The sequence below is a fragment of the Micromonospora terminaliae genome, assembly GCF_009671205.1.
Lineage (GTDB): Bacteria > Actinomycetota > Actinomycetes > Mycobacteriales > Micromonosporaceae > Micromonospora > Micromonospora terminaliae.
In genome coordinates, this window is the sequence record NZ_CP045309.1 from 5,965,564 (window position 1) to 6,186,357 (window position 220,794).

A 220,794-nucleotide genomic window follows, 5' to 3' on the forward strand; every position below is an offset into this window, starting at 1 on the left:
AGCCATGGCCGGGCGGAACCCAGAACCAGCTCTTCACAATCGGCATCGAGCTAGACCGGATCGTTGATGAGATCACCGCCCGGCCCCCCTCGGCGGACGAGGCCGATGCCCTGAAGCTGCCTCCAGGAGTGTCGGTGCTGATCCTTCGCAAGATTTCCATCGACACCAAGGACTGCGTCGTAGAGGTCTCCAACGTCGTACTCCCCGGTGACCGGACGGAGTTCGTCTACACAACGAAGCTTGAGCGGTGGTCCAAGTGAAGGTCTCCGTCATCACTCCGGTTCACCCACCGAGCATCCCCTACCTGGCCGGCGCCTACGAATCGTTGTGTTCGCAGGAGTTGCCAGACGGGTGGGCCTGGGAGTGGCTTGTCCAGGAGGACGGGCGCACCGGCAAGGTTGCGGCTGCTTTGCCCACTGACCCCCGCATCATGGTTGCAACCGGTAGGCCGGGCGGTCCTGGCGTCGCCCGCAACATGGCCATGGCCCGTAGCGGTGGTGCACTGCTGAGAGTTCTCGATGCGGACGATCAGCTCACTCCTGGTGCCCTCTCACGCGAGATCGAGGCATTGACTAGCCAGACGGATGTTGGCTGGACGACATCGAGTGTCCTTGACCTGATGCCTGACGGATCAACGGTTGGTTGGCAGCACGCGGACCCGCCCGGAGGGAAGCTGCGACGGACCGATGTGCTCGGCTACTTCCAGCAGAACAACTACCGGCTGCCAGTGCATCCGGCAACGCTGTGCATCCGACGAGAGCTGGCGCTCGCGCTGGGCGGATGGATGGCGCTTCCGGGTGGAGAAGACACCGGCCTGTTACTCGCGGCGTCAGTTGTTGCGGACGGCTTCTTCATCGCCGAACCCGGTTTGCTGTACCGGAAGCACCCGGACCAGATCACCGGCCAGGCCGAATGGACCGAGTCCAGCGAGTGGACGCCTCGCATGCAACTGATCGAGGCACGTGCTCTCGCGCTCCAGGACCTGTGGAAGCAGCTCTAGCCGGAGGCTCACTCGAAAGACCGACGAGAGTGCGCGTTAGGCCTTATGGCCAGCGCGCAGGTCCGCGACGGTCGAGAGCATCAGCGGTGGCGGGTCGGACTCACCCGCAGCTGACAGCGGTTCGAGCAAGAACCCTGTGTGGTTGCCCCATGCAACCCGGTCGAGGATTCTGCCGACGAACCGGCGCGGGCACTGGTCGATGATCGGAACGCCGGATTCGCCAGGCTGCCAGGAGCAACGGTCGAACTTGTCCACCTCGTCACCGGTCTGGGTACCAAACAGCTCAGCGAGGCCGCGTTGATCGGCAGCCAGACTATGCACGGCCAGGAGGTCAGCGCGCATAGCGACTCGGTACGTGTGGTTGTTCTGCGAGAGCCACACCACAAACCGGTCGGGTTCGATGCTGCACTGCGAGGCGAAGCCGACCAGGCAGCCCGAACGCTCGCCTGATTGCGGGTCGACGGTGGTGACGACGAACATCGGGCTGTCCAGCCCATCGAGGAACGGATCGAGGTCACCGCGCTCGCCCATGAATGCCTCCTTTCGGACGGTGCGGCCATCGTAAGTAGGAACCGCGGCAGCCGCCAGAACGCGGCTAGTCACGGCTCCGACGGCTGGACTCGTGCCGCAGAGCCTCGGTGAGATCCCGCCAGGTGCCGGCTGAGGTCTTCATCATCCGGTCGACTATCTGGCGGGCTGAAGCTTCGTCGGTGAGGTCGTAGGACACCTCCTGCCCGCCGTCACCGCCGAGGCGGCCACGGACCCGCCAAAGCCGACCGTCCGAGAGCAGCCAGATGTCGCGCCGGGCCATGCGGCCCCAGCTCCCGTTCCACCACCGACCACGCATTTCCACCCTGCGCAGCCTAGTCGAACACACGTTCGACCGGCCGGTTGCCGGCATGTTGTTCAAAGTTTCTGTACGTCTTCAAGGCGGCCCTTGACGGGCCGCACGCGCCGCCGCCTGGGCGCGCGCCGGCTGCTGCCGCTGTCGCTCTGCGGCCGTCACGCCTGACGCCCGGCGGCTGGCGCGGAGAGCGGGAAAGCCCGGTGGGCCGCCGCAGAACGGCAGACCGTTGACGGGTGGTGGTGTGCCGGCAGCCGGCCAGGGCCGCGCGGCCACGAGCCCGCGCGGCGTGGGGGAGCGCGCCGGCCGCGTCGGCGAGCTGGCGGCGGTCGCGGGGTTGCGGCTACTGCGCCTCCGGCGGGGGCGCTCCGGCTCCAGGATGGCCGGGGCTCCGTCGCCGGATCACGGTCCGTGGGTGGTTACGGTAGGCCATCCCGCCTGCCCTCGACCCGGGGCAGGCCGAGCAGACCACCGCCCGACCCGCCAGCGTCCGAACTTGCGTCAAGGTCCGCTTGACGTGGCGGGCCGGGCGGCGGCCCGCTCCCCAGGAGGGCGGGTCGACGGCAGACGGGATGGCAACCCAGTGGGTTACTCCGCTGACTTGAGACGTCAGGCATGTTTGATGCCCTCAGCGAGCCGGGGCAACCTGCTCCCCCGAAACGCGACGGGAAAGTAGAGCGCTATAAGCGATATCGTTTAGACGTGTAGAGTGGTCTACAGAACCTGTAGGCCTGTCTACAGGGACTAAGGGGTGGAGAGCGCCGCTGGCAGCGACGCCCTCCGAACGAGGTGTTACAGCTTGCGCGAGTTGCAGCTCGTAGCAAGCCACAGAACCAGCAGGAGGAGCCCGGCCGTGAGGCTGGGCTCTTCACTGCTGACCAGCGCCTGGAGGCCGGTCAGAGTCTCGCAGATCAGAGCCGCCTCTACGAGAAAGGCAGTCTTGCGCTGGTCCTGTTCCTCGGGTGGTTGTTCCATAGCGACCCTTTCAGTCGGGGTACCTCTCCACGGGTGCCCGTAGAGGGCGCGCCACCGTACGGGCCGCCGAGGTACCGCCGAATGATCGGGCGATGGAACTACACCGCTGCACAGACTACTCGATCAGCGGTGCATTTCTGAACGTGCCGGCCGAGATCGCAGCCTCAGGACTCCAAGATGGAGCTCGGCGGGGCGACGACCCGGGGAACGACGAACCGGCGCAAGGCGGTGTGCGGGGCATACCGGGGCCAAGACACGGTGAAACGTCGTCAAGCAGTGGGCGGCGATGGCGGCACGAGACGCCATGTGAGCAGGCATGCACCATCCTGCTGGTAGCCGGGCAGCGACTCCTAGTTCCGCTTCAACTACCCGACGCTGGGCTCTGCCGGCAGGAGGCAGCCGGCAGAGCTGACATCCACAGGAAGATCGGGATGGAAAACTCGTCCCGTTCCTACTGTCTTGCCTTCCTGGTTGCCTTGGCCCGTGGCGTCTTAGCCGATTGCAGCGGTGCCGCCAATTCTGAGTACCGCTGGAAGAGCACTGCAAGGCGCTCGCTATCGGTAGGTCGACGGAGGCCAAAGAGTCGATCGACAAGCCGGTCTAGCGTGTCGTGGACCTGCACCAAGTCTGGCGGCATCAGCGTTGGCGAGTACAGGGTTCCGAGCGGAATGCTCCTGTAATGGGAGCGGGCATCAAGCACTTCTTGCGCGGCTGCGGCCACCTTACTTTCCGCTGCCGGCGTCTTCGGGGGGAAGGGAAACGAGTTGTATGAGAGATCGGGTGAGAGGCGAATATCTGACTTGAGGCGACCAGACACCGTCCAGGCCCAGGTCATGAACATCGCGGATTGCAGTATTCCAAAAAGGTAGAGGTCTGCTCCATCAATCGTGAGGGTTGAGTCGTGGGCGATCTCGGTCGGTTCATAGAAGGCCATGGGAATGTATCGGCGATTTTCCGATGAATGCCGAGGAACGCATAGCCACATCGACGAGGGCTGTCGGATGGCCAAGAAGAGGGAGGGTGTTGCAGCCCGCGCCTGGGCCGAGGGAGTCGGACTATCGAGGCGTGCCTGTCTGACTACCTGCATTCGTTCCCGGAGCGTCGGCGAAGAGGCAATGTCCCGGGGGTCTGCTCCGGCAAGCCAAAAGCACCACCGCTCCTCGCCCTGGAGCATTCCCTTCGATCCGATCAGCCGCCGAAGGTACTTCGCTGCCGTAGGATCTTTTTCGAGGATGACCTCTCGCTGCTCGGGCAGCACAATCAGGCCGCCGCCGTCCTGCGGGCGATTTCCTTCCGTGAGCTTAGGAACGTTAGCGAGTGGAGTGGTGTGCTTCGAAATCGCTACAACATCCGAGTCCGCAAGATAGATGTTGATGTTCTTTGCGGCTGAGACCTTCGGCTCCGCAGCGGAGTTGGGGTACTCGAAGATAAACTTCTGCCTCCCGCTGCTGTCCTGTGAAAAGCCGACGACAACCACATGAACTGCCGCCCTGCCTCGCGCCTCGCTTGTCCACTTGAAAGTCCTGTGGGCAAAGTCGATGGTATAGCCAGATGCGGTGAGCAGCGGGCCTAGCGCTCTCGCTTGTTCCCCCTGAGTAATGGAGTTCGTGGAGACGAAGGCAGCCCGGATTGGCGTACCCCGCATATATTCGATGGCCTTCGCGTACCAGCAGGCGACATAGTCGAGCCTTCCGGTTCGGGCTGCGCCAGGAAGGCCGGAGAAGGCGAGGCGGTTGTCCTCCTGCTGTTCACGGCTGAGCCTCGCCATACCGACGAAGGGCGGGTTGCCGAGGATGTAGCTGCACTTTTCGGCCGGCAAGACGTCCTTCCAGTCCATCCGAATCGCATTACCGATATGTATATGTGCCTCGGCTTGAAGTGGGATGCGTGCGAAGTACTGGCCGAATCGCTTTGACAGTTCCATGTTCGCCAGATGGTCGACCAGGTATATCGCCGTCTCGGCGATGCGTGCGGGAAATTCCTCAATCTCGATAGCGTAGAACTGATCGACGTTGACGCGAGACAGGCCGCTGATGTTCTGGATGTCCAGGTGTTGTTGGCCAGACCCGGTCAGCGCTTCGATGCTGGTAAGAATATCCAGCTCTAGGCGTCGCAGTTCCCGGTAAGCGATGATGAGGAAGTTGCCGGAGCCGGCGGCCGGGTCGAAAATGGTCAGTTGAGCAAGTCGGTCGTGTAGTGCCCGCAGGCGCCTAAGGCTGGTTTTGGACCGCTCGAATTCGGCGCGTAGATCGTCGAGGAATAGGGCGGATACGATCTTGAGGATGTTTTGCTCAGTAGTGTAGTGGGCGCCGAGGGCGCGTCTGGCATCCAAGTCCATTACCGACTGGAAGAGTGAGCCGAAGATGGCGGGGCTTACCACCGACCAGTCGAACGCCATGCATTGCAGGACCTTCTCTCGGAGTTCTTTGTCGAAGTCCGGAATTTCGATCCGCTCTCTAAAGAGGCCGCCATTTACGTAGGGAAAACGAGTCAGCATTGCGTCGAGGTTCCGGGAACGCTGACCCTCGGGTGTGTCCAAGACTCGGAACAATCGTTCCAGCAGGGGTCCCGTATCGGATCCATCCTCTGCCGTCCGCGTTTCGACAAAGTCCGTTAGCAGGCCCTTTTCCCACACGCCCGTATCGTCCGCGAAGAAGAGAAACATCATGCGGACTAGGAACACCTTTAGGTCGTGGCCTGAATATCCAGAGTCGGCGAGGGCGTCGTAGACGCCGCCCATCATCTCGGCCGCCTTTATGTTGACGGCATCCTCAGGCTTAAATGTTCGCGTCTCATATCCTGCGAGGTAGGCGAACTGGCCGATGTGTGCGGGCAGCTCATCCAAGGCGAACTCGGTGGTGACGTCCTTCTCCAGGTCCAACACCCGAAAGTTCGCGAAGTCGCTAGTTATGACAAGCCGCGGTTGCTCGGCGTTCGATAGCGAATCGAGATAGTCAAGGGCCTGCTCCTCCGCCTCTGCTAGAGACCGGCCCGCTGACTTGTGCTCGACGGCGATTTGACCTTCCCAGAATGCATCGATCCTGCCACGGCCGCGCGTTGACTGCCGCGTCGCCTTTCGCTCGAACTGCACCACCCGCCGCCGGTCGAGGCCAAAGATGGCGAACCACTCGTTCCAGAAGGTCTGAGCCTCAGCATTCTCCCGGGTCTCGCCGCGCCAGCGCGCGGCGAACTGGACGGCCCTGTCGCGGATCTCGTTGTACGACAGCGGCTTCGCGGTGGACATCTTCGGCCCCTCCTAGCTCTGAGGAGGATCACCGTATCGGTCGCGACTCAGCTTGTGCAGTCACGGGAGGGCTGAGTTCAAGCGCTGATGAGTCAGATCTCAGGAGCCGGCCCCTGGGCGTCTTGGAGACAGGTAGGCGCTGAACGTCCCGTGCTCGGGGCACATGCCGACCCCCTTCCAGTCCTGCCTCGTTGGCTGCTCACTATGTGCCGAGCGGACGCCGGAGTCGAGCATGATGTCCTCAACGGGAGCTGGCACTCGACACGTCGGACAGTGGATATCTTGATACTGGTCGGCGAGCGTCACGTCGTGCAGTCCTTCCGTGAACCATGCGCTGATCATCTACCGTACTGCCGGGTCGCTGAGGTGCGATGGCACCACGCACAACTGCGTGTCGCCAGGATGTTTGGCGTAGGCCAACACCTCTACACGCTGATTGAGGAAGTTGAGGTCACCGCTCTCGCCGAGGTGTCAGGTTGCGAGGCAGCAAGAAGGCAGCGCGAGCCCTGATTCGGGCCGGGCCGGAACATCAACGGACGAGGCTCGGCACCTGCTCGTCGACGCGGGTCGTCACCAGCTGGCAACAGCCAGCAACTTGAGACCGCATCCCCCCGACGGGGGTCGTCCCTTTCCGGGGGTGACGAGGGCGGCCAGGCGGCTGTCGAGGTCGTCGATCTCGGCCTGAAGGGCGAGCCAGCGCCGGGCGAGGCTGCGCAGCGCGACCTTGGTGGCTCTCGCGGATCAGACCGTTGAGTCGGCGGTCAGCGAGGCCAGGATGCGCAGCTTCTCCGCGCTCTCGGTGCCCTGGTCAGGGTAGTAGAGCACCAGGATCACCTCGCCGGCCGGCAGCTTGTCCCGGTTCAGCCGCAGTGTGCCGACCACCGGATGGTTCACGGTGATCGAGCCGCCCTCCAGTTCGCTGACGTCGTGGCGGGCCCAGAGCCGCCGGAAGCGCTCGCTGGCCAGGGAGAGCTCGCCGACCAGTTCGACGATGCGGGCGTCGTCGGTCTCGTCGCCGATGGACTTGCGGAAGGCGGCGACGAACCCGGCGGTGGACGCCTCCCAGTCCTGGTGGAACGCCCGCTCCTCGGGGTCGAGCAGCAGCGAGCGCAGTCGGTTCTCGCCCGGTCGCAGGCGCGGGGACAGCGCGACGGCCAGCGGGTTCGAGGCCAGCACGTCGAACGAACGACCCTCGATGAAGGCCGGCACGTCTATTGCGGCCAGCAGGTGGTGCAGCCTGGCCGGGACGCGTTCCGGTGGGCGGCGGCGCGGGCGGGCGCGTGGCCGGGCGGTGCTGAGGCCAAGCAGGTATTCGCGTTCGACGTCGTCCAGCTCGAGCACCCGGGCCAGCGCCTCGAGGACCTGCGACGACGGGTTCTTGTCGCGGCCCCGCTCCAGCCGCAGGTAGTAGTCGGGGCTGATGCCGGCCAGCAGCGCCACCTCCTCGCGGCGCAGGCCCTTGACCCGGCGGTTGGCGCCGGCCGGGATGCCCGCCCGTTCTGGCGTGATCAGCTCGCGCCGGGCCCGCAGGTACGCCCCGAGCCGATTGGTCGCGTCGTCACTGCTCACGAAAATCACGATAGCCCGAGGCCAGGGGCCGGAGGGGGCCCTGGCGCACCCCCGGATCAGCGGAGCCTGCCCAGCCGTGGCGACCCGGCTGGAGCATGGGTCGCATGGACATCACGAATCGCAAGGTCTTCATCGTCGGCGGCACCTCCGGCATCGGGCTGGGCCTGGCCCGCCGTTTCGCCGCCGCCGGCAGCACGGTCATCGTCGGCGGGCGCCGGAAGGACCCGGTCGACGGCCTCGCTACCGTCGAGGTCGATGTCACCGACCCCGAGTCGGTGCTGCGGGCCCGCGACCGGGTGCTGGCCGACCACCCGGACCTGGACGTCGTCGTCACGATGTCCGGCGTCATGCTCACCGAGGATCTCCGCGACCCGACGCACTTCGCCAGCGCCGAGACCACGATTGCGACGAATGTACTCGGTACCATCCGGGTGATCGACGCGTTCACCCCACACCTCATCGAGCGTGGCGTCGGCACGATCATCACGGTCAGCTCGGGCATCGCCTTCCTGCCGTTCCCGATCGCGCCGACGTACGGCGCGTCCAAGGCGGCCGTGCACGCCTACTCGGAGGCCCTCCGTGCTCAGCTCGTCGGCACTGGCGTCGAGGTGGCCGAACTGGTGCCGCCGGCCGTGGCCAGCCATCCCGACATCGCGAGCAGGAACCCGCACGCCCTGAACCTCAACGACTACCTCGACGAGGTGATGGGCCTGCTGTCCGAGCAGCCCACCCCGCACGAGATCCTGGTAAAGGGCGTGCTGATGCATCGCTGGGCCGAGCGCGACGGCACCTACGCCGAGTTGGTCGCCCAGCGCTCGAAGGCCTTGGCGGGCCTCCCCGGCCGCTGATAGGGCGGCTCAGGATCCGGCGGCCAGCGCGAAGCCGACGAAGATGACGGCGGCGACGGGCACCGCCACAGCGAACCCGAGTGCCCGCTGCCGATTCGATCGACCGACCAGCAGGACGGCCAGCACACCGAGCGCCACGTCGATCGCCACGTTCCAGGCCGCGCCCTCCCGACCGACGAACCGTGCCGCCTCCTCGAAGAAGACGGCGGCGGGCAACGCGGTCCCGACGGTCTGTCGCGGGCCCGCCCGGCGCGCCCAGGTGCCGCCGATGCCGAAGACCACCCCGGCGAGCACGCCGAAGGCCATCCAGAGCAGCGACGTCGGCGCCCACACCACGGCCAGGTCGTCGCCCTGGAGCAGGGTCGCCGTGAGGTAGTAGCTCGGCACCGCGACGACGAGCAGGGCGGCGGCGCCGAGCGCCGCGCGCACCGGGCCCGACCGGACCCACCAGCCGAAGGCGAAGGCGGCGACGGCCCAGGTGGCCGTGGAGTTGCCGAGTTCGGCGAAGGGGTACGGCACCCACTTGATCCACACGAAGTCGAGGGAGCCGAGCAGGAGGCCACCCGTCACGGCGGCGAGCGCCACCGTTCGATGATCGATCCGCACGGCGGGCAGCATACTCAGTATGCTCAGCGGCCGATTTCGCCGGGCCGCGAACACCTCGGCCGCCAGCGGCGAAGTAGGGGTGAGCCCTCGGCGTGCAGGAGGGGACCCGGGACCAGAAGGAGAATTCATGGGTGTGGTGACACGAGACGTGTGCACCGACGCCGAGGAGACCGACGCCGAGATCATCAGCCGGATGCACGGGGATCCGGCGGTGTTCGACGCGATCTTCGACCGCTACTACCCGGCGATCCACGGCTACGCCAGCCGACGACTGGGCCGCGACCTGGCCGACGACGTGGCGGCGGAGACGTTCCTGGTGGCGTTCGACCACTGGCGCCGGTACGACACCACGCAACACAGCGCCCGGCCGTGGCTGTTCGGCATCGCGTCGAACCTCATCGCCGGGCACCGGCGTGCCGAGGCGCGGCAGTACCGGGCGCTCGCCCGGGCGGAGCACGTCGACCGGGACGGCAACGACGGGCCGGCCGACCGGATCGCCGTACGCCTGGACGCGCAGGCCGTGCGCGCACGGCTCGCGGCGGCGCTGGCGGAGATCTCACCATCCGACCGGGAGGTGGTGCTGCTGGTCGCCTGGGCGGACCTGACGTGCGAAGAGGTCTCCCGGGCGCTGGAGATTCCCGCCGGCACCGCCCGGTCCCGGTTGCACCGGGCGCGCAAGAGGTTACGGGCGGCGCTGGGTGGCGCCGATCCGACGGCAACGGGAGAGGAATCCGAGTGATTGACGACATCACCGCCCTGCGTGACAGCTGGAGCGAGGCCGAGCCGCCCGCACCCGAGGCTCGCGACCGGGCGCGGGCGGCGCTGCTGGCCCGGATCGCCGAAGGCGAGGCCACCGTGCCGAGCCCGCCCCGCCGGCGCCTGCCGGGGTGGGCCCGGCGTACCGGATTCGCCGCTGTCGGGGCCGCCGCACTGGTCGCCGGGGTGGTCGCCGTCGGTGGCCTCGGCCCGGCGGTCCCACCGGCACGGCCGGCGCCGTACGTGGCGAGCGGGCCGGTCGCGCAGACCTTCGAACTGGCCGCCGTGCACGCCGAGACCGAACCGTTCACCCCACCGCGCCCCGACCAGTGGACCTACGTCGAGCTGAGGATGGTCCGCGGCAAGATCGCCGAGGACAAGGGCCAGGCCACCCGCGAGACCACGCGGTCCTGGCAGCGGGCCGACGGGCGGCAGGCTGCCGAGATGATCGACGGCAAGCTCGAAGTCATGCCGGAGAGCGCGGATCTGCCGCAGGTCATGCCGCCGCAGGACTACCCGACGCTGGCCGGGCTGCCCACCGATCCGCGGGCACTGCTCGACTGGCTGCGGACCCGGAGTCAGTCCGGGAAGGACGGCGACGCCGTCTCGTACCTGCTGATCGAGTCGATGCTGCGGGACAACGTGCTGCCGCCCGGCGTGAAGGCGACCCTGCTGCGGGCCCTAGCCCTGATTCCCGGCGTCACCCGGTCCGACGGGCCGGTCGACTTCGACGGCCGCCCGGCGATCGCCATGGGGATGGTGCAGGACGGTTGGCGGCAGGAGGACATCCTGCTCGACCCGGCGACCCACGAGTTCCTCGGCAGCCGGACCGTCGTGGTCGAGGACCACACGACACCCGAGGGGGTCGCCCTGAAGAAGGGCGACGTCGAGGTCGAGCTGATCCGGGTCGCCGGCAGGGTCGTGGACGCGCCGGGCCGGACCGGCTGACCGTACGCCCGGTGGTCCCCGGCTCGGGCGGACGGCCGGATCATGGTGGGTCCGGCCGTCCGGTCGCCATAGCAGATCCCTTCCAGCGGCGGGGGTTGTCCACAACCGTCCTCGCCGTCCACAGGGGAGGCGGTGGCGGGCGGTTGCCCGCCGGGTCCGGCGGCAGGCTGCTCCGCGGCACGTCCGAGTCCGACCGCTGGAGGCCGCCATGCCGCCCCGTACCCCGCTGCCGCCCTTCCGCCGGCTACCCCTGCTCGTCACCGCCGACGGCGACCTCCTCGATGAGCTGCTGCGGCTCGCCGCGGCGGGCGGCACCGAGGTCGAGCTGGCCGCCGACCCCGCCGCGGCCCGGGCCCGCTGGACGCCGGCGCCGCTGGTGCTGGTCGGCGCCGACCAGGCACAGGCCTGCCTGCGGGCCCGTCTGCCGCGCCGGCCCCGCACGGTGCTGGTGGGTCGCTCCGGCGAGCTCGATCCGGGTACGCAGGTCGCCGAGCTGATCGGCGCCGAGCACGTGGCCACCCTGCCCGCCGCCGAGCCGTGGCTGGTCGACCGGTTCGCCGAGTGCGTGGGCGAGCCGTCCGGAACCGGGCCGGCCCGCGTCGTGGCGGTGCTCGGCGGGCGGGGCGGCGCCGGTGCCAGCGTGCTGGCCGGGGGCCTCGCCGTCACCGCGGCCCGGGCCCGGCTGCGCACCCTCCTGGTCGACGCCGACCCGCTCGGCGGCGGCCTCGACCTCGTGCTCGGCTGGGAGCAGCTCGAAGGATTGCGCTGGCCCGGCCTCGCCGGCACCGACGGCCGCGTGGACCCACCCTCGCTGGTCCGGGCCCTGCCCAGCCGTGGCGACCTGGTCGTGCTCTCCTGGGACCGGGGCGCCCTGCGTCACCTGCCAGCCGAGGCGATGGCCGCCACCGTCGACGCCGCCCGCCGGGGTCGCGACGTGGTCGTGCTCGACCTGCCCCGGCACCTCGACGACGCGGCCGTGGTGGCCCTCCAGGCGGCCGACCGGGCGCTGGTCGTCGTGCCGGCGGAGCTGCGGGCCACCGCCGCCGCGGCCCGGGTCGTCGCCGTGGCCGCCCCGCACTGTGCCGACCTCGGGGTGATCGTGCGGGGCCCCGCCCCGGGCCGGCTCAAGGCCGGCGAGGTGGCCCGCGCGCTCGGGTTGCCGCTCGCCGGCACGCTCCGGCCCGAGCCGGGGCTCGGCCGGGGGCTGGAACGGGGCGAGGCACCGGCCGCGACCGGGAAGGGCCCGCTCGCCGTGCTCTGCCAGCGGCTCCTCGACGAGCTGACCGACGTGCCCGCCGCGGGTGCGGCGTGAGCGGCCCGGCCGACTCCGGTGACCTGGCGGCCCGCGTCCGGCACCGGTTCGCCGCCGACGCCACGCCGGTCACGCCCGCGGCCATCGTCTCCGCCGTACGCGCCGAGCCCGACGCCGCCGTGCTCGGGGACACCGCCCTGCTGCGGATCGCCGACCGGGTCCACCATGATCTCGTCGGCGCCGGCCCGCTCGCGCCGCTGCTGGCCGACCCGCAGGTCACCGACGTGCTCGTGAACGGCACCCGGGTCTGGGTCGACCGGGGGCGAGGGCTGCACCAGGTGGCCGTGCCGCTCGGCACCGTCGACGACGTACGCCGGCTGGCCCAGCGCCTCATCGCCGCCGCCGGGCGCCGGCTGGACGACGCCTCCCCGTACGCCGACGCCCGCCTGCCCGACGGCACCCGGCTGCACGCCGTGCTGCCACCGGTCGCGACCGACGGTCCCTACCTGTCGCTCCGCACCTTCCGCCAACGGCCGTTCACCCTCGAGGAACTGGTGCGGCAGGGCACCGTGCCCCGGCCGGTCGCACCGCTGCTCGCCGCCGTGGTGGCCGCCCGCCTGGCCTACCTGGTGACGGGCGGCACCGGCTCCGGCAAGACCACTCTGCTCAACACGCTGCTCGGGCTCGTGCCGGCGACCGAGCGGATCGTGCTGGTGGAGGACGCGGCCGAGCTGCGGCCCGTGCACCCGCACGTGATCGGCCTCCAGGCGCGTACGTCCAACGTGGAGGGTGCCGGGGCGGTCGGCCTGAGCGATCTGGTCCGCCAGGCGCTGCGGATGCGGCCGGACCGGCTGGTGGTGGGCGAGTGCCGGGGCGCCGAGGTGGTCGACCTGCTCGCCGCGTTGAACACCGGCCACGACGGTGGAGCCGGCACGCTGCACGCCAACGCGCCGACGGACGTGCCGGCCCGGCTGGAGGCGCTCGGGATGCTCGGCGGCCTGCCCCGGGCCGCCCTGCACGCCCAGGTCGTCGCCGCGCTCCAGGTCCTCCTCCAGGTCCGGCGGACCACCGAGGGCCGGGTGCTGGAGTCGGTCGGCCTGCTCCTCCCCGAGGGGCCCGAGCGGGTCGTCACCGTGGTCCCCGCCTGGGTACGCGGGCGCGGCCTCGGCCTCGCCGCCCGGGCGCTCGGCGCCCTGCTCCGCGAGCGGGGCGTGAGCTTGCCGCCGATCCTCAGTGCTCCCTGGCCCGGCGCGGCGGACCCGTCGTGACCGGCCAGGTGTGGCTGGCCGCCGTGCTCCTGGCCGGCGCGGCGGCGGCGGTCGCCTGGCCGGTACGCGCCGCCCGGGCCCGGCGGCACGCCGTCCTCGACCTGGGGAGACTCCCCGGTCCGGGCGCCGCGCCGCGGCACGCGCCCCACGGTTCGGGGCCCGGACCGGGGGCGCGGAGGACCCACCCGCGCTTCCTGCGCCGGTCCGCGCCGCTGCTGGGACCTCCCGCCGACCGTCCCCCTCCGGGCCGCCCGCCGGGGCGGCGGGACCCGACCCGACCGGCATCCGGGCTGATCCTCACTGGCGAGCTCCCGTCCAGGCGGGCCGCGCCCCTGCTGCCCACCGATCGCGCGTCCCGGGCCGGGTTGGCCGTCCCGCCCGTCGCCGTCGATCGCACACCGAGGGCCCGGTTGGCCGTCGCTCCCGCGTCCACCGATCGCACGGCCGGGGCAGCGTCGGCCACCGCTCAGGTACGCGCCGACCGCGCCCTCCGGGACCGCTTGGCCGCCGGGCTCCGGTCCTGGCGATCGGGTGCCGCCTCGGCGGGGTCCGACGCCTCCCTCAGCACGCTCATTCGTGCACAGCTCTCCGGGCGACCCGCCTTGGCGGCGGCGGCCGTGGTCGGCGCCGGGGCCGGAGCCGTGCTCGGTGGCGCGGTGGCCGCGCTGGTGCTGGGGGCGTACGGCACGCTCGCGGCCCGGGCGGTGCTGCGCCGGCGGGCCCACCGGGCCGCCGACCTGGCCCACCGGCGCGACCTGGACCAGCTCGGCGCGCTCGCCGCCGATCTCCGGGCCGGGCTCCCGGCGGGCAGCGCGCTCGCCGCCGACCTGCGCGCCGGACCCCCGGCCGGTGGCGCTCTCGGCTCTGAGGCGCGGGCGGCGCTGTCGGCGGGAAGCGCCCTCGCCGCCGATGTCCCGGTCGGAGGCGGGATCGGCGACGACCCTCGGCGTGTCGCCCGGTTGGCGCGGGCCGCCGTGCGGCTGGCCGACCGCACCGGGGCACCCCTGGCCGACCTGCTCGAACGGGTCGAGGCCGACGCCCGGGCGGCGGACCGGGGTCTGGCCTCGGCAGCCGCGCAGGCGGCCGGCGCCGGGGCGACGGCCTGGCTGCTCGCCGCGCTACCGCTCGGCGGGATCGGGCTGGGCTACGCCATCGGCGTCGATCCCGTGGCGGTGCTCCTGCACACCCCGGTCGGCGGCGGCAGCGCCGTCGCGGCCGTCGCGTTGCAGATCGGCGGGCTGCTCTGGGCGGAGCGGCTCGGTGCCACCCCCGGTCGGGCCGCCTGATGGCGCGGCAGGTGGTGGCCGCGGCCTGCCTGGGGGCGGCGGCGTTGCTTCTGGTCGCCTCCGGCTCCGCAGTCCGTCCGGCGCGGCGGCTGCGCCTCCTGGCGCTCACCCGCCGGGCGGAGCGGCCCGGCCGGCCCGGCGCTGGCGGCGAGTCCGACACGTCGGGCAACCGGAGCCGCCCGTCCTGGTGGCCGGACCGGATCCGGCTCGGCGCCGGCCTGGCCGGCGTCGCGGCACTGGTCGTGGTGGGCGGCTGGCCGGGGCTGCTCGCCGGGGCGCTGGCCGGGACGGTCGCCGACCGCCTGCTGCGCCGGATCGAGCCGCGGGCCGTCCGCGACCGCCGGCTCCGCGAGACCGCCGACCTGCCTCTCGCCGCCGACCTGCTGGCCGCCGCGCTCCGGGCCGGCGCACCGGTGGACCGTTCGGTCCTGGCGGTGGCCGAGGCGCTCGGCGGACCGCTCGCCGACCGGCTCGGCCGGGTGGGGCGGACGTTGGAACTCGGCGGCACGGCGGCGGAGGCGTGGGACCACCTGCGACCCGTGGCCGGGGCGGAGCGACTGGTGGCCGGCGCGGTCCGTTCGTCGCGCAGCGGGGCCGCGCTGGCCGGCGCGCTCACCCGGCTCGCCGACGACCTGCGCTCCGACCGCTCGACCGCGGCCGAGGCCGCCGCCCGCCGGGCCGGCGTGCTCATCGTGCTGCCGCTCGGGCTCTGTTTCCTGCCCGCCTTCATTCTCGCCGGTCTGGTGCCGGTGATCGTCGCCGTCCTCGGCGACGTGCTGTGAACCCCGAGGAAAGGGAGTACGACATGCGCAAACTCCTCACCCGCCTGCGCGGCGACGCCGGGATGAACACGGCCGAGTACGCCGTCGGCACCCTCGCCGCGGTCGCCTTCGCCGGGATCCTGCTGAAGGTGCTCACCTCCGGCAACGTGCAGTCCGCGCTCACCGCCGTCATCGACCGGGCCTTGAAGTGACCCGTCGCCGGTGGGCCGGCCGCCGGTCCGGTTCCGCTCCGAGCAATGCCGGCCGTGGGTCCGGTCCGCACCCGGGTTCCCCTTCGAGCGGGCCTGGCCGTCGATCCGGTCCCGACCCGGGTTGCCCGTCCGCCGCTGGTCCCGGGCATCCGCGGCGGACCGGCGGAGCGCGGCCCTGGAGTGCCCGGGAGCGGGGATCGTTCACGGCCGAACTGGCGGCCGGCCTGCCGGCGCTGATGCTTCTCCTCTTCGCCGGTCTCACGGCGGTCGACGCCGTCACCACGCGGGCCGGCTGCCTCGACGCGGCCCGGGAGGCGGCGCTCGCCACGGCCCGCGGCGAACCCGGGTCGGTGGCCGGCTCCCGGTACGCCCCGGCCGGCGCGGACATCGCGGTGACCGTGGTGGGCGACCGCGTCACCGTGACCGTGCGGGCGCCGGTCCGGAGCTTCGGCGCCCGCCTGCCCCGGCTCACCGTGTCGGGCACCGCGGTGGCCGCCGTCGAACCCGGCGCCCCGGGACCACACCCGTGACCGCGCTCGACGGGCTCCACCCGGCCCGTCGCCCCGCCGACCGGTGCGCCGAGCTGCACGTGCTGCCGAAGGTTGGCTGGCGCTGGGCTACGAGAAGGGCCGGCGGGTGGCGACACCAGGGTGCGGACCGGGGCGGGGCGACTGTGTGCCTGCTCGCGGTGGGGCTGGTGCTCGTGCTGGTCGGGCTCCTCGGCGCCGGCCTCGGCGCAGCCCGGTGCGCGCGTCACCAGGCCCGGAACGCTGCCGACTTCGCGGCTCTCGCCGGTGCCGCCCGGGCACTCGAGGGCGCCGAGGCCGCGTGTGGACGGGCCGCGGACCTGGCGACGGCCAACGGCGGCCGGCTGACGGCCTGCCGGCTCGACGGTCTCGACATCGTCGTGACCACGGAGGTGGCGGTCACCCCGCTGCCCGGGCTTGCCCGCGCGGCGGCCGCGACCTCGCGGGCCGGCCCGACCCGAGGCTGACGAACGCGGGCGGCGCGGGGAGATGCGTGCCGCTCGGACGACTCGCGGCCGGTATCGGGAAGACCCCCGACACCGGCCGCGTGGACATCTGCCGCCGAACGCCCGCGTCAGCGTGCCTGGAGGGCGTCCAGGCCGACCGCCATGGCGATCACCAGTCGGCGGTCGATCTGCGGGTGGTGGATGTCGACGACGTACCGGTCGCGGAGGCCCCACTTCTTGTCGACCGAGAACACCGGCTGGCCGTTCGCCACGAAGTCGAAGTGGTACGGCAGCCACGAGAGCGAGTCCACGAAGCGGCGCAGCAGGGCCACCGGCAGGCTGCGCTCCTGCCCGGTGATCTGCGGCAGGCCGGCCTGCTCGACGTGCCAGGTGGAGCGCAGCAGCGACTGGGCGAAGTCCTTGCGGAACAGGCCGATGGGGGTGCCGGCGTGGTCGGTCACGTCGTACGTGGCGCCGAGGTCGAGGCGCTGCCGGGCCTTGAAGCCGAGCAGGGGGTACTGCTTCGAGTCGTCGGTGTAGATGGTCACCTGCTCCTTGAACGCGAGCCGCTTCTGCTGCGCGAACGCGAGCAGCCCACCCTCCGAGCCGTCCGGCGCCGCCGAGTGGACCTCGTACTGGTTGACCATCATCCGGATCCGCTGCCGGACGATGAACCGCTGCTGGGCCTGCAAGCTGTCGAGCTGCATCTCGTCTCCTTGAAGAGGTGAACGCCGGAGTCTCGCACAACCCCACCGTCACCGTCCGCCCGCGCCCTGGCCCGATCCGGACGCTGATCCGGGCGCCGCCGGCCGGTCAGCCCATCAACGTCCGTCGACGGTCGCCTTCATGGCCCAGGCGTTGAGCACCTGGTGGATGCCCCGCAGGCGCTCGTTGATCTGTTCCAGGCGCTCCGCCTGGGCGAGGCTGGCCAGCGCCGTACCCAGCGCGATCTGCTGGTCGGGGGTGAGGTTCTCCTGGTCGATCGTGTAGAGCAGGTCGACGGTCTCGGCGATCGTGTCGGCCACGGCGGTACCTCCGGCGCGAGGGATCTCAAGGACATGGAAGCGCTCCCATGCGTCAATGCCCCGAGGTCGCCCCATTCATGCGCCCGTCCCACCTACCAGGAGGTCACTCCGCGGCGCGACCCTCCTGCCGGGGCAGCACCGCCCCGCGCCCGCCCTCGGCCGCCGCCAGGTTGGCGAGGACCACGTCGAGGACCTTGACCGCGTCCGGCTTGGACAGCGGGTTGTTGCCGTTGCCGCACTTCGGGGACTGCACGCAGGACGGGCACCCCGACTCGCACCCGCACTCGGCGATCGCGTCCCGCGTGGCACGCAGCCAGGCGGCGGCCGTCCCGTACGCGCGCTCGGCGAAACCCGCCCCGCCCGGGTGGCCGTCGTAGACGAAGACGGTGGGCGCCTCGGTGTCCGGGTGCAGGGCGGTGGAGAGCCCGCCGATGTCCCACCGGTCGCAGGTCGCCATCAGCGGCAGCAGGCCGATGGCGGCGTGCTCGGCGGCGTGCAGCGCACCCGGGATGTCCGCCGCCTCGACGCCGGCGACGGCCAGCGACTCCGGCGAGAGCGTGAACCAGACGGCGACGGTGCGCAGCTCGCGCGCCGGCAGGTCGAGCGGCCGCGTGTCGATGACCTCGCCGGTGGCGATGCGCCGCCGCTGGTACGACACCACCTGGCTGGTCACGTCCACCTCGCCGAGGAAGAGGCCGACCGGCCCGGCGTCCACGTACGACCGGACGGACACCACGGACAGCGAGGTGACGTCCCGGGCGTGGGTGGACCAGTCCGGCTCCTCGGCGTGCACCAGCGCGCACCCGTCGGCCAGGTCGAGCGAGTCGACCACGTACGAGACGCCCTGGTGCAGGTAGACCGCGCCGGTGTGCAGCAGGAAGTGTGACGAGCCGCCGTCGACGGTGCCGAGCAGCCGGCCGGTGGACTCCTCCACCACGCAGACCGGCGCACCGCCCTCGCCGCGCAGGTCGACCTCGGGGCGTTCCCGGTGCCGCCAGTACCAGCCGGTCGGCCGCTGCCGCAGCGCCCCCGCCTCGACCAGCGAGTCGACCGCCTCCTTGGCACCCTCGCCGAAGAGTTCCAGGTCGGCCGGGGTGAGCGGCGCCTCGTGCGCGGCGCAGGCGAGCTGCGGCGCGAGCACGTAGGGGTTGGCCGGGTCGAGCACGGTCGCCTCGACGGGCCGTCCGAACAGCGCCTCGGGGTGGTGCACCAGGTAGGTGTCCAGCGGGTCGTCCCGGGCCACGAGCACCGCGAGCGCCTCGTCGCCGGAGCGGCCGGCCCGGCCGGCCTGCTGCCAGAGCGAGGCCCGGGTGCCCGGCCAGCCGCAGATCAGCACGGCGTCCAGCCCGACCAGGTCGACGCCGAGTTCCAGCGCGTTGGTCGAGGCGAGCCCGAGCAGGTCGCCGGTGAGCAGCGCGCGTTCCAGCTCCCGGCGCTCCTCACGCAGGTAGCCGGCCCGGTAGGCGGCCACCCGGTCACCCAGCCCGGGCACCGCCTCGTCGAGGGCACGCCGGGCGTTCGCGGCGACCACCTCGGCGCCGCGCCGGGACCGGACGAAGGCGAGCGTGCGTACCCCCTCGATGACGCTGTCGGCGAGCAGGTCGGCGGTCTCCCGCAGCGCCGAGCGGCGCACCTGGAGAAGGTCGGCCTCGGGCGACGGAACGTCGGAGGAGGGCAGCAGCGGCGGCTCCCACAGCGCGAAGGTCACCCCGCCGCGCGGCGAGGCGTCCTCGGTGACGGCGGCGACGGGCAGGCCGGTGAGCCGCCCGGCCGCCGTCGCCGGGTCGCCCGACGTGGCGGAGGCCAGCACGAACACGGGGGTACGCCCGTAGCGCGCGCACTGCCGGCGCAGCCGCCGCAGCACGTGCGCCACGTGCGAGCCGAACACGCCCCGGTAGGTGTGGCACTCGTCGACCACCACGTACGCGAGCCGGCGCAGGAAGCCCGACCAGTGCGCGTGCCCGGGCAGGATGCCGTGGTGCAGCATGTCGGGGTTGGTCAGCACGAACCGGGAGTGCCGGCGGATCCACTCGCGCTCGGTGCGCGGGGTGTCCCCGTCGTAGGTGGCGGGGCGTACCCCCTCCAGCTCGAGACCGGCGACGGCGCGGAGCTGGTCGGCGGCGAGCGCCTTGGTCGGGGCCAGGTAGAGCACCGTGGCGCGCGGGTCGGCGAGCAGGGTGCCCAGCGCCGGCAGCTGGTACGCCAGCGACTTGCCGGACGCCGTGCCGGTGGCCACCACGACGTGCTTCCCCGCGTACGCCAGCTCGGCGGCCTCGGCCTGGTGCCGCCACGGGGCGGCCACCCCGCGCCGCGCGAACGCCGCCCGCAGCTCGCCGGGCGCCCAGTCCGGCCACGGCGCCGGCTCCCCGGCCCGGGCCGGCACCCGCTCGACGTGGGTGACCGGGTCGGTGGCGTGCCGCAGGCGCAGCCGGCGCAGCAACTCTCCCGGCGCGCGGCCGGGACCGCTGCCGGCTGACGACAGCTCCGGGGCGTCGCGCGGCGCCAACCGCGCCGAGCTGGAGCCGTCGGTAGTCACGTCCTGCACTCTCGCACTGGTGTTCGGAATTGGAAACCGCGGGGCGGGGGTATGGGGAAGCCTTCGCCGGTGACCCCGAGAGGGTCGCGCGGGGGGATGGTTAGATGCCCAGGAGAGCTTACCGAGGAGGGACCGATGGAGCTGTCGCTGGCGACCCGCACCGTGGGGGAGCACACGGTGCTCGAGGTCGGCGGTGAGGTGGACGTCTACACCGCGCCGCGCCTGCGGGAACGGCTCCTGGAGCTGATCGACGGGGGTGCCCGCCGGGTCGTGGTGGACCTGGGCCGGGTGGACTTCCTCGACTCGACCGGTCTCGGTGTGTTGGTGGGTGCGCTCAAGCGGCTCCGCTCGGCCGGCGGTTCCTTCGCGCTGGTCTGCGACAAGGAGCCGTTGCTCAAGATCTTCCGGATCACCGCGCTGGACCAGGTGTTCCCGTTGCACCCCACGGTCGACGCGGCGATCGACGCCGACGCGACCGGCGCCGGCGCGTGATGGCGACCGTCAAGCTGTCGTTCTCCCCGGCGCCGGTGCACGTCCGCACCGCCCGCCTGGTCGGCGTCGCGGTGGCCCGCCGGGCCGGGGTACGCGAGGACCTGCTCGACGAGGTGCGCCTGGCCATCGGCGAGGCGTGCACCCGGGCGGTCGCGCTGCACCGGCAGTACGGGCTGCACGACCCGGTCTACGTGGAGATGTCCGACAGCGGGGCGTACACGGTGCGGGTGGTGGACCGTGCCCCCATCGAGGCGAGCATCGGGCTGGCCGCGCTGCCTCCGGACGAGCTGGCCAAGGAGTCGCTCAGCGAGGACGCGCTGACCACCGGGGTGGGCTTCGCCCTGCTCGCGGGCTTCGTCGAGGACCTCCAGGTCCGCCCGGTCGACGAGGGCGTCGGCACCGAGGTCCGGATGGGGTGGCCGGTCGGCCGCGCCTGACCCTGTTCCACCGCAGGCCGCGTTCCCCCCGGGGAGCGCGGCCTCGTCGTGTTGACCGCTCCATATATCAGATTTCCTCGCATAACACAGCGACGAAGATCATCGGGACAGGGTGCCCCCTCGGTGTGACCTCCAACACGTCGGAGGGCTACAGTACGCGGGTTGTCAGCAAGTGATCTGTCCCGCAGCCAGCGGGAACGGTCCGCCGGAGTGGGTTGGCGCGCTGGCGAGTCCGCATCCAGGCGTCGGTCCGTGCGTCTCCACGGGCCAGCGCGAGTTGTTCGGTACAGGAGGACATAGATGTCCGGGACCTTGGCCGCCGACGGCGGCGCACTGTCCCTTACCGGAGCCAACGTGACGTACGTCGTCATCGCCGCGGTCATCGCGCTGGTGGCGCTCGTCTTCGCGGCCGCCTTGACCAAGGCGGTGCTGGCAGCCGGTACGGGAACCACCAACATGCAGGAGATTTCCGGGGCGGTGCAGGAGGGCGCGTCCGCGTACCTGCTGCGGCAGTTCCGCACCCTGGCGATCTTCGTGGTGATCGCCGTCGTGCTGCTGTTCCTGCTGCCGGTGCACGACACCGACGGCAGCGAGATCCTCGTGAAGATCGGCCGGTCGGCGTTCTTCGTGGTGGGCGCGCTGTTCAGCGCGTTCATCGGCGGCGCCGGCATGTGGCTGGCCACCCGCGCCAACCTGCGGGTCGCCGCGGCCGCCCGGGAGCGCGAAGGCGGGCGCGAGGGCGCCATGAAGATCGCCTTCCGCACCGGTGGCGTGGTCGGCTTCCTCACCGTGGGCCTCGGCCTGTTCGGTGCGGCGCTGGTCGTGCTGATCTTCCGGGGCGACGCCCCGACCGTGCTGGAGGGCTTCGGCTTCGGCGCCGCGCTGCTCGCCATGTTCATGCGGGTCGGCGGCGGCATCTTCACCAAGGCCGCCGACGTCGGCGCAGACCTGGTGGGCAAGGTCGAGCAGGGCATCCCGGAGGACGACCCGCGCAACGCCGCCACCATCGCCGACAACGTGGGCGACAACGTCGGCGACTGCGCCGGCATGGCCGCGGACCTCTTCGAGTCGTACGCGGTCACCCTGGTCGCCGCGCTGATCCTCGGCCGCGCCGCGTTCGGCGAGACCGGCCTGGTCTTCCCGCTGATCATCTCCACCATCGGTGTGCTCGTCGCGATCGTCGGCGTCTTCATCACCCGGCTGCGCGCCTCGGACCGCAACGGCCTGACCGCGATCAACCGGGCCTTCTACCTCTCCGCGGTGATCGCCGCGGTGCTGGTGGCGATCGCCGCGTTCGCCTACCTGCCGGCGACCTTCGGCGAGCTGGAGGGCGGCCTCACCGACGTCGACCGCAACCCGCGTCTCGTGGCCATCGGCGCCGTCGTCATCGGCATCGTGCTGGCCGCCGCCATCCAGGCGCTCACCGGCTACTTCACCGAGACCAACCGGCGCCCGGTGCAGGACATCGGCAAGAGCTCGCAGACCGGCGCGGCCACCGTCATCCTCGCCGGCATCAGCGTCGGCCTGGAGTCGGCGGTCTACTCGGCGCTGCTCATCGGCGCGGGCGTCTTCGGCGCGTTCCTGCTCGGCGGCAGCTCGATCACCCTGTCGCTGTTCGCGGTGGCGCTGGCCGGCACCGGCCTGCTCACCACCGTCGGCGTCATCGTCGCCATGGACACCTTCGGCCCGATCTCGGACAACGCCCAGGGTGTGGCCGAGATGTCCGGCGACATCGACGAGCACGGCGCGCGGACGCTGACCGAGCTGGACGCCGTCGGCAACACCACCAAGGCGATCACCAAGGGCATCGCGATCGCCACGGCCGTGCTGGCCGCGACCGCGCTGTTCGGCTCGTACACCGACACGCTGCGCTCCTCGTACGAGGACGCGGGCGTGGGCGACGTCGGCGCCGAGATCCTCAACTCGCTGAACGTGGCCAACCCGCGCAACCTGGTCGGCCTCATCATCGGTGCGGCGGTGGTCTTCCTCTTCTCCGGCCTGGCCATCAACGCGGTCTCCCGCTCGGCCGGCGCCGTGGTCATGGAGGTACGCCGGCAGTTCCGTGAGCTGCCCGGCATCATGGACCGCACCCAGCGCCCCGAGTACGGCAAGGTCGTCGACATCTGCACCCGGGACGCGCAGCGCGAGCTGATGACCCCCGGCCTGCTGGCCATCCTGGCCCCGATCGCGGTCGGCTTCGGCCTCGGCCCGGGCGCGCTGGCCTCGTACCTGGCCGGCGCGATCGGCGCGGGCACCCTCATGGCGGTCTTCCTGGCCAACTCGGGTGGCGCCTGGGACAACGGCAAGAAGCTGGTCGAGGACGGCGCCTACGGCGGCAAGGGCTCCGAGTCGCACGCCGCGACCGTCATCGGCGACACCGTCGGTGACCCGTTCAAGGACACCGCCGGCCCGGCGATCAACCCGCTGATCAAGGTGATGAACCTGGTCTCGCTGCTGATCGCCCCGGCCGTGGTGGCCTGGAGCGTGGGCGACGACCGCAACACCCCGCTGCGGATCGCGGTTGCCGTGGTGGCCGCCCTGGTCATCGTGGCGGCGGTGGTGTTCAGCAAGCGCAAGGGTGTGGCGATGGCGGACTCGGACCGCGACGCCGGCACCCCGGACCAGCACCCGGAGACGGTCAACGCCTGACCCGGGCGACGCGACGGTTCCCGGTCGGCCTCGGCCGGCCGGGAACCGTGCCGTCGGGCGGTCCCGTGCACGAAACCTGACCGGTGGCACTTCCACCGCAAGGTCGTACGCTGCAACGCATGCGTACGCGCCGGGCGGCAACCGCCGGAAAGCTCACGGTGGTCCTGGCCACGCTGGTTCTCGTCGTCGCCGGGTGCGGTGGCCCCAGCCCGCAGGCCTGGGCCGCATCGGTCTGCCAGGCGCTCAGCCCGTGGCGGGCCGAGATCAACAAGCTGACCAGCAGCACCCAGCAGCAGATGACCGCGCAGACCACCCCGGCGCAGGCCAAGGAGAACCTCGTCCGGCTCTTCGCCGGGGCCGAGCAGGCCAGCGAGACGGCCCGGCGCAAGGTCGAGGAGGCCGGCGTGCCGGACACCGATCACGGCGACGAGATCTCCGCCGGGTTCCGCGCCTCGCTCAGCAAGGTGCGGGACGCGTACGGGCGGGCCCGGGACACCATCGACCGGCTGGACACCGCCCAGGCCGGCCCGTTCTACGACGGGGTGCGGGCCGCCGTGGACACGCTCAACAAGGAGTACGACGCGAGCGCGCTGGACACCAGCCGGCTCAACTCACCCGAGCTGAAAGAGGCCTTCGACGAGGTCCCGGAGTGTCGCTGACCCCTCCCCACCCGAACCCGGCCCGCCAGCCCTCGCTGTTCTCCACCGAGGCGGCCGATCCGTCGCTGGCGGACCTCGCCGGCCTGCTCGCCGGGCCCGGTGAGGTGGTCCGGATGGGCGGGACGGCCCGGGTCTCCGTCGTGGTGGAGGCCGCCTGGCGGGTGCACGTGCTGGTGGCCGAGCTGGGCGCCCGGGGGATTCCGGCGAGCTGGGAGCCGACCGGGGACGGGCGGCACCTGGTGCGCACCGCGTACGCCACGACGCTCGCCCCGCTCGCCCTGGCCTGGCTGCGCGGGACGGCGAAGCGACCCCCGCGGGCGTTCCACCTCAACGGGCGGCGGCTGCGGCTCTGGCTCGCCGCCGCCGGTGCGGCCGACCCGGCCGGGTTCCGGCTCCGGCTCGGCCCGGCCGACGAGGAGTGCTGGCCGCCGGTGCGCGCCGCGCTGGCCGCGGTGGGGCTGCCGGCCGCGTTCGTCGAGGCGGAGGAGGGCGGGCCCGCGTACCGGATCACCGGGCGGCGGGTGGCCCGGCTCGCGGAGCTGGTGGGGGACCGGCCCTCCGCCGCGCCGGCGGCCGAGTGGCCGGGGACGCACGGCTGACCCTCCGGCGCAACCCCGCCGGCTGTCCGATCCCGGACACCCCGTGCGGAGGTTTGCGCAGGAAAACGACCGGTGTCTCCTCCGCCATGGGTGCGTGATCGTCACAGTGACCCGCTCGGCGCCCTACCCACGGTGTACGGTGGCGCCGTCCGGCGGGGTGCCGGCAGATGGTCGACGCCACCTGATCATTTGCCGCCCACGAAACCCGGAACGCGGACGGCGCGTTACGTTGGACATCCGGACCGCCGGTGGTGCGGCAGGGTGCAACATGCCGCGAAGCGGGCATTACGTAGGAGTGAGGTCGGGGAGAGACGTGCCGAGCAACGCTGGAACCACCCGTCTGGTCATCGTCGAGTCACCGGCGAAGGCCAAGACGATCTCGGGCTACCTCGGCCCGGGGTACGTCGTGGAGGCCAGCTTCGGCCATGTCCGGGACCTGCCCCGCAACGCCGCCGAGATCCCGGCCGCCTACGAGGACAAGCCCTGGGCCCGGCTCGGCGTGGACGTGGACAACGGCTTCGCCGCCCTCTACGTGGTCTCCGCCGACCGGAAGAAGCAGATCACCAAGCTGAAGTCGCTGGCCAAGGAGGTGGACGAGATCTTCCTCGCCACCGACGAGGACCGCGAGGGCGAGGCGATCGCGTGGCACCTCGTGGAGACGCTGAAGCCCAAGGTGCCGGTCAAGCGGATGGTGTTCCACGAGATCACCAAGCCGGCCATCCAGGCCGCGGTGGCCAACCCCCGGGAGATCGACCGGGACCTGGTCGACGCCCAGGAGGCCCGGCGCATCCTCGACCGGCTCTACGGCTACGAGGTCTCCCCGGTGCTCTGGCGCAAGGTCCGCAGCGGCCTCTCCGCCGGCCGGGTGCAGTCCGTGGCGACCCGGATCGTGGTCGAGCGGGAGCGGCAGCGGATGGCGTTCCGCACCGCCGAGTACTGGGACATCCTGGCCACCCTGGCGGTCGCGAACCCGGGCGAGGGCCCGCGCACCTTCAACGCCACCCTGATCGCGCTGAACGGCGACCGGATCGCCACCGGCAAGGACTTCGAGCCCACCACGGGCCGGGTCCGGGCCGGCGCCGGCGTGGTGCACCTGGACGAGAGCGGTGCCCGCGGGCTGGCCGCGCGGCTGGACGGGCGGCCGTTCACGGTCACCCGGGTCGAGGAGAAGCCCTACCGCCGCCGCCCGTACGCGCCGTTCATCACCTCGACCCTCCAGCAGGAGGCGGCCCGCAAGCTGCGGTTCTCGTCGCAGCAGACGATGCGCACCGCGCAGCGGCTCTACGAGAACGGCTACATCACCTACATGCGTACCGACTCGGTGAACCTGTCGGAGACCGCCATCTCGGCGGCCCGCCGGCAGATCGCCGAGCTCTACGGCGAGCGCAGCGTGCCGCCGGAGCCGCGCCGCTACACCGGCAAGGTGAAGAACGCGCAGGAGGCGCACGAGGCGATCCGCCCGGCGGGGGACAACTTCCGCACCCCGGGCGAGGTGGCCAAGGAGCTGTCCGCCGAGGAGTTCAAGCTCTACGAGCTGATCTGGCGGCGCACCATCGCCTCGCAGATGACCGACGCGGTCGGCTCCAGCGTGTCGGTGCGCATCCGGGCGCTCTCCAACGCCGGGGAGGAGGCCGACTTCGGGGCCACCGGCAAGACCATCACCGACCCCGGCTTCCTGCGGGCGTACGTCGAGTCGAGCGACGACGAGAACGCCGAGGCCGAGGACGCCGAGCGGCGGCTGCCCACCCTCACCAAGGACCAGCCGCTCACCGCCGACGAGCTGGCCCCCCAGGGCCACCACACCCAGCCGCCCGCCCGCTACACCGAGGCGTCGCTGGTCAAGGCCCTGGAGGAGCTGGGCATCGGCCGCCCGTCGACGTACGCGTCGATCATGCAGACCATCCAGGACCGCGGGTACGTCTTCAAGCGCGGCCAGGCCATGATCCCGTCGTTCCTGGCGTTCGCGGTGATCGGGCTGCTGGAGCGGCACTACCCGCGCCTCATCGACTACGACTTCACGGCCAGCATGGAGAACGAGCTGGACGAGATCGCCGGCGGTGACCACGCGGCGGTCGACTTCCTCACCTCCTTCTACTTCGGCAGCGCCAACGGCACCGGCGACCAGGCCATCGCCCACGCGGGCGGGCTGAAGAAGCTGGTCACCGAGAACCTCAGCGAGATCGACGCGCGCAGCGTCAACTCGATCCCGCTGTTCACCGAGGACGACGGGCGCGAGGTCGTCGTGCGGGTGGGCCGCTACGGGCCGTACCTCCAGCGGACGATGCCCGGCGAGCAGCCCGCGCCCCCCGCCGAGGGCGAGGAGGGCGGCGGCCAGGGCGACCGGGCGCCGATCCCCGAGGGGCTGGCCCCCGACGAGCTGACCCCGGAGAAGGTGCACGAGCTGTTCCTCGGCGGCGGGGGCGAGCGCAAGCTCGGCGACGACCCGGCCACCGGCGAGCCGATCCTGCTCAAGTCCGGCCGGTTCGGCCCCTACGTGGCCAGCGGCGATCGGAAGTCCTCGCTGCTGCGCTCGCAGTCGCCGGACAGCCTCACCCTCGACCAGGCGCTGCGGCTGCTCAGCCTGCCCCGGCTCATCGGCACCGACCCCGAGGGCAACGAGGTGGTCGCCAACAACGGCCGCTACGGCCCCTACGTCAAGCGCGGTGACGAGTTCCGCTCGCTGGACTCGGAAGACAAGATGTTCACCGTCACGCTGGACGAGGCGCTCGCCCTGCTGGCCGCCCCGAAGACCCGGCAGCGCCGGGCCGCCGCGCCGCCCCTGCGGGAGATGGGCAACGACCCGCTCACCGAGAAGCCGCTGGTGATCAAGGACGGGCGCTTCGGCCCGTACGTGACGGACGGGGAGACCAACGCCTCGCTGCGGCGGGCGCAGACCCCGGAGGCGCTGACCCTCGAGGAGGCCTCCGAGATGCTCGCCGAGAAGCGGGCGAAGGGTCCGGCGCCGAAGAAGAAGGCGGCGAAGAAGGCCGCCCCGGCCAAGAAGGCGACGGCGACCAAGAAGACCGCCGCCGCGGCCAAGTCCACGGCCACCAAGAAGACCACGACAGCCAAGGCCACAGCGGCAAAGAAGGCGCCAGCCAAAAAGGCAGCCCCGAAGAAGGCGACCACCTCGCCGGAGTAGCTCGGCTCTTAGAGATCTTGGAAGGAAAGGGCCCTCGTAGGGGCCATTTCCTTCCAAGATCTTTTCTCTGTCCACAGGGGCGGGCGGGGAGGAGCGTGCTCGGGCAGGGTTGGTCTGGTGGGGGCTTCCTGGGCGGAACTGCGGCGGGCTCTGCCGGCTGACGACGCGGACGAGCTGACCTGGTTGCTCTTTCGGCAGGACGACGTGATCAGCCTGGGGCAGGCGCGGGAGCACCTGACCCGCAAGGCGATCCGGCATCGGCTGGCGACCGGTCGCTGGCGCCAGGTGCACCGTGCGGTGCTCGTCGCACACAACGGTCCGGTCGGCGCGGCTCAGCTGCGGTGGATCGCCGTGCTGGCCGCCGGTCCGACCGCGCTGCTCGGCGGGCTCACCGCCGCACAGGCGGGCGGGCTGCGCGGGTTCCCCGACCGTGTGGTGCATCTGCTGCTTCCGGCCGCCGTTCGTCGTGCCCCACTGCCAACGGGCGTCCGGGCGCACCGCACGAGCCACCTACCGGGTCGGGACGCGCTGCCCGTGGGGCTGCCACCCCGGACGGCCGCGGCCCGCTCGGTCGTCGACGCGGCCCAGTGGGCTGCCGGCGACGGGCAGGCCCGGGCCATCGTCGCGGCAGCCTTTCAGCAGCGGCTGGTGGGTGGCGACGACCTGCACGAGGTCGACCGGATGCCGCGCCTCCGCCGGCGCCGGTTGATCCTGACCACCGCGTCGGATGCCGCCGGCGGCGCGCACTCGCTGGGCGAGCTGGATCTGTCGAGCCTGGTTCGCCGGGCCGGGCTTCCGGAACCGACGCGTCAGCAGGTCCGGCGGGACGCGACCGGCCGGCGCCGCTACCTGGACGCGTACTTCGAGGAGTGGCGGGTGCACGTCGAGGTCGACGGCGGCCAGCATCTCGACCCCGCCCACGCCTGGGCCGACATGCGTCGGCAGAACGACCTCTGGGTGGAGGGCGACCGTATCCTTCGCTTCCCCTCGTGGGCTCTACGCGCAGACCCGGAGACGGTCGTCGGCCAACTACGGGCGGCCCTCCGCGCCGCCGGCTGGAATGGTTGAGGGTTACGCGCCCAGGACCTGGTTCAGGTACGGGTTCGTGAAGCGGCGGTCGGGGTCCAGGCGGTCGCGCACCGCCAGGAAGTCACCGAACTTCGGGTAGGCCTCCGCCAGCGACTCCGCGTCCCGCCAGTGCAGCTTGCCCCAGTGGGGGCGGCCGCCCAGGTCTGCGGCGACCTTCTCGAACTCCCGGAAGTACGGCTCGTACGGCATCCCCACGTACTGGTGGATGGCCACGTACGCGGAGTCCCGCCCGTACCCGTGGGAGAGCCAGATGTCGTCGGCGGCGGTGAACCGCACCTCGACCGGGAACAGCACCTTGAACGGCAGCCCGTCCACGATCCGCCGCAGTTCGGCCAGCGCGGTGGGCAGGGCGGCGCGTGGGAGGCCGTACTCCATCTCGACGAAGCGGACCCGGCGCGGGGTGCAGAAGACCAGGTCGGAGCGGCCCGTGTAGGTGCGTTCGGTGAGCGCCCGGGCGGAGATCGCGCTGATCCCGGGGGCGAGCGCCGGCACGGCGCGGCCCAGCCGGCAGGCCCCGGCGAACACGGTGTTGGAGAGGAACTCGTCGTCCAGCCAGCCGCGCCAGCGCGGCAGTGGCCGGTCGTCGGCGGGCACCCGGTCGTTGGCCTTGACCTGCACCCGGTCCGTGTACGGGAACCAGTAGAACTCGGCGTGGTCGTGGCGCTCGACCAGGCCGGGCAGGTCGTCGAGCACCGCGGCGAGCGCGGCCGGCCGCTCGTGCGCGCGGAGCACGAAGGCGTCGACGCAGCGGAGCGTGACCTCGACCAGCACCCCCACGGCGCCGAGCCCGACCCGGGCGGCGGCGAACACGTCCCGGTGCTCGTCGGCGGAGCAGCGCAGCACCTCGCCGGTGCCGGTGACCAGGGTCAGCGCCGTGACGAAGGTGGACAGGCAGCCGAGCTTCCCGCCGGTGCCGTGGGTGCCGGTGGAGAGCGCGCCGGCGACGGTCTGCGCGTCGATGTCGCCGAGGTTGGGCATGGCCAGGCCGTGGCGCGCGAGCAGGTCGTTGAGCGTGTGCAGCGTCGTTCCGGCCGGTACGGTGACCAGGCGGCGAGCGGTGTCGATGGTGACGCCGGTGTCCAGGTCGGCGAGGTCGAGCCGGTGCCCGTCGGCGACGGCGGTGCCGGTGAAGGAGTGTCCGCTGCCCACCGCCCGGATCGTCCGGCCGGTGTCGGCGGCGTGGCGGACCGCCTCGGCGACCTCCTCGACGGTGCGGGGGCGCACCGTCAGGGCGGCGGTGCTGCGCTGGTTGCCGGCCCAGTTGGACCAGGCGGCTGGCGTGCCGGCCATGGGACGCTCCTCGACGTGAATATGAACTGACTTCATATCAGGAACGTTGTTCCTGGTAAATACCGCAATCGAGCCCGGCTCGTTGTACCGGTAGTCACAGACTCGTGACGTGCAGATATGTTCTCCGTCGAAGGGGGGTGGCGAGTGTCCACACCAGCCGCCACGACCGGGCCGCTGCGTCGGGTACCGGTGCAGGGTCGAAGTGTCGCGCGGGTCCAGCGAATGCTGGACGCCTGCGCCGAGCTCGTCGACGAGGTGGGGTACGAGGGCTTGACCACGACCCTTCTCGCCGAGCGTGCCGAGGTGGCGATCGGGTCGGTCTACCAGTTCTTTCCGGACAAGCGGGCCATCGTGCAGGCGCTGACGCTGCGCACGATGGAGTCCTATCTCCAGCGGCTCGACGAGCGGTTCTCCTCGCCCGATCTGACCCACTGGTGGGACGGGGTCGACGCGGCGATCGACGAGTACATCTCGATGCACCGCACGGTCCCTGGTTTCCGTACCCTGCATTTCGGCGACGTGGTCGACCTGCACCTGCTGGACGAGCAGCGGGACAACAACGGGGTGATCGCGGATCAGCTCGCCCGGGTGCTCACGGAGCGGTTCGGTCTGGCCGGCGTGCCCGACCTGCGGTTCCACCTGGAGGTCGCGGTCGAGGCCGCCGACTCCTTGATCAAGCTGGCGTTCCGGCGGAAGACCGAGGGCGACGAGCGGGTGCTGGTCGAGGCGAAGGCGCTCATCCGGGAGTACCTGCACCGGCAGGTCGACGCCCGGACGGAGGCCGTGCAACAGAGTTGAGCAGGACGTCGCCGCCCTGGTGCCGGCGGTGACGACAAGGTGCGACGCCCGGGGTGCGACCGGGCACAACGAGCGGCGGGTTCCCGAGGTGTCCGGGACCCGCCGTCACCGTCTAGAGGAACGCGTGGCCCTCGCCCCGGTAGGTGGGCACCGTGGCCACCACGCTGTCGCCGTCGACGAGATGCACCTCGTTGACGTGTTCGCACAGCTCGCCGGCCTTTGCGTGCCGGAACCACACCCGGTCCCCGATCCGCAGGTCGGTGGCGACGTCGCCGGCCAGCGGGGTCTGCACCTCGCCCGCGCCCTCCGCGCCCAGCAGCTTCAGCCCGGCCGGCAGCCACGGCCGGGGCAGCCGGCTGTCGGCGGCCGGGCCCGAGGCGATCCAGCCGCCGCCGAGCACGGTGGCCAGCCCGGGCCCCGGACGGCGGACCACCGCGCAGGCGAAGAACGCCGCCGGGGTCGGCCGCCAGGCACGGTACGCGTCGAAGAGCGTCGGCCCGTACAGGCCGGAGCCCGCGGTGACCTCGGTGACCGCGGGGTCGGCGCTGGTGGCGGCCACGCTGCCGGTGCCGCCGCCGTTGACGAACTCCAGGTCCGCGTGCTCGCGTACCGCGGCGACCGCGGCCGCCCGGCGGGCCAGCAGTTCCCGGTACGAGCCGCGCTGGGTGACCCGGATGGCCGTGCCGAGCACCGCCTGCCCGGGCGGGGCGTCGCCGAGGCCGGCGATCTGCGCTTCGTAGGACATGAGGCCGACCAGCCGGAAGCCCTGCCGGCCGGCGACGGCGGCGGCGAGGCTGCCGGCCGCCCCGGCGCTGTGCACCGGCGACCGCCGCACGCCGACGTGCACCCGGCCGCCGAGGGGCCGCCAGGAGGCGTCCAGTTCGAGGCAGACGCGCAGTGGCGGCCTGCGGTCGGGCGGACACACCTGGTCGACGAGGTCGAGCTGCCCGGCGTCGTCGACCATCAGGGTCACCGCGTCGGCGAGCGCCGGGTCGGCGGCCAGTTCGGCGAGCGCCCTCCGGTCGGCGGTCGGGTAGGCGACCAGCACGTCGTCGCTGACGCCGCTGCGCGCCAGCCAGAGCGCCTCGGGGAGGGTGAACGCCATCACCCCCCGCCAGCCGGGCCGGGCCAGCGCCCGGGTCAGCAGCTCCCGGACCCGGACCGACTTGCTGGCGATCCGCACCGGCTTGCCGGCGGCCCGCCCGACCAGGGCGTCGGCGTTCGCGTCGAAGGCGGAGAGATCGACCACCGCGTACGGCGGGTCGAGGTGGGCGGTCGCCCGGTCGAGGCGATCGCGAAGTTTGTCACGGTCGATGGCCACGTGTGCACGCTAACTGTCTGGACGCCAATGCGAAATACCCTCGCGTCTGTCCGGGCTGCGGGCGGTGGTCCCGGCGGCCTAGGCTCGCGAGCAGGCGAATGTCGCGGAGGGGGACGCATCTCGCCGCGACTAGAGTGTTCCACCGGGGGTGCCCAACTCTGGGCCGGCACGTGGAGGTACGGCCATCGAAAGCCAGAACAACGGCGAGTCGCCCGGCGTGTCGGCGCCCGCGGCCGACCGCTCCGGAGCGGCCGCCATCCGGTCGGTCCTGCGCATCCGGCCCTTCCGCCGGCTGTGGGTCGTGCTCGGCGTCGCCTCCTTCGGCGACTGGCTCGGCCTGCTCGCCACCGCCCTCTTCGCCGCCGCCCAGGTCTCCGGCAGCACCGCACAGGGCGCCGCCTTCGGTGGCGTGACCGCCATCCGGCTGCTCCCGGCGCTGGTGCTCGGTCCGGTTGCCGGCGTCTTCGCCGACCGGTTCGACCGCCGCTGGACGATGGTCATCTGCGACCTGCTGCGCTTCGTGCTCTTCGCCTCCATTCCGCTCTACGCGCTCACCGGCGCCAGCGGTGGCCTGGTGGTCGGATGGGCGCTGATCGCCACCTTCCTGATCGAGTCGGTCACCCTGCTGTGGATCCCGGCCAAGGAGGCCGCGGTCCCGAACCTGATCCCGCGGACCCGGCTGGAGACCGCCAACCAGCTCACCCTGATCACCACGTACGGCCTCACCCCGGTGGCCGCGGCCATCGCCCTGGCCGTGCTCGACCGCGGCGTACGCGGGGCGGTCGGCGGCGACCTGCCCGACTGGGCCGAGCCGGCCCAGCTCGCCCTCTGGTTCAACGCCTTCTCCCGGCTGGCGACCGCACTGGTGGTGGCCTTCGGGATCAAGGAGATCAGCGAGGCCCAGCGCGGCGAGACGGAGCGCGTCGAGCAGAGCATGTTCCGACAGTTCGCCGACGGCTGGAAATACATCGGCCAGACCCCGTTGGTTCGCGGCCTCGTGCTGGGCATCTTCGGCGCCTTCGCGGGCGGCGGCATCGTGGTCGGCACGGCCAAGTTCTTCGCCAGCTCGCTCGGTGCCGGTGACGCCGCGTTCTCGCTGCTCTTCGGCGCGATCTTCGTCGGCCTGGCGCTCGGCATCGGGCTCGGGCCGATGATCGTCCGGGACATGTCCCGGCGGCGCTGGTTCGGCATGAGCATCGTGCTGGCCAGCGCCTCGGTGCTGGTGCTGGCCTTCGCCATCCACCTGTCCATGGCGATGCTCGGCGCGATCCTGGTCGGCGCGGGCGCCGGCATGGCCTTCCTGGCGGGCACCACGCTGCTCGGCGGCGAGGTCGCCGACGAGGTGCGCGGCCGCGTCTTCGCGGTGGTGCAGATCGGCACCCGGCTCGTGCTGATCCTGGCCATCGCGCTGAGCAGCCTTCTGGTCGGCGTCGGCGGCTCCCGCCAGCTGACCATCGCCGACCTGGGCATCTCGGTCTCCTCGACCCGACTGCTGCTGCTCGCCGCGGGCGCCGCCGGCATCTTCGCCGGCATCAGCGCCTTCGGCCAGATGGACGACAAGAAGGGCGTGCCGGTCCTGGCCGACCTCTGGGGTTCGATCCGGGGCCGCCCGCTCATGCCGTCCGAGCCCTTCGTCTCCAGCGGGCTCTTCGTGGTCTTCGAGGGCGGCGAGGGTGCCGGCAAGTCCACCCAGCTCGCCGCGCTCGCCGACCGGCTGCGCGGGCAGGGCCGGGACGTCGTGGTCACCCGGGAGCCGGGGGCCACCGGCATCGGCCAGCGGATCCGCTCGCTGGTGCTGGAGACCTCCGACGAGGAGGCCCCGTCGCCGCGCGCCGAGGCGCTGCTCTACGCCGCCGACCGGGCGCACCACATCGCCACCGTGGTCCGGCCCGCGCTGGTCCGCGGTGCGGTCGTGATCAGCGACCGGTACGTCGACTCGTCGCTCGCGTACCAGGGCGCCGGGCGGACCCTGCCGGTGCAGGAGGTCTCCTGGCTCTCCTCGTGGGCCACCGGCGGGCTGAAGCCCGACCTCGTGGTGCTCCTCGACGTCGACCCGCACACCGGCCGGTCCCGGGTCGACTCCCGCAACCAGGGCGCCGACCGGCTGGAGGCCGAGTCGCTCGGGTTCCACGAGCGGGTCCGGTACGCCTTCCTCGACCTCGCCGCCGCCGACCCCAAGCGCTACCTGGTGCTCGACGCGTCCCGCCCGGCCGAGGAGATCGCCGCGGCGGTCGCCCGGCGGGTGGAGGAGTTCCTCGTCGACCCGGCCGCCATCGTGCACCCGCGACCCGCCCAGGGCCCCGACACCACGGTCCAGCCCGAGTTATCCGACGCGGAGCTGGTGACGATGGAACGCCCCCGACAATGACCGACGTCTTCGCCGACCTGGTCGGACAGGACGAGGCGGTGGCCACGCTCCGGCGGGCCGCCGCCTCGGCCGCCGCCCTGCTGCGCGCCACCGCGGCCGCCGTGGCGCGGGCGGGCGCCCCGGCGGCCGGCGGAGCCGACCCGGACGGCGGGCACGACGACCTCGACGCGCTCGCCGAGGAGTTCGACGAGCCCGGCCCGGAGGGCGCCGATCCCGGCGCCGGGATGACGCACGCCTGGATCTTCACGGGGCCGCCCGGTTCCGGCCGGTCGGTGGCCGCCCGCGCCTTCGCCGCCGCCCTCCAGTGCGTGCACGGCACCGGCTGCGGCCGCTGCCCCGGCTGCCACACCACCCTGGCCGGCACTCACGCCGACGTGCGGCTGGTGGTGCCCGAGGGGCTCTCCATCGGCGTGAGCGAGATGCGCGCGCTGGTGCTGCGGGCGGCCAGCACACCGTCCGGCGGCCGCTGGCAGGTCGTCATCATCGAGGACGCCGACCGGCTCACCGAGGCCGCCGGCAACGCGCTGCTCAAGGCCGTCGAGGAGCCGCCGCCGCGTACCGTCTTCCTGCTCTGCGCCCCCTCCACCCACCCGGACGACATCTCGGTGACCATCCGGTCGCGGTGCCGGGTCGTGCCACTGCGGCAGCCGCCGGCCGGCGCGGTGGCCGAGGTGCTCGTACGCCGCGACGGCATCGCCCCCGACGTGGCCGAATGGGCCGCCGCGGCGGCGCAGGGCCACGTGGGCCGGGCCCGGCGGCTGGCCCGCGACCCGGAGGCCCGGCAGCGCCGCGACGCCGTGCTCGCCGTGCCGCGCCGGCTGACCGGCGTCGGCGCCGCGTTCGACGCCGCCTCGGCGCTGATCGAGGCGGCCGAGGCGGAGGCCGCCGCGGCGGTCGCCGAGATCGACGAGGCGGAGCGGTCCGCGCTCCAGACCGCGCTCGGCGCGGGCGGCACCGGCCGGGGTGCGGCCGGCGCCATGCGCGGCGCCGCCGGGCAGCTCAAGGACCTGGAGCGGCGGCAGAAGTCGCGGGCCACCCGGGCCCAGCGGGACGCACTCGACCGGGCGCTGGTCGACCTGGCCGGCTTCTACCGCGACGCGCTCACCATGGCCCTGCGGGCGCCGGTCGCGCCGGTGCACACCGACACGGCGGCGCTGGCCGGGGCCGGCGCGCAGAAGTGGGACGCCGAGGGGGCGCTGCGCCGGCTGGAGGCCGTGCTGGAGTGCCGGGCGGCCATCGAGGCGAACGTCAAGCCGCGGATCGCGGTGGAGGCGATGATGCTCGCCCTGTGGCGGGGCTGACCGCCGGTCGAGGTTGTCCACAGGGCATCGACAGGCTTTGTTGACTGCGGTACGGTCCGGTGTGGCCGCGCGGTGACGGTGGCGGCACGCTCAGTGATGAGGTCAGCCGGGAGGAGTCCGCCGATGCCACGCGGGGAGATCGACGAGGCCTGGATCGAGGAGGCGGTGCGGCGCTACCGGCACATCGAGACCCTCCAGGCCGAGTTCGACCAGGCGGTGGCGACGGTCGAGGTCACCGTCCGCTCGCCCGACGGCCTCGTCGAGGTGGTGGTGACCGCCGGCGGGCGGATCACCGACGTGCGCTTCCTCGGCCCGCTGCACCAGCGCAACCCCCGGGACGTCGCCGGATCGGTGCAGGCCGCCGTGACCGCCGCCGCCGACGCGGCGCAGTGGGCCCGCGAGAAGCTGCACAACGAGACGTTCGCGGCCTACCGGCCGCTGGCGGGAGCCTGACATGGAGACGTTGCGCGCGCTGGCGGCCCGCCTGGACGAGGCCGGGGCGGCCCTCGCCACGCTGGCCCACACGGTGACCGCCACCGACCCGCCCCACCCCGCGTTCGGCGCACACGCCACCGGCCGGCCCGGCGAGATCGGTCGGGCCCTGCACCGGCAGTGGACCGCGGCCACCGGCGACCGGGCCCGCGAGGCGCGAGCCGCCGCCACCCGGCTGGCCGCCGCCGCGGCCGCCCTGCGCAGCGCCGCCGACCGCTACCCGGCGACCGACGAGTCTGTCGCGCGGCGGCTGGCCCGGGAGGCGTGATGGACGCCCTCGACCGCCTCGCCGAGCCGGGTCTCGATCTGCTCACCCGGGTCGACGCGCTGCTCGCCGCCGGCGCTCCCGAGGGGCACCGGCTCTGGCCGCTGCTGCGCCGGATGCAGGTGCTCCCCGGCGCGGCCGTGCGCGAGTTCCTCGACCTGCACCCCGCGCCGCTGACCGGCGCCGGCCACGCCGTGCGCCGGCTCGTCCGGGGGTACGACGACACCTGCGCCGCCCTCGCCGACCCGGTCGCCTGGTCCGGGCCTGCCGCCGCGGCCTACGACGAGGCCCGCGCAGCCCTGCTCCGCCACCTCGACGAGGGGCCGGAGAGCCTGGTCGGGCGGCTGGAGTCCACGGCCGGCTACGCCGACGCGCTGGCCGACTGGGTCGAGGGCAGTCGTGTCGCACTGGCCCGGGCACTGGCCGAGGTACTGCGCTCCGCCGAGGCGGTCACCGTGCACGCCGCCACCCGCCCGGGAGCCGAGTCCGGCCGGTCGGGGTCGATCGCGGCCGCCGAGATCGCCATCCGGGTGCTCGGCGTGCTCGGGGTGGCCTACGACGGCGCGGAGACGCTGCTGCGCCAGTGGGCGCCCAGCCTGGCCGAGACGACCTGGCGGGACCGGGTGACGAGCGCTCCCCGCTACGGCGGCACCACCCGGATCGGGCACTGACCAGGCCCTCACAGGTCCACGGCGTCGCACGCCGGACCGGCCGTGGCCGGGCTCCGGCGGCGACGCCGTGGCCTTCCCCTGCACCCCCCGCAGGTATGGATTCACTCAACGCGGTCGACGGCCATTTGTCCCGTAGCCGACTCATGTTTCAACCGTCCGGGCGAGGATCACGGCACGAGGGGTCGGCTCCGGTTCGGTCGAGTCGACAAACATGGATCGCTGCGCCCGGTGACCGGGTGGCGACGGGCGACCGTCCCGGAACCCCGCGAAGGTCGTAGGGTGGTGGGCATGGGCATGCTCTGCGCGGTCAGCTTCAACCGGTACGGGCGCCTCTTCTACCTGGATCCCGGTGAGCTGCGCCCGCAGGTGGGCGACAAGGTGCTGGTGCCCACCGACGACGGGCCCGAGGTGGCCGAGTGCGTCTGGGCGGCGCAGTGGGTCAGCGAGGACACCGAGGGCTTCCCCCGGCTGGCCGGCCTGGCCGGGGACGAGGACCTGCGCCGCGACGAGCTGCTGCGGCGGCGCAAGGCCGACGCCAAGGTGGCCGCCAAGCGGCTGATCCGCGAGCACGGCCTGCCCATGAAGGTGGTGGCCATCGACCACGTCTTCGCCACCCCGGAGACCGGCAGCGACCGGACGACCGTCTACTTCACCGCGCCGCACCGGGTCGACTTCCGCTCGCTGGTGCGCGACCTGGGGGCGACCCTGCACTGCCGGGTTGAGCTGCGCCAGCTCTCCGCCCGGGACTCGGCCCGGGTGCAGGGCGGGATCGGCTCCTGCGGGCGGGACCTGTGCTGCGCCACCTTCCTCACCGACTTCGAACCGGTCACCATCCGGATGGCCAAGGACCAGGACCTGCCGCTCAACCCGCTGCGCATCTCCGGCGCGTGCGGCCGGCTGATGTGCTGCCTCAAGTACGAGCACCCGCTCTACCAGCGGTTCCAGGAGTCCGCGCCGGCCATCGGCAGCCGCGTCTCCACCCCGGAGGGCGAGGGCAAGGTCGTCGGCCACAGCGTCCCCCGCGACTCGGTCACGGTGCGCCTGGATGCCGACGGCTCCCGCTGCTCGTGCAGCCGCGCATCGGTGTGCGCCCCCCGCCAGGCCCACGACCAGCACTACTCCTGACCGCCTCAGCCCTCCCGCGCGTCCCCGCCTTCCCGTCCGCGCCTCGCGGTGTTGATCAAGAGGTTTGCGTCAGGGATCGCTGGATTCCAGACGCAAACCTCTTGATCAACGGGTGGGTCAGCGGAGGACGATGGGGGATTCGGCCAGGCGGGGGGTCAGGGGGGACTTCGGGAGGATCCAGCTTGCCGTCGGGGACTCTTCGGGGTTGAGCTGCCAGGTGTGGGAGACCTTGTCGACCGCGATCGGGTAGATCGTCAGGGTGCCGTCCGGGTCGATGCGGAAGCGGAGGAATGACTTCGAGTCCTCGATGCCCTGGCCGGCGAAGAGCTCGTTGACGTTCACCCCGAACGAGCCGGCCACCAGCAGGTACAGCGCCACCAGCTGGCTGGCGACCAGCCCGCTCACCGGCCCGTACAGGACGGCGGCGGCGACCGCCGGCAGCGGCCACGGCCAGTCGTAGAACGGCAGTTGCAGCCAGAGCCAGGTGCCGCCGGCAGCCAGCGCCACGTGAGCCAGGCCGTGGGTCACGCCGAGGATCCAGTGCCGGGCGTGCCGCTTCCCACCGGCGCTGGGCGGCTTGGCGAAGAACGCCGCGCTCAGCAGGGTCACCGCCAGCATGATCACCAGCGGCACGCTGAACAGCCGCTGCTCGGTGGTTCCGACCTGGTTCGCCGCCACCCCGGCCATGGCCAGCATGAGCAGCGTGTGCAGGGTGCCCAGCAGAGTGGTGAAACCCGGGTTGCGGAACGGCAGCCGGGCGAAGATCCCCCAGCCGTACCGCCGGGAGCGGGCCTTGTCCGGATAGCGGGCGGCCAGCTCGTACTCGCGGGTGCGGCTGGACCGGCGGGCCAGCGTGTCCCGCGGCGGCACCTCCAGCCGCTCGGGCAGCTGGTGGGTGGGGTAGAGGTAGGCGCCGCCACCCCCACAGGTGATCAACTGCCGATCCGGTCCGGTGTAGCGGGCGTAGTGGTGCAGGTCGCCGGAGACCAGCAGCCGCACCTGAGCGCCCGTGGGCGCCACGATCGTACGGATGAAGTAGTCGATCGAGTCGTAGGCCGTGGGATGGTCGTGGGCCTTGACCCACGTCGGCGCCGGCACCGCGAGGATCACCTTGGCCCGCGGCGTGAGCTTCCGGGCGACCTCGTCGAAGTAGGTGAGCTGCGGGTCGTCCAGGTACGACCCGGACTGGTCGTCGAGGCCGAGCAGCCACCAGTCGGCCGGCAACTCCACCGCGAAGTACGAGCGGGACTGGCCGGTGCCCCAACCCGCGAAGTGCCGGTCCCGGGACCGGACGAACAACCGCAGGAACGCCGTCAGGCCGTCGTACCAGTCGTGGTTGCCCGGCACCGCGAAGAGCGTCGGCCGCTGCGGCGGCGCGATCGGCAGCGCCGCCTGGTACGGCCCCTTGCACCGGTCCTCGTACGCCTCGTAGGCCGCCGACGGGTAGACCTGGTCGCCCCCCATCACCAGCGTCTGCGCCCGGGGCAGCCGGTGCCCGTCCACCTCCAGCTCCGGCTGGGCGAGCAGATAGGCCACCGAGTACGTGGCGTCGAAACCGTCACCCAGGTCGGCCACGTAGTCCAGCCAGAGCCCGCCGTCCGGCCCCACCTGCCGGAACGTGTCGTCGCCGAACGCGTTCTGCAACTCGCGCTTGTCCAGGTACGCCCCGAACAGTATCGCCAGCAGCGTCCGCAGCCCGGTGCTGATGAGCAGCAGCGGCGCGAGCCAGGGGACCGGCTTCCGGGGGGTGAACCCCAGCTCCAGCGGGTCCAGGCTGCGCGGGCGGCGGCTGGCCCGCTCGCCCGGGTGCGCCTCGGGGATCGGCTGCTGCGGCGGCACGTGATCGTCACTCACCCGCCGCAGGGTAGTCCCGACCGGGCGCGAAGTCTCTCCCGCGTACGTGCTGAAACTCCCGGATGTCCGGATCTTCGGGGAGGGGGATCCCGTTCGGCAGCCGCCGGGGTGTGCCGTACACTTGACGATCGTTGCCGCCTTAGCTCAGTCGGCTAGAGCGACGCACTCGTAATGCGTAGGTCGACGGTTCGATTCCGTCAGGCGGCTCGGTGAAGAAGCCCAGGTCAACGACCTGGGCTTCGCCGTTTCCCAAGGTCGACAACCTCGCCGCCGGCCGTGCCAGTCCGCAAATAGTCCGCATCCCGCGCCGCGACCGCCTCGTCCAGCCGATTGGCGACCGCGTCCAGGTCGTCACCGAAGAGCCCCGCGTACACGTCCAAGGTCATCGACGCCGAGGCGTGCCCGAGCATCCGCTGCACCGCCTTGACGTTGGCACCCGCCGCCACGGCCAGACTCGCCGCCGTGTGCCGCAGGTCGTGCGGAGTTAGCCCAGCCAGCCCAACCGACGCCGCAGCTGGCGCGAAGACCCGCGACCGGAAGTTGGTGTTACGCAGCGGCCCGCCGTTCGGAGCGGTGAACACCAGCGCGTCCCGACGCTTGCCGGCGACGTGCGCGGCCAGCTCGTCGACGAGGAACCGCGGAATCGGCACCGACCGGCGCTGATGGTTCTTCGGTGTGCCCTCGACCAGCTCCCCGCCGACCTCCGCGAACGCCACCGCCACCCGCCGCCGCAGCAGATCCAGCCGCGACACCCGCAACGCCGACGCCTCACCCCACCGCAGCCCGGTGTAAGCCAGGAACCGCACCAGCAGCCCGTACCGCCCGCACGCCTCCGCGAGCCTCGCCACCTGGTCGTGGTCAAGGAACACCGGTTCCTCCCGCACGACCCGAGGCAGCCGGACGCCATCTGCCGGATTCCGGGACATCCGGCCATCCCGCACGGCATGCGCTAGGGCCAGCGACAGCACCCGGTGCGCGTACCGGACCGTTGCCGGGGCGAGGCCGGAGGCGGTGAGCCGCTGCACCCAGGCCGCTACCTCCGCGTACGAGACTGCCGAAAGCGGGATGTCCTCCCACGTCGGAAGGATCTGCCGCCGTAACGCCAACTCGTACCGGGTACGGGTCGACGGCTTGAGCTGCACCTGAGCCGCCATCCACTGCGCCGCCCAGGCACCCACGGTCACCCGCGCCCGAGCGCGGTCGACCAAGGCGGCCCGCAAGCGGGCCGCGCCGGACGCGCTCGGCCTGCTGGCGGCGCAAGCGCCGGCATCGGCCGGCGCGTCGGCCGATAAGGGCCTTGCCTCCGGCGGGGGCCAGACGACTCCGAGATGGAGTTGCCGAACGGTTTGGGTTCGTGGGTAGTGAGGCGCCATCCCGCCAGCCACCGACCCAGGCAAGCCGAGCAGACCAGGGCCAGGGCGACAAGGTCGTTCGTCCGGTGGGGCGCTCCACCTTGTCGCCCTGGCCCTGGCCAGCTCCACCGTGTGTGGGTCGGCGGCAGACGGGATGGCAGGGAGGTTATCGTCGGCAGCTTGCTGATTCAGAAAGGCCGGACATCTAGCGCCGGGCGGAAGGCGGGATGGATGATGAAGCCATCTGCGTGACGAATGTTTGCGACGCTATCCGCATATTCGGGATAGTCGTATCCGTATATCGCCCTCCTGGCGTTGTCCGGAAGGACACCAAGGAACCCGATATCGAAGAGTAGCTTCACTATCAGGTGGTACCCGTCAGCCCAGTCATCTGCGGGGGTCCCGTTCCAGAAGGGCTCGCTAACCTCAGTCAGCCATTGCACCCCATTGAACTTATAGTCCGCTAGGAGCTCAAAGCAGTTGTCGAAGTACTTCGTAATTGTTTCCTTGCTCATTACGGCCGGCGCCTGCCTGAACCTACTCAAGACCCGGTCGATACCGGTGAAGGTTGGGTCCCACTCGTCCCGAAGAGCCAAGAGGCGGTTGCGCGAGTAAGACCCTTCAGCGTCCTTGAGATCCTCCCAGCTCAGCCGTTGCTTGTTCCCCGCGAGCATAAACGCCTCATTCAGGAAGGCAATAGCATCCCGGGGGCGCATCAACGTCCGATCCAGCACAAATTCGAGAGCTTTTCCCCGTGTCTGATTGTAATTGGGGAGCAGGCTCTTGATGCCGGAGACCCCTCCTAGATTGCGCCTCTCCGCCGCAACGCGCGCCCGCTCATCGAGCATGGCTTCGAGCTCATTAGCGGACCATCTGACGCGCATTGACAACGCACGGAACTTCTCCCCTTGACCCCCTCCGCGTCCAAAGTCAAGGGTTTCGAAGATATTTGTTCGCAGTGCGACGATTACCTTGAGATTAGCGACTCGCTTCAAATCGAAGACCACTTGGAACAGGTTCCGGATTAGGTCGTTCTTGACCTTGTCGTCAGCCCAGTCCTTGTCCAGGTCATCTATGAGGACGTAGGTGTAATGCTGCGACGATTCCAAAATTTCGTCATTAAGGACGTTCATCATGGTGTTGAGTCGAGGGAGCTGCGTCTCATTGACGACTCGCTGGAATCTCCGCACTAATTCAACCCGCTCCTCAGAGGAGGTCGTGTTGGTATCGTCGGAGCTGACGCTAAAGTCGATGGGCTTAACGCCCAGCTTCCCGCCCGCTGCGGCCTTGAACTGGCTCTCGAACTTGTTGGTAATGTCGCGGACCCGCTCGTCCGTCTCGCACCAGAACTTGCCCTCAAACTCTTCTAGATACTCAAGGGCAGCCTTCTTCTTGTTGTCTCTCTTGATCTTATCCATGATCGTATCGATAAAGCGTTGCTTAGCGTCGGGTGAATCGATTTTATAGCGGTGCTTGATAATCTCAATTAGAAGGACGTGCTTCCATAGCGCATTGTACAGCGAATCGAGGTGGACGTTGAGTGCTGTGAGATGCCGGACAACTCCAAGATCCGTAATGTAGGGCAAGGACAAGTCAATCGGATTAATCTCGATTACATGCTCAGGCCAGTCGGCCCTTATTCGCTGCAACGCCGCCGACTTGCCGCTGCCGGTCCTGCCAATAACAAAGCACTTAGCGTCCCCACCCCTCGACACGATCGAGCGGTAGATAGAGGATTCATAGAAGGCGTCACTGAGCAGGCCGTCTGCCTCGGCGATCTCACCTCCGAGGTTGAGATTCCCGTGGATATTCCGCTTAGGTTCGGTGTTGTGCTTCACTTTCGCCATAGGTCCTCCGTCCCAGTCTGGCGAGAAGGCTAGAACAGAAGTTGATCGTTCTGAAGCGATGGCGTGAGGCGATCGGGCTCTTAGGTTGATTCGTACGGTAGTCGGGATCCCCTTACGCCCGGCAAAGATAGACATACCGCCCCGATACAGGACCTTTGCTGTCGTCTATCTGTCATTCTGTTGCACGGGATGGATGGATGGCTAGGACTAACCGCTAACGGGGCAGGCGGCGGGTTTCGCCGGCGGTGTGGGAGCCGTCTAGGACGGAGCGCAGGGCGGCCATGACCCTTCCTGTCACCAACGCCCGTCGCTGCGACGTGCCAACCGCGTGCCAGTAGCCAGTACCCAAGACGGGCACGAACGGGCACGAGCCGTCACCCGTTCCTTCATCACCAGCAGGCGTTCCGGGCATCTCGGGGCGATGATCTTCGTCCTTCCAAGCTGACGGTGCGGGCTGCGATGATCGCGCCGTGGGTGGTGGCGATGACAGCCGCGAGGACTGGCGTGAACTACGCACGCAGCTGCGCATAGGCCAACGCCTGACCGGTCGCGTGTGTTGGGTTCCAAGTCCCGGTGTAATTGGAGTCGGTGTTGACCTCGGTCTTGCCGTGAAGGGCTTCGTGGATGTCCTGATGCTGTCCTACGACGCGGCACAGTGGCCCACGCTCGGCACCGTTACGGAGTTCGAGATCATCCATATGGATGAGCGGCCTCAGATCCGTCTGCGGCCCGTCGAGCCGAGCTACCGAGCGGATCATCCATAGGTGGGCGGTCCGCATCCAGTCCGCAAGAGGTCGACGGACAGCGGGGGAGTAGTGCGAGATGCCGAAAAGGTGTTCCCGCTGCTAGACGGCCATGTGCCCAGGCCGGCGGGACGGGCAATTTGATCTCGTAATGCGTAGGTCGACGGTTCGATTCCGTCAGGCGGCTCGATAGAAGGGCCCAGGTCACCGGCTTGATCGCCGACCATGACCTGGGCCTTTTGCTTGCCTTCGCGAGGCCGAGCAGCCAAGCGAGCAGCAACCTGCTCACCCGACCACGTTTGCCCGTGCGTCAAGGCCATCTTGGCGTGGCGGGCCGGACGGCGGCCCCCTCCCCATCAGGGCGGGTCGACGGCAGACAGTGAGGACTCGCCGGCACTCGCCGACGAGCGCCAGGTGCGTCGAGCCGCCTTTGTAAGGCAGAGCCTCAACTCGGGAGCGAAGCGACTCAGCGATCGGCGACGTAATCAGCTGAGGGCTCGCAATGCGGCGGTGACCACCAGGAAGAGCGAGATCAGTACAGCCGAGCCGACTCGTACCTGTCGTGAGCGGCTGAAGAGGCCCACCACGAACGCCACTCCCACGCCCAGCAGCCAGTGGCCGACCTCGGGATGGCGATCGGGCTCGAAGCCGAGTTGACCGAGGACCGCACGGCCGTAGCCGACGAGTGCGGCGCCGCCGGCCCAAACAAGCAGGGTCCAGCCGCACCGGCCGCCGGGACTTTCAGTCAGCCGCGACCCGTGGCGGGTGAGGGTACCGAGCAGGTAGGTCATCGTCAGCAGCGCCACCGCGCCGATGAGCAGCACGACGTGCAGCCCGACGAAGAGCGTGAGTAGCACCCACGGGCCGCTGGTGGTCCCTCGCAGAAACAGGGCGGCCGCCGCACCGACCACGACCACCTGCCCCACCGCCAGGCGGTTCGCATTCACCAGGTGCGGCGCGGCCAGTGCCGACCGTGGTGGGGCCGGGTGTTCCGCCATGCTGCACTCCCCCGTTGCGTCAGTCCGCCCCACACTCAGCAGGGCTGGTCAGCGGTCAGGGTGAGACATCCGCTGTTCCGCCGCTTTCCCGAGTCCCTTCCGCTGGCGGCTGCCGCACTCAATGACAGCAACGGTTGACAGACATTCCATGAGCGGGAGTTAGCCAAGGGGCTTGCATTGCCTGGTTTTGACATCATCCGGTGCGCACAGAGCGATGCTCCAGCGCAGCGAGAACTCGTACGGGTGGCCGCCGGACGTGTAGCGCAGGACCAGTTGCTCTGCGACCGCTGTGTGGGGGCCGACCTTGCGCACCCGCAGCTGCAGCGCGACCTGGGCCGCGCCCTTGTCTCGGGCGTACAGATCATCAGGCGCGCAAGCAACAGCCCTGTCGAAGACAGCCGGATCGTGGGACAGCGGGATCTTGCTGCCATCGCTGGAACTGTCCCACGGCACGAGCGCAAACGCCTCAACCCGGATTTCCCCCGTGGACATCTCGGGCTGGATCTCGTTGATGGTCACTCGACCGGGCCGGTCGAGGCAGATACTCGCCACGCCTAAGGTACTCACGTCGCGAACCGAGTCCGGGTCGACATCGGGGAACCGCTTTCCCGCACCGGTGTAGGAGGCCGGGACAGTGATGCGAGCATCACTTGAGTTCTGCCCAGACGCGGTGGCCGAGTCTTGCATCGGCTCGGATCTGGCTTCTGGTTGATCTGTTCCGCAGGCACCGCAGAGCATCGCGACGAGCGCGGCCACGCTGATGCGCGCAACCCTGCGCCATTGAGCGATCACAGCAAGAGCATGGCACGAAGTGGATCTAGGTTGCTGCCCCTCGCACTGCATCACCAGCGACCCCACAGAGAAGCCAAGCAAGCCGAGCAGCCACGCAAGCAGCCAAGCCGGCGAGCAACAGCGGACGACCGCGGACCGCGACACCACGTCGAGCAGCAGGACCATGCAGCGTGCCAGCGGCTCGGAGCCGACTCATAATGCGTAGGTCGACGGTTCGATTCCGTCCGGCGGCTCGGTGAAGAAGCCCAGGTCGACGACTTGGGCTTCGCCGTTTCCGGAGGTCGAACACGCCGCCGTTTGTGGTGCCGGTCCGCAATTGGTCCGCATCCCGTGCCGCGACCGCCTCGTCCAGCCGGTTGGCGACCGCGTCCAGGTCGTCACCGTGTTCGCCGTCGGCGTGACGGATGGGATGGCGGCCGGCAGGTGACGTCAGGCACGGTGAACCGGTGAATGCCGCAATTGTTCTTGTGCACAGCCCATCGGTGGGTCCGCTGACGTGGGAGCCTGTGGCGACGAGGCTGAAGGCCTCGGGTGCGGTCACGGTGGTGCCTTCGCTGCTCGGCGTGGCGGATGCAGGACCGCCGTTCTGGCCGTCCGTCGCAGAGACCGTCGCCAGATCCACCGGCCAGTTGCCGCTGGACATCCCGGTCGTCCTGGTCGCGCACAGCAACGCCGGTCTCTTTGTCCCGGTCATCGTCGAGGCAGCCCGGCGTCCGGTGGCCGGCTGTCTGTTCGTCGACGCGGCGTTGCCCGCTCGCAGCGGGCCGACGGCGGTGGCACCGCCTGAGCTGCTGGATTTTCTGCGGCCCAAAGCGACCGGTGGCAGGCTGCCGCAATGGACGGCGTGGTGGGACGAGTCCGATGTCGCGCCGATGTTTCCGGATCCGCAGACCCGGCGTGTCGTCTCGGCCGAGCAGCCGCGCCTGCCGTTGAGCTACTACGAGGAGAAGGTTCCCGTTCCGGACGGCTGGGACAACGCGGCATGTGGGTATCTGCTGTTCGGTCCGCCGTACGAACAAGCCGCGCAGGACGCGCGGGAACGCGGCTGGGACTTCGACCACGTTCCAGGGCTTCACCTGCATCAACTCGTGGATCCGGACACGGTGACCGCTCGCATCCTCGGCATGGCCGATGAATGGTGCCCGCCAGCCGGCTGACCACGCACACCCACGCCGCATTCCGCGCGAAGGAATCGGGCTCAGCGCCTCGTCTCGTACCTGGTCACGACCACGCCGCCGGGCAACGTCCGCGTCTCCACCAGGTCCAGGTTCACCCAGCTTTCGAGCGAGGTGAAGAACGGTGTGCCGCCGCCCACGAGGACCGGATGGGTGACGATCTCGTACTCGTCGATCAGCCCGGCCCGCATGACCGCCCCGGCGAGCGTTGCGCCACCGACCCTCATCGGCCCGCCGTCCTCGGCCTTGAGCCGGGTGATCTCGGCGATCGCGTCCCCGGTGACCAGGCGAGTGTTCCAGTCGACCTTATCGATCGTCGAGGAGAACACCACCTTCGGCGTGTCCCGCCAGTTCCGCGCGAACTCGATCTGCGCCGGGGTTGCGCCCGGCTGCTGGTCGCCGGTCGGCCAGTGGGCGCTCATGGTCTCCCACAGTCGGCGCCCGTACAGAAACAGGCTGATCACCCGCTCCTGATCGAGCCACCACTGGAACAGTTCATCGCTCGGCGTGCTCCAGCCGATGTCGTCGCCGGGCGCGGAAATGTAGCCGTCCAGAGTCAGGTTCATGCCGTAGGTCAGTTTCCGCATGGCGCCATGCCTTCCGTCAGTCGGTACCGCGTCATCCCGTGACTTCTTGTCCCGGCGGCCTCGCCAGCCACCTCTCGCCTGTTCTACGAACGACTCGCCCCGGATCCGACGCAATGCCAGAAGAATTATCAAGGGAACTCTTCGCCGCACGGCGCCACGGACGTCAGTCGCACGAGGGCTGTGCTGGGGACGGGTGCCGGTGGGGATATCCGAGACCATTCCAGCTATTCGGCGACGCGCAGTACCAGGAATCCCGACCCGCTGGTTCGTGTCGCGTTGATCGTCCAGCAACCGGCGGTGGGGAAGACCCAGCCGGTGCCCCACTCGTCGCCCGGCCGTTCCCAGTTGCTGCCGCCATGCGGCTCGGGACCCCAGATGGGCTTGACCACTTTTCCGTCAGGACCTGTGGCGCTGATCGTGAGGTCGCCACTGCCGGTCATGCGCCAGACCACCTTGAGCTCCTTGCCGGCCACCAGCAGAGGCTCCGTTGGAAACGGCAACGCCCACAGCGTTGCGCCGTCACCGGTGCCCTGCCGATCCTGCGGTATCCCGGGCCCGGCCAGTTGGGCGGTCGGCGGACACCCCGGGGGCTTGGGCGTCGCAGGCTCAGCTACCTGCCGTTGTCCAGAGACGGACGCCTCAGGCGAGGGCTCGGACGGGGTGCCGGGTGTGGAGTCGCACCCGGCGACCACGATCACCGAGATCAGACCACACCACCAGATTCGGACGGGGCGAGAACCCGAAGCCATGGACGACCCTAACGCGGGTCTGCTGGAAAGCGAGGTCTCCGAGCCGTCGAAGCGTGAGCCCCAGCGGGTGACATCTCGGCGTTGACCCGGACAATGACCGGATGCCCGATCTCCGGTGGGACGACGTCAGAGAGTGGTTCGACCCGTTCGAGAACGGCAGCCTGCCCGACGTCATCGTGCCTGGCACGACTCTGACCGACTGGGAGACCCTGCTCCGGCTGATCCGGTCCGAGGGTTGGCGGTGCGAATACGACTTCCGGGAGCGGGGGCTTCCGTTGCCCGCCTCAGCAGCCGACCTGTTCACCGTCGACAAAGGTTGGCTGCAGACCCTGCATGTCTGGCCCGACCCTGGGATGGAGTGGAGCGTTCGGCCCGCACGCCCGGATGTGATCGACAGCGATGTCAGCCTGTTCGAGATACAGGGGCAGGAACGTCTGGACGTCTTCTGCGGGTTCCTTCGGACACTCGGCAAGACCCTCGACAAGCGTGTGCTCGTATACGCCGAAGGCGATCACAGCCCCGCAGGCGACAACAGCTACCCGCCGATGATGGCGTACGAGCTGGCCGACGACCGGGTGGTGTTCCTCGCCCGGCCCGGCGGACCAGCCGCGGGCCGGTAGCCGGGGCGACCGCATTCGGCCTACGGTGCGGGGACCTGCCGGTGTATGGCGATGTCCTCCACGCGGTGCAGGGTTTCCGAGTTACGCGGGCGCAGCATCAGCGCCAGTACGGCCTCCGGGATCAGGCGGGCGGCTCCCGCGGCGGCCCGCCAGCCCATCCGTACCCGGGTGGTGTCGGCCGAGACCGGCTCCAGGGCCAGCCGGACACGAGCGATCCCGAGCGGACCGGCGTACGCGTCGAGCTCGAGCAGACGATTCGGCTCCATCTCCCGCACCACGGTCCGGTCCTCGATCTGCAGCGGCCACGGGCCCACCCGGTGATGGACCCGGGTACCCACGGCGGGCCAGCCGTCGTCGACGGCCCGTACGTGGGCGGCACCGACAACCCAGCTGGCGTAGCTCCAGCCGTCCGAGAGCACCGCGAAGATCCGGTCGGGTGGGGTGCGGATGGTCCGGTTGACCTCGATCATCACACCTCCTCGCTTCCGGCCGCGTCGTGGCTTCCCTGCCCGGGCGGTGGCAAACGGAGTCAGGTCGGACTTTCGCGGCCTGAGCGGTTGTGGCGCCGTCGGTAGGGTGGCGGCGTGGAGGAATCGAAGCTTCTCAGCTCGTCGTTCGGCAGCGCGGCCGCCGCGTACGCCGAGCACCGCCCGGACTACGCGCAGGCCGCGGCGCGCTGGGCGCTTGACGTGCTCCGCGTCGGGCGACGGTAGGGCTCGATGGAGATCGAAGACGGGCTGTCCGAGCCGCCGGCTGACCGGGCAGGGCACCACAGGCGGACCACCCTCGCCGTCGCGGCGGCCGCCATCGGCCTGGCGCTCGTCGGCAGCTTCCTCCTCCGGCAGCAACGCGCCACCGAACAGGTGGCGCCCGCGAAGCCGGCACCGACGGACGGACCCTCCGCCCTGCCGTGGGTGTCGGCGATGGTCGCCCGCGACGGCAGGTCCGTCACCGTGTACGCCGGTACGAGCGCGCAGTGCAAGGAACTCGTACAGCCCCAGGTGGCGATCGCCGGGCAGGACGGCACCCAGGTGACGGTGGCGGTGCAGGCCCGTGTCCTGGCCGCCGTCGACTGCACCACCACCGGCACGGCCGTTCCGCTCGTGCTGTCGCTGCCGGAACCCCTCGGGGGCCGGGTGCTCCGCGACGCCGCCTCGGGGGAGCTGCCGCCGACCTATTTCGAGCGTGACCTGCCGGGCCTGGGCTCGGACGAGCGGTGGAGCCCGCACCCAGGCCAGTGGGCCTCCACCGACGAACACTGGTACCAGGGTTACAACGGCCCGGAAGGCTCCCATTTCACCGTGAGCGCGGGGCGCACGGCCGAGGTGACGCGACCGGCCGGCGGCGCGGCCGTCACGATCGGCGCGCACGACGGCGTCGTCACCGGCGCGGCGGGAACCTCGTGGACCCTGTGGTGGACGGCGGGGCAGGTCACCTATTCGCTGCGGCTGACGCCGGCCGAGGGGAGCACCTTCACCCTGGAACAGTTCAGGCGGGAGGTCGCCAGGCTGGCCTGGAGCTGAGCGGGCGGTCAGGCCGGCTGTTGCATGATCCAGGTCGGCAGCGGTTCGGAAATCTCGCGTACCACGTGCCAGCCGGCCCGGCGGTAGATCTCGACGTTGGCGGGGTTGCTGGTCTCCAGCACCGCCGGTAGCCCGTCCGCCGTGGCCCGTTGCAGCCCGGCCCGCATGACGGCGCGGCCCCAGCGTCGGCCGGCGCTGTCGGGGTGGGTGCCGAGCACGCCGAGGTACCAGAACGGGCCGGTGGGCAGCGCGGCGTGGACGGCCTCGTCGTAGGCGCGTACCCGGGCCAGCGCGTCGGCGGGCAGGTGGGCGGTGAGCGGGTCGGCCCGACCGGGCTCCGCCGGGTGGGGTGGCTCCCAGATCGCCACCGAGGCGCCCCCGCCGATCGTCCAGATCGACTCGCGCCCGACGCGCTTGTCGAAGAGGTGCCCGAAGAAGGCGGCGGCGTACCCGGGGTAGCTGGCCGGGTCGGGGAAGAGGTGGGTCAGCACGGGGTCGGCGGCGAAGGCGGCGACCAGCGAGTCGACCACCCGCCCGCGGTCCGCCGGTGTGGCGACGGTGATCTCCGGTGTGCGTCGTCCGAGGTCGGTCACGGGCGGCAACGATACGCGCCGCACGAAGCGAGCCCGGCGGGCGCGGCGCGGGGGCCGGCCCACCGGGCTCGCTCCGGCAGGGAGGTGAAAGGTCTAGAGCGTGCCGCGCGGATCCGCCGGGTCGGGCGGGAACGTGCCGGCGCGCTGCCCGGGGACGTCGGTCACCACGTACTCGGTCTCGGTCTCCGGGGTGGGTTCCTCGTCGGTGTCCGAGCGGTGCTTGGCCACCGCGGCGGCCCCGGCCGCTGCCGCGCCCGCGGCGACCGCGCCGGCCGCGACCGCCTTGCCCGAGACGCCGGCCTTGCCGTCGTCGCCGCGCGAGGCCGCGGCGTGCTCCACGCCGGGCGTGCCGAGGGTACGGCCCTCGTCGATGGTGCCCCGCCAGGCGCCCGTCTCCGCGCCCCGGCCCTCGATGTACGACTTGAACTTCGCCAGGTCGGCCTCGGCCCGCTTCTCCACGAGATGCAGCTTGTCGCCGGCCTTCTCGACCAGCCCCTCCGGCTCGTACTCGAGGGAGAGCTGGACCTGGGTACGGTCGGTGCCGATCGGCTGGAAGTGGACGGCACCCGCGTTGGTGGCGCCGCTCGTGGCGGCCCAGGCGATCTTGCGGTCGGGCACCTGCTCCAGGACCTTGGCGTCCCACTCGCGCTTCACACCCGCGATCTCGGCGACCCAGTGCAGGCGCCGGTCGTCGAGCTGACGGACCTCCTGCACGCCACCCATGAACCGCGGGAACTCCTCGAACTGCGTCCACTGGTTGTACGCGGTGCTGACCGGTACGTCGACTTCGATGGACTTCTCGACCTTGGTGGTCATGAGCACTCCTCGTCGTTTCGGTCTTCGGTACCGAAATCCGTACCCCGGGAGTTCGCCCTTAACCGGGTCGTCGAGTGAGGAGGCTCAGACGTAGAGGCGGCGGGCGTAGTCCGGGCCGTAGTGGCGTTCCAGGTCGGCGAGGTTCTCGGTCGGGGCCTCGACCTCCTTGACCAGCCGGGCGCGGGTCGGCAGGGCGTCGGGCCGCCAGGTCTCCGGCTTCCACAGCTCGGAGCGGAAGAACGCCTTCGCGCAGTGGTAGAAGATCTGCTCGATGGCCACCTCGACGGCCAGCACCGGCCGGTGTCCCTGCACGACCATGTCGCCGAAGTACGGGGCGTCGCGCACCAGCCGGGCCCGGCCGTTGATCCGCAGCGTGTCGGTGCGCCCGGGGATCAGGAAGATCAGCCCGACGTGGGGATTGGCCAGGATGTTGCGGTAGCCGTCGGCCCGCCGGTTGCCGGGTCGCTCGGGGATGGCGATGGTGGTCTCGTCCAGCACCACGGTGAATCCGGCCGGGTCGCCCTTGGGGGAGACGTCGCAGCTGCCGTCGGCGCCGGCCGTGGCGACCAGGCAGAACGGCGAGGCGGCGAGCCACTCCCGGTCCCGCTGGTGCAGCACGGTGCGTTCCTTGTCCCGCGCCCGCGGCGTCGGCGCGCCCAGCAGTTCCGCCAGTTCCTCCGGGCTGGTGATCTCCCGTGTCGTCACGTCTGCCTCCCCCGTCCGTTGACCTTGACGGCGATTCCGGCCCGCGATCGGCTGGTTTCCGCCATCGTCAGCCTAGGAGAGCGCGTCGACGGTGAGGTTTGCCCCCGGACCCGGCGGGTACGGACTGAGCCGCAGCGCGCCCGGACGCGATCGATGGAGGCCGAGATGGAGAGCCGACTGAAGGTGCTCGGCCATCCCGTGCACCCGATGCTGGTGATGTTCCCGGTGGCCCTCCTCGTGACCGCGGTGATCTTCGACGTGATCGACACCGTGGGCGGGCCGGACTTCCTCGGCGAGGTCGCCTACTGGAACATCACGGTCGGTCTGATCGGCGGCCTGCTGGCCGCGGCGGCCGGTGCCGTCGACCTGCTCGCCCTGCCCACCGGCACCCGGGCCAAGCGGGTCGGGCTCACCCACGCCGCCGCCAACGTCGCGGTGATCCTGCTCTTCGCCGCGGTCTGGGTGGTCCGGCTCAACGCCGACTCCCGGGCCGCCGGGGGCGCCCTCATCGCCATCGAGGTGGTCGCCGTGGCCATCCTCGGCGTGAGCGCCTGGCTCGGCGGCGAGCTGGTGGACCGGCTGGGCGTGGGCGTCGACCCGGAGCACGACCTGAACGCCCCGAGCTCGCTGCGACCCCCCTCGGCGACCCAGCGGATCGGAGACGTGCGATGACGGAACAGAGCGGTGGCGGTCGGGGCTGGCGGGGACGCCAGCAGGGCTGGGACCCGATGGGTGAGCTCCAGTCCCTGCGTGCCGAGCTGAGCCGCCTGGTCGGTGGTCGCGGCGGCAGCCAGGACGTGGAGCTGACCGAGGTCGGCGACGGCTGGGAGGTCGTCGTCCGGCTGCCCGGCGTGGCCCCCGAGGAGGTGGCCGTGGAGCTGGACGACCGGGAGCTGTGCGTACGGGCGCGGTCGGAGGCCGAGGTCAACGCCGACCAGGGCATCCCGGGCGGGTTCACCACCCGCGGCTTCGAGTACCGGGTGGACCTGCCGTCCCGGGTGGACCCGGACGGGATCGACGCCGTGATGGACCACGGCCTGCTCCGGGTGCGGCTGCCCCGGGCGGCCCGGCCGGCGCCGCGCACCATCACCGTCGGCCGCATCGGCCCGCACGCCACCTCCGGGGGTACGCGGACCGTGTCCGACCCGGCCGCCGACCGGGAACTGCACCACCCGGACACCGCGGTCGACGAGATCGACCGGCCGTAGGGGTCGCGTGGCCTCCCCGTCAGTGCTCGGTCCGGTCGGCGAGCGCGTTCCCGACGTCGAGCGGATCGCCGTGCTCCGGGCGAACGCGCTCGGCGACTTCATCTTCGTGCTGCCGGCGCTGGAGGCGCTGCGGGCCGCGTACCCGTCGGCCGAGATCGTGCTGCTCGGCGCGCCGTGGCACGCGGAGCTCTGGCGCGACCGCCCCGGCCCGGTGGACCGGGTGCTGGTGGTCCCGCCGGCGCCCGGCATCCGCGAGCCCGGCCCCGACGAGGAGCCGTCCGAGCTGGCGGCCTTCGTGGCGGCCGCCCGCAAGGAGGGGTTCGACCTGGCTCTGCAACTGCACGGCGGGGGCGCGAACTCCAACCCGGTCGTCGCCGGCCTGGGCGCCCGGGTCACCGCCGGCCTGCGGGCCGAGGACGCGCCGCCGCTGGACCGCTGGATCCGGTACGTCTACTACCAGCACGAGGTGATCCGCTACCTGGAGGCGGTGGCCCTGGTCGGTGCGGAGGCGGTGACGATCACCCCGGCGCTCGCGGTGACCGACGCCGACCGGGGCGAGGCCCGCGAGGTGCTCGGCGAGCCGACCCGGCCCCGGGTGGCGCTGCATCCGGGGGCCACGGACAGCCGTCGGCGCTGGCCGCCGGAACGCTTCGGCGAGGTGGCCCGGGCGCTGGCCGGCGACGGGTACGAGGTGCTGGTGACCGGCACGCCCGCGGAGCGGGAGACGGTGGACGAGGTGGTCGCCGCGGCCGGGGTGCCGGTCCGCCCGCAGGTCGGCACGCTGAGCCTGGGCGGGCTGGCCGCCGCCTACGCGGGCTGCGCGCTGGTGGTCTCCAACGACACCGGCCCGCTCCACCTGGCCGCCGCGGTGGGCGCACCGACGGTCGGCATCTACTGGATCGGCAACCTGATCAACGGAGCGACGCCGCTGCGCGTCCGGCACCGGCCGATCGCCTCGTGGACCACCCACTGCCCGGTCTGCGGCATCGACTGCACCCGCGACATCTATCCGCACCGGCCGGGCGGCGGCGAGTGCCCGCACCGCGACTCGTTCGTGGCCGACGTGCCGGCCCCCGAGGTGGTCGAGGCGGCCCGCGAGCTGCTGGCGGGCTGAGCGTCAGGCCGGCTGCGGGGCGCCCGGCTCGGTGACCACGACCTCCCACGCCTCCACGTCCCGCTCGGTCACCGTGGTCGGCGACTCCAGGTGGTAGGCGCCGCTGGGCAGCACGCCGGCGCCGCCGTGCCGCTCCAGCACGGCGAGCTGGGCCGCGACGTCCTCGCCCTGGTGCCGCTCGTGCAGCCGGCGCCAGAACTCGAAGCCCCCGGAGTCGACCAGCTTGGCGCGGTCGTAGAGCACGCACCCGCCGATCCAGGAGATCTTGTACGCCCGCCACGCCCCGGCCGGCAGCCGGAGCTTCTCGGTGACGTGCAGCAGGTTGGCGGCGGGGTGGATGGACGCCCGCTGCCACTCCGGGGTGCCGGGCCGGATGCGCTCGGGCACCGGGCGGCCCTGCCACTCCTCGTAGTGCCCGTGCGTCTCGGGGCGCACGTCGTCGGCGTACGAGAGGCCGTGCACGGCGTTGCCGACGAACCCGCAGCCCAGCTCGCGGATGGCGGTGACCAGCCGGGCGACCGTGCCGGGCTCCAGCCAGACGTCGTCGTCGAGGCAGAGCACGTACCGGGCCGCCGACCGGTCCAGCAGGTAGGCGCGGTGTTCGGCCAGCCCGCGCCGGGGCAGCCGCCGGGTGAGCAGCACCGGGTGGCCCCGGTGGCGCAACGCCCGGACCATGGTGGCCGCGGCCGGGTGCGCGTACGCGGGGTCGCCGTCGGACTGGTCGCTCACCACCACCCCGAAATCCGGTACGCCCTCCTGCGCGGCCAGCCCGGAGAGGGTGACCGCCAGTTCGGCGGGGCGGTTGCGGGTGGGGATCAGCACGTCGAGCCGGCGGGGGCGGCGGAACTCCTCGGGCACGCCGAGGTCGAGCGGTCGGTTCACGCCGGCCTGCCCTCGCCCACCGGCGGGACGACCGGGTGCGCCCGGATCCGGTCGATGATCGCCGAGGTGGAGCGGTCCGGCACGTAGCCCAGGGTGCGTACCTGGCCGCCCAGCCGGCGCACCAGCGGTGCCTCCGGGACCATCTCGGGCGGGTAGTCGCCGCCCTTGACGTAGACGTCCGGGCGGACCGCCTCGATGAGCTTCGCCGGGGAGTCCTCCTCGAAGACCACCACGTGGTCGACGCACTCCAGCGCGGCGAGCAGGGCGGTACGGTCCTCGACCGGGTTGACCGGCCGGTCCGGGCCCTTGAGCCGGCGTACGCTGCCGTCCGAGTTGACCGCCACGATCAGCAGGTCGCCGAGCGCGCGGGCCTGGGTCAGGTAGCGGACGTGCCCGGGATGCAGCACGTCGAAGCAGCCGTTGGTGAAGACGATCGACCGGCCCGCCCGGCGGTGCTCGGCCACGATCGCGGTCAGCTCGTCGGCGCCCACCTGGGTCGGCCGCCCGGCCTCCTCCGGCGCGCTGCCCAGCGCGTCGAGCAGGTCCTCCCGCCGGCACACGCAGGTGCCGGTGTCGGAGACGGTGATGGTCGCGGCGAGCTGGGCGAGCTGCGCGGCCGTCGGCAGGGTCGCCTCCGCGGCCAGCGCCAGGGTCATGGCCGCCAGGTACGCGTCCCCGGCGCCCACGGCGTGGCTGGCCGGGACCGGCGTGCTGTGGCTGCGCCTGGGTTCGCCGTCGGCGCCGCCGACCACCGCGCCCTCGGTGTCCAGGGTCACCGCCACCACGTCCGCGCCGGTGTGCTCGCGCAGCTCGTCGAGGCGGGACTCGGCCAGCACGGCCCGGTCCACACCTGCGCCGGCCGCCGCGTTGACGGTCACGCCCGTGCCGGTGACGCTCAGCCCGTCGCCGGTCAGCGCGACCCGCTCCTCGCCGGGCGTCGGCTCGCCGGTCGGGCCGGCGAAGCCGCCGCCGTGCTCGGCGATGCCCGGGTCCGCCGCCGCGCCGGCGGGCCCGGTCCCGGGCGCGCCGGAGGTCGGGTGCGGGCTGCCGGGCTCCCGTTCGCCGGCCCCGCCGGGCGCCGCGCCGACGACCAGCTCGGAGGGGCCGTCGGCCGGGTCGTCCAGGTGGTCCAGGTGCAGGTCGGCGGCCGTCGCGCCGCGCGCCGGGCTCCGGTGCCCGGTGCCGAAGCCCGCGGCCGCCCGGGCCAGCAGTCGGGTCGCCTCGGCGAAGCTCGGGGTCACCACGGTCGGGTTGAGTCCGCGCCAGTCGGCCAGGTCGTGCGCGTCGAGCGCCACGGTCGCGTACCGGTCGCGGTTGGCGACCAGCCAGGCGCGCACGCCCGAGGGCAGCGCGCCCAGGCCGTAGTCGCAGACGACCAGGGTGGGCGGCTGCCCGGCGGCCGCGGCGCGCAGCTCCTCGGTGGCGCAGTGCAGCGCGGTCAGCAGGCGGGCCACACCGTCGTCGTCGAGCGCGTCCTCCGGCTCACCGGAGTCCTCGCGGAGCAGGATCTGGTTGCCGGCGAGCATCCGCCGCTTCACCGGCGTGGGACGGCCGGGCTGGTTGACCGTGCGGTCCCAGACGCCGGCCCGGTCGAGGCAGTCGTGCAGCTCGTCACCGGCCACGTCGGCGCCCACGGGGGCCACGAGGGCGGCCCGGCCGCCGAGCGCGGCCACGTTCACGGCGGTGTTCGCCGCGCCACCGGCGGCGGAGATGCGCCGGCGCAGGGTGAGGACGGGCGCGGGCGCCTCCCGGCAGAGCCGCTCCGACTCGGCGAACCGCCACTCGTCCAGCATGGCGTCGCCGACGACCAGCACGGGTCGCCCCTGCCAGCCGGCCACGACGGTGGCGAGCCGGCGCTCTTCCGCTGCTGCTCCTGCCATGCCCCTTCGGGTCCCCCGAGCGGGACCGGCCAAACCTGCGGCGTGGGCCACCACCGGCGTCCGGTTTCGGCCGGTCCCGCCCGGGAACGGGTGCAGACAGACCCCGGAGAGGAGAACCACCATGGCAGCGACACTGCAGGGCAAGCGGATCGCGTTCCTGGCCGCCGACGGCGTCGAGGAGGTCGAGTACGTCAAGCCCCGCGAGGCGGTGGAGAACGCCGGCGCACAGGTCGAGCTGGTCTCGATCGAGTCCGGTTCGATCCAGGCCTTCAACCACCTCGACCACGGCAAGCAGTACCCGGTCGACGTGACGACCAAGGAGGCGGACGCGGGGGCGTACGACGCGCTGGTGCTGCCCGGCGGCGTGGCGAACCCGGACTTCCTGCGGACCGACCCGGAGGCGGTGCGCTTCGTGAAGTCGTTCTTCGAGGCGGGCAAGCCGGTGGGCGTGATCTGCCACGGGCCGTGGACGCTGGTCGAGGCGGACGTGGTGCGCGGCCGGACCATCACCTCCTGGCCGAGCCTGCGCACCGACCTGACCAACGCCGGCGCGAACTGGGTCGACCAGGAGGTCGTCACCGACAACGGCCTGGTGAGCAGCCGCAAGCCGGACGACCTGCCCGCCTTCTGCGACAAGATCGTCGAGGAGTTCGGCGAGGGTAGGCACTGACTTCTTCTCCCACCGGGGGCATGATCCGCCCCCGGTGGGAAAGGAAGCGGGATGACAGCCCAGGCCGCTCGTCCCGTGCTGCACGCCCGCCAGATCCGCCTCCTGATGCTCGGCCTGATGACCGGCATGCTGCTGGCAGCGCTCGACCAGACCATCGTCGGCACCGCGCTGCCCACCATCGTCGGCGAGCTGGGCGGCATCAACCACTACTCGTGGGTGGTCACCGCGTACCTGCTCGCCTCCACGGCCTCGACCCCGCTGTACGGCAAGATGGCCGACCTCTACGGGCGCCGCCCGGTCTTCCTCTTCTCGATCGGCACGTTCCTGCTCGGTTCGCTGCTGGCCGGCCTGTCGCAGAACATGACCCAGCTGATCGTCACCCGGGGTGTGCAGGGCATCGGCGCGGGCGGCCTCCTGACGCTGGCCTTCACGATCATCTCGGACGTGGTCCCGCCCCGGGAACGTGGCCGCTACCAGGGTCTGTTCGGTGCGGTCTTCGGCATCTCCTCGGTCGCCGGCCCGCTGGTCGGCGGCTACTTCGCGGAGACCAACTGGCGGTGGATCTTCTACATCAACGTGCCGCTGGCCGTCCTCGCCATCGTGGTCTGCTACCACGTCATGCGGCTGGTCCCGTTCGAGCGCCGGGAGCACACCGTCGACTGGATCGGCGCGGGGCTGCTGGTGGCCGGCGTGAGCTGCCTGCTGCTGGCGCTGAGCTGGGGCGGCAACGAGTACGCCTGGGGCTCCGGGGTGATCATCGGGTTGTTCGTGGCCGGGGCGGTGCTCGGCACGCTGTTCGTGCTCCAGGAGGCCCGGGTACGCGAGCCGATCCTGCCGCTGCGGCTGTTCCGCAGCGCCACCTTCGCGCTGGCCAACTCGGCGGGCTTCGTGCTCGGTCTGGTGATGTTCGGGTCGATCATCTTCATCCCGCTCTACCTCCAGATCGTCAAGGGCGCCTCGCCGACCAAGAGCGGCCTGCTGATGCTGCCCATGATGGCCGGCATCATCGTCACCTCGATCATCACCGGGCGGGCCATGAGCCGGATCGGCCGCTACAAGTGGTTCCCGGTGGCCGGCGCGACCGTGCTGGTGGCCGGCATGCTGCTGTTCCGGCAGCTCCAGGTGGCCACCTCGCTCTGGGTGGCCTTCGGCTTCATGGTGGTGATCGGCGTCGGGCTGGGCCTGTGCATGCAGTCGCTGATCCTGGGCGTGCAGAACTCGGTCGACCCGCGTGACCTGGGCGCGGGCACCTCCTCGGCGACGTTCTTCCGCTCGCTGGGCGGCTCGTTCGGCGTGGCGATCCTCGGCGCGGTGCTGTCGTCCCGGCTGAGCGGCGAGCTGGCCGGCCGGCTGCCGGCGGCGCTCGCCCAGCTCCCGCCGGACCAGCGGGCGGCCGTGGCGGCCAGCGGCGGCGGGAACGTCTCGATCAACGACCCGGCGACCGTCCTGGCGCTGCCCGGTCCGGTGCGGGCCGCCATCCAGGCCTCGTTCGTGGAGTCGCTGCACCTGGTCTTCCTGACCACCGGGCTGATCGCCATCGTGGCCGTGCTGGTCACCCTGGCCATGCCGAACGAGCAGCTGCGCGGCGCCGGCCCGCAGGGCTCGACCGGCGGCGCGGACCCGCTCGGCGGCCCGGCGGCCGCCCCCGGCGGCAAGCCCCTCACCCGGGAGTCGAAGGAGGAGGCCGCCGCCGACATGGAGTCCAAGTCCCAGACGATGCTCTGACCGGTACCGGCCGACGTCACCTCACCGGAGGTGGGCGAGCAGGTCGGCGACGTCGGCGTGTAGCCGGTCTCCGGCCGCCGCCGCGGCAGGTGAGACGGTGTCGAGGGTGAGGAATCCGTGGATCATCCCGGCCTCGCGGCGATGCCGGACCGGTACGCCCGCGGCGGCCAGCCGGGCCGCGTACGCCTCACCCTCGTCCCGGAGCGGATCGTGCTCCGCGGTGACGACGACGGCCGGCGGGAGCCCGGCGAGGTCGGGGGCGAACACCGGGCTGACGCCGGGGTCGGCGCGGCGGGCGGGGTCCGGGACCCATTGCTCGGCGCCCCAGGCGACATCGTCGCTGGCGAGGCCCCACCCCGTGGCCATCGTCCGGGCGCTGGGGTGGGAGAGGGTCAGATCGGTGTTGGGATACGCCAGGACCTGGGCGGCCGGGAGTGGCCCGCCCTCGTCGCGCAGGCGCAGGCAGGCGAGCGCGGCGAGGTTGCCGCCGGAGCTGTCGCCCATGACGGCCGTCGGGCCCTCGATGCCGGCTCGCGAAGTCCCGCCGGCCGCAACCCACCGGACGACGTCCACGCAGTCGTCGACGGCCGCCGGCCACGGGTGCTCCGGAGCCCGCCGGAAGTCGACGCTCAGCACGGCCGCGCCGGTCGCGCGCGCCAGGCGGCGGCACGCCCGGTCGTGCGAGTCCAGGTCGCCGATGGTCCACATCCCGCCGTGCAGGAACACCACCAGGGCGCGGACCGTGTCCGCCGGCCGGTAGCAGCGGGCCGGCACGCCGGTCGTGCCCACGGTCAGTTCCTCGACGCGGGCCATCTCGGGGCCGCGCGGGCGCGCCGCGACGCGGACCCGTTGCGCGCGGCGCAGTTCCGCCGCCCCCACGGCACGGGCCGGCGGCCCCGGATCCTGCCGGCCGGCCGCGATGAAGGCGGCCAGTTCGGCATCGGCGAGCGAGCCGTCCAGGGGTTCAGCCACCAGGACAGGATGCCAGGTTCAGCGCGCGGGTTCGGCCGTGAGCAGGTCGAGGATGAGCGCCAGCGGCGGCCAGGCCGCCCGGCCGCGGCGGGTCACGGCGTACGCGCGCAGCAGGGCCTGCGGTCCGGTCAGCGGCAGCAGGCCGACGCCGGGCGCGGTGGGCTGGTCGCCGGGGAGCAGGCCGACGCCCAGTCCGGCCACGATGAGGTCCTGGACCAGGTCGAGGCTGTCGGCCCGGTGCACGATCCGCGGCTCGAAGCCGGCCATCGAGGCGATGGTCCGGACCACCAGCTCGTCGGCCGTGTTGCGGGAGTTGACGATCCAGTCGGCGTCCCCGAACCGGGCGAAGACCGCCGGTGCGTCCGCCGCCGGGCCGGGTGTCGCGCCGGACGGCACCCCGAGGTGCCAGCCCGCCGACCACAGCGGCGTGGCGTCGAGCGTGGGATCCGGCGCGAGCGGGGCCAGGTTGTAGTCGTAGGTCAGCGCGAGGTCGACATCGTCGGCGGCGAGCGCCGCGTACGCCTCGGCCGGCTCGTGCTCGTCGATGCGGAGGCGTACCCGGGGGTGGTCCGCCGCGAGCCGGGCGGTGAGCGGCAGCAGCGAGCGCCGGACGGCGGTGGCGAAGCCGGCGACGCGGACGGTGCCGGCGGGCTCGGCCCTCGGGTCGAGGTCGAGCCGGGCCGCGTCGACCGCGGCCAGGATCGTCACGGCGTGCTCGGCCAGGCGGCGCCCGGCCGGGGTGAGCCGGACGCGCCGTCCGTGCGGCTCGATCAGCTCGGCGCCCACCTCCCGCGCGAGCACCGCGAGCTGCTGCGACACGGTCGACGTGGTGACGTGCAGCTCGTCGGCGACCTGGCGCATCGAGCCGAGCCGGGCGAGTTCGCGCAGCAGGCGCAGGCGACGCAGGTCCACGGGCCGATTGTTCACGATTACCGAATGGTTCGTCCAGGAACGGCACGTGGACGCGAAGGGTCGGGACCGGCTCTACTGGCCCTATGACCACCGTGACCCCGGCCCGCGCCGGCACCGCCATGGCCGTCGCCTCGATGACCTGCGTCCAGCTCGGGCTGGCCGCCTCGGTGGGGCTCTTCGACCGGGTCGGCCCCGAGGGCGCCGCCTGGCTGCGCCTCGCCTGGGCCGGGGTGCTGCTGGCGGTCGTGGTCCGGCCCCGCCCGTCGGCGTTCACCCGCTCCGCGCTGCGGGCCTGCGTGGCGCTCGGCGTGGTGACGGCCGGCGTCACGATCCTGTTCATGGCTGCCGTGGCCCGGCTGCCCCTGGGTACGGCCAGCGCGCTGGAGTTCCTCGGGCCGCTGGGCGTGGCCGTGGCGCGCGGCCGGGGCGGTGCCAAGCTGTGGCCCGCGCTCGCCGCGGTCGGGGTGCTGCTGCTCACCGAGCCGTGGCACGGCGGCGCGGACCCGGCCGGGGTGGCGTACGCGCTCGGGGCGGGGGCCTGCTGGGCCGCGTACATCCTGCTCACCCAGCGGGTGGGGGACGAGGTCTCGGGCGTGCGCGGCCTGGCGGTCTCCATGCCGGTGGCCGCCGTGGTCGCCACCGTGGTGGTCGGTCCGTCGGTGCTCGGCGACCTGACCTGGCCGGTGCTCCTGGCCGGCCTGGGGCTGGCCGTGCTGCTGCCCGTCGTCCCGTTCGTGCTGGAACTGCTGGCACTGCGCCGGCTCACCACCGCCGCGTTCGGCACGCTCATGAGCCTGGAGCCCGCGATCGCCCTGGTCGTCGGCCTGGTGGCGCTGGGTCAGGTGCCCGGCCCCGCCGCGGTGGCCGGCATCGCCTTCGTCGTGGTGGCCGGGATCGGCGCGGAACGGTCCGGCGCCCGGCCGGGTGGGCAGGCCCCCGGAGCGGCCGGTGACGGGCGGCCGGTGGCGGCCGGCGCCGTCACTTGAGGATGAGCCGGTTGGTCTGCTCGAAGACGTCCAGGTCGGCGAGGGTCTCGAGAACGCTGCCGGAGAGCGGGGTGGGCAGCTCCTCCGGGGGGAAGAACCCGGCGTCGGTGGTCTCGTCGGTCATCCGGGCCAGCTCGCCGTCCCACTCCTCGACCCGGAACGCCGTGGTGAAGACCTGGTAGGTGTGGCCGTACATGTTGGTGCTGGTGAAGTCGGGGCCGGTGTAGAGGGCGAACGCGCAGACCCGCAGGGCGCGCAGGCCGGTTTCCTCGCGCACCTCCCGGACGGCGCAGTCGGCGATCGACTCGCCCAGCTCCATGGCGCCGGCCGGGAGCGCCCACTGGCCGTTGTCCGAGCGCCGGATCAGCAGCACCCGGGCCGCGTTGTCCCGCACCACGGCGCGGGCGCCGACGAACATCAGGGTGCGGTCACCGGCCAGGGCCCGGAGCTGCCCCACGTACGAGTCGGCCCACGAGATGCTCACCCGGACAATCTACGCAGCTTCCCTGGTCGGGCTCGGCCGTTCCGGGGGTTCCGTTCGTGTGACCGGCGACACTACGTTGTTACCCATGCGTAGCACGATGATGGACGCCCCCCTCCAGGTCGCCCGGATCCTCGAACACGGCTCCACCGTGCACGGCACGGCCGAGGTCGTCACGTGGACCGGCGCCGAGCCCCGCCGGATGACGTACGCCGAGGTCGGCAGGACGGCCGCCCGGCTGGCCCACGCGCTGCGCGACGAGTGCGGGGTGACCGGCGACGAGCGGGTCGCCACCTTCATGTGGAACAACAACGAGCACCTGGTGGCCTACTTCGCCGTGCCCAGCATGGGCGCGGTGCTGCACACCCTCAACATCCGGCTCTTCCCCGACCAGGTCGCCTACATCGCCAACCACGCCGAGGACCGGGTGGTGCTCGTCGACACCACGCTGATCCCCCTGCTGGCCCGGGTCATCGGTGAGATGACCACGGTGCGGCACGTGGTGGTGGTCGGCGGCGGCGACCCGGCCCCGCTGCTGGCGGCGACCGGCGACCGGATCACCGTCCACCACTGGGACGCCCTGCTGGCCGACTGGCCCGACACCTTCGACTGGCCCGAGGTGGACGAGCGCGACGCCGCCGCCCTCTGCTACACCTCCGGGACCACCGGCAACCCCAAGGGCGTCGCCTACTCGCACCGCTCGATCTACCTGCACTCCCTGCAGGTGTGCATGCCGGAGGGCTTCGGCCTCGGCCCGAAGGACCGCGAGCTGGCCATCGTGCCGATGTTCCACGCTATGTCCTGGGGCCTGCCCTTCGCGGCGTTCCTCTCCGGCGCGTCGCTGATCATGCCGGACCGGTTCCTCCAGGCCGAGCCGATCGCCGCGATGATCGCCGCCGAGCGTCCCACCCTGGCCGGCGCGGTGCCGACCATCTGGACCGACCTGCTGTCCTACCTGGACAGCCACGACGTCGACACCTCCTCGCTGCAGGAGGTGATCGTCGGCGGCTCGGCCTGCCCGCCGTCGCTCATGCACGCCTTCCACGACCGGCACCACATCGAGGTGATCCACGCCTGGGGCATGACCGAGATGTCGCCGCTGGGCTCGGTCTCGCGGCCGCCGGCCGGCGCGACCGGCGAGACGGCGTGGCGCTACCGCTACACCCAGGGCCGGGTGCCGGCCGGGGTCGCCGCCCGCATCGTCGGCCCGCTGGGCGAGCCGCTGCCCGCCGACGGGACGTCCGTGGGCGAGCTGGAGGTCCGCGGGCCGTGGGTGACCGCCCGGTACGTCGGCGACGACATCCCGGACGAGGAGAAGTTCCGGGACGGCTGGCTGCGGACCGGGGACGTCGGCACGTTGTCGCCGGACGGCTACATCACCCTCACCGACCGCGCGAAGGACGTCATCAAGTCGGGCGGGGAGTGGATCTCGTCGGTCGAGCTGGAGAACGCGCTCATGGCGCACCCCGCGGTGCTGGAGGCGTGCGTGGTGGGTGTGCCCGACGAGCGCTGGGACGAGCGGCCGCTCGCCACCGTGGTGGTGCGGGAGGGCGCCTCGGTCACCGCGGAGGAGCTGCGGGAGTTCCTGGCGACGTCCGTGGCGCGCTGGCAGCTGCCCGAGCGCTGGGCGTTCATCGACGCGGTCCCGAAGACCAGCGTCGGCAAGTTCGACAAGAAGGTGGTGCGTTCCCGCTACGCGGAGGGCGACCTGGAGGTGCGGGAACTGACCGCGCCGTAACACTTTCCGGCGTAGCGTCGCCAGCACGGGTAGGACCTGTTCCTCGTGAACATTCCTCCCCAGAGGGCGGCCCCGGCGTTCGCACCGCGCCGGGGCCGCCCGTCCATGCGGGGCGACCCGCAATGTCATTCTCGCGAAACTTGTTCGCCTCTGTCCCGATGATGGCGAAATACGTTTCGCGTTCTCACGTGTCGCTGGTCGTGATGAGCACCTTACCGACCACCGAGTTCTCCACGGCCTCGTGCGCCGCCCGGGCCGCCTTCAGCGTGTGGTGGTGCAGCGGCAGGCCGGCCTCGTCGCCCACCCGGATGGCGCCCTGCGCCACCGCCGCCGCGATGTCGGTCACGGCCTGCGCCTTGGCCGCCTTCGGCGCCGTGTAGATCAGCACGAACTGCCAGCGGGCGTTCGGCATCATGAGCGCCCGGATCGGCAGCGTCACCTGCTCGCCGCCGTCGTCCGCGTAGACGCAGACCGCACCCCCGGTGTGCAGCAACTGCACGTCGGCGGCGGCGTTGCGGGCGGCGGAGACCTCGACGATCGTGTGCACCCCGTGGGGCGCGACCTTGCGGACCTCCTCGACCACGTCCTGCTCGCGGTAGTTGATCACGAAGCTGGCCCCGGCCGCCGCGGCGAGCTGCGCCTTCTCCGGGCTGCTCACCGTGGCGATCACGCACGCGTCGGCCCAGCGGGCCAGCTGGATCGCCGCGTTGCCGACCGCGCCCGCCCCGCCCTGCACCAGCACGACGTGGTCGCTCAAGGCGCCGGCGTGCAGCTTGTCCGGCATGAACTCGCCGGCCGTGAGGCAGCGGTGCGCGGTCATGAACGGGATGCCCAGCGCCGCGCCCAGGTCGAACGAGGCCGAGCCGAGGCTCACCGCGTGCCGGACCGGCACCACCGTGTACTCGCTGGCCGTGCCCCACGGCCGCTGCCAGGCCGCCTCCCAGAGCCAGACCCGCTCGCCGATGAGGATCTGGTCGACGCCCTCGCCGACCGCCTCGATCACCCCGGCGCCGTCCTGCCCGGGGATCTGCCAGCCCTGCGGCAGCGGCCAGGCGCGGCGAGCCTTCCAGTCGGTCGGGTTCACGCCGGCCACGGCCATCCGCACCAGCACCTCGCCCGGGCCCGGCTCCGGCACCGGCCGGTCCACCAGCTGGAGCACCGAGGCGTCCCCGTTGCTCTCGTACACGATCGCCTTCATCGCCGTCCCCTCCGCCGTCCTGCGGGCTGCGCTACCCGGACGCCCCGCGATCATTCCGATCGGGCGCACCCCGGAAACCGTACAACCGGGCGGTCCGCGGACATCAGCCTCAGCCGAGCCGCTCCACCACCTCCGGGGTGAGCGCGTCGATCGAGGGCAGCAGTGCGGCCGTCAGGGCCACCGCGTCCGGATCCAGCGGGTACGAGCCGTGGGGGACGGCCACCACCCGGCAGCCCGCCGCGGCCGCCGAGCGGACCCCGTTCGAGGAGTCCTCCACGGCCACGCACCGGGCCGGGTCCACGCCGAGCCGCGCCGCCACCGCGAGCCACACGTCCGGCGCGGGCTTGCCCCGGACGGTCTCCTCGGTCGACAGGGTCGCGCCGAACACGTCGGTCAGGCCCGTCGCGTCCAGCGCCGCCGCGATCAGCCGGGTGGGCGAGGAGCTGGCCAGCCCCAGCGGCCACCGCGCGGCCGTGCGGCGCACGACCGCGTCCGCGTCGTCGATCAGGGGTACGCGCTGCGCGTACCGCCGGGTCATCTCCGCCACGACCTCGGTGGCGACCTGCTCGGGGGTGCGGTCGACGCCCAGCTCGCCGCTGAGGTACGCGGCCCACTCGCCGGTGCTCATCCCCATGAGCCGGCGCTGGGTGTCCGGCTGCCAGGTGCCCCCGTGCTCGGCCACGTACGCCCGCCGGACCTCCTCCCAGACCGGTTCGGAGTCCACGATCACGCCGTCCAGGTCGAAGAGCACCGCGTCCACCACGTACCCCATCCTGCCGGAACGGGGGCGCTCAGCGGGCCGGAGCCGACGCGTCCCTCGCGGACCCGCGCTGCGCGGGCAGGCCGATCGGGGCCTTCGGCGGGATGATCGTGCGGCACCGGGTGGCGATGGGTTCGAGCAGTTCGCGCAGCCGCGCGGTGCGCTCCGCGCCGAGCGCCCGCCACGGCCCGAGGGCGGCCCGGTCGGTGGCCTCCTCGACGGCCCGGAAGGTCTCGGTGCCGTGCCCGGTCGGCTCCCGGCCGGCGGTCAGCCAGCCCGCCTCGACCAGCCGCTCCTCGGCCGCGGCCCACTCCTCGTCGGTCCAGCCCCGGGCCGGCTGGTGGAACTCGCGGGACTGGTCGGCCCGGCACCGCCAGGCCACCACCTCGACGGGCGTCAGGCCGGTCGTGACCAGCGCGGCCACGTGCCCGTCGCCCCGGTGCTCGCGCAGCGTCGTGGCGGCCTGCCAGAGCCGGGCCAGCGGGTATTCGCCCCGGGGCAGGGCGGCGTTGACCGCGCCGAGCACGCGGCCGGCCGTCTCGACCTGCCCGGCCGCCTCCTCCAGCAGGTCGGCGGCCTCGACCAGGTGCGACTCGGGCAGCTCGTAGGTGAACTCGGCGAGGGCCTGCACGGCGCCGGTGAGCCGGGCGCGCAGTGCCTCCTCCGGCGTGGCCAGCCGCCACACCGAGGGCAGCGCCCGGGCCACCATCGACGGCGCGAAGCTGAAGAAGGCGGCCACCACGGTCGGCGCGGCGACCGCTCCGAGCGGGGCGGCCCGGCCGGCGAAGTAGCCCCGCCAGTAGCCGCGCAACCCGACCGCCTCGTACGCCGAGCGGGCCCGGGGGTGGAAGTAGGTCACCGCGTGGACCGGCTCGAAATGTGTCCACATCAGCCGGGCCAGGCCGGTGTCGTCCAGCGCCGCCACGTGCACCTCCGGGTCGGTGGGCAGGTCGCCGCGGGCGGGTGGACCGCCCACGGTGACCATGAACCTACTGCCGCTGGGTGACCGGACGGAAGCCTGCTGTGAGCTACTGCGCGGCGAGCACGTCAACGACGAAGCGCAGCGGCCCGGCCGGACGGCCGCCCGCGGCGTCGTTGCCGTACGCCAGGTCCGCCGGGATGTCCAGCTGCACCCGGCTGCCGACCGGCACGCCCACGAGGCCCTGGTCCCAGCCCGGGATGACCTGGCCGACGCCGATCGGGAAGGTGGCCGGCTGGCCGCTGTTCCAGGAGGCGTCGAACTCCTTGCCGTCCTTGTAGAACACGCCCACGTAGTTGGTGGTGATCTGCTGGCCGGCCTTGACCGCCGCGCCCTTGCCCTTGACCAGCGTGGTCACGGTCAGCTTCTTGAGCTCGCCCTTGCCTGCCGCGACGGCCGGCTTGGTCTTCAGCGCCGGGTCGAGGTCGGCGGGGAGCTGCGGGGCGGCCGGCGCGGTGGGCTCGGCGGCCGGAGCGCTCGCGCTGGCCGAGGCGGCGGTGCTCGCCGGCTTGTCGTCGTCACCGCTGTTCTTCCAGACGATGCCGCCGATCACGAGCGCCACGGCGAGCACGCCTGCGGCGGCGCCGAGGATCGACTGCCGGCGGCGCCTCGCCTCGGCGGCCTTCTTCGCCGCCAGCTGGGCGGCCAGCCGCCGCTCCGCCTTGGTGCCCGGGCTCTGGCCCGCCGACCGGTTCTCCACGCGCTCGCTCACGTCGACTCCCTGCTGGGTGGGGTGGGTGCCCCCGGCGGGCCGCCGCCGAGGCCAGCGCACACGGTACCCGCCCATGCGCCCGCGGTGCTCCCTCGGCCGGTCTCGATCCCGACAGGGCGCCCCCGGCGGGCGGGACGGAACATCGGTGACGACCGGGTCCGGGAGGTAGGTTCTCGACCATGGCGATCCTCACCGAAGAAGACCTGGCCCTGCTCGCCGAGCCGCAGCTCGCCCACGTGGCGACCATCGAGGCCGACGGCACCCCGCACGTCACCCCGGTGTGGGTGGACACCGACGGCGAGCACATCGTGTTCAACACGGCCAAGGGCCGGCAGAAGTACGTGAACATCGCCCGCAACCCGACGGTCGCGGTCTCGGTGGTGGACAAGGCGGACGACTTCCGCACCCTGTGGGTCAAGGGCACCGCCGAGCTGGTCACCGAGGGCGCGGACGAGCACATCGACCGGATGGCCCAGAAGTACCTGGGCCAGGACACCTACCCGTTCCGCCGCCCCGGCGAGGAGCGGGTGATCGTCCGGATCACCCCGACCGAGCGGCTCGGCCGGGGCTGACCCTCGTCCGTCGAGGGGCCGGGACCGGCCCCTCGACGTCAGGCGGTCTTGCGCGGGGCGGCCTTCTTCTCGGCGGCCTTCTTGGCGGGCGCCTTCTTCGCCGGGGTCTTCTTGGCGGCGGCCTTCTTGGCGGGCTCGGCCTTCTTCTCCGCCGCCCTCTTGGCGGGCGCCTTCTTCGCGGGCGCCTTCTTCTCGGCCGCCTTCTTGGCCGGGGCCTTCGTGGCCTTGGCCGCCTTCTGGGCCGAGCGCGCCGCCGAGATCGGGGTCGGCTCGCCCGCCCCGCCCTCCGGCGCCTCGCCCCGGGCCGCCCGGGCCCGCTCGACCGACGCCTTCAGGGCGGCCATCAGGTCCACGGCGGCGGCCGGCGCGGCCTCTTCCTCCTCCGGCTGGACCACCTCGCGGCCCTCGATCTTGGCGTCGATGACCTCCTGCAACGCCGCCCGGTAGTCGTCGGTGAAGGCGTCCGGCTCGAACTCCCCGGCCATCGAGTCGATCAGCGAGCTGGCCATGGCCAGCTCCGGCGGGCGTACCTTCAGGTCCTCGTCGAGGAAGCCGAAGTCCGGCTGGCGGATCTCGTCAGGCCACAGCATGGTGTTGAGCAGCAGCACGCCCTCGCGGACCCGCAGGGTGGCGAGCTGCTCCCGCTGGCGCAGCGCCACCTTCACGATCGCCACCCGCTCCGAGTCGGACAGGGCATCGCGCAGCAGCACGTACGGCTTGGTGGCCGAGCCCTCCGGCTCCAGGAAGTACGCCTTGTTGTAGAGGATCGGGTCGACCTGCTCGGCCGGCACGAACTCCAGCACGTCGATGGCGTGCGAGGTGGTCAGCGGCAGCTCGGCGAAGTCCTCGTCGGTGAGGATGACCATCTCGCCGCCGCCGATGTCGTAGCCCTTGGCGATGTCGTCGTAGGTCACCTCCTCGCCGCAGACCGAGCAGGTGCGCTTGTAGCGGATGCGGCCGCCGTCCTCGCGGTGCACCTGATGGAAGCGGATGTCCTTCTCCTCGGTGGCGGAGTAGACCTTCACCCCGATCGACACCAGGCCGAACGACACCGCTCCCTTCCAGATCGCCCGCATGACGCGCTCCTCTCCCCGGTTCTGACCAGAATCGCAAATGATCGAACGGGACGCACCCTCTTCCGTGCTCAACTAGAGTCAGAAGGTGCCCGGCGCGCCGTTGAAGCCGATGCTCGCGATGACCGGGCAGCTCCCGGCCGGTGACGGCTGGGCGTACGAGTTCAAGTGGGACGGGGTCCGCGCGCTCGCCGACATCAGCCGCGGCCACCAGCATCTGTACGCCCGCTCCGGCGTCGAGATCACCACCGCGTACCCCGAACTGATCCCCCTGGCCGAGCAGGTCGACGACGCGCTGCTCGACGGCGAGGTCGTGCTCTTCACCGACGGCCAGCCCTCGTTCACCGCCCTGGCCGAGCGGATGCACGTCCGCAACGCGGTCAAGGCCGCCCGGCTCGCGGCGGCCGCCCCCGTCACGTACATGATCTTCGATGTCCTGCGGCTCCGCGGCGCGGACCTGACCGGCCGGCCCTACCGGGAGCGGCGCGCCGCGCTGGAGTCCCTGGGGCTCGGCGCCGCCCGCTGGGCGGTGCCGCCGGTGTTCGCCGACGGCCCGGCCACCTACGCGGCGGCCGGCGAGCACGGCCTGGAGGGGGTGATGGCCAAGCGGGTCGAGTCGGCCTACCGGCCCGGGGTGCGCTCGCCGGACTGGGTGAAGGTCAAGCTGGAGGTGACCGGCGACTTCGTGGTCGGCGGCTGGCGGCCGGGCGCGCGGAAGATCGGCGGCCTGCTGGTGGGGGTGCCCCGGCCGGACGGGCGGCTCACCTTCCGGGGCCGGGTGGGCGGCGGGATCGGCGCGGCGATCGAGCGTGAGCTGCTGCGCGAGCTGGAGCCGCTGCGCACCGCCGGGTCGCCGTTCGCCGGGGATGTGCCCCGCGAGGATGCACGCGGCGCGATCTGGGTAACTCCCGAGGTCGTGGTGGAGGTCAAGTACGGCCAGCGGACGCCGGACGGCCGGCTGCGCTTCCCCCGGATCCTGCGCCTGCGCCCGGACAAGCCTGCCGAGGAGGTCGACGATGCCAGCTGACCGCTTGAAGGTGGACGTGGAGGGTCGCGCGCTGGAGCTGTCCAACCTGGACAAGGTGCTCTACCCGAAGGCCGGCTTCACCAAGGGCGAGGTGATCGACTACTACACGCGGATCGCCCCGGTGCTGCTGCCGCATCTTCAGGACCGGCCGCTGACCCGGATCCGCTTCCCCAACGGTGTCGACGGCGGCTCGTTCTTCGAGAAGAACGCGCCCGCCGCGACCCCGGCCTGGGTACGCACCGAGAACCTGCCCGCCCCCGGGTCGAGCAAGGGGCGGGAGACCATCGACTACGTGGTGGCCGACGACCTGCCCACCCTGGTCTGGCTGGCCAACCTCGCCGCGCTGGAGCTGCACACGCCGCAGTGGAAGGTCGGCGAGCACCCGGACATGATGGTGGTCGACCTGGACCCGGGCGCCCCGGCGGCGCTGCGGCAGTGCTGCCAGGTGGCCCTGCTCATGCGGGACCGGCTGGCCGAGGACGGCATCGACTCGCACCCGAAGACCTCGGGAAAGAAGGGCATGCAGCTCTGCTGCCCGATCGCCGGCACGCAGGACGCCGACGACGTGTCGGCCTACGCCAGGCGGATCGCGCAGGAGCTGGAGAAGGCGCAGCCCAAGCAGATCGTCTCGAAGATGGCGAAGAACCTGCGCCCGGGCAAGGTCTTCATCGACTGGAGCCAGAACAACGCGGCCAAGACCACGGTGGCGCCGTACTCGCTGCGGGCCCAGGAGGTGCCCTCGGTGTCCACCCCGCTGACCTGGGACGAGGTCGAGGCGGGCGCGGCCGGCAAGCGGCCGTCGACGAAGCCGTACACGGCCACCGAGGTGCTCAAGCGGGTGGAGAAGCAGGGCGACCTGCTGGCCCCGCTGCTCGACGGTGGCCCGGAACTGCCGCTGCGCTGACAACCTTCTGGGACGTGGCCACGTGTTAGGGGCGTGACCGACCAAACGCAACCCCGGTCCGCGGCGGACCGGTCGTACGTCGCCTTCGTCGAGGTGGCCTGGCAGCGACATATCCGGCTGGCCATGCTGCTGACCGGCGACCGGTGGCGGGCCGAGGAACTGCTCCAGGACAGCCTGGTCAAGGTGTACGAGCGGTGGCGGCGGCTGTCCCGGCTCGACGACCCGCACGCCTACTTGCGCCGCGCCCTGGTCAACAACCACACGTCCGGCTGGCGGCGACGCCGCCGGGAGAGCCTCGTCGCGGACGTCCCCGACCGCGCCGCCCCGGCCGGTGACGTCGGCCCCGACGCCGTCGTGCTGCGCCGGGCGCTCACGTCGCTACCCGCGAAGCAACGGGCCGTGGTGGTGCTCCGCCACTACGAGGACCTGACCGAACGCGAGGTCGCCCGGCTGCTCGGTTGCACGGTGGGCACCGTCAAGAGCCAGAACGCCCGGGCGCTGGACAAGCTCCGCCACTTCCTCGACGAACCCTCCCACTCGACAAGCAGGTGATCAGTCATGAACACGCTCGATGAGCGGCTCGCCAACCGGTTGCACGACATCGTCGACGGCGAGCCGGGCTCCGTACCCCCGGTGGGTGCGCTGCTGGAACGCGGCCGGCGGGCCCGCCGCCGCCGGACGACCGCGCTGGCCGGTGCGACATGTGCGCTGCTGGCGCTGGGCGTCGCGACCGCGGCGACCGTGGCGACGACGCCGGCGCCGCGGCGCCCCGGCGTCACCGCCCAGGCGTCGCCGCCGGCCTCGCCGGCGATCCGGCTGGTCTCGGCCGCCGCCGCCAGCGAGAACATCAGTTACCGGATGCGGCTGACCAACTCGGGGCCGCAGGGACTCACGTACGAGGGCGCGTTCGACCCGAGGACGGCCACCGGTTATGTGCACGTCGCTCAGGACGACTCCGTCATGACCGAGCTGCTGATCAACGGCACCCGGTACGAGGGCGGGGAGCGACCCCGGGGCAAGGTGCCGGCCGACAAGACGGGCCCCGGCGAGACGTACGGCCGGTACGGCCAGTACCCGGGCCGGTATGACCGGCTGTCCCTCTACGGCGACGGGAACACCGTCCTGGGCGCCGCGTCGCCCGACCCGGCGGCCCTGTTCACGGCGCTCAAGAGCGCGAATGCGACGATCTCGGAGAACCCCGACGGGACGCTGCACTTCGAGTACGCGACGTCGGACAAGGTCGGGTCGACCACCACGGCCGGTGACGTCACGCTCGACGGTGACGGCCGGATCGCGACGGTGGCCCTTACCGGCACCTGGCAGTCGACGGCGAAGGGCCGGCTCGACACGGGCACGTTCAGCTCGACGCTCGAACTCTTCGACTACGGCGTCACGGTGACGGTGAAGCGCCCGGCCGACGTCGTCAAGGTCAAGCAGTAGCCGGTCTCTCCACCGGCGACGAGCTGCCCGCGACCCGAACGGTCGCGGGCAGCCCTGTTCTGCGGGTCACCGGCGGGCGTCCCAAGCGGTGTTGCTCCGGAAGTACATGTCGTAGAGCTCCTGCACCTCCAGCAGGCTCTCCGGCGGGTGTGGCTCAGAGGGCGAACAGCAGGACGGCGTTGAGCAGGACCACCACGGCGGTGGCGAAGTGGACGCCGAAGGCGACGGCCTTCCGGCCGTGACGCAGCACGATGAGGGTGTCTCCCAACGGGTTGATCGCGACGATCAGCATGTACCAGGCGACCGCCTCGGCGCTGGTGAAGGCGATCAGGGCGAGGCCCAGCAGGCCGTAGCTGAGGTCCCGCAGGCCCTTGATCGTGAGGTAGGCGGGGTCCTCGTCCGGCTTGACCGGCACGCCGTAGCCGGCGGCCGAGGCCCGCGGCGCCAGGAGGAACCGGGCGCCGATGAGGACGCAGAAGAGGCTGAGGACGACGGCGAGCCCGTAGGCGATGGCGCTGAGCATGTCTGGCTCCGATTGCTAGCAGTGCTAGGGGTGAGAGCGACGCTAGCAGAGCATCGGCAGATTGGCTAGCGGTGCTAGAGTTCCGGCATGTCGATTCAGGCGCGGCGCGAACGGGAGCGGGCGGAACGGGAACGGGCGATCATCGCCGCGGCCCGGGAACTGGCCGAGTCGGAGGGCTGGGACGCGGTCACCACCCGTCGGCTGGCCGCCGAGATCGAGTACAGCCAGCCCGTCCTCTACAGCCACTTCAAGGGCAAGGACGCGATCATGGCCGCGGTCGCCGTGGAAGGCTCGGCCGATCTGGCCGCCGAGGTCGCCGCCGCCCGGGCCGCCGCGACCGACCCGCGGCAGGCCGTGGCCGGCATCGCCACGGCGTACGCCGACTTCGCCGAACGCCGGCCGGCCCTCTACGACGCGATCTTCAACCTCCCCGTCGCCCTGTCCTTCGCCAGCCAGGACACGCCGGTCGAGCTGGCCCGGGCCTTCGCCGAGCTGGCCGAGACCCTGCGCCCGTTCGCCGGTGACGACGACCTGGAGACGTTCACCGAGAGCTTCTGGAGCGGGCTGCACGGCCTGGTCACGCTGATGCGCAACGGCCGGCTCCGACGGGAGGAACACGAGCGGCGGCTGGCCATCCTGGTCGACCGGTTCACCCGGCTAGGGTGAGCTGACCGCCAGGGAGGAGTGCACCCGATGGCCGACCCCGCACCCGTCGCCGTCGCGACCGGCGAGCCGCTGCTCAGCTACCTCGACGGCGCCACCGGCGAGCGCACCGACCTCACAGCCCAGCAGTTGGGCGCATGGGCGGCCCGCAGCGCCGGGCTGCTCCGGGACGGCTGCGGGCTGCGCCGCGGCGACCGGGTCGCCGTGCTGCTGCCACCGCACTGGCGCACCGCGGCCGTGCTCATCGGGGCCTGGTCGGTCGGCCTGGCGGTCTCGTTCCGGCCCCGGGCCCTGGCCGGGCTGCCGGTCCTCGAACCCGGCGCCGACCGGCCGTACGACGCGGTGTTCGTCACCCCGGAACGCCTCGACGACTGGCTGGAGGACGTGCCCGAGGGGACGCACCGCTACCTCGTCGGCACCGGCCCCGGCCCGCTGTCCTCGGTGCCCCTCGGGTGGTTGGACTGGTCCACCGAGGTGCTGCGCCACCCCGAGATCTCGCCCGGCCTGGGCGCTCTCCGCCCGTCCGATCCGGCCAGCCCCGACGGCACCAGCTACGGCGAGTGGGGTGCGGTGGCCCGGGAGTACGCCAAACAGCTCGACCTGCGGGCCGGCGACCGGCTGCTGGTCGACGCGGCCGAGCACGAGCAGCCGCTGAAGTGGCTGCTCGCCCCGCTCGCGGCCGGGGCGTCCGTGGTGCTGTGCGCCAACCTCGACCCAGCCGACCGGGACGCCCGCGCCGCCGCGGAGCAGGCCACCCGGGTGCTGTGAGCCGCGCCCGCTGGTGCAGGGGTCGCGGTTGGCTGGAGCCGCCAGGTCGCCGAGGTGGCGGGGTCGCGGGTCGGCTGATGGCGCCACTTCGCCGAGCTGGTGTTCCACGTCGGCATGAGGGCGGCGGATCCTAGCCGGGCCGGCGTCGCGCGGAACGCCTTCACCGGAACGCCGCCAGTGCCCCTCATCCGGTTCTAGCGTGCAAGCGTCGGTGAGGCGAGCCCGAGGAGCGGCCGGATGAACGCCAGCGGACCAGCAGCGTCGTTCACGGACCTGCGGCAGGTCGACGCCGGTGTCCTGAACGTCGGATACGTCGACGCCGGGCCGCCGGACGGGCCGGTCGTGCTCCTGCTGCACGGGTGGCCGTACGACATCCACAGCTTCGCCGAGGTCGTACCCCGGTTGACGGCCGCCGGTCACCGGGTGCTCGTGCCGCACCTGCGCGGATACGGCACGACGCGGTTCCGGGCGGACGACACCATGCGCAACGGCCAGCCGGCGGCCCTGGCCCTCGACGCCGTCGCGTTCCTGGACGCCCTCGGGGTGCCGAAGGCGACCCTGGCCGGGTTCGACTGGGGTGCCCGCACGGCCGACATCATCGCGGCGCTGTGGCCGGAGCGCTGCCAGGGCCTCGTCTCGGTGAGCGGCTACCTGATCGCCAGCCAGGAATCGGGGCGCACACCGCTGCCGCCGCCGGCCGAACTCGCCTGGTGGTACCAGTTCTACTTCGCCACCGACCGGGGCCGGGACGGGTACGCGAAGAACCTCGACGCCTTCGCCAGGCTGATCTGGCGGACGGCCTCCCCGAAGTGGGCCTTCGACGACGAGACGTTCAACCGGAGCGTCGCCTCGCTGCACAACCCCGACCACGTCGACGTCGTGATCCACAACTACCGCTGGCGCCTCGGCCTCGCCCCCGGCGAGCCGCAGTACGACGAGGTCGAGCAGAAGCTGGCCGCGAACCCGAGCATCGGGGTGCCCACCATCACCCTCGAAGGGGACGCCAACGGCGCACCCCATCTCGACCCGAAGGTGTACGGCGGGCGGTTCTCCGGCCGGTACGAACACCGGACCGTAAGTGGCGGCGTCGGGCACAACCTGCCGCAGGAGGCACCGGAGGCGTTCGCCGACGCGGTGCTCCAGGTGGCGACCTGACCCCCGCCTCCGGTCAGCCCTGGCTGGCCCGGTCGACGCCCTTGTGCACCCGGACCGTGCGGTCGACCAGCTCGCGCAGGGCGCTCTCGTCCACGTCATCGAGTCGCTTCAGATAGAGGCAGCCCTTGCCGGTCTTGTGCGGGCCGAGCCGGGCCAGCACCGACGGGTAGCGCTCCTCGTAGCCGCCCACCAGGTAGACGACGAGCTGCTGCTTGCGGGGCGAGAAGCCGACCAGCGGCCAGTCGCCCGTGCGCCCGCTCCCGTAGGTGTAGCGGTAGGTGCCGAAGCCCACGATGCTCGGACCCCACATGACCGGGGGCTCGCCGGTCACCTCGCGCAACAGGGCGCACAGGCGCTCGGCGTCGGCCCGCCGGCGGTCGTCCGGCACGGCCGCCAGGAAGTCGTCGACGCTGGCGTCGGTCGGCACGGTCACCGGCTGCTTCGAGGTCGCCATGTGCCCGATGCTCCCAGGTACCTACGACAACGAATCCGGTTGACACCGGTCCCGGGCGCCGGGCCTACTGCGCAGCGGCGATTGTTATGGAGGGTGGGACGTGGACGGGCTCATCTGGAAGGAATTCGGCGAGGAGCACCTCGGGAAGCTGACCGGGCTGGCCGAGGCGTGCCTGGCCGTCGATGGTGGGTTGCCGCTGTTCGCCCGTACCTCGCTGTTGCGGGCGCGGCTGCTCCAGACGCGTACCCTCGGCGCCTGGCACGACGGCGGCCTGGTCGCGGCCGTGGGGGTCGGCCTCGGCGGGCGCCCGGCCACCACCACGGGCCTGGTGCATCCCGACTGGCGGGGGCGGGGTCTCGGCGGGCGGCTGCTGAGCTGGGCTCTTGAGCAGGCGGGTGACGCCGACCTGCTGGTGACCACCGAGTCGTGGAGCCCGGGCGCGGACGCCCTGTTCACGGCGCGCGGCTTCGACCGGACGTTCACCGAGTGGGTGCAGCGCCACGACCTCGGCGGCGTTCCCTCGGTCACCCCTCCCGACGGCGTGACGACCGAGCCGGTGACGCTCGGCCCGGAGCTGTTCTCGACCTACTGGGCGTCGTTCGCCGACCGGCCCGGCTTCGGTTCGCCCACTGCCGAGGAGTGGCTGGGCGAGCTGGGGGAGGACGACGAGTACCGGGCGGATCTGTCGCTCATCGCGCGTGGTCCGGACGGTGCCGCCGTGGGCTTCGTCAACGTCATCGACAACTGGATCGACCAGGTGGGTGTGGTTCCCGGGTGGCGCGGGCGGCGGGTCGGGGCGTATCTGGTGGCCGGTGCGCTGCGGGGGCTGGCGGGCGACGGGGCGCGGGAGGTGTGGCTCTGCGTCAACGACAACAACCCGGCGGCCGCGCTGTACCGGCGGCTCGGGTTCCAGGACTTCGGCCGGCGGGCCGGCTACCTGCGCCGTTCGTAGCCTTGAGCGCGCTCGGCCTTCGTGGAGGCCGAGCGCGCTTTGTCTTCACCGAGCGGTCCGGTGTCGGGCTTACTGGAAGATCCGGCCGGGCCGGGTGGCCTTCGCCTTGGTGATCAGGCTGTCTCCCCGTCTACGGCGTACCTGGATGTTCTTTGTCGCCCTTTTGATCGGGGTGAGAATTCTGTCCTTCATCGCGTGCCTCTTCTCTTCTGAGATGGCGCTTCCGCAGCAGGGCGTCTTCCCGACCTGCCTCCGGTGTGCGTACCCGCTGGGCCGGTCGCCATTCGGTCAGCGCTTGCCGCGGCACCGGTCGCGCTCAGCGGCGGGTGAGCCAGGGTGCGCGTCGTGCGCAGGGTGAGGTGTGGTCGACCGGTAGGGCGCAGCGGCCGCCGCTGGGTAGTGGGCGGTCGCAGAACACCCAGTGGCGTAGGGATTGCTGGTCTTCGGGCGAGACGGTAACGCCGCCGGGCTCCACGCGGGCGCTGAGCTGGGCGAGCAGGCGGGCGGCCGTGCGGGCGAAGATCCTCGCGCGGTGCAGGTCGGGGGCCGTGACCGGCAGGTGGATCACCCAACGGTCGGTCATCGGTAGAGGCGGTTCGCCGATTGGGCGCTCTGCCAACTGCGCAGGGCGTTCTTGATGCGGAGGTTCTCCTCCTGGACGGCTTGCAGGGCGGTCTGTGCGACGGTGAGTTCGTCGGCGACCTGGTGGAGGAAGGTGCGGATCTCGACGGGGTCGAGGCCGCGCCGGCGGACGTTGAAGCACCGCTCGCGGATCTGCCAGGGGCGGAGCGGCTGGCTTCTGTTGGTTTGCGCGATTCGTTGTCTCTCGTCGCGTCGGCTCGCCAGCCGCCGGATCAAGTTGTGCACAGGGACCGCCCTTCGTCGGGTCACGTCGAAGTGGTGGGGGCGGCCTCGGCGGGTTGCGGTTGGCAGAGGCCGGCCGTCCCAGCGGCCTGTTCGGGGTACGGCAGCAGGGACGCTTGCGTTCAACGTTGGGGTGCTGGCACAGCCGACCAGCGAAGTTGGCCGTGCCAGCGACGGTGGAGGCCCAACCGGGAGGCCGGTTGCCTACCAGGCGTTCCAGTGCCGGGCTTCCGCGGCCAACATACAATGCAAAGCATGCAAAGAACAAGAGCCGAACATGCTAAGCACGCGAAGTCTTGGCTGCCGAGCTGGCGGCGTGGGAGGATCTTGGGGCCTACCAGGAGTTGCCATGCCCCGAATCCCAGACCGTCAGCGCATTGCTCAGGACATCCGCGACAAGATCAGCTCGGGCGAGTACGGCCCGGGGTTCAAGCTGCCTTCCCTGCGCGAGATGTCCGCGCAGTACGGCGTCTCCGCCGAGCCGGTTCGATCAGCTCTGCTGATCCTGCAGGCTGAAGGGCTGGTCGAAGGCCATCAGGGCAAGGGCGTGTATGTGAGCGGAAACCTTCCATCGGCTGACTAGGTGTGGCTTCCTCTGTCGACGGGCGCCTGCAAGGGCCTCGGCGCAGGCAGCAGGTGCACCCCTGGGGTATGTCTGACCAGGAGACTGTGGGCCGGTTGGGGGGTCCCAGACGACCCGAACCGCGTAGGCGGACGTTGCCGTCCCTCGATACGCTCCGGGCGATTCGATGGCGACCTACGCCACCGTCCACGGGGGAAGGGGCATCGTCGTGCACGCACGAAGATTGCTTGCCGCATCACTGGGCATTGTGCTCGGTGCCGGCCTGATCAGTATCAACGCCAGCCCGGCACAGGCCTACGAGCAGCGGGACGTCAGCAAGTCCGGCTGGGCCTACACGGACTCGGCGCAGCCGAAGAAATCGTTCATCAACCCCTCCGGGGACGCGCCGATCGGCGCCTGGACGGATGCGGCCGGCGCGAAGCACAAGTCCCGGTCCTACTTCACCTTCGACGTCTCGCGCTTCCGCGCGGCTGTCGTCCACAAGGCGGACCTGGTCATCGCGGAGCGGTCGGCGGCGGACTGCGCGACGGCCCAGCCGGTCGAGCTGTGGCGCACCGATCCGATCAAGGCGACCACGAGCTGGGACTCGGCGCCGCGCCGGCGTGAGCTGCTCGGCACCGTCCAGGCCGGCGGGGAGGCCGCCTGCCCGGGCTATCTGGTGTGGGACATCATGCCCGCCCTGCAGAAGCTGGCGAACCAGAACAGCGACACGCTGACCGTCGAGATCCGGGTGCCGCAGGGCTACGAGGGCAAGCTCTCCCACGGCCGGAAGCTCCGCCCGTTCCCGGTCATCCACACCGAGGCGAACCACGCGCCGACGGTGGGGCAGATCGGTCTGGAGTTCCCCTCCTGGGCCTGCGGGACCGCGGAGAAGCCGCAGCCCGTGGGGCCGCGCTACTACAGCCTGATGGTCAAGGGCGCGGACGCGGACGCCTACGACTCCGAATACAACGGGCAGTTCGCCGCCTGGCCGGTCGGCCACGAGGACCAGCGCGCCGAGCAGTTCGGGTCGAGCTACGGGGGCGCGTTCTCGAAGGTCGAATGGGACATGTCGCAGTACCCGGACGGCACCGTGGTGGCCTGGACCGCCCGCGCCTACGACGGTCACGACTTCTCCGAGTGGGCCAAACCGTGCTACGTGAAGGTGGACGCGCAGCGTCCGGCCACCCCCGTGATCACCTCGACGAAGTATCCGAACGATGGTGAGGCGCACGGTGGTTCCGGAGTTCCGGGGACGTTCACGTTCAAGGCGAACGGGTCGGCCGACGTGGTCGGCTACTACTGGGGGCGCTACGGCGAGACGTACAACTACATCCCCGCGCCCACACCCGGTGCGGACGTCACCCTCGAATACACCCCGACCTCGTTCTTCGAGTCGCTGAGCGTGCGCAGTGTGGACAGCGCCTCGAACTCCTCGGAGACGGCGCAGTACGAGTTCTTCGTGAGGTCCACGGCACCGCAGGTGCGGGTGACGGTGGGCGGTGTCGGACTGCCCAGCAAGCTGGCCATCTCCACCAACGTCGAGGGGGTCACCGAGTTCGGCTACCGGATCGGTGACGGCGACGAGACCCGGGTCCCGGCCGACGCCGACGGCACGACCGAGGTGCCGGTGGTGTTCACCCAGGCGGGCACCATCAAGGTCCAGGTACGCAGCTACGTCGGGAGCGAGTTCGTCGGCGGGTACACCGAGAATGTGTCGGTCCGCGACACCCCGACCGTGGAGTCGGCCGACTTCGACTTCCCGGACCACGACGGGGTGGTGGACCGTCCCGGCAGCTTCACCTTCCGGCCCGGCCGGACCGGTGTGGTGGCGTACGAGTACACGTTCGGCAACGACGAGTTCCGGCGCCTCGACGCGGCGGCGGACGGCACGGCGGTCCTGCGCTGGACGCCGACCGAGCCCGGCTGGATCACGCTGCACGTGCGCAGCGTCAGCGCCGACGACACCGTCTCCGAGGTCGCGGAGTACCAGTTCAACGTCATCGACACCAAGCCCAACGTCTCCTCCAGCACCTACTACGAGTACGGCGCCTGGGGCGGCGTGGGCATCGCCGGTGAGTTCAACTTCGACACCGCGATGCCGGACGTGGACGTCTACCTCTACCGCCTCAACGACGGGCCCGAGCAGACCGTGGACCCGGAGTACAGCTGGGCCCGGGTGACGCTCGCCCCCGACCACTCCGGCAGCAACACGCTGACGGTGCGTACCCGATTCCTGGACGGGACCTTCTCGCCGACTCGGACCTACACCTTCGAGGTCAGCGACGCGCCGGTGGTGACGTCCAGCGACTACCCCGAGAACGGCGAGGGCGGCCAGCCCGGCCAGGCCGGCCGGTTCACCTTCAGCCCGGGCCGCCCCGACGTGACGGAGTACCGCTACACGCTGGAGTACAGCGGCGAGGAGCAGGTCGTCGCCGCCGGCGCGGACGGCAAGGCCACGGTCGAGATCACCCCGACGCACTCCGGGTACACCCTGTTGACGGTCACCAGCCGGGCGGCCGACGGCACGGTCAGCCCCGAGCGCCGGTACTACTTCCGGGTCCGCGACCCCCGGGTGAACGTGAGCAGCGCGTACGACGAGTACAGCCCGCGTGGCGGCATCGGCGCGGTCGGCCGGTTCGGCGTCTACACCGAGATCGGCGAGGTGACCACCTTCGAGTACCAGCTCAACGGCGGTGCCTGGCTGAGCGTGCCGAAGACGCCCGACGCGCTGGTCACCGAGATCTCGGTGACCATGGACCGCAACGGCGCGAACGTCTTCTCGGTGCGGGGCCGCACCGAGGCGGGCGAGTACACGCCGCAGACCGACTACCCGTTCCTGGTCGGCACGGCGCCGCAGGTCACGTCGAGCACCTACCCGGCCGGCCAGTGGGCCGGTGGCGTGGGCGTACCGGGTGACTTCACCTTCACGCAGGGCAGCCCGGGCGTGGTGGAGTTCGAGTACACCGTCGACGACGGGCAGCCGGCGACGGTGGCGGCGAACGCCGCCGGGGTTGCCACGGTGACCTACACGCCGACCTCGGTCAGCTCGCACACCATGACGGTGCGCGGCCGGACCGCCGACGGGGTGTGGACCGACACGACCAGCTACTACTTCCTGGTCGACTTCTCCTGACCCGGCCTGGACACGGTGGGCCGTCCCGTTCGGGGCGGCCCACCGTGCTGCGCGGGGCAGCTCAGTCGATGGTCGGCAGCTTCGGGCCGAGGACGTCGTCGGCGTCCACGATGGTGTACGCGTACCCCTGTTCGGCGAGGAACCGCTGGCGGTGGGCCGCGTACTCGGTGTCGATCGTGTCCCGGGAGACGACGGTGTAGAAGTGCGCCTGCCGCCCGTCGGACTTGGGCCGCAGCACCCGCCCCAGCCGCTGCGCCTCCTCCTGCCGGGACCCGAAGGTCCCCGACACCTGGATGGCCACCGCGGCCTCCGGCAGGTCGATCGAGAAGTTCCCGACCTTGGAGATGACCAGCGTCTTCACCTCACCGGACCGGAACGCGTCGAACAGCCGCTCCCGCTCCTTGTTGGTCGTCGACCCCTGCACGATCGGCGCGTCCAGGTACTCCCCGAGCTGGTGCAGCTGGTCGATGTACCCGCCGATCACGAGCACCTGCTCGTCGGGGTGCCGCTCGACCAGCGCCCGCACCACCGGCAGCTTCGTCCGGGCGGTGGCCGCCATCCGGTAGCGCTCCTCGGCCTCCGCCGTCGCGTACGACATCCGCTCCGCGTCGGTCAGCGTCACCCGTACCTCGGTGCACTCGGCCGGGGCGATCCAGCCCTGCTGCTCGATGTCCTTCCACGGCGCGTCGTACCGCTTCGGGCCGATCAGGCTGAACACGTCGCCCTCGCGGCCGTCCTCGCGTACCAGAGTCGCCGTGAGGCCGAGCCGGCGGCGGGCCTGCAGGTCCGCGGTGAAGCGGAAGATCGGCGCGGGCAGGAGGTGCACCTCGTCGTAGACGACCAGGCCCCAGTCGCGGGCGCCGAACAGGTCGAGGTGGGTGAACACGCCCTTCTTGCGGGAGGTGAGCACCTGGTACGTGGCGATGGTGACCGGGCGGATCTCCTTGCGCTCACCCGAGTACTCGCCGATCTCGTCCTCGGTGAGCGACGTGCGGGCGATCAGCTCGCGCTTCCACTGCCGGCCGGCCACCGTGTTGGTGACCAGGATCAGCGTGGTGGCCTTGGCCTCGGCCATGGCCGCCGCCCCGACGAGGGTCTTGCCGGCGCCGCAGGGGAGCACCACCACGCCGGAGCCGCCCGCCCAGAACGCCTCGACGGCCTCCCGCTGGTACGACCGCAGCGTCCACGGCTTGCCGCCGTCCTTGCCGGCCTCGGCCAGCTCGATGGGGTGCGCCTCGCCGTCGACGTAGCCGGCCAGGTCCTCGGCGGGCCAGCCGAGCTTCAGCAGCGCCTGCTTGAGGCGGCCGCGCTCGGAGGGGTGCACCTGGATGGTGTCGTCGTCGAGTTTCGCGCCGAGCATCCCGGCGAGCTTCTTGCTCTTGGCGACCTCGACCAGCACCACCCGGTCCAGCGCGCGGAGCACCAGGCCGTGCGCCGGGTCGTTGGCGAGCTGGAGCCGGCCGTACCGGTCCATCGTCTCGGCCACGTCGACCAGCAGCGCGTGCGGCACCGGGTAGCGGGAGTACTTGATCAGCGTGTCCACCACGCCCTCGGCATCGTGGCCGGCGGCTCGGGCGTTCCACAGGCCCAGCGGGGTGAGCCGGTAGGTGTGCACGTGCTCGGGGGAACGCTCCAGCTCGGCGAAGGGCGCGATGGCCATCCGGCACGCCTGGGCGTCGGGGTGGTCGATCTCCAGCAGCAGGGTCTTGTCCGACTGCACGATCAGTGGTCCACCGCTCACGCCAGCGTCCTCTCCTTGACCGGAAATTCTCGCCCGCACGGCGGCTGACCTGCCGAAGGCGGACCATCCAGTGTTGCACGCCGACAGGTGTCCGGAAAAAGTCTCGCTGGACCTGCAACGTCACACTGCTCCCGTACGTCTAGCAAGCGGGACAACTGTCCAGGGGAGGGCCCATGAAGCGTGTCCGGTTCGCCGTCCGGGCCGTCTGCCTGGCAGCGGTCGTGCTGGTCGGCGTCGGTGCGTGCGCGCGCGATCCGCAGGCCGGCGGAACCGGGGCCGCCGCCCCGGCGCCCGTCGGCGTGACGGAGGAGGCATCGGGGGCGAGCGCGCCGCCCACGCCGGAGCAGCCGGCCGCGTCCCCGTCGGCGACGCCGAGCCGGACGACCACGCCGAAACCCAGCCGCACCACACCGAAGCCGGCCACGCCGAAGCCGTCGAAGCCCGCCGGGTGCCCGGAGGGGGAGCAGCAGAAGGCCGTGGAGACGTATTTGAGCCGGCTGGGCGGTTTCGGGACGCTGAGCGTGGACGGAAAGCAGTCGGCCGCCGACTGCGCCGCGATCAAGAAGTTCCAGATCCGGTACGGGATCAGCCCGGCCACGGGTCGCGCCGGCCCCACCACGTACGACGTGGCGAAGCGGTTGGCGAACACCGACACGGGGCGCTGCAACGCGGGCTCCCGCACCACCTTCTGCGTCGACCTGACCCACCAGACGGTCTGGGCCATGCGCGGCGGGAAGGTGGTCATGGGCCCGACGGTGACCCGCACCGGCATGGCCGGCTACGCCACCCCGACCGGCACCTACTCCGTCGGCGGGAAGAACATGCGCGAGTGGTCCAACCCGTACGAGGTGTGGCTGCCCTACTGGCAGCGGTTCAACGGCGGGATCGGCTTCCACGAGACGACGACCTACCTGCACAACGGCTCGATCGGCTCGCACGGCTGCGTGAACCTGCTGCACCGCGACGCCGTACGCCTCTGGGAGCTGGGCTCGGTCGGCACCCGGGTGGTCGTCTTCGGCCACCGCCCGGGCACCTGATACCCGACCGCCCGTGACACGCGCGCCCGGATCAGGGTTTTATCCCCTGTCCGGGTGACCCCCTCCGGTGCCACGCTGGAGGCCGGGTCCACCACGGTGCGGGGGAGGGGCTGCAGATGACGGTCGACCACGACGTGCTTCCCGAGGACGACCGGGCACGCCGGCCGGAGGTCTCACCGGCGGCCCTGTTCGGCTACGCTGCCGCCGCCACCGGCATCTTCGGCTGGTTCCTGTTCGGGCTGCTGGTGCAGCGGCAGGGCTTCGTCGACTCGGTCGGCGAGTCGGCCGGCGCCGCGTTCGCCCTGCTCCTCGCCGTCTCGGTGGTCGGCGCCCTGCGCCGCAACGGCGACTAGTCCTCCAGCACCGCCGCCGTGATCCGGTGCAGCGCGAAGGTGTGCAGCATCTCCGTGCGCTCGTCCTCGGCACGCAGGTAGCCGGCCCCCATCGAGACCGGCCGGACCAGGCGGGACGCGGTCGCCCCGTGCGCGTCGACGTAGCCGACCCAGACCAGCGCCTTGTCCCGTACCGCCTGCTGGAGCACCGCCAGGGCGTCGCTGTGGGTGTGCGCGGGCCCCGGGCCCTTGCGCGTCCCGCGGACCACTTCGGGGGCGCGCCGCGCCGCCCGGGCCGCCGCGTCGCCCCGGCGGATCTGCTCGACCACGCCGAGCAGCCGGGGCATCGGCAGCCGCGGCGCCGCGAGCGGGTCGAGGGTGCGGCCCGCGGCGTGCACCCGGGCCGGCGCCCGCCGCGTCTTCGGCCGAGCGAGCACCGCCGCGCCGCCCGCGTCCTCGGCGACCGGCGCGTAACCGGCGTCGCGCAGCGCGGTCAGCATCCGGTTCACCTGGTACGGGGTGATCAGCACCGTCGGCGCCAGCCGGCGGAAGGCCAGCGCCTCCAGCCGCTTGTCGGCCTGCACCTCGGTGAGCAGTGCCTCGTCGTCGCTGCGTACGTAGCCGCCGGCCGAGCCGACCCGCAGCCCGCCGTGCTTGCGCGCCACGTCGTCCACCAGGTAGGACAGCCCCTGCGGCACCGGGGTACGCGACCGGCGGCGGAACAGCGCGTGCAGGTCGTCGGCCGAGTAGCCGGCATCCAGGGCCCGCCGGACGCTGGCCGTGGTGACCCGGTAGACGCTCGCCCCGCCGGCCGACTCGTGCTCGGCCACCACATCCAGCTCGCCGGCGAGCGCCGGATCGGGCGGGCCGGGCACCACCACGGTGAGGTCGGCCTGCACGAGGAAGTGGTCGACGGGTGCGGGCAGCAGCGCGTCCAGCGCCCGGACCGCGGTGGACGGCTCACCCGACTCCGCCTCGGAGTGCAGCCCCAGCGGGTCGGCGGCCCGCTCGTCGGCGTCGCTCAGCTCGGCCAGCAGCAGCCGCCCGTACGAGGTCAGCGCCCCGAGCCCGGTCACCCCGAGCTGGGCGGCCTCGGCCAGCACCTCGCGGTGCGCCGTCTCCCGCCCCCGGGCGCGCCGGGGCGCCCGCCAGTCCAGCAGCTCCAGCACCTCCTCCGGGGTCGGTGCGGTGCCCGGGGGCAGGTCGGCTAGCTCGGCGAGCACCGAACGCCGGGCGGCCGGCGCGCCGGCGCGTTCCGCCTCGGCGGAGAGCACCGAGATGGGCCGGTCCCGGTCGTCGCGCTGCCCGACCAGGCCCACCTGGCGGGTCATCATCAGCCACGCCCGGGCCAGCTGTTCCCAGCGCTGGGCCAGCGAGGCGGCGCGCCACACCTCGTACCCGCCGGTGGGCAGGATCTGCTGGTCGCCCCCGTACCGCGTGGTGACCGACCCGGTCAGGTCGAGCTCGCCGACCAGCCCGGCCGCGTAGGCCACCTCGAAGAGCAGCGCCGTGGTCGCGTCGTCCAGCCCGATGCCGCGGGCCAGCCGGCGCAGGTCGCGCACGCCCACGCCGCCGGAACGCAGCACCGGGGCCGGCTCGGCGGCCAGGGCCTCGAGCAGCGCCTCGGTGTGCCGGACCACCTCCATGGTCTGCCCGGCGCCGGCCGAGTCGACGGACTTGGCCTCGCGCGGCGGGGTCGACACCTCGGGCGGGGTGGTGCGCAGCGGGCCGAGCGGGCCGGTGTCCCGCCGCAGCAGCAGCCCCACCTCGCGGGGCAGCTCGACGCTGCCGCCCCCCTTGACGGCCGACATCCGCACGAGCAGCCGGTGCTCCACGAGCCAGCGGATCGGGGAGCCGGTGGCCGCCCCGCCGTTGACCAGGTCCGGCGGGAGGACGTCCTCCTCACCGGTCGCGGGGGCCTCCAGCGCGCCCGGGGGCACGGTGCCGACCGGCGGTCCGGCGGCGAGCCGGTCCAGGATCGCCCGGGCCGACGGCGGCGCGGCCAGCAGCGTCCGCCGCAGCTTCGCCGGGTCCGTGCACACGGCCGCCGCGCGCGGGTCCAGCTCCGCGGCCGGGCGACCCAGACCCGCGAGGTACGGGGACACCTCGTCGACGCCGCCCACCACGCGCAGGTCGTGCTCCGGCCCGTACAGGAGGAAGAGCGCGCGGAGCCGGTTCACCGCGCCGCGGACCGCGGCCGGGGCGGGCGGGTGCGGGCCGGAGGTCGCCAGGGCCAGGATGGCCTCGGTGGCGGTGCCGCCGCTCTCCGGGTCCCGGGTGAGGCGGGCGGCGTCCAGGATCTGGAGGGTGAACTGGTCCAGCCCGTCGAGCGCCCGCGCCACGGAGACCCGCGACTGGGCGCGGATGGCGAGGGCGGAGACGTCTGCCGGCACCGGTACGACGAGGTCCGGCCGCAGCTGGAGCAGGGCGGCCAGGGACTCGTCGGGAAGGGTCCGCAGGTGGTCGGCGAATGAGGTGGTCATCGTCGTTCCACGCTAGCCCGGCCGGGGCCGGTCGCGCCCCTCGGACGGGTACGTTCTCGACATGCCCTCGCTCATGGTCGGCTTCGACCTCGACATGACCCTGGTCGACTCGCGCCCCGGCATCGCGGCCGCCTACCGGGCGCTGACCGCGCAGACCGGCGTGCCCGTCGACGCCGAGCTGGCGGTCTCCCGCCTCGGGCCGCCGCTGCGCACCGAGATCGCGCACTGGTTCCCGCCCGAGCAGGTCGAGGAGGCGGTCCTCGCGTACCGGGAGCTCTACCCGGCGTACGCGATCACCCCGACCCTGCCGATGCCCGGCGCGGAGGACGCGATCAAGGCGGTGCACGCGCGCGGCGGCCGGGTCATGGTGGTGACCTCCAAGATCGGCCGGCTGGCGAAGCTGCACCTCGATCACCTCGGCCTGGCCGTCGACGAGCTGGCGGGTGACCTGTTCGCCGAGCAGAAGGCGACCGCGCTGCGGGAGCACGGCGCGACCCTCTACGTCGGCGATCATGTGGCCGACATGGCCGCCGCACAAGCCGCGGGAATCCCGGGCGTGGGAGTGGCAACCGGCCCCTGCACGAGGGACGACCTGAGCGCCGCCGGGGCGCGCGTGGTGCTGGATGATCTCACCGGATTCCCAGCGGCGCTGGACCGGATCATCGGGCTAGCCTTGGAGGGGTAGAGGTTCCGAGCGAAGCAGGGGTTTCAGGTGCCGACGGGTCGAGTGAAGTGGTATGACGCGGCCAAGGGATACGGGTTCGTCACCAGCGACGAGGGTGGCGACGTGTTCCTGCCCAAGGGCGCGCTACCGGCGGGTGTCGCCGACCTGAAGGGCGGCCAGCGGGTCGATTTCAGCGTGGTGGACAGCCGGCGGGGCGCCCAGGCCATGGGGGTCAAGCTGCTGGAGGCGCCGCCCTCGGTGGCGGAGCTGCGCCGGCGGCCGGCCGAGGAGCTGCACGGCCTGGTCGAAGACATGATCAAGGTGCTGGAGGCGAAGGTCCAGCCGGACCTGCGCCGGGGCCGCTTCCCGGACCGGAAGACCGCGCAGAAGATCGCTCAGCTGGTCCACGCCGTGGCGCGCGAGCTGGAGGTCTGAGGGACGAGCCCGGCGTCGGCGGCCCGGCCCAGCAGCGCCTCCACGGCGGCGAAGCCGGCCTCTCCCAGGTCGGCGGTGAACTCGTTGACGTAGAGGCCGATGTGCCGGTCCACCACGTCGGGCTCCATCTCCTGCGCGTGCGCGAGCACGTACTCCCGGCTGGCCTCCGGGTCGGCCCACGCCTGCCGGACCGACTCGCGGATCCAGGCGGCCGCCTCGACCGGGTCCACGGCGCCCTTGCGGGCCAGGATCGCGCCGAGCGGGATCGGCAGCCCCGTGTCGCCCTCCCACCACTCGCCGAGGTCGACCAGGGCGGTCAGCCCGTGCCGCGGGTAGGTGAAGCGCGCCTCGTGGATCACCAGCCCGGCGTCGTACCGCCCGGCCGCCACGCCCGGCATGATCTCGTGGAACGGCACGACCTCGATCCGCGCCGGCGGCTGCTCCGCAGCCCAGAGCCGGAACAGCAGGTACGCCGTGGTCCGCTCACCCGGCACGGCCACCGTCGCACCGGAGAGGTCGGTCCGGTCGCCGCGCGTCAGCACCAGCGGCCCGCAACCCCGACCGAGCGCCCCACCGCAGGGCAGCAGGTGGTATTCGTCGAGCAGCCACGGCAGCGCCGCGTAGCTCACCTTCACGAGGTCGAACGCCCCACGCTCGGCGGCCGTGTTGGTGACGTCCACGTCCGCGTAGGTCACCTCGACGGCCGGCGCGCCGGGCACCCGGCCGTGCACGAGGGCGTCGAAGACGAAGGTGTCGTTGGGGCAGGGCGAGATCGCCAGGGAGAGCGCCACGCCCCCACCGTAACCCCGCCGGGTCGTGGCCCCGCCACCCTGGTCCGAGGGGTGCCCCAGGCCACTCGCCCCGGATGTGGCCCGCCCACTCGGCTTTGGATGTACCGCTCGCCCCGGCCGGCGGGTTCGAAGGCAACCTGTCGCTGCCTTTCGAGCTGATGTCGGGGACGACTCATCGGGGAGCGATCGGTTCGCAGGTGGCGCCGTCGGCGACTCGGCTCAACCGTCTCGGTGGCGGTCGTCTGGCGTCGAGGTGTCGCCGGCTGTGGCCGCGGGCGGGGTCGAAGGCAACCTGTCGCTGCCTTTCGAGCTGATGTCGCGAACGACTCATCGGAGAGCGGCCGGTTCGCAGGTGGCGTCGTCACCGACTCAGCTTGGAGGCCATACGGCTACCCGATCGACCGAAGTCTCGTGCGACATCACCAACGACTCAGCTCGAAAGGCCGTGCCACTACTCGATGGACCGCGGCCTGGTGCGATGTCACCGGCGATTCAGCTCGAAAGGCGTGCCATTACTCGATGGACCGCGGCCTGGTGCGATGTCACCGGCGACTCAGCTCCGAGGGCGTGCCCCAGCAGGACGGCCACCGCGGGCGCGGTCACAGGTCACGCGGCTGAACTGTCGGCCCCAGTCCCCGCGCGACATCACCAACGACTCAGTTCGACAGCGGCTCGCTATCCACATGTCGACCCCTCCTGAAGTGGATGTCCACAGGGTTATCCACAGGTTGGCGGCACCTGTTGAGATCGCCGCTCGGGGGCCGGAGCATCACGGGTGTGACCGAGCCGATGTCTGCTATCGAGCAGGAGCCCGTGCCTGGGCCGGATCTGGGTGAGTTCCTTCGCCGGCTCCGGCGACGGGCGGACCTGAGCCAGCGGGAACTGGCCGATCGGGCGGGAGTTCCGCAGGCCGCGGTTGCGCGGATCGAGTCGGGGCGGACCACCGACCCGCGTTACCGGACGGTGGAGCGGCTGATCCGGGCGGCGGGAGGACGGGTGGGATTCGACGCCGGGCCGGCCGGCGAGGATGGCTGCCCGCCGCCGGTGCCGCACGGGAAGCTGCGGGACGAGGCCGGTCGGCGCTATCCCGCACATCTCGACGTGTGGGAGGTCCGCGAACCCCGGGACTGGCCGGGCGCGTGGTGGGCGGAGTGGTACACGTTGCCGCCGAAGCGGTGGCCGCTACCGCTGCCGCCGGCCACCTACCGGTTGAACCGGGACCACCGGGATCGGCGGCGCGAGGGCGATCGGATTCGGCGGTCCGTGGCGGTACGGCGAGTGACCGGGCCGACCGTGCCGACGACGGCGTGGCGTTTCGTGGCCGAACTGCCGGGCGGTGACCTGGTGGGTGAGCTGCGGGCGCACGAGCAGAGCCCGCACCTGCGGTGGGGTGGCGAGGAGCGCCCAGGGGAGTGGGAGGTTGTCCTGGACGGCGTGCTGGTCGCGGCCGAGCGCCGCCGGCTGGGCATCGGGCGTCGGCTGGTGGAAGCGCTGCTCGCCGAGGTGGCGTCGGGTGGTCTCGCGGGCGAGCGCGACGGGCAGCGGGATCAACCGGTGCGCCCGCGGGTCTGCGTCCGGGCGCTGGCCCAGGAGCCGGGAATCACCTTCCTGGAGGCGTGCGGATTCGAGCTGGAGGCGAGCCGGCCGGCGGCGTTGCGCTTCGAGCGGCCGGTCAGCGGAGGGCGGCTGCGGCCGCGGTGAGGGCGGCGAACGCCTCGCGCATCCGCCACGAGCCGCGGTCGCGCGGGCCGATCGGGTTGGAGACCGTGCGCAGCTCGGCGAAGGGGAGGCCGGCCTGGGTGGCGGCGACGGCGACGCCGTACCCCTCCATGGCCTCGGCCACGGCGTCGGGGTGCCGGTCGGCGAGGGCCGCGGTGCTCGCGGCGGTGCCGGTCACCGTGCTGACCGTGAGCACCGCGCCGACGGTGGCCTCCGGCAGGGCGGTGCGGAGGGCGCCCAGCAGGCCGGGGTCGGCGGGTACGACGCTGCCGCCGCCCAGCAGCTCCGGCGGCATGCCCAGGTCCTCCACGGCGATGAAGCCGGTAGGGGACTCGGCGCCCAGGTCGGCGGCGACGCTGCGGGTGGCCAGGACGGTGCCGCCGACCGGGGCGCGGTCCACGAAGCCGCCCGCGATGCCCGCGCTGACCACCGCTCGGTACGGGCGTCCGGCCGCCTCGGCCAGCGCCAGCAGCCGTGCGGTGGCGGCGCCGGCCACGGCGGGTCCCACCCCGACCGGCGCGACCGTGACCGTGGGATCGGTGAGGCCCGCCCGGATCGCGTCGGCCTCGGCGGGCACGGCGGTCACCACCAGCAGCCCGCTCACGCCACCGGTCCCCGGGGCTCCCGCCGGTTCTCGTCCTCGCTGCCGCCCGGGCCGCCGACGGAGGAGGAGGGGCGGTAGATGTGGAAACCGGGCGGGGCCAGGTCGTCGTCGTCCGGGTGCGGCCGCGGGTCGGCGCGGTGCGGGGCCGGGGACGTGGGGGTGGCGTCGTCCACCGCCCCGCCTGCCTCGGTGGCCAGCTCGTCGTCGCCGAGCGGGCGGCCGAGCAGGTGCTCGCTGCGCAGCCGGGTGGCCACCAGCACGCCGCGGGCGGCCACCAACGCGGCCACGCAGGCGGCGACAGCCACGCCGACCGGGCCGGTGAACGGGACCAGGCCGAGCCCGCCGCCGGCCACGAAGGCCAGCATCAGTGCCGTCTCCGAGTGGGCGAACGAGCTGGCGCGCAGCCGCTCCGGGATCCGCTCCTGGATCGAGGCGTCGACCGCGAGCTTGGCGATGCCGCTCATCATCGAGGCGACCAGGCAGAGCAGCGCCACCATGGGCAGCGAGAACTTCAGCGCGGCGAGCACCGCCACGCCGGCCACGATGACCGTGCCGCTGGACTGGATCGCCGCCGGGCGGTGGATGCGCAGCCGGGTGCCGATCGCGGTGGCCAGGAAGGTGCCCACCGCCAGGGCGCCGCCGACCAGGCCGAGCGCACCCTGGGCGCCCAGGTCCCGGCCGAAGAAGTCGGTGGTCAGGTCACCGGCCTTGATCGCGAAGGCCAGGAAGAGCAGGAGGAAGCCGTAGAGCCCGCGCAGCGCCGCCGCGCCGATCAGCGTGGCGATCACCAGTCGGCCGGCGGGGCGGCCCCGGCCCAGCGGGCGTTCCCCGTCCCGCCGGCGCAGCGCCCGCAGCGGCCGGGGCACCCGCTCCGGTGGTTCCGAGTCGGCCCGTGGCGGCAGCCGCAGCGAGATCACCATGCCGATCAGGAAGATCACGGAGGCGACCCGGAGCGGCCACTGCGGCCCGAGCCAGAACGCGGCCAGCCCGATCGGGGCGACCAGCGCGCCGGCCACCGTGCCGTAGACGCTCGCCCGGGCACCCACCTGCGACAGCCCGAGCCCCTCGGGCAGCAGCCGGGGCACCGCGGCCGAGCGGGCCACCCCGTACGCCCGGGAGAGGGCGAGCACCCCGAACGCGGCGGGATAGAGCCCGAAGCCGCCGATGTAGTCGGAGATCAGCCAGGCCAGGAAGGCCCGGCCCAGCATGGTGGCGGCGAGCGCGTAGCGGCGGCCGTGCCGGAAGTGGTCCAGCAGCGGGCCGACCACCGGCGCGAGCATGGCGAACGGGACCATGGTCACCAGCAGGTAGAGGGCCACCTTGTTGCGCGCCTCGCCCAGCGGGACGTCGAAGAAGATGGTGCCGGCCAGGCCGATGGCGATCAGGGTGTCGCCGGCGCAGGAGAGGGCGTGCAGGTCGAAGAGGCGGACCATGCCGACCTCGTTGCCGGCGCTGCGGGCCCGGGCCGTGCCGGCCCGCCGGGTCATCCACCGGCCGCCGTGCAGCGAGCCCCGGAGCAGTAGGCGGGTGGCGCGGATGCCGGTGCCGACGGTCCGCCCGAGGACGGACCGGCCGGGGCGGGAGGACAGCGGCATGCGTCCCATCCTCGCCCATCTGATCCACGCGTGCCGCATCACCCGGAGAGAACGACTCCGGGGAGTGCCTGTCACCCGAGGGCAGGCATGGGGAACAATGGTCCGGTGACCAGGCCCGCCTCCGCCCGCGCTCCCCGACTCGACCAGGTGTGCGCCGCCGCCGTCGATGTGGCCCGCGCCGCCATCACCGAGGTGGAACCCGCCGACGTCGGCGAGCACCTCCAGGCGGTCGCCGAGGGCGACCGGCTCGTCACCCACTACTTCGAGTGCCGCCTGGCCGGCTACCGGGGCTGGCGCTGGGCCGTCACGGTCACCCGGGTGCCGCGCAGCCGCACCGTCACCATCTGCGAGACCGTGCTGCTGCCGGGCGCCGACGCGCTGCTCGCCCCCGGCTGGGTGCCCTGGCAGGAGCGGCTCAAGCCGGGCGACCTGGGCCCCGGCGACCTGCTGCCCACCCCGGCCGACGACGAGCGGCTCGCCCCCGGCTACCTGCTCTCCGACGACCCGGCCGTCGAGGAGACCGCCTGGGAGCTGGGCCTCGGCCGGGCCCGGGTGCTGTCCCGCGAGGGCCGCGCCGACGCGGCCCAGCGCTGGTACGACGGCGACCACGGCCCCGACGCCGCGATCTCGGTGGCCGCGCCGGCCGCCGCCCGCTGCGGCACCTGCGGCTTCTACCTGCCGCTGGCCGGTGCGATGCGGCAGGCCTTCGGCGCCTGCGGCAACTTCTACGCCCCGGACGACGGCCGGGTGGTCAGCGCCGACCACGGCTGCGGCGCGCACTCCGAGACGCTGATCGAGGCGACCGAGACGCCGGTGGACGAGCTGCCCACGGTCTACGACGACAGCGCCGTGGAGGCGGTCTCGGTGAGCCGGGCCCCGGGCTCGGTCGAGGCGGCCGAGCCGGCGGAGCCCTACGGCCACTCCTGACGGATCAGCCCTGAGGGCCTGACGGATCAGCCCTGACGGGCGGTGGCGGCCCGGCGGCGGCGCCGGTTGGCGTCGTGCCGCATCATCACGGCCAGGCCGGGAAAGCCCCACAGGAAACCGGCCAGGCAGGTCCAGAGCCAGTTCTGGTGCCCGTGCGCGGTGAGCCAGTCACGGAAGAAGAGCAGCAGCACCAGCCCCGCCACCGCCCAGACGACCAGCCCGGCGACGGCGATCGGCACCATCGGCGGGTCGAGCGGCTCGGGCCGCGGTTGCTGCTCCTGGGGCACGCTCCCAGCGTACGCGATCGTCCTTCCCTGCCCGCGAGTGATCTGGGACGATGCGCGCGACACCCGGTCGATCAATATGTGAGGACCCGATGGCCATAGCGCCGCCGCCCGACCACGGCACCCCACCCGACCCCGCGCACCCGCGCAACGCCTTCGACCGTTTCTTCGAGATCTCCGCCCGCCGGTCGACGCCGGGCCGGGAGGTCCGGGGCGGGCTGGCCACGTTCTTCACGATGGCGTACATCGTGGTGTTGAACCCGCTGATCCTGGGCAGCGCGGTCGACGGTGACGGGCGCAAGCTCGCCATCCCGGCGCTGGCGGCGGCCACGGCGCTGGTCGCGGGCGTCATGACCATCCTCATGGGCGTGGTGGCCCGGTTCCCGATCGCGCTGGCCGCCGGGCTGGGCGTGAACGCGCTGGTCGCGTTCGAGATCGCACCGCAGATGACCTGGGCGGACGCTATGGGCCTCGTGGTGATCGAGGGTGTGCTGATCGGCATCCTCGTGCTCACCGGGCTGCGTACGGCGGTGTTCCGCTCGGTGCCGACCCAGCTCAAGACGGCGATCGGCGTGGGCATCGGCCTCTTCCTGACGATCATCGGCCTGGTCGATGCCGGCTTCGTCCGGCGGGTGCCCGACGTGGCGAACACGACCGTGCCGGTCGGGCTGGGCATCGGCGGCAAGATCGTCAGTTGGCCCCTGCTGGTCTTCGTGGTGGGCCTGCTGCTCACCCTGGTGCTGGTGGTACGCCGGGTCCGCGGCGCGATCCTCATCGGCATCCTGGTCTCCACCGTGCTGGCGATCGTGGTGGAGGCGGTCGGCAACATCGGCCCGTCCTTCGTGAACGGGAAGCCGAATCCCAAGGGCTGGGCGCTCAACGTGCCGGAGCTGCCGAAGAAGGTGGTCGACATCCCCGACCTCTCGCTGCTCGGCAACTTCAACGTGCTGGACTCGTGGACCCGGGTCGGCTGGCTGGTCCCGCTGATGTTCGTGTTCACCCTGCTGATCACGGACTTCTTCGACACCATGGGCACGATGGTCGCCATCGGCCAGGAGGGCGACATGCTCGACGAGCGGGGCACCCCGCCGCGGGCCCGCGAAATCCTGCTGGTCGACTCGATCGCCGCCGCGGCGGGTGGCGCGGCGTCGGTGTCGAGCAACACGTCGTACATCGAGAGTGCCGCCGGCGTCGCGGAGGGCGCCCGGACCGGGGTGGCCAACCTGGTCACCGGCGTCCTGTTCCTGCTGGCCATGTTCCTGGCGCCGCTGTCGGCCGTGGTGCCGTTCGAGGCCGCGTCCACGGCGCTCGTGGTGGTCGGATTCCTCATGATGACCGCGGTACGCACCATCGACTGGACCGACTACGAGATCGCCATCCCGGCGTTCCTCACCATCGTGCTCATGCCCTTCACCTACTCGATCTCGAACGGCATCGGCGCGGGCGTGATCACGTTCGTGCTGCTGAAGCTGGCAAAGGGCAAGGTCCGCGACGTCCACCCCCTGCTGTACGGGGTGGCGGCGCTGTTCATCCTCTACTTCCTGCGCGGGCCGATCGAGTCCGTGCTGCTCTGACCCCTCTGACCCCTGGTGAGCCTGGTCATATCGCATGTCGTTAGCCAGGCTCATTAGTTAAGCTAACTAGTGTGACGGAGCGGACGGTGACGGCGAAACGCGTGCCACCGGCGCAGCTGGCCCCTCAGCTGCGTGATGCGATCACCCGACTCAATCGGCGGGTCCGACAGGCCCGACCGGTCGGCGACCTCACGGTCACCCAGCTCTCGGCGCTCACCAGCCTCAATCTGGCGGGCGCCCTGACACCCCGGGAGCTGGCCGACATCGAGCGGGTGCAGCCGCCCACGATGACGAAGATCGTCGCGAAGCTGGAGGACCGCGGCCTCGTGCAGCGGACCCCCCACCCGACCGACGGACGGCAGGTCATCCTGGCGGCTACCGAGGGGGGACGGGCCGTACTCGACCAGTTCGAGCGGGCCCGCAACGAGTGGCTGGCCAGTCGGCTGGCCGCCCTGACCGAGGAGGAACGCGACACGCTGCGACGTGCCGCCGACATCCTGCAGGGCATCGCTCGCGCCTGAGCGGGTACCCGCGTCCCGCGGTCCGCTTCGTCCGCTGTGGATGAGGCATACCTGACCGCGAGGAGGCGCACCTAGAGTGCAGGCCAAGTTGAGCACGATGTTCCAGTCCCTACGAGTCCGCAACTACCGACTCTTCGCCACCGGACAGCTGATCAAGTTGATCGGCGTCTGGATGATGTACATCGCTCAGGACTGGCTCGTCCTCGACCTCAGCGGCAACTCGGCGACCGCGCTCGGCGTGGTCACCGCGCTCCAGTTCACCCCGGTGCTGCTGCTGACACTGATCTCCGGCCGCCTCGCCGACCGCTACGACAAGCGGATGCTGCTCTTCGTCGCCAACATCTTCTGGACCGTGCTGGCGCTGGCCATGAGCCTGCTCGTGGTCACCGGGCTGGTGCAGCTCTGGCACGTCTTCGCGTTCGCCGCCCTGCTCGGGGTGTTCAACGCGGTGGAGACCCCGGTGCGGCAGGCGTTCGTCTCCGAGCTGGTCGGCATGCCGCTGCTGCCGAACGCGCTCTCGCTCAACGCGGCCACCTTCAACTCGGCCCGGATCCTCGGCCCGGCCGTCGCCGGCCTGGCCATCGCCGCCTTCGACGTCGGCCCGGTCTTCCTGATCACCGCGTTCAGCTCGATCGCGCCGCTGGTCAACGTGGTTCGGATGCGCACCAGCGAGCTGTACCGCAAGGACCTGCCGCCGGCCGGCGAGCGCGACCAGGCCAAGGTCGTGGACGGCCTCCGGTACGTCGCGCGCCGCCCCGACATCCTGCTGCCGATGGCGCTCATGTCGGTGGTCGGGATGACCCTGTTCAACTTCCAGCTCACCCTCGCCGCGCTGGCCAAGACCGTGTTCAAGACAGGTGCCGCCTCGTTCGGCCTGTTCACCACCGCGCTGGCGGTCGGCGCGCTGGTCGGCGCCCTGGCCGGCACCGGGCGGCGCAGCCGGCCCACCGTGTGGCTGGTGCTCGGTGCGGCGGTCGGCTGTGCCAGCTTCGGCACGCTGGTGGGGCTCGCCGGGTCGTACTGGCTGGTGGTGGCGCTGCTGCTGCCCACCGGGTTCTTCATGGTCTTCTTCGCGCAGGCCGCCAACCAGCGGGTCCAGCTCGGCGTCGACGCCGCCTTCCGAGGCCGGGTCATGGCGCTGTGGGTGCTCGTCTTCCTCGGCACCAACCCGGTCGGCGCGCCGATCATCGGCTGGGTGGCCGAGACCTTCGGCGCCGGCGCGAGCATCTGGATCGGTGGGCTGATCTCGCTGGCCGCCGCCCTGCTGGCGCTCACCTGGCAGCTGCGCCGCTCCGGCGCCCGGCTGCGGCTGCGGGTGCTGCCCATGCCGCGCTTCTACGTGGTGTCGCCCGGGGCGGAGTGACCCGTCGACCACCGAAGGACCGGTTCCCGCCCGCGGGTACCGGTCCTTCCTCATTCATTCGCGTCCGGATCTCGCCAATCGGGTGGCGGACGGCGACAACGCGGCTTAGCGTCGATATGTGGGAGTGGGGCGGGGTCTGCTGCTGGTGCTGGCGATCCTCGCCGTCTGCTGCCTGCCCGCCCTCTTCGCGCTGGTCTTCTGCGCCGACGAGATCCTCGACCGGGTGGTCTGCGGCTGGGCGGAGTGGCGGGAGCGGCGGCGGGCACGCCGCACCATCGCGCGGCTGGACCGGGCCATCGAGGCCGAGTCGCTCACCCGCGACATCGACCTCACCGAGTTCGACCGGGAGAACCGCCGCCCGCTGGAACAGCTGGCCGTCGACCTGCGCCGCCTCGGCGGCCACCGGCTCGCCGCCGCCGACCGGTCGGTGGTGTGGCACGGCGCGGTCATCGACGCGTACGACGAGCGGCTGCGGGCCGCCTGCGCCGCGCTCGGCATCGGCGAGCACCTGGCCGAGCTGGACGGCGTCGACCGGGAGATCGAACGGGTACGCGTCGAGGGCCTCCTGCACGCCGCCGGGCTCACGCTGCCCGCCGCCCGTCCGGGCCACCATCAGCGGCACCGCTGACCGGTGCGGCTCTTCGTCGCGGTCTACCCGCCGAAGCCGGCGGTCGACGACCTGAGCGCGCAGGTGTCCCGGCTGCGCACCGGAGCCGCCGCGGCGGCCGGCACCAACGTCCGGCTGGCCGACCCGGCCAACGCCCACCTCACCCTGGCGTTCCTGGGTGATGTGCCCGACGACCGGCTGGTCGACGTGGAGAGCGCGCTCGGCCTGGCCGCGCAGACCTTCCGGGACGCCCGGGGCAGCTCGCCGCGGCTGCGGCTCGGCGGCGGGGGCAGCTTCGGGCGCGGCCGGTTCACCGTGCTGTGGGTGGACGTGCGCGGCGAGGTCGACGGGCTGGCCGTGCTGGCCCGGCTGATCCGGTCCGGGCTGCGCCGCGCCCGGCTGCCGCACGACGAGAAGCCGTTCCGGGCCCACCTGACCATCGCCCGCCCCGGCGACCGGATCGACCGTGCCGACGTGCTCGCCGACCGGGAGACCCTGCACGACTACCTCGGCCCCGAGTGGAGCGCCGACGAGCTGGTCCTGATGCGCAGCCACCCGGGCCCCCACCCCACCTACGACCGCCTGGCCGCCTGGCCGGTCTGACCGGGCCGGCCGGGAAGGCCCGGCCGACCCGGTCAGCGGGTCACCAGGCCCAGGCTTCCGGGCCGGGGCCGCCGTTGCCGATCGGCGGGAACAGCTCGTCGAGCTTCTCCAGCGTCGCCTCGTCGAGCTTCACGTCCAGGGCGCCGAGGTTGCGGTCGAGCTGGTCCATGGTGCGCGGGCCGACGATCGGGGCGGTCACGCCCGGGCGGGAGAGCAGCCACGCCAGCGCCACGTCGGCCGGGTCGTGGCCCAGGTCAGCGCAGAGCTTCTCGTACGCCTCGATGGTGGTCCGGTGCTCGGCCAGCGCGTCGGCCGACCGGCCGGTGGTGCCGCGGGCCGCGCCGCCCTCGGCCATCTTGCGGATGACCCCGGAGAGCAGTCCGCCGTGCAGCGGCGACCAGGGGATGATGCCCAGGCCGTAGTGCTGCGCGGCCGGGACCACCTCCAGCTCGACGTGCCGGGTCATCAGGTTGTAGATGCACTGCTCGGAGACGAGACCGAGGAAGTTGCGGCGGCCGGCCGCCGCCTGCGCCTGGGCGATGTGCCAGCCGGCGAAGTTGGACGAGCCGACGTAGATGACCTTGCCCTGGGCGACCAGGGTCTCCATGGCCTGCCAGATCTCCTCCCACGGCGTGGTCCGGGAGATGTGGTGCATCTGGTAGAGGTCGATGGTGTCGGTCTGGAGGCGGCGCAGCGAGTCCTCGCAGGCCCGGATGATGTGCCGGGCGCTCAGGCCCTGCTCGTTGGGCCACTCGCCCATCTTGCCGTAGACCTTGGTGGCCAGGACGACCCGGTCGCGGCGCCCGCCGCCCTGGGCGAACCAGCGGCCGATGATCTGCTCGGTGACGCCCTCACCGAGCTTCCAGCCGTAGACGTTCGCGGTGTCGAAGAAGTTGATCCCGTGTTCCAGCGCCCGGTCCATGATGGCGAAGCTGTCCGGCTCGTCGGTCTGCGGCCCGAAGTTCATGGTGCCGAGGCAGAGGCGGCTCACCGAGAGGCCGGTGCGTCCCAGGTTCGTGTACTCCATGAGTCCACCCTGGCACGCGGGCACTTAGAGTGCCTTGCGTTACCAGGGTGGCCCGTCGATCAGGAGGACTCGCGGGCCGCCGGGCCGGTGCCGAAGAGGACGTCGTCCCAGCTCGGTAGCCGCTTGCGCGGCTTGCCACCGGCCTCGGTGGACTCGGTGCCGGTGCCGCCGGTCGCCGCCGGTGCGCCGGTGCGCCGCGGCCGGAGCACGGCCAGCGACGGCACGGCGGGGATCTCCTTCGGCGCGTCCGAGTCGTCGTCGAACGCGGAGCCCTGGCCGCCGCCGAGCAGCGCGGCCGCCCCGCCGGTGACCGCCCGCTGGCGGGGCGCGTCGGACCCGGCCAGCGCCGCCGGGGAGCGGGTGTCCAGGCCGCGACCGGACGTGCCGCCGAGCGGCCGGTCCAGCGAGGCGAGCAGCGCGTCGCGGCCGGCGCGGATCGGGTCCCGCCCCGGACGGGCGTGCTCGCCGGGCGACGGCAGGCCGTGCCCGCCTCGGCTCGGCTCGCCGCGCGACGGGCCGGGCAGCGCGTGGCCGCCCCGCTCGGGCGCCGGCTCCTGGCCGAGGATCGGCGTGGGCCGCTCGGCGCACAGGTACTGCGCCATGTCGTCGTGTGGGCTGACGTTCTGCCGGAGCTTGTCGAGGTCCCAGACCGCCTGCGCCGTGGCCTTGCCGGACGGCCAGGTGGCGATGATCCGCCAGGTGCCGTCGTCGCGGCGGTAGGCGTCCCAGGAGATCTTCTCGGTGTCGATCCCGTGCTGGGCCAGCCGGCCACTGACCACCTCGGCCAGCGGGGTCGGCTTCTCGGCGCCCTTGAGCCGGGTGCGCCGGGCGTGCTGGGCGAGCATGGCCCGCTCCTGGAGCACCGGACCGGCGTAGCGCAGGACGCGGTCGACCGGCACGCCGGCGATGCGGGCGACGTCCTCGGCGGACTCGCCGGAGCGGATCCGGGCCTGGATGTCCCGTGGGGAGAGCGACGGCGTCGGGTCGGTGGCGCTCGGCACCACGGCGAGCGGGGGCGCGCCCGGCTCGGCGTGCAGTGCCGAGGCGATGCGCTCGTCGATCGGCAGGGCGAGCAGGCGCCCGACCTCGTCGGCGAGCACCAGAGCCTGGCCGTCCTCGGAGAGGGCGACGAAGCGTACTGGGCGCATGGGCTTGCCTCCGTCCCGCTTCGCTGGCCGTCACGCCACGAGCCGGCCACCCGGGCGTCTCGGACCACCGTACGCTCATCTACCCGAAGCTGGGGGATGCGACACTCGGCATGTCGCGACTGAGCTGCAACGATGATCACGGTGGGTGGTCGCCGGGGCTCCGGCGACCACCCACCGTGATCAGATGATCAGAGTCGCTCGACCACGTAGTCGATCGACGCGGTGAGCGCCTCCACGTCGGCCGGCTCGACCGCCGGGAAGAGCGCGACGCGGAGCTGGTTGCGGCCGAGCTTCCGGTACGGCTCGGTGTCGACGATGCCGTTGGCGCGCAGCACCTTGGCGATCGCCGAAGCGTCCACCCCGTCGGCGAAGTCGATGGTGGCGACCACGTTGGAGCGCAGCGCCGGGTCGGCCACGTACGGGGTGGCGAACGAGGAGCGCTCCGCCCAGCCGTAGACGATGCCGGCGCTCTCGGCGGTGCGCTTGGCCGCCCAGGCCAGGCCGCCCTGCGAGTTCATCCAGTCGGTCTGCTCGGCGGCCAGGAAGATGGTGGCCAGCGCGGGCGTGTTGTAGGTCTGCTCCAGCCGCGAGTTGTCGATCGCGGTGACCAGGTCGAGGAAGGCGGGGATGTAGCGGCCCGACTCCTTGATCTCGGTGGCCCGGGCGAGCGCGGCCGGCGACATGAGGGCGAGCCAGAGGCCGCCGTCGGAGCCGAAGCACTTCTGCGGGGCGAAGTAGTAGACGTCGGTCTCGCCGACGTTGACCTCCAGGCCGCCGGCGCCCGAGGTGGCGTCGACCAGCAGCAGCGAGCCCTCGTCGGCGCCCGGGACCCGGCTGATCGGCACGGCCACGCCGGTGGAGGTCTCGTTGTGCGGGGTGGCGTAGACGTCCACGCCGGCCTCGGCGACCAGGGTCGGTGCGCTGCCCGCCTCGGACTTGCGTACGGTCGGCTCACCCAGGAACGGCGCGTCCTTGACCGATTTGGCGAACTTGGCGCCGAACTCGCCGAAGCTGGCGAACTGCGCCCGGTCGCGGATCAGGCCGAAGGTGGCGACCTCCCAGAAGGCGGTGGTGCCGCCGTTGCCGAGCACCACCTCGTAGCCATCGGGGAGGGCGAAGAACTCGGCGAGGCCGCGGCGCAGCCGGGCCACCTGGTCGCGGACCGTCTTCTGCCGGTGCGAGGTGCCCAGGTAGCTGGTGGCGACGTCGGCGAGTGCGGAGACCGCCGCGGGACGGACCTTGGACGGCCCGCAGCCGAAGCGGCCGTCGGCGGGCTTGATGTCGTCGGGAATCCGGATGGTCGGTGCGTCAGCCACGGTTGTCTCGATCCTTCCGCATGGGCGAGGGCGGGCCCTTTCAGCGGGGCGCGGAGCGACGGCGGCCACGCGCGGGGGCGCGGCGGAGCCGGGTCCGAGCCCGGTCCGGCGGCACTGCCGGCCTTCATCCTCGCACCCGCACGGCCCGGCCCGGCGGCTGGTCCCACGACCGGGGCTGAGGGATGCGCCACACGGACCAGGGCCCGGTCCGCGACGGACCGGGCCCTGGCAGGGGTACGCGGGGAGGGGTCAGACGCCGTGCGGGATGGCGTCCCAGCCCTCGACCTCCTGCGGCTTCCGGCTGCCCGGGCCGACGTAGCGGGCCGACGGGCGGACCAGCCGCTGGAGCTTCTTCTGCTCGAGGATGTGGGCGGACCAACCGCCCATCCGGGCACAGGTGAACATCGAGGTGAACATGTGCGCGGGCACCTCGGCGAAGTCGAGCACCACGGCCGACCAGAACTCGACGTTGGTGGCGAGCACCCGGTCCGGGCGGCGGGCCTGGAGCTCGGCCAGGGCGGCCTTCTCCAGCGCCTCGGCGATCTCGAAGCGCGGCGCGCCCAGCTCCTTGGCGGTGCGGCGGAGCACGCGGGCGCGCGGGTCCTCGGCCCGGTAGACCCGGTGGCCGAAGCCCATGAGCCGCTCGCCCCGGTCGAGGACGCCCTTGACGTAGCCCTCGGCGTCGCCGCTGCGCTCGACGGCCTCCAGCATGCTGAGCACCCGGGACGGCGCGCCGCCGTGCAGCGGGCCGGAGAGGGCGCCGATGCCGGAGGAGATGCAGGCCGCGGCGTCGGCGCCGGTGGAGGCGACGATCCGGGTGGTGAAGGTGGAGGCGTTCAGGCCGTGCTCGGCGGCCGAGATGAAGTAGGCGTCGACGGCCTTGACGTGCCGCGGGTCGGGCTCGCCCCGCCAGCGCTTCATGAACCGCTCGACGATCGTCTCCGCCTTGTCGATCTCCTTCTGCGGCACGGCCGGCAGGCCGAGGCCGCGGGCGGACTGGGCGACGAAGGACAGCGCGGTGACCGACACCCGGGCCAGGTCCTCGCGGGCCTGCTCGTCGGAGATGTCGAGGAGCTGGCTGAGCCCCCAGTACGGGGCGAGCATGGCGACCGCGGACTGCACGTCGACGCGGATGTCGCCGGAGTGCACCGGCACCGGGAAGGGCTCGGCCGGCGGCAGGCCCGGGCCGAAGCGCCCGTCGACCAGCAGCGCCCAGACGTTGCCGAAGGAGACCTGACCGATCAGATCCTCGATGTCCACGCCGCGGTAGCGCAGCGCGCCACCCTCGCGGTCCGGTTCGGCGATCTGGGTCTCGAAGGCTACGACGCCCTCCAGGCCCGGTTTGAAGTCGGACATGTCGTCTCCTGGCTTCCGGCGGTGGTGGCGGCCGCGCGGGCTGGACGGGCCCGCGGCTCGGGCGACCCCCTCAGGGATGTGTTCGGAACATCTTGCCTGCTGGGTAACCGGGTTCGCGACCCGCAGCGACTGTGCGCCACATGACATCCCCGCCGGTGGACATGCTCACGGGCAGGAGAAGACTGGGTGGCGGGGTCTGGCCAGCGTCGGGGGACGCCGGTATCCCCGGGAGAGGGACGACGAGAGTGACGGGCGACACACCTGCCCCGGCCGGCATGCGTAACGAGTACGCCGCCGACCTGGGCCTTTCCGAATCGGATCTCGCGCCGGACTGGCACACCCAGTTCGCCCGCTGGTTCGCCGACGCGGTGGCGCATCCGCTGCCCGAACCGAACGCCATGGTGGTCGGCACGGCCGACGCCGACGGGCGGCCGAGCGGCCGCACCGTGCTCCTCAAGGGGTACGACCCGGACGGGTTCGTCTTCTACACCAACTACGACTCCCGCAAGGGCGGCGAGGCGACCGCCAACCCGTGGGCCAGCCTGGTCTTCCCCTGGTTCCCGATGCAGCGGCAGGTGACGGTCACCGGCCGGGTGAGCCGGGTCGACCGGGCCGAGACGGAGGCGTACTTCGCGGTCCGTCCGCGCGGCTCGCAGCTCGGGGCCTGGGCGAGCACCCAGTCGGCGGTGATGCCGGACCGGGCGGCGCTGGACGCGGCGTACCGGGCGGCGGCCGAGCGCTTCGCCGACGTGGCGGAGATTCCCGCCCCGCCCAACTGGGGCGGCTTCCGGGTGCGGCCGGAGACGGTGGAGTTCTGGCAGGGCCGGGCCAGCCGGCTGCACGACCGGCTGCGGTTCCGGCGTACCGGGGACGGCGCCTGGGCGATCGAGCGGCTGGCCCCGTGACGGGGGTGAAGGAGGCCCGGCCGCGCGGAGCGCGCCGCTGGGCCATCGACCTGCGTCCGCTGGGTGTTCCCGCGTACCGCCGGGTGTGGCTCGGCAACGCCGTGGCGATGTTCGGCTTCCAGTTCACGGCCGTGGCCGTGCCGGTGGAGATGTTCGACCTGACCGGCGGCTCGTTCTGGGTCGGCCTGCTCGGGATCGCCGGCTTCGTGCCGCTGCTGGTCTTCGGACTGTGGGGCGGCGCGGTCGCCGACGCCCGGGACCGCCGCCGGGTGCTGCTGGGCGGCGGCGCCCTGCTGTGGGCGTCGACGCTGGCGCTGCTGCTCCAGTCGCTGCTGCGGGTGGGCAGCCCGGTGCTGCTGCTCGTCCTGGTCGCGGTGCAGTCGATCGCGTTCGCGATCACCTCGCCGACCCGCAGCGCCATCCTGCCCCGCCTTGTGCCGGCCGACCTCGTCCCGGCGGCCAGCACGCTGAACTTCACCACGTTCACGGCGACCTCGGTCTTCGGGCCACTGGCCGCCGGTCTCATCTTCGCCACCTGGCGCACCGACGTCGGGCTGCCGATCGCGTACGGCGTCGACGGGCTGCTGTTCACCGTGTCGCTCTGGGCCACCCTGCGGCTGCCCGCCATGCCGCCCGAGCCCGATCCGGACAGCGCCGGCACGCCGCGCAAGGCGGGGCTGGCCAGCATCGTCGACGGGCTCCGTTATCTGGCCACCACCCCGGTGCTGCTGCTCTCGTTCGCCATCGACCTGATCGCCATGATCCTGGCCATGCCCCGGGCGCTCTTCCCCGAGCTGGCGCACGAGCGGTTCGGCGGCGGGGCGGCGGTGGGCTGGCTCTACAGCGCCATCGCCATCGGCGCGATGCTGGGCGGCCTCACCTCCGGCTGGATCGGCCGGGTACGCCGGCAGGGCGTCGTGCTGGTGGTGGCCGTGGTCGGCTGGGGCGTGGCGATCGCCGCCGCCGGGATGGCCCGCCAGCTCTGGCTCGTGGTGGCCCTGCTCGGCCTGGCCGGCGCCGCCGACCTGGTCAGCGCGACCCTGCGGCAGTCGATGCTGCTGATCTACGCGCCGGACCGGATGCGCGGCCGGCTCCAGGGCGTCAACACGGTGGTGGTCGCCGGTGGCCCGCGCCTGGGCGACCTGCGTGCCGGCGCGATGGCCGCCGCCTCCGGCACGACCGTCGCCATGGTGGGCGGCGGTCTCGCCTCGGCCGTGCTCGCGGTGCTGCTCGTGACGGTCTTCCCGGCCCTGCTCCGCTACCGGGCCGCCGGGGCGGGCGAGCGGACCTGACCGACGGCCCGGGGCGGACCGCCGCCCCGGGCCGGACCGGCCGCACGCTGGGACGTTGCCGGGCGGGCTGCGCGACGTACGGGTGCGACGGACTAAGGTCGCCGACATGGAGACCGACGTGCGCCCGTCCCCGTCCGGAACACAGTGGACCATCGCGGCCGACGGCCACGAGGCCGTCGTGGTGGAGGTCGGCGGTGGCCTGCGGGCCTACCGGCACGACGGGACCGACTACCTCGACGGGTACGAGGCGGACGAGATCGCCCCCGGTTCGGCCGGACACGTGCTGGCCCCCTGGCCGAACCGGATCCGGGACGGGGCGTACACCTTCGGGGAGCGGTCGTTCCAGCTCGACCTGACCGAGCCGGCCCGGCACAACGCCATCCACGGCCTGGTCAACTGGGTGCGGTGGCAGCTCGTCGAGCGGTCGCCGAAGAGCGTCACGATCGGCTACGAGCTGCCGCCCAGCCCCGGCTACCCGTGGGCGCTGCGCCTCACGAGCCGGTGGAGTGTCGGTGCCGACGGGCTGCGCGCCGAGCACGAGGTGACCAACCTGTCCGGCGAGCCGGCCCCGTTCGGCTTCTCCGTGCACCCCTACCTGCAGCTGCCGAAGGTCGGCGTGGACGAGCTGACCATGCGGGTGCCCGGCCGGACCCGGGTGCTGCTGGACAACCGGCTGCTGCCGGTGGCCGCGACCGGGGTGGCCGGCACCGAGTACGACTACACCGAGCCCCGCGCGATCGGCAACGCGGTGCTCGACCTCGCGTTCGGCGACATCGTGCGGGACGCCGACGGCGGCTCGTCGGTGACCCTGGCCGCCCCGGACGGCTCGGCCGCCGTGCACATCTGGGCCGACGGCGAGTTCGGCTGGTGGCAGGTCTTCACCGGGGACACCCTCACCGGGGAGCGGCACCGGCGGTCGGTGGCGGTCGAGCCGATGACCTGCCCGGCCGACGCCTTCCGCTCCGGCCGGGACCTCATCACGCTGGCCCCCGGGCAGACGTGGCGGGGCGCCTGGGGCATCCGGCCCGGGGCCTGAGCGTGGAGTTCGCCGAGGTCGTCCGGCGCCGCCGGATGGTCCGCAACTACGACCCGGACCGGCCGGTCCCGCCCGAGGTGGTGGACCGGCTGCTCGACCACGCCGTGCGGGCCCCGTCGGCCGGGTTCGCCCAGGGCTGGGGCTTCCTGGTGCTGGAGGAGCCGGCGGACCGGGAGCGGTTCTGGGCGGCGGCCACCCCGGGCGGCGGCGGCCGGGAACGCTGGCTGGCCGGGATGCGCAACGCCCCGCTCATCGTGGTGCCGCACGCGAACCGCTCCGCGTACCTGGACCGTTACGCCGAGGCGGACAAGGGCTGGGCGGACCGCTCGGAGGACCGCTGGCCGGTGCCCTACTGGTACGTCGACACCGGCTTCGCCGCCCTGCTCATGCTGCTCACCGCCGTGGACGAGGGGCTGGGCGCGTGCTTCTTCGGCATCCCGCCGCAGCGGATCGGGGCGTACCGGGAGGCGTTCGGCGTGCCGGCGGAGTACCACCCGATCGGCGCGGTCACGGTAGGTTACCGGGCACCCGACCACCGGTCGCCGTCGCTGCGGCGCGGCCGCCGGCCGGTGGACGAGGTGGTCCGGCGGGGCCGCTGGAGCTGAGGGTGGTTGAGCGCGTCCGGCCCCGGTACCGGCGGTAGCGAAACCGACATGAGGGAGTAAAACGCGGTGTGGCGGGTGCGGCTAGGCTGGCACCGACATCAACAGCCCGGCCGGGGGGAGGGGAGCGTGCCGTGATCTTCAGGGCGGTCCGGGACGGGCGTCCCTACCCGGAGCACAACCTCACGCTCAAGCAGTGGGCCGAGATCCCGCCGCGCCCGCTGCGGCTGGACCAGCTCATCACCACCAAGCGGGAGCTGGCGCTCGACAAGCTCCTCGCCGAGGACTCCACCTTCTACGGCGACCTCTTCCCGCACGTGGTGCAGTGGAACGGCGGCCTCTACCTGGAGGACGGCCTGCACCGGGCGCTGCGCGCGGCGCTCCAGCAGCGCAACCAGATCCACGCCCGGGTGCTGGTGCTCAGCGGTCAGGGCGAGTGACGCGCCCCTGAGTCTTCGTTAAGGTGACGCCATGACCCCTCTCGACCTGCTGGACATCGACGCGTCGCTGAGCGAGGAGGAGCGTCAGATCCGTGCCGTCGTGCGCCAGCTCGTCGACGACCGGGTCCGCCCGCACGTCGCCGGCTGGTACGAGGACGGCCACGTCCCGGCCCGCGAGCTCGCCCGCGAGTTCGGCAAGCTCGGCCTGCTCGGCATGCACCTCACCGGCTACGGCTGCGCCGGCGCGTCGGCCGTCGCGTACGGGCTGGCCTGCCTGGAGCTGGAGGCCGGCGACTCCGGCGTCCGCTCGCTGGTCTCGGTGCAGGGTTCGCTGGCCATGTACGCCATCTGGCGCTACGGCAGCGAGGAGCAGAAGCAGCGCTGGCTGCCCGCCATGGCGGCCGGTGAGGCGATCGGCTGCTTCGGGCTGACCGAGCCGGACCACGGCTCCGACCCGGCCTCGATGGCCACTCGCGCCCGCCGCGACGGCGACGACTGGATCCTGACCGGCAGCAAGCTGTGGATCACCAACGCGCCGATCGCCGACGTCGGGGTGATCTGGGCGCGCACCGACGAGGGCGTCCGCGGCTTCGCCGTACCCATGGACACGCCCGGTGTGACGGCGCGGGAGATCCGGCACAAGATGTCGCTGCGCGCGTCGCTGACCGGCGAGATCGCCCTCGACGACGTGCGGCTGCCGGCGGACGCCCGGCTGCCCGAGGCGACCGGGCTCAAGGCGCCGCTGAGCTGCCTCACCGAGGCCCGGCACGGCATCGTCTGGGGGGCGCTCGGCGCGGCCCGGGACTGCCTGGAGACCGCACTGTCCTACGCGACGACCCGGACCCAGTTCGGCCGGCCGCTCGCCGGCTTCCAGCTCACCCAGGCCAAGCTCGCCGACATGGCGGTCGAGTGGAACAAGGGGCTGCTGCTCGCGCTGCACCTGGGCCGGCTGGCCGACGCCGGAAAGCTGCGCCCCGACCAGGTCAGCGTGGGCAAGCTGAACAACGTGCGGGAGGCCATCGCCATCGCCCGGGAGTGCCGGACCATCCTGGGCGCGAACGGCGTCTCCGGTGAATATCCGGTGATGCGGCACGCCAACAACCTGGAGAGCGTGCTGACCTACGAGGGCACCTCGGAGATCCACCAGCTGGTCATCGGGCAGCGGCTCACCGGGCTCTCCGCGTTCGCCTGAGCTGCGGATTCACCCGATCGGGTCGCTCGGCGAGCGACTGTCGCACGGTGGCCGTACCGTCATTCTCAGTCGATGTGTCGGACGAGGACGGTGAGGGGCGATGGCCCGCGACGGTGACATCAACGAGCCCACCAGGGAGTTCCCGGAATACCCGACCGGCGAGTCCCTCCGGGCCCGGTCGGACGTCCCGTCCGACCCCCGGCCCGGTGGCCCGGCGTCGCCGGGTGCCCCGGCGCGCAGCCTGCTCTGGGTGCTCGGCGCGGCCGCGCTGGCCGTGGTAGTGCTGCTCGGCGTGCAGGCGACCGGCCTGCTGCCGGACTTCCGCAACCCGTTCGCCAAGGAGCAGACCGACCGCAGCCAGCCGCCGCTGCTCAAGTCGATCCGCGACCTGAGCCGCTACGTGGCCGCCGAGGGCAACTTCCAGGTGGTGGTCGACGTGCAGAAGGACCGGCGCAACGTGCCCGAGTTCCTGCTCAACGAGCGCACGCTGTTCGTGGGGGCGGGCCGCATCGAGGCCTACGTCGACTTCGCCAAGATCGCCGACGGGGCGGTGGTGGTCTCCGACGACGGCAAGTCCGTCGAGATCAAGCTGCCCGCGCCGCAGCTCGGCGAGACCGACCTGGACATGGACAAGAGCTACGTCTTCGCCGAGCAGCGCGGCCTCATCAACCGGCTGAACGACCTGGTCGGCGGCGACCCCAACCGGCAGCAGCAGGTCTACCAGCTCGCCGAGGACCGGATCACGGCGGCCGCCCGCGACAGCGGGCTCACCGCCCGGGCCGAGGAGAACACCCGCAAGATGCTGGAGGGGCTGCTCCGCTCCCTCGGCTACGAGAAGGTGACCGTCACCTACACGGCGGCCTGACGCCACCGCCGCCCGCCCCGGGTGATCCCGGGGCGGGCGGCTCGGGTCAGTGGCGGCTGCCGGCGAGGTAGCGGTCCTCGTTCGGCATGAGGATCCAGAGGATCAGGTAGACGATCACCTGGGTGCCGGGCAGCAGCAGCGACAGCAGGAACAGCAGCCGGACCAGGCCGGCCGACATGCCGAACCGCTGGGCCAGGCCGGCGCAGACGCCGGCGAACATGCGCCCCTGGCGGGGCCGGACCAGTTTGCGACTCATCGTCGAACTCCCACTTCTGCGGCGATCCGCCGCGCTGATTCCACGGTAGGAACGGGTGCGCGTCCCGCCCTCGGCCCCGAGGAGGATCGGCGACCCGGGAACCCGTAGGTGCTTTACCCCGGCGGTCCATGACCGATTCACCGGCCGGTCAGCCGGTGACGGTGGGTTGACGGCAGGCGCGGAGGGTAGGCTCGCCGGTCGGGCGCCCACACCCCGGGTGCCGCCCGCCGCCTCCCGGAACCGGGGAGCGGCACACACCGGGCCGTACCCGCACGACGGGGACGACGGCGAGGAAAGTGCAGCCATGATCAGTGTTTTCGATCTCTTCAGCGTCGGTATCGGGCCGTCCAGCTCGCACACCGTCGGGCCGATGCGGGCCGCGCGGACGTTCGTGGCCGGGCTCAAGGCCGACGGCCAGCTCGCCGACGTCGTGCGCGTGCAGGCCGAGCTGTTCGGCTCGCTGGGCGCCACCGGCCACGGCCACGGCAGTGACCGCGCCGTGCTGCTCGGGCTCGAGGGGGAGGCCCCGGAGACGGTCGACACCGACACGGTCGGGCCCCGGGTGGAGCGGATCCGCGCCGAGCGGCGGCTCAGTCTGCTGGGCAGCCAGGAGATCGACTTCGACCCGGACCGGGACCTCGTGCTGCACCGCCGCCGCTCCCTGCCGTACCACCCGAACGGGATGACCTTCGCGGCCTTCGACGCCGCGGGGGAGCAGGTCCGGGCGCGCACCTACTACTCGGTGGGCGGCGGGTTCGTGGTCGACGAGGCGGCCGCCGGGGCGGACCGGATCAAGCCGGACAGCACCCGGGTCCGCCACCCGTTCCTCACCGGCGCGGAACTGCTGGCGGTGACCACGGAGACCGGCCTGTCGATCAGCGAGGTGATGCTCGCCAACGAGCTGTCCTGGCGCAGCGAGGCCGACGTCCGGGCCGGGCTGCTGGAGATCTGGCGGGTCATGCGGGAGTGCGTCGAGAACGGCTGCGCCCACGACGGTGTGCTGCCGGGCGGGCTGAAGGTGCGCCGCCGGGCGGCCGAGCTGCGCCGCAGCCTGGAGGCGGAGGGCGACGCCACCGACCCGCTGCACGCCATGGACTGGGTCACCCTGTTCGCGCTCGCGGTCAACGAGGAGAACGCGGCCGGCGGGCGGGTCGTCACCGCGCCGACCAACGGCGCCGCCGGGATCATCCCGGCCGTCCTGCACTACTACACCCGGTTCGTGCCGGGCGCCTCCGAGGAGGGCGTGATCCGGTTCCTCCTCGCGGCCGGCGCCATCGGGGTGCTGTTCAAGGAGAACGCCTCGATCTCCGGTGCCGAGGTGGGCTGCCAGGGCGAGGTCGGGTCGGCCTGTTCGATGGCGGCCGCCGGGCTGGCCGAGGCGCTGGGCGGCACGCCCGAGCAGGTGGAGAACGCGGCCGAGATCGGCATGGAGCACAACCTCGGGCTCACCTGCGACCCGGTCGGTGGCCTGGTGCAGATCCCCTGCATCGAGCGGAACGCGGTGGCCAGCATCAAGGCCATCACCGCGGCCCGGCTGGCGCTGCGCGGCGACGGGGTGCACGCCGTGTCACTGGACAAGGTCATCAAGACCATGCGGGAGACCGGTGCCGACATGAAGATCAAGTACAAGGAGACGGCGCGGGGCGGCCTCGCCGTCAACGTCATCGAGTGCTGACCCCGAAGGGGTGACCCGGCGCGTCCGTACGCCGGGCCGGGTCGCCCGGGGCGAGGATGGGACGGTGACGTCCGGCGTCGCCGCGCTCTGGTCCGCCCGCACCTCGCTGCGCATCCTGGTCCGGCGCGATCTCGCGGTGAAATACCAGCAGTCCGTGCTGGGCTACCTCTGGTCGCTCATCGAGCCGCTCGGCATGGGCCTGATCTACTGGTTCGTCTTCGGCGTGCTCTACTCCGGGGCGACCCGGCGGCACCTGGGCGACGCGGCCGGGTCGTACCCGCTGTTCCTGATCACCGGGATCTTCGCCTGGATGTGGGCCAGCTCGGCGCTCAGCGAGGCGACCAACGCGCTGACCGGGCAGGCCCGGCTCATCACCACGATGAACCTGCCCCGGCAGGTCTTCCCGATCGGCCGGGTCACCGGCCGGTTCGCGGAGTACGTCGCCGGCCTGCCGATCCTGGTCGCCATCGCGATCCTCTACGCCACGCACGGCCGGATCCACCCCGGCTGGAACCTGCTCGCGCTGCCGCTGGCCGTGGCGGTGCAGTTCGTCCTGCTGATGGGGCTGGCGCTGCTGCTGTCGGCGGGCAACGTGCTGATGCGCGACATCGAGCGTTTCATGCGGCTGATCATCCGGGTGCTCTTCTACGCGACCCCGATCATCTATCCGCTGAATCTCGTGCGGGACTCGGGCATGCCGGCGTGGCTGAAGATCGCGTACGAGCTGAACCCGCTGGTCGGGATCTTCCAGCTGCACCACGCGATCTGGTACCCGGACGAGTTCCCCGACGCCCGGCTGCTCACCGTCAGCGTGGCGGGCAGCCTGCTGGTGTTCGCGGTCGGCTGGTGGTCGTTCCGCCGCCTCGAACCGGCCGTGCTCAAGGAACTGTGAGATGGCGGCGATCATCGAGGCGGACGGGCTCGGCATCCGGTTCGTCCGCAACCGCCGCCGCCAGCTCCGGCTGCGGGAACTGCTCATCCACCGGGGCGCGAGGGACCCGGACGCCGGCCGGTTCTGGCCGCTGCGGGACGTGTCGTTCCGGATCGAGCCGGGCGAGACGGTCGGCGTGGTCGGGCGCAACGGCACCGGCAAGAGCACGCTGCTGCGGCTGATCGCCGGGGTGCTCATCCCCGACGAGGGGTCGATCCGGGTGCACGGCCGCGTGGCCCCGCTGCTGGAACTCTCGGCGGGCTTCTCCGGCGACCTGACCGGCCGGGAGAACCTCTACCTGGTGGGCGGCCTGCACGGGCTGTCGCCGGCGTACCTGCGGCGGCACTTCGACGAGATCGTCTCGTTCGCGGGTGAGCAGGTGGAACGCGCCATCGACACCTCGGTCCGGCACTACTCGTCGGGCATGAAGGTGCGGCTGGGCTTCGCGGTGATCGCGCACCTGCCGCACCCCGTGCTGCTGGTCGACGAGGTGACCGCGGTCGGGGACGCGGAGTTCCGCGCGAAGTGCTATGCGACCATCGAGCGACTTCTCGCGGAAGGGCGCACGCTGGTGCTGGTGTCACACAACGACAAGGACCTCACCCGGTTCTGCCGTCGGGGGCTCTACCTCGACGCCGGGCGGCTGACCGTCGACGGGACGATCGACGAGGCGCTGCAGGCGTACGCCGGCGCGACGCAGCGGTGACGCTCGCGATCGTGCTCGCCGCCGGGCCGGCGGCGGGCCTGACCACCGAGGCCGGGGAGCGCCTGGCCGACCGGCTCGCCGGGCAGTGGCGCCGGGCCGGGGCGGACGAGGTGCGGGTGGCCGCCGACCTGTCCGAGCTGGCCGACCTGGTGGCCGCCGCCACCGGGCCGGTGCTGGTCAGCGGGGCCGACCTGGTGGCGCACACGGCCGTACTCAAGCACCTGGCCACCAGCCCGGTGGGGCCGACGGTGGCGCTCGTGCTCACCGATCCGCCGGCCGCCGGGCAGGCGAGGGTCCGCGAGGAACGCGGCCAGGTGGTGGCGGTGGACGACCCGGCCGGCGCGACCGCCGTGTTCGGCGGCGCGCTGCGGGTCGGTCCGGCCGACCTGCCGGCCCTCGCCGCCGCGGCCCGCGCGGTGGCCGGGTCCGCGACCGGCGGCCCGGCGCCGGCCCCGGACGGCCCGGCGTCCGCGCTGGACCGGACCGTCGCGGGCCTCGTCGGCTGCGGCACCCTGGTCTTCGCCCACCGGGTACGCCTGCTCGTGGCGCACCGCGTCGGCGACCCGGCGGAACTGGCCGCGGCGCAGGCCGCCGTGGCGTCCGTCGACGAGGACCGGGCCGAGCTGCGGCTGTCGGTGAAGGAGCGGGACGACTTCTTCAGCACGTTCTTCGTCAGCACCTGGTCCCCGTACCTGGTGAAGGTCGCCGCCCGGATCGGCCTGGGCCCGACCGCGGTCACCATGATCTCGGTGGCCTTCGCGGTGGCGGCGGCGGTGCTCTTCGGCACCGCTGGACGGCCCGCGCTGGTGGCCGGTGCGGTCCTGCTCTACCTGGGCTTCGTGCTCGACTGCGTGGACGGCCAACTGGCCCGCTACACCCGGCACTTCAGCGCCTGGGGCGGCTGGCTGGACACGATGGCCGACCGGGCCAAGGAGTACGTCGTCTACGCCGGTCTCGGCTATGGCGCCACGCACGCCGGCTTCCGGTACGGCTGGGCGCTGGCGATCGCCGCCATGACCCTCCAGACCGTGCGCCACATGACCGACACCTGGTACGGCGTGCTGCACGACGAGGCGGCCCGCCGCCCCCGCGCGGTGACGGGTGACGCGGGCGGCATCGGCGGGAAGCTGAACGCCGCCTCGACGAAGGTGCAGGCGGACACCGGCTCGGTGTCCTACTGGCTGAAGCGGACGGTGGTCTTCCCGATCGGCGAGCGGTGGGCGCTCATGGCGCTCGCTGCCGCGCTGTTCGGGCCGCTCGTGGCGCTGTGCGCCGTGCTGGTGTGGGGGGTGCTGGCGTTCGCGTACACCGGGGCCCTGCGCACCCTGCGGGCGCGGTGGATGCGGGTCCCGGTCATGGGCACGGTCGACGCCGGGCTGCACCGGGACGACGGGCCGCTGGCCCGGACGCTGCCGGCGGCCGGGCGGTTGCCGGCGGTGCGGCAACCGCTGGTGCTGGCGGTGCTCGGCGCGCTGGGCGCGGCGGGCCTGCTGCTGTGGGCGCTGCTGACGGTCCACGCCGGGGACGACCTGCCCGGCTGGGCGGTGGCGTTCGCGTTCGTCGTCCTGCTGGGCGGGGCGCTGGGCGCGCGGAGCGCGCACGGCGGGCCGCTGGACTGGCTGGTCCCGGCGGCGCTGCGGGCCGGCGAGTACCTGTTCGCGATCGCCGTCGGGGTGGCCGGGCGGGCGTCGCCGTGGCTCATCTTCGGGTACGTCTTCGTGCTGACCCTGCACCACTACGACCTGACCGCCCGGCTGGAGAAGCGGCAGGCCGCCCCGCCGCTGCACGCCGCATCGCTGGGCTGGGAGGGGCGTTCGGCGCTGCTGACCATCGGGTCAATCGCCGGAATTGCGAGCATCGCTCTAGCTACACTCGGTGCGTACCTTCTCGTGGTTTTTGTCGCGAGCGTGGTCCTCGCCTGGGTGGTCCTGCCGGCCCGCGCCCGTGGGGGTGACCGCTCGCCGGGCTGACGGAGGGCCGGCCGGGATGACCCTGATCAGCTTCGTCGTACCGGCCTTCAAGGTGCAGGGTTACCTGCGGGAGTGTCTCGACTCGATCCTCGACCAGCCGTTCGACGACGTCGAGGTGATCGGGATCGACGACGCCTCCCCGGACGACAGCGGCGAGATCCTGGTCGAGTACGCCGAGCGCGACCCCCGGGTGCACCCGGTCCGGCTCGCCGAGAACGTCGGGCTCGGTCCGGCCCGCAACATCGGGCTGGACCGGGCCACCGGCGACTACGTCTGGTTCGTCGACGGCGACGACTGGCTGGTCCCCGGTTGCCTGCCGCACGTGGCCGATCGGCTCCGCGCCACCCGCCCCGACGTGCTGATCGTCGACCACGTGCGGGCGCACTGGAACAACGTCGGCACGCGCAGCGCCATGCGGGACGTGTTCCCGGAGCCCCCCGGCGAGGCGACCTTCCGGCTGCGGGAGCGGCCGGAGACCCTGCGGCTGCTGCACACCGCCTGGAACCGGCTGGTCCGCCGGGAGTTCCTGGTCGCGCAGGGGCTGCGCTTCGCACCCGGCTGGTACGAGGACGTCTCGTTCAGCTATCCCGTGCTGCTGGCCGCCGATCGGATCGGCGTGCTGGACCGGGTCTGCCTCAACTACCGGCAGCGCCGCACCGGGGCGATCACCCGCACCCGCGGCGACCGGCACTTCGAGGTCTTCGCCCAGTGGCACCGGGTGTTCCGGCTCATGGACCAGTGGGGTCCGGCCGTGGTGGACGGGCTGCGTCCGGCCGTCTTCGAGCGCATGATCTGGCACTACCTGACGGTGCTGGGCAACGGCCAGCGGATCGCCCCCGAGCTGCGGCCGCCGTTCTTCGCCCAGATCCATGCCGACCACGTGCGTTTCCTGCCGCCCGAGGGCTACCCCGTTCCGCCCGGCCTCGAAGGGGTGAAGCACCGGCTCGTGGCAACCGGGCGGTGGCGGGTGTTCAGCGCGCTCCGGGTCGCCCACCAGGCCGAGGAGCGGGCCCGGCGCTCCGCCCGGCGGGCCAAGCGCCGGGTGCTGCCGGTGGCCCGGCGCAACGCCCGCCGGGCCCGGGACGCGGCGCTGCGCGAGTACTACCGGGCCGAACTGCACCGCCCGCTCGACCCGACGCTCGCCGTCTACGCCGCGTACTGGTACCGGGGCTACTCCTGCAACCCGGCCGCCATCTACACGGCCGCCCGCCGGCTCGCCCCGCACGTGCGCGGCGTCTGGATCGTCCGCCGGGACCGGGTGGCCGGGCTTCCGCCCGGCGTCGAGTACGTGGTGGCGGGCACGCCGGACTACTACCGGGTGCTGGCCCGCGCCCGCTGGCTGGTCAACAACGTCAACTTCCCGGACTTCGTCCGCAAGCGGCCTGGGGCCGTGCACGTCCAGACCCACCACGGCACTCCGGTCAAGGTGATGGGCCTGGACCAGCAGCGCTATCCGCTCGGAGCCGTGGGCATGAACTTCGCGAACCTGCTGCGCCGCGTGGACCGCTGGGACTACAGCATCAGCTCGAACAGTTTCTCCACCCAGATGTGGGAGCGGGCCTACCCGGCCGACTACACCACCCTGGAGGTCGGCTACCCCCGCAACGACCGGCTGGCGCTGGCCACCGACGAGGAGTGCCGCCAGGTCCGCGCGGGGCTGGGCATCGGCCCCGACGAGTACGTGGTGCTCTACGCGCCGACCCACCGCGAGCACCTGCCCGGCTGGCGGCCGCCGTTCGACCCGGACCGGCTGCGTGACGTGCTGGGCCCGTCGGGGCGGCTGCTGATGCGCAGCCACTACTTCCACGACCGGGAGCGGCAGTTGCGCGGCGGCGTGGCCGACGGCGCGGTGCTGGACGTGAGCGGGTACGACCGGGTGGAGGACCTGTACCTCGCCGCGGACGTGCTGGTCACCGACTATTCCTCGGCCATGTTCGACTACGGGGTGCTGGACCGGCCGATCGTGGTCTATGCGCCGGACTGGGACGCGTACCGGGTCTCCCGGGGCGTCTACTTCGACCTGCTGGCCGAGCCTCCGGGCGCGGTCGCCGTCGACTTTCCGGGGCTGCTCGACCTGTTCCGCAGCGGCGCGGTGCGCGGGGCGGCGGCCGAGCAGGCGCGGCAGCGGTTCCGGGCCCGGTTCTGCGCGCTGGACGACGGGCACGCGGCGGAGCGGGTGGTCCGTCGGGTCTTTCTGGACGAACCGGCCTGAAAACTGGTTACTGAGCGGTCGCTTTACCGATGGAAGACCGCCAATCTCATTAATGGTTCTTTCACAAGGTGAACATGGCACGTTTACCTGATGCGCGGAGGCCATGATCCTGGTCACAGTCATTCCCGGGTTCGGCCGAGAGCTGGGGAGGCAGACGGTGACCACCGTCGCGCTCAAGGATGTCACCAAGGTGTTCCAGGACGGGACAGTCGCGGTGGACACCATCAATCTGGACGTCAACGACGGCGAGTTCATGGTCCTGCTCGGCCCCTCGGGCTGCGGCAAGTCCACCGTGCTGCGGATGGTCGCCGGGCTGGAGGATCCCACCTCCGGCGCGGTGATGCTGGGCGGCGAGGTGGCCAACGACCTGCCGCCCCGGGACCGGAAGATCGCCATGGTCTTCCAGGACTTCGCGCTCTACCCGCACATGACCGTCGGGGACAACATCGGCTTCCCCTTGCGGCTCTCCGGCATCGAGCCGGGGCCGCGCGGCGAGCGGATCCAGGACGTGGCGAGCGCCCTGGGCATCGGCGACGTCCTCGCGCGCAAGCCCAGCCAGCTCTCCGGCGGCCAGCGGCAGCGGGTGGCCATGGGGCGCGCCATAGTGCGCCGGCCCGGCCTGTTCCTCATGGACGAGCCACTCTCCAACCTGGACAGCGGCCTCCGCGCCGAGCTGCGCGCCGAGATCTCCGGGCTGACCCGCGAGCTGGGCGTCACCACCATCTACGTCACGCACGACCAGGCCGAGGCGCTGACCATGGCCGACCGGGTCGCCATCATGCGCAAGGGCGTGCTCCAGGACGTGGGCACCCCCACCCAGGTGTACGGACGCCCGGCCACCCTCTACGTCGCCGCGTTCCTCGGCAGCCCGCGGATGAACCTGCTGGAGGCGTCGGTCTACGTCCACCTCGACCGGTACGTGACGCTGAACCTCGGCGAACAGGCGCTCTACCTGCCCTGGGACGACATCCGCAGCCGGGCCGTGGCGCACTACCACGGCGAGCGGATCGTGGTCGGCATGCGGGCGGAGGCGCTCACCCCGGTCACCCCGGACGCCGCCGGCGACGTGCTGCACGGCCGGATCCGCTACCTGGAGCACCACGGCCACGAGTCGCTGGCCTTCCTCGACATCGGCGCCACGGCCATCGTGGTGGACGAGATGGGCAGCCGGGGAGAGGACAGCGCCTCCGGCCAGCGCGGCCTGCGCAGGTTCGGCCAGGTCATGCAGCGGCTCGCCGGGCGGGCGGCGGACGCGCCGGTCTCCGCCGCACCGAGCGGCGGCGGGAGCCGGACCAGCGTGCTTCCCGACCCGGGACGGCACCACCGCCGTCCGGCGGAGCTGGCCGTACGGCTGGCCCCGTACCCGGCGGTGTCGGCCGGGCACCCGCTCACCGTTCAGGTGCGGATGGACGCCCTCCACTTCTTCGACGAGCGCGGCGACCGGATCGACATCGGCTGGCGCTGACGGGTCCGGCGGTGGAGCCTTCCGCCGCGGCTCCCCGCCGCGCAGGGGCGCCTGTGGCGTCGCGGGCCGGGTGTCCGGGCGGGAGTTCGGGTCGGCGTCGTTCACCCGTTGCGGGTCACGCTACGTCACGCGAGGCCCCGCCCCGGGGCGATCTCGTCCGCGCCGCTACGGCGGGTCCACGGCGGGGCGACGGTAGGGGCCCCAGGCCACGAACCGGCGGAACAGGTCGGCCGGGGCCGGGCCGTCGTCCGGGTTGAGCCGGTAGAGGTCCCGGGCGGCCTCGTGGAGCAGCCCGCACAGGTAGAGCGACAGGCCGATCTGGTCGTCCGCGTACTCGGCCTTGAGCAGCAGGCGGGCCTGCGCGCAGGGCCACGGCTGCCCGCAGGCCCGGCAGCACCACACCGGCCGTAGCGGCGTGTGCGGTGGCGCGTGCGACGGGTACGCCCGCGGCCGATCCACCGCCCCGCCCGCGCAGTCCGTCGTGGTCGGTTCGTCCGCTCGACCGGAGGGGTGCATGCGCGCCTCGTTTCGTGGTGGGGGTGGGCCCGCCCCGGCTCGGGGGATCGGGACGGGCCCCGGAGCCGGCCTCGACGGGTACGGACGACTCCGCTGCGTGACAGTCTGGTCACCTGGACGCTAGGTTCGGAAGCCGTTCCGCCCCCACCAGCCCGGCCCGGCCGCCCCCCGTTGTGCAGAGGTGTGCAGATGAGCCGGATGCCGATGCTGGAACTGTTCGCCGGTGAGCTGCGCCGGCTGCGCGGCGACGCCGGGCTGTCCCAGGAGGCGTTGGGCGAGCGGGTCAACTACTCGGCCTCGCTGGTCGTGGCGGTGGAGCAGTGCCGCCGCCCGCCCCGGGAGGAGTTCGCGCAGCGCTGCGACGAGGTGTTGCGGGCGGGTGGCCTGCTGGTCCGCATCCGGGACGCGCTGATCCGCGAGAGCCTCATGCCGTGGTTCCGCGAGTGGGTGACCATCGAGCAGGAGGCGACCACCCTGCGCAGCTTCCAACCGCTGGTGGTTCCGGGGCTGCTGCAGACCGAGGCGTACGCCCGGGCGCTCTATGAGGGGGCGGCGCAGCTCGCCGGTGACGAGATCGAGCAACCACTCGCCGCGCGGCTGGCCCGCCAGGCGGTGCTGGACCGGCCCGGGCCCCCGCAGTTCGTGGCCGTGCTCGACCACAGCGTGCTGGAGCGCCCGGTCGGCGGCCCGAAGGTGATGCGGGAGCAGTTGCGGCACCTGGTCGAGGTGGGCCGACGGCCGCGGGTCCACCTGCACCTGGTGCCACACGGCACCGGCGCCTACCCGGGGCTGAACGGCGCCTTCGTGCTCGCCACCCCGCCCGACGGCGACGACGTGGGCTACCTGGATAACCAGTTGCAGGGCACCATCGTCGAGCGGACCGTGGAAATAAACTCCCTGCGGCAGATCTGGGAGTCCGTGCGGGCGGAGGCCATGCCGCACGGTGCCACCCTGGCGGCGATCTCGGAGGCGGCGGAGCAATGGAACTGAGCGGCGCCATCTGGCGCAAGAGCACCCGCAGCAGCGGCAACCAGGGCGACTGCGTGGAGGTGGCGGACAACCTGCCCGGCGTGGTGGCCGTGCGGGACAGCAAGGACCCGCAGGGGCCGGCGCTCGCCTTCAGCCCGGCGAGCTGGGCGGCCTTCGTCGCGCACGCCAAGCGCCGCTGAGGGGTGACGGGATGGGGACGGTGGTCCGCAACGTCGCGTTCGACTGCGCCGATCCCTACGCGCTGGCGCAGTTCTGGAGCCGGGTCTTCGACTGCCCGGTCGACCCGGAGTTCAGGCCCGGCGACGAGGAACTCGTCATCGAGCCGCCCGACGGCGCACGGATCTACTTCCAGCGCGTGCCGGAGCCGAAGACCGTGAAGAACCGCGTGCACATCTGCCTGGAGCCGGATGTGCCGCGCGACCGGGAGGTCGAGCGGATCCTTGCGCTGGGTGCCACCGTCGTCGCCGACCGGCGCGAGCCCGACGGCAGCGGCTGGGTCGTGCTGGCTGACCCCGAGGATAACGAATTCTGCGTGCTGCGCAGCGACGCCGAGCGCGCCCTTGCCGGGCAAGTTACTGCCGAGTAGCGTCTGGGCATGTCCATCGACTCTCGCCAGGTCGCGGCCGGTTTGCTGGAGGCCGTACCGTTCGCCCGCACGCTCGGTATCGAATTCGTCGAGGTGGCCCCCGAGGCCGAGGGAGGGGTCCGGGCCGTGGTCCGGCTCCCCGACGTCCCGGAGCACCACAACCACGTCGGCGGCCCGCACGCCGGCGCCATGTTCACCCTCGGGGAGACCGCGTCCGGCGCGGTGGTGCTCGCCGCGTTCGGGCAGGTGCTCGACCGGGCCGTGCCGCTGGCCGTGACCGCGAGCATCCGCTACCAGAAGGTCGCCGTCGGGCCGGTGCTGGCGACGGCGCGGCTGGGCCGTACCCCGGCCGAGGTGGTCGCCGAGCTGGACGCCGGGCAGCGGCCGGAGTTCCCGGTCGAGGTGGAGATCGGCACCGAGGACGGCACGGTGACCTCGGTGCTCACGGTGATCTGGACACTCCGCCCGAACCGCTGACGTCCGAATCGGGTTTGCCCGGCCGGTGCCCTGGATAGATTCAGGCAATGCTGGGCCTACCCGCGCAGGTGACCGCCTGTCTCTTCGATCTGGACGGCGTGCTGACGCAGACCGCCAAGGTGCACAACGCCGCCTGGACCGAGACGTTCAACGCGTTCCTGAAGGCGCGGGCGGTGGCTACCGGCGAGCCGTTCCGCCCGTTCGACCCGGGCCCGGACTACAACCGGTACGTGGACGGAAAGCCGCGGGCCGACGGGGTGCGCTCCTTCCTGGCCTCGCGCGGCATCACCCTGCCCGAAGGGTCGCCGGACGACCCGCCCGAGGCGGAGACCGTCAACGGGGTGGGCAACCGGAAGAACGTCATCCTGCTCAAGCGGATCCACACCGACGGCGTCGAGGTCTACGAGGGCTCGGTGCACTACCTGGAGGCGGCCGCGCGGGCCGGGCTGCGCCGGGCGGTGGTCTCGGCCAGCGCCAACTGCCGGGACGTGGTGGCCGCCGCCGGGCTGGACCCGCTGCTGGAGGCCCGGGTGGACGGGCTGGTCGCCCGCGAGCGCGGGCTGCGCGGCAAGCCGCACCCGGACACGTTCCTGGCCGGCGCGCAGCTGCTCGGAGTCGACCCGGCGAACGCGGCCGTCTTCGAGGACGCCCTGGCCGGCGTCGCCGCCGGGAAGGCCGGCGGTTTCGGGTACGTGGTCGGCGTCGACCGGGTCGGCCAGGCCGACGACCTGCGCGCGCACGGCGCCGACGTGGTCGTCACCGACCTGTCGGAGCTGCTGACCGGGGCGCACGCGTGATCCGGGAACGGGCGTACCCGGTCGAGCCGTGGCACGTCCGGGAGACCCGGCTCGACATGGACGTGCTGGCCCAGTCCGAGTCGGTCTTCGCCCTCTCCAACGGCCACGTCGGGCTGCGCGGCAACCTCGACGAGGGCGAGCCGCACGGCCTGCCCGGCACCTACCTCAACTCCTTCTACGAGCTACGTCCCCTGCCCTACGCGGAGGCCGGCTTCGGCTTCCCCGAGTCCGGGCAGACCGTCGTCAACGTGACCAACGGCAAGCTGCTCCGGCTGCTGGTCGACGACGAGCCGCTCGACGTCCGGTACGGCGAACTCATCTCCCACGAGCGCGTCCTCGACCTGCGCGCCGGCACCCTGCACCGCGAGCTGCACTGGCGCTCGCCCGCCGGCCGGGACGTGAAGGTCCGCAGCACCCGGCTCGTGTCGTTCACCCAGCGGGCGGTCGCCGCGATCCAGTACGAGGTCGAGGCGCTCGACGGGCCGCTGCGGCTCATCGTGCAGTCCGAGCTGGTGGCCAACGAGACCCTGCCGCCGCAGAGCAAGGATCCCCGCGTCGCCGCCGTCCTCGAGTCGCCGTTGCAGGCCGAGGAGGAGCTGACCACCGACGACGGCGGCCTGCTCATCCACCGCACCAAGGTCAGCGGCCTGCGGGTCGCCGCCGCCATGGCCCACGACGTGGAGGCGCCGGAGCGCACGACCATCGAGTCCGAGGGCTACGAGGACTGGGTGCGCACCACCATCGGCTGCGTGCTCAAGCCCGGCCAGACGCTGCGGGTGGTCAAGTACCTGACGTACGGCTGGTCCAGCCGGCGGTCCCTGCCGGCCCTGCGCGACCAGGTCGGTGCGGCGCTGGCCGCGGCCCGGCTGGACGGCTGGGACGGCCTGCGCCGGGAGCAGCGCGAATACCTCGACGAGTTCTGGGACGCCGCCGACGTGCGGGTGGAGGGCGACCCGGAGGTCCAGCAGGCCGTCCGGTTCGGCCTCTTCCACGTGCTCCAGGCCGGCGCCCGCGCGGAACGCCGGCCCATCGCCGCCAAGGGCCTCACCGGCCCCGGGTACGACGGACACGCCTTCTGGGACACCGAGATGTTCGTGCTGCCGGTGCTCACCTACACGCAACCGGGCGCGGTGCGGGACGCCCTGCACTGGCGCTACTCGACCCTCACCCAGGCGCAGGAGCGGGCCCGGACGTTGAACCTCGCCGGGGCCGCATTCCCCTGGCGGACCATCGAGGGGCCGGAGTCGTCGGCGTACTGGCCGGCCGGGACGGCCGCGTTCCACATCGCCGCCGACGTGGCCGACGCGCTGCGCCGCTACGTGCTGGTCACCGGCGACCGGGCGCTGGAAGAGGAGATCGGGCTGGAGCTGCTGGTCGAGACGGCGCGGCTGTGGCGCTCGCTCGGTCACCACGACCGCACCGGCCGGTTCCACATCGACGGGGTGACCGGCCCGGACGAGTACACCGCCGTGAAGAACGACAACGTCTACACCAACCTCATGGCGCAGCGGAACCTGCTCACCGCCGCCGACTGCGCGATGCGCCACCGGGACCAGGCCCAGGACCTCGGCGTCACCGAGGAGGAGGCGGCCGCCTGGCGGGACGCGGCCAACGCCATGCACGTCCCGTACGACCCGGAGTTCGGAGTGCACGGGCAGGTGGAGGGCTTCACGCGGTTGCAGGAGTGGGACTTCGAGCACACCCCGCCGGAGAAGTACCCGCTGCTGCTGCACTACCCGTACTTCGACCTCTACCGGAAGCAGGTCGTCAAGCAGGCGGACCTGGTGCTCGCCATGCACTGGCGGGGTGACGCGTTCAGCGGCCCGGAGAAGATGCGCAACTTCAACTACTACGAGCGGCGTACCGTGCGGGACTCCTCGCTGAGCGCCTGCACCCAGGCCGTGATGGCGGCCGAGGTCGGCTACACCGAGCTGGCCCACCGCTATCTGCGCGAGGCCGCGCTCATGGACCTGCACGACCTGAACGAGAACACCCGCGACGGCGTGCACATGGCCTCGCTCGCCGGGGCCTGGATCGCCCTGGTCGCCGGTTTCGGTGGCCTGCGCGACCACGACGGGACGCTCTCCTTCTCGCCCCGGCTCCCCAGCCGGCTGGGCCGGTTGGAGTTCGCCCTCCAGTGGCGCGGGATGCGGCTGCGGGTCGACGTCCGGCCGCACCAGACCACCTACTCGCTGCGCAACGGGGGGCCGGACACCGTCGTGGAGCTGCGCCACCACGGCGAGCCGATCCGGATCACGGCCGCCCAGCCGGTCACCCTGCCGGTGCCGCCCGCCCACCCGTCCGGGCCGCAGCCGGAGCAGCCGCCGGGCCGGGCGCCCCTGCTGCACCTGCCCGAGAACATGAGCTGAGCGAAGCCCCGGCCCGCGCGGTCGCGGGCCGGGGCCTCCGGGCTTACCTCAGAACTGGCGGCCGTTGGACGGCCGGCCGCCGGCGTCACGCGGAGCCGTCGCCCGCGCGTCGTCGGCGGTGCGGGCCACGGAAGCGCGGTCCGCCCAGTCCGGCGACTGCTTCAGTTCCTGTTTGCGGCGTTCCTGATCGGTGAGGCCCTGTTCCCGGGACCTGTCCTGTTTCGCCATCACGATCCTCGCGATCCGTCGGGGTCCGTGGTCACCCCGCGCCTTCCCGATCCGGGCCGGGTCACGCGTCGAGGTGCCGGGCGAAGCTCAGCCGCAGATGGTTCTTGGGCCGGGCGCCGACGATCGAGCCGACCACCTGGCCGTCCCGGAACACCAGCATCGTCGGCATCGACATCACCTGGTAGGCCCGCGTGCTGTGGGGGTTCTCGTCCGAGTTGACGGTGACGAAGCGCAGGGCGTCGCCGAACTCTTCGGCCAGCTCCGCCAGGTGCTTCGAGACCGGGCGGCAGGGCGGGCACCACTCCGCCCAGAAGTCGACCACCACGGGCCGGTCGGCGGCCAGCACGGTGGCCGCGAAGGTCTCGTCGGTGACCGAGGTCAGTCGGACCTGCTGCGTGTCCTGAGGCATGTTTCCTCCCGATGGGCGATCGCGCGGGCGAGCTGGTCGTGCAACTGGTGACGGACCGCGCCGAGCCGGTCGAGGTAGTCGTCCACCTCGGCGAGCTTGCGCCGCAGCACCGCCACCGAGTCGGGGCAGACGTCGCCGGAGCTGTTGCCGGCCCGCAGGCAGGCCACGAACGGTCGGATGTCGTCGAGCCCGAAGCCCACCGCCAGCAGCGCCCGGATCTCGTGCACGACGCGCAGCTCCGCCTCGTCGTAGACGCGGTAGCCGTTGGCCGACCGGCGTGGGCACACCAGCCCCTGCGACTCGTAGTAGCGCAGGGTCCGGGTGCTGGTCCCGGCCCGCTCGGCCAACTCCCCGATCCGCACCCCACCGCCCCCAAAACCAGCCTGCTCGCCCCCTGACCACCGTCACGCTAAACCTTGCCGCCGACGTCAAGGCAAACCCTCGCGCCGCCCCCGAACTCCGCCGATCATGGAGTTAGCGGTGTGGGGAAGCGCTTTCCTCCCCGCCAACTTCATGATCACCGCGACGGCGGGTATGCCGGGCGCGGGAGGTGTGTGGTCATGGGGGACACACGTGAGGTCACCGTGCCCGTCGTGGACGGTGGGTTGGTCGCGGATGTGATCGTGCCGTCGGGGGCCGTGGGGGTGGTGTTGTTCGCGCACGGGAGCGGTAGTTCCCGGCACAGCCCGCGCAACGTGGCGGTGGCGCACGAGTTCAACGGGCGGGCGCTGGGCACCGTGCTGGTCGACCTGCTCACTCCCGAGGAGGACGAGCGGGACGAGGTCACCGCCGAGCTGCGCTTCGACATCGGGATGCTCGCCGAGCGGCTGGCCGCGATCGTGGACTGGATGGCCGCCGAGCCGACCCTGGGCCGGCTGCCGATCGGGCTCTTCGGCGCCAGCACCGGCGCGGCCGCCGCCCTGGTCGCCGCGGCCGCCCGGCCCGAGCAGGTCGGCGCCGTGGTCTCGCGCGGCGGCCGGCCGGACCTGGCCGGCAGCTCGCTGTCGGCGGTACGCGCACCGACGCTGCTGCTCGTCGGCGGGCTCGACGAGCAGGTGATCGTGCTCAACGAGCAGGCCCGGTCGGAGCTGGGCGAGATCGCCGAGCTGCGGATCGTGCCCGGCGCCACCCACCTCTTCGAGGAGCCGGGCACCCTGGAGCAGGTGGCCGACCAGGCCGGGAGCTGGTTCACCACCCACCTCCGCCAGCCGCATCCGGCCTGACCCGCGTTCGGGCGCCGCCGGGGTCAGTCGGGCAGGGCCGCCGCGCGGTGGCGTTGCACGGTGTCCAGCACCCGCCAGGTGACCGCGGCGATCGGCACCGAGACGAACGCGCCCGCGATGCCGGCCACCAGCGTGCCGGCGGTCACCACCACCAGGATGACGGCGGGATGGAGCTGCACCTGCCGCTTCATGACGAGCGGCTCCAGCAGGTTGCCCTCGATCTGCTGGACGGCGATCACCGCGGCCAGGGTGAGCAGGGCGGTGGTCGGGCCGTTGGCGGCCAGGGCGACCAGCACCGCGATGGCACCGGCCACGGTGGCCCCGATGATCGGCACGAAGCCGCCCAGGAAGGTGATTAGCGCGAGGGGCAGCGCCAGCGGGACCCGCAGCACCACCAGGGCCAGCCCGATGCCGATGGCGTCGATCGCCGCGATGATCATCGTGCCCCGGCTGTACGCGCCCAGCGTCCGCCAGCCGGCCCGGCCCGCCTCGGCGGTCACGTCGCGGCGCGGCCCGGTCATCCGGCGCAGCACCCAGTGCCACATCGATCGGCCGTCCTTGAGCAGGAAGAAGAGCAGCACCAGGCCCAGCAGGAGCGAACCGGCCACCTCGGCGGCCGTGCGGGCTCCGGCGACCGGGTCGGGGGCGCTGCCGCTCAGCCCGTTGCGGATCTGCTCGATCTGGCGGTCGAGCTGCTCGTCTGTCACCGGCAGGCTGGAGGTGACGAAGTCGCGGCTGCGCTCCAGGCCCTGGTCGAGCTGCTGGCTCAGCTCGCCGAACTGGCTCGCGGTCAGGTTCCACACCAGCGCGCCGACGCCGACCAGGACGCCGAGCAGCAGCAGGACGCTGAGCAGGGCGGCCAGTGCCGGGGGCAGCCGGAGCCGGCGCAGCCGCAGCAGCACCGGGTCGAGCAGTGCGGTGAGGAAGAGCGTGCCGGCCAGCGCCACGGCCAGCGGGGCCAGCAGCACGGCGATCTTCCCGAGCAGCCAGAGCGCGGCGATGACCACCACGAGACAGGCGCTCCAGGTGACCGCCGTCCGTACCGGCCAGGGCAGCCCGGCCCAGGTCTGCCGCGGGCCCACCGCCGCCGGTTGTGGCGTCCCAGCGTCCTCGTCCACGTCGCCTCCTCGATCGTGGCCGTTGGTACCCGACGCACGTGAATCCGACACCCGGGCGGCCTCCGGACGCGGAAGCGTTTGTGCCGCCGGCCCCAGGGAAGGCATTCACGGTATCGAAGGGAGAACCGACATGAGCGACTTCATGGACAAGGCCAAGGACTTCGCCGACAAGCACGACAAGCAGGTCGACCAGGGGATCGAAAAGGGCGGCGACATGGCCGACAAGCGAACCCAGGGCAAGTACGACCAGCAGATCGACAAGGGCGTCGACATGGCGCAGCAGCGGACCGGCGAGGGCGACACCGGCCGCTGACCCCGCTTCGATCCCGGGCCGTCCACCGTGGGCGGCCCGGGATCGTTGTGCCGGAACGGGAACGACCCTCTGGTCTCCATCGACAGTTCTCGCTACCATCCGCAGTCGGGGCATGACTCAGCGTCGAGTCGTGCGGAGCCGACCGGCACCGCCCGCGGTGCCGTGGACGAGAGCGAGTCAGCCGGTGACCGACACTTCCCAGGCGACCATCCCGCAGCGCTACCCGTTCAACGCCCCTGTCCGGCTCGACCTGGACGCCCGCTACGCCGAGCTGCGCGAGCAGCCGCTGGTCCGGGTCCAACTGCCCTACGGCGAGCCGGCCTGGCTGGCCACCCGGCACGCCGACGTGAAGACGGTGCTCGGCGACCCCCGGTTCAGCCGGGCCGCGTCCGTCGGCCGGGACGAGCCACGGAACACGCCACGCCAGCAGGAGACCGGCATCCTCTCGATGGACCCGCCGGAGCACACCCGGCTGCGCCGGCTCGTGGCGAAGGCGTTCACGGCGCGCCGGGTCGAGGAGCTGCGGCCGCGCACCCGGGCGGTCGCCGACGAGCTGGTCGACGGCCTGCTCGCCGCCGGGCCGCCCGCCGACCTGGTGGCGCACCTGGCCACGCCGCTGCCGATCCGGGTGATCTGCGACCTGCTCGGTGTGCCGGTGTCCGATCAGGACAGGTTCCACACCTGGTCCGAGGCGATCGTCTCGACCACCTCGCTGGAGCCCGGTCTCGCCCAGCACTACGTGGACAACCTCCTCGCCTACATGGGCGGGCTGGTCGCCCGGCGCCGGGTGGAACCCACCGACGACCTGCTCAGCGCCATGGTCCGGGCGCGTGACGACAACGCCGACCGGCTCACCGAGGAGGAGCTGGTCACCCTCGCCGCCGGGCTGCTCGCCGCCGGCCACGAGACGACCGTGACCCAGATCCCCAACATGGTGTACGTCCTGCTCACCACCCCCGGTGCCTGGGACACCCTGCGGGACCGGCCGGAGCTGGTGCCGGTCGCCGTCGAGGAGCTGATGCGGTTCATCCCGCTGGGCGCCACGGCGGCCTTCCCCCGCTACGCCACCGAGGACGTCGAGCTGGGCGGGGTGCTGGTCCGGGCGGGCGAGCCCGTGGTGGTCAACATCGCGGCGGCCAACCGGGACGACAGCGTCTTCGCCGACGCCGACCGGCTGGACCTGACCCGCGCGGTCAATCCGCACCTCGGCTTCGGGCACGGCGTGCACCACTGCGTCGGCGCGCAGCTGGCCCGGATGGAGCTGCGGGTGGTGCTGGAGACGCTGCTCGAAAGGGCCCCGGGCCTCCGGCTCGCCGTGCCCGTGGAGGACCTGACCTGGAAGAGCGGCCTGCTGGTGCGGGGCCTCGTGGCGATGCCGGTGGCCTGGTGAACCGGGCCGGGCCGGGGGAGGACGCGTGAGCGGAGAGACCCAGTGGCGGCTGCACGTCGACCCGGCCCGGTGCATCGGGTCGGGGATCTGCGCCGGGGTGGCGCCACGGCACTTCGAGCTGGTCGACGGTCTGTCCCGGCCGGTGGCCGAGCGGATCGCCGCCGACGAGGCGGTGCTCGACGCGGCGGAGTCCTGCCCCATGGAGGCGATCGTGGTGTCCGAGGTGGAGAGTCTCCGGCGGATCGCGCCGGAGGGCTGACCGGTCACCAGCCGGGGTAGCGCGCCCCGTTGACGTTGACCCGCAGGCTGAACAGCGAGCTGGAGGCGCAGATGTAGAGCTGGTTGCGTTTCGGGCCGCCGAAGGTGAAGTTGGCGACCACCTCCGGCAGGTGCAGCTTGCCGAGCAGGGTGCCGTCGGGGTCGAAGCAGTGCAGCCCGTCGTGCGCCGCCGCCCAGACCCGGCCGGCGTCGTCGAGGCGTACGCCGTCGAAGGAGCCCGCTTCGCAGGTGGCGAAGACCTCGCCGCCGCGCAGCGTGCCGCCCTCGGCCACCGCGAACCGGCGCAGGTGCTTCGCCCGGGTGTCGACCACGTAGAGCAGGGACTCGTCGGGGCTGAACGCCAGGCCGTTCGGCTGCCCGAAGTCGTCGGCGACCCGGCGCACCGCACCGTCGTGCGGGTCGACCCGGTAGACGTGGTTGCCGCCGATCTCGCTCTCGGCCCGGTGGCCCTCGTAGTCGCTGTCGATGCCGTAGCTCGGGTCGGTGAACCAGATCGAGCCGTCGGAGTGCTCGACCACGTCGTTGGGGCTGTTCAGCCGCTTGCCCCGCCAGCGTTCGGCGAGCACCGTGTCGGTGCCGTCGGCCTCGGTCCGGGTGACCCGCCGCGCGCCCTGCTCGCAGCTCACCAGCCGCCCCCGCCGGTCGACGGTGTGCCCGTTGGCGTAGCCGGCGGGCTGGCGGAACACCCCGACCGCGCCGGTCGTCTCGTCCCAGCGCAGCAGCCGGTCGTTGGGGATGTCGCTGAACACCAGGTACCGCCCCGCGGGGAACCAGGCCGGGCCCTCCAACCAGCGGCCGCCGGTCCAGAGGCACTCCGTCCACTCGTCGCCGTTGACCCGGCGGAACCGCTCGTCCCGCACCTCGAAACGCGTCCTGAACCGATCCATGCCGGCCGCCTCCGCCCGTGACTGGCGTTCGGCATGAAGCTAGCACCACGGTGGACGTCGACCCGGCCGCGCCCGCTCGACCCGTACCCCCAGACCCCCTGACCCGCGGCGGCGGCCACGCCCCCCGTGGGGAGAGCGTGGCCGCCTCGGCCGGTGGGGTTCAGTTCTTCTCGCGCAGCTCCTGCATCGAGGTGGGCCGGCCGCTGAGCGCGTCGCGCATCCGGTCGACCAGGCCGGTGCCCGGGGCGAGCAGCTTGTTCGCCGGCGGGTGGTCCGGCGCGGCCGGGTGCGGCCGGGTCGGCGCGGACTTCTTCGCGGCCTCGACCTTGCCGGCCAGCTCAACCAGCTCCTCGCGGGCGCACGCCGCGCGCAGCCTTGGGAAGAGGTCGGTCTCCTCGTCCTGCACGTGGTGGCGGATCGTCGCCGTGAGGTGGGTCAGCAGCTCGTCGAAGCGCGGCTCGGAGGGGTCCAGCGACTCCAGCTCCTTCATGGTCCGCTCGGCGTCGGAGTGCTCGGCGATCTCGTGCTCGGCGAGCTGATCGCCATCGGGGAGCGCCTTGCGGGCGGTCGGGTAGACGTAGGCCTCCTCGGCCACGGCGTGGCGGACCAGCTCGGCGATCACCACGTCGGCGAGCCGCCGCCGGTGCTCCGGGGTGCCCTGCCGGCTCTCCAGCTCGACGAAGATCGCCTCGACCTCGCGGTGGTCGGTCATCAGGACGTCGACGACGTCCCGTTCCGTCTGTACGTCGGTCATCTTGGTAGCCCCTTACCGGTGGGTTGCGGAACGGCTTGCCCGGGCCACTACCCCCGTGCGGTCGGCTGAACCAGCCGAATTGCCGTTGCCTCGGGCGACAAGAGTCCCGGCAACGGTCGCGCTCCGTTAATGTGACGGCCAACTGTCCGGCCGGTGGCTGCGGTTGCGTGAGAGCTGCAAACGTTCCATCCGCCAGGAGGACACCCGTGACATTCCGTTCCCGCCGCTGGCTGCTCGCCCCCGTCGTCGCCGGGGCAGTGGCCGCCGCCGGACTGAGCCTGGCCAACCCGATCACCGCCGCCGACGCCGGCGCGGCGAAGGGCAAGGCCCGCAACGTCATCTTCATCAACGGCGACGGCATGGCCGCCGCCCACCGCGAGGCGGCCCGCCTCTACCTGGCCGGCCTCGACGGCCAGCTCACCATGGACAAGCTGCCCTACTCCGGCCAGCTCACCACCAGCCCGCACGACCCGAAGACGCCGATCACCGACTCGGCCGCGGCGGCGACCGCCTGGGCCACCGGCGAGAAGACCTACAACGGCGCGATCAGCGTCGACGTGGACGGCAACCCGCTGCCCGTCCTCGGCGCCCAGGCCAAGGCGGCCGGCAAGTCCACCGGCCTGGTCACCACCGCCCAGGTCACCGACGCCAGCCCCGCGGCCTTCTTCGCCAACACCGCCGACCGCGGGAAGCAGGACGAGATCGCCCGGCAGTACCTCGAGGTCACCCGGCCCGACGTCATCCTGGGCGGCGGCGAGGACTGGTGGCTGCCGGCCGGCAAGGCCGGCGCGTACCCGGACCAGCCGGCCGAGGACCCGTCCGAGGCCAGCAAGGGCACCAAGGGCGACCTGATCGCCGAGGCGAAGAGCAAGGGCTACCGGTACGTCTCCACGGCCGCCGAACTCCAGGCGGCCAAGGGCGGCAAGCTGCTCGGCCTCTTCGGCAACGAGGAGCTGTTCCAGCAGCGGGCCGAGGGCCAGGGCGACGTGTACGCCCCGCCGGCCAGCCTGGCCACCATGACCGAGAAGGCGCTCTCGACCCTGTCGACGAACAAGAAGGGCTTCTTCCTCTTCGTCGAGGAGGAGGGCATCGACGAGTTCGCCCACAACAACAACGGCACCCGGATGCTCCAGGCGCTCGGCGAGCTGGAGAAGGCCGTGGCCGTCGCCCGCAACTACGCGGCCAGCCACCCGGACACCCTGGTCGTGGTGACCGGCGACCACGAGTGCGGCGGCCTGACCGTCGAGGACACCGACGCCTCCGACGAGTCCGGTGACGGCATCTCGGCCGAGGACGGCCCGTTCCCGATCAAGGGCAGCGGCCAGAGCTTCAAGCTGGACTGGACGACCAGCGGCCACACCGGCGCCGACGTGCCGGTGACCGCGTACGGGCCGCTGGCCGAGCAGTTCACCGGCAAGCACCCGAACACCCACGTGCACGACGTGCTGGCCCAGATCCTCACCCACTGACCTCCGGCTCCCGGCGCCCTCCCGTCCCCGTGACGGGAGGGCGCCGCCGGTTCAGCGCCCCCGGGCCGGCTCGTGGAGCAGGTCGGGCAGCTCACCGAGGGCGGTCAGCGCCCGGCCGGCCCAGCTCGGGTCGGTGTCGTTGTGCTCGGTCGTCCGGACCACCGTCATGCCGACCGCCGCCGCGCCTGCCAACTCCCCGTCCGCGCCGTCGCCGACGAAGACACACTCGTCCGGCGCGACGCCGAGGCGTTCGGCCGCCAGCCGGTAGATCGCCGGGTCGGGCTTGGCCAGGTGGACGTCGCAGGAGAAGACCGCGACGTCGAAGCGGCGGGCCAGATCGGTCGACGGCCACGCCTCGGCGGTCTCCGCGGTGGCGTTGCTGACCAGCCCGATCCGGTGGCCGTCGGCGCGCAGCGCGTCCAGCACGGCCACGGTCGACGGCCGGACGCGGCTGAGCAGCCGCCGGGCCAGCTCCCGGCGGTGCGCGGCGGCCCGGGCCACCTGCTCCTCGGTGGGCGCGCCGCCGAGCCGCCGGGCCAGGACGCGTACCGTCTCGGCGGCGTCCCAGCCGGTCATCCGGTCCCGCCAGGTGGCGTGGTACGCCTCGACCAGCGCGGCGGGCTCCACCCCCACCATCAGGGCCATCTCACCGACCACCCGGTCCCGCTCGGGGTCCCCGCCGGGCACCAGGGTGTGGAACAGGTCGAAGATCACCGGTCGCGGCACGGTCCAGACTCTAGCGGGGCCGGTGCCGGAACAGGACGCCGAAAGGGCCGGCCTCCCCGCTCGGGGGAGACCGGCCCGGTGCGATCGGTCAGGAGCTGTAACCGCGGCCGGCGATCCAGTTGGCCAGCTCGGTCACGTCCATCCAGTACGTCGGCTCGTTCGGGCTGGCCGGGTCGGCGATCAGCACCGTGTTGCCGTCGTCCTTGTACTCCACCACGGTCAGGTAATGGCCGGGGTAGCTGTGCTCGACACCATCGATGTCCAGCGCGCCGCCCAGGATGTTGGCGACGACCGGCCGGCCCTGGTCCACAGCCGCCTTCACGTCCGCCCGCAGCCGCTCGACCTGCTCCTTGGTGGCCACGTCGTCCCGGATCTCGGTGGTCTTGTACTTGCCACCGGTGTACTCGTTGAGCACCCGGGTGATGTCGATGGCCGAGTCGGTGCCGTTCTCGGTGGTGCCCAGCTTGGCGGCCAGCTCGTCCTGGCTGACCTCCTTGCCCTCGGCCGACAGGGCGATCCGGGTCGAGGCCGGCCCGCAGTAGAAGAAGTTCGGCTGCGCCTCGTACTCGTAGCCGGCGCTGCGCTCGCCCTTGCCCTTGACGGCCGCCGACGGCGCGGCGTGCGCGGCGACGGCCGGACCCACGACGGTCCCGCCGCACACCATCAGGCCGGCGACGGACAGCATGCTCTTACGGAAGATCGAGTTCATGTCGAAGCTCCATTCGGGGGTAGACGTCGCCGGGGGTCCGGAGACGCGGCACCGGGAGTGGCGCTCGGCGTGCCTCGGGGATTCTGGGTGCGCTCCAGGGCGCGGCCCCGCTCGCTCACCGGGGGCGGCGGGCCTGCGCCCGCTCGCTCTTTCTCGCTCGTACGAGAGGTGCAACGGGCCGCGGCGAGTCGCGATTTCCGCAGGTGGCGGCCGTCACGGTTTAACCGGACATCCGGCGCGGGCGGGTCGCCGGGGCCGTGTCGGGCGGGTCAGGTGGTGCCGGTGGGAAGACTGCCGAGGAGGCGGGTCACGGCGATCTCGATGACCACGCGCTGCGGATTCGGACGCGGGGTGCGGTAACGGGCGGCGTACCGCCGCTCGGCCTCGGCCACCGACTCCGGGTCGCGGCGCACCACCGCCCGGCCCTCCACGGTCAGCCACCAGCGGCCGTCGACCTGGCACACCGCCACGGGGGCGCCCGCCGGGCCGGCCGCGGCGACGTGCCGGGCCTTGGCCGAGGTGCCCGAGGTGATCACGCGGGCCAGGCCCGCGTCCGCGTCGAAGGTGACCCCCACGGGTACGACGTGCGGGGTGCCGTCCGCGCGCAGCGTGGTCAGCGTGCCGAGGTGACGGTCCCGGAAGAATTGCGCGACCCGCTCGTCGTGTGGGTCCAGCCGGTGATCGCCCGCCATGTGCCGTCCTCGGTGCCCTGGTCCGGGCCGACCGCCGGCCCCCGCGCCGATCATGACACGGGACGGCGCTGCCGGCCCGAGCCCGGCGGGGAGTCCGACCGGTCGGGCAGCCCGCGCTGCTCCGCACGGTGCCTGGCGGCCAGCCGGCCCAGGTAGATCAGCGCGCCGGCCAGCACGCCCATGTCGTCCAGGTAGATCGGGTCGGGGAGCACGTCCACCGGCAGGATCGTGTAGATCAGCGCGCCGTAGAAGGCCACCTTGCCGCCGACCCCGAGCGCGCCCAGCATGCGGCGGGTGCGGACCACCCGGACGGCGAGGACCACCGCCCCGACCAGCGTCGCCAGCGCGGCGACGGCGGCGAGCACGACCAGTACCCAGGCTTCACGGGACACGGAATCACGCTAACCGAGCCCAGCCAGCTCCGCCCGGAGGCGTCAGTACGCCGGCACCGCCGCGCGCCCCCGGGCCGCCGGGGTCAGCTCGCGGGTCGTCTCGACGGCCCGGGCCGACGGCGGGAGCTCACGGGTGGCCTCCGGCCCGGTCAGGTCCACGAGGGACAGCGAGGAACCGGGCACGGCCGCCGGGCGGGTCGCCGCGTACGCCTCGTCGCGCAGGCTCCCCGCCGCGGCGGCGGCCAGCTCGGCGGCCCGCCACGCGGCCTGCTCCCGCTCCACGGCCGCCTGCTGGCGGGCCCGGAGGTTGTCCAGGACCAGCCGGCGCAGGAGCAGCTCCTGCTCGACCGGGTGCCGGCGCGGATCCCAGCCCCGGTGGCCGAGGATGTCGCTGAGCTGCTGCACGGTGATTTCCTTGCGCCACTGGGCGTTCAGCGCCGCCCGGTGCAGCCACCGCTCCCGGTCCGCGTACTCGGCGGGGGTCCGGACGGTCCGGGGCAGGGGCAGCGACGCGGCGGCCGCCAGCCGCCGGACGTCCTCCTCCGCCGCCTCGTACGCCCGCCACGCCTCCTCGACCTCCTCCTGGGCGGCCAGCCACTCGGCCCGGCGCCGCTCGGCGGTCGCCGCCGCCCGGGACGCGGCCACGGCCACCTCCTGCGCGTACCGGGACTGTTCCCGGGCGTGCTCGCGGGCCTGCTCGGCGAGCTCGATGCTGCTGGGCCGCGCGGCCTCGCTGATCCGGTCGCCGAACACCGACCGGAACCGGTCCGGTCGGACGATCAGCGCGGCGACCACGGTCGCCGCCACGGCGAGCAGGGCCAGCCAGATCACGGCGGCCCGGGGAACGTCGGGCAGGACGGTGGAGAAGACGGTCTGCATCACCAGCACCTCGTGGTGGAACGGTCGGAGTCAACGGTCGGGGCCCGGGCGGCGGGCCGGTCGCGGCGAACCCGGCGGGGAGCGGCGGGGCGCGACGGGGAGCGGTGCGGCGGCGCCGGGGCGTACCCCCGGGGGCGGCGCGGTCAGGCGCGCGGCGGACCGCGGCGGGCGATGGCGGCCCGGCCGGGGTCGGAGGCGGCCACGACGACCGTGCCCGCGGGGATGGCCACGTCGGCGACGGCCCGGTGCGGCGGCCCGGCCGGGGCCGGCGCGGCGAACGCGTGCCGGGCGGGCGAGTCGGCTGCGGTCCGGAGGCCGGACGCCGCCGCGGCCCGGCGGACCACCGGCGCCACGTCGACGGGGACGGCGGCCGGAACGTCGACCCGGAGACCGACGGCCGGGCGGGCCGACGCGGTCGGGTGGACGTGGTCGGCGGCCGGCACGGCGGCCGGGCCGGTGACGCCGGCGATGACGGCGAGCGCGGTCACGGCCGTGCGGGCGATCCGGCGCAGCGTCGCCGTCCAGAGGGACGAGGCGAACGCTACGGGCAGCACCGCTTCAACCTATCGGTCAGTTCCGCCTCGTGCAGCTCGACGATCTTTCCCATGGACGTGACCCGTCCCACGATTCGCTGTGGACGAACCGTTCGGTCGCCCCCTGGTGCCGGCGGCCCGGTGTGCGGGTGCGCGACGCGAAACGGCGCGGCGCCCCGTGTGGGGCGCCGCGCCGTCGTGAGCCTGCGGTCAGTTGCCGCCGAGCACCGGCGGCGGAGCCGCCTCGCCGTCGGTCCAGACCATCTCGTCCTCGGTCAGCCAGGTCAGCCGGCCCTCGGACTCGTCGTCCCCGTCGCCGCGCGCGCCGAGGACGCCGTTGCGGCCGGCCATCGCGGGCCGCCCGGTCGTGCCGCCCTTACCGGTGGCGCGGCTCTCGGTCTCGATCGTCACGCCCCGCCCGGACGCCAGGCGGCCGGTGCCCGCGGCCGACCGGCTTTCCGCGCCGATCCCGCCGACCCGGCCGGAGCCCGCCGAGCCACCGCCCGAGCTGGCCAGCGACCCGGTGCCACCCAGCACGCCGGGCATGCCGTAGAGCGAGCCGCCGCCCCCGGCGGTCGGCAGCGCCGGACTGGTGCCGCCGAGCCCGGGGCCGCCCGCCAGGCCGGTGGCCGGGCCGGTCGCGGTCAGCGGGGCCGCCCCGGCGAGCGAGGTGCCGGTCGGCTCGACCGTGCCGCCCGCGCCGATGGTGCCCGGGGTGCCGGCGCCGGGCTGCCCGCCCGTCGTGTCACCGCCCGGCGTGCCGCCGCCCACGGTGCCGCTGCCCGGGGCGGTGTGGTGCACGCCCGAGGTGCCGGCGGTGGCACCGGCCGCGGGGCCGAAGCTGCCGACGCCCGGCCCGGCCGACGGCGTGCCGGCCGAGGGCCCGCTCTTCAGCGTCGGGTCGGTGGGGTCGCCGTGACCCGGGAGACCCGAATCCGGCGGCTCCGGCACCACGATGCGGCCGTAGGCCGAGAAGTCGTAGCCCTCGGCCAGCTTCGCGACGACCTGCACCATCCGCTGGTGCGCCTTCTCCTGCTCGGCCTTGTCCTGCTCGTGGCCGACGATGCCGCCGACCACCGCGCCCGGCAGGCCGCCGACCAGGAAGCCCTTTCCGGCGCCGGAGAGCAGCTTGTCGTTGTCGTCGGTCTCCTCGGGGCTCTCCGCCTTGGCCTGGGCGGTGCGCAGCTCGCCGGCCATCATGTCGAGCCCCTGTCGGATGCCCGTCATGCCCTCGGCCAGGTTGCCGGAGTAGTCGGCGACCAGGTTGAGCCGGCGGTGGAACTCGCGCGCGGCGTCACCCGACCAGGTCTTCAGCAGCGCGTCCAGGTCGGCCGTCAGGTCGCGGCTGAGGTCGTCGAGGGTGCCCTTCATCGACGTCCACTGGGCGCTGAGCCCGTCGATCTGCTTCGGGTCGCCGGCGTTGACGCCCTGGTAGAGCTCCTTGTGGCTGACGTGCTCGTAGCGCTGGGTGTATTCAGACACGCGGATCCTCTCCCTTCGGCTTCATCGCCTCGGTCAGCCCCGAGAGAGCGGCGACGATGTCGGCCGCGGCGGCCGCGTTGCGTGCCTCGGCGGTCCTGTAGTTGGTCATGATGGTCCTGGTGGCCTTCTGGGCGGCCACGATCGCCCGGCGCAACCGCTCGACGTGGTTGACGTAGCTCTGGTGCGTCTCGGAGTAGCGACGGGAGTTGTCGGTGGCGTCGGTGAACGTGCCGAGTGCCGGCGGCCGGCACTGCATCTCGGTGTTGAGCTTCTTCAACACCGACTCGGCCTCGCTCAGCCGGCGCTCGAGCCGCTGGTGGAAGTCCTCCAAGGACAGTACGTCTACTGTCGTGCGCCCGGTCATGGCTGCATCCCCGTAGTCATCGTCGAGAACCGTTGGCCACGTTCAGGTTAGTCGACCCGGGCCAGCCGGGGCGACCCGTCATCGGGGGCCATCCACTTCGGACCGTCACCGTCCCGGTCATCCGCCCTGCGCCGGGGCCGCATCGTCACCCGGCCCGGACGTCGAACCGCCGCCGGACGCCGCACCCGGATCGAAGTGGTTCATCGCGGCCTCGCGCTCCAGAGTCGGCCCGGTCGGCACCAGCGCGAGCAGGGACGCGGGCACCGCGAGCGGGGCCACGTCGCCGTAGCCGAGGGCGCTCTTCGCGTCGCCCGAGGCGGTGCCGAGCGGGAAGCGGACGCCCTGCGCGGTGATGAGGTAGACCGTCGAGCCGGCCGCCGCCTTCCCGCTCTCACCGGCGGTGGTCTGCACCAGGACGCCCTTGCCGCCGGGCAGCAGCACGCTCTCGGCGGTCCGCACCGCGTCGCGGCTGCTCTGCCGCGCGGGCACCCCGGTCTCCGCGGTCAGCTCGGCCGGCGGCTGGTCGAAGACCTCCAGGGTGGTGGTCGGCTGGCCGCCCGGCCCGGATCGGTAGGTGGCGCAGAGCACCGTCCGGCCGGCGCGCACCTCGTGCAGGGTGGGCAGCCGGTCGGGCAGGCCCTCGGCCTCCAGCCGCTGGTCGGTGAGGAGCTGCCCGGCCTGGTCCGGCGTGATGTCGGTGACCTGACCGCCGCCGCCGAGCAGCAGCAGCGCCGTGACCTCGCGGATCGCCACCAGGCCCTGCTTGGCCAGCACGTAGTACTGGCCGGCGGCCCGGTAGACCTGGCCGACCCGGGCCGGACGGTCGCCGACGGTCAGCCCGCTGGCGTCGCCCTCGCCGTCGATGGTCGGCTTGCGCAGCGCCGGGCCGACCGGTACGGCGTTGAGCAGCTGCTGCCCGACCGTGAGGGTGGCCGCACCGGCCATCTTCAACGCCACCAGCGCCTGCTCGTCGCCGATCACCCGCAGCCGCGCGCCGCCGGTGAGCAGGTATCGGGCGTCGTTCACCTTGACCAGGACCGCCCGGTCGGCGAGCGGGGTGCCGCCGGGCAACGGCCGGTCGATCACCAGGCGGGTGGTGGAGCGCTGCGGATCGTTCGCGTCGGGCACGTCGCACACCGACCAGGGGAGGCCGACCAGCGACTTCTTGTCCGGCACGTCGTCCGGGGCGCCCACGATGCCGACCGCCCGGCCCCGCGGCCGATCCTTGATCGAGGCCTGGGAGACGGTGCGGACCTCGGCGGCGGCGTCGTTGAGGATGAGCCGCGCCGACGCGTAGTTGAGCGTCGGGTGCAGCACCTTGTCGTCGGTGAAGACGTAGGTCGCCCCGGTCTCCCGCTCGATCACCAGCGTGTTCGGCTCCAGCGGCGCGGAGTTGCCGGTGAGCTGCCCGTACGCCCCCGCGCCGCCGAGCACGACGGCCGCCGCGATGACGCTGCCGAACACCGCCATGCCGAGGCGCCGCATCGGCAGGTCGTTGGTCTCCGGGTCACCGGAGAGCAGCGCCGAGACGATGCGGCGGGTGACGAAGCGGTACGCCTGCACCTGATCGCGGCGGGTCCGCATGACTAACCTCCGGCAGGGGTGGGTCCGCGGCGATCAGGTCTGAACGCCGCCGCGGGCTTCCCTACGATAAGGGGCCGTCGGCGGTTCACCGGGACCCCGCCCGCCCTCCGGCGGCCCACCGCACCGGCGGATGCCCAGGATGTCCAGAAGGGACGCTCAGCGATGACCCAGGTCCAGGCGCCACCCGCTCGTACGGCCACCGCCCCCGCCGTGCCGGCGGACCGACCGGTCACCCCGGTCGACCGGCGCCGCCGCGGCCGGCTCGGCCCGGTGGTCGTCGGCCAGCTCGTGGTGCTCGAGTGCGCCGCGCTCGCCGTCTGGTTCGCCACCGGCGGCCCGTCCTGGCTGCTCGCCGTCGTCGCCGTGCTGGCGCTGCTGGCCGTGGTGGCCGCCTTCGCCCGCCGCGGCGGCCGCTGGTGGTACGAGGACCTGATGCTCCGCCGCCGCCTGCGCCGCCGCCGGAACGCGGCCCGGGGCGCAGCGCCGGCCGGTGACCCGCGGCTGGCCGCGCTCGCACCGGAGCTGTCCGTCGTCGAGCTGGCCGAGCGCGGCACCCGGCTCGGCATCGGCCAGGACGACCGGGGCTGGTTCGCCGCCGTCGCGTTGACCGGCCGGCCCGGCACGCCGGCCGGGTCGATCGAGGCGGCGGTGCTCGACCGGGCGCTCGCGGTGCTCGCCGACTTCACCGGGCCGGTCACCCAGACGCAGGTCGTCTCGCACACCCTGGTCTGGTACCCGGCGCCCGGCGCGCCCCCGGCGGCACACCGCACGGTGTGGGTGGCGCTGCGCCTGTCCGTCGCCGACGCCCGCACCGAGACGGTGAGCCGGGGCGGTGGCCTGCGCGGTGTGCACCGCACCGTCGCGGCCGGCGTCGGCCGGCTCGGCAAGGCGCTCAACGCCGCCGGCCTCGGCCACCGGGTGCTCGGCCGGGACGAGCTGCACGCGGCGGTCGTCTCCGGCGCCGGGCTCGACCTGGCCCCGGAGTCGCCCGTGGAGACCTGGAGCAGCCTGCGCGGCGGCGGCTGGACCCAGCGCTGCCTGGCGCTGCGGGTCCGTCCCAACGGCTCGCTGGGCGCCCTGGTCGACGCGGTGACCGCCACCTCCGCCCCGTCGCACACGGTCGCCGCCGTGGTGCTTCCCGGCGGCCGGCAGCTTCCGCCGCTGCTGCGGGTGGCGGCCATGGACGGCCACGCCGAGGCGCTGGTGAAGGTGGTCCAGGACGTGGCCCGCCGCGCCGGCGTGCCGGCCCGCCCGCTGGACGGCCAGCACGGTCCGGGCGTCTACGCCACGGCGCCGGTGGGCACCGCCATGGGCACGGTCACGGCCGAAGGTTGACGATCCAGCCGTAGAGGCCGCACACCCAGACGGCCAGCGGCACCAGCGCGACGATCAGCAGGATCTCGACGATGTCCAGGGTGCGGCCCCAGACCGGCGAGATCCGCTTGCCCGCCACGGTGAGCCCGTAGATCAGGCTGATCGCGGCCACCACCAGCAGGCCGCCCAGGATCAGCCCGAGCCGGACCGGGAGCGGGTTGGCGCCGAAGGTGGCCGCGGCGGCCAGCCCGAGGCCGGCGGTGCCGGCCAGCAGCACCGGCGTGCGCTGGCCGCGGCCCAGAAACGGGCGGGCCCGCAGCAGCGCCAGCAGGGCCAGCACGAGGCAGAGCAGCACCGCCGGCAGCCGGCCGTTGTCGGCGAGCACCACCTCGCCGCCGAGCACCAGCACCGAGACCGTCCACAGCAGACCGGTGAGGAACGCGTCGGCCCGCTCGCTGTTGCGCAGCACCCGCGGGCCGTCCACCGACTCGGTGTCGCTCTTCAGGTCGTCCGGACCGGTCGGGATCGACGGCACCGGCAGCCGGGCCAGCCGGTAGGAGATCATCGGCAGCGCCGGCAGGGCGCCGAACGCCACGGTGGCCACCACCGCGGCGGCGCCCGCCGCACCCATGTCGAAGGCCAGGCACAGCGCCGCGCCGAAGCCGACCGCCACGCCCACCCCGACCGCGCCGAGGAAGAGCGGCAGCCGGTCACCGACGGCGAGCGCGGCGACCGCGCCGAAGAGCACCACGGCGGTCGCGGCCAGCAGCACGTGGGGGCTCGCCAGCTCGGTGAGCCGCCGGTCACCGGCGAGCATCAGCAGGCCGCCGATCGCGGCGTGCCCGAGGCCGCCCATGGCCAGCATCGCGCCGGTCCGGCTGTCACCGGCCGCCCGGGACAGCACCGCGGCGGTGACCAGCAGCGCGACCGCGACCACCAGCGCGGCGAGCGCGCCGGGCAGCTGCGGCGGCCCGGCGAACAGCGTCACCGCCGCACCGGCCGCCAGTGCCGCACCGGCGAGGAGCACCGAGAACGCGCGGGTGGTGCCCACCTGCCACGCACCGGCCCGCTGGTTGGTCGCCGTGGCGACCGCGTCCACCACGTCGTCGAAGACGATCTCGGGCGCGGCGGCGGCGCGCGGGTTGAAGTAGAGCACCTCGCCGTCGCGAACGCCGAGCTGCGCGGCGGTGCGGCCGCCGTCGAGCGGCTGCCCGCCGAGCCGGGACAGGCTCCAGCCGCCGTGCCGCACACCCTCGTCGGCGAGATCCTCACCGGCGTAACGCAGGAGTGTCGGCAACAGGTCGGCCAGCGGCACGTCGGACGGCAGCGCCAGATCCATCCTGGTCCGCGGCGCCACGATGGTGATCCGGCTCAGCCCGCCGGTCGCCGTCTTCGTCGCCACTGTGGCCTCCTCGTGCTCGCCTACGATCCACCTCGGCCGCGCGCGCCGCCCCCGTGGGTCCACGGCGCCTCCGGGAGATTACCTACGATGGCGGTCGCACAGGTTGCCCACCCGACGACTCGGGTGCGTCGGCCGACGACGTGCAGGGCCGCTTCTGGGGAGGAGACAAGGTTGAGCACGGTGGTGTTCCGCCGGCTTCCGCGTCAACCGGGGCCCGCGCTGCCGCGCGGGGAGGTGCTGCTGGAGTCCCCGCCCGAGCTGCCGGAGCCGCAGGCCAAGGGCATGGGTCAGGTGCTGATGATCCTGCCGATGCTCTGCGGCGTCGGCGCCATGGCGTTCCTCTACGCCGGCCGCGGCGGCGGCATGATGACGTACGTGGCCGGTGGCCTGTTCGGCGTGTCGATGCTGGGCATGGCCGTCGGCACGCTCGGCAACGGTGGCAACGACAAGGCCGAGCTGAACGCCCAGCGGCGCGACTACATGCGCTACCTGGCCCAGATGCGCAAGCGCACCCGGCGGGCCGCCGAGCAGCAGCGCTCCGCGATGACCTGGCGGCACCCGGAGCCCGACGCGCTCTGGTCGGTCGCCGCCTCGCGGCGGCTGTGGGAGCGGCGGATCACCGAGGACGACTTCGGCGAGGCGCGCATCGCGCTCGGCCCGCAGCGGCTGGCCGTGGAGATCGTGCCGCCGGAGACCAAGCCGGTGGAGGACCTGGAGCCGATGAGCGCGATCGCGCTGCGCCGGTTCGTCCGGGCCCACTCCAGCGTGCCGGACCTGCCCACCGCGCTGTCGCTGCGCGCGTTCAGCCGGATCGTGCTGCGCGGCGACCGGGAGCCGGTGCTCGACCTGGCCCGGGCCGCGCTGGGCCAGCTCGTCACCTTCCACGCCCCGGACGACCTCCTCGTGGCCGTGGTGGCCGCGCCGGACCGGCAGCCGGTGTGGGACTGGGTGAAGTGGCTGCCCCACGCCCAGCACCCCGGGCGTACGGACGCGGCGGGCGCCCGCCGGATGGTCTTCGCGAGCCTGGCCGAGGCGGAGGCGGCGCTCGCCAACGAGCTGGGCGGCCGGCCCCGGTTCGCCCCGGAGGCCAAGCCGCTCACGACGGCCCCGCACCTCGTGGTGGTGCTCGACGGTGGCGAGGTCTCGTCGACCTGCGCGCTGATGGGGTCGGGCCTGCTCGGTGCCACGGTGCTCGACCTGTCCGGCACGGTGCCCCGCGACGCCGGCCGCTGGCTGCTCTGCCTCGACGCCGGCGACGGCAGCGGGCTGGACCTGGTCCGCGGCACGGCCACGTCCCGGCTGGGCCGGCCGGACCGGCTCAGCATGGCGGCGGCCGAGGGGCTGGCCCGGCAGATCGCCCCCTACCGGCTCTCCCAGCAGCAGGGCGCCAGCACCGAGGAGCCGCTGGCCCGCAGCATGGAGCTGCCGGACCTGCTCGGCGTGGGCGATGCGGCCACCGTGGACACCCAGCAGACCTGGCGGCCCCGCAGCCACCGGGACCGGCTGCGCATCCCGCTCGGCGTCGGGCCGGACGGCAACGTGGTGGAGCTGGACTTCAAGGAGTCCGCGCACGAGGGCATGGGCCCGCACGGCCTGGTCATCGGCGCGACCGGCTCCGGCAAGAGCGAGCTGCTGCGTACGGTGGTCGCGGCGCTGGCCGTGACGCACTCGTCGGAGGAGCTCAACTTCGTCCTCGTCGACTTCAAGGGTGGCGCCACCTTCGCCTCACTGGACGCGTTGCCGCACACCAGCGCGGTCATCACGAACCTGTCCGACGAGCTGCCGCTGGTCGACCGCATGCGGGACGCGCTGGCCGGTGAGATGAACCGCCGGCAGGAGGTGCTGCGGGCGGCCGGCAACTACGTCTCGCGCTACGACTACGAGAAGGCCCGGGCCGCGGGCGAGCCGCTGGAACCGATGCCCAGCCTGCTCATCATCTGCGACGAGTTCTCCGAGCTGCTAGCCGCGAAGCCGGACTTCATCGACCTCTTCGTGATGATCGGCCGGCTCGGCCGGTCGCTCGGCGTCCACCTGCTGCTGGCGTCGCAGCGGCTGGAGGAGGGGAAACTCCGGGGACTCGACACCCACCTGTCGTACCGGATCGGTCTGCGCACCTTCTCGGCGGTGGAGAGCCGCATCGTGCTCGGCGTGCCGGACGCGTACGAGCTGCCGAGCGCGCCGGGCCACGGCTACCTGAAGACCGACACCGCCACGATGCTGCGGTTCCGGGCCGCCTACGTGTCCGGCCCGTACCGGGCGCCGGGGCAGGTGCAGCGGTCCACCCGGGCGCAGGTGCAGCGCCGCATCGTCCCCTACGGCATCGACTACGTGCCGGCGCCGGCCCTGCCGAGCCCGGCCGAGACGGCGCCCGAGCCGGAGCAGACCGGCGACGGCAAGGCCGTGGCCATGCTCGACGTGCTCATCGACCGGCTCAAGGACCGGGGCCGCCCGGCGCACCAGGTCTGGTTGCCGCCGCTGGCCGAGCCGCCGGCCCTGGCCGAGCTGCTGCCCCCGCTGGCCGTGCACCCGACGTTCGGCCTGACCACCGCCAACTGGCCGGGGCGGGGCCGGCTCACCGTGCCGGTCGGCATCGTCGACCGCCCGTACGAGCAGCGCCGCGACCCGATGATGGTGGACCTGTCCGGCGCCGGCGGCAACGTGGTGATCGTCGGCGCCTCGCTGAGCGGCAAGAGCACCATGCTGCGCACGATGCTGGCCTCGCTGGCGCTCACCCACACCCCGCGCGAGGTGCAGTTCTTCTGCCTCGACTTCGGTGGTGGCGCGCTGCGCAGCCTGGACGGGCTGCCGCACACCTCCGGTGTGGCCGGGCGGCGTGACGTCGAGGCGGTCCGCCGCACGGTGGCCGAGGTGGTCGCCGTCATCGACGAGCGGGAGAACCGGTTCACCCAGCACGGCATCGACTCGGTGGCCAGCTACCGCCGGCGCCGGGCGGCCGGCGAGTTCGCCGACGACCCGTTCGGCGACGTCTTCCTCGTGATCGACGGCTGGAACACGCTGCGCCAGGAGTACGAGGAGCTGGAGCAGACCATCACCAACCTGGCCAACCGCGGGCTCGGTTTCGGCGTACACGTGGTCATCACCGCCGTGCGGTGGGCGGAGATCCGGATCAACATGCGGGACCTGCTCGGCACCAAGCTGGAGCTGCGGCTCGGCGACCCGGCCGAGTCGGAGATCGACCGGCGGGCCGCGCAGAACGTGCCGGTCGGCACGCCCGGTCGCGGCCTGACCCGCGACAAGCTGCACTTCCTCACCGGGATCTCGCGGATCGACGGCAAGCGCGACATCGAGGATCTGACCGAGGCCTCGGTCGCCCTGGCCGGGCACGTCGCGACCAACTGGCCGGGGCGTCCGGCGCCGAAGGTGCGCCTGCTGCCGCGCAAGCTGACCGTCGCCGAGCTGGCGAAGGTGGTCGACCGGTCGGCCCCGGGCATCCCGATCGGGGTCAACGAGTCGGCGCTCGCCCCGGTCTACCTGGACCTGACCAGCGAGCCGCACCTGACCGTGTTCGGCGACGCCGAGTGCGGCAAGACCAACCTGCTGCGGCTCATCGCCCGGGGCATCGCCGAGCGGTACACCCCGGCTGAGGCCCGGCTCGTCATCGCCGACTACCGGCGCGGCCTGCTAGGTGCGGTGGAGGGCGACCACCTGCTCGACTACGCACCGTCCAACCAGGTCTTCAGCCAGGGCCTCGGTTCGATCCGCAGCGCCCTGCAGAACCGGCTGCCCGGTCCCAACGTGACCACCGCCCAGCTGCGCGACCGGAGCTGGTGGAAGGGGCCGGAGCTCTACATCCTGGTGGACGACTACGACCTGGTCGCCTCGGGTGGCAACAACCCGCTCAGCGCCCTGCACGAACTGCTGCCGCAGGCGCGGGACATCGGCCTGCACCTCATCATCACCCGCCGGGTGGGTGGGGTTGCCCGTGCCCTCTACGAGCCGGTGCTGCAACGGCTGCGCGAGCTGGACTCGCCCGGCCTGCTCATGTCCGGCAGCCGCGAGGAGGGCGCGGTCTTCGGCAACCTGCGGCCGAGCCCGCAACCGCCGGGCCGGGGCACGCTGGTCCGCCGCCGGGACGGCCAGCAGCTCATCCAGACCGCCTGGACGGAGCCCGCCTGACGGGGGCGGACGCCCGGTGATCGGTTCCGGTAGCGTCGGCCCGACCGTCAGTCTGAGGAGAGGACAGTCGTGAGCACCTCGTGGGGTTACGGCGGCGGCGCCGTGGAGAACCTGCTGCGCCAGGCGCAGGAGCAGCAGCGCCGGCTGGCGGAGTTCCAGCAGCAGCGCGCCGAGCTGCGGGTGACCGGGGAGAGCCCGGACGGCCTGGTCCGGGTGACGGTCGACGGTGACATGAAGGTCGGCGGCATCGACCTCAACGCCCGGGCGATGCGGCTGGACAGCTACACGCTGGCGGAGTCGCTCCAGGCGGCGATCGACGCGGCGTACGCGGCCTTCGCCGAGCGGCAGCAGGAGCTGATGGCCGACGTGCTCGGCGGCTCGGACCTGGTCCGCCGGGCGCAGGCGGGCAACCTCACCCCGGAGGACTGGTTCCGGGAGTTTGGAGTGGACCTGACCGACCCGACCCGCGGCCTGCGCCGCTGACCAGGGAGGAGACGCCGTGGCGAACAAGGTCGACGTCGACGCGATCCGCAAGGCGAGCAAGAAGCTCGACGCCCCCGACGGCCCGATCCAGTACCTGCGCAACGTGCAGACGCTGCTCGAGAGCGTGAAGCTGCCGGACGGCGCGCTGACCCTCTTCGGTGGCGCGACCGTCCAGGCGCACAACGCCTCGGTGGACGGTCACCTGCGCAACGTCAAGACCGGCATCGAGCACCTGCACAAGGCGGCCGAGCAGCTGGAGCAGACCGCCAAGAACTGGGAGAAGTCGGACCAGCCCTGGGTGGTCAAGTGACCGGCCGGGCGCACAGGGGGAGACGCTGATGTCGGAGATCCTGATCGCCAACGCGGCCGGCACGGTGACCGGCACGCACACGGTTGCGGCCGCGACGGCGCCCGTGCGCGGCCTGCTGCCGGCGGCCCGGGCCAACTGGATGTGGCTGGTCTTCGCCGGGGCGCTGGGCGCCGCCATCGCCTACCTCGAGACGTTCGACAACGACGAGGTCAACAAGTCCATCAAGGAGTGGGGCGACGCGGCACGGCTGCTCGGCGGCGACCAGTTCGGCGCGGCGCTGGAGCAGGTCCCCCCGTCGGACGCCGAGTGGGACTTCGACGACCGGGACGCGTTCGACCTCTTCCTCCGCAAGCTCGGTGCCGAGATCAACTCGCTGGCCGAGGCGTTCAACGCCAACAAGGACACCCTGACCTCGGCCCGGGATGCCTTCAACGACGCCGTCAACGCGCTGGTCGACGCGCTCATCCCGATCCTCATCGCGGTGATCGCCTCGGTGGCCCTCCAGGCGTTCCCGCCGACCGCGCCCATCGCGGAGGCGATCGGCGTGGCCGGGATGGTGGCGAGCGCGGCGATCCTGGCGCTGGTCTTCGGCGACATCAGTGCGGTCTTCTCGGCCGTCATGGCCGGCTTCCAGGGCAACGACCGGTTCGCCTTCGTGTCGGACTCCCGCCCGGGCTGGGCGGCCACCGGCCAGGACCCGGACATCAAGGACATCAAGATCGACTGGGTGCAGGACTCCAAGTTCTACCAGTGACGGGAAGGGGTCCTCAGTGGTCTTGGTGCTCTTCGTGTACTTCCTGGTGACCGTGCCGGTCTTCCTCGCGCTGGCGCTGGTCGCCCAGGTGTCCCGCGCCGCGTGGGCGAAGCGGGCCGGCGAAGTGGTGTTGCTCACCGGGGTAGCCGCGCTGATCCCGGTGGTGCTCGACCGCGCGCTCGACCGGCCGGTGCTGTGGCTGTTCGTGGCGCTGCTGGCGGTGGCGCTGGTCTTCGGCGCGCTGATGCACGTCCGGTCCTACCGGCGCCCGTCCTGACCCTCGCCGGCGTGTCGGACCGTCCACGTCGTACGGTCGGATCGCCGGACGGCGTTGTGCGCCATGGGGAAGCAGGGCTGCGCGGATTGGACGTCGTCCGCTACGGTTCGGTTGAAGTGTCCGTCGGTGGGGTGTGTACGCCTTGCCGCGGGGGAGGGGCGCGGCGGATCCGCCGCCACAGAGATGACGGAAGGGTGTGAAGCATGGCGTTCGAGGTCAGTGCAGCGACTCTGCACACCGCCGCGAGTGACGTGCGGTCCACGCGCAGCGACGTCGACGGTGAGCTGAAGAAGCTCTGGAACGTGGTCGACGACCTGGCCATCGCCTGGAAGGGCGGGGCGTCCACGGGTTTCCAGAACCTGATGCAGCGCTGGAACGAGGACACGAACAAGCTGCTGACGGCGATGGACAACATCGCCGACCTGCTCGACAAGTCGGGCACCACGCACCAGGTCAACGACGAAGAGCAGCAGCAGATGCTGGACAAGTTCCACTCTGCTCTCAACCCGTGATCCGCAGAGACAGGCAGAGGAGGAACCGATGAGCATCAAGGTTGACTACGCCGTCCTCGAGAGCAGCAACCAGCAGATGCAGACCATCTCGCGGACCATCGACGAGAAGCTGGACACGCTGCGCTCGATGCTGACGAAGCTCGAGTGGGAGGGTCAGGACCGCGTCGCCTACGAGCAGCACCAGGCTCAGTGGGACGCCGCCGTGCGGGACATCAACAAGGTCCTGAACGACATCGGCCACGCGGTGGGCATCGCCCGCGAGAACTACATGACCACCGAGATGAGCAACTCGAAGGTCTGGGGCTGACCCGACCGGTCCGCTGCGGCTCCGCTCCGGTTCACGCCGGGGTCGGGGCCGTGGTGCTTTTTCGGGGCCGGGTTCGGTCGCTCAGGCGTCCTGCGGCGTGCGTCGCCCGGGTCGCCAGCCGCGCCGGCGGCCCCGCACCAGGATCGGCCGCAGCGCCAGCAGGGCCCCGGCCAGCAGCGCGCCGATCACGCCCGCCCAGATGGCCACGGTGCGCTGCCAGGCCAGCGGGTCGGTGTGCGGCGTGGGCGCCGGCATCGCGCCCAACGGCGGGTCGCTGCGGGTGCCCAGCAGGCTGGTCACCGCCCGGTACGGGTTGACCACCCCGTAGCCGACCAGCGCGTTGTGCCCGTCGGGCGGGCTGTCGGCGGTCCGGGTGAGCCGGAACGCCACGTCCTTCGGGGTGATGTCCGGGTGCGCGGCCCGCACCAGCGCGGCGACCCCGGAGACGTACCCGGTGGCGAAGCTCGTGCCGCCCTGCGGCTCGGCAAGGTAGCCGGAGCCCTGCGGGGCCGGACCCATGATGTTCAGGCCAGGCGCGGCGATGTCCACATAGTCGCCGGTGACCGAACTGCCGACGTGGCCACCGCTCTCGTCCACCCCGGCCACCGCGATGACACCCGGGTACGAGGCCGGGTACGCCGGCTGGTCCTGCTGGTTCTCCTGCCGGTTGCCGGCGGCGGCAACCAGGATCACGCCCTTGCCGAGCGCGTAGTCCACAGCGGACCGCAACGCGGGGTCGTCGAGGGTGACCAGCGACAGGTTGATCACGTCGGCGTCGTGGTCGACCGCCCACCGGATGGCCTTGCCGATCTCGGCCGGGATGGACTCGTCGAACGCCTTCTCGTTGTCGGCGAGCACGCGCACCGGCAGGATCCTGGCCTCCGGCGCGATGCCCGTGTAGGGCGCGCCAGTGCCCTCCTTCCCGGCGATGATGCCCGCGATCAGCGTGCCGTGGCCGACCCGGTCGCACTGGCCGTCGAACTTTTCGAGCTGGTTGAAGTCCTCACCGGGGAGCACCCGGCCGCGCAGCAGCGGGTGGCTGGGGGAGACGCCGGAGTCGATGACCGCGACCGTGATGCCCTGCCCCTTGGTGACCCGCCAGGCCGCGGCCGGGTCGAGCCGGGTCAGCGCCCACGGGGCCGAGGTGGGGGCGGGACCGCCGGCCGGGCCGCATGTCGGGGCCGCCAGGGCGGGCGCGGGCACCGCCAGTACGCCGCCGAGCAGGGCGGCCACCGCCGCTCCGGAAAGGACGGATCGGATCCGGTGTCCGGCCCGGACGCGCTCCGTCGTCCCGTCCGGCCGCAAGCTGTCGCGCACGCGGTGAGATTACCGTCGCCGCGCCGTGCGCGGTGACGGGCGTACGCGAGGAGCGGTCAGCTCTCGGCCGCCGGCTCCGCGAGCGGCTCGGCGGTGAAGAGGGCGAGCAGGGCGCCCACCTGCTGGTCGGCCTCGGCCGGGTGCCGGAAGTGGCCGCTCGGGTTGACCGTGTACTCGTTGCGCCGCCCGACCCGGGTACGCCGCAGGTAGCCGCCGGCCTCCAGGTCGGCGACGATCGCCTGGGCGGCCCGCTCGGTGACCCCCACCTCGTCGGCCACGTCCCGCAGCCGGGCGGTGGGGTTGCGGGCGATGGCCAGGAGCACGTGCCCGTGGTTGGTGAGGAACGTCCAGTTCCGGCCGCTGCCTCTCGCTCCCGGTGTCGTCGCCATGGTGGTCATCGTATGGCCCCCTCCCGCGTGTGCCGGTCCTGCCCTCGTGCGCCGGGTGCTGCCGGAGCCCCGGCGTCAAGGGTGATGCAACGCATGAAATGCGTATCACGTAAATCTTGACGTACCTTTGGCTGCGTGTGACCGTGGGTGCCGAGGCCGCCTCCGCTGCCGGCTGGCTGACCAGGGCTTTCATGCGCGAGGACGAGGTGAGGACCAGTGCCGCCGACCACTCCCGAGCAGGCGCTCGCCGAGCTCTACGCCGGTAACCGGCGGTTCGTCACCGGTGCCCCGCACCATCCGAATCAGGACGCCGGACACCGGGCGGCGGTCGCGGACGGTCAGCACCCGTTCGCGGTGCTCGTCGGCTGCTCCGACTCCCGGCTCGCCGCCGAGATCATCTTCGACCGGGGCCTCGGTGACCTCTTCGTCGTCCGCACCGCCGGCCACACCGCCGGCCCGGAGGTGCTCGGCAGCGTCGAATACGCCGTGACCGTGCTGGGCACCCCGCTCGTGGTGGTGCTCGGCCACGACTCGTGCGGCGCGGTCCAGGCCGCCCGCGAGGCGGTCCGCACCGGCACGTCGCCGTCCGGTCACCTCGGTGCGGTGGTGGACGCCGTCGCACCCAGCCTGCTCCGGGCCGCGAAGGACGGCGTCGAGGACCTCGACGGGATCGTCGACGTCCACATCGCGCAGACCGTCGAGGCGCTGCTGGCCCGGTCCGCCGTGCTCGCCGGCGAGGTGGCCGCCGGGCGCTGCGCCGTCGTCGGCCTGTCGTACCGGCTCAGCGCGGGCGAGGTGCGCACGGTGGCCCAGGCCGGCGCGCCGGCCACCCCGGTGCCGGCGCTGGCCGCGCCCGCGGATCCGGCGCTGGCCGGCTGACCGGCCCGAAAACGTCGAAGGGCCGGCCCGCACGTCGCGGGCCGGCCCTTCTCTGCACACATCGTCAGAGCAGCGACATGTGCACGTGGTCGGTGTGGTTGGAGGGTCCGCTGTAGGACTTCCAGCCGGTGGCCGGGAACCAGATCTGCCGGTTCCAGATCACGTAGTAGATGCCGAGCCGGTCGGCGTTGCGGATGAGGAAGGCGGCGACGTTGTTGCCGTACATCCGCTGGTCCTTCGTGCGCCATGGGGAGAAGCCGCTGTTCTGCAGCGACCAGTCGCAGGCCCGGCCCTTCGGGTGCTCGAACGGCCCGCCGTTCCGGTGGCAGCCCACGAAGCGGTTGAAGCCGGCCCGCTTGACCTCCTTGTACGCGTGCAGCGTGCGCGGGGTGACGCAGCCCGAGGTGGTCGGGTCGTTCTCGCTGCACGACTCCGGCTTCCAGTCGCCGTCGGCGGTCCGGCCCGGGCCCATGCGGGCGACCGGCGAGGTGGCCGAGACCAGGCCGCCGGTGAAGTCGATCCCGCCGACCAGCTTGAGGGCCTTCTCCGTCTCGGCCTTCTCGCGGGCCATCGCGTTCTTCTGCTTCTCCTGCTCGCGTACCTCGGCGTCGAGCGCGACCTTGGCCTGCTCGGCACGGGTCTTCGCGGCGTTGATGGCAGCGAGCTTCTGCGCGTTCAGCAGGTTCAGCTCGTCGAGGGCGGCGACCCGCCGGACGAACGAGTCGGGGCTGTTGCTCTCCAGGAGCACGGCCATGGCGCCCATCCGGCCGGTTCGGTAGGACTGGGCGGCCATCTCGCTCACCTGCGGGCTCAACGCGTCGAGTTGCCCCTGAGCCGCCTCCACTTCCAGGGCGAGCTGGAGCTGGCGCTTGCGGGACTTGTCGAGCTTCGACTTGGCCTGGAGGTAGGCCCGGTTGGCGCTGTCGATGGCCTCGGTGATGAGGGGGTCGTCGTCTTCCTCGGAGTGCCCCGAGGGTGTGGGGGTGCTCGGGGCCGCCGTCGCCGGGCCCGGCCCGGCCAGCACGGTCAGCGCGGCGAGCACGGCCACCACGGGGGTCAGCCAGCGGCGCAGGGGTGCCGTCACAGTGTTCCCTTCCGTCGGCCGCCGACCGGGTTAGCTGACGGGTTCGGGACGGAAGTGGCCCCTACCGCTCGCGCGGATTCACCCCATGTACCTGGTTCCCCGGCTCGCCCGCGGGCGATTGGGCGGCGGCACCGCTGGCGCGGGTGCGCGCCTTCGGCGGTGACCGGCAGCGAGGTTACCCGAGAGTCCACCCGTGTTCTACGTCCGGAAGCCGACCAATAGCGAGAATTCGTCCTCGCCGTGCGTGACCAGGATCGCGTTTGAAATCCGCCGTCACGCTGCGGAGTGTCACCATGCGGCTTCCGTGCTCCTGTCCCCGCCGCCGAGCGCCTCCAGCGCCTCGTCCCGTCGGGCCGGCGGTCGCGGGGCCGGAGGCTCCGCCGGAGCCGCGGTGGTGCGGCGTCGCCCGGCGGTGGTCACCACCGCGGCCAGTCCGGTGGTCAGCGGTACGGCGGCGATCAGGCCGAGAGTGGCCACCGCGCTGCGGACGATCTCCTGGGCCAGGAACTCGCTCGTCAGGATCTCGCTCACCGGCCGGGAGTCGGCGACGAGCAGGAGCAGCAGCGGCAGCGAGGCGCCCGCGTACGCCAGCACGATGGTGTTGACGGTCGACGCGATGTGCGCCCGGCCCACCCGGGTCGCCGCCCGGTAGAGGTGTCGACGGGAGAGCGCGGGGTTGGCGTGGGCCAGTTCGGTGACCGTGGCGGCCTGGGTGACCGTCACGTCGTCCAGCACGCCGAGCGAGCCGATGACGATGCCGGCCAGCAGCAGCCCGTGCAGGTCCACGTCGCGCTGGAACATCGACAGGGTGGTCGCGTCCTCGCTGCCGAAGCCGGTCAGGTGGGTGGCGGCGGTGGCCAGGGTGCCGAGCACGCCGGTCAGCACGAGGCTGCCGAGCGTGCCGAGCACGGCCACCGAGGTCTGCGCGGTGATCCCGTGGGTCAGGTAAAGAACCACGAACATGATCAGCGCGGCGCCGACGATCGCCATGAGCAGCGGCGGCTGGCCGGCTCCGATACCGGGCAGCACGAAACCGAGCAGGATGGCGAAGCTCGCCACCAGCCCGCCGAGCGCGGCCAGCCCGCGCCAGCGCCCGAAGGCCACGATCGCCACGGCGAACAGCACCGCCAGCCAGACCAGCGGCGTGCCGCGGCGGTGCTCGGCGATGTTGTAGGTCTTCGCGGCCGGGTCGGCCGGGTCGATCAGCTCGACCAGGACCACCTTGTCGCCGACCTCGACCCGGGGCGCGCCGGGCCCGGCGGGAACCGGCGTCTCGACCTGCCGGCCGGCGTCCGGGCCCTGCTCGGCGCTGACGGTCACCGTCCCGCACGGTCCGGCGGACCCGTCCGGCGCCTCCGGGGTCGGCGGGCACGGTTCGGTCACCACCCGGACCACGGTGCCGTGGTAGCGGGGCAGTGCCGGGGCGTCCGCCGGTTCCGGGCCCTGCCGGGGCCAGAGCGCCAGCGCGGCGACCACGGTGACCAGGAAGAGCGGCAGCACCGTCGCGACCAGGATCCGCCGTACGCCCGGCGGGGCGGACGGCGCGGGACGGGTGTGGTCGGCACCCATGCATCTCTCCCAACGATTCGCGACGGGACACGTGTCACCGGGCCGGCCGGTTCACCGGCGGCCCGGGTGCCGGCGGAACGGACGCAGGCCGGGTCGTCGCCCGGAATGGTAGCCAGGTGGGCTCGTTCGCACCGGGGACGAGACCGGCGGCGGGTTCCGGGCCGTGTCGCCCGGCCGGTTGGCTACCGTGAGGGCGTGGCGACGCGGACGGCGGTGAGCGGGCGGTGGGTCCGGCTCCTGCTGCTGCTCAGCACGCTGCTCGGGTTGACCGCGATGCACACCCTCGGCCACGGCGGGCACGCGTCGGCCGGCCCGCCGGCCGCCCACGCCGCCGGCCACGGCGCAGCCGCCGTCACCCCCACGGACTGCGGGGACGACGGCTGCCCGGTGCGCGCGCTGCCGCTGACCCACCCGGGCAACGACCCGTCCGGGTGGAGCGTCTGCCTGGCCGTGCTGGGCGCGTTCGCCGTCGGGCTGCTGCTCGCCGTGCTGCTGGGGGCCGGGTCGCGGAGCGCCGTTCCCACGGTCCGGGGCCGGCTCCGGCTCGCCACCGGCCCACGCGCCCCGCCGCGGTCCCACGGGTTACGCCTGGCGACGACGTCGGTGCTGCGCAGATAGGACGCCCGACGCGGGGACCGGACCACCGGTACCCGCGTCCGCCGACCGCTGCGTACGTTCCGACACCCGAAAGGCTCACTCGTGTTCACTCGTACCCTCGCCCGCCCGGCCGCCCTGGCCGCCGCGCTCACGGCCGCGTTGGTCGTGTCCGCCTGCGCCGGCGCCGACCACCCGACCGTCGCCCACGATCCGTCGGCGGCGACCGGCTCGCCCGGCGCCGCGGTCTCGGCCTCGTTCGGCGCCGCGGACGTGATGTTCGCCCAGATGATGATCCCGCACCACCAACAGGCCGTGGAGATGTCCGGGCTGGCGGAGACCCGGGCCGCCGATCCGGAGGTGAAGCGGCTGGCAGGGCAGGTCAAGGCGGCCCAGGCGCCGGAGATCGCCACCATGACCGGCTGGCTCGCCGCCTGGGGCCGGCCGGCGCCCTCGGCGAACGCCGGGCACGGCATGCCGGGAATGGACCACGGCATGTCCGGGATGATGTCCGAGGCGGAACTGGCGAAGCTGGCCGCGGCGTCCGGCACCGATTTCGACCGGCAGTTCCTGACCTTGATGATCGCCCATCACGAGGGCGCCATCACCATGGCCGAGGAGGAGATCGCCGACGGTGTCCACCCGGACGCCACGGCGCTCGCCCGGCAGATCGTCACCACCCAGCAGGGTGAGATCGACGCCATGCGGAAGCTGCTCGGCCGGCTCTGACCGGTGACGGTTCGGGTGCCCGGTCGCTCGCGGCGAGGCACCCGAACCGGTCAGGCCAGGCCGGCGCGGCGGCGGCGGTACTCCTCGTCGTCGATCTCGCCGTGGGCGTACCGCTCGTCGAGGATGCGACGGGCCGAGGACGGCCCGGTCCCCGCGGGCTGCCCGGTGAGCCGGAACACCAGCCAGACCAGTCCCACCAGCACCAGCAGCCCCAGCAGGGACCACGCCCACATCCAGCCCATCATCGGGCCGTTCCACATCATCTCGGCCGCCCTCCGATCCCCTGTTCCGAGGCCGGCCGGTCCGGTGCCGGCAACGGCGCCGGTCCCGGTCGCCACCTCGAACGTACGGCGGCGGCGGGTCCGCACGGTCGGGCCGATGGACCCGACCTGCGGGCCGAAGTCCCTGGTCAGCCGCGCTTCATGAGGCGGCCGACGGCGGCCATCATCTCGGTGGCCATCTCGTCGGCACGGCCCTCGGCGGCCCCCTCGTGCATGCAGTGCCGGGCGTGCCCGTCGAGCAGGCCGAGGCCGACCTTGTCCAGTGCCGCCTGGATGGCGGAGATCTGGGTCAGCACGTCGATGCAGTAGCGGTCGTCCTCGACCATCTTCTCGATGCCGCGGACCTGACCCTCGATGCGGCGGAGCCGCGCGAGCAGCTGGTCCTTGCTGGCGGTGTAGCCCCGGGTCGGGGTCGTCGGTGCGGTCATGACGTCAAGGATACCGTACCCCTCGGGGGTATGGTACGGTCCTCGCTGTAGCCGATACCCCCACCGGGTAACGGTACGTCCAAGTGGCAGCCGTCTCTCCTCTACTTACCCCCCAGGGGTATAAGGTGGAGGCGGCGGAAGGGGAGATGCGACATGGTCACCACCACGTACCAGGTGCAGGGCATGACCTGCGGGCACTGTGTCAACTCGGTCAGCACCGAGGTGAGCGCGCTGCCGGGCGTCACCGACGTCCAGGTCGACCTGGCCTCCGGCCGGGTCACCGTCACCAGTCAGAGCCCGCTGGACACGGACGCCGTCCGCGCCGCCGTGGACGAGGCCGGTTACGACCTCGTCGGGGCGTGACGGGTCCGCGGACCCGAAGGAACCGAGGTACCACGATGAACACGGCGACGAAGCTGAGCGGCTTCGCCCTGGGCCTCGCGGCGGTGTTCGGCACGGCGTACGGGGTCGGCCACCTGGCCGGCCCCGTCGCCCCGGCCGCCGAGACCCGCCACGACGCCACCGACGCCGGCCACGACGCCGGCGCGTCCGACCACGGCGACGGCGGCCACGCGGCCACCGCCACCGCCCACCTGCCCGGCGGGCTTCTCGTCTCCGACCGCGGCTACACCCTCCAGCCGGTGACCGCCCCCGCGGGCGAGTTCGCCTTCCGCATCACCGGCCCGGACGGCCGGCCCGTCACCCGCTACGACGTGGCGCACGACAAGCGGATGCACCTGATCGTCGCCCGCCGCGACCTGTCCGGCTTCCGGCACGTCCACCCGGAGCTGGCGACCGACGGCACCTGGCGGGTCGCCTCGCCGCTCGCCGGGCCGGGCGTCTGGCGGGCGTTCGCCGACTTCACCCCGACCGGCGGGGAGCCGCTGACCCTCGGGGTCGACGTCACCGTCCCCGGCGCGCTGGAGCACCGGCCACTGCCGGCGCCGGCCACCAGCACCACGGTCGATGGCTACACCGTCACCCTCACGGGTACCCCGCAGCCCGGCCGGACCAGCCGGCTCACCCTGACCGTCAGCCGGGACGGCCGGCCGGTCACCGACCTCCAGCCCTACCTCGGGGCGTACGGGCACCTGGTGGCGCTGCGCCAGGGCGACCTCGCGTACCTGCACGTGCACCCGGAGGGCGCGCCCGGCGACGGGCGGACCGCGGCCGGCCCGGCCGTCACCTTCGCCGCCGAGGTGCCCTCGGCCGGCGCGTACCGTCTCTACCTGGACTTCCGGCACGGCGACGCGGTGCACACCGCCGAGTTCACCGTCCTGGCCGGGGACCAGACCGCTCCGGCGCCCACCGCGCCGGCCCCCACGACCGCACCGACCCCGGACGCCGGCCACGGCACCCCGGGGCACGGGCACAACTGACCGGAGGTGCCGCGATGACATCCGCCAAGCCCCTGCCGGTCGCGCCGAACCTGATCGAACTCGCGATCGGCGGCATGACCTGCGCCTCCTGCGCCGCCCGGATCGAGAAGAAGCTCAACCGGATGGACGGCGTCGAGGCCACGGTCAACTACGCCACCGAGAAGGCCACCGTCCGGTACGCCGAGGAGATCAGCCCGGCCGACCTGATCGCGACGGTGGAGAAGACCGGCTACACGGCCGTCGTGCCGCCGCCGCCCACACAGGCCGCCGCCGGGGCGGCCGCCGAGCCGGTGGACGAGCTGCGCGGGCTGCGTACCCGGTTGTGGGTGTCGGTCGTGCTGACCGTGCCGGTGATCGTGCTGGCCATGGTGCCGGCCTGGCAGTTCGACTACTGGCAGTGGCTGTCGCTGACGCTGGCCGCCCCGGTGGTCGTCTACGGCGGGCTGCCGTTCCACCGCGCCGCCTGGATCAACCTGCGGCACGGCGCGGCGACCATGGACACGCTGGTCTCGCTCGGCACCCTAGCCGCGTTCGGCTGGTCACTCTGGGCCCTCTTCCTCGGCGACGCCGGGATGCCCGGGATGACCCATCCGTTCCGCTTCGACATCACCCGCACCGACGGGGCCGGCAACATCTACCTGGAGGCCGCGGCCGGGGTGACGGTGTTCATCCTCGCCGGGCGCTTCTTCGAGGCCCGGTCCAAGCGGACCGCCGGCGCCGCCCTGCGCGCCCTGCTGGAACTGGGCGCCAAGGACGTCGGGGTGCTGCGCGGCGGGCGGGAGACCCGGATCCCGGTGGACCAGCTCGCGGTCGGGGACCGGTTCGTGGTCCGGCCGGGCGAGAAGGTCGCCACCGACGGCGTGGTGGAGGAGGGCACCTCGGCGGTCGACGCCAGCATGCTCACCGGCGAGTCCGTGCCGGTCGAGGTGGGGCCGGGCGACAGTGTGGTCGGCGCCACCGTGAACGCCGGGGGCCGGCTGGTCGTCCGGGCCACCCGGGTCGGCGGGGACACCCAGCTGGCCCAGATGGCGAAGCTGGTGGAGCAGGCGCAGACCGGGAAGGCGGCCGTGCAGCGGCTCGCCGACCGGATCTCCGGGGTCTTCGTGCCGATCGTGATCGCCCTGGCGGCCGGCACGCTGGGCTGGTGGCTCGGCACCGGGGCCGGCACGACCGCCGCGTTCACCGCCGCCGTGGCGGTGCTGATCATCGCCTGCCCCTGCGCGCTGGGGCTCGCCACCCCGACCGCGCTGCTGGTCGGCACCGGGCGGGGCGCCCAGCTCGGCATCCTGATCAAGGGGCCGGAGGTGCTGGAGTCCACCCGCCAGGTCGACACCGTCGTGCTGGACAAGACCGGCACCGTCACCACCGGGAAGATGACGCTGGTCGACGTGCTGCCCGCCGAGGGCGAGGACGCCGCCGAACTGCTCCGGGTCGCCGGCGCGCTGGAGGGGGCGTCCGAGCACCCGATCGCCCGCGCCGTCGCCGACGGCGCCGCCGAGGCGGGACCGCTGCCCGCCGTCACGGGCTTCGCCAACGCCGAGGGCCTCGGCGTGACCGGCACGGTCGACGGCCGGGAGGTCGTGGTCGGGCGGCTCCGGCTGCTGCGCGAGCGCGGTCTCGACGTACCCGAGGAGGTCGTGCGGGCGGCGACCGGCGCGGAGGCCGCCGGCCGGACGGCGGTCCTGGCCGGCTGGGACGGCCGGGCCCGCGGCGTCCTCGCGGTGGCCGACGCCGTGAAGCCCACCAGCCGGGCGGCGGTGGCCCGGTTGCGCGACCTGGGGCTCACGCCGGTGCTGCTGACCGGCGACAACGCGACCGTGGCGAAGGCCGTGGCCGCCGAGGTCGGCATCGACGAGGTGATCGCCGAGGTGCTGCCGGCCGACAAGGTCGACGTGGTCGAGCGGCTCCAGGGCGAGGGGCGGACCGTGGCCATGGTGGGCGACGGGATCAACGACGCCGCCGCGCTGGCCCGGGCCGACCTGGGGCTGGCCATGGGCACCGGCACCGACGTGGCCATCGAGGCGTCCGACCTGACCCTGGTGCGGGGCGACCTCACGGCCGCCGTCGACGCCATCCGGCTCTCCCGGCGGACCCTCGCGATCATCAAGGGCAACCTGTTCTGGGCCTTCGCCTACAACGTGGCCGCCCTGCCGCTGGCGGCCGCCGGTCTGCTCAACCCGATGCTCGCCGGCGCCGCGATGGCCTTCTCGTCGGTCTTCGTGGTGGCGAACAGCCTCCGGCTGCGGCGCTTCCACCCGGTCGGCTGACCATCGCCGCCGCCGGCCCGAATGCAGCGCGGGCCGGCGGCGGTCCGTCCAGGATCGGACGAAACGGGGATTCAGCCGGGGGACGCGGGGGTACTTGCCTGACGTAACGGAACTGCTGAGTGGAGGTTCCCCATGGGTATCGACGACAAGATCGACAACGCGACCGAGAACACCGCCGGCAAGGTCAAGGAGGGCGTCGGCCGGGCCACGGACGACGAGCGCCTCGAGGCCGAGGGCCGCAACGACCAGGCCGCCGCCAACCTCAAGCAGGCGGGCGAAAAGGTCAAGGACGCCTTCAAGAGCTGACCACCGTCGTACGCGGCGGGCCGGGCCGGCAGTCCCTGCCGGCCCGGCCCGCCGCGCGGGCGGTGGTCCGGCCGCCGCCTCGCGTCGTACCGCCACGATCCGGCCGGTGCCCGGCCGCCGACCGTACGGGAGAACGATGTCCGGTACCACCGCGATCCGCGCCGCCGCGCTGGTGGCGATGACCGCCCTCGCCGCGGCGTGCCAGCCCACCGTCGAGGACCGCGCCGCGCCGGCCGGCGAGCCGACGGCGGCGACCACGCCGTCCGTCACCGCCGCGGCCACGCCGTCCGCCACCGCTTCGCCGTCGCGGGTCACCGCCGCGAACACGGCCGCCGTCTGCGCCGAGGTCGACAAGCTCATCATCGCCAAGAGCCAGGAGATCGCCGCGGACTCCGCCGCGGCCACCCGCCGGCAGCTCACCCCCGAGCAGATCAACGAGCAGGTCAAGACCGACCTCGCCGACCTCGCCGACGGGGTACGTGGGCAGGCCGCCAGAGCCGAGGACCCGGAGATCAAAGCGCTGGTCGCCGACGCGGCTCAGCGGATCGACGCCGGGGCGAGGTCGTCGACGCCGGTGAAGTGGCTGGGCTCGACGTTCGTCGAGATTCCGCAGCGGCTCACCCGGGAGTGCCACGCCTGACGGCCGACGGTGTCCACATCGGTCCGTCCATTGTCACTCACGCCGGGTCACCGGAGTCGGCGCGGACTGCGTAGCATGCGGGAGGACCTCGACCCCGGAGGAGCTACGCCCATGGCCCAGCCCGTCGACCCGTCCGGCCTCGGCCACCCCTACCGGGGGCGGCTGTTCTGACCGTCGACATCTCCTTCTCGCTCGACGGGTTCCGGCTCCCGCTGTACGAGCTCGCCGACCAGCGTTACGAGGCGCTCGGCGTCTGGCTGATCAGCGACATCTCCATCTACTTCCGGGCCTGCCTGGACGCACTGGAGATGATCGACGATGTCTCGAACGGTCGGCGGCCGGCCGAGGAGTGGAGCAGCGACAAATTCGAGGTCCGTTTCACCCCTGAACTCGTGTCCCTTGAGAACCTGTGGCTGGAGGGACAGCACGGCGAGTACCCGGTCGCAGAGGTCCGCGAGGTGCTGGAGCGGTACTGGCGCTTTCTGGTGAGCACGCCGGAGCGGACGCACCTGATCCGCGAGTACCACCCGGATCTACCCCAGTGGCAGGCCGATCTGCTGCTCTGGGAGGAGACGTGGCAGCGACCGCACCCCTACCGGGGACGGCTGTTCTGATCAGCAAGAGGTCAGCTGCGAAGCTGGGCCTTCCCGTCGGCGTTCCTCATCGGTCGGTCGCGAGTCGCGCGGCGCGTACCTCAAGGTAGTGCCGCTCGGGCAGGCTGGTGGTCGCGCGGGCGGCGGCCAGGTAGGCGGCCCGGGCCTCGTCCCGGTCGCCCGCCAGTTCGAGCAGGTGGGCCCGGACGGCGGCGAGCCGGTGGTGGTTCGCGGTCCGCTCGTCGGCGTCCAGCGGCGCCAGCAGGGCGAGCCCGGCCCGGGGGCCGTCCACCATGGCCACCGCCGCGGCCTGGTTGAGGGTGACCATCGGGTTGGGCGCGAGCCGGGCCAGCACCCGGTAGAGCGCCACGATCTGCCGCCAGTCGGTGTCGGCCGCCGTGGCCGCCTCGGCGTGCACCGCCGCGATGGCGGCCTGCACCTGGTAGGGGCCGGGAGCCGACCAGGTCAGCGCCTCGGTCACCAGGGCGACGCCCTCGGCGATCTCGGCGCGGTCCCAGCGGGTGCGGTCCTGCTCGGCCAGCGGCACCAGCTCGCCGCCCGGGCCGGTACGCGCCGCCCGGTGCGCGTCGGTGAGCAGCATGAGGGCCAGCAGCCCGGCCACTTCGCCGTCGTCGGGGAGCAGCCGGCGCAGCTCCCGCGCCAGCCGGATGGCCTCGCCGGTCAGCTCGGCCCGGTGCAGCTCGGCCCCGCTGGACGCCGTGTAGCCCTCGTTGAAGACCAGGTACAGGACGTGGAGCACGGCACGCAGCCGCGTGTCCCGGTCGGCCGCCGAGGGCATGGCGAACCGGGCGCCGGCCGCCTCGATCCGCTGTTTAGCCCGGCGGATCCGCTGGCTCATCGTGGCCTCCGGAACCAGGTACGCCCGGGCGATCTCGGCGGTGCTCAGGCCACCGACCGCCCGCAGGGTGAGCGCCACCTGGGCGCTGGCGGTGAGCGCCGGATGGCAGCAGAGGAAGAGCAGCTTCAGGGTGTCGTCCCCGCTCGGCGTTTCCTCGTCGGCGGGCGGGGCCACCGCCGCGTACGCCGGTTCCCGGACCGCCACCGCGACCTCGCGGTCCCGGCGGGCCCGCTCGCTGCGCCACTCGTCGGTGAGCCGGCGGGTCGCCACGGTGACCAGCCACGAGCGGGGATGGTCCGGCACGCCCTGCCCCGGCCACTGGGTGGCGGCGGCGAGCAGCGCCTCCTGGACGGCGTCCTCGCACGCGTAGAACTGGCCGTGCCGGCGGACGAGCACGCCGAGGACCTGCGGCGCGAGGGCGCGCAGCAGGTCCTCGACCGCCCGGTCGGTCACATCTCCGTCCCGGCCTGCTCCATCACCGGCCGCACCTCCAGCACGCCCATGCCGTGCGCGACGTCCGGCCAGCGCGCGGCGATCTCGGCGGCCCGCTCCGGGGTCTCGCAGTCGACCGTCAGGTAGCCGGCGAACTGCTCCTTGCTCTCCAGGAACGGCCCGTCGGTGATCTCGGTGCCACCGCCCGCGGCGGGCCGGACGGTACGGGTCTGCGCCGGGTGGGCCAGCGCCTCCCCGCCCACCAGCTCGCCGGACTCGGTCAGCTCCTTCATGATCACGTCGACCTCACCGAAGATCGCGTTCCGCTCGTCCTCGGACAGCTCCTCGACGAAGCCCGGCCGGTTCCAGATCAGCAGCATGTACTTCACGGTCACTCCTCGGGTCGGGGCCACCGGCGGTGGCGCCTCTCGCAGACGGGTCGGAGCCGGCTCGTCTGATCCGACATCTTCCCCCGAGGAAAAAGTCAGCGGGCTCCGCGCAGCGGGCGGCGCGCCGGTGCGCCGGGGTCGAGGGAGGCGCGGTCCGCGGCCGTGGTGCCCGACGTCCAGCCCTCCGCGTCGCGGACCTGGAGCCGGTGCCGCGTGACGCCGGGGAAGAGCTGGTCGACCCGCTCCTTGACGGCGTCCGAGCGGGCGGCGAGCACCGGGAGCAGGCGGTCGTCGGCCCGTTCCTCGGCCGCCGCCGCGGTGGCCGCACGCAGGCGCTCCCCGATCCGCAGCGCGAACGCGTTGAGGAACGACTCGTCGTAGCCCTTGGTGCGCCGGCCGCTGCCCTTGCGGCGCTCGCCCCGGCCGCGCAGCATCGCGGCGGTGGCCTGCACCAGCAGCGAGGTGTACAGCAGCTCGACGGCGGCCAGGTCGGCCGGGAAGCCCAGCACGGTGGCGAAGCCCAGGTCGTCGGACCAGATCGACTCGCAGCGGTTCGCCGCGGCCACCTCCTGGATGAGCAGCGCCTTCGCCGCCGCGTACGGGGCGTCGGTGCCGAGCCGCACCCCGCCCGGCCGGTCGGGTCGTTCGGCGGCGGCGTCGAGCAGGGCCGCGTCGATGCTGTGCCGGGCCATCAGCTCCTGCGCCTTGCCGGTGAGCGCCTCCGCCTCGGCGGGGAACGTGGTCGACTCGGCCTTGGCCAGCAGTGCGCGTACCCGGTCGAGCATGCGTGAGCCGGTGGCCGGGGTGGTGGCGCGCGGGGCGGCGGCCGGTCCGCCCGGCGGCGGGCGGAGCACCGCGATCGGCGGCAGCCCGGCCACCAGGGCGAGCGCGTCGACGGCGTCCCGCAGCGCGCTGATCCGGTCGCCCTCGGCGCGCCGGTCCAGCCAGCCCGCGTCGCCGTCCCACCGCGCGCCCAGCTCGGCGAGCTGGTCGTCGAACCAGGACGGGACCGGTTCGCCCAGCGCACGGCGCTGGGCGGCGAGCACGTCCCGGAGCAGCCGGGCGCCCCGCGGGGTCAGCCGGCGGGTGGCGATCCGCTCCAGGTCCACGGGCTGCCAGCCGCGCGGCCAGAGCCGTGCCACGGCCCGGGTCAGCCGGGTCAGGAGCGCCGCGTCGACGGCCGGGGGGTCGCCCACCACCAGCCGGTCCAGGGCCCGCTCGGCCGCGCGTACGTCGGTGCCGCGCGCCGCCGCGAGGGCGTCGGCGAGCACCTGCTCGGCATCCGGCACGGGTGGCTCCCTCTCTGGCGGCAGGTGGCGGGTCGCGCACCCGGCAACGAACGGTACCGGCGCGGGAGTGGCCCCGGCCCGTGAGCGCGCTCACCGTTCATCCGTCCGGGCCCGGTGTCCGTACTCCTGACCGGATCGGGGCGGCGCGACGGACGGAGACCGACGTGGGCGGGCGGGGCAGGCGGGACCGGGGTCTGCACCGTCGGCGGCGGGCGTCCCGCGCCGGCGTCCTGACGCTGGTGCTGCTGCTGGTCGCGGCCGGCCTCGCGGGGTACGCGGCCCGGCGCCACCCGGACCTCCTGGTCGCGGCCGGCGTGCGACCGGGCGCCCCGGCCCCCAGGCCGGCCCGCCCTGCGGTGACCAGGGCCGCCGCACCGCCGGTCCCGGCCGCCGGCCGGGTGCCGCCCCCCGGCATCAGCTACCCGGACCGGGGTACGGGCAGGTTCCGCACCGCCACCGGCGTCGGCGCGGTGGCCGGCCGCGGTGGCGAGCTGCTCCGCTACCGGGTCGCCGTGGAGGCCGGGATCGGCAACGTCGACGTGGAGCGCTTCGCCCGGGAGGTGGCCGCGACGCTGGCCGATCCGCGCGGCTGGACCGGCGACGGCCGCTGGCGGCTGCAACGGGTGGGGCGCGACGACCCGGCCGACTTCACGGTGCTCCTGACCACGCCGGTGACCCGGGGCCGGCTGTGCGCCGACACCACCGACCACTACACCTCCTGCCGTAACGGCGACCAGGTGGTGATCAACGTGGCGCGCTGGGTGCACGGCGTGCCGCAGTTTCCCGACCTCGGCCTCTACCGGCAGTACCTCCTCAACCACGAGGTGGGGCACCGGCTCGGCCGCGGCCACGAGCTCTGTCCGCGGGCCGGCGGGCCGGCGCCGGTGATGGAACAGCAGACCCTCGGCCTGCACCGGTGCCTCCCCAACGCCTGGCCCCGGGTCGGCGGTGCGCTGCACAGCGGCCCCTCCGGGCAGTACGACGACCCGGTCCCGGCCGAGGACTGAGCGGCCCGCCCCGGCGCGTGTCAGATGGTGCTGAACGCCGGGCCGCAACTTGCAAATAGTGCCTCTGACCTGGGGTTTTACCGGTTTCCGTGGCTACCGTGGAGGGGCGCCCAACGCAGTGCGTCGCCGGGGAGCGACAGCGGTGGCGGCGGAAGGCTAAGGGCTGTGGACGATGAAAACAGAGCGAGCCATGAGGATCTTCCTCGATGGCGGCTGCATCCTCGTGGGACTCGGCGGGATTGTCCACCAGACGACGATCGTGCCGCCCGGTCAGGCCAACGCCATTCTCCTGGGGACGTACGTGACCATCCTGGGGATTCCGGCGGGGGTGGGGCTCCTGTCGCTGCGGCGCAATGGCGTCAGCGATACGACCAGTTCGCCATCGGCATCTCCGTTGCCGGACTCGCGGCCGCCGCCGTCGCCATCGCCGCCGCCGTGTGGAAGGGGTGAGTGAGATGACCGCCGCGCAGTGGCACGTGGGCTCCCGCACCACCCGCCTGATGATCGCGTCCTTCCTGTTCGCGCTGGTCGCGGCCATCTCGTCCATGGTGTACGCCAACGCCGTGGCCCGGAACTCCGTGCAGAACCTGTGCGCTCTCGTGGTGACGCTCGACGACACCTACCGGGCAACGCCCCCGCAGACCCCCACGGGCCGCGAGATCGCCGACCAGATCGGCGAACTGCGTACCCAGCTCGACTGTCCGGCGCCCGCCTGACCTCGGGGCCGTTCCGGTGTAAAGCAGCTCACATCGAGCGGAAAACCATTTATTAACGCAATTTTCGGCCACGTCACCGCGGGAACGAGGCCCAGATGTTCTTGGTCTCGTCGGTGGCGTACCACCCGACGGCGAGGGACACCGACTCGGCCAGCATCAGCCCGCGCCCGCCCGAGTCGAGCGGGTGGATGTCGCCCTGGCCCGGGACGCTGCCGAGGTCGTGGTCCGCCACGTCGAGCACGAAGCACTCGTCGGCCGTGAGCAGGGTGACGATCGTGGGCGGCCGGCCGTGCCGCAGGGCGTTGGTCGCCAGCTCGGTGGCGACGAGCACCACGAGGTGGGGCACCTCGTCGAGGTCCTCGCCCTGGATCAGGCCGTGCCGGGTCAGCGCGTCGCGAAGCGAGGCCCGCAGCTCACGTAGTTCCTCGGCTGTGCTGAGCACCCACTGCTCCAACTCGGTGGCCTGCGGCGGTGGCGGCGAGGTGCGCAGCTGTCCCATGAACGGGTCTTACCCTGCGTAGCCGTCCGCTAAGCGGGTCCGGACCGGCTCCCGGCGTGGCACCGGGAGCCGGTCCGACCGCTCAGCGGCGGAGCAGGGCGAAGACGCCCCAGCCCAGGTAGTCCCGCCGGTAGCGGACGTGCCGCGGCGGGTCCTCGGTCAGTTCCTGGCGCAGCTCCCCGGCCAGCTCGTCGCCGGGGTTCGCGTCCAGCCAGCGGCGCAGGTTGAGCCAGTGCGCGGCGGCGTACCGGTCCCAGCTGTCCTGGTCGGCGAGGACCATCTCGACCAGGTCCCAGCCGCACTCGCCGAAGAGCTCGACCAGCCCGGGCAGGTCCCGGAACTCGTCCCGGGAGCGGGCGTGGCAGCCGGCCACGGTCTCCTCGTCGGGCGGGTCGAGCCGCCAGTACGGTTCGCCCACCAGGACCATCCCGCCGGGGCGCAGGGCGCGCTCCAGGATGTCCAGGGTGCCGGGCACACCCCCGCCGATCCAGGTCGCCCCGACGCAGGCGGCCAGGTCGACGCGCTGCTCGGGTACGTGGGTGGCGGCATCGCCGTGCACGAACCGGACCCGGTCGGCGACGCCCAGTTCGGCAGCGCGCGCCCGGGCGGCGGCGGTGAAGGCGGTGCTGATGTCCACCCCGGTGCCGGTGACGCCGTGGTCCCGGGCCCAGGTGCAGAGCAGCTCGCCCTTGCCGCTGCACAGGTCGAGGATCGACGTGCCGGGCCGGAGCTTGATCGCCCGGCCCAGGGTGGCGAGCTTGGCGGCGTCGAACGGGTTGAGGATCCGGAGGTCGCCCTCGCGGATGGTGAAGCTACGTGGCAGATCCAAAGCGGTCACTCCAGGGGAAGGGTGCGAAGGTCGGAACGAGACGGGAAGCGCTCGGCACGGGCACCAGAACACCCTCTTCAGGCAGTCGGAGTGACGTTGCCCGGAGGCTAGCCACCGGCCCGGCGGCCGCCAACCGAATTACCCGGCCGGCTGGTCCACCGGGCAGGCGTACGCGGTCCGGCCGCCCAGCTGCCAGGTGCGCACCGGGCTGCCGCAGCGCCGGCAGTGCTCCCGCTTGTACACCCACCGCTCGTCCGGCGCGGCCGGGTCGCTGACCACCTGGCCCAGGTCCCGGCCGAGCGCGAGGTGGTCCACGGCGAGCCGCCACAGCCGCTCCGCCGCGGGGGCGCCGACCGACCGGGCGTCCGGGTCCAGCCCGGCCAGGAAGAGCAGTTCGGCCCGCCAGGCGTTGCCGATGCCGGCCCAGACGGCCTGGTCGAGCAGCGCGGCGCCCACGGGCGCGCCGGTCGCGGTGAGCCGGCGGACCGCCTCGACCGGGTCGGCGTCGGCGCGCAGCGGGTCCGGCCCGAGCGAGGCCCGCAGGGCGCGCTCCGCGTCCGCGGTCAGTGGCTCGCAGCGGATCGGCGCGATGAGGTCGTACGCCACCGACGGGCCGGCCAGCCGCAGCCGGGTGCCGGGGCGGGGCGGCACGGCCGGGTCGTCGTAGCGCAGGAACAGCCCGCGCATGCCGAGGTGGACGTGCAGGACGGGCGCGTCGGCGAAGTGGTAGAGCAGGTGCTTGCCGTCGGCCTCGACGGCCCGCAGCGGCCGGCCCGCGTACGGGGCGGGGTCGAAGCGGCCCTGCGGGCTGGAGAGCGCGACGGCGGGCCCGGCGAGCGCCTCGTGCTGCTCGCGCGCGTACCGGTGGATGAGATGGCCCTCGGGCATGCCCGACGCGTACCCTGCCCGCCGGTGCGGAAACGACGGGTGGGCCGGCCACACCACCACGCCTTCCGAGGTGTCGGCCGCGGGGATATCCACTGTGTTCTATGTCACGTTAGCGTGCCGGCACGTCGGCCGTCCCGCCGGCGCTCGGACGGGAGCACGCCATGAAGACACCGTGGAAAGCCCTCACCACCCTCGCCGCAGCCCTCCTCCTGGTCCTGCCCGGCGGCGTCGCCGCCCGGGCCGCGAGCACGCCCTACACCAAGACCCCGGTCGCGGGCTCGCTGCGCACCTACCCGATCTCCGCCGTGTACGTCGCCGGGGTCTCCTCCGGGGGCTATCTGGCCACCCAGCTCCAGGTCGCCTACTCGGCGCGGATCCGGGGCGCCGCGATATTCGCGGCCGGCCCTACTACTGCGCCCAGAACAACGTCTCCCAGGCCCTCTACGGCTGTGGCGACAACCTCTACCCGACCCACGTCGCCACCCTGGAGACCTACACCCGGACCTGGGCGTCCTACGGCTGGGTGGACGGCACCGGCAACCTCGCGGGCCAGCCGGTGTACGTCTACCACGGCAACAACGACGGCACCGTGAAGAAGTCGGTCACCGACGACCTGGTCCGTTACTACCAGGACTTCGGGGCGAGCGTCCGCTACGACTCCGGCGGCGCGGCCGGCCACTCCTGGGTCACCCCCTACGGCACGGTCGGCTGCACGGCCACCGCCTCGCCGTTCCTCGCCGACTGCGGCACCGACCCGCAGGGCGCCTTCCTCGGCAAGCTGCTCGGCTCGGTGTCCGCCCCGAACACCGGACCGCTGGGTGGCACCCTGATCCGCTTCGGTCAGGACACCTACGCCACCAACGGCTGGGCCAACGGGCTGAGCATGGACGCCAACGGCTTCGCGTACGTGCCGAGCGCCTGCGCCGCGGGCACCACCTGCCGGTTGCTGGTCGCCCTGCACGGCTGCGCCCAGGGGTACGCCAAGGTCGGCACCGCCTTCGTCGACCGGGCCAACCTCAACCAGTACGCCGACACCAACCGGCTGATCGTGCTCTATCCCCAGGCGGTCGCCAGCGCGGTGAACCCGAACGGCTGCTGGGACTGGTGGGGGTACCTCGGCGCCACGAACTATCCCATCAAGGGCGGCGCCCAGGTCGAGACGATCATGAACATGATCCGCCGCCTCGACGGCTGAGCCGGGAGTCCGGCCCGTACCGGCAGGTGCGGGCCGGTCGGCTGCTGCGCTACCGTCACCATGTGATGGTGGAGCAGCACTGGTGGAACGGGGTCACCGCCCCGCGTGGGCGGCGCGACGTCTACATCCGCACCGACGGCCAGCGCTGGGAGGTGCAGGCCCAGATCGGCGGTGCCAGCGGCCGGTCGAAGATCCAGGAGTGCCCGAGCCGGGGCTCGGCGAGCATCCTGGCGGGCGCGTGGCGCGGCAGCGGCGCCGGCTGGCGCGAGGTGCGGCGCTGACGCCGGTGTCCCGGTCAGTCCCGCGGCCCCTTCACGGCGCGGTCGACCTGCTCTAGTTTCCGGCCGGATCCCCTGTCGATCGGACTGCCGATCCAGGGGACCGTCGCCGTACCTGCCATTCCGCCCGCTGGCGGCGATCTCCCCGGGCGCCCACCGCACGGTGCGCGACGTGGTCGAGGCTCTCGTCGGCACCGGCGCCGACACGAACCGCTGAGTTCCGGGTGACCCGGCTCACCGTGTGGTCCGGTCCGCGTGAAAGGCGCGTCAAGAAACCGGCCGTGGCCGTCACGGTGGCGTTATAGCCCCTGTCCGCGTGCCCGATCCGGCGTTGTGATGGCTCGGCGCGACCGGAAGGCGGTCGCCCGACAACGTCCGGTAAGAGGGGTCAGCCGTGTCTGACGTGCTGTTCGTGTTGCTGACGGTGGGGCTGTTCGCGGCTCTCGCCCTCGTGGTGAGGGGTGTGGAGAAGCTGTGAGCGTCGTCAACGCCGTCGGCCTGGTGCTGGCGATCGGCCTGGGCTTGTTCCTGGTCGTCGCCCTGCTGTTCCCGGAGCGCTTCTGATGAGCATGACAACGGCCGGGGTGCTCTTCGTCCTGTCGCTGGTGGTGGCGCTGGTCGCCGTCTACCGGCCGTTCGGCGACTACATGTACCGGGTGGTCTCCGGCACCCGGCAGTCCCGCGTCGAGCGGGGCATCTACCGCGCGGTCGGGGTGAACCCGGCCGCCGAGCAGTCCTGGGGCGTCTACGCCCGCAGCGTGCTGGCCTTCTCGGCCGTCTCCATCCTGTTCCTGTACGCGTTCCAGCGCCTGCAGAACCACCTCTGGCTCTCGCTGGGTTTCGATCCGGTGGTCCCGCACGGCGGGTGGAACACGGCGGTCTCGTTCGTGACCAACACGAACTGGCAGTCGTACTCGGGTGAGTCGACCATGGGGCATCTCGTGCAGATGGCCGGCCTGGCGGTGCAGAACTTCGTCTCCGCCGCGGTCGGCATCGCCGTGGCGGTGGCCCTGATCCGTGGGTTCGCCCGCAGCCGCACCGGGGAGCTGGGCAACTTCTGGGTCGACCTGACCCGGATCACGCTGCGGATCCTGCTGCCCATCGCGGTGCTCGGCGCGCTCGCCCTCATGATCGGCGGCGCGGTGCAGAACCTGTCGGGCGGCACGGACGTGACCACGCTGACCGGCGGCACGCAGCACATCACCGGGGGTCCGGTGGCCGGCCAGGAGGTCATCAAGGAGCTGGGCACCAACGGCGGCGGGTTCTACAACACCAACAGCGCCCACCCGTTCGAGAACCCGACCACCTGGACGAACTGGCTGGAGATCTTCCTGATCCTGGTGATCCCGTTCAGCCTGCCCCGGGTGTTCGGCCGGATGGTCGGGCAGAACCGGCAGGGCTACGCGATCGCCGCGGTCATGGCGATCCTCGCTCTGGCCAGCATCACGCTGACCAACGTCTTCGAGCTGACCGGCAACGGGACCGTGCCGCAGGCGGTCGGCGCGGCGCTGGAGGGCAAGGACGTCCGGTTCGACGTGTCGAACTCGGCCACCTTCGCCGCGGCCACCACGCTCACCTCGACGGGCGCGGTGAACTCCTTCCACGACTCGTACACGGCGCTGGGCGGGATGATGACGCTCGGCAACATGATGCTCGGCGAGGTCGCGCCCGGCGGTGTCGGCTCCGGCCTCTACGGCCTGCTGATCCTGGCCGTGATCACGGTGTTCGTCGCCGGCCTGATGGTCGGCCGGACGCCGGAGTACGTCGGGAAGAAGATCGGTTCGCGCGAGATCAAGCTGGCCTCGCTGTACTTCCTGATCACTCCGGCGCTGGTGCTGGCCGGCACGGCAGCGGCCTTCGCCACCGGCAACAACGCCACAGCGCTCAACGTGGGCCCGCACGGCCTGTCGGAGGTGCTGTACGCGTTCACCTCGGCGAGCAACAACAACGGCTCCGCGTTCGGCGGCATCACGGTGAACACGACCTGGTGGGACACGGCTCTCGGACTCTGCATGCTGCTCGGCCGGTTCCTGCCCCTCATCTTCGTGCTCGCCCTGGCCGGTTCGCTGGCCCGACAGCAGCCCACTCCCGCGTCCGAGGGCACCCTGCCGACCCACCGACCGCTCTTCGTCGGGATGGTCGTCGGCGTCACGGTGGTCCTCGTGGCGCTGACCTTCCTTCCCGCACTCGCGCTCGGCCCCCTCGCTGAGGGGCTGTGACCACCATGAGGAACGAGAAGATGTCCGTCACGCCCGTGACCTCCGGCACCGACGAGGAGCCGGTGGCCGGTACGCCTGCCATCCACGGCAACCGGGTCGGTGGGGGTCTGCTGGACCCGAAGCAGCTGATCCGGTCGCTGCCGGACGCGTTGCGCAAGCTCGACGCCCGCACGCTCTGGCGCAACCCGGTGATGCTCATCGTCGAGATCGGCGCCGTCTTCACCACCGTCCTGGCGGTGGCCGACCCGTCGGTCTTCGCGTGGGCGATCACCGTCTGGCTGTGGCTCACCGTGGTCTTCGCGAACCTGGCCGAGGCGGTCGCCGAGGGCCGGGGCAAGGCCCAGGCCGCCGCCCTGCGGCAGGCGAAGCAGGACACCATCGCCACCCGCCTGGTCGACTGGAAGCCCGGTGCGGCGGCGAACGCCTACCGCGACGAGGCCGTCCCCGCGCCGCAGCTCCGGCAGGGCGACATCGTCCTGGTCGAGGCCGGCGACATCATCCCCGGCGACGGTGACGTGGTCGAGGGCATCGCGAGCGTGGACGAGTCGGCGATCACCGGCGAGTCTGCTCCCGTCATCCGGGAGTCCGGCGGCGACCGCAGCGCGGTCACCGGTGGCACGCGGGTGCTCTCCGACCGGATCATCGTGAAGATCACCCAGAAGCCGGGCGAGAGCTTCATCGACCGGATGATCGCGCTGGTCGAGGGCGCCAACCGGCAGAAGACCCCGAACGAGATCGCGCTGAACATCCTGCTCGCCGCGCTCACGATCATCTTCCTGCTGGCCGTGGTGACCCTCCAACCGCTGGCGATCTTCTCCAAGGGCTACCAGGCGGCCGCGTCCAACACCGGTGCGATCACCGATGCCGGCGTCAGCGGCGTGGTGCTCGTGTCGCTGCTGGTCTGCCTGATCCCCACCACCATCGGGGCGTTGCTGTCGGCCATCGGCATCGCCGGCATGGACCGCCTGGTGCAGCGCAACGTCCTGGCCATGAGCGGCCGGGCGGTCGAGGCGGCCGGCGACGTGAACACGCTGCTGCTGGACAAGACGGGCACGATCACCCTGGGCAACCGGCAGGCCGCCGAGTTCCTGCCGGTCCAGGGGGTGACCGCCGCCGAGGTAGCCGACGCCGCGCAACTGTCCAGCCTCGCCGACGAGACACCGGAGGGCCGTTCCGTCGTGGTGCTCGCCAAGAACGAGTTCGGGCTGCGTGAGCGCGAGCCGGGACTCATCCCGCACGCCACCTTCGTACCGTTCACCGCGCAGACCCGGATGAGCGGCGTCGACCTCGGCGCGGAGAGCGTCGACGGCGGTGTCCGCCGGATCCGCAAGGGCGCCGCGACCGCGGTGATGAAGTGGGTACGCGAGAACGGCGGCCACCCGACCGAGCAGGTGGGCGAACTGGTCGACGAGATCAGCGGCACCGGGGGCACCCCGCTGGTGGTCGCCGAGCACGTCGACGGCGAGCCGGCCCGCGCGCTCGGTGTCATCCACCTGAAGGACGTGGTCAAGGCCGGCATGCGAGCCCGTTTCGACGAGATGCGCCGCATGGGCATCCGGACCGTGATGATCACGGGCGACAACCCGCGTACCGCGAAGGCGATCGCCGACGAGGCCGGTGTGGACGACTTCCTCGCCGAGGCCACGCCGGAGGACAAGCTCGCGCTGATCCGGAAGGAACAGGAGGGCGGCCGGCTGGTCGCGATGACCGGCGACGGCACCAACGACGCGCCCGCCCTCGCCCAAGCCGACGTCGGGGTCGCCATGAACACCGGCACGTCGGCCGCGAAGGAGGCCGGCAACATGGTCGACCTCGACTCCGACCCGACGAAGCTCATCGAGATCGTGGAGATCGGCAAGCAGTTGCTGATCACCCGCGGCGCGTTGACGACGTTCAGCATCTCCAACGACATCGCGAAGTACTTCGCGATCATCCCGGCCATGTTCGCCGGCATCTACCCGAGCCTGGACACGCTCAACGTGATGCGACTGGCCAGCCCGGAGTCGGCGATCCTCGCCGCGGTCATCTTCAACGCGATCGTCATCGTCGCGCTCATCCCGCTGGCCCTGCGCGGCGTGCGCTACCGGCCGGCGAGCGCGTCGAAGCTGCTCAGCCGCAACCTGTGGCTCTACGGCCTCGGCGGCATCATCGTGCCGTTCATCGGCATCAAACTCATCGACCTGCTCATCCAGTTCATTCCGGGGATCTCGTGATGCGCCTCCCTACCTGGCTCGCCCAACATCTGGCCGCGCTGCGCGCGCTGCTCGTGTTCACCGTCCTGCTCGGCCTCGCCTACCCGCTGGCCCTGGTGGCCGTCGGCCGGATCCCCGGTCTCGACGGCAGGGCCGACGGCTCGCTGGTCAGCGTGAGCGGCACTACCGTGGGCAGCTCGCTCATCGGCCAGTCCTTCACCGATGCGGACGGCAACCCCGTCCCGCGCTACTTCCAGTCCCGGCCGTCGGCGGCCGGCGACGGCTACGACCCGACCGCCACCTCGGCCAGCAACCTGGGCCCGGAGAGCGTGGTCGACACCATCGCCGCCAACCCCGACGACTCCACCCAGAGCCTGCTCACCCAGGTCTGCTCGCGGAGCAGGGCGGTCGGTGAGCTGGACGGGGTCGACGGCCGGCGCCCGTACTGCACGCCCGACGGGGTGGGCGCGGTGCTTGCCGTGTTCCGCGCCGACGGGCTCACCGGCCGGATCACCCGGGTGGTCAGCGTCAACCAGGTCGCGCCGGCGACGCCCTTCGTGGCCAGCTGGCAGGGTGTCCCGGTCGAGCTGGCCCAGCCGGACCACGACTACGTGGCCGAGGGCGGCATCGTCACGCCGGTCCGCGGCGACGCGCCGGAGAAGCCGGCCGTGCCGGCCGACGCGGTCACCGCCAGCGGCAGCGGTCTCGACCCGCACATCTCCCCGGCGTACGCGGAGATCCAGGTGGCCCGGGTGGCGCGTGAGCGCGGCGCGGACCCGGCGGCCGTCCGCCGCCTGGTCGCCGAGCACACCACCGGCCGGTCGCTCGGCTTCATGGGCGAGCCCGGCGTGAACGTCCTGGAACTCAACCTCGCGCTCGACGAGAAGTTCCCGGCGCGCTGATCGTTCGCGGAGGAACGGGGTCCCGGAACGAACCGGGACCCCTTCCCGCCGGTCAGGGAGGATGGACCCGTGGCCAGGGGTGAACTGCGGATCTACCTGGGGGCCGCCCCGGGGGTCGGCAAGACGTACGCCATGCTCGAGGAGGCCCAGCGCCGCGCCGAGCGCGGCACCGACGTGGTGATCGGGCTGGTGGAGACGCACGGCCGGCCGCACACCGCCGCGATGATCGGCGACCTCGAGGTGGTCCCGCGCCGGTCGATCAGCTACCGCGGCGTCGACTTCACCGAGATGGACCTCGACGCGGTGCTGGCCCGGCGGCCCGAGGTGGTCGTGGTCGACGAGCTCGCGCACTCCAACGTCCCGGGCTCCCGGCACGACAAGCGCTGGCTGGACGTCCAGGAGCTGCTCGACGCCGGGATCAGCGTGCTCTCCACGGTCAACGTCCAGCACCTGGAGTCGCTCAACGACGTCGTCACGCAGATCACCGGCACCACCCAGCGGGAGACCGTGCCGGATCAGGCGGTCCGTGCCGCGGAGCAGGTCGAGCTGGTCGACATGACCCCGGAGGCGCTGCGCCGCCGGATGGCCCACGGCAACATCTACCGGCCCGACAAGATCGACGCGGCGCTCGGCAACTACTTCCGGATCGGCAACCTCACCGCGCTGCGCGAGCTGGCCCTCCTCTGGCTGGCCGACAAGGTCGACGACCAGCTCGACGCGTACCGGGCGCAGCAGGGGATCTCCGCCACCTGGGAGGCCCGCGAGCGGGTGGTGGTGGCGCTGACCGGCGGCCCGGAGGGCGAGACGCTGATCCGCCGGGCGGCCCGGATCGCCGCCCGCAGCAAGGGCGCCGACCTGCTCGCCGTGCACGTGGCGCGCAGCGACGGGCTGGCCGGGGCCGACCCGGCCCAGCTGGCCCGCCAGCGGGTGCTGGTCGAGACCCTGGGCGGGACCTACCACCAGGTGCTCGGCACCGACATCCCGGCGGCGCTGCTCGACTTCGCGCGCGGCGTCAACGCCACCCAGCTGGTGCTCGGGGCCAGCCGGCGGGGACGGTTCGCCCAGGTGCTCTCGCGCGGGGTCGGCGTCACCACCACCGCGCTCTCCGGTGCCATCGACGTGCACCTGGTGACCCACGCCGAGGCGGGGCGGGGCCGGCGGGCGGCCGAGACGCCCGCCGCGCTGTCCCGGCGCCGCCGGCTGCTGGGGTACGCGCTCGCGATCCTCGGCATGCCGCTGCTGACCCTGCTGCTCGCGGCGCTGCCGGACCTCACCCTCACCAACGACATCCTGCTCTTCCTCACCGGGGTGGTCGGGGTGGCGCTGGTCGGCGGCATGTGGCCCGCGCTGGTCGCGGCGCTCGGCGGCTCGCTGCTGCTGAACTGGTTCTTCACCCCGCCGTTCCACACGCTGACCATCGCCGAGGCGGGCAACCTCCTCGCCCTCGGCGTGTTCGTCGGGGTGGCCGTCGCGGTGAGCTGGGTGGTCGACGTGGCCGCCCGGCGTACCCGGGAGGCGGCCCGCGCCTCGGCCGACGCGCAGACGCTGGCCACCGTGGCCGGTGGGGTGCTGCGCGGCGAACGGCCGCTGCCCGCGCTGCTGGACCGGCTGCGGGAGACCTTCGCGCTCCGGGCGGTGAGTGTGCTGGAGCTGGTGGAGGAGGCCGAGGGACGGCCCGGCCGGGCCCGGGAGGCGGAAGCCTGGCGGGTGGTGGCGAGCGTCGGGGAGGCGCCGCCGGGCAGCCCCGGCGCCGGGGAGACGAGCGTGCCCGTCGACGAGCGGCTCACCGTCGTCCTCGCCGGCCGCCGGCTGGAGGCCGCCGACCGGCGGGTGGTCGAGGCGTTCGCCGCCCAGGCCGCCGTCGCGCTGCGCCAGGAGCGGCTCGCCGAGGAGGCCGCCACGGCCCGCCCGCTCGCCGCCGCCGACCGGATGCGCACCGCGCTGCTCGCCGCGGTCAGCCACGACCTGCGTACGCCGCTGGCCTCGGCGAAGGCGGCCGTGAGCAGCCTGCGCAGCCACGACGTGGAGTTCGACGCCGACGACCGCGAGGAGCTGCTGGCCACCGCCGACGAGTCCCTGGACCGGCTGGGCCGGCTGGTGGCGAACCTGCTCGACATGAGCCGGCTCCAGGCCGGGGCGCTGGGGGTCACGGCGACCGCGATCGGGTTGGAGGACGCCGTACCCCGGGTCCTGGACGAGCTGGGCCCGCCGGCGGCCGAGGTGGCCACGGACATCCCGCCCGACCTCCCGGCGGCCCTTGCCGACCCCGGCCTGCTGGAGCGGGTGCTGGTCAACATCGTGGCCAACGCGCTGCGGCACAGCCCGCCGGGCCACCCTCCGACGATCACCGCCAGCGCGCACGCGGGCCAGGTCGAGCTGCGGGTCATCGACACCGGCCCGGGCATCCCGGAGGACCGGTGGGAGCACGTCTTCCTGCCGTTCCAGCGGCTCGGCGACCGGGACAACCAGACCGGGGTCGGGCTGGGGCTGGCGCTGTCCCGGGGGCTCGCCGAGGCGATGGGTGGCAGCATCACCCCGGAGACCACCCCGGGCGGTGGGCTCACCATGGTGCTGCGGCTGCCCGCCGCCGAGGAGAGGGGCGAGGCGTGACCCGCATCCTGGTCGTCGACGACGAGCCGCAGATCCTCCGCGCCCTGCGGATCAACCTGCGGGCCCGCGGCTACGACGTCGAGGTGGCCGACACCGGGCGGGCCGCGCTGAAGGCGGCCGCCGGCCACCCACCGGACCTCGTGGTGCTGGACCTCGGCCTGCCCGACCTGGACGGCACCGAGGTCATCCGGGGCCTCCGCGGCTGGACCGGCGTGCCGATCATCGTGCTCTCCGGCCGGGCCGGCAGCGAGGACAAGGTCGCCGCGCTCGACGCGGGCGCCGACGACTACGTCACCAAGCCGTTCGGGGTGGACGAACTGCTCGCCCGGATCCGGGCGGTGACCCGGCGGCTCACCGGCTCCGCGGCCGACGGGGTCGGCCCGGCATCCGCCGCCACCCAGCGGATCGGGCGGCACACCGTCGACCTCGCCGACCGGGTGGTGACCCGCGACGACGGCGTCGAGGTGAAGCTCACCCCCACCCAGTGGGCGATGCTCGAGAAGCTGCTGCGGCACCCGGGCAAGCTGGTCAGCCAGCGCCAGCTCCTGCACGAGGTGTGGGGCCCGGAATACCAGAACGAGACCAACTACCTGCGCCAGTACATGGCCCAGCTGCGGCGCAAGCTGGAGGACGACCCGGCCCGGCCCCGCCACCTGATCACCGAACCGGGGATGGGCTACCGCTACCGGCCGTGAGACCGGCCGGGTTTGCCCCGGCTGCTCCGGGGGACTCGGCGAGCCGGCCGAGGAGCGGGGGAGGGCATGGCCGACAACCGGTTCCCGGCACCGGCGGAGGGGTTCGGCCGCCGCCTGGACGAGCACGCCGCCGACGCGCGCCCGGCGGAGCCGGAGCGACCCGCCGGGCTCGTCGACAGCGGGGTCTACGTCGACGGGGTGCGGCGTGCCTCACCGGTCAGCCTGGCCGACACGTACCGGTGCCTCCAGGAACTCGACCGGGCCGTGGCCTGGATCGGGTTGTGCCGGCCGAGCCCGGACCAGATCGGCTCGCTGGCCGCCGAGTTCCAGCTCCCGGAGCTGGCCGTCGAGGACGCCATCAACGCCCACCAGCGGCCGAAGCTGGAGCGGTACGGCGACACCCTGTTCGTCGTGCTGCGCGCGGCCCGCTACCTCGACGCGCGCGAGGCGGTCGAGTTCGCCGAGCTGCACCTGTTCCTGGGGCCCGGGTTCGTGATCACCGTCCGGCACGGGGGCACGCCCGACCTGGCCGGCGTCCGGCGGCGGCTGGAGGCGGAGCCGGCCGTCCTCGCGCTCGGCCCCGAGGCGGTCCTCTACGCGGTGCTCGACCGGGTGGTCGACGGCTACGCCCCGGTGGTCGCCGGGCTGGAGAACGACATCGACGAGATCGAGACGGAGGTGTTCGGCGGCGATCCGAACGCCAGCCGCCGCATCTACGAGCTGAGCCGCGAGGTCATCCAGTTCCAGCGGGCGGCCCGCCCGCTGCTGAAGGTGGTGGACGCTCTCGCCGCCGGCTTCGACCGGTACGGCACCGACGAGGAACTGCGCCGCCGGCTGCGCGACGTGGCGGACCACCTGACCCAGGTCGTCGAGCGGGTGGACGGCTTCCGGCACCTGCTGCAGAACATCCTCACCGTCAACGCGACCCTCGTCTCGCAGGCTCAGAACGAGGAGATGCGCAGCCTCACCGCGGCCAGCTTCGAGCAGAACGAGGAGATCAAGCGGGTGTCGGCGTGGGCGGCGATCCTGTTCGCGCCCACCCTGATCGGCACGGTCTACGGCATGAACTTCGCGCACATGCCGGAACTCGGCTGGCGGTTCGGCTACCTGTTCGCCATCGCTCTGATGGCCGCCGTCTGCGGTGCCCTCTACCTGCTGTTCAAGCGCCGCGGCTGGCTGTGAGCGGATCCCCGGCCGACCCGGTGCCGTTCGCCGGCCGCCGTGACCCGTCGGCGCGCGAGACGCCCCAGAGCACCGCCGTGCCGAGCAGCGCGGCCGCCGGGGCCACCGCCAGCCCGTACCGGAGACCGGCCGACACGAGCGGGCCGGCGAGCGCGGAGCCGGCGGCGCTGCCGACCACGAACCCCGTGCTGACCCAGGCGAACGCCTCGGCCACCGTGCCCGGCTCGGCGAGCCGCTCAGCGGCCAGGAAGATGGCGGTCAGCACCGGCGGCAGCGCGAGCCCGCTGACCACGAGCAGGCCGGCCATCGGGATGGGGCCGGGCGCGAGCAGCAGCGGCAGGTAACCGACCGTGAGTGCGGTGGCCAGCAGCGGCAGCCGCCCGGGCCCGCCCGGCCGGGCCCGGGTGTAGAGCAGGCCGCCGGCCAGGGCGCCGGCCGCCTGCGCCGCGAGCAGCCAGCCGCTGAGCCGGCGGTCGCCGGCCGCCTCGGCGTAGCCGGTCACGGCCACCGCGATGCTCCCGACCGCCGCGCCCACGCCGACCACGCCGGCCATCAGGACGCTGAACCGGGGTACGCGCAGCGGGCCGGCCCAGTGCCGGACGGCCGGCACCCCGCGCCAGGCGCGGACGGCGGGGCTCAGCGCGTACGCCGCCGTGCCGGCCAGTTGCAGCACCCCGGCGGCGACCAGCCCGGCGGGCGGGCCGGCCAGGGTCACGGCGAGCAGGGTGACCAGCGGGCCGACCACGAAGATCACCTCCTGCACGGCGATGTCCAGCGTGTACGCCGTGGGCACCGTGGCGGGCGGGAGCAGGGCGGGCCAGAGGGTACGCAGGCACGCCTCCAGCGGCGGCGTGCCGAGCCCGGCCACCGCCGCGCCGGCCACGGCGCCGGTGAGGTGCCCGCCGGTCAGCGCCACCGCGCCGAACCCGAGACCGGAGAGCACCGCGGCCGCCCACAGCACGGGCGGCTGCCGCCAGCGGTCCACGGCCCGGGCGAGCAGCGGGGTGCCCACCGCCATCCCGGCCGTGTACGCGGCCACCAGCAGGCCGGCGGCCGCGAGGCTCAGCGACTGGCGGGCGAAGAGGAGCAGGGCCAGCGGCCCGCTGGCGGTGGGCAGCCGGCCGACCTGGCTGCTGAGGAGGACCCGGAGGACCTGGGGTGCGCGCAGCACGGCCCGGATCCCGGAACTGTCGACGGACATGAGGCATCGCTCCCGGTGCGACGTGGGGGAAAGGAACCGTCGGGTGCCGGGGCGCCTCAGGGAGCGAAGTCGGCCCGCTCGTGGTCGTTGCCGTAGAGCGGCAGGGCAGGGGTGAGCCACTGGGCGTACGCGGCCGCCGCGGCCTCCACCGGGATCACCCGCCGACGGTAGCCCACCCGAGGCTCAGGGGGAAACTTACTCATTGGGTCTTTTGCGGTGTTACGCCCCGATAGGCTCAGGCCTGCCGTGCCCAGCCGCTGACCCGGGAGACAGCCATGTCGCACCACCTCGACACCCCGCTCGCCGCCCAGAGCGGCCAGCTCTACCTCGACGACCTCTTCGTCTTCGACGGCGAGCGCGGCACCGTCCTGGTGATGGACGTGAACAGCTCGGTGACCCGGGCCGACATCAAGCCGGGCTTCCACCACGAGGCGCGGTACGAGTTCAAGGTGCACGTCGACGGCAGCGAGATGGAGCAGTTGACCTACCGGGTGGCGTTCGGCGAGTTCGGCGGCGACGGCCGGCAGGACCTCACGGTGCACGCCCTCACCGGCGCCGAGGCCCAGGACGACGGTGCCACCGGCACGCCGGTCGCCCAGGGCCGCACCGGGGAGGAGGTGACCGGCGGCAACCTGCGGGTCTGGGCCGGGCGGATCACCGACCCCTTCTACATCGACCTCGACCAGCTCGCCACCGTCAACGACGCCTTCAAGAACGGCGCCCGGCTGGACCGCTCCGCCTGGCGCCCGGAGAACGCGAAGAACAGCTTCGCCGGCACCACGGTCGACTCGATCGTGCTGGAGGTGTCCCGGGACGAGCCGGCGCTGCGCATGGGCAACCGGATCGGCGTCTGGGCGGCGACCAAGCTGGCCACCGACGCCGGGGGCTGGCGGCAGATCAACCGGGCCGGCCATCCGATGATGTGGCCGATCTTCTGGCCCACCGACACCGACTTCTCGAACCCCGCCAACACCCGCCACCCCTGCGAGGACCTGCGGGCCGACGGCGAGGAGATCGCGTCGGCCGTCGCCCGGGTGGTGGCGGCCAACGGCACCGCGCCCGACCCGGGGGCGTACGGCTGGAACGTGGCCCGCGAGCTCTACCCGGACGTGCTGTCCTACCAGGTCGGCACCCCGGCGAACTACGGGTTCGCGGCCCGCAACGGGCGCACCATGGCCGACAACGTGCCCGAGGTGATGTTCTCCCTGGTGCTCAACACCGGCCTGACGTCCGGGCTCACCCCCGACGTCACCAAGGACGCGCGCGCCGCCTCCTTCCCGTACGTGGTCGCCGCCGGGCGGTGAGTTCCTGAGCGAGGACGGGCCCACGCCCGCCGTTCCGCCCCCGGCGGTGCCGCGACTGCTGGTGCTGCTGGCTGTCGCGTCGGGCGTGCTGGACGTGGTCTGCGTGACCCGGCTCGGCGGCTTCTTCGCCAGCGTGATCACCGGCAACCTGGTCCAGGCGGGCCGGGCGCTCGCCGCCGGAGACCTCCGCGCCCTGGCCGGCGGGGCCGTCGCATTGGGCGGGTACGCGGTCGGGGTCGGCGTGGGCAGCCAGGCGTTACGCCGCTCCGGGCCGGGGTGGCGCCGGCGTACCACCGCGGTCGTGACGGCCGAGGCGGCGCTCCTGGTCGCGGTGGCCGGGGGCTGGCTGGCGACCGGCGCGCGGCCCGGCTACGGCGCCGGCCTCGTCCTGCTCGGCCTCGCCGCGGCCGCCAGCGGTACGCAGACCGCGCTCACCCTCAGCGCCGGGGTGCCCGGCGCGTCGACCACGTACTTCACCGGGTCGCTGACCGACGCGGTGCGGCGGGTGCTGGCGGGTCCGCACCGCTTCGCCGCCACGCGGGGCGGGCTGGGCCGCCTGGCCGGGCTGCTCGCCGGGGCCGCGCTCGGCGGGGTCCTGCTGGAGGTCGCGCCGGCCTGGGCGCCGGTGCCCGCGGCGGCCCTGGTCGGGCTGGTTGCCCTCGTCGCGCTCCGCCGTATGTAGGAAATCTTCGCCCGGCTTATTGACTCAGGTGATTTCTAACACAACAATCGCCATCTATATCGACATCCATCGTTGTCGATCAACGATCGGGAAGGAGGTATCCATGGCGGCCATACGAGGCGAGGTGTCCTGGTTCTGCTGCGGCACCGCCTGGGGACCGTGCGGCACCGCCGGGGGCGGCGCCTGCGGCACCTGCAGGTCGGGCAACTACCAGCACGCCTGGCCGAACACCTCGGACGCGTGCTACGCCATCACCCACCCGGACACCTGCGGGCTCAGCATGAGCCGGCGGACCTGCGGCTTCCGCCACTACACCACCAACCTCTGCAACGGCTCCCGCGTCGGCACCACCATCGCCGACTGCGGCCCGCAGACGGACCTGTTCTGCGGCGAGCGCACCTGCTGCGGCTCGGCCTGCGGCAGTAACCGCATCATCGACCTGACGCCCGCGGCGTTCAGTGCGATCGGCAGTCTCTCCGTGGGGCTGCGGCCCTGCTCGGTCGACACCGTCTGAACAGGAGGGTTCCGTCATGCCGCAGACCCTGGACCGCCGCCGTCTCCTCGCCACCGCCGCGCTCGGCGGCGTGGTGGGCGCCACCGGCCTCGGCTCGCTCGCCCCCGAGGCGGCCTTCGCCGCCGAGCCGGCGGCCGTCGAGCCCGGCGCGCCCGACCCGAACTTCGTCGAGGGCCGGATCAGCAAGATCTCCGGCCACCTCCTGCTGGTCACCGGATCCGACACCGTGCTGCACTCGATCCGGATCACCGACGGCACGAGCATCTGGAAACTGCACCCCACCACGTTCGACCAGGTCGCCATCGGCGACGGGCTCTACGCCCGCGGCGTCCGCCTGCCCGACGGCACCCTGGCCGCCGACTCGGTGTGGGTCAACATCGTCAATCTGCACGCGCACATCGCCGCCGTCGGCCGCAACCTGCTGCACCTCGACCACAAGGGCCAGCGGATCGTCGCCCACGTCGTGCCCGGCCGCTCCGCCGCCGTCTACAACGGCACCCCGGCCATCAGCGACCTGTCCCTGCTCCGGGTCGGCCGGCACGTCCAGGTGCTCGGCGCCTGGCACCCGGACACCAACGAGATCGACATCGCCACCGTCTACGCCGCCGCCTGACCGGTACGCCCGACGGCTCCGGGCAGCAGTGTCGCACGCGCCGGAGCCGTCGCAGGGCGATCCACGGACCGCCCGCGCGTCACCCGTCGGCCCCATCCGAGGGGAGAACCCATGATCGACCTGATCGCGGCGCTGCAACCGCTGGTCGTCGGCGCGGTGCTGATCTGGTCCGCCCGCGTCAAGCTCCTCGACCGGCACGCCGCCACAACCGCCCGGCGGTCCGCGCTCGCCCGGCTGCTCGGAGAACACCGCGCGCTGCCCGCGTACCGGCTGCTCGGCGGCGTCGAGCTGGCCCTCGGCGGGCTGCTCCTGCTGCCGCCGGCCCTGCGGCTGGAGACCGCCGTCGCGACCGCCCTGGCCGTCGGCTTCCTCGGCTACCTGGCGTACGCCCGCCGGGCCGCGCCCGCCTCCTCGTGCGGCTGCCTGAGCAGCCGCCCGACCCCGGTCTCCGGTCGCAGCCTCGGCCGGGCCGCCCTGCTGGTGGTGGCGGCGGGGCTGGCGACCCTGGCGCCCGGCGACTGGCCGGCCGCGCTCGCCGACCAGCCGCTGGCCGGCGGCGCCGTGCTGCTTGCCGAGGCGGCGGCCGTGGTGGCGCTCTCGCCCGAGCTGGACGCCGCCTGGCTGCTGCCGCTGCGCCGGCTGCGCGCCCGGCTGACCGACCCGCTGCGCGGCGGAACCGGGCTTCCGCTGCTCGCCACGGTGCAGCAGGTGCAGCTCAGCGACTCCTACCGGCGGGTCGCGCCGCTGCTCCGCTCCGACGTCCGCGAGCACTGGGACGACGGCGAGTGGCGGTTCGTCGGCCATGCCGCGCGCTACCAGGGCCGGCCGGTCACCGCGGTCTTCGCCGTCCCGCTGGCCGACGGCGAGCCCGACGCGGTACGGGTCGCCGTCGTCGACGACGCCACCGGGCAGACGCTGCTGGCCCTGGCCGGCGCCGGGCGACCCGCCGGCCCGCGGCTCCACGTGGTGCCCGCGTAGCGGGCGTGGCGGGACCACCGGCTCCGGTGGTCCCGTCACGCCGGTCGGACGGGCGCTTGTGGAGGGTTGCCATCATCGGATGCGTGACGTGGAATGACCTGGCCCGTCCGAGAAGTGCTCCACCGGGCGACGAAACGGCAGCCGCTCGCGTCGACAACCGCACCAACCTGCTCGTCGCGGAGTACAACGCGATCCGGGCCGTCATGGCGCAGAAGTCGGCCGCGTCACACGCCCTCGTCGGCGCGTACCTGACCGTGGTGGCGGTGATCCTGGGGTTCGTGGTCGCCAACCGGGCCGATCCCCGCCTGCTGCTCGCCGTTCCGGTGCTGGCGGCGATCTCCGGCATCACCATCCTGCGGCGCCGGCGGGACCGCGAGGCGGCGAACACCTACATCCGCGAGGTCCTCCGGCCGGTCGCCGTCGAATGCTCGGGCGACGACCGGGTCTTCCGGTGGGACGACTTCTACGCGCAGCAGCGGGGCGCCCGGTCCCTCCTGTACGAGTTCGGGCTGCAACTCGTCTTCCCGTTGTCCGGTTTCGTCGGCCTGTTTGTGACCCTGCCGCTCCTAGGCTCGGTGGGCGACTGGTCGGCCTGGTTGACCGGGCTCGCTTTCCTCGTCGCGTTGCTCTCCGCCTACGTGCGGCAGAACCGGGCCCATCTCGGTCGGTCGGTGTCCGGCGCTCGCGCGCGGGCCCGCGCCGTGGCACGGACGGTGCGCGGGCTTCGCTGACCGCGGAGTTCCCTACCCCCGGATGCCGGCCGTACCTCTCCGGCAGCCGCCGGTTCGCGCCGCGGCCGCCACCGTGTTCATCGGCCGGTAGGCGGCGTCGGCGTCGGGTCGTTGTCGCCATGGCCCTCGCCATGTTTCGGAGCTGGCTGTCCTGCCGGGCGAGGATCGCGTGCACGGCGAAGGCGCCACCCCGGCGTCCAGTGCGGCAGTTCCGGTCAGCGGATCGGCGACGTTCGTACGTCGCTGAGTTGTTTGGTGATGCGAAGCAGCACGCGGTCCGGTGGCCCGGCAACGAAGGCCGCGGTGTCGGCCAGTGCGGCGATCAAGGGCAGTCCACGGCCGCCGACGGTGAGCGGAGCGGGAAGTTCGGCGTCCAGCCCGGCGCCGTTGGGGGTACTGCCGCGGTTGCCGACCTCAAGGAGGCAGAGGTCGTCGTCGATGGTGATGGTGATGTCGACGGTGCTACCCGGATCGGCGTGCATCACCGCGTTGGCGCATGCCTCGGTGATCAACACGGCGAGGTGTCCACGGGAGTCCTCTGCGGCGTCGGTGAGGCTCAGCAGCGTGGTGAGGACATGGCGGGCGCGGGTCACCGAGGACGGTTGCCGTGGGAGCGACAGTGTCATGCTCACCCACATTGCGTAGTCCCTTCCGGCCCGTGCCTCACCCGCGGACCACGGTGCCATACCCAGCGCGGGGATGCTCCGGTGATCAGCACTACCCTGCGTTGCTGAGGCGAAACGGTGAGGGTGTCGGCTCGACGTACGCCGGCCGGCGGCGGTTCACCTGCCGGGAGCATAGGGTGAGCGGGGATCATCGGCGTGGGGAGGGTGCTGTGGGTCTGCTGTTGTCGGTCCGGCCGGGCCGGGGTTGCACCGTGCTCGAGGTGGGCGGCGAGCTGGACATGGCGACGTCCCCGCAGCTGCGCGAGGGCCTGCAACAGTTGGTCGACGCCGGTGACCGCCAGGTCGTGGTGGATATGGCCGAAGTGGGGTTCATGGACTCCAGCGGACTGGGCACGCTGGTGGTGATGTTCAAGGCGTTGCGTGACGTCGGCGGTCGGTTGTGCCTCGCCGCGGTGCAACCCGTCGTACACAGCGTCCTGACGGTCACGTCGGTCGATCAAGTCATCGACGTCTATGACAGTGTGCAGGCGGCTGAGGCCGAACTGCCGTCCACGGACGACGCGACAGGCCAGTAGTCAGTCGGGCAGCGCGGTGCTGGCGCGCGTCTGGTCGGCGCCGGCGCTGGTACGCCGGTCCTCGCTGTGCCCGCCGTACCAGTCGAGGATGAACAGCGTCGCGTCATCGGCCAGCGTCGGTCCGCTGACCTCGAGCACGGCATCGGCCAACGCCCGGACAGCCTCCCGTGGGTGCAACCGGGTGATCGACCGCAACATGGTCGGTAGATCCAGGCTGGCGGCGTTGCGCTCCCGCACGCCGTCGGTGACCACCACCAGACGGTCGCCGGGTCGCAGCGTGACCTCGCTGGCGCGGTAACCGGCCTCGGCGAACATTCCCAGGGGGAAGTTGCCGGGCAGCGGGAGCGCCCGGGTGTCCCCGTCGCGTACCAGCATCGGCGGCACGTGCCCGGCGTTGAGCAGCGCGCACACCCCGGTGCGCAGGTCGAGACGGCCGAGGACCGCGGTGATGTAACTGCCGGGCACGGTGGCGTGTTCGGCCACGTCGGCATTCGCGGCGTCGGCCTGCTCCACCAGACCAGCCCCGCGGCGGCGGCTGTTGCGCAGGCTGCCCACGCCCAGGGTGGCCGTCAGCGCGCTGGCCACCCCGTGGCCCATCGCGTCGGTGACGCTGAAGTGCAGCACGTCCCGGGCCAGGCTGTAGTCGAAGGTGTCCCCGCCGATACTCGCGGCGGGCTCCAGCCAGCCGGACAAGGTGAACCCGCTGGCCTCGCACGTGAACGAGCCGGGAAGCAGGCGGCGCTGAATCTCCCCGGACAGGGTGAACGGCGTCGTGCGTTGCCCCCACTCGAACAGGTCGGTGTACCGGCGGTTAGCGATCACCACGAACGCCAACACGTGCGCCGTGCGGGCGATCTCCTCCAGCGCCCGCGGGGCGGGCTCGTCCGGCAGGATCATCTCGAGCAGGCCGATCGCCTCACCGCGGTCGGTCACCGGCGCCAACACCGCCCACCCGTCAGGCTGCGGGACAACCTGCACCGTCTGGGTGCGCAGCGCCTGTTCGGCGGGGCCGCCGTCGAACGGCATCACCGTGGCGACCTCAGCACCGTCCCGGCGTCCCTCACCGGCACCCTCCAGGGGCACGTGGGTCAACCGGACCAGCGCCCGGCCGCTGAGATCCGCGATCAAGAACGCGACCTTACGTGCTCCCAGCGCCGCACCGAGTTCCCGGGTGACCGCCTCGACCGCCTCGACCGGCGAGGCGTTCTCCGCCGCATCCAACATATGAGCCGTGAGCCGCTCTCGACCGCTTTCCACGGTCGGAGCCTACGAGACCCGGCCGCTCATCGCCGAGCACGAGGAACGTCACGCGCGGACCCATAGTCCCGCCCAGAAGAAGAGAACAAGGAGCAGCAGATCATCACTCGCAGCGGATCACAGGCCGCCGGCGCGGGTCCCGACTGGGCTCCGTTGCGTCGTGATGCCTAACGGGTCGTCGGCTTCCGGTCGTCGTCACCCTCGACACGGAACGGGGTGCGCAGGCGGGTCATCGCAGCCGAACTCACGTCGACGGCAGGGGTGTGGTCGAAAGCCGCATCTGCTCCCGGTGCTTCACGGAACAAATCCGAGTCAGGCGCTGTCACATCAGTCAAGAGCTGCTCCAAGCTTGCGCGCCAACGCGCGATCCACCCGCTCGCACATGCAAGCCGGGTGCGGAAAATGAGCGGGGCCGATCCTGCCGCTCGCAGGGGGCGTTGGATCCGTTTCGCTCGACCCGTCGAACCCTAACCCAGAAAGCCATCGTGTGCGGCCTGGGTCGGGCGACGCTTCCGGAGTCACTCGCCGGACGCGGCGGCACCGACCGTACTTGCGGCGAGCAGCGCGAGGCCTGCCCGGAAGACCCGGCGGCGGCCGAAGTCGTCGCCGAGGCTGTCGGCCACCGCGGTGGGCGCAGGTGACCACTCCTGGGTGCTCGTGGGTATCCGCTGGCAGGTAGGCTGAGCGCTCGCGCCCTCGTAGCTCAGGGGATAGAGCATCGGTTTCCTAAACCGTGTGTCGCAGGTTCGAATCCTGCCGGGGGCACCGCGAAGGACCGCCCACTGACTCGGGGACACGACAGCCCGGAGGGAGTCGGCTGATGGCCGGCAGCACCGTCCGACCGATGACGGCGGAGGACGCCGGCGCGGTGCTGGCGATCTACCAGGCCGGGCTCGACGCCGGCGACGCCAGCTTCGAGACCACCGCACCCACCTGGCCGGCGTTCGACGCCACCAGGCTTCCCGAGCACCGCTTCGTCGCCGTCGACGGCGACGGCTCCGTCATCGGCTGGGTCGCCGTCTCGCCGACCTCGACCCGCGCCGTCTACGCGGGGGTGGTGGAGCATTCCGTGTACGTGAGTCCCGCCGCTCAGGGTCGGGGCGCCGGCCGGCTGCTGCTGGACGCGCTCATCGCCTCCACCGAGGCGGCCGGCGTGTGGACCATCCAGTCCGGTGTCTTCCCCGAGAACACCGCGAGCCTCGCGCTGCACCGGCGGGCCGGCTTCCGGGTCGTCGGCACGCGGGAGCGGATCGGCCTGCACCACGGCCGGTGGCGCGACGTCGTGCTCCTGGAACGCCGCAGCCCGGCCGTCGACTGAGGGCCGGGCCGAGTCGCCGGTCAGCCGGGCAGGCGGTAGACGGAGACGTGGGAGCGGGACTCGGCCGTGAACTCGGCCCCGGACCAGTCCGCGTGCCGCGACTCCAGCTCGAATCCGGCGAGCTGGCCCATGAGGTCCAGCTCGGCGGGCCAGATGTACCGGTGCGGGCTCCGGCCCAGCCGCGCCTCGCGGCTCTCGCCGAAGTGGAAGTGGTGGGACACGACCTGCTGGTGCAGCACGTCGTAGGTGTCCAGGCCGATGTAGCCGGGCTCGGCGCACCACACCATGGCCTGCTGTCCGGGTGGCAGTTTGCGCAGCTCGGGCACCCACAGCTCGATCACGAACCGCCCGCCCGGCCGCAGGTGGCGGGCCGCGTTGCGGAAGCAGGCGACCTGTTCCGCCTGGTCGAGAAGGTTGGAGATGGTGTTGTAGACGAGGTAGACGAGGGTGTAGTCGCCGGGCGCCGTGGCGGTCGCCATGTCGCCGACGACCACGGGGATCGTCGCCTCGTCGGCCTTCGTCCGGAGCTTCGCGACCATCGGTGCGGACAACTCGATCCCGGTGACCGGCACGCCGCGTTCCGCCAGCGGGACGGCCACCCGGCCGGTGCCGACGGCGAACTCGAGGGCCCGTCCGCCGCCCGCGAGTGCGGCGAGGCGGTCGACCGTCGGCCCGAGGACCTCCGGCGCGAACATGCCGGTGCCTGGCGTGTCGTAGCGCTGGGCCGTCTCGGCGTCCCAGATCTCTTCCTGACGCATGGCGCCCACGATCGCCGTCGATGCCGGCCCTGTCCAACGGGTTTCTTCGGGTTTCCGCCCGTCCGCGCTGTTAGCCTGCGTGCGAGGGGCTGCGCTGCGGTCACGGCCCCGACCGGGCGCCAGCCCCGGGCCATCGGGGTGGCAGTGGTTCACGTCGGTACCCTGCTAGTCCTGGCCTGCCCGCGACGACATGGTGGTACTTCGTGAACGATCTTCGAGTGGTGGCGTTCGACCTGGACGACACGCTGGCGGTTTCCAAGTCCCAGATCGATCGTCGGATGGCGGAACTCCTCGGCCATCTGCTCACCGAGGTGGATGTGCTGGTCATCTCCGGTGGCCGGTTCGAGCAGTTCCAGACCCAGATGCTGGCGCACCTCGACCTGACCGAGGAGCAGCGCCGCCGGCTGCACCTGATGCCGACCTGCGGCACCCGGTACTACCGGTGGCTGGACGGCGACTGGCGGCAGGTCTACGCCGAGGACCTGAGCGAGGCCGACAAGGCGCGGGTCGTCGCCGCGCTCACCGAGTCGGCGCAGGCGCTCGACCTGTGGGAGCCGAAGACCTGGGGCGACATCATCGAGGACCGGGGCAGCCAGATCACCTTCTCGGCGCTGGGCCAGTCGGCGCCGCCGGCCGAGAAGTACGGCTGGGACCCGGACGGCAGCAAGAAGAAGCGGCTGCGTGACGCGGTCGCCGCGAAGCTGCCCGACCTGGAGGTCCGGGGCGGCGGCTCGACCTCGATCGACGTCACCCGTAAGGGTGTGGACAAGGCGTACGGCATGCGGAAGCTGCTGGAGTGCCTCGACCTGAAGATCGACAACGTGCTCTTCGTCGGTGACCGGCTCGACGTGGGTGGCAACGACTACCCGGTGAAGGCCATGGGCATCCGCTGTGTCGCGGTCACCCGCTGGGAGGAGACGGCCGACTACGTGGAGAGCCTGGTCGACGACCTGGTGAAGCTGCGGGCCGAGCCGGCCTGACCGCCGCCCCGGATCGAGGGGCGGCGGCCGGACGCGGGCGTCAGAGCGCGGCGCGGATCGCCTCGGCGAGCGTCGTCGGGGTGCGGCCGAGCAGCCGGGCCAGGTCGTCGCCGACCTCCAGCTCACCCTGGGCGATGCCCCGGTCGGCGTCGGCGAGCATGGCCGCGTACCCCTCGGGCAGGCCGGCCGCGACCAGCAGCTCGGTGTACTTGTCCACCGGCAGGTCGAGGTAGGAGACCGGGGCGCCGGTCTGCCGGGAGACCTCGGCGGCCAGCTCGGCCATGCTGAACGGCGCGCCGCCCAGCTCGTACACGCTGCCGGCCTGATCCTGCGCGGTGAGCACCGCCGCGGCGGCGGCCGCGTAGTCGGCGCGGGTGGCGGCGCTGACCCGCCCGTCACCCGCCGCCCCGGCCACCCCGTGCTCGCGGTACGTGGCGAGCTGGCCGGTGTAGTTCTCCAGGTACCAGCTGTTGCGCAGGAACACGTACGGCAGGCCGGAGTCGCGGAGGAGCTGCTCGGTGGCCCGGTGCTCGGCGGCGAGCGCCAGCGTGGAGGTGTCCGCCTTCGCGATGCTGGTGTAGACGACCAGCCCGACGCCGGCCTCCCGGGCGGCGGTGATCACGTTCCCGTGCTGCGGCAGCCGCCGGCCGGCCTCGCTGCCGGAGACGAACATCAGCGTCTCGGCGCCCGCGAAGGCGGTGCGGAGCGACGCCGGGTCGTCCTAGTCGGCCCGCCGGGTCTCCACGCCCCGTTCGGCGAGCTGGGCGAGCCGGTCGGCGTCCCGGCCGACCGCCACGATCCGGTCCGCGGGTACGCCCCGGTCGAGCAACGACGAGATGATCAGGCGGCCGAGGTGGCCGGTGGCGCCGGTGACGACGATGGACATGAGCACTCCCTGCTGGTGGCGACGTCAACTGTCTTCCCTCGCCAACGGGAACAACTCCTCGATACTTCCCGTTGGAGAGTAGGCACCTTGAAGTTCGGTACGCACTGAAGGAGAGTGGTCGCGTGCAGGCGGACCCGTTCAACCGGAACTGCGGCAGCCGCAAGGTCCTCGACCGGATCGGCGACCGCTGGAGCGTGCTGGTGGTGCTCACCCTCGCCGACGGCGACAAGCGCTACGGCGAACTGGCCGAGCGGGTCGACGGGATCAGCCAGAAGATGCTCACCCAGACCCTGCGCGGCCTGGAGCGGGACGGTCTCGTCACCCGCACCGTGCACGCCAGCGTGCCGCCGCGGGTCGACTACGCGCTCACCCCGCTCGGCCGCAGCCTGCTCGACCTGGTCGCCGGCCTGGAGGCGTGGGCCACCACCCACCTGACCGAGGTGGAGGCCGCCCGGGCCCGCTACGACGCCCGGGGCTAGTTCCGGTACCGGCCATGTCTGGCGGGATCGGTGTCGATGCGGTAGGAACGCGCAGAGAGCGCTCTCCGTCCCCATCACCGAACAGGCAGGCAGATGAGACCACTCGACCCCTCCCGCCGCCGTTTCCTCGCCCTCACCGCCGCCTCGGCGGCGTCGGTCACCGCCCTCGGGCTCCCGGCCGGCCCCGCCGCCGCGTCCCCGGCCGGCGACGCCACCGACGCCGAGCCCGACTTCGGCCCCAACGTCTTCGTGTACGACCCGGCCACCCCGGTCGAGGAGATCCAGTCCAACCTGGACCAGATCTTCGCCGTCCAGGAGCACAACGAGATGGGCTTCGACCGGTACGCCGTGCTGTTCAAGCCGGGCCGGTACGAGGTGAACGCCCGGCTCGGCTACTACACCACCGTGGCCGGCCTCGGCGCGCACCCCGACGACGTGGAGATCCACGGTGCGGTGCGGGTCATCGGCCAGCCCGACCCGAACTCCGAGGCCGGCATCTCCGCGCTGACCAACTTCTGGCGCTCGGTGGAGAACCTCGCCGTCACCCCGACCGACTGGTCGAACCAGTGGGCGGTCTCCCAGGCGTCCCCGATGCGCCGGGTGCACATCAAGGGCATCCTCTGGCTGGAGCCCGGCCAGCAGGGCTTCTCCAGCGGCGGCTACATCGCCGACTCCAGGGTGGACGGCATCACCATCAACGGCTCTCAGCAGCAGTGGCTGACCCGGGACAGCGAACTCGGCGGCGACTGGACCAACGGGGTCTGGAACCAGGTCTTCTCCGGTGTCGTCGGCGCGCCGGCGCAGGGCTTCCCCAACCCGCCGTACACGACGCTGCCGACCAGCCCGGTGACCCGGGAGAAGCCGTACCTCTTCGTGGACGGCGCGGGCTGCTGGCGGGTGGCCGTGCCCCGGCTGCGCCGCGACACCGCCGGCACCACCTGGGGCGCCGGCGCCGCGCCGGTGCCGTCGCTGCCGCTGGCCGACTTCTTCATCGCCAAGCCCACCGACTCGGCCAAGCGGATCAACCAGGAACTGTCCCGGCCGGGCCGGCACCTGCTGCTCACCCCGGGCGTCTACCACCTGGACCGGGCGCTGCGGGTCAAGCACCCGGACACCGTCGTGCTCGGCCTCGGCATGCCCAGCCTCGCACCGACCACCGGCGACGTCGCCCTGCGGATCGAGGACGTGGACGGCGTCCGCATCGCCGGGGTGCTTGTCGACGCCGGGCCGGTCGAGTCGGAGGTGCTCGTCGAGGTCGGCAAGCCGCACAGCCACCGGTCGCACGCGACCAACCCGATCTCCCTCCAGGACGTCTTCTTCCGCATCGGCGGCCCGTACGCCGGCCGGGCCGTCACCAGCCTCGTGGTGAACAGCCGGCACACCCTGATCGACAACATCTGGGCCTGGCGCGGCGACCACGGCCGGCCGGGCACCATCGGCTGGACCGTCAACACCGCCGACACGGGCGTGGTGGTCAACGGCGACGACGTGACCGCGTACGGGCTCTTCGTCGAGCACTACCAGCGCTGGCAGACGATCTGGAACGGTGAGCGCGGCCGGACCGTCTTCTACCAGAGCGAACTGCCCTACGACCCGCCGAGCCAGGCCGCCTGGCGCAGCCCGACCGGCAACGGCTGGGCCTCCTACAAGGTCGCGAGCCACGTGCGCGAGCACGAGGCGTGGGGGCTGGGCGTCTACTCGTACTTCAACCAGCACGTGGACATCCGCTGCGACCGGGCCATCGAGGCGCCGCGTCGTGCCGGTGTGCGGTTCCACGACGCCATCACCGTCTTCCTGGACGGCAGCGGCGGCATCGAGCGCACCGTCAACGAGGCCGGCACCCCGGTGGTCGGCTCCTACGGCACCAGCCCGGTGGTCAGCTACCCCTGATGCGCCGATCGGGATTCCCGGCCGGCCGCGCCCACGGCCGGCCGGGAGCGACCCGGTCGATGTAACGAGAATTCCCCCGAAGACGCTGCACTCCGCGCCCCATGCAGGCTGGGAATCCCGCCCATAGGCTCGATCCGGCGGCACCGCGGCCACCCGAGGGGGCGACGGACGCGATCGAGGGGGCGCGTCCGACGTCGGCCGGCCGCGTTGTCGGCCGCCCGTTCAGCCGGGGAGCTGCTCCGCGCGGGTGACCACCTGGTCGATGAGGCCGTACTCGCGGGCCTGCTCGGCGGTGAACCAGCGGTCCCGGTCCCAGTCGCGCTGGATCTCGTCCAGCGTGTGCCCGCTGTGCCGGGCGATCAGCTCCTGCATCGTCCGCTTCACGTGCAGCATGTTCTCCGCCTGGATGGTGATGTCGGCGGCCGTGCCGCCCATCCCGCCGGACGGCTGGTGCATCATGACCCGCGAGTGCGGCAGCGCGAACCGCTTCCCCGCCGCGCCCGCGCAGAGCAGGAACTGCCCCATCGAGCCGGCCATCCCGAGGGCCAGCGTCGCCACGTCGTTCTTGACATACCGCATGGTGTCGTAGACGGCCATCCCGGCGCTGACCGAGCCGCCGGGCGAGTTGATGTAGAGGAAGATGTCCCGCTCCGGATCCTCGGCGGCCAGCAGCAGGATCTGCGCGCAGATCTGATTGGCCGAAGCGTCGGTGACCTCGGTGCCGAGGAAGATGATCCGTTCCTTGAGCAGCCGCTCGAAGACCCGGTCCCCGAGGCTCGGCTGCGCGTCGTCCAGCATCCAGATGCCGTGTCCCATGACCTGACCACCCTCCGTGCCCGCCGGTGGGCGAGGGGCCGCCCGGCAACCGGCGGTCTCCAGCCTCCGGCGGGTGGCACCGGGCGGCCCAGGGTTTCTGCCCGGGGCAGATCCGCCCTGGGCAGAACCGGCCGGGCCTAGGCCGCGGCCAGGCGCCGCCGGCCCGCCCGGGCCCGCCGCCGGGCCAGCGTGACCGAGGTACGCGGACGGTGGCGGGCGGCCGGCGCGGAGGGGATCAGCCAGATCCGGGTGCCGGTGCCGAACGCGGTGGGCGAGGCGTACCCGAGGTCCGGGCCGACCGGCGCGGGCGCGGTGCCGGGCAGCCGCAGCGCCCCGCCGAGCAGCGGGGTCGGGGCGACCGGCCGGCGGGTGGCGTGCAGCCGCGGCGCGCCGACCCGCAGCTGCGGCCCCGTCCGGGTGGCCGGCACCCGGTCCAGCCGGGCCAGCGTCACCCCGGAGGCCACCGGCGCCCGCCGCTCGACGCGGCGCAGCTCGTCGCGGGCCTCTTCGAGCAGGTCGGAGAGGTGGATGCCGAGGGCCCGGCAGATCGCCGCCAGCACCTCGGAGGAAGCCTCCTTGCGGCCGCGTTCCACCTCGGAGAGGTAGGGCAGGGAGACGCCGGCCGCCAGCGCCACCTCGCGCAGGGTGCGGCCCTGGCGCAGGCGTACCCGGCGGAGCACCCCGCCGATCACCCGTCGCAGCAACGACATGCGGGCCTCCTCGCGGTCGTGGTCCCCGGACGTCCCCATCATGCCCCGTCCCGGCGGCGCGGACCGGCCCGGCCGGCCCGCATCTCGCCCCGGCAGGCCGGATCCCCGCGTACCCGCTATGTTGTGGGCGTGCAGGCGACGGTGGCGGAGCAGGGCCGACGGTGATCCATTTTCCCGCGCAACGGCGGGGGCCGCTGAGCGCGCTGAGTCTGCGCCTGCTCGCCGCCCTGGGCCTGGTCCTCGCCGTGGTTGCGGCGGTCTGGATCGACCGCGACGGCTACCGCGACGTCAACGAGGACGGCCTCACCCTCCTCGACTGCTTCTACTACGCGGTGGTCTCGCTCTCCACCACGGGCTACGGCGACATCACCCCGGCCGCTTCGTCGGCACGCCTGGTGAACGTCCTGTTCGTGACCCCCGCCCGGGTGCTCTTCCTGATCATCCTGGTCGGCACCACCCTGGAAGTCCTGACCGAGCAGTACCGGACCGGCCGTCGCCTGTCGCGGTGGAGGAGAATCGTGAAGGACCACGTCATCATCTGCGGCTACGGCACCAAGGGCCGCAGCGCCGTCTCCGCGCTGCTGGAGAACGGCCTGGACAAGTCCAAGATCGTGGTCGTGGAGCGGAGCGGCGCCGCGCTGCGGCAGGCCACCTCGGCCGGGCTGGTCGCCATCGAGGGCTCGGCGACCCGCTCCTCGGTGCTGGAGGAGGCGCACGTCCGCACCGCCAAGTCGGTGATCATCGCGACCGACAGCGACGACGCCTCGGTGCTGGTGGCGCTGACCGTCCGGCAGCTCACCGCCGGCCAGGTGCGGATCATCGCGGCCGTCCGGGAGGCGGAGAACGCGCCGCTGCTCAAGCAGAGCGGCGCGCATCACGTGATCGTCTCCTCGGCGACGGCCGGCCGCCTCCTCGGCCTGTCCACCTCCGCCCCGCCGCTGATCGACGTGGTGGAGGACCTGCTCACCCCCGGTCAGGGCATGGCGCTGGCCATGCGCTCCGCCGAGCGCAGCGAGGTGGGCCGCTCGCCCCGTGAGCTGGAGTCGCTCGTCATCGCCCTGGTCCGCCGGGGCAAGGTGGTCACGTTGAACGACAAGGCGGGTGCGGTGATCGAGACCGGCGACATGCTGGTCCACGTCCGTGACGACCGGCCGCAGTCCGCGGCGACGGTCTGACCTTCCCCCCATCCGGCCGGCCGCCCAGCGGTCAGCAGGTGGTGTCCGGCTCCTCCGCGGCCGCCTCGGCGCAGTTGAGCGGGCGCCCACTGGTCGCCCGCCGGAGCAGGTCGTAGAGCGTGTCCCGCTCGGCGGGCTCCAGCGCGCCGAGCACCTCGTCCTCGGCCACGGCCAGGGCGCACTCGGCCTCGCGGAGCCGCTTCGCGCCCGTGGCGGTGAGGATCACCACGTGACGGCGCCGGTCCTCGGGTGACCGTCGCCGCTCGACCAGGCCCTCCGCCTCCAGGTCGTTGAGCAGCCCCACCACGTTCGTGCCGTCGATCTGGAGCGTGCCGGCCAGCCCCTGCTGGCTGATGCCGTCCGAGTCCCGCAGCACGGTGAGCGCCACGAGGTGGCGGGGGCGCAGGCCGAGCGGCGTCAGCACCGACTCCGAGCGCAGCCGCATCCGCCGGGCCAGGTGGTCGAGCAGGGGCCCGGAGCGGCGCTCCGACTCCTCGACCGGCAGGGCTGGCATGTGACCCAGTTTACGCACCCCACGGAACATCGGCCTGCTATAAATGGTTGGCGCTACACAAACGATCCGTGGAGGGTTAACCACATGGCACACCTGCTGTACATCGACTCCAGCATCCGGGGCGAGCACTCGGTCAGCCGGCGGCTCACCGCCCGCGCCGCGGCCGCCTGGCGTGCCGCTCACCCGGGCGGCACGGTCACCCACCGCGACCTGGGCCGCGACCCGCTGCCGCACCTCGACGAGGCCGGTGGCCTGGCCCGGATGGTGCCGGCCGAGCAGCACACGCCGGCGCAGCGCGCCTCCTGGCAGCTCTCCGAGCGGCTGGTGGACGAGGTGAAGCGGGCCGACACGATCCTGCTCGGCCTCCCGCTCTACAACTACGGCGCGCCGAGCAGCGTGAAGACCTGGGTCGACCACCTGATCGCGCCGGGCATCGCGTACGACCCGGCGACCGGGACCGGTCTCCTGGGCGGTCGCGAGTTCATCGTGCTGGGCAGCCGGGGTGGCGGGTACGGCCCGGGCACCCCGCGGGAGGGCTGGGACCACGCCGAGCCCTGGCTGCCGCACGGCCTGTCGATGACCGGCCTGGAGCCGCGCTTCATCTCGGCCGAGCTGACCCTGGCCCCGGTCACCCCGGCCATGGCCGAGCTGATCCCGCTGCACGAGCAGAGCCTCGCGGCGGCCGAGCGGGCCATCGACGAGCTGTGGGTGCCGGCCTCGGCGGTGGCCTGACCCGACGGGAAAAGGGCGGGCCGTCCCCTCGGGAACGGCCCGCCCTTTCGCGTGCTCAGGGACGCGTCAGAGGATCGTCCAGGTGTCGCCCGCGGAGAGCAGGCCGGCGAGCTGCTGCTCGGGGGTCTGGTCGACGCCGGCCTTCGCCGCCGCCACCTGCTCCTGCACGACCGTGTCGTAGGAGGAGCGGTTCACCGAGCGGAACACGCCGATCGGGGTGTTCCGCAGATCCAGCCCCGGCAGCCGGGACAGCGCGAAGGCGTACGCCGGGTCGGCGACCCCCGCGTCGTGCACCACGATCTCCTCGGCCGGGGTGGCCGCGGTCTCCCGGACCTCCAGCCCGAAGCCGCCCGGCGGGTGGACGACGCAGAACTGGCCGTCCTTGCCGAAGGTGATCGGCTGCCCGTGCTCCAGCCGGATCAGGAAGTCGTCCCGGGTGGCCGGCTCCTTCAGCGGGTCGAACGCGCCGTCGTTGAAGATGTTGCAGTTCTGGTAGATCTCCACGAACGCGGAGCCCTGGTGCTCGGCGGCGGCCCGCAGCACCGACTGGAGGTGCTTGCGGTCGGAGTCGATGGTCCGGGCCACGAAGGTGGCCTCGGCGCCGAGCGCCAGCGACAGCGGGTTGAAGGGGGCGTCCGCGGAGCCGACCGGCGTCGACTTGGTGACCTTGCCGATCTCGGACGTCGGCGAGTACTGCCCCTTGGTCAGGCCGTAGATCCGGTTGTTGAACAGCAGGATCTTGAGGTTGACGTTGCGGCGCAGCGTGTGGATCAGGTGGTTGCCGCCGATGGAGAGGGCGTCACCGTCACCGGTGACCACCCAGACCGACAGGTCCGGCCGGCTCACCGACAGGCCGGTGGCGATCGCCGGGGCACGGCCGTGGATCGAGTGCAGCCCGTAGGTGTTCATGTAGTACGGGAAGCGGGACGAGCAGCCGATGCCCGAGATGAAGACGATGTTCTCCCGGGGGATGTTCAGCTCCGGCATGAAGCCCTGGACGGCCGCCAGGATGGCGTAGTCGCCGCAGCCGGGGCACCAGCGCACCTCCTGGTCGGACTTGAAGTCCTTGGCGGTGAGCTTGAGGGCGACGGGCTCAGACATTCTTCAGGACCTCTTCCAGCATCGTCTCCAGCTCGGCGGCGGTGAACGGCAGGCCGCGGACCTGGTTGTAGCCGATCGCGTCGACCAGGTACTTCGCCCGGATCACGTGGGCGAGCTGGCCGAGGTTCATCTCCGGGATGACCACCCGGTCGTACGCGCGCAGCACCTCGCCGAGGTTGGCCGGCATCGGGGCCAGGTGGCGCAGGTGCGCCTGGGCGATGGAGAGCCCGCGCTGGCGCAGGCCCCGGCAGGCCGCCCCGATCGGCCCGTACGTCGACCCCCAGCCGAGCACCAGCACCCGGGCGTCGCCGTCCGGGTCCTCCACCTCGACGTCCGGCACCGGGATCGTCTCGATCCGGGCCGCCCGGGTGCGCACCATGAAGTCGTGGTTCGCCGGGTCGTACGAGATGTCGCCGGTCTTGTCGGCCTTCTCCAGGCCGCCGATCCGGTGCTCCAGCCCCGGGGTGCCCGGGATGGCCCACGGCCGGGCCAGGGTCTCCGGGTCCCGCAGGTACGGCAGGAAGGTGGCGCCGTCCTCGCCGTTGGGCCGGGTGGCGAACTCGACCCGCAGGTCGGGCAGGCTCTCCACGTCCGGCAGCAGCCACGGCTCGGAGCCGTTGGCCACGTAGTTGTCCGACAGCAGGAGCACGGGGGTGCGGTAGGTCAGCGCGATCCGCGCCGCCTCGATGGCCGCGTGGAAGCAGTCCGCGGGGGACTTCGGCGCGATCACCGCGACCGGGGCCTCGCCGTGCCGGCCGTACAGGGCCATGTTGAGGTCGGCCTGCTCGGTCTTGGTGGGCATGCCGGTGGACGGCCCGGCGCGCTGCACGTCGACGATGACCAGCGGCAGCTCCAGCGCCACGGCCAGCGAGATCGTCTCGCTCTTCAGGGCGACGCCCGGGCCGCTCGTGGTGGTGACGCCGAGCGAGCCGCCGTACGACGCGCCCAGCGCCGCGCCGACCGCCGCGATCTCGTCCTCGGCCTGCATGGTGACCACGCCGAACTTCTTGTGCTTGCTCAGCTCGTGCAGGATGTCCGAGGCCGGGGTGATCGGGTACGCGCCCAGGAAGACCGGCAGCCCGGAGCGGACCCCGGCGGCCACGAGGCCCAGCGACAGCGCGGCGTTGCCGGTGATGTTCCGGTAGGTGCCCGGCACCATCTTCGCCGGCTTCACCTCGTAGCGGACCGAGAAGTCCTCGGTGGTCTCGCCGAAGTTCCAGCCGGCCCGGAAGGCGGCCACGTTCGCGGCGACCAGCTCCGGCCGGGCCGCGAACTTGCGCTCCAGGAAGCGCAGCGTCGACTCGTACGGCCGCGAGTACATCCAGCTCAGCAGGCCGAGCGCGAACATGTTCTTGGCCCGCTCGGCGTCCTTCTTGGACACCTCGTGCGCGGCCAGGGCGCCGATCGTCATCGAGGTCAGGGCGACCGGGTGCACCACGTAGCCGGCGAGGGAGTCGTCGTCCAGCGGGCTGGTCGTGTAACCCACCTTGGCCAGGTTGCGCCGGGTGAACTCGTCGGTGTTGACGATGATGTCCGCACCGCGCGGCAGGTCGGCCAGGTTGGCCTTGAGCGCGGCCGGGTTCATGGCCACCAGCACGTTCGGCGCGTCGCCGGGCGTCAGGATGTCGTAGTCGGCGAAGTGCACCTGGAAGCTCGACACGCCCGGCAGGGTGCCGGCGGGGGCGCGGATCTCGGCGGGGAAGTTGGGCAGCGTGGAGATGTCGTTGCCGAGTTGCGCCGTCTCCGAGGTGAACCGGTCGCCGGTGAGCTGCATGCCGTCGCCGGAGTCGCCGGCGAACCGGATGACCACCCGGTCCAGTTGACGGATCTGCTTGGTCACGCCCGCACCTCGCTTCGCTGAGCGCCGTCGCAGGGGCGGCTGAACGTGATGGTGACCCCGCCTTGCCCGGCCACGTGCCCTCCTAGACGCGCTGCTGCTGCGGCCGTCCGTGACTCGGCCGGCCCGCTTCAATTCTCACGTCAGAGCCTACGTCGGTCCGTTAGGGCAACCTTGGTGGAGGTCCGACGTATGGGACCTGATCGGGCCGGTGTATGCCCGGCTTTGCGGCGTTTAGTACCGCAGCCGTAATTCAGATCACCGCAATCCGGAGGACGTTTCCGCGACTCACTCCTCGGCGGGGCGGGCGACCGGGTCCGTCGCCGAGCCTCCGGCGCGGCGGCGCAGCGAGGTGGTCGCCAGCGCCAGCGCGAGCACGACCAGCACCCCGGACACCCCGATCAGGGTGACGGCGGTCCGGTGCACGGAGGTGTCGTCGTCCTCGGCCGCCGCCGCGGCGGCCACCACGCCCTGCGACCCGGTCGGGGCGGGCGCCCCGACCGCCGCCGGCGTGGCCAGCGCGGCCGCCGCGGTGATGCGGAAGCTCATCTGCACCTGCCGGTCCCGCCCGCTGCGCGGGTCGAGCCGGGCGACCACCGCGCCGGCCAGCGGGGCCCGGCGCTGGGCCTCCGCCGAGGCGGTCACCGGCAGGCTCAGGTCGACGGTCCGGCCGGCCGGCACGGTGCCCAGCTCGCACCGGGTCCGGTTCGGGGCCGCCGCGGCGCAGCCGGCCGGCGGGTCGGTGACGGTCACCCCCGCGGGCAGGACCACGTCGACCCGGCCGGCGGCGTCGACCTTGCCGGTGTTGCCGAGGCGGACGCCCAGGGTGGTCGGTGCGCCGCTGATGTCGAAGAGCACCTCGTCGGCGCGGAGCGAGATGCCGGGCACCGGCGGCCCGGGCGGAAAGAGGACCGCGAAGCCCTCGTCGTCGCCGGTCGCGGCCACGCCGGGCGCCGTGGCGGTGACCCGGACCGACCCGCTCAGCGGCATGGACCGCCAGGCGGTGCCGGCGACCCGCACGCGGATCGAGGCGCGGAACTGCGCTCCCGGCGCGGTGGTCCACTCGCCGCAGCGGTGGCTGCCGCCGCCGGCGGAGGCGCATCCCGGCGTGCCGGCGTCGGTCAGCCCGGGCGGCAGGGTGTAGGCGAGACGGATCTGCTCCGGCCGGCCGCCGGTGTTGGTCACCGTCACCCGCAGCGTCGTCACCGTGCTGGCCGCGTTCCAGTAGGCGGGTGTCAGCACCACGTCGTCGGTGGTGACCCGCACGCCCAGCGGGCTGGCCGCCGGCTGCCCCGGCGGGGGCGGGGCCACCACGGGCGGCGGCCCGACCGGCGGGGGAGCCGGCGCGGTCGTGGTGGGCGCCGTCGTGGTGGGCACCGGTTCGGGGGCCGTGGTCGTCGGCGCAGGCGGAGTGGTGGTCGCCGGCGGCGGCGTGGTCGGCGGGATCTCCTCCGTGGGCGGCGGGCTGGTCGGGGCCGGCTCCGTCGTCGTGGGGTCCACGGTGGGTGTCGCCTCGGTCGGGTCGGTGCCGGGATCGCCGCCCGGGTCACCCGGATCGCCCGGATCACCCGGTTCGGCCGCCAGCGCCACGGCGGTCACGGTCGGCGAGGCCACCGCCCAGGCCGGCGCCACCGCGAGGGCCGCCGCGACCCCGGCGACCAGCGCCGGCACGAGCAGGCCAGGAGTGCCGTGGAGCGCGGCGCGCCGAGCAGGCCGTACGCGGGGGCGGGCCATCTATCCTCCGTGACGCTCAGTGAAGTCTCATTATTCGGCAACAGTTGCCTTCGGGCACTAGTCCCGCAAGGAAACAAATCCGTAACGTGTTCGAGGCGGCCCGACGGCCCGACCGGTAGGCTCCCGACCGTGACCGGTTACCTCGGCTCGTACGCCACGCTCGGTCTCCTGCTCCTTGCCGCCGTGCTCTTCTTCGTTACGGCGTTCTCGGCCAATCGGGTGTTACGTCCTGGCCGTCCGGCTGATCCCTGGGGCAAGCGGGCCACCTATGAGTGCGGCCTCGACCCGGTCGGCGGCGACTGGGCCCAGATGCAGATCCGCTACTACGTCTACGCCTACCTGTACGTGCTCTTCGCCGTGGAGGCGGTCTTCCTCTTCCCCTGGGCGCTGGTCTTCGACCGGCCCGGGTTCGGCGTGACCACGGTGGTCGAGATGGGCGTGTTCGTCGCCGTGGTGGCGCTGGGCATCCTCTACGCCTGGCGCCGCAACATCCTCCGCTGGACCTGAGCCGGCTCAGGCCAGCCCGCGCCGGGCCAGAGCCGGTGGCCGGTCCCCGCGGATCGAGGCCACCATGTCCAGCACCCGGCGGGTCTCGCGAACCTGGTGGGCGCGGAACACCCGCGCGCCGAGCCAGGCCGAGACGGCGGTGGCCGCCAGGGTGCCCTCCAACCGGTCGGGCACCGGCAGGTCCAGCGTCTCGCCGATGAAGTCCTTGTTCGACAGGGCCACCAGCAGCGGCCAGCCGGTGGCGGTCAGCTCGCCGAGCCGTCGGGTGATCTCCAACGAGTGCCGGGTGTTCTTGCCGAAGTCGTGCGCCGGGTCGATGAGGATGCCGTCCCGGCGTACGCCGAGGTCGGCCGCACGCTCCGCGAGGCCGGTGACCGTCCCCACCACGTCCGCCACCACGTCGTCGAACGCGGCCCGGTGCGGCCGGGTCCGCGGGGCGAGCCCCCCGGCGTGCGAGCAGACCAGCCCGGCGCCCGTCGCCGCGGCGACCCGGGCCAGCGCGGGATCCGCCCCGGACCAGGTGTCGTTGAGCAGGTCGGCGCCGGCCGCCACCGCCTCCACCGCCACCTCGGCGCGCCAGGTGTCGATCGAGATCACCACGTCCGGGAAGGCGGCCCGGACCGCGGCGATGGTGTCCACCGTGCGGCGGATCTCCTCGGCCACGTCGACCTCGTCGCCCGGCCCGGCCTTCACCCCGCCGATGTCGATGATCTCCGCGCCCTCGGTCACCGCCCGCTCGACGGCGCGCAGGGCGCTGTCCTGCGCGAACGTCGCCCCCTTGTCGAAGAACGAGTCCGGCGTGCGGTTGACGATCGCCATCACGGTCAGCTCGCCGGGGGAGAAGGTCCGCCCGCCGAGCCGCAGCGCCCCGGTCATGCCCGCCTCCTCGTCGCCGATCTTCCCCCGGTCGCCCCCGACGCTATCCGGTCCGGCGATTCCGATCGGAGGCGGCGGAGGGCTCGCCCGATCCCCGCCCGCATGCCACGATCTCCCCATGGGTGAGGTTCTGCTCCTCTTGGTCGTCGCGCTGACCGTGGCGGCGGTGGTGTTCGGGGTGACGGTGCTGGTCTCCGGGCGGGATCCGGGCCTGGTGCCGGCCGAGCCGGACGGGCGGGCCGTGCCCCTGCCGGGCAGCCGCCCGCTGGACGAGTCGGACGTCGCCGAGGTGCGCTTCGACACCGCGCTGCGCGGCTACCGGATGGCCCAGGTCGACGCCGCCATGCGCCGGGCCGCCTACGACATCGGCTACAAGACCGAGCTGATCGGCGTGCTGGAGGCCGAGAACACCGCGCTCCGCGAGGGCCGGATCGAGGAGGCCGACGCGCTGCGCCGGGCCCGTGCGGAGGCCGCCGCGACCGGTTCGGACGCCGCCGCCCCCGCCGCGCCGCCCCCCGCCGCGCCGCCCACCGTCGACCCGCCCGCCGACGGGCCGCTCACGGCCGAGGCCGGCGTGGCGGAGGCCCCGGCCGCCGCCGCCGTCGAGGACGTGGCCACGCTGCCGTCCACCGCCCCGGCGGCGGCCACCGGCGGGCCCGCTCCCATCGCCCCGGTGGCGGCCCCGGTCGACCAGAACCCGCCTGAGGTCGGCCTCCGGCCGCCCACCGACGCGTCCGCCACTCCGGCCGACCACGACCCCACCGCCGAAGCGCCCGGCGAGGTGTCCGACGAGGCGGACCGGGACGCCGACGCCGACCGGGAGCGGGGGCCGGTGGTCCGCTCGGAGTCCGCGTGACCGGCGCGGCCGACGGCGCCGGCTTCGCCGAGGCGGCGCGGGCCGGGGCCGCCGAGGTCACCGCCACGGTGATCGTCGACGCGCCGGCCGAGCGCGTCTTCGCCGCGCTGACCGCCTGGGAGCGGCAGTCCGACTGGATCCCGCTCACCACCGTCCGGGTGGTCCAGGGTGACGGCGGCGAGGGGAGCCTGGTCGAGGCGGTCACCGCGCTCGGCCCGGCCGTGCTCCGCGACGAGATGCGGGTGGTCCGGGTGGACGCGCCGTACGAGGTCGGCGTGGTGCACTGCGGCAAGCTGCTGCGCGGCCCCGGCGTGCTGCGCTGCACCCCGCTGGGACGGGACCGGACCCAGGTGGTCTGGCACGAGTGGTTCCACCTGCCCGGCGGGAGGGCCGGTCGGGTGGCCTGGCCGGTGCTCTGGCCCGGCTCGAAGTTCAGCCTCACGCAGGCGCTGAAGAAGTTCGCGCGGCTGGTCGAGCAGGGCCGGCTGCCCTGACCGCCGGTCACCGCCGTTGTCGGTGGGCTGACCTACCGTGTACGGCGTGACTGACCTGGTGACCGGCGCCGACGGGCTGCCCCGCTGCGCCTGGGGGGCGAGCACCCCGGACTACGCCGTCTACCACGACGAGGAGTGGGGCCGGCCGCTGCGCGGCGACGACGCGCTCTACGAGCGGCTGACCCTGGAGGCCTTCCAGTCCGGCCTGTCCTGGCTGACCATCCTGCGCAAGCGGCCCGCGTTCCGGCTCGCCTTCGACGAATTCCGGATCGAGAAGGTCGCCGGCTACGGCGAGGCCGACGTGGCCCGGCTGCTGGCCGACGCGGGGATCGTCCGCAACCGGGCCAAGGTCGAGGCGGCCGTCGCCAACGCCCGGGCCGCCCTGGCGCTGCCCGACGGCCTCTCCGCGCTGCTGTGGTCGTTCGCGCCGCCGCCCCGGGCGGCCCGGCCGCGCTCGTTCGCCGAGGTGCCGGCGCTCACCCCGGAGTCCACGGCGATGGCCAAGGCGCTCAAGAAGAGCGGCTTCCGCTTCGTGGGCCCGACCACGGCCTACGCGCTGATGCAGGCCACCGGCATGGTCGACGACCACCTCGCCGGCTGCCACGTGGCCGGCGACCGTCCGGGGGCATGAGCCGGCCGGCGGACGTGCCGGGACCGGCCCCGGTCCGGCGTGATGGGATTGAGACATGACCGACACCGAGCCGCGGACGAGCGGGACGATCGAGGGCGGCGCCGGGCCGGGTGCCTGGGCGGTGCTGCTGCCCGCCGAGCGCTACGAGGCCGAGCGGCTCGTGCACCACGACACGCTGGAGCTGACCGGGCTCGACGAGACCGTGCGGCCCCGGCCCGGTGACCCGGTCGCCGTGCTGGTCGACGAGCCGCTGCGGCTCGTGGCGCTCGGCCGGGTCGCCCTCGCCACAGGGGAGACCCGGGAGGACCCGGACGACCCGCAGTCCGAGGCCGGTCCGGGGGTGCTCGTGGTGACGTACACCCGGCGGGTGCTCGACGAGCCGGTGCCGGTCGGCGGCCTGGCGCTCGACGGGCCGGTCAGCGGCCTCGACGCGGCCGGCTTCCGCGAGCTGGCCGACCGGCTCGGCCCGCCGCCGGCCCGCCGCTCCTGGCTGGTCAGCCTCGACCTGCCGATCGAGGCGGCCTCGCCCGCCGAGGCGGTCCGGCTCTTCTGGGCCTACGTGCAGGAGCTGGGCCCGCGCGAGCTGCCCGCCTTCGTCTCGCCGGCCGGGAACGAGCTGGCCATGCAGGCCTTCGTGCTCGGCGCCGAGGCCAACCAGGACCCCGAGGAGGACGACTGACCCGCGGGTCAGCGACCCTCGAAGACCGGCTTCTGCTTGTTCACGAAGGCCATGGTCGCGGCCCGGTGGTCGGCGGTGGCGCCGCAGATCGACTGGGCCTGCGCCTCGGCGGCCAGGGCGTCGGCCAGGGTGCCGGCGTCGGCGATGGAGAGCTGCCGCTTGATCGCCCCGTACGCGACGGTCGGGCCGGCCGCGAGCCGGGCGGCCAGCTCCTGCGCGGCCGGGAGCACCTGCTCGTCGTCGTCCACGAGCCGGGTCAGCAGGCCCAGCCGGCAGGCGTCCTCGGCGCCCACCGGCTCGGCGAGCATCAGCAGCTCGACGGCCTTGGCGTGGCCGACCAGGCGGGGCAGCGTCCAGGAGGCGCCGGTGTCGGCGGCGAGCCCGACGCCGGCGAACGCCATGAGGAAGCGGGTCTTCGGGCCACCGATGCGGAAGTCGGCGAGGAACGCCAGTGAGGCGCCGGCCCCGGCGGCCATGCCCCGGACCGCGGCGACCACCGGCTTGGGCAGGTTGGCCAGCCGGGCGGCGATCGGGTTGTAGTGGGCCCGTACGGTGCCCAGCGGGTCGGCGTCGGCGGATTCCAGGGTCTGCACGTGCTCCCGCAGGTCCTGCCCGGCGCTGAACGCGTTGCCCGCCCCGGCCAGCACGACCGCCCGGCAGGACCGGTCGGCCTCCAGCTCGGCGAGGGTGTCCCGGAGCGCCTCCTTGAGCGCCACGTCGAGCGAGTTCAGCGCGGTCGGGCGGTTCATGGTCAGGGTGACGACGGCGTCGGTGCGGTCGACGAGCAGCGGCTCGGTCACGTGTCTAACGACCCTTCTGTCGGGCGAGGCGGTTGCCGGCGTCGAGGCACTGCTCGACGTACCGGTCGGCGGCCGGCCGGAGCCGGGCCGCGTGCCGGTCGAAGAAACTGGCGGCGCTGCTGCCCGGCCAGCGCTCGGGGAGCAGCGCCGGCGGCAGCTGCGGGTCCCGGAACAGGAAGGTACGCCACGCGTGCACGAGCCGGAACCGGGCGGCGTACGCCTCCTCGTCGCTGCTGCGCACGGTGACCCCGCTGAGCAACGGCTTCTGCTCGGCGACGAACCGCTCGTAGGCGCGGCCGATCTCGGCCAGGTCCCAGGCGCGGCGGACCACCCCCATGGCGCCGGGGGTGCCGGCGGCGTGCGCGGCGGTGAACCGCTCGTACCGCACCCCGGCCTCGGCGAGCAGGACGTCCACGTCCTCGCCCGGCCGGGTCGCCACCCAGGTGCAGTCGTCCAGCGTGCCGTAGCCGAGGAAGGTCAGGTTCGCGGCGAGCCGCTGCCGGTCCCGGCGGGACGCGGGGGCGTCCAGCACCAGGAGGTCGAAGCGGCCGTCCCAGGCGTGCCGCCCGGTGCGGTAGATCCGGGCGCCCGCCTCGTCGAGCCGGCGGGCCGCCTTCGGTGTGATCGAATATCCGGGCCCCGACGCGAGCCGGAGCGGTTCGAGCCAGCCCTGACGGACCATCCGGGAGACCGCCGTACGGACCGCCGGCGGGGCGATCCCGAGCGGTGCCAGCAGCTTCACCAGGGCGGCGACCGGTGCGCGGCCGCCCCTCGCCCGGAGGTGGTCGCCGTACAGGTCGAAGAGTGCCGACCGTGCCTGCATGACCGCACATTGTGACAGGCCTATCCAAGATAAGCTAGATGCTGTTACATCAATGCTGCTTCGGTTTGGGTCCGGCGGTGTTCATCAGGGAAAATCATTGGTCGACGCCCCCGCGATGGCTGCGGGTGGTCATGACGAAGTGGCTGTGGGGCAACCCACCGACCCTGGTGTAGGTCTGAGGGGAGACAACATGGCGGCGATGAAGCCGCGGACGGGCGACGGTCCGCTGGAGGTCACCAAGGAGGGCCGGGGCATCGTCATGCGGGTCCCGCTGGAGGGTGGTGGCCGGCTCGTCGTCGAGATGACTCCCGACGAGGCCACCGCGCTGGGTGACGCGCTGAAGGCGGCTGCCGGCTGATTGCGGAGAGCGGTCCGCGCGACGTCCGTCGCGCGGACGGTTCGTCCTACCCTGAGCCACCGGCCGAGCCGGTGGCTCAGGGCCTTCCGCAGCCGGTAACCGGCAAAGTGTCCCGCTTCAAGCAGTTTCGGAGGTACGGTCCAGCGTGCTGGCCATTCGTCTGGTGAGCGGGCCCGCGCGGCCCGACACCCTCGTCCTGCCCGTTCGTCCCGAAGGGCCGGACGCCCCGGCCACGCTGGTCCCCACCGCCGCCCCGCCCGCTGACGACGTCCGGGCCGAGGCGGCGGCGCTGGTGCCCGCCGCCCGGCTCACCGGCGCCCCCGGCGAGGTGCGGGAGCACCTGCGGCCCGGCGGCACCCCCGCCCGGCTCTGGCTGCTCGGCGTCGGCGACGGCGACGAGCACGGCTGGCGGGTCGCCGGAGCGGCGCTGGTCCGGGCCGCCAAGGATGAGACGCACATCACGATCGCGCTGCCGGACGACGCCACGGACGCGCTGCGCGGCCTCGCCGAGGGGCTGCTGCTCGGCTCCTACCGGTACCGGCTGACCGAGGCCGGCGGCACGCCCGCCCTGGCCGAGGTGGACGTCGTGGTGGGGGACCCGGAGGCGCTCGCGCCCACCCTGGCCACCGCCCAGACCACCGCCGAGATGACCCGGCTGGCCCGGGACCTGACCAACACCCCCTCGTCCACCAAGAACCCGGAGTGGTTCGCCGCCCAGGTGGCCGCCGCCGCGTCCGGCCGCGCCGACCTGCACCTGCGGGTACGCGAGCCGGAGGAGCTGGTCGCCGAGGGCTTCGGCGGCATCCTGGCCGTCGGCGGCGGCTCGGCCAGCGGCCCCCGCCTGGTCGAGCTGGACTGGCGGCCGGCCGGCGCGCGTACGCACGTGGTGCTGGTGGGCAAGGGGATCACCTTCGACACCGGCGGCATCTCGATCAAGCCGGTGCCGGCCATGAAGCTGATGCGCAAGGACATGGCCGGGGCCGCCGCGGTGGTCGCCGCCACCCTGGGCGCCGCCGCGCTGGGGCTGCCCGTGCGGGTCACCACGCTGGCCCCGCTCGCCGAGAACATGGTCAGCGGCTCGGCGTTCCGCCCCGGCGACATCGTCCGCCACTACGGCGGCCGGACCAGCGAGAGCACCAACTCCGACGCCGAGGGCCGGCTGGTGCTCGCCGACGCCATGGCGTACGCCGTCCGGGAGCTGAAGCCCGACCTGCTGGTCGACCTGGCCACGCTGACGGGGGCGAACGCGGTGGCGCTGGGCAAGCGGCACGCCGCCCTCTACAGCGAGAACGACGACCTCGCCGCCGACCTGCTGGGCGCGATCACGGCGGCCGGCGAGCGCGCCTGGCGGATGCCGCTGGCCGACGACTACGTCGAGTACCTGAGCAGCGACATCGCCGACCTGCACAGCTCCCCGGCCCGGGGCGCCGGCTCGGTCGTCGCCGCGCTCTTCCTCCGCGAGTTCACCGGCGAGCTGCGCGACCGCTGGGTGCACGTGGACATGTCCGCACCCTCCTGGTCGGACGACGTGCACGGCGAGCTGGTCAAGGGCGCCACCGGCTGGGGCGTCCGCGGGCTGCTGCGCTGGCTGGCCACGCTGGGCTGACCGGCCGGGGCGGTCAGCCCTTCACGGCCGCGAGCAGGCCGTGCCCGACGGGCAGCAGCGCCGGCACCCAGTGCTCCGACTCGCGGATGGCCTTGATGGTCTCCCGTACGGTCACCGTCTCCACGTCGCGGGCGGCCGGGTCACCGATTCGGCCGCCGGCCAGGGCGCCGTTGAGCGCGAGCACGCCGCCCGGGCGCAGCAGCCGCAGCGCCGCGTCCACGCAGGCCGCGAAGCCGGCCGCCTCGGCGTCGACGAAGACCAGGTCGTAGGCGCCGTCCGCGAGCCGCGGCAGCACGTCGAGGGACCGCCCGGTGATGATCCGGGTACGCCCCGATGCGAAACCCGCCTCCTGGAACAGCCGCCGGGCGATGCGCTGGTGCTCGACCTCCACGTCGATCGTGGTGAGCACCCCGTCGGGGCGCATGCCCCGGAGCAGCCAGACGCCGCTCACCCCCGTGCCGGTGCCGATCTCGACGACCGCCCGGGCGTTCCCGGCGGCGGCGAGCAGGCGCAGCGCGGCGCCGGCGCCCGGCGTCACCGCGTCCACGCCCACCTCGTGGGCCAGGGCGCGGGCGGTCCGGAGCACGAGATCCTCGGTGACGTACGACTCGGCGAACTGGAGCACCTGGGCGGTCGAGTTGCCGGAGCCGGCGACCGTGGCGATGGGACACCTCCGGGCGGACTGGTGCGAGGGGTCGGTTGGCACTGAGAGCCTAGAGGCGTGCCTCCACGGGCGCAGCCGCGAGTCGGCCCTCAGACGATCACGCGCGGCAACCCCTGACTCCACTCGGGGCATCCGTGCAATCCTGGACGGAGTCCCGCGCTCCACGGCCGGCTCCACCGACCGCCCGGCGCGGGGCGTGGGGGACGGACTGGGAGGCACCGACGTGACCGACGGCTGGGACTGGCGCCAGCCCGGCGGGAGCCCGGCGCCGGCGGGAGGGCCGGCGCAGGGGCAGCCGCCGCAGGGCGCCGGGGGCGGCACCTCGCCCTGGTGGTCCGACGCGCTCGCCGATCCCTGGCGCGACCCGTACGCGCCCGCCGCCGTGGTGGTGCCGGCCGCCCCGGTCACCGGCAGCGGCGAGCCGGAACCGGTGACCGACCCCGACGCGCCGAGGCGCCCCGGCCTGCGTCAGGTGGTGCTGGTCTCGCTGATCACCGCCCTGCTCGCCGGCTCGCTCGGCAGCGCCCTGACCTACGCGTTCCTGCGCGGCGGCGGGGGCGTGCCGACCCTGGGGGCGCAGTCGGGCCAGGCCCCGGCGCTCGCCCAGCGCAAGCCCGAGTCACTGGCCGGGGTCGCCGAGAAGGTGCTGCCCAGCGTGGTCACGGTCCGCGTGGCCAGCCTCGGCGGCACCAGCGAGGGCTCCGGCTTCGTGGTGAGCGCCGACGGGCACATCGTCACCAACGACCACGTGGTGGCGGGCGGCCCGGGCAAGGCCACGGTGGTCTTCAACGACGGCAGCACCGCCCCCGGAACGGTGGTCGGGCAGGACCCGGAGTCGGACATCGCGGTGATCAAGGTGACCCGTACCGGGCTGAAGCCGGTGGAGTTCGGCGACTCCGACGCGCTCGCCGTCGGTGATCCGGTGCTCGCCATCGGCTCGCCGCTCTCCCTGGCCAACACGGTGACCGCCGGCATCGTCAGCGCGCTGGACCGCACCATGATGGCCGGCGAGCCGGGCGGCCCGACCCGCTACTACGCCGCGATCCAGACCGACGCGGCGGTCAACCACGGCAACTCGGGCGGCCCGCTGGTCGACGGGGCCGGCCGGGTGGTCGGGGTCAACTCGACGATCAAGTCCCTGGTCGCCGACGGGCAGGAGGCCGGCAACATCGGCCTCGCCTTCGCCATCCCGATCAACCAGGCGAAGCGGGTCACCGAGGACATCATCGGCACCGGCAAGGCCCGGCGTACGGTGATCGGCGCCCAGGTCGGCGGCACCGGCGTGAGCGGCGGCGGCGTACGCCTCAACGGCGTCGAGCCGGCCGGGCCGGCCGCGGCGGCCGGGCTGCGTACCGGGGACGTGGTGCTCCGGCTCGACCGGCACCCGATGAACGATCCGACCGACCTCGTGGCCCTCGTCCGCAAGTACGCCCCCGGTTCGGTGGTGACGGTGGAGTACCGGCGCGGGTCGGATCGGCAGAACGCCTCGGTGACGCTCGCCGCAGACGCCAAGTGAGCATGCCTCACCCCCTCCCGGCCGGCCACCTGACGTGCGTAGTCTTGCCCTGACGCGCCACGAGGAGGCCGAGTGTGTTCGAGAACCTGAACTGGTGGGAGATCGGCGCCCTGCTGCTCCTGGCACTGCTGATCTTCGGGGACCGGCTGCCCACGGTGATCAACGACGGCCTCCGGATGGTCCGTAACCTGCGCAACATGGCGCGGAACGCCACCGGTGACCTGAGCCGCGAGCTGGGCACGGACATCCAGCTGGAGGACCTGCACCCGAAGGCGTTCATCCGGAAGCACCTGCTCAGCGAGGAGGACGAGCAGGCCCTCCGGAAGCCGCTGCAGAGCATGTACGACAACCTGCGTTCGGACGTCACCGGCGTGCACGACGACCTGAAGGACGTGGCCAAGGCGGCCGACCTGCGGACCAACGGCACCCGCCCGGCCACCGCCACGGGCGGGTCCCCGGCCCCGGCTCCGCGCCCCTCCTACGACGACGCCACCTGAGCCCCACGAACCGAGCGACCCTCCCCGGCCAGGGCCGGAGAGGGTCGTCGGCTGAGCGTTCCGGGGTCAGCGACCGGAGGGCTTGAGCCCCAGGGGCTTGCCGAGCAGGGATTCGCGGCGCACCGCGAGGCGGTCGGCGACCTGCGCCAGCGCGCGGGCGGCCGGGGCGTCCGGCTGGGCCAGCACGATCGGGGTGCCGGCGTCGCCGCCCTCGCGCACCCGGGTGTCCATGGGGATCTGCCCGAGCACCGGCACCTGCGCGCCGATGGTCCGGGTCAGCGACTCGGCGACGGCCGCGCCGCCCCCGGCCCCGAAGACCTCCATGCGGGAGCCGTCCGGCAGCTCCAGCCAGGACATGTTCTCGATCACACCGACCACCCGCTGGTGGGTCTGCAGCGCGATGGCGCCGGCCCGCTCGGCCACCTCGGCGGCGGCCGCCTGCGGGGTGGTGACGACCAGGATCTCGGCGTTCGGCAGGAGCTGGGCCACCGAGATCGCGATGTCGCCGGTGCCCGGGGGCAGGTCGAGCAGGAGGACGTCCAGGTCACCCCAGTAGACGTCGGCGAGGAACTGCTGCAGGGCCCGGTGCAGCATCGGGCCGCGCCAGACGACGGCCGCGTTGCCCGGGGTGAACATGCCGATCGAGATGACCTTCACGCCGTGCGACTGCGGCGGCATGATCATGTCCTCGACCCGGGTGGGCGCGCCGTCGGCGCCGAGCATCCGGGGCACCGAGTGGCCGTAGATGTCGGCGTCCACCACGCCGACCGAGAGGCCGCGGGCGGCCAGCGCGGCGGCCAGGTTGACCGTGACGCTGGACTTGCCGACGCCACCCTTGCCGCTGGCGACCGCGTAGACCCGGGTGCGGGAGCCGGGCTGGGCGAACGGGATGACCGGCTCGGTGCCGCCCCCGCCGCGCAGCTTGGACTGGAGCTCCTGGCGCTGCTCGGGGCTCATCACGCCGAACTCGATCTCGACGCCGGTCACGCCGGGCACCGCCCCGACGGCGGCGGTGATGTCGGTACGCAGCTTGTCCTTCAGCGGGCAGCCGGCCACGGTGAGCAGCAGCTCGACCCGGACCACGCCGTCGTCGCCGACCGCGGCGGAACGGACCATGCCCAGCTCGGTGATCGGCCGACGGATCTCCGGGTCGTTGACGGTGGCCAGGGCGGCCTGGATCGCGTCGGAGATGGTGCTGACGGGTGCTGACATGTCCGCAATGCTACGTCGGCGGTCATCGGCGTCCGCCGCTGGCGGTGGCCGGTGTGAGCGAATCGATGGCCGCCCGAGGGGTGGACGGGCCATGCCGCGAAGTGGGACGATCGAGGCGAACGCCGCTCGCCTGGCCCCTTGAGGCGCGCGGCGTTCAATACGTTCCGGGCTCAGCCGTCGAAGCGCCCGTCGTGGGCGAAGTCCCCGTCGAGGTCGTCGCGGGGCTCGTCGAGCGGCTCCCCGCCGGCCTGCCGGCGGGCCTCCCGCTCCTGCTGGCGGCGCTCCAGCTTCCGCCGCCGCTCGGCCGCCTCGTCCAGCTCCTCGGCCAGCCGGGCCAGCTCGGAGCGCAGGAAGTCCCGGGTCGCCACCTCGCCCAGCGCGATGCGCAGCGCGGCGATCTCCCGGGCCAGGTACTCCGTGTCGGCCTTCTGCATGGTGGCCCGCCGCCGGTCCTCCTCCAGCGCGATCCGGTCCCGGTCGGCCTGCCGGTTCTGCGCGAGCAGGATCAGCGGGGCCGCGTAGGAGGCCTGCAGGGACAGCACCAGGGTCAGGAACGTGAAGGTGTACGGGTCGAAGCGCAGGTTCTCCGGCGCCAGGGTGTTCCAGGCGAACCAGGCGGCGATCACCAGCGTCATGTAGACGATGAAGTTCGCCGTGCCCATGCCCCGGGCGATGCCCTCCGACCAGCGGCCGAAGGTCTCCGCGTCGATCCGGGGCAGCCGGAGGCCCCGGGGCGCGCGCGGCTGGTCCAGCCGCTCGGTGCGTCGCTGGTCAGCCATTGCCGCCGTCCAGGGTCTCCTCGTCGGCGGCGGGCGCGGCGGCCATGGCGTCCCGGTCCCGCCAGTCCCGGGGCAGCGAGTGGTCGAGCACGTCGTCCACGGTCACCGCGCCGACCAGCCGCATGGACCGGTCGACCACCGGCATGGCGACCAGGTCGTACGTGGCCATCCGGCGGGTGATCTCGGGCAACGGGGTGGTCGGCCGCAGCGGGTCGATGTCGTTGACGACGATCCCGCCGAGCAGGTCGGCCGGTGGCTCCCGGAGCAGCGCCTGGAAGTGCACCATGCCCAGGTAGCGCCCGGTCGGCGTGGTGAGCGGGGCGCGGGTGACGAAGATCTGCGCGGCCACGGCGGGGGAGAGCTGCGGCTCGCGGATGCGGGCCAGCGCCTCGGCCACCGTGGCGTCCGGCGGCAGGATCACCGGCTCGGAGGTCATCACGCTGCCGGCGGTGCCGGAGGCGTAGCGCAGCAGCTGGCGGACCGGGGTGGCCTCGTCCGGCTCCATGAGGTCGAGCAGCACGTCCTGTTCCGGCGGGGGCAGCTCGTTGAGCAGGTCGGCCGCGTCGTCCGGGTCCATCTCCTCCAGCACGTCCGCGGCACGTTCCCGGTCCAGCGCGGCCAGGATCTCCACCTGGTCGTGCTCGGGCAGCTCGCCCAGCACGTCGGCGAGGCGCTCGTCGTCCAGCGCGGCGGCCACCTCGTTGCGGCGGGCGTCGGGCAGGTCCTGCAGGGCGTTGGCCAGGTCGGCCGGGCGCATGTCCTCCAGCACGGCGAGCAGGTTGGCCGTACCCCGGTTGTCGGCGATGCCGCCGAGGCCGCGCACCCGGTCCCACTCCACCTGGTGCAGGTGGCCGCGGCGGGCGAGCCGGCTGGTCTGCTCGCGGACGGCGACCCGGGTCAGCGCCCACTCGCCGCCGCGGCTGCGCTCCATGGCCACGTCGACCACCGAGCCGGCCTGCCCGGTGTCCAGCTGGACCCGCCGGTCCAGCAGCTCCTGGAGCACCAGCAGCTCGTTGGGGCGCTTCTCGAACCGGCGCAGGTTGAGCGTGCCGCTGCCGAGCACCACGGCGTCCGGGTCGATGGAGGTGATCCGGTTGATGGAGAGGAAGATGCGCCGCCGCATCGGCATCTCGGCGACCAGCCCCACCACCTCCGGCGGGCGTTGGGTCGGCCGCACCCGGGCGACGGCGTCCCGGATCCGGCCCACCTGGTCGCCGTTCGGGTCGAAGACGGCGACTCCGGCGAGTCGAGCGATGTAGACCCGGTTCGGCGTGCTCACGGGCACCAGCCTAAGGGCCTAGTGTTTATCAACATGTCGACCTTGGCCTACGAGATCGTGGACGTCTTCACCGATCGCCCGTTCGCCGGCAACCCGCTGGCCGTGGTGTTCGGTGCGGAGGGGCTCGCCACCGAGCAGATGCAGGCGCTCGCGCTGGAGTTCAACCTGTCCGAGACGGTGTTCGTGCTTCCGCCCACGCAGGTCGGCGCGACGTACCGGGCGCGGATCTTCACCCCGGCCGAGGAGTTGCCGTTCGCCGGGCACCCCAGTGTGGGCGCCGCGGTGACCGCGAGCCGGCGCGGCCTGTTCGATGTGGGCAGGGTCACCCAGGAGTGCGGCGCCGGCGTGCTGCCCGTCGAGGTCACCCCGACCGGCGCGACGCTCACCGGCGGCACCCCGACCCTGGGACCCGAGCTGGACCCGGAGCCGCTGCTGGAGATGGCCGGCCTCACCGCCGCGGACCACGCCGGCCCGGCGCCCCGGGTCGCCGGCTGCGGCCTGGAGTTCCCCTATCTTCCGGTACGCCCCGACGCGGTGGCCCGCGCCAAGGTGAACGCGGCGGCGGCGGAGCGGTACGGCGTGGAGCACGTCAGCGTCTTCTCCTGGGACGCCGGCACGCAAACCGCGCACGCCCGGGTCTTCGTGCCGGGCCTCGGGGTGCCGGAGGACCCGGCGACCGGCTCGGCCGCCCTGGGCCTGGGCGTGTGGCTGGTGGCCAGCGGGCTGCTGCCCGGCGAGGGCCGCTCCGAGTACGCGGTCCGGCAGGGCATCGAGATCAACCGGCCGTCCGCGCTCGCCTGCACGGTGACCGCGGCCGGTGGGGTGGCGGTGGGCGCGACCGTCGCCGGCCACGTGATGCCGGTGGCCCGGGGCGAGATCGCCGTCCCGCCCTTCGTGGGCTGAGGTGGCCGGTCGCGGCGCGGTAGCGTGCCGCTGAGGACGTCCCCGGCCGGGCCGGGATGCGGGAGGATGCCGGAGTGAGCGACGAGGTCGAGCGGGCCGCCACACCGCTCGTGGACGAGGCCGTGAAGAAGGCGGCCGTCTGCTGGGTCAGCGTCGACGGCGGCCCGGCGTACGGCCTCTGGTGCCTGCCGCTGGACGGCGCGCTGCTGGTGGTGAGCGGCCCGGGTGAGCAGTCCGCCCCCGGGCTGGCCGACGCGGGCGCGGCCGAGGTGACCCTGCGCGGCGACCACGGCGGCCGGATCGTCACCTGGCCGGCCCGGGTCACCCGCCTGCGGCCCGGCAGCGAGGAGTGGGAGACCGCCGCGCCGCTGGTCGCCGCGAAGCGGCTGAACGCCCCCGGCCCCTCCGCCGACCTGGTGGCCCGCTGGGCGGCCGAGGGCTGCGCCCTCACCCGGCTGAGCCCGGC

229 protein-coding genes, 2 tRNA genes, 2 pseudogenes and 1 riboswitch (2 of these 234 cut by a window edge) are annotated in these 220,794 nt (G+C 72.9%); of the genes and pseudogenes, 139 read left to right on the forward strand and 94 right to left on the reverse strand.

Translation table 11 applies throughout. The annotated features are described in order from the left end of the window. Positions 1–260 carry the 3' portion of a GntR family transcriptional regulator gene (locus GCE86_RS27615; RefSeq protein WP_154229609.1) on the forward strand. Its footprint begins 532 nt before the window's first position, so 260 of the gene's 792 nt are visible here — the last part of the coding sequence; its start codon lies off the left edge, out of view; the stop codon is at positions 258–260. Continuing rightward, positions 257–1,000, forward strand: a complete 744-nt coding sequence (locus GCE86_RS27620; RefSeq protein WP_244317091.1) for a glycosyltransferase family 2 protein — start codon at positions 257–259, stop codon at positions 998–1,000. Before GCE86_RS27615 ends, GCE86_RS27620 begins: the two co-directional genes overlap by 4 nt. A gap of 36 nt (positions 1,001–1,036) precedes the next feature. Here the strand turns inward: GCE86_RS27620 and GCE86_RS27625 are convergent, their stop codons facing one another. The 3 genes from GCE86_RS27625 to GCE86_RS27635 all read right to left on the reverse strand — a co-directional run bounded on the left by GCE86_RS27625 (position 1,037) and on the right by GCE86_RS27635 (position 7,632). Beyond that, entirely contained in the window at positions 1,037–1,531 is a 495-nt protein-coding gene (locus tag GCE86_RS27625; RefSeq protein WP_154229611.1) for a flavin reductase family protein, read from the reverse strand. Between the two features lie 1,739 nt (positions 1,532–3,270). Beyond that, a complete protein-coding gene (locus GCE86_RS27630) occupies positions 3,271–6,063 on the reverse strand; it encodes a class I SAM-dependent DNA methyltransferase (protein ID WP_154229612.1) in 2,793 nt (930 codons plus the stop codon). A 741-nt stretch (positions 6,064–6,804) separates the two neighbouring features. Further along, on the reverse strand, positions 6,805–7,632 hold the full coding sequence (locus GCE86_RS27635) for a helix-turn-helix transcriptional regulator (protein ID WP_154229613.1): 828 nt from the start codon (positions 7,630–7,632) through the stop codon (positions 6,805–6,807). 104 nt (positions 7,633–7,736) lie between these two features. On the opposite strand from GCE86_RS27635, the gene GCE86_RS27640 reads away from it, so the two are divergent. Then, positions 7,737–8,480 (forward strand): SDR family oxidoreductase, encoded by a 744-nt coding sequence (locus GCE86_RS27640; protein ID WP_154229614.1) that lies wholly within the window; start codon positions 7,737–7,739, stop codon positions 8,478–8,480. Positions 8,481–8,489: 9 nt separating this feature from the next. Here GCE86_RS27640 and GCE86_RS27645 read toward each other — a convergent pair whose 3' ends face one another. Further along, positions 8,490–9,086: a DUF6518 family protein gene (locus GCE86_RS27645; protein WP_154229615.1), complete on the reverse strand. Its 597-nt coding sequence runs from the start codon at positions 9,084–9,086 to the stop codon at positions 8,490–8,492. 127 nt (positions 9,087–9,213) lie between these two features. On the opposite strand from GCE86_RS27645, the gene GCE86_RS27650 reads away from it, so the two are divergent. From GCE86_RS27650 to GCE86_RS27690, 9 genes and pseudogenes are all read left to right on the forward strand, one after another. Further along, entirely contained in the window at positions 9,214–9,825 is a 612-nt protein-coding gene (locus GCE86_RS27650) for an RNA polymerase sigma factor (RefSeq protein WP_154229616.1), read from the forward strand. After that, complete coding sequence (locus tag GCE86_RS27655) at positions 9,822–10,790, forward strand: CU044_5270 family protein (RefSeq protein ID WP_154229617.1); 969 nt, start codon at positions 9,822–9,824, stop codon at positions 10,788–10,790. Before GCE86_RS27650 ends, GCE86_RS27655 begins: the two co-directional genes overlap by 4 nt. Before the next feature lie 208 nt (positions 10,791–10,998). After that, the gene (gene ssd / locus GCE86_RS27660; RefSeq protein WP_154229618.1) at positions 10,999–12,102 is read left to right on the forward strand and encodes a septum site-determining protein Ssd; all 1,104 of its coding nucleotides are present in this window, start codon (positions 10,999–11,001) and stop codon (positions 12,100–12,102) included. After that, complete coding sequence (locus GCE86_RS27665) at positions 12,099–13,310, forward strand: TadA family conjugal transfer-associated ATPase (RefSeq protein ID WP_154229619.1); 1,212 nt, start codon at positions 12,099–12,101, stop codon at positions 13,308–13,310. Before ssd ends, GCE86_RS27665 begins: the two co-directional genes overlap by 4 nt. 593 nt (positions 13,311–13,903) lie before the next feature. Further along, positions 13,904–14,596, forward strand: a pseudogene (locus tag GCE86_RS27670) (type II secretion system F family protein); the annotation flags it as partial. After that, positions 14,596–15,378, forward strand: a complete 783-nt coding sequence (locus tag GCE86_RS27675; protein ID WP_154229621.1) for a type II secretion system F family protein — start codon at positions 14,596–14,598, stop codon at positions 15,376–15,378. The pseudogene GCE86_RS27670 and the gene GCE86_RS27675, both read left to right, overlap by 1 nt. A 23-nt stretch (positions 15,379–15,401) precedes the next feature. Next, a complete protein-coding gene (locus tag GCE86_RS27680) occupies positions 15,402–15,569 on the forward strand; it encodes a DUF4244 domain-containing protein (RefSeq protein WP_013283643.1) in 168 nt (55 codons plus the stop codon). Positions 15,570–15,781: 212 nt separating this feature from the next. Then, on the forward strand, positions 15,782–16,099 hold the full coding sequence (locus GCE86_RS27685) for a TadE family type IV pilus minor pilin (protein WP_154230704.1): 318 nt from the start codon (positions 15,782–15,784) through the stop codon (positions 16,097–16,099). Continuing rightward, a complete protein-coding gene (locus GCE86_RS27690) occupies positions 16,096–16,563 on the forward strand; it encodes an Rv3654c family TadE-like protein (RefSeq protein WP_420846446.1) in 468 nt (155 codons plus the stop codon). The genes GCE86_RS27685 and GCE86_RS27690 overlap by 4 nt, the downstream gene beginning before the upstream one ends. 107 nt (positions 16,564–16,670) lie before the next feature. On the opposite strand, the gene GCE86_RS27695 is transcribed toward GCE86_RS27690, so the two are convergent. The 3 genes from GCE86_RS27695 to GCE86_RS27705 all read right to left on the reverse strand — a co-directional run bounded on the left by GCE86_RS27695 (position 16,671) and on the right by GCE86_RS27705 (position 20,073). Beyond that, on the reverse strand, positions 16,671–17,249 hold the full coding sequence (locus GCE86_RS27695; protein WP_154229622.1) for an LURP-one-related family protein: 579 nt from the start codon (positions 17,247–17,249) through the stop codon (positions 16,671–16,673). A 114-nt stretch (positions 17,250–17,363) separates the two neighbouring features. Then, positions 17,364–17,567, reverse strand: a complete 204-nt coding sequence (locus tag GCE86_RS27700; RefSeq protein ID WP_154229623.1) for a hypothetical protein — start codon at positions 17,565–17,567, stop codon at positions 17,364–17,366. A gap of 103 nt (positions 17,568–17,670) precedes the next feature. After that, positions 17,671–20,073, reverse strand: a complete 2,403-nt coding sequence (locus GCE86_RS27705; RefSeq protein WP_204341795.1) for a DEAD/DEAH box helicase — start codon at positions 20,071–20,073, stop codon at positions 17,671–17,673. 165 nt (positions 20,074–20,238) lie between these two features. Between GCE86_RS27705 and GCE86_RS27710 the strand changes: the two genes are divergently transcribed. The 7 genes from GCE86_RS27710 to GCE86_RS27740 all read left to right on the forward strand — a co-directional run bounded on the left by GCE86_RS27710 (position 20,239) and on the right by GCE86_RS27740 (position 29,149). Continuing rightward, positions 20,239–20,595 (forward strand): STAS domain-containing protein, encoded by a 357-nt coding sequence (locus tag GCE86_RS27710; RefSeq protein ID WP_091261160.1) that lies wholly within the window; start codon positions 20,239–20,241, stop codon positions 20,593–20,595. Next, a complete protein-coding gene (locus GCE86_RS27715; RefSeq protein WP_154229625.1) occupies positions 20,595–21,032 on the forward strand; it encodes an ATP-binding protein in 438 nt (145 codons plus the stop codon). The genes GCE86_RS27710 and GCE86_RS27715 overlap by 1 nt, the downstream gene beginning before the upstream one ends. A 300-nt stretch (positions 21,033–21,332) precedes the next feature. Next, positions 21,333–23,681 carry a sodium-translocating pyrophosphatase gene (locus GCE86_RS27720; RefSeq protein WP_154229626.1) on the forward strand — a complete coding sequence of 783 codons (2,349 nt, stop codon included), beginning with the start codon at positions 21,333–21,335 and terminating at the stop codon, positions 23,679–23,681. A 119-nt stretch (positions 23,682–23,800) separates the two neighbouring features. Then, entirely contained in the window at positions 23,801–24,340 is a 540-nt protein-coding gene (locus tag GCE86_RS27725) for a hypothetical protein (protein ID WP_154229627.1), read from the forward strand. Further along, complete coding sequence (locus tag GCE86_RS27730; RefSeq protein ID WP_154229628.1) at positions 24,331–24,939, forward strand: hypothetical protein; 609 nt, start codon at positions 24,331–24,333, stop codon at positions 24,937–24,939. The genes GCE86_RS27725 and GCE86_RS27730 overlap by 10 nt, the downstream gene beginning before the upstream one ends. Positions 24,940–25,252: 313 nt before the next feature. After that, positions 25,253–28,081: a type I DNA topoisomerase gene (topA, locus tag GCE86_RS27735; RefSeq protein ID WP_154229629.1), complete on the forward strand. Its 2,829-nt coding sequence runs from the start codon at positions 25,253–25,255 to the stop codon at positions 28,079–28,081. A 117-nt stretch (positions 28,082–28,198) separates the two neighbouring features. Continuing rightward, the gene (locus GCE86_RS27740) at positions 28,199–29,149 is read left to right on the forward strand and encodes an endonuclease domain-containing protein (RefSeq protein WP_244317093.1); all 951 of its coding nucleotides are present in this window, start codon (positions 28,199–28,201) and stop codon (positions 29,147–29,149) included. Positions 29,150–29,152: 3 nt separating this feature from the next. On the opposite strand, the gene GCE86_RS27745 is transcribed toward GCE86_RS27740, so the two are convergent. Beyond that, positions 29,153–30,460 carry a D-arabinono-1,4-lactone oxidase gene (locus tag GCE86_RS27745; protein ID WP_154229630.1) on the reverse strand — a complete coding sequence of 436 codons (1,308 nt, stop codon included), beginning with the start codon at positions 30,458–30,460 and terminating at the stop codon, positions 29,153–29,155. 222 nt (positions 30,461–30,682) lie between these two features. Between GCE86_RS27745 and GCE86_RS27750 the strand changes: the two genes are divergently transcribed. After that, the gene (locus GCE86_RS27750) at positions 30,683–31,258 is read left to right on the forward strand and encodes a TetR/AcrR family transcriptional regulator (RefSeq protein ID WP_154229631.1); all 576 of its coding nucleotides are present in this window, start codon (positions 30,683–30,685) and stop codon (positions 31,256–31,258) included. Between the two features lie 112 nt (positions 31,259–31,370). On the opposite strand, the gene GCE86_RS27755 is transcribed toward GCE86_RS27750, so the two are convergent. Next, positions 31,371–32,579: an amino acid deaminase/aldolase gene (locus GCE86_RS27755; RefSeq protein WP_154229632.1), complete on the reverse strand. Its 1,209-nt coding sequence runs from the start codon at positions 32,577–32,579 to the stop codon at positions 31,371–31,373. 301 nt (positions 32,580–32,880) lie between these two features. On the opposite strand from GCE86_RS27755, the gene tmk reads away from it, so the two are divergent. From tmk to GCE86_RS27785, 6 genes are all read left to right on the forward strand, one after another. Next, entirely contained in the window at positions 32,881–34,947 is a 2,067-nt protein-coding gene (gene tmk, locus GCE86_RS27760; RefSeq protein ID WP_244317328.1) for a dTMP kinase, read from the forward strand. Then, complete coding sequence (locus tag GCE86_RS27765; RefSeq protein WP_154229633.1) at positions 34,944–36,248, forward strand: DNA polymerase III subunit delta'; 1,305 nt, start codon at positions 34,944–34,946, stop codon at positions 36,246–36,248. The genes tmk and GCE86_RS27765 overlap by 4 nt, the downstream gene beginning before the upstream one ends. A gap of 123 nt (positions 36,249–36,371) precedes the next feature. Beyond that, complete coding sequence (locus GCE86_RS27770; RefSeq protein ID WP_154229634.1) at positions 36,372–36,701, forward strand: YbaB/EbfC family nucleoid-associated protein; 330 nt, start codon at positions 36,372–36,374, stop codon at positions 36,699–36,701. 1 nt (position 36,702) lies between these two features. Further along, complete coding sequence (locus GCE86_RS27775) at positions 36,703–37,008, forward strand: type VII secretion target (RefSeq protein ID WP_154229635.1); 306 nt, start codon at positions 36,703–36,705, stop codon at positions 37,006–37,008. After that, on the forward strand, positions 37,008–37,676 hold the full coding sequence (locus tag GCE86_RS27780) for a hypothetical protein (protein ID WP_154229636.1): 669 nt from the start codon (positions 37,008–37,010) through the stop codon (positions 37,674–37,676). Before GCE86_RS27775 ends, GCE86_RS27780 begins: the two co-directional genes overlap by 1 nt. 288 nt (positions 37,677–37,964) lie before the next feature. Beyond that, positions 37,965–38,801 (forward strand): PSP1 domain-containing protein, encoded by an 837-nt coding sequence (locus GCE86_RS27785; protein WP_154229637.1) that lies wholly within the window; start codon positions 37,965–37,967, stop codon positions 38,799–38,801. A 117-nt stretch (positions 38,802–38,918) separates the two neighbouring features. On the opposite strand, the gene GCE86_RS27790 is transcribed toward GCE86_RS27785, so the two are convergent. Beyond that, a complete protein-coding gene (locus tag GCE86_RS27790; protein ID WP_154229638.1) occupies positions 38,919–40,655 on the reverse strand; it encodes a metallophosphoesterase family protein in 1,737 nt (578 codons plus the stop codon). A gap of 133 nt (positions 40,656–40,788) precedes the next feature. On the opposite strand from GCE86_RS27790, the gene GCE86_RS27795 reads away from it, so the two are divergent. Further along, positions 40,789–40,862, forward strand: a tRNA-Thr gene (locus GCE86_RS27795). Positions 40,863–40,879: 17 nt separating this feature from the next. Here the strand turns inward: GCE86_RS27795 and GCE86_RS27800 are convergent. Next, positions 40,880–41,809: a tyrosine-type recombinase/integrase gene (locus GCE86_RS27800; protein WP_204341663.1), complete on the reverse strand. Its 930-nt coding sequence runs from the start codon at positions 41,807–41,809 to the stop codon at positions 40,880–40,882. A gap of 386 nt (positions 41,810–42,195) precedes the next feature. Beyond that, on the reverse strand, positions 42,196–43,854 hold the full coding sequence (locus GCE86_RS27805; RefSeq protein WP_154229640.1) for a P-loop ATPase, Sll1717 family: 1,659 nt from the start codon (positions 43,852–43,854) through the stop codon (positions 42,196–42,198). A gap of 470 nt (positions 43,855–44,324) precedes the next feature. Here GCE86_RS27805 and GCE86_RS31895 point away from each other — a divergent pair, with 470 nt between their 5' ends. Further along, positions 44,325–44,618, forward strand: a complete 294-nt coding sequence (locus GCE86_RS31895; protein WP_204341664.1) for a hypothetical protein — start codon at positions 44,325–44,327, stop codon at positions 44,616–44,618. A gap of 464 nt (positions 44,619–45,082) precedes the next feature. Here the strand turns inward: GCE86_RS31895 and GCE86_RS27815 are convergent, their stop codons facing one another. Continuing rightward, on the reverse strand, positions 45,083–45,595 hold the full coding sequence (locus GCE86_RS27815) for a hypothetical protein (RefSeq protein WP_154229642.1): 513 nt from the start codon (positions 45,593–45,595) through the stop codon (positions 45,083–45,085). A 159-nt stretch (positions 45,596–45,754) separates the two neighbouring features. Next, positions 45,755–46,552, reverse strand: a complete 798-nt coding sequence (locus GCE86_RS27820) for a hypothetical protein (protein ID WP_154229643.1) — start codon at positions 46,550–46,552, stop codon at positions 45,755–45,757. 341 nt (positions 46,553–46,893) lie between these two features. Here GCE86_RS27820 and GCE86_RS27825 point away from each other — a divergent pair, with 341 nt between their 5' ends. Then, positions 46,894–47,544, forward strand: coding sequence for an alpha/beta hydrolase (locus GCE86_RS27825; RefSeq protein ID WP_244317094.1), 651 nt, complete (start codon positions 46,894–46,896; stop codon positions 47,542–47,544). Positions 47,545–47,585: 41 nt separating this feature from the next. Here GCE86_RS27825 and GCE86_RS27830 read toward each other — a convergent pair whose 3' ends face one another. Both GCE86_RS27830 and GCE86_RS27835 read right to left on the reverse strand, forming a co-directional pair. Beyond that, complete coding sequence (locus GCE86_RS27830) at positions 47,586–48,149, reverse strand: dihydrofolate reductase family protein (protein ID WP_154229645.1); 564 nt, start codon at positions 48,147–48,149, stop codon at positions 47,586–47,588. A 224-nt stretch (positions 48,150–48,373) separates the two neighbouring features. Then, complete coding sequence (locus GCE86_RS27835; RefSeq protein ID WP_154229646.1) at positions 48,374–48,622, reverse strand: hypothetical protein; 249 nt, start codon at positions 48,620–48,622, stop codon at positions 48,374–48,376. A gap of 377 nt (positions 48,623–48,999) precedes the next feature. Here GCE86_RS27835 and GCE86_RS27840 point away from each other — a divergent pair, with 377 nt between their 5' ends. Further along, on the forward strand, positions 49,000–49,518 hold the full coding sequence (locus GCE86_RS27840) for a hypothetical protein (protein ID WP_154229647.1): 519 nt from the start codon (positions 49,000–49,002) through the stop codon (positions 49,516–49,518). Positions 49,519–49,538: 20 nt separating this feature from the next. On the opposite strand, the gene GCE86_RS27845 is transcribed toward GCE86_RS27840, so the two are convergent. Then, the gene (locus GCE86_RS27845; protein ID WP_154229648.1) at positions 49,539–49,988 is read right to left on the reverse strand and encodes an SRPBCC family protein; all 450 of its coding nucleotides are present in this window, start codon (positions 49,986–49,988) and stop codon (positions 49,539–49,541) included. A gap of 114 nt (positions 49,989–50,102) precedes the next feature. Here GCE86_RS27845 and GCE86_RS32435 point away from each other — a divergent pair, with 114 nt between their 5' ends. Together GCE86_RS32435 and GCE86_RS27855 are read left to right on the forward strand one after the other, a co-directional pair. Next, positions 50,103–50,231: a hypothetical protein gene (locus GCE86_RS32435; protein ID WP_275587088.1), complete on the forward strand. Its 129-nt coding sequence runs from the start codon at positions 50,103–50,105 to the stop codon at positions 50,229–50,231. A 6-nt stretch (positions 50,232–50,237) separates the two neighbouring features. Next, positions 50,238–51,041, forward strand: coding sequence for a hypothetical protein (locus GCE86_RS27855; RefSeq protein ID WP_154229649.1), 804 nt, complete (start codon positions 50,238–50,240; stop codon positions 51,039–51,041). Positions 51,042–51,049: 8 nt separating this feature from the next. On the opposite strand, the gene GCE86_RS27860 is transcribed toward GCE86_RS27855, so the two are convergent. The 3 genes and pseudogenes from GCE86_RS27860 to GCE86_RS27870 all read right to left on the reverse strand — a co-directional run bounded on the left by GCE86_RS27860 (position 51,050) and on the right by GCE86_RS27870 (position 53,155). Further along, on the reverse strand, positions 51,050–51,634 hold the full coding sequence (locus GCE86_RS27860; RefSeq protein ID WP_154229650.1) for a GNAT family N-acetyltransferase: 585 nt from the start codon (positions 51,632–51,634) through the stop codon (positions 51,050–51,052). A gap of 366 nt (positions 51,635–52,000) precedes the next feature. After that, a pseudogene (locus GCE86_RS32240) lies at positions 52,001–52,450 on the reverse strand (SRPBCC family protein); the annotation flags it as partial. 84 nt (positions 52,451–52,534) lie between these two features. Further along, positions 52,535–53,155 carry a pyridoxamine 5'-phosphate oxidase family protein gene (locus GCE86_RS27870; protein ID WP_154229652.1) on the reverse strand — a complete coding sequence of 207 codons (621 nt, stop codon included), beginning with the start codon at positions 53,153–53,155 and terminating at the stop codon, positions 52,535–52,537. A 165-nt stretch (positions 53,156–53,320) separates the two neighbouring features. Between GCE86_RS27870 and GCE86_RS27875 the strand changes: the two genes are divergently transcribed. Genes GCE86_RS27875 through GCE86_RS27885 form a run of 3 tightly spaced genes read left to right on the forward strand, consistent with a single transcriptional unit; the run spans position 53,321 to position 55,477 of the window. Further along, complete coding sequence (locus tag GCE86_RS27875; RefSeq protein ID WP_091261490.1) at positions 53,321–53,827, forward strand: DUF2231 domain-containing protein; 507 nt, start codon at positions 53,321–53,323, stop codon at positions 53,825–53,827. Continuing rightward, entirely contained in the window at positions 53,824–54,363 is a 540-nt protein-coding gene (locus GCE86_RS27880) for an Hsp20/alpha crystallin family protein (protein WP_154229653.1), read from the forward strand. Before GCE86_RS27875 ends, GCE86_RS27880 begins: the two co-directional genes overlap by 4 nt. Positions 54,364–54,370: 7 nt before the next feature. Then, positions 54,371–55,477, forward strand: coding sequence for a glycosyltransferase family 9 protein (locus tag GCE86_RS27885; RefSeq protein ID WP_154229654.1), 1,107 nt, complete (start codon positions 54,371–54,373; stop codon positions 55,475–55,477). A 3-nt stretch (positions 55,478–55,480) separates the two neighbouring features. Here the strand turns inward: GCE86_RS27885 and GCE86_RS27890 are convergent, their stop codons facing one another. Then, the gene (locus GCE86_RS27890; protein ID WP_154229655.1) at positions 55,481–56,359 is read right to left on the reverse strand and encodes a glycosyltransferase family 2 protein; all 879 of its coding nucleotides are present in this window, start codon (positions 56,357–56,359) and stop codon (positions 55,481–55,483) included. After that, positions 56,356–58,239 carry a D-glycero-beta-D-manno-heptose 1-phosphate adenylyltransferase gene (gene rfaE2, locus GCE86_RS27895; RefSeq protein WP_154229656.1) on the reverse strand — a complete coding sequence of 628 codons (1,884 nt, stop codon included), beginning with the start codon at positions 58,237–58,239 and terminating at the stop codon, positions 56,356–56,358. Before rfaE2 ends, GCE86_RS27890 begins: the two co-directional genes overlap by 4 nt. 121 nt (positions 58,240–58,360) lie before the next feature. Between rfaE2 and GCE86_RS27900 the strand changes: the two genes are divergently transcribed. After that, complete coding sequence (locus tag GCE86_RS27900) at positions 58,361–58,909, forward strand: type 1 glutamine amidotransferase domain-containing protein (protein ID WP_154229657.1); 549 nt, start codon at positions 58,361–58,363, stop codon at positions 58,907–58,909. Positions 58,910–58,960: 51 nt separating this feature from the next. Then, positions 58,961–60,634 carry an MDR family MFS transporter gene (locus GCE86_RS27905; RefSeq protein ID WP_154229658.1) on the forward strand — a complete coding sequence of 558 codons (1,674 nt, stop codon included), beginning with the start codon at positions 58,961–58,963 and terminating at the stop codon, positions 60,632–60,634. Positions 60,635–60,655: 21 nt separating this feature from the next. On the opposite strand, the gene GCE86_RS27910 is transcribed toward GCE86_RS27905, so the two are convergent. Further along, positions 60,656–61,606: an alpha/beta hydrolase gene (locus GCE86_RS27910; protein WP_154229659.1), complete on the reverse strand. Its 951-nt coding sequence runs from the start codon at positions 61,604–61,606 to the stop codon at positions 60,656–60,658. Positions 61,607–61,624: 18 nt separating this feature from the next. Next, entirely contained in the window at positions 61,625–62,518 is an 894-nt protein-coding gene (locus GCE86_RS27915; RefSeq protein ID WP_154229660.1) for a LysR family transcriptional regulator, read from the reverse strand. Positions 62,519–62,601: 83 nt separating this feature from the next. Here GCE86_RS27915 and GCE86_RS27920 point away from each other — a divergent pair, with 83 nt between their 5' ends. Then, positions 62,602–63,504 (forward strand): EamA family transporter, encoded by a 903-nt coding sequence (locus GCE86_RS27920; RefSeq protein ID WP_154229661.1) that lies wholly within the window; start codon positions 62,602–62,604, stop codon positions 63,502–63,504. On the opposite strand, the gene GCE86_RS27925 is transcribed toward GCE86_RS27920, so the two are convergent. Further along, complete coding sequence (locus GCE86_RS27925) at positions 63,497–63,988, reverse strand: NUDIX domain-containing protein (protein WP_154229662.1); 492 nt, start codon at positions 63,986–63,988, stop codon at positions 63,497–63,499. The two genes, GCE86_RS27920 and GCE86_RS27925, sit on opposite strands and share 8 nt — an antisense overlap. A gap of 85 nt (positions 63,989–64,073) precedes the next feature. On the opposite strand from GCE86_RS27925, the gene GCE86_RS27930 reads away from it, so the two are divergent. Continuing rightward, a complete protein-coding gene (locus GCE86_RS27930; protein WP_154229663.1) occupies positions 64,074–65,723 on the forward strand; it encodes a fatty acid--CoA ligase in 1,650 nt (549 codons plus the stop codon). A gap of 184 nt (positions 65,724–65,907) precedes the next feature. On the opposite strand, the gene GCE86_RS27935 is transcribed toward GCE86_RS27930, so the two are convergent. The 4 genes from GCE86_RS27935 to GCE86_RS27950 all read right to left on the reverse strand — a co-directional run bounded on the left by GCE86_RS27935 (position 65,908) and on the right by GCE86_RS27950 (position 69,447). Then, entirely contained in the window at positions 65,908–66,921 is a 1,014-nt protein-coding gene (locus GCE86_RS27935) for an NADPH:quinone reductase (protein WP_154229664.1), read from the reverse strand. Positions 66,922–67,030: 109 nt separating this feature from the next. Further along, positions 67,031–67,684 (reverse strand): HAD family hydrolase, encoded by a 654-nt coding sequence (locus GCE86_RS27940; protein ID WP_154229665.1) that lies wholly within the window; start codon positions 67,682–67,684, stop codon positions 67,031–67,033. A gap of 28 nt (positions 67,685–67,712) precedes the next feature. Then, the gene (locus GCE86_RS27945; RefSeq protein WP_204341806.1) at positions 67,713–68,570 is read right to left on the reverse strand and encodes an SCO6745 family protein; all 858 of its coding nucleotides are present in this window, start codon (positions 68,568–68,570) and stop codon (positions 67,713–67,715) included. A gap of 139 nt (positions 68,571–68,709) precedes the next feature. Beyond that, positions 68,710–69,447, reverse strand: coding sequence for an FKBP-type peptidyl-prolyl cis-trans isomerase (locus tag GCE86_RS27950; protein ID WP_154229667.1), 738 nt, complete (start codon positions 69,445–69,447; stop codon positions 68,710–68,712). Between the two features lie 104 nt (positions 69,448–69,551). On the opposite strand from GCE86_RS27950, the gene GCE86_RS27955 reads away from it, so the two are divergent. Continuing rightward, complete coding sequence (locus GCE86_RS27955; protein ID WP_154229668.1) at positions 69,552–69,944, forward strand: PPOX class F420-dependent oxidoreductase; 393 nt, start codon at positions 69,552–69,554, stop codon at positions 69,942–69,944. 38 nt (positions 69,945–69,982) lie between these two features. On the opposite strand, the gene ku is transcribed toward GCE86_RS27955, so the two are convergent. Beyond that, positions 69,983–71,020 (reverse strand): non-homologous end joining protein Ku, encoded by a 1,038-nt coding sequence (ku, locus tag GCE86_RS27960; RefSeq protein ID WP_154229669.1) that lies wholly within the window; start codon positions 71,018–71,020, stop codon positions 69,983–69,985. A gap of 85 nt (positions 71,021–71,105) precedes the next feature. Here ku and ligD (GCE86_RS27965) point away from each other — a divergent pair, with 85 nt between their 5' ends. From ligD (GCE86_RS27965) to GCE86_RS27980, 4 genes are read left to right on the forward strand one after another with little or no spacing between them, the layout of a single operon-like run. Beyond that, a complete protein-coding gene (ligD, locus tag GCE86_RS27965; RefSeq protein ID WP_154229670.1) occupies positions 71,106–72,044 on the forward strand; it encodes a non-homologous end-joining DNA ligase in 939 nt (312 codons plus the stop codon). Continuing rightward, entirely contained in the window at positions 72,034–72,948 is a 915-nt protein-coding gene (gene ligD / locus GCE86_RS27970) for a non-homologous end-joining DNA ligase (protein ID WP_154229671.1), read from the forward strand. The genes ligD (GCE86_RS27965) and ligD (GCE86_RS27970) overlap by 11 nt, the downstream gene beginning before the upstream one ends. A 33-nt stretch (positions 72,949–72,981) precedes the next feature. Next, on the forward strand, positions 72,982–73,500 hold the full coding sequence (locus tag GCE86_RS27975; RefSeq protein WP_154229672.1) for a SigE family RNA polymerase sigma factor: 519 nt from the start codon (positions 72,982–72,984) through the stop codon (positions 73,498–73,500). 6 nt (positions 73,501–73,506) lie between these two features. After that, a complete protein-coding gene (locus GCE86_RS27980; RefSeq protein WP_154229673.1) occupies positions 73,507–74,388 on the forward strand; it encodes a hypothetical protein in 882 nt (293 codons plus the stop codon). 154 nt (positions 74,389–74,542) lie between these two features. Here GCE86_RS27980 and GCE86_RS27990 read toward each other — a convergent pair whose 3' ends face one another. Next, positions 74,543–74,911: a DUF4267 domain-containing protein gene (locus GCE86_RS27990; protein WP_154229674.1), complete on the reverse strand. Its 369-nt coding sequence runs from the start codon at positions 74,909–74,911 to the stop codon at positions 74,543–74,545. 87 nt (positions 74,912–74,998) lie between these two features. Here GCE86_RS27990 and GCE86_RS27995 point away from each other — a divergent pair, with 87 nt between their 5' ends. The 3 genes from GCE86_RS27995 to GCE86_RS28005 all read left to right on the forward strand — a co-directional run bounded on the left by GCE86_RS27995 (position 74,999) and on the right by GCE86_RS28005 (position 77,497). Continuing rightward, positions 74,999–75,577 (forward strand): TetR/AcrR family transcriptional regulator, encoded by a 579-nt coding sequence (locus GCE86_RS27995; protein ID WP_154229675.1) that lies wholly within the window; start codon positions 74,999–75,001, stop codon positions 75,575–75,577. Between the two features lie 27 nt (positions 75,578–75,604). Continuing rightward, a complete protein-coding gene (locus GCE86_RS28000; RefSeq protein WP_154229676.1) occupies positions 75,605–76,342 on the forward strand; it encodes a TIGR03089 family protein in 738 nt (245 codons plus the stop codon). Between the two features lie 237 nt (positions 76,343–76,579). Next, on the forward strand, positions 76,580–77,497 hold the full coding sequence (locus tag GCE86_RS28005; RefSeq protein ID WP_154229677.1) for an alpha/beta fold hydrolase: 918 nt from the start codon (positions 76,580–76,582) through the stop codon (positions 77,495–77,497). A 13-nt stretch (positions 77,498–77,510) separates the two neighbouring features. Here GCE86_RS28005 and GCE86_RS28010 read toward each other — a convergent pair whose 3' ends face one another. Next, the gene (locus tag GCE86_RS28010; protein ID WP_154229678.1) at positions 77,511–77,951 is read right to left on the reverse strand and encodes a DUF1801 domain-containing protein; all 441 of its coding nucleotides are present in this window, start codon (positions 77,949–77,951) and stop codon (positions 77,511–77,513) included. A gap of 100 nt (positions 77,952–78,051) precedes the next feature. On the opposite strand from GCE86_RS28010, the gene GCE86_RS28015 reads away from it, so the two are divergent. Next, the gene (locus tag GCE86_RS28015) at positions 78,052–78,903 is read left to right on the forward strand and encodes a GNAT family N-acetyltransferase (RefSeq protein ID WP_154229679.1); all 852 of its coding nucleotides are present in this window, start codon (positions 78,052–78,054) and stop codon (positions 78,901–78,903) included. A gap of 316 nt (positions 78,904–79,219) precedes the next feature. Here GCE86_RS28015 and GCE86_RS28020 read toward each other — a convergent pair whose 3' ends face one another. Further along, positions 79,220–79,486, reverse strand: a complete 267-nt coding sequence (locus GCE86_RS28020) for a hypothetical protein (protein WP_154229680.1) — start codon at positions 79,484–79,486, stop codon at positions 79,220–79,222. Further along, positions 79,483–79,749 (reverse strand): DivIVA domain-containing protein, encoded by a 267-nt coding sequence (locus GCE86_RS28025; protein ID WP_338106338.1) that lies wholly within the window; start codon positions 79,747–79,749, stop codon positions 79,483–79,485. Before GCE86_RS28025 ends, GCE86_RS28020 begins: the two co-directional genes overlap by 4 nt. 367 nt (positions 79,750–80,116) lie before the next feature. On the opposite strand from GCE86_RS28025, the gene GCE86_RS28030 reads away from it, so the two are divergent. Together GCE86_RS28030 and GCE86_RS28035 are read left to right on the forward strand one after the other, a co-directional pair. After that, positions 80,117–80,350 carry a winged helix-turn-helix domain-containing protein gene (locus GCE86_RS28030; RefSeq protein WP_154229682.1) on the forward strand — a complete coding sequence of 78 codons (234 nt, stop codon included), beginning with the start codon at positions 80,117–80,119 and terminating at the stop codon, positions 80,348–80,350. 166 nt (positions 80,351–80,516) lie between these two features. Continuing rightward, positions 80,517–83,465, forward strand: a complete 2,949-nt coding sequence (locus tag GCE86_RS28035; RefSeq protein WP_204341667.1) for an RHS repeat domain-containing protein — start codon at positions 80,517–80,519, stop codon at positions 83,463–83,465. Between the two features lie 61 nt (positions 83,466–83,526). On the opposite strand, the gene GCE86_RS28040 is transcribed toward GCE86_RS28035, so the two are convergent. Next, positions 83,527–85,206 carry a DNA repair helicase XPB gene (locus GCE86_RS28040; protein ID WP_154229683.1) on the reverse strand — a complete coding sequence of 560 codons (1,680 nt, stop codon included), beginning with the start codon at positions 85,204–85,206 and terminating at the stop codon, positions 83,527–83,529. 173 nt (positions 85,207–85,379) lie between these two features. Here GCE86_RS28040 and GCE86_RS28045 point away from each other — a divergent pair, with 173 nt between their 5' ends. Further along, positions 85,380–86,243, forward strand: coding sequence for a L,D-transpeptidase family protein (locus GCE86_RS28045; protein WP_154229684.1), 864 nt, complete (start codon positions 85,380–85,382; stop codon positions 86,241–86,243). Positions 86,244–86,359: 116 nt separating this feature from the next. Then, positions 86,360–86,596 carry a hypothetical protein gene (locus tag GCE86_RS28050; RefSeq protein WP_154229685.1) on the forward strand — a complete coding sequence of 79 codons (237 nt, stop codon included), beginning with the start codon at positions 86,360–86,362 and terminating at the stop codon, positions 86,594–86,596. Here the strand turns inward: GCE86_RS28050 and GCE86_RS28055 are convergent. Beyond that, complete coding sequence (locus GCE86_RS28055) at positions 86,593–89,058, reverse strand: helicase-associated domain-containing protein (protein ID WP_154229686.1); 2,466 nt, start codon at positions 89,056–89,058, stop codon at positions 86,593–86,595. The two genes, GCE86_RS28050 and GCE86_RS28055, sit on opposite strands and share 4 nt — an antisense overlap. 61 nt (positions 89,059–89,119) lie before the next feature. Between GCE86_RS28055 and GCE86_RS28060 the strand changes: the two genes are divergently transcribed. Together GCE86_RS28060 and GCE86_RS28065 are read left to right on the forward strand one after the other, a co-directional pair. Then, positions 89,120–89,743: an HAD family hydrolase gene (locus tag GCE86_RS28060; RefSeq protein WP_154229687.1), complete on the forward strand. Its 624-nt coding sequence runs from the start codon at positions 89,120–89,122 to the stop codon at positions 89,741–89,743. Positions 89,744–89,770: 27 nt separating this feature from the next. After that, positions 89,771–90,157, forward strand: coding sequence for a cold-shock protein (locus GCE86_RS28065; RefSeq protein WP_026267952.1), 387 nt, complete (start codon positions 89,771–89,773; stop codon positions 90,155–90,157). Here the strand turns inward: GCE86_RS28065 and GCE86_RS28070 are convergent. Further along, positions 90,118–90,948, reverse strand: a complete 831-nt coding sequence (locus GCE86_RS28070) for a 1,4-dihydroxy-6-naphtoate synthase (protein ID WP_154229688.1) — start codon at positions 90,946–90,948, stop codon at positions 90,118–90,120. The genes GCE86_RS28065 and GCE86_RS28070 overlap by 40 nt on opposite strands. Before the next feature lie 813 nt (positions 90,949–91,761). Between GCE86_RS28070 and GCE86_RS28075 the strand changes: the two genes are divergently transcribed. Then, positions 91,762–92,649 carry a helix-turn-helix domain-containing protein gene (locus GCE86_RS28075; protein ID WP_244317096.1) on the forward strand — a complete coding sequence of 296 codons (888 nt, stop codon included), beginning with the start codon at positions 91,762–91,764 and terminating at the stop codon, positions 92,647–92,649. Here GCE86_RS28075 and GCE86_RS28080 read toward each other — a convergent pair. Further along, positions 92,621–93,271 carry a futalosine hydrolase gene (locus GCE86_RS28080; protein ID WP_154229690.1) on the reverse strand — a complete coding sequence of 217 codons (651 nt, stop codon included), beginning with the start codon at positions 93,269–93,271 and terminating at the stop codon, positions 92,621–92,623. The genes GCE86_RS28075 and GCE86_RS28080 overlap by 29 nt on opposite strands. Continuing rightward, a complete protein-coding gene (locus GCE86_RS28085; RefSeq protein WP_154229691.1) occupies positions 93,268–94,866 on the reverse strand; it encodes an MFS transporter in 1,599 nt (532 codons plus the stop codon). The genes GCE86_RS28080 and GCE86_RS28085 overlap by 4 nt, the downstream gene beginning before the upstream one ends. Before the next feature lie 87 nt (positions 94,867–94,953). Here GCE86_RS28085 and GCE86_RS28090 point away from each other — a divergent pair, with 87 nt between their 5' ends. Further along, positions 94,954–95,793 (forward strand): DUF3027 domain-containing protein, encoded by an 840-nt coding sequence (locus tag GCE86_RS28090; RefSeq protein WP_154229692.1) that lies wholly within the window; start codon positions 94,954–94,956, stop codon positions 95,791–95,793. Positions 95,794–95,819: 26 nt separating this feature from the next. On the opposite strand, the gene GCE86_RS28095 is transcribed toward GCE86_RS28090, so the two are convergent. Continuing rightward, positions 95,820–96,035, reverse strand: coding sequence for a DUF2530 domain-containing protein (locus GCE86_RS28095; protein WP_204341813.1), 216 nt, complete (start codon positions 96,033–96,035; stop codon positions 95,820–95,822). A 134-nt stretch (positions 96,036–96,169) separates the two neighbouring features. Here GCE86_RS28095 and GCE86_RS28100 point away from each other — a divergent pair, with 134 nt between their 5' ends. The 5 genes from GCE86_RS28100 (at position 96,170) to thpR (ending at position 100,745) form a co-directional block, all read left to right on the forward strand. Next, entirely contained in the window at positions 96,170–97,651 is a 1,482-nt protein-coding gene (locus GCE86_RS28100; protein WP_154229694.1) for an NCS2 family permease, read from the forward strand. 71 nt (positions 97,652–97,722) lie between these two features. Beyond that, positions 97,723–98,172: a MarR family winged helix-turn-helix transcriptional regulator gene (locus tag GCE86_RS28105; RefSeq protein ID WP_208602683.1), complete on the forward strand. Its 450-nt coding sequence runs from the start codon at positions 97,723–97,725 to the stop codon at positions 98,170–98,172. A gap of 76 nt (positions 98,173–98,248) precedes the next feature. Beyond that, complete coding sequence (locus GCE86_RS28110) at positions 98,249–99,535, forward strand: MFS transporter (RefSeq protein WP_154229695.1); 1,287 nt, start codon at positions 98,249–98,251, stop codon at positions 99,533–99,535. A 118-nt stretch (positions 99,536–99,653) separates the two neighbouring features. Next, on the forward strand, positions 99,654–100,163 hold the full coding sequence (locus GCE86_RS28115) for a hypothetical protein (RefSeq protein WP_154229696.1): 510 nt from the start codon (positions 99,654–99,656) through the stop codon (positions 100,161–100,163). Between the two features lie 3 nt (positions 100,164–100,166). Next, positions 100,167–100,745 carry an RNA 2',3'-cyclic phosphodiesterase gene (thpR, locus tag GCE86_RS28120; protein ID WP_154229697.1) on the forward strand — a complete coding sequence of 193 codons (579 nt, stop codon included), beginning with the start codon at positions 100,167–100,169 and terminating at the stop codon, positions 100,743–100,745. 40 nt (positions 100,746–100,785) lie between these two features. Here the strand turns inward: thpR and GCE86_RS28125 are convergent, their stop codons facing one another. From GCE86_RS28125 to GCE86_RS28140, 4 genes are all read right to left on the reverse strand, one after another. Beyond that, a complete protein-coding gene (locus GCE86_RS28125) occupies positions 100,786–101,772 on the reverse strand; it encodes an aldo/keto reductase (protein ID WP_154229698.1) in 987 nt (328 codons plus the stop codon). Between the two features lie 59 nt (positions 101,773–101,831). After that, complete coding sequence (gene sepH, locus GCE86_RS28130) at positions 101,832–102,920, reverse strand: septation protein SepH (RefSeq protein WP_154229699.1); 1,089 nt, start codon at positions 102,918–102,920, stop codon at positions 101,832–101,834. A gap of 188 nt (positions 102,921–103,108) precedes the next feature. Beyond that, a complete protein-coding gene (serC, locus tag GCE86_RS28135; RefSeq protein WP_154229700.1) occupies positions 103,109–104,236 on the reverse strand; it encodes a phosphoserine transaminase in 1,128 nt (375 codons plus the stop codon). Positions 104,237–104,485: 249 nt separating this feature from the next. After that, positions 104,486–105,592: a citrate synthase 2 gene (locus tag GCE86_RS28140; protein ID WP_091261011.1), complete on the reverse strand. Its 1,107-nt coding sequence runs from the start codon at positions 105,590–105,592 to the stop codon at positions 104,486–104,488. Between the two features lie 275 nt (positions 105,593–105,867). On the opposite strand from GCE86_RS28140, the gene pdxH reads away from it, so the two are divergent. From pdxH to GCE86_RS28175, 7 genes are all read left to right on the forward strand, one after another. Continuing rightward, complete coding sequence (gene pdxH, locus GCE86_RS28145) at positions 105,868–106,497, forward strand: pyridoxamine 5'-phosphate oxidase (RefSeq protein WP_204341668.1); 630 nt, start codon at positions 105,868–105,870, stop codon at positions 106,495–106,497. After that, complete coding sequence (locus GCE86_RS28150) at positions 106,494–107,789, forward strand: MFS transporter (protein ID WP_154229701.1); 1,296 nt, start codon at positions 106,494–106,496, stop codon at positions 107,787–107,789. The genes pdxH and GCE86_RS28150 overlap by 4 nt, the downstream gene beginning before the upstream one ends. A 106-nt stretch (positions 107,790–107,895) precedes the next feature. After that, positions 107,896–108,825 (forward strand): aldose 1-epimerase family protein, encoded by a 930-nt coding sequence (locus GCE86_RS28155; protein ID WP_154229702.1) that lies wholly within the window; start codon positions 107,896–107,898, stop codon positions 108,823–108,825. A 2-nt stretch (positions 108,826–108,827) separates the two neighbouring features. Then, a complete protein-coding gene (locus GCE86_RS28160) occupies positions 108,828–109,430 on the forward strand; it encodes a nitroreductase family protein (protein WP_154229703.1) in 603 nt (200 codons plus the stop codon). A gap of 131 nt (positions 109,431–109,561) precedes the next feature. Then, entirely contained in the window at positions 109,562–109,867 is a 306-nt protein-coding gene (locus GCE86_RS28165) for a type II toxin-antitoxin system VapB family antitoxin (protein ID WP_046566293.1), read from the forward strand. Between the two features lie 31 nt (positions 109,868–109,898). Next, positions 109,899–111,059 (forward strand): acyl-CoA dehydrogenase family protein, encoded by a 1,161-nt coding sequence (locus GCE86_RS28170; RefSeq protein ID WP_154229704.1) that lies wholly within the window; start codon positions 109,899–109,901, stop codon positions 111,057–111,059. 100 nt (positions 111,060–111,159) lie between these two features. Beyond that, positions 111,160–111,924, forward strand: a complete 765-nt coding sequence (locus tag GCE86_RS28175; protein ID WP_154229705.1) for a DUF4230 domain-containing protein — start codon at positions 111,160–111,162, stop codon at positions 111,922–111,924. Between the two features lie 46 nt (positions 111,925–111,970). On the opposite strand, the gene GCE86_RS28180 is transcribed toward GCE86_RS28175, so the two are convergent. Then, positions 111,971–112,180, reverse strand: a complete 210-nt coding sequence (locus GCE86_RS28180) for a PspC domain-containing protein (RefSeq protein ID WP_154229706.1) — start codon at positions 112,178–112,180, stop codon at positions 111,971–111,973. Between the two features lie 304 nt (positions 112,181–112,484). On the opposite strand from GCE86_RS28180, the gene GCE86_RS28185 reads away from it, so the two are divergent. From GCE86_RS28185 to GCE86_RS28210, 6 genes are all read left to right on the forward strand, one after another. Continuing rightward, positions 112,485–113,855: an L-serine ammonia-lyase gene (locus GCE86_RS28185; RefSeq protein WP_154229707.1), complete on the forward strand. Its 1,371-nt coding sequence runs from the start codon at positions 112,485–112,487 to the stop codon at positions 113,853–113,855. Positions 113,856–113,919: 64 nt separating this feature from the next. Next, positions 113,920–114,747 (forward strand): ABC transporter permease, encoded by an 828-nt coding sequence (locus tag GCE86_RS28190; protein ID WP_154229708.1) that lies wholly within the window; start codon positions 113,920–113,922, stop codon positions 114,745–114,747. 1 nt (position 114,748) lies between these two features. Beyond that, positions 114,749–115,492, forward strand: coding sequence for an ABC transporter ATP-binding protein (locus GCE86_RS28195; protein ID WP_154229709.1), 744 nt, complete (start codon positions 114,749–114,751; stop codon positions 115,490–115,492). After that, positions 115,489–117,462, forward strand: a complete 1,974-nt coding sequence (locus GCE86_RS28200) for a DUF5941 domain-containing protein (protein ID WP_154229710.1) — start codon at positions 115,489–115,491, stop codon at positions 117,460–117,462. The genes GCE86_RS28195 and GCE86_RS28200 overlap by 4 nt, the downstream gene beginning before the upstream one ends. 16 nt (positions 117,463–117,478) lie before the next feature. Continuing rightward, positions 117,479–119,674 carry a bifunctional glycosyltransferase/CDP-glycerol:glycerophosphate glycerophosphotransferase gene (locus tag GCE86_RS28205; RefSeq protein ID WP_154229711.1) on the forward strand — a complete coding sequence of 732 codons (2,196 nt, stop codon included), beginning with the start codon at positions 117,479–117,481 and terminating at the stop codon, positions 119,672–119,674. Positions 119,675–119,831: 157 nt separating this feature from the next. Further along, a complete protein-coding gene (locus GCE86_RS28210) occupies positions 119,832–121,139 on the forward strand; it encodes an ABC transporter ATP-binding protein (protein ID WP_154229712.1) in 1,308 nt (435 codons plus the stop codon). A gap of 165 nt (positions 121,140–121,304) precedes the next feature. Here GCE86_RS28210 and GCE86_RS28215 read toward each other — a convergent pair whose 3' ends face one another. Further along, positions 121,305–121,655, reverse strand: a complete 351-nt coding sequence (locus GCE86_RS28215) for a hypothetical protein (protein ID WP_154229713.1) — start codon at positions 121,653–121,655, stop codon at positions 121,305–121,307. 189 nt (positions 121,656–121,844) lie between these two features. Here GCE86_RS28215 and GCE86_RS28220 point away from each other — a divergent pair, with 189 nt between their 5' ends. From GCE86_RS28220 to GCE86_RS28245, 6 genes are read left to right on the forward strand one after another with little or no spacing between them, the layout of a single operon-like run. Next, positions 121,845–122,645, forward strand: coding sequence for a helix-turn-helix domain-containing protein (locus tag GCE86_RS28220; protein WP_154229714.1), 801 nt, complete (start codon positions 121,845–121,847; stop codon positions 122,643–122,645). Then, positions 122,636–122,824, forward strand: a complete 189-nt coding sequence (locus GCE86_RS28225; protein ID WP_154229715.1) for a DUF397 domain-containing protein — start codon at positions 122,636–122,638, stop codon at positions 122,822–122,824. Before GCE86_RS28220 ends, GCE86_RS28225 begins: the two co-directional genes overlap by 10 nt. An 11-nt stretch (positions 122,825–122,835) precedes the next feature. Beyond that, positions 122,836–123,231, forward strand: a complete 396-nt coding sequence (locus GCE86_RS31755; protein ID WP_163636705.1) for a VOC family protein — start codon at positions 122,836–122,838, stop codon at positions 123,229–123,231. 9 nt (positions 123,232–123,240) lie between these two features. Further along, a complete protein-coding gene (locus GCE86_RS28235) occupies positions 123,241–123,708 on the forward strand; it encodes a DUF4442 domain-containing protein (protein WP_154229717.1) in 468 nt (155 codons plus the stop codon). Between the two features lie 47 nt (positions 123,709–123,755). Continuing rightward, positions 123,756–124,505 carry a beta-phosphoglucomutase family hydrolase gene (locus tag GCE86_RS28240; RefSeq protein WP_154229718.1) on the forward strand — a complete coding sequence of 250 codons (750 nt, stop codon included), beginning with the start codon at positions 123,756–123,758 and terminating at the stop codon, positions 124,503–124,505. Further along, the gene (locus tag GCE86_RS28245) at positions 124,502–126,874 is read left to right on the forward strand and encodes a glycoside hydrolase family 65 protein (RefSeq protein ID WP_154229719.1); all 2,373 of its coding nucleotides are present in this window, start codon (positions 124,502–124,504) and stop codon (positions 126,872–126,874) included. The genes GCE86_RS28240 and GCE86_RS28245 overlap by 4 nt, the downstream gene beginning before the upstream one ends. Before the next feature lie 48 nt (positions 126,875–126,922). Here GCE86_RS28245 and GCE86_RS28250 read toward each other — a convergent pair whose 3' ends face one another. From GCE86_RS28250 to GCE86_RS28260, 3 genes are all read right to left on the reverse strand, one after another. Beyond that, positions 126,923–127,102, reverse strand: a complete 180-nt coding sequence (locus tag GCE86_RS28250; RefSeq protein WP_091260965.1) for a hypothetical protein — start codon at positions 127,100–127,102, stop codon at positions 126,923–126,925. 61 nt (positions 127,103–127,163) lie between these two features. Then, a complete protein-coding gene (gene trxA / locus GCE86_RS28255; protein ID WP_154229720.1) occupies positions 127,164–127,511 on the reverse strand; it encodes a thioredoxin in 348 nt (115 codons plus the stop codon). Beyond that, positions 127,481–127,873 (reverse strand): MerR family transcriptional regulator, encoded by a 393-nt coding sequence (locus GCE86_RS28260; protein ID WP_154229721.1) that lies wholly within the window; start codon positions 127,871–127,873, stop codon positions 127,481–127,483. Before GCE86_RS28260 ends, trxA begins: the two co-directional genes overlap by 31 nt. A gap of 198 nt (positions 127,874–128,071) precedes the next feature. On the opposite strand from GCE86_RS28260, the gene GCE86_RS28265 reads away from it, so the two are divergent. After that, positions 128,072–128,734, forward strand: a complete 663-nt coding sequence (locus GCE86_RS28265) for a dienelactone hydrolase family protein (RefSeq protein WP_154229722.1) — start codon at positions 128,072–128,074, stop codon at positions 128,732–128,734. Between the two features lie 23 nt (positions 128,735–128,757). Here the strand turns inward: GCE86_RS28265 and GCE86_RS28270 are convergent, their stop codons facing one another. Then, complete coding sequence (locus GCE86_RS28270) at positions 128,758–129,852, reverse strand: AI-2E family transporter (RefSeq protein ID WP_154229723.1); 1,095 nt, start codon at positions 129,850–129,852, stop codon at positions 128,758–128,760. A gap of 130 nt (positions 129,853–129,982) precedes the next feature. On the opposite strand from GCE86_RS28270, the gene GCE86_RS28275 reads away from it, so the two are divergent. The 3 genes from GCE86_RS28275 to GCE86_RS28285 all read left to right on the forward strand — a co-directional run bounded on the left by GCE86_RS28275 (position 129,983) and on the right by GCE86_RS28285 (position 131,814). Continuing rightward, on the forward strand, positions 129,983–130,165 hold the full coding sequence (locus GCE86_RS28275; protein ID WP_154229724.1) for an antitoxin: 183 nt from the start codon (positions 129,983–129,985) through the stop codon (positions 130,163–130,165). 184 nt (positions 130,166–130,349) lie between these two features. Then, positions 130,350–131,555 (forward strand): cytochrome P450, encoded by a 1,206-nt coding sequence (locus GCE86_RS28280; protein ID WP_208818045.1) that lies wholly within the window; start codon positions 130,350–130,352, stop codon positions 131,553–131,555. A gap of 25 nt (positions 131,556–131,580) precedes the next feature. Beyond that, a complete protein-coding gene (locus GCE86_RS28285; RefSeq protein WP_154229726.1) occupies positions 131,581–131,814 on the forward strand; it encodes a ferredoxin in 234 nt (77 codons plus the stop codon). A 4-nt stretch (positions 131,815–131,818) separates the two neighbouring features. On the opposite strand, the gene GCE86_RS28290 is transcribed toward GCE86_RS28285, so the two are convergent. Both GCE86_RS28290 and GCE86_RS28295 read right to left on the reverse strand, forming a co-directional pair. Then, positions 131,819–132,721: an SMP-30/gluconolactonase/LRE family protein gene (locus GCE86_RS28290; protein WP_154229727.1), complete on the reverse strand. Its 903-nt coding sequence runs from the start codon at positions 132,719–132,721 to the stop codon at positions 131,819–131,821. A 160-nt stretch (positions 132,722–132,881) separates the two neighbouring features. Beyond that, complete coding sequence (locus GCE86_RS28295) at positions 132,882–133,475, reverse strand: hemerythrin domain-containing protein (protein ID WP_154229728.1); 594 nt, start codon at positions 133,473–133,475, stop codon at positions 132,882–132,884. Between the two features lie 206 nt (positions 133,476–133,681). Between GCE86_RS28295 and GCE86_RS28300 the strand changes: the two genes are divergently transcribed. Beyond that, positions 133,682–134,944 carry an alkaline phosphatase gene (locus tag GCE86_RS28300; RefSeq protein WP_154229729.1) on the forward strand — a complete coding sequence of 421 codons (1,263 nt, stop codon included), beginning with the start codon at positions 133,682–133,684 and terminating at the stop codon, positions 134,942–134,944. Positions 134,945–134,995: 51 nt separating this feature from the next. On the opposite strand, the gene GCE86_RS28305 is transcribed toward GCE86_RS28300, so the two are convergent. The 9 genes from GCE86_RS28305 to eccB form a co-directional block, all read right to left on the reverse strand. After that, a complete protein-coding gene (locus tag GCE86_RS28305; protein ID WP_154229730.1) occupies positions 134,996–135,670 on the reverse strand; it encodes an HAD family hydrolase in 675 nt (224 codons plus the stop codon). An 88-nt stretch (positions 135,671–135,758) separates the two neighbouring features. Next, entirely contained in the window at positions 135,759–136,379 is a 621-nt protein-coding gene (locus GCE86_RS28310; protein ID WP_154229731.1) for a C39 family peptidase, read from the reverse strand. Positions 136,380–136,648: 269 nt separating this feature from the next. Further along, positions 136,649–137,071 (reverse strand): pyridoxamine 5'-phosphate oxidase family protein, encoded by a 423-nt coding sequence (locus tag GCE86_RS28315; protein WP_154229732.1) that lies wholly within the window; start codon positions 137,069–137,071, stop codon positions 136,649–136,651. Positions 137,072–137,121: 50 nt separating this feature from the next. Further along, positions 137,122–137,463, reverse strand: a complete 342-nt coding sequence (locus GCE86_RS28320; RefSeq protein WP_154229733.1) for a YkvA family protein — start codon at positions 137,461–137,463, stop codon at positions 137,122–137,124. A 42-nt stretch (positions 137,464–137,505) separates the two neighbouring features. Further along, the gene (locus tag GCE86_RS28325) at positions 137,506–138,342 is read right to left on the reverse strand and encodes a hypothetical protein (protein WP_154229734.1); all 837 of its coding nucleotides are present in this window, start codon (positions 138,340–138,342) and stop codon (positions 137,506–137,508) included. Between the two features lie 143 nt (positions 138,343–138,485). Next, the gene (locus GCE86_RS28330) at positions 138,486–138,896 is read right to left on the reverse strand and encodes a hypothetical protein (protein WP_154229735.1); all 411 of its coding nucleotides are present in this window, start codon (positions 138,894–138,896) and stop codon (positions 138,486–138,488) included. Between the two features lie 189 nt (positions 138,897–139,085). Beyond that, positions 139,086–140,357, reverse strand: a complete 1,272-nt coding sequence (locus tag GCE86_RS28335) for a WXG100 family type VII secretion target (RefSeq protein ID WP_154229736.1) — start codon at positions 140,355–140,357, stop codon at positions 139,086–139,088. After that, entirely contained in the window at positions 140,350–140,721 is a 372-nt protein-coding gene (locus tag GCE86_RS28340; protein ID WP_154229737.1) for a hypothetical protein, read from the reverse strand. The genes GCE86_RS28335 and GCE86_RS28340 overlap by 8 nt, the downstream gene beginning before the upstream one ends. Before the next feature lie 117 nt (positions 140,722–140,838). Beyond that, positions 140,839–142,305, reverse strand: coding sequence for a type VII secretion protein EccB (gene eccB / locus GCE86_RS28345; protein WP_154229738.1), 1,467 nt, complete (start codon positions 142,303–142,305; stop codon positions 140,839–140,841). Between the two features lie 162 nt (positions 142,306–142,467). Here eccB and GCE86_RS28350 point away from each other — a divergent pair, with 162 nt between their 5' ends. After that, a complete protein-coding gene (locus tag GCE86_RS28350; protein WP_154229739.1) occupies positions 142,468–143,640 on the forward strand; it encodes a type VII secretion protein EccE in 1,173 nt (390 codons plus the stop codon). Here GCE86_RS28350 and eccD read toward each other — a convergent pair. Further along, a complete protein-coding gene (eccD, locus tag GCE86_RS28355; protein ID WP_154229740.1) occupies positions 143,624–145,021 on the reverse strand; it encodes a type VII secretion integral membrane protein EccD in 1,398 nt (465 codons plus the stop codon). The two genes, GCE86_RS28350 and eccD, sit on opposite strands and share 17 nt — an antisense overlap. Before the next feature lie 171 nt (positions 145,022–145,192). Between eccD and eccCa the strand changes: the two genes are divergently transcribed. The 7 genes from eccCa to GCE86_RS28390 all read left to right on the forward strand — a co-directional run bounded on the left by eccCa (position 145,193) and on the right by GCE86_RS28390 (position 151,801). Continuing rightward, positions 145,193–149,158, forward strand: a complete 3,966-nt coding sequence (eccCa, locus tag GCE86_RS28360; RefSeq protein WP_154229741.1) for a type VII secretion protein EccCa — start codon at positions 145,193–145,195, stop codon at positions 149,156–149,158. A gap of 69 nt (positions 149,159–149,227) precedes the next feature. Continuing rightward, entirely contained in the window at positions 149,228–149,641 is a 414-nt protein-coding gene (locus GCE86_RS28365; protein ID WP_154229742.1) for a YbaB/EbfC family nucleoid-associated protein, read from the forward strand. A gap of 16 nt (positions 149,642–149,657) precedes the next feature. Beyond that, positions 149,658–149,951: a hypothetical protein gene (locus tag GCE86_RS28370; RefSeq protein ID WP_154229743.1), complete on the forward strand. Its 294-nt coding sequence runs from the start codon at positions 149,658–149,660 to the stop codon at positions 149,949–149,951. A 28-nt stretch (positions 149,952–149,979) separates the two neighbouring features. Next, positions 149,980–150,705: a hypothetical protein gene (locus GCE86_RS28375; protein ID WP_204341671.1), complete on the forward strand. Its 726-nt coding sequence runs from the start codon at positions 149,980–149,982 to the stop codon at positions 150,703–150,705. A gap of 16 nt (positions 150,706–150,721) precedes the next feature. Next, positions 150,722–150,982, forward strand: coding sequence for a hypothetical protein (locus GCE86_RS28380; protein WP_154229744.1), 261 nt, complete (start codon positions 150,722–150,724; stop codon positions 150,980–150,982). 203 nt (positions 150,983–151,185) lie between these two features. Further along, positions 151,186–151,494, forward strand: coding sequence for a WXG100 family type VII secretion target (locus GCE86_RS28385; protein WP_091260910.1), 309 nt, complete (start codon positions 151,186–151,188; stop codon positions 151,492–151,494). 28 nt (positions 151,495–151,522) lie between these two features. Further along, a complete protein-coding gene (locus GCE86_RS28390; RefSeq protein WP_154229745.1) occupies positions 151,523–151,801 on the forward strand; it encodes a WXG100 family type VII secretion target in 279 nt (92 codons plus the stop codon). 81 nt (positions 151,802–151,882) lie between these two features. On the opposite strand, the gene mycP is transcribed toward GCE86_RS28390, so the two are convergent. Both mycP and GCE86_RS28400 read right to left on the reverse strand, forming a co-directional pair. After that, entirely contained in the window at positions 151,883–153,118 is a 1,236-nt protein-coding gene (mycP, locus tag GCE86_RS28395) for a type VII secretion-associated serine protease mycosin (RefSeq protein WP_244317098.1), read from the reverse strand. 56 nt (positions 153,119–153,174) lie between these two features. Then, entirely contained in the window at positions 153,175–153,516 is a 342-nt protein-coding gene (locus tag GCE86_RS28400; RefSeq protein WP_154229746.1) for a helix-turn-helix transcriptional regulator, read from the reverse strand. 207 nt (positions 153,517–153,723) lie between these two features. Between GCE86_RS28400 and GCE86_RS28405 the strand changes: the two genes are divergently transcribed. Then, a complete protein-coding gene (locus GCE86_RS28405; RefSeq protein ID WP_154229747.1) occupies positions 153,724–154,386 on the forward strand; it encodes a carbonic anhydrase in 663 nt (220 codons plus the stop codon). Positions 154,387–154,450: 64 nt separating this feature from the next. Here GCE86_RS28405 and GCE86_RS28410 read toward each other — a convergent pair whose 3' ends face one another. Continuing rightward, complete coding sequence (locus GCE86_RS28410) at positions 154,451–155,470, reverse strand: coiled-coil domain-containing protein (protein ID WP_154229748.1); 1,020 nt, start codon at positions 155,468–155,470, stop codon at positions 154,451–154,453. A gap of 4 nt (positions 155,471–155,474) precedes the next feature. Continuing rightward, positions 155,475–155,605, reverse strand: a riboswitch (cyclic di-AMP (ydaO/yuaA leader). A gap of 153 nt (positions 155,606–155,758) precedes the next feature. Next, positions 155,759–157,039, reverse strand: a complete 1,281-nt coding sequence (locus GCE86_RS28415) for a YibE/F family protein (protein WP_154229749.1) — start codon at positions 157,037–157,039, stop codon at positions 155,759–155,761. 195 nt (positions 157,040–157,234) lie between these two features. On the opposite strand from GCE86_RS28415, the gene GCE86_RS28420 reads away from it, so the two are divergent. Both GCE86_RS28420 and GCE86_RS28425 read left to right on the forward strand, forming a co-directional pair. Further along, a complete protein-coding gene (locus GCE86_RS28420; protein ID WP_154229750.1) occupies positions 157,235–157,657 on the forward strand; it encodes a DUF6153 family protein in 423 nt (140 codons plus the stop codon). A gap of 81 nt (positions 157,658–157,738) precedes the next feature. Continuing rightward, complete coding sequence (locus GCE86_RS28425) at positions 157,739–158,362, forward strand: DUF305 domain-containing protein (protein ID WP_154229751.1); 624 nt, start codon at positions 157,739–157,741, stop codon at positions 158,360–158,362. Positions 158,363–158,412: 50 nt separating this feature from the next. On the opposite strand, the gene GCE86_RS28430 is transcribed toward GCE86_RS28425, so the two are convergent. Both GCE86_RS28430 and GCE86_RS28435 read right to left on the reverse strand, forming a co-directional pair. Continuing rightward, positions 158,413–158,595, reverse strand: coding sequence for an SHOCT domain-containing protein (locus GCE86_RS28430; protein ID WP_239542183.1), 183 nt, complete (start codon positions 158,593–158,595; stop codon positions 158,413–158,415). Between the two features lie 176 nt (positions 158,596–158,771). Then, a complete protein-coding gene (locus tag GCE86_RS28435) occupies positions 158,772–159,071 on the reverse strand; it encodes a metal-sensitive transcriptional regulator (protein WP_046568942.1) in 300 nt (99 codons plus the stop codon). 153 nt (positions 159,072–159,224) lie between these two features. Here GCE86_RS28435 and GCE86_RS28440 point away from each other — a divergent pair, with 153 nt between their 5' ends. From GCE86_RS28440 to GCE86_RS28465, 6 genes are all read left to right on the forward strand, one after another. After that, positions 159,225–159,434, forward strand: coding sequence for a heavy-metal-associated domain-containing protein (locus GCE86_RS28440; protein ID WP_154229753.1), 210 nt, complete (start codon positions 159,225–159,227; stop codon positions 159,432–159,434). 35 nt (positions 159,435–159,469) lie between these two features. Continuing rightward, entirely contained in the window at positions 159,470–160,450 is a 981-nt protein-coding gene (locus GCE86_RS28445; RefSeq protein ID WP_154229754.1) for a hypothetical protein, read from the forward strand. Positions 160,451–160,464: 14 nt separating this feature from the next. Further along, positions 160,465–162,717, forward strand: a complete 2,253-nt coding sequence (locus tag GCE86_RS28450; RefSeq protein WP_154229755.1) for a heavy metal translocating P-type ATPase — start codon at positions 160,465–160,467, stop codon at positions 162,715–162,717. A gap of 132 nt (positions 162,718–162,849) precedes the next feature. Then, a complete protein-coding gene (locus GCE86_RS28455; RefSeq protein WP_154229756.1) occupies positions 162,850–163,023 on the forward strand; it encodes a CsbD family protein in 174 nt (57 codons plus the stop codon). A gap of 136 nt (positions 163,024–163,159) precedes the next feature. Continuing rightward, positions 163,160–163,663, forward strand: a complete 504-nt coding sequence (locus tag GCE86_RS28460) for a hypothetical protein (protein ID WP_154229757.1) — start codon at positions 163,160–163,162, stop codon at positions 163,661–163,663. 308 nt (positions 163,664–163,971) lie between these two features. Then, the gene (locus GCE86_RS28465; RefSeq protein ID WP_239542185.1) at positions 163,972–164,277 is read left to right on the forward strand and encodes a hypothetical protein; all 306 of its coding nucleotides are present in this window, start codon (positions 163,972–163,974) and stop codon (positions 164,275–164,277) included. A gap of 46 nt (positions 164,278–164,323) precedes the next feature. Here GCE86_RS28465 and GCE86_RS28470 read toward each other — a convergent pair whose 3' ends face one another. The 3 genes from GCE86_RS28470 to GCE86_RS28480 form a co-directional block, all read right to left on the reverse strand. Continuing rightward, entirely contained in the window at positions 164,324–165,568 is a 1,245-nt protein-coding gene (locus GCE86_RS28470; protein ID WP_154229759.1) for an RNA polymerase sigma factor, read from the reverse strand. After that, on the reverse strand, positions 165,565–165,927 hold the full coding sequence (locus GCE86_RS28475) for a YciI family protein (protein ID WP_204341834.1): 363 nt from the start codon (positions 165,925–165,927) through the stop codon (positions 165,565–165,567). Before GCE86_RS28475 ends, GCE86_RS28470 begins: the two co-directional genes overlap by 4 nt. A gap of 104 nt (positions 165,928–166,031) precedes the next feature. Next, on the reverse strand, positions 166,032–167,225 hold the full coding sequence (locus GCE86_RS28480) for a DUF2786 domain-containing protein (RefSeq protein WP_154229761.1): 1,194 nt from the start codon (positions 167,223–167,225) through the stop codon (positions 166,032–166,034). A gap of 164 nt (positions 167,226–167,389) precedes the next feature. Here GCE86_RS28480 and GCE86_RS28485 point away from each other — a divergent pair, with 164 nt between their 5' ends. From GCE86_RS28485 to GCE86_RS28495, 3 genes are all read left to right on the forward strand, one after another. Continuing rightward, positions 167,390–168,232: a DUF3152 domain-containing protein gene (locus GCE86_RS28485; protein WP_244317100.1), complete on the forward strand. Its 843-nt coding sequence runs from the start codon at positions 167,390–167,392 to the stop codon at positions 168,230–168,232. A 190-nt stretch (positions 168,233–168,422) separates the two neighbouring features. Further along, a complete protein-coding gene (locus tag GCE86_RS28490) occupies positions 168,423–168,686 on the forward strand; it encodes a hypothetical protein (protein WP_154229762.1) in 264 nt (87 codons plus the stop codon). A gap of 1 nt (position 168,687) precedes the next feature. After that, positions 168,688–168,948: a hypothetical protein gene (locus tag GCE86_RS28495; RefSeq protein ID WP_154229763.1), complete on the forward strand. Its 261-nt coding sequence runs from the start codon at positions 168,688–168,690 to the stop codon at positions 168,946–168,948. Positions 168,949–169,021: 73 nt separating this feature from the next. Here the strand turns inward: GCE86_RS28495 and GCE86_RS28500 are convergent, their stop codons facing one another. The 3 genes from GCE86_RS28500 to GCE86_RS28510 form a co-directional block, all read right to left on the reverse strand. Further along, positions 169,022–169,447 (reverse strand): ATP-binding protein, encoded by a 426-nt coding sequence (locus GCE86_RS28500; protein ID WP_154229764.1) that lies wholly within the window; start codon positions 169,445–169,447, stop codon positions 169,022–169,024. Positions 169,448–169,529: 82 nt separating this feature from the next. Then, a complete protein-coding gene (locus GCE86_RS28505) occupies positions 169,530–170,285 on the reverse strand; it encodes an SAM-dependent methyltransferase (RefSeq protein WP_208818046.1) in 756 nt (251 codons plus the stop codon). Positions 170,286–170,414: 129 nt separating this feature from the next. Next, entirely contained in the window at positions 170,415–171,164 is a 750-nt protein-coding gene (locus tag GCE86_RS28510; protein WP_154229766.1) for an Fpg/Nei family DNA glycosylase, read from the reverse strand. 523 nt (positions 171,165–171,687) lie between these two features. Here GCE86_RS28510 and GCE86_RS31900 point away from each other — a divergent pair. The 9 genes from GCE86_RS31900 (at position 171,688) to GCE86_RS28555 (ending at position 182,437) form a co-directional block, all read left to right on the forward strand. Then, positions 171,688–172,359 carry an alpha/beta hydrolase family protein gene (locus tag GCE86_RS31900; protein WP_204341672.1) on the forward strand — a complete coding sequence of 224 codons (672 nt, stop codon included), beginning with the start codon at positions 171,688–171,690 and terminating at the stop codon, positions 172,357–172,359. Positions 172,360–172,424: 65 nt separating this feature from the next. Continuing rightward, positions 172,425–172,640 (forward strand): hypothetical protein, encoded by a 216-nt coding sequence (locus tag GCE86_RS28520; protein ID WP_204341673.1) that lies wholly within the window; start codon positions 172,425–172,427, stop codon positions 172,638–172,640. Positions 172,641–173,111: 471 nt separating this feature from the next. Continuing rightward, on the forward strand, positions 173,112–173,201 hold the full coding sequence (gene kdpF, locus GCE86_RS28525; protein ID WP_154229768.1) for a K(+)-transporting ATPase subunit F: 90 nt from the start codon (positions 173,112–173,114) through the stop codon (positions 173,199–173,201). Further along, the gene (kdpA, locus tag GCE86_RS28530) at positions 173,201–174,856 is read left to right on the forward strand and encodes a potassium-transporting ATPase subunit KdpA (protein WP_154229769.1); all 1,656 of its coding nucleotides are present in this window, start codon (positions 173,201–173,203) and stop codon (positions 174,854–174,856) included. The genes kdpF and kdpA overlap by 1 nt, the downstream gene beginning before the upstream one ends. Positions 174,857–174,876: 20 nt before the next feature. Beyond that, the gene (gene kdpB / locus GCE86_RS28535; protein WP_154229770.1) at positions 174,877–177,069 is read left to right on the forward strand and encodes a potassium-transporting ATPase subunit KdpB; all 2,193 of its coding nucleotides are present in this window, start codon (positions 174,877–174,879) and stop codon (positions 177,067–177,069) included. Further along, complete coding sequence (locus GCE86_RS28540; RefSeq protein WP_154229771.1) at positions 177,069–177,950, forward strand: potassium-transporting ATPase subunit C; 882 nt, start codon at positions 177,069–177,071, stop codon at positions 177,948–177,950. The genes kdpB and GCE86_RS28540 overlap by 1 nt, the downstream gene beginning before the upstream one ends. Before the next feature lie 69 nt (positions 177,951–178,019). Beyond that, positions 178,020–180,560 (forward strand): sensor histidine kinase, encoded by a 2,541-nt coding sequence (locus GCE86_RS28545; protein ID WP_154229772.1) that lies wholly within the window; start codon positions 178,020–178,022, stop codon positions 180,558–180,560. Next, positions 180,557–181,255: a response regulator gene (locus tag GCE86_RS28550; RefSeq protein ID WP_154229773.1), complete on the forward strand. Its 699-nt coding sequence runs from the start codon at positions 180,557–180,559 to the stop codon at positions 181,253–181,255. Before GCE86_RS28545 ends, GCE86_RS28550 begins: the two co-directional genes overlap by 4 nt. A gap of 66 nt (positions 181,256–181,321) precedes the next feature. After that, a complete protein-coding gene (locus GCE86_RS28555) occupies positions 181,322–182,437 on the forward strand; it encodes a magnesium and cobalt transport protein CorA (RefSeq protein ID WP_154229774.1) in 1,116 nt (371 codons plus the stop codon). Here GCE86_RS28555 and GCE86_RS28560 read toward each other — a convergent pair. Continuing rightward, a complete protein-coding gene (locus GCE86_RS28560; RefSeq protein ID WP_204341674.1) occupies positions 182,415–183,638 on the reverse strand; it encodes an MFS transporter in 1,224 nt (407 codons plus the stop codon). The genes GCE86_RS28555 and GCE86_RS28560 overlap by 23 nt on opposite strands. A 275-nt stretch (positions 183,639–183,913) precedes the next feature. Here GCE86_RS28560 and GCE86_RS28565 point away from each other — a divergent pair, with 275 nt between their 5' ends. The 6 genes from GCE86_RS28565 to GCE86_RS28590 all read left to right on the forward strand — a co-directional run bounded on the left by GCE86_RS28565 (position 183,914) and on the right by GCE86_RS28590 (position 188,460). Next, a complete protein-coding gene (locus GCE86_RS28565) occupies positions 183,914–184,942 on the forward strand; it encodes a DUF4331 family protein (protein ID WP_154229775.1) in 1,029 nt (342 codons plus the stop codon). Between the two features lie 4 nt (positions 184,943–184,946). Beyond that, positions 184,947–185,624, forward strand: coding sequence for a DUF1275 family protein (locus GCE86_RS28570; protein ID WP_154229776.1), 678 nt, complete (start codon positions 184,947–184,949; stop codon positions 185,622–185,624). A 103-nt stretch (positions 185,625–185,727) separates the two neighbouring features. Then, positions 185,728–186,138, forward strand: coding sequence for an RlpA-like double-psi beta-barrel domain-containing protein (locus tag GCE86_RS28575; protein ID WP_091260852.1), 411 nt, complete (start codon positions 185,728–185,730; stop codon positions 186,136–186,138). 16 nt (positions 186,139–186,154) lie between these two features. Then, a complete protein-coding gene (locus GCE86_RS28580; protein ID WP_091260850.1) occupies positions 186,155–186,751 on the forward strand; it encodes a cell wall protein in 597 nt (198 codons plus the stop codon). Between the two features lie 111 nt (positions 186,752–186,862). After that, entirely contained in the window at positions 186,863–187,729 is an 867-nt protein-coding gene (locus tag GCE86_RS28585) for a MauE/DoxX family redox-associated membrane protein (RefSeq protein WP_204341675.1), read from the forward strand. 83 nt (positions 187,730–187,812) lie between these two features. Further along, complete coding sequence (locus GCE86_RS28590; RefSeq protein WP_154229777.1) at positions 187,813–188,460, forward strand: hypothetical protein; 648 nt, start codon at positions 187,813–187,815, stop codon at positions 188,458–188,460. Positions 188,461–188,675: 215 nt separating this feature from the next. Here GCE86_RS28590 and GCE86_RS28595 read toward each other — a convergent pair whose 3' ends face one another. Then, a complete protein-coding gene (locus GCE86_RS28595) occupies positions 188,676–189,098 on the reverse strand; it encodes an ATP-binding protein (protein ID WP_167537079.1) in 423 nt (140 codons plus the stop codon). Positions 189,099–189,295: 197 nt separating this feature from the next. Here GCE86_RS28595 and GCE86_RS28600 point away from each other — a divergent pair, with 197 nt between their 5' ends. Further along, on the forward strand, positions 189,296–189,661 hold the full coding sequence (locus tag GCE86_RS28600) for an STAS domain-containing protein (RefSeq protein ID WP_154229779.1): 366 nt from the start codon (positions 189,296–189,298) through the stop codon (positions 189,659–189,661). On the opposite strand, the gene GCE86_RS28605 is transcribed toward GCE86_RS28600, so the two are convergent. Further along, positions 189,662–190,918: a PP2C family protein-serine/threonine phosphatase gene (locus GCE86_RS28605; protein WP_244317102.1), complete on the reverse strand. Its 1,257-nt coding sequence runs from the start codon at positions 190,916–190,918 to the stop codon at positions 189,662–189,664. Between the two features lie 518 nt (positions 190,919–191,436). Further along, positions 191,437–191,637 carry a hypothetical protein gene (locus GCE86_RS28610; RefSeq protein WP_154229780.1) on the reverse strand — a complete coding sequence of 67 codons (201 nt, stop codon included), beginning with the start codon at positions 191,635–191,637 and terminating at the stop codon, positions 191,437–191,439. Here GCE86_RS28610 and GCE86_RS28615 point away from each other — a divergent pair. Further along, a tRNA-Arg gene (locus GCE86_RS28615) sits at positions 191,611–191,683 on the forward strand. The two genes, GCE86_RS28610 and GCE86_RS28615, sit on opposite strands and share 27 nt — an antisense overlap. A gap of 55 nt (positions 191,684–191,738) precedes the next feature. Then, the gene (locus GCE86_RS28620; RefSeq protein WP_154229781.1) at positions 191,739–192,236 is read left to right on the forward strand and encodes a GNAT family N-acetyltransferase; all 498 of its coding nucleotides are present in this window, start codon (positions 191,739–191,741) and stop codon (positions 192,234–192,236) included. 20 nt (positions 192,237–192,256) lie between these two features. Here the strand turns inward: GCE86_RS28620 and GCE86_RS28625 are convergent, their stop codons facing one another. Then, complete coding sequence (locus GCE86_RS28625) at positions 192,257–192,994, reverse strand: class I SAM-dependent methyltransferase (RefSeq protein ID WP_154229782.1); 738 nt, start codon at positions 192,992–192,994, stop codon at positions 192,257–192,259. Between the two features lie 203 nt (positions 192,995–193,197). On the opposite strand from GCE86_RS28625, the gene GCE86_RS28630 reads away from it, so the two are divergent. Next, positions 193,198–193,974: an HAD-IIB family hydrolase gene (locus GCE86_RS28630; RefSeq protein ID WP_154229783.1), complete on the forward strand. Its 777-nt coding sequence runs from the start codon at positions 193,198–193,200 to the stop codon at positions 193,972–193,974. A gap of 40 nt (positions 193,975–194,014) precedes the next feature. On the opposite strand, the gene GCE86_RS28635 is transcribed toward GCE86_RS28630, so the two are convergent. Together GCE86_RS28635 and GCE86_RS32525 are read right to left on the reverse strand one after the other, a co-directional pair. Continuing rightward, the gene (locus GCE86_RS28635; RefSeq protein WP_341874572.1) at positions 194,015–194,647 is read right to left on the reverse strand and encodes an NAD(P)H-binding protein; all 633 of its coding nucleotides are present in this window, start codon (positions 194,645–194,647) and stop codon (positions 194,015–194,017) included. 48 nt (positions 194,648–194,695) lie between these two features. Next, positions 194,696–194,860: a KR domain-containing protein gene (locus GCE86_RS32525; protein WP_338106331.1), complete on the reverse strand. Its 165-nt coding sequence runs from the start codon at positions 194,858–194,860 to the stop codon at positions 194,696–194,698. Between the two features lie 122 nt (positions 194,861–194,982). Here GCE86_RS32525 and GCE86_RS28640 point away from each other — a divergent pair, with 122 nt between their 5' ends. Further along, the gene (locus tag GCE86_RS28640) at positions 194,983–195,339 is read left to right on the forward strand and encodes a winged helix-turn-helix transcriptional regulator (protein ID WP_154229784.1); all 357 of its coding nucleotides are present in this window, start codon (positions 194,983–194,985) and stop codon (positions 195,337–195,339) included. 93 nt (positions 195,340–195,432) lie between these two features. Continuing rightward, entirely contained in the window at positions 195,433–197,229 is a 1,797-nt protein-coding gene (locus GCE86_RS28645) for an adenylyl cyclase (protein ID WP_154229785.1), read from the forward strand. A 222-nt stretch (positions 197,230–197,451) separates the two neighbouring features. On the opposite strand, the gene GCE86_RS28650 is transcribed toward GCE86_RS28645, so the two are convergent. Both GCE86_RS28650 and GCE86_RS28655 read right to left on the reverse strand, forming a co-directional pair. Further along, positions 197,452–198,045, reverse strand: a complete 594-nt coding sequence (locus tag GCE86_RS28650; RefSeq protein ID WP_091260829.1) for an ATP-dependent Clp protease proteolytic subunit — start codon at positions 198,043–198,045, stop codon at positions 197,452–197,454. Positions 198,046–198,182: 137 nt separating this feature from the next. Continuing rightward, positions 198,183–198,755, reverse strand: coding sequence for a helix-turn-helix domain-containing protein (locus GCE86_RS28655; protein WP_154229786.1), 573 nt, complete (start codon positions 198,753–198,755; stop codon positions 198,183–198,185). Positions 198,756–198,916: 161 nt separating this feature from the next. Between GCE86_RS28655 and GCE86_RS28660 the strand changes: the two genes are divergently transcribed. Then, the gene (locus GCE86_RS28660; protein ID WP_154229787.1) at positions 198,917–199,930 is read left to right on the forward strand and encodes a potassium channel family protein; all 1,014 of its coding nucleotides are present in this window, start codon (positions 198,917–198,919) and stop codon (positions 199,928–199,930) included. Positions 199,931–199,961: 31 nt separating this feature from the next. Here the strand turns inward: GCE86_RS28660 and GCE86_RS28665 are convergent, their stop codons facing one another. After that, a complete protein-coding gene (locus GCE86_RS28665; RefSeq protein ID WP_239542187.1) occupies positions 199,962–200,444 on the reverse strand; it encodes a MarR family winged helix-turn-helix transcriptional regulator in 483 nt (160 codons plus the stop codon). 84 nt (positions 200,445–200,528) lie between these two features. Here GCE86_RS28665 and GCE86_RS28670 point away from each other — a divergent pair, with 84 nt between their 5' ends. Next, positions 200,529–201,176 carry an FMN-dependent NADH-azoreductase gene (locus GCE86_RS28670; RefSeq protein WP_154229789.1) on the forward strand — a complete coding sequence of 216 codons (648 nt, stop codon included), beginning with the start codon at positions 200,529–200,531 and terminating at the stop codon, positions 201,174–201,176. A 66-nt stretch (positions 201,177–201,242) separates the two neighbouring features. Here GCE86_RS28670 and GCE86_RS28675 read toward each other — a convergent pair whose 3' ends face one another. From GCE86_RS28675 to GCE86_RS28685, 3 genes are all read right to left on the reverse strand, one after another. Beyond that, positions 201,243–202,277, reverse strand: coding sequence for a 2-oxoacid:ferredoxin oxidoreductase subunit beta (locus GCE86_RS28675; RefSeq protein WP_154229790.1), 1,035 nt, complete (start codon positions 202,275–202,277; stop codon positions 201,243–201,245). Further along, positions 202,270–204,117, reverse strand: coding sequence for a 2-oxoacid:acceptor oxidoreductase subunit alpha (locus tag GCE86_RS28680; protein ID WP_154229791.1), 1,848 nt, complete (start codon positions 204,115–204,117; stop codon positions 202,270–202,272). The genes GCE86_RS28675 and GCE86_RS28680 overlap by 8 nt, the downstream gene beginning before the upstream one ends. A 285-nt stretch (positions 204,118–204,402) precedes the next feature. Continuing rightward, positions 204,403–205,848, reverse strand: a complete 1,446-nt coding sequence (locus GCE86_RS28685; RefSeq protein WP_154229792.1) for a hypothetical protein — start codon at positions 205,846–205,848, stop codon at positions 204,403–204,405. A 129-nt stretch (positions 205,849–205,977) separates the two neighbouring features. Between GCE86_RS28685 and ndhC the strand changes: the two genes are divergently transcribed. Beyond that, positions 205,978–206,355, forward strand: a complete 378-nt coding sequence (ndhC, locus tag GCE86_RS28690; RefSeq protein WP_154229793.1) for an NADH-quinone oxidoreductase subunit A — start codon at positions 205,978–205,980, stop codon at positions 206,353–206,355. Positions 206,356–206,361: 6 nt separating this feature from the next. Here the strand turns inward: ndhC and folP are convergent, their stop codons facing one another. Continuing rightward, complete coding sequence (gene folP, locus GCE86_RS28695) at positions 206,362–207,231, reverse strand: dihydropteroate synthase (RefSeq protein WP_154229794.1); 870 nt, start codon at positions 207,229–207,231, stop codon at positions 206,362–206,364. Positions 207,232–207,349: 118 nt separating this feature from the next. Here folP and GCE86_RS32655 point away from each other — a divergent pair, with 118 nt between their 5' ends. Genes GCE86_RS32655 through GCE86_RS28720 form a run of 4 tightly spaced genes read left to right on the forward strand, consistent with a single transcriptional unit; the run spans position 207,350 to position 209,891 of the window. After that, on the forward strand, positions 207,350–208,087 hold the full coding sequence (locus tag GCE86_RS32655; RefSeq protein WP_239542189.1) for a DivIVA domain-containing protein: 738 nt from the start codon (positions 207,350–207,352) through the stop codon (positions 208,085–208,087). After that, positions 208,084–208,581 (forward strand): SRPBCC family protein, encoded by a 498-nt coding sequence (locus tag GCE86_RS28710; protein ID WP_154229795.1) that lies wholly within the window; start codon positions 208,084–208,086, stop codon positions 208,579–208,581. Before GCE86_RS32655 ends, GCE86_RS28710 begins: the two co-directional genes overlap by 4 nt. A gap of 46 nt (positions 208,582–208,627) precedes the next feature. Next, positions 208,628–209,212 carry a DNA-3-methyladenine glycosylase I gene (locus GCE86_RS28715; RefSeq protein ID WP_154229796.1) on the forward strand — a complete coding sequence of 195 codons (585 nt, stop codon included), beginning with the start codon at positions 208,628–208,630 and terminating at the stop codon, positions 209,210–209,212. A 55-nt stretch (positions 209,213–209,267) separates the two neighbouring features. Then, a complete protein-coding gene (locus GCE86_RS28720) occupies positions 209,268–209,891 on the forward strand; it encodes a hypothetical protein (RefSeq protein WP_154229797.1) in 624 nt (207 codons plus the stop codon). A gap of 8 nt (positions 209,892–209,899) precedes the next feature. On the opposite strand, the gene GCE86_RS28725 is transcribed toward GCE86_RS28720, so the two are convergent. Both GCE86_RS28725 and GCE86_RS28730 read right to left on the reverse strand, forming a co-directional pair. Continuing rightward, positions 209,900–210,691 carry an enoyl-CoA hydratase/isomerase family protein gene (locus GCE86_RS28725; RefSeq protein ID WP_154229798.1) on the reverse strand — a complete coding sequence of 264 codons (792 nt, stop codon included), beginning with the start codon at positions 210,689–210,691 and terminating at the stop codon, positions 209,900–209,902. 4 nt (positions 210,692–210,695) lie between these two features. Continuing rightward, the gene (locus GCE86_RS28730; protein WP_154229799.1) at positions 210,696–211,514 is read right to left on the reverse strand and encodes a PaaX family transcriptional regulator; all 819 of its coding nucleotides are present in this window, start codon (positions 211,512–211,514) and stop codon (positions 210,696–210,698) included. Between the two features lie 190 nt (positions 211,515–211,704). On the opposite strand from GCE86_RS28730, the gene GCE86_RS28735 reads away from it, so the two are divergent. Together GCE86_RS28735 and GCE86_RS28740 are read left to right on the forward strand one after the other, a co-directional pair. After that, the gene (locus GCE86_RS28735; RefSeq protein WP_013283866.1) at positions 211,705–211,872 is read left to right on the forward strand and encodes a DUF3117 domain-containing protein; all 168 of its coding nucleotides are present in this window, start codon (positions 211,705–211,707) and stop codon (positions 211,870–211,872) included. Positions 211,873–212,017: 145 nt separating this feature from the next. After that, positions 212,018–213,478: a leucyl aminopeptidase family protein gene (locus GCE86_RS28740; RefSeq protein ID WP_154229800.1), complete on the forward strand. Its 1,461-nt coding sequence runs from the start codon at positions 212,018–212,020 to the stop codon at positions 213,476–213,478. A 13-nt stretch (positions 213,479–213,491) separates the two neighbouring features. On the opposite strand, the gene GCE86_RS28745 is transcribed toward GCE86_RS28740, so the two are convergent. Further along, on the reverse strand, positions 213,492–214,064 hold the full coding sequence (locus tag GCE86_RS28745) for an O-methyltransferase (protein ID WP_154230714.1): 573 nt from the start codon (positions 214,062–214,064) through the stop codon (positions 213,492–213,494). 286 nt (positions 214,065–214,350) lie between these two features. Between GCE86_RS28745 and GCE86_RS28750 the strand changes: the two genes are divergently transcribed. Beyond that, a complete protein-coding gene (locus tag GCE86_RS28750) occupies positions 214,351–215,658 on the forward strand; it encodes a S1C family serine protease (RefSeq protein WP_204341849.1) in 1,308 nt (435 codons plus the stop codon). Positions 215,659–215,732: 74 nt separating this feature from the next. Beyond that, the gene (locus tag GCE86_RS28755; protein ID WP_154229802.1) at positions 215,733–216,155 is read left to right on the forward strand and encodes a twin-arginine translocase TatA/TatE family subunit; all 423 of its coding nucleotides are present in this window, start codon (positions 215,733–215,735) and stop codon (positions 216,153–216,155) included. Between the two features lie 66 nt (positions 216,156–216,221). On the opposite strand, the gene GCE86_RS28760 is transcribed toward GCE86_RS28755, so the two are convergent. From GCE86_RS28760 to GCE86_RS28770, 3 genes are all read right to left on the reverse strand, one after another. Then, positions 216,222–217,367 (reverse strand): P-loop NTPase, encoded by a 1,146-nt coding sequence (locus GCE86_RS28760; protein ID WP_154229803.1) that lies wholly within the window; start codon positions 217,365–217,367, stop codon positions 216,222–216,224. Between the two features lie 170 nt (positions 217,368–217,537). Then, positions 217,538–218,146 (reverse strand): DUF1003 domain-containing protein, encoded by a 609-nt coding sequence (locus tag GCE86_RS28765; protein WP_091260787.1) that lies wholly within the window; start codon positions 218,144–218,146, stop codon positions 217,538–217,540. Next, entirely contained in the window at positions 218,139–219,425 is a 1,287-nt protein-coding gene (locus tag GCE86_RS28770) for a magnesium transporter MgtE N-terminal domain-containing protein (RefSeq protein WP_154229804.1), read from the reverse strand. Before GCE86_RS28770 ends, GCE86_RS28765 begins: the two co-directional genes overlap by 8 nt. 33 nt (positions 219,426–219,458) lie before the next feature. On the opposite strand from GCE86_RS28770, the gene GCE86_RS28775 reads away from it, so the two are divergent. Together GCE86_RS28775 and GCE86_RS28780 are read left to right on the forward strand one after the other, a co-directional pair. Further along, positions 219,459–220,328 (forward strand): PhzF family phenazine biosynthesis protein, encoded by an 870-nt coding sequence (locus GCE86_RS28775; protein WP_154229805.1) that lies wholly within the window; start codon positions 219,459–219,461, stop codon positions 220,326–220,328. Between the two features lie 56 nt (positions 220,329–220,384). Further along, positions 220,385–220,794: the 5' portion of a hypothetical protein gene (locus GCE86_RS28780; RefSeq protein WP_204341676.1), read on the forward strand. 121 nt of this gene lie beyond the right edge of the window; 410 of the gene's 531 nt are visible here — the first part of the coding sequence; the start codon lies at positions 220,385–220,387; its stop codon lies off the right edge, out of view.

Bases quoted from the DNA above. Each gene is read 5' to 3' on its own strand.
- GCE86_RS27625 (WP_154229611.1), bottom strand. From the start codon at position 1,531: ATGGGCGAGCGCGGTGACCTCGATCCGTTCCTCGATGGGCTGGACAGC.
- GCE86_RS27630 (WP_154229612.1), bottom strand. From the start codon at position 6,063: ATGTCCACCGCGAAGCCGCTGTCGTACAACGAGATCCGCGACAGGGCC.
- GCE86_RS27640 (WP_154229614.1), top strand. From the start codon at position 7,737: ATGGACATCACGAATCGCAAGGTCTTCATCGTCGGCGGCACCTCCGGC.
- GCE86_RS27650 (WP_154229616.1), top strand. From the start codon at position 9,214: ATGGGTGTGGTGACACGAGACGTGTGCACCGACGCCGAGGAGACCGAC.
- ssd (WP_154229618.1), top strand. From the start codon at position 10,999: ATGCCGCCCCGTACCCCGCTGCCGCCCTTCCGCCGGCTACCCCTGCTC.
- GCE86_RS27675 (WP_154229621.1), top strand. From the start codon at position 14,596: ATGGCGCGGCAGGTGGTGGCCGCGGCCTGCCTGGGGGCGGCGGCGTTG.
- GCE86_RS27680 (WP_013283643.1), top strand. From the start codon at position 15,402: ATGCGCAAACTCCTCACCCGCCTGCGCGGCGACGCCGGGATGAACACG.
- GCE86_RS27695 (WP_154229622.1), bottom strand. From the start codon at position 17,249: ATGCAGCTCGACAGCTTGCAGGCCCAGCAGCGGTTCATCGTCCGGCAG.
- GCE86_RS27710 (WP_091261160.1), top strand. From the start codon at position 20,239: ATGGAGCTGTCGCTGGCGACCCGCACCGTGGGGGAGCACACGGTGCTC.
- GCE86_RS27715 (WP_154229625.1), top strand. From the start codon at position 20,595: ATGGCGACCGTCAAGCTGTCGTTCTCCCCGGCGCCGGTGCACGTCCGC.
- GCE86_RS27720 (WP_154229626.1), top strand. From the start codon at position 21,333: ATGTCCGGGACCTTGGCCGCCGACGGCGGCGCACTGTCCCTTACCGGA.
- GCE86_RS27725 (WP_154229627.1), top strand. From the start codon at position 23,801: ATGCGTACGCGCCGGGCGGCAACCGCCGGAAAGCTCACGGTGGTCCTG.
- GCE86_RS27745 (WP_154229630.1), bottom strand. From the start codon at position 30,460: ATGGCCGGCACGCCAGCCGCCTGGTCCAACTGGGCCGGCAACCAGCGC.
- GCE86_RS27750 (WP_154229631.1), top strand. From the start codon at position 30,683: ATGCTGGACGCCTGCGCCGAGCTCGTCGACGAGGTGGGGTACGAGGGC.
- GCE86_RS27765 (WP_154229633.1), top strand. From the start codon at position 34,944: ATGACCGACGTCTTCGCCGACCTGGTCGGACAGGACGAGGCGGTGGCC.
- GCE86_RS27770 (WP_154229634.1), top strand. From the start codon at position 36,372: ATGCCACGCGGGGAGATCGACGAGGCCTGGATCGAGGAGGCGGTGCGG.
- GCE86_RS27775 (WP_154229635.1), top strand. From the start codon at position 36,703: ATGGAGACGTTGCGCGCGCTGGCGGCCCGCCTGGACGAGGCCGGGGCG.
- GCE86_RS27780 (WP_154229636.1), top strand. From the start codon at position 37,008: ATGGACGCCCTCGACCGCCTCGCCGAGCCGGGTCTCGATCTGCTCACC.
- GCE86_RS27785 (WP_154229637.1), top strand. From the start codon at position 37,965: ATGGGCATGCTCTGCGCGGTCAGCTTCAACCGGTACGGGCGCCTCTTC.
- GCE86_RS27800 (WP_204341663.1), bottom strand. From the start codon at position 41,809: ATGGCGGCTCAGGTGCAGCTCAAGCCGTCGACCCGTACCCGGTACGAG.
- GCE86_RS27805 (WP_154229640.1), bottom strand. From the start codon at position 43,854: ATGGCGAAAGTGAAGCACAACACCGAACCTAAGCGGAATATCCACGGG.
- GCE86_RS27815 (WP_154229642.1), bottom strand. From the start codon at position 45,595: ATGGCGGAACACCCGGCCCCACCACGGTCGGCACTGGCCGCGCCGCAC.
- GCE86_RS27820 (WP_154229643.1), bottom strand. From the start codon at position 46,552: ATGGTCCTGCTGCTCGACGTGGTGTCGCGGTCCGCGGTCGTCCGCTGT.
- GCE86_RS27830 (WP_154229645.1), bottom strand. From the start codon at position 48,149: ATGCGGAAACTGACCTACGGCATGAACCTGACTCTGGACGGCTACATT.
- GCE86_RS27840 (WP_154229647.1), top strand. From the start codon at position 49,000: ATGCCCGATCTCCGGTGGGACGACGTCAGAGAGTGGTTCGACCCGTTC.
- GCE86_RS27845 (WP_154229648.1), bottom strand. From the start codon at position 49,988: ATGATCGAGGTCAACCGGACCATCCGCACCCCACCCGACCGGATCTTC.
- GCE86_RS27855 (WP_154229649.1), top strand. From the start codon at position 50,238: ATGGAGATCGAAGACGGGCTGTCCGAGCCGCCGGCTGACCGGGCAGGG.
- GCE86_RS27875 (WP_091261490.1), top strand. From the start codon at position 53,321: ATGGAGAGCCGACTGAAGGTGCTCGGCCATCCCGTGCACCCGATGCTG.
- GCE86_RS27880 (WP_154229653.1), top strand. From the start codon at position 53,824: ATGACGGAACAGAGCGGTGGCGGTCGGGGCTGGCGGGGACGCCAGCAG.
- rfaE2 (WP_154229656.1), bottom strand. From the start codon at position 58,239: ATGGCAGGAGCAGCAGCGGAAGAGCGCCGGCTCGCCACCGTCGTGGCC.
- GCE86_RS27900 (WP_154229657.1), top strand. From the start codon at position 58,361: ATGGCAGCGACACTGCAGGGCAAGCGGATCGCGTTCCTGGCCGCCGAC.
- GCE86_RS27905 (WP_154229658.1), top strand. From the start codon at position 58,961: ATGACAGCCCAGGCCGCTCGTCCCGTGCTGCACGCCCGCCAGATCCGC.
- GCE86_RS27920 (WP_154229661.1), top strand. From the start codon at position 62,602: ATGACCACCGTGACCCCGGCCCGCGCCGGCACCGCCATGGCCGTCGCC.
- GCE86_RS27930 (WP_154229663.1), top strand. From the start codon at position 64,074: ATGCGTAGCACGATGATGGACGCCCCCCTCCAGGTCGCCCGGATCCTC.
- GCE86_RS27935 (WP_154229664.1), bottom strand. From the start codon at position 66,921: ATGAAGGCGATCGTGTACGAGAGCAACGGGGACGCCTCGGTGCTCCAG.
- GCE86_RS27945 (WP_204341806.1), bottom strand. From the start codon at position 68,570: ATGTGGACACATTTCGAGCCGGTCCACGCGGTGACCTACTTCCACCCC.
- GCE86_RS27950 (WP_154229667.1), bottom strand. From the start codon at position 69,447: ATGGGCGGGTACCGTGTGCGCTGGCCTCGGCGGCGGCCCGCCGGGGGC.
- GCE86_RS27955 (WP_154229668.1), top strand. From the start codon at position 69,552: ATGGCGATCCTCACCGAAGAAGACCTGGCCCTGCTCGCCGAGCCGCAG.
- ku (WP_154229669.1), bottom strand. From the start codon at position 71,020: ATGCGGGCGATCTGGAAGGGAGCGGTGTCGTTCGGCCTGGTGTCGATC.
- ligD (WP_154229671.1), top strand. From the start codon at position 72,034: ATGCCAGCTGACCGCTTGAAGGTGGACGTGGAGGGTCGCGCGCTGGAG.
- GCE86_RS27980 (WP_154229673.1), top strand. From the start codon at position 73,507: ATGAACACGCTCGATGAGCGGCTCGCCAACCGGTTGCACGACATCGTC.
- GCE86_RS27990 (WP_154229674.1), bottom strand. From the start codon at position 74,911: ATGCTCAGCGCCATCGCCTACGGGCTCGCCGTCGTCCTCAGCCTCTTC.
- GCE86_RS27995 (WP_154229675.1), top strand. From the start codon at position 74,999: ATGTCGATTCAGGCGCGGCGCGAACGGGAGCGGGCGGAACGGGAACGG.
- GCE86_RS28000 (WP_154229676.1), top strand. From the start codon at position 75,605: ATGGCCGACCCCGCACCCGTCGCCGTCGCGACCGGCGAGCCGCTGCTC.
- GCE86_RS28005 (WP_154229677.1), top strand. From the start codon at position 76,580: ATGAACGCCAGCGGACCAGCAGCGTCGTTCACGGACCTGCGGCAGGTC.
- GCE86_RS28010 (WP_154229678.1), bottom strand. From the start codon at position 77,951: ATGGCGACCTCGAAGCAGCCGGTGACCGTGCCGACCGACGCCAGCGTC.
- GCE86_RS28020 (WP_154229680.1), bottom strand. From the start codon at position 79,486: ATGACCGACCGTTGGGTGATCCACCTGCCGGTCACGGCCCCCGACCTG.
- GCE86_RS28030 (WP_154229682.1), top strand. From the start codon at position 80,117: ATGCCCCGAATCCCAGACCGTCAGCGCATTGCTCAGGACATCCGCGAC.
- GCE86_RS28035 (WP_204341667.1), top strand. From the start codon at position 80,517: ATGGCGACCTACGCCACCGTCCACGGGGGAAGGGGCATCGTCGTGCAC.
- GCE86_RS28045 (WP_154229684.1), top strand. From the start codon at position 85,380: ATGAAGCGTGTCCGGTTCGCCGTCCGGGCCGTCTGCCTGGCAGCGGTC.
- GCE86_RS28050 (WP_154229685.1), top strand. From the start codon at position 86,360: ATGACGGTCGACCACGACGTGCTTCCCGAGGACGACCGGGCACGCCGG.
- GCE86_RS28055 (WP_154229686.1), bottom strand. From the start codon at position 89,058: ATGACCACCTCATTCGCCGACCACCTGCGGACCCTTCCCGACGAGTCC.
- GCE86_RS28060 (WP_154229687.1), top strand. From the start codon at position 89,120: ATGCCCTCGCTCATGGTCGGCTTCGACCTCGACATGACCCTGGTCGAC.
- GCE86_RS28085 (WP_154229691.1), bottom strand. From the start codon at position 94,866: ATGCCGCTGTCCTCCCGCCCCGGCCGGTCCGTCCTCGGGCGGACCGTC.
- GCE86_RS28090 (WP_154229692.1), top strand. From the start codon at position 94,954: ATGGGGAACAATGGTCCGGTGACCAGGCCCGCCTCCGCCCGCGCTCCC.
- GCE86_RS28095 (WP_204341813.1), bottom strand. From the start codon at position 96,035: ATGGTGCCGATCGCCGTCGCCGGGCTGGTCGTCTGGGCGGTGGCGGGG.
- GCE86_RS28100 (WP_154229694.1), top strand. From the start codon at position 96,170: ATGGCCATAGCGCCGCCGCCCGACCACGGCACCCCACCCGACCCCGCG.
- GCE86_RS28125 (WP_154229698.1), bottom strand. From the start codon at position 101,772: ATGGAGTACACGAACCTGGGACGCACCGGCCTCTCGGTGAGCCGCCTC.
- sepH (WP_154229699.1), bottom strand. From the start codon at position 102,920: ATGCGCCCAGTACGCTTCGTCGCCCTCTCCGAGGACGGCCAGGCTCTG.
- GCE86_RS28140 (WP_091261011.1), bottom strand. From the start codon at position 105,592: ATGTCCGACTTCAAACCGGGCCTGGAGGGCGTCGTAGCCTTCGAGACC.
- pdxH (WP_204341668.1), top strand. From the start codon at position 105,868: ATGCGTAACGAGTACGCCGCCGACCTGGGCCTTTCCGAATCGGATCTC.
- GCE86_RS28155 (WP_154229702.1), top strand. From the start codon at position 107,896: ATGGAGACCGACGTGCGCCCGTCCCCGTCCGGAACACAGTGGACCATC.
- GCE86_RS28170 (WP_154229704.1), top strand. From the start codon at position 109,899: ATGACCCCTCTCGACCTGCTGGACATCGACGCGTCGCTGAGCGAGGAG.
- GCE86_RS28175 (WP_154229705.1), top strand. From the start codon at position 111,160: ATGGCCCGCGACGGTGACATCAACGAGCCCACCAGGGAGTTCCCGGAA.
- GCE86_RS28180 (WP_154229706.1), bottom strand. From the start codon at position 112,180: ATGAGTCGCAAACTGGTCCGGCCCCGCCAGGGGCGCATGTTCGCCGGC.
- GCE86_RS28185 (WP_154229707.1), top strand. From the start codon at position 112,485: ATGATCAGTGTTTTCGATCTCTTCAGCGTCGGTATCGGGCCGTCCAGC.
- GCE86_RS28195 (WP_154229709.1), top strand. From the start codon at position 114,749: ATGGCGGCGATCATCGAGGCGGACGGGCTCGGCATCCGGTTCGTCCGC.
- GCE86_RS28205 (WP_154229711.1), top strand. From the start codon at position 117,479: ATGACCCTGATCAGCTTCGTCGTACCGGCCTTCAAGGTGCAGGGTTAC.
- GCE86_RS28215 (WP_154229713.1), bottom strand. From the start codon at position 121,655: ATGCACCCCTCCGGTCGAGCGGACGAACCGACCACGACGGACTGCGCG.
- GCE86_RS28220 (WP_154229714.1), top strand. From the start codon at position 121,845: ATGAGCCGGATGCCGATGCTGGAACTGTTCGCCGGTGAGCTGCGCCGG.
- GCE86_RS28225 (WP_154229715.1), top strand. From the start codon at position 122,636: ATGGAACTGAGCGGCGCCATCTGGCGCAAGAGCACCCGCAGCAGCGGC.
- GCE86_RS31755 (WP_163636705.1), top strand. From the start codon at position 122,836: ATGGGGACGGTGGTCCGCAACGTCGCGTTCGACTGCGCCGATCCCTAC.
- GCE86_RS28235 (WP_154229717.1), top strand. From the start codon at position 123,241: ATGTCCATCGACTCTCGCCAGGTCGCGGCCGGTTTGCTGGAGGCCGTA.
- GCE86_RS28240 (WP_154229718.1), top strand. From the start codon at position 123,756: ATGCTGGGCCTACCCGCGCAGGTGACCGCCTGTCTCTTCGATCTGGAC.
- GCE86_RS28250 (WP_091260965.1), bottom strand. From the start codon at position 127,102: ATGGCGAAACAGGACAGGTCCCGGGAACAGGGCCTCACCGATCAGGAA.
- trxA (WP_154229720.1), bottom strand. From the start codon at position 127,511: ATGCCTCAGGACACGCAGCAGGTCCGACTGACCTCGGTCACCGACGAG.
- GCE86_RS28265 (WP_154229722.1), top strand. From the start codon at position 128,072: ATGGGGGACACACGTGAGGTCACCGTGCCCGTCGTGGACGGTGGGTTG.
- GCE86_RS28275 (WP_154229724.1), top strand. From the start codon at position 129,983: ATGAGCGACTTCATGGACAAGGCCAAGGACTTCGCCGACAAGCACGAC.
- GCE86_RS28290 (WP_154229727.1), bottom strand. From the start codon at position 132,721: ATGGATCGGTTCAGGACGCGTTTCGAGGTGCGGGACGAGCGGTTCCGC.
- GCE86_RS28295 (WP_154229728.1), bottom strand. From the start codon at position 133,475: ATGACCGACGTACAGACGGAACGGGACGTCGTCGACGTCCTGATGACC.
- GCE86_RS28310 (WP_154229731.1), bottom strand. From the start codon at position 136,379: ATGAACTCGATCTTCCGTAAGAGCATGCTGTCCGTCGCCGGCCTGATG.
- GCE86_RS28315 (WP_154229732.1), bottom strand. From the start codon at position 137,071: ATGGCGGGCGATCACCGGCTGGACCCACACGACGAGCGGGTCGCGCAA.
- GCE86_RS28325 (WP_154229734.1), bottom strand. From the start codon at position 138,342: ATGCAGACCGTCTTCTCCACCGTCCTGCCCGACGTTCCCCGGGCCGCC.
- GCE86_RS28340 (WP_154229737.1), bottom strand. From the start codon at position 140,721: ATGACCGGGCGCACGACAGTAGACGTACTGTCCTTGGAGGACTTCCAC.
- eccB (WP_154229738.1), bottom strand. From the start codon at position 142,305: ATGCGGACCCGCCGCGATCAGGTGCAGGCGTACCGCTTCGTCACCCGC.
- GCE86_RS28350 (WP_154229739.1), top strand. From the start codon at position 142,468: ATGACCCAGGTCCAGGCGCCACCCGCTCGTACGGCCACCGCCCCCGCC.
- GCE86_RS28375 (WP_204341671.1), top strand. From the start codon at position 149,980: ATGTCGGAGATCCTGATCGCCAACGCGGCCGGCACGGTGACCGGCACG.
- GCE86_RS28385 (WP_091260910.1), top strand. From the start codon at position 151,186: ATGGCGTTCGAGGTCAGTGCAGCGACTCTGCACACCGCCGCGAGTGAC.
- GCE86_RS28390 (WP_154229745.1), top strand. From the start codon at position 151,523: ATGAGCATCAAGGTTGACTACGCCGTCCTCGAGAGCAGCAACCAGCAG.
- GCE86_RS28400 (WP_154229746.1), bottom strand. From the start codon at position 153,516: ATGACCACCATGGCGACGACACCGGGAGCGAGAGGCAGCGGCCGGAAC.
- GCE86_RS28415 (WP_154229749.1), bottom strand. From the start codon at position 157,039: ATGGGTGCCGACCACACCCGTCCCGCGCCGTCCGCCCCGCCGGGCGTA.
- GCE86_RS28430 (WP_239542183.1), bottom strand. From the start codon at position 158,595: ATGTGGGCGTGGTCCCTGCTGGGGCTGCTGGTGCTGGTGGGACTGGTC.
- GCE86_RS28435 (WP_046568942.1), bottom strand. From the start codon at position 159,071: ATGACCGCACCGACGACCCCGACCCGGGGCTACACCGCCAGCAAGGAC.
- GCE86_RS28440 (WP_154229753.1), top strand. From the start codon at position 159,225: ATGGTCACCACCACGTACCAGGTGCAGGGCATGACCTGCGGGCACTGT.
- GCE86_RS28445 (WP_154229754.1), top strand. From the start codon at position 159,470: ATGAACACGGCGACGAAGCTGAGCGGCTTCGCCCTGGGCCTCGCGGCG.
- GCE86_RS28450 (WP_154229755.1), top strand. From the start codon at position 160,465: ATGACATCCGCCAAGCCCCTGCCGGTCGCGCCGAACCTGATCGAACTC.
- GCE86_RS28455 (WP_154229756.1), top strand. From the start codon at position 162,850: ATGGGTATCGACGACAAGATCGACAACGCGACCGAGAACACCGCCGGC.
- GCE86_RS28460 (WP_154229757.1), top strand. From the start codon at position 163,160: ATGTCCGGTACCACCGCGATCCGCGCCGCCGCGCTGGTGGCGATGACC.
- GCE86_RS28465 (WP_239542185.1), top strand. From the start codon at position 163,972: ATGATCGACGATGTCTCGAACGGTCGGCGGCCGGCCGAGGAGTGGAGC.
- GCE86_RS28475 (WP_204341834.1), bottom strand. From the start codon at position 165,927: ATGCTGCTGATCTGGAACCGGCCGGGCTTCGTCGAGGAGCTGTCCGAG.
- GCE86_RS28490 (WP_154229762.1), top strand. From the start codon at position 168,423: ATGAGGATCTTCCTCGATGGCGGCTGCATCCTCGTGGGACTCGGCGGG.
- GCE86_RS28495 (WP_154229763.1), top strand. From the start codon at position 168,688: ATGACCGCCGCGCAGTGGCACGTGGGCTCCCGCACCACCCGCCTGATG.
- GCE86_RS28500 (WP_154229764.1), bottom strand. From the start codon at position 169,447: ATGGGACAGCTGCGCACCTCGCCGCCACCGCCGCAGGCCACCGAGTTG.
- GCE86_RS28510 (WP_154229766.1), bottom strand. From the start codon at position 171,164: ATGCCCGAGGGCCATCTCATCCACCGGTACGCGCGCGAGCAGCACGAG.
- GCE86_RS28520 (WP_204341673.1), top strand. From the start codon at position 172,425: ATGGTGGAGCAGCACTGGTGGAACGGGGTCACCGCCCCGCGTGGGCGG.
- kdpA (WP_154229769.1), top strand. From the start codon at position 173,201: ATGAGCATGACAACGGCCGGGGTGCTCTTCGTCCTGTCGCTGGTGGTG.
- kdpB (WP_154229770.1), top strand. From the start codon at position 174,877: ATGTCCGTCACGCCCGTGACCTCCGGCACCGACGAGGAGCCGGTGGCC.
- GCE86_RS28540 (WP_154229771.1), top strand. From the start codon at position 177,069: ATGCGCCTCCCTACCTGGCTCGCCCAACATCTGGCCGCGCTGCGCGCG.
- GCE86_RS28555 (WP_154229774.1), top strand. From the start codon at position 181,322: ATGGCCGACAACCGGTTCCCGGCACCGGCGGAGGGGTTCGGCCGCCGC.
- GCE86_RS28560 (WP_204341674.1), bottom strand. From the start codon at position 183,638: ATGTCCGTCGACAGTTCCGGGATCCGGGCCGTGCTGCGCGCACCCCAG.
- GCE86_RS28565 (WP_154229775.1), top strand. From the start codon at position 183,914: ATGTCGCACCACCTCGACACCCCGCTCGCCGCCCAGAGCGGCCAGCTC.
- GCE86_RS28575 (WP_091260852.1), top strand. From the start codon at position 185,728: ATGGCGGCCATACGAGGCGAGGTGTCCTGGTTCTGCTGCGGCACCGCC.
- GCE86_RS28580 (WP_091260850.1), top strand. From the start codon at position 186,155: ATGCCGCAGACCCTGGACCGCCGCCGTCTCCTCGCCACCGCCGCGCTC.
- GCE86_RS28585 (WP_204341675.1), top strand. From the start codon at position 186,863: ATGATCGACCTGATCGCGGCGCTGCAACCGCTGGTCGTCGGCGCGGTG.
- GCE86_RS28595 (WP_167537079.1), bottom strand. From the start codon at position 189,098: ATGTGGGTGAGCATGACACTGTCGCTCCCACGGCAACCGTCCTCGGTG.
- GCE86_RS28610 (WP_154229780.1), bottom strand. From the start codon at position 191,637: ATGCTCTATCCCCTGAGCTACGAGGGCGCGAGCGCTCAGCCTACCTGC.
- GCE86_RS28620 (WP_154229781.1), top strand. From the start codon at position 191,739: ATGGCCGGCAGCACCGTCCGACCGATGACGGCGGAGGACGCCGGCGCG.
- GCE86_RS28625 (WP_154229782.1), bottom strand. From the start codon at position 192,994: ATGCGTCAGGAAGAGATCTGGGACGCCGAGACGGCCCAGCGCTACGAC.
- GCE86_RS28635 (WP_341874572.1), bottom strand. From the start codon at position 194,647: ATGTTCGTCTCCGGCAGCGAGGCCGGCCGGCGGCTGCCGCAGCACGGG.
- GCE86_RS32525 (WP_338106331.1), bottom strand. From the start codon at position 194,860: ATGTCCATCGTCGTCACCGGCGCCACCGGCCACCTCGGCCGCCTGATC.
- GCE86_RS28645 (WP_154229785.1), top strand. From the start codon at position 195,433: ATGAGACCACTCGACCCCTCCCGCCGCCGTTTCCTCGCCCTCACCGCC.
- GCE86_RS28650 (WP_091260829.1), bottom strand. From the start codon at position 198,045: ATGGGACACGGCATCTGGATGCTGGACGACGCGCAGCCGAGCCTCGGG.
- GCE86_RS28655 (WP_154229786.1), bottom strand. From the start codon at position 198,755: ATGTCGTTGCTGCGACGGGTGATCGGCGGGGTGCTCCGCCGGGTACGC.
- GCE86_RS28665 (WP_239542187.1), bottom strand. From the start codon at position 200,444: ATGCCAGCCCTGCCGGTCGAGGAGTCGGAGCGCCGCTCCGGGCCCCTG.
- GCE86_RS28670 (WP_154229789.1), top strand. From the start codon at position 200,529: ATGGCACACCTGCTGTACATCGACTCCAGCATCCGGGGCGAGCACTCG.
- GCE86_RS28675 (WP_154229790.1), bottom strand. From the start codon at position 202,277: ATGTCTGAGCCCGTCGCCCTCAAGCTCACCGCCAAGGACTTCAAGTCC.
- GCE86_RS28685 (WP_154229792.1), bottom strand. From the start codon at position 205,848: ATGGCCCGCCCCCGCGTACGGCCTGCTCGGCGCGCCGCGCTCCACGGC.
- folP (WP_154229794.1), bottom strand. From the start codon at position 207,231: ATGACCGGGGCGCTGCGGCTCGGCGGGCGGACCTTCTCCCCCGGCGAG.
- GCE86_RS32655 (WP_239542189.1), top strand. From the start codon at position 207,350: ATGGGTGAGGTTCTGCTCCTCTTGGTCGTCGCGCTGACCGTGGCGGCG.
- GCE86_RS28720 (WP_154229797.1), top strand. From the start codon at position 209,268: ATGACCGACACCGAGCCGCGGACGAGCGGGACGATCGAGGGCGGCGCC.
- GCE86_RS28730 (WP_154229799.1), bottom strand. From the start codon at position 211,514: ATGCAGGCACGGTCGGCACTCTTCGACCTGTACGGCGACCACCTCCGG.
- GCE86_RS28735 (WP_013283866.1), top strand. From the start codon at position 211,705: ATGGCGGCGATGAAGCCGCGGACGGGCGACGGTCCGCTGGAGGTCACC.
- GCE86_RS28760 (WP_154229803.1), bottom strand. From the start codon at position 217,367: ATGTCAGCACCCGTCAGCACCATCTCCGACGCGATCCAGGCCGCCCTG.
- GCE86_RS28765 (WP_091260787.1), bottom strand. From the start codon at position 218,146: ATGGCTGACCAGCGACGCACCGAGCGGCTGGACCAGCCGCGCGCGCCC.
- GCE86_RS28775 (WP_154229805.1), top strand. From the start codon at position 219,459: ATGTCGACCTTGGCCTACGAGATCGTGGACGTCTTCACCGATCGCCCG.